Here is a 230,686-nt window from a genome sequence, read left to right on the forward strand (position 1 = left end):
ACAATGGTTCCGCCACAAAAGCTCTAGGGATCCGATTTCGAAATGGCGCCATTAAATACGGTTCTGCCAGGTACTGATCTGAGGTAGTGCGTTATTACCTTCTTAATATATTTCCCGCAGATCAAATGACCCCACAGCGGAAATTCGGAGGACATGCCTTATCATGACGGTGTATCCCCTGCTTGTCGGCTAAGACCATATCCTAGCCGATGTTATTGCAGCTTTTGCTCTAGTGATCTTAAAACCGAGTAAAGTTGCTTTTATGTGACTCTTTCCTGAATAGAATTCGGGCTGTGATTCTATAAATACCAGCGACCTCCTGCTGGCGGTAGAGCAGCTCCGAACACCATGCATTTACATGTTGCACGAATGTTAAATACCCCTGCCCGCTGCCTAAATTCGGATCCTACCACTGTGTTATTGCAACGGTTCCCGTCATGATCTTTGCCAAATGAACTTACTATATAATTCTTTCCTCAGTTAAAGTGGGGCTACTGGCTATCCGACCCTATCATAAGCGAAAGTAGGCTTGATGATTGGATGGGTAACCAAATTACGGGATGGTAAGATGTTCTGCAAGTGATTCCCGATCCGACTCGTTGTAGCCCCGGTAAAAGAATACTTGGCAACGGAGATCTCTAGTATAAAGGAATCAGAAACTTATCATCTTGAGTATATGTTCTTTAAGTTTTTGCTATGAAATTGAAATCATGAATTTATCTAACGGTCACACTTTCAGTAAAAAATTAACGATTATAATAAATTAAGCAATCGTTTGTGTAGATTAAGCAAACGATTGCTTTAAAGTTTGATTTTTTATTTCGAGAAAAGTGTTATATTATTGTTATAGAGATTAAGTTCTTTAGTTAGAACCAAGTATAAATCCAAATCCAAATGGATTTTTCTTATTGACTGTTTAGTTTGTTTTAAAATAGGTGATTTTTTAGAGGGACCATTTTGGTCCCTTTAAATTTACATGAACTTTAAATTATGGATTCTAGAAGAGATTTTTTAAAAAAAGCCGGAATTTTATCATCACTGGCTGTTTCACTTCCTACGTTGGTCAATGCAAATGCGACTGCCGAAGCATTTAATATGTGTGGTTATGCTGCACCCAAAATTGATAAAGTGAGAGTTGCTGTAATTGGATTGGGGATGCGTGGTCCTGGTGCAGTCGAACGACTATCTTTTATCGAAGGTTGTGAAATCGTTGCGCTTTGTGATAAACATCCAGAAAGGGTCGAGAAAGCGCAGAAGATTCTTACCTCAAAAGGTTTGAAGGCTGCAAAGTCGTATTCTGGAGAAGATGGCTGGAAGTCATTATTGAAGGAGGAAAAGCTGGATCTGGTCTATATCTGTACACCTTGGGACTACCATGCACTCATGAGTGTTGCAGCTATGAAAGCTGGTAACCATGTGGCTTGTGAAGTGCCAATTGCATTAACAATAAAAGATTGTTGGGAGGTAGTCAAAACATCTGAAGCAACAAAAAAACATTGTATGATGTTGGAGAATTGTTGCTATGACTTTTTCGAGATGTTGACATTGAATATGGCCCGCCAAGGTTTATTTGGTGAATTGATCCATGGTGAAGGTGCTTATATCCACGACTTATTGGATTTGAATTTTTCAAAGAATGGTTATGATAATATGTGGCGTCTAAGGGAAAATATTAAATATAATGGTAACCTCTATCCAACTCATGGACTTGGACCTGTCGCGCAGTGTTTAAATATAAATAGAGGAGACAAGATGGATCACCTTGTCGCGATGTCGTCCAATGATTTTATGATGGGCGAGAAGGCTAAGGAACTCGCTGGAAAGGATTCGTTCTTTCAGGAATTTGTCGGAAAGAAATACCGTGGCAACATGAATACGACGCTAATTCGCACCGCGAAGGGTAAAACAATTATGTTACAACATGATGTGACCTCGCCTAGACCATATTCAAGACTTCATACGTTAAGCGGTACAAAAGGTTTTGCCCAAAAATACCCAACTGAGAATATTGCTTTTGGTCATGAATTTATCAAAGAGGAAAAACTCAAAGAATTATATGATAAATATACGCCAGAATTAGTGAAATACATCGGTGATAAAGCCAAGGAAGTCGGTGGACACGGAGGTATGGACTTTATGATGGACTGGCGCCTAATCGACTGTCTACGTAACGGATTGCCATTGGATCAGGATGTCTATGACGCTGCTTCATGGAGTTGTATTGTACCATTAAGTTTTGAGTCCGTTGAAAAAAACTGTAAAACGGTAGCAGTACCAGATTTTACAAAAGGTGCTTGGAAAAATAATAATCCGGTGGATATCACCTTAAAAGGTGGTGGTAATACACCTATCCGCTCAAAAAATGCGAAAAAAGAAAATGTGCAATTGGATGTGTAAAATCTACATCTAAGTCAATAATTGAAATGGGAACATTTTATTGTTCCCCTTTTATGTTTATCTTTAGGTATGTTAATCAATCTGACGATAGTTACCTGTCTATCTATATTTTCCACAAATGATACCCTTTCATGTTGTGTTGGTGAAAATATACCTACACGGGCCGGAATGATCAAATCTCAGTTATCCAAACAAAGCAATAATGCCACTGGAAAGATGGTGTTAATTGAAGGTGGTAAATTTCTGATGGGAAGTTCGAATTTCGAAGATAGTAAACCTGTACATGCTGTAGAACTCCATTCATTTTATATGGATGAGCATGAAGTTACAAATACACAATTTGCCCAATTTGTAAAAGAAACGGGTTATGTGACGGTAGCTGAGCGAAAACTTGACCCAAAAGATTTTCCCGGCGTGGATCCGAATATGTTGGTTCCTGGATCTGCCGTATTTTCAAAACCCAAAGAACTCAACTCTTTAAATAACTATCTGATGTGGTGGGAGTACGTTCCGGGGGCAAATTGGCAACATCCTGAAGGGCCTAATAGTTCAATAAAAGATAAAATGAATTACCCAGTTGTCCAGGTTGCCTATGAGGATGCGGCTGCCTATGCAAAGTGGGCTGGAAAAAGATTGCCTACTGAGGCTGAATGGGAGTACGCTGCCCGTTCGCGTAAGGATACCAATGATGATCTGTATTATTGGGGAAAAGAGCTGAAACCCAATGGAAAATGGACGGCCAATATCTATCAGGGGAAATTCCCTGTTGAAGACTCAAAAGAGGATGGTTATGAAGGTGCGGCTCCAGTGAAATCTTTTCAGGCGAATGTTTTAGGACTCTACGATATGGAAGGGAATGTTTGGGAATGGTGTTCGGACTACTATAGACCAGACTATTATAAGAATAGCGTGGCGTCAAATCCCACAGGACCGGAGAACTCCTATGATCCGCAGGAACCTAATCTCGAAAAACGTGTTCAACGAGGCGGATCGTTTCTCTGTAATGATCAGTATTGTGAACGTTATAAAGCAGGAAGCAGGGGAAAAGGTGAGGTAAATAGCCCAACAAATAATGTCGGTTTCCGATGTGTAAAAGATATAAAATAGAAAAGGCTTGCATTTGCAAGCCTTTTCTATTTTATAGAGACACCTTATTGTGCATTCAAAAACATTGATTTTTGATTGTACAATTCTCTGAAATATGGATCTTGAAGATCTTTGATAAAGCGGATTGCTTCACCAGTTGATTTCATTTCAGGGCCTAATTGTTTGTCTACCTCAGGGAATTTATTGAAGGAGAATACAGGCTCTTTAATAGCGTATCCTTTCAATTTACGTTCGATTGTGAAGTCACTCAATTTATTAACACCTAACATAACTTTTGTCGCGATGTTGATGTAGGGAACATCATAAGCCTTCGCGATGAAAGGAACTGTACGTGATGCACGTGGGTTAGCTTCGATGACATAAACATTCTCACCTTTGACAGCAAACTGAATATTTAATAGACCACGTACATTTAGTGCTTTGGCTAATTTAATCGAGTATTCTTCCATTTTATCCTGAACAGCTTGGGATAGTCCGAATGGAGGTAATACCGCCGAAGAATCTCCTGAGTGAATACCAGCAGGCTCGATGTGTTCCATCATACCGATGATATGTACATCTTCACCATCACAGATAGAATCTGACTCCGCTTCTTCAGCACGATCCAAGAAATGATCGATCAGGATATGATTACCGGGAAGGTTTTTCAATAAGTTAACAACAGCTTTTTCTAGGTCTTCGTCATTGATGACGATACTCATGCCTTGTCCACCTAATACATACGAAGGACGTACCAATACTGGGTATCCAACTTCGCTGGCAACTTGTAACGCCTCTTCTGCAGAAGTAGCTACACCATATTTTGGATATGGAATATTTAATTCTTTCAAAAGATCAGAGAAACGACCACGATCTTCTGCCAAGTCCATATTTTCGAAAGAGGTACCAATAATTTTTACACCAAGCTGCTCCAAACGTTCAGCCATTTTAAGTGCTGTTTGCCCACCCAATTGAACGATTACACCCTCAGGTTTTTCTAATTCAATGATCTCACGAACATGCTCCCAGAATACAGGCTCAAAGTATAACTTGTCAGCCATGTTGAAGTCCGTTGATACTGTCTCAGGGTTACAGTTAACCATGATTGCCTCGTAACCACATTCTTTGGCTGCCAATAACCCATGCACACATGAGTAATCGAACTCGATACCTTGACCGATACGGTTAGGACCTGAACCTAATACAATGATTTTCTTTTTGTCTGAAGATATGGATTCGTTTTCTTCTTCAAATGTTGAATAGTAATATGGTGTTTGTGCTGGGAATTCCGCGGCACAAGTATCAACCATTTTGTAAACCCGGTTGATGCCAAGTTCCTTACGACGATCATATACCTGATCTTCTGTTACATTACCTAACAACCAAGCAATCTGTACATCTGAATAACCTTTTTGTTTTAAGGTCATGAAGAAATCGCGTGGGATATTATTCAGTTGGTAACGACGTAACTCTTGCTCAAGATGTACTAATTCTTGGATCTGTACCAAGAACCATTTGTCGATACGTGTTGCTTTACGAATTGATTCCAATGGAACACCTAATTCGAATGCATCTTTGATATGGAACAAACGGTCACCACTTGGATGTTCTAAGCTATCCATGATCTCGTCCAGATTTCTCCATTGACGACCATCGGCACCTAGACCAGCGCGGCCAGTTTCAAGTGACTGACATGCTTTCTGTAAAGCTTCGATAAATGTACGGCCGATTGCCATAACTTCACCTACAGCTTTCATCTGAAGACCTAATTCTTTGTTTGCACCTTTGAATTTGTCAAAATTGAAACGCGGGATCTTAACGATGACGTAATCTAATGTTGGTTCGAAATATGCTGAAGTAGTTTTAGTAATCTGATTTTGCAACTCATCCAAGTTGTATCCGATCGCCAATTTAGCTGCAATTTTTGCAATTGGGTAACCAGTTGCTTTCGATGCTAAAGCTGATGAACGAGATACACGTGGGTTGATCTCGATTGCAATGATTTCTTCATTTTCTGGATTTACCGAGAATTGAACGTTACATCCACCTGCAAATGTACCAATTGAGCGCATCATCAGGATAGCCTGATTACGCATGTCTTGGTAACATTTGTCCGATAATGTCATACCTGGAGCTACTGTGATCGAGTCCCCAGTGTGGATACCCATTGGATCAAAGTTTTCAATTGTACAGATGATAATGACATTGTCGTTGGTATCGCGAAGCAATTCTAATTCGAATTCTTTCCAACCCAATACAGCTTGTTCGACTAAAACCTCGTGTGTTGGTGATGCGTGTAAACCTCTATTTAAGGCTGCATCAAAATCTTCTTTTCTGTGTACAAATCCACCTCCTGTACCTGCTAAGGTGTAGGAAGGACGTATAACAAGAGGATAACCAATTTCTTGTGCAGCTTCTTTACCCTCTAGGAAAGAGTTTGCAATCTTTGATGTTGCAACGCCCACACCAATATCAACCATTAATTGACGGAATTCTTCACGGTTTTCAGTTTTTTCAATGGCAGCAACATCAACACCGATAACTTTTACGTTGTATTTTTCCCAAAGACCTAGGTTGGAAGCTTCGATACATAAGTTCAAAGCTGTCTGACCACCCATGGTAGGAAGTACAGCGTCAATATTGTGTTTTTGCAATATTTCTTCAATACTTTCGCAAGTTAATGGAAGTAAGTAGACATTGTCTGCAACAACTTTGTCCGTCATGATTGTTGCAGGATTTGAGTTGATGATGGATACTTCAATACCTTCTTCTTTCAATGAAAGGGATGCTTGAGATCCAGAATAATCAAATTCACAAGCTTGACCGATAACGATGGGACCTGATCCGATGATTAAAACCGACTTAATGGAAGTGTTTCTTGGCATTATATCTAGTTCAAAAAATTAAATTTCCTATTGTAAATCTGAGCAAAGACAATCAAAAATAGCTCATGGGGAAGGGTCATTCCGACTGCTTTGTCGGAGTGCAAAGTTACATTTTAAATTTTGAAAATGAAGTATTTATTTTAAGAATATTTCAAAATAAAATGACCTTTGTTGGAAAAGTAGTTTTGAAAGCAGTAATAATAGTTGGAAAACGTAAGGAGTGGGTTCTCCAACTATTATCGTGAATTGTCTATTATTTGGTTAATAAACAATAATTTCATCTGTAAATAAATATCCTTTTTTCGGATTGCTAGCCTTGATTTTTATGTAGCGTGCCTGCTGCGCTTTATCTAGTTTCAGCTCGAAACGTTTAAATGTTAATTTGGATTCTTTATCGGATACATCGTTTTTCACTGTTCCTACTGAACGGAATGTGCGGCCATTGTCGGAAAGAAGGACTTCCATTTCACCTGGCATGTAAACCCCCGGACCTATCATTTGCATAAAATTCATGGCAACCTGATGAATTTCTTCTCTTCGCTCTAAATCGACTACGACATCAATCGGGCTTGTAAAACCTTGCCATTGGCCATCGTGGTAAGAGAGTCCGCCCATTAGTCCATTTGTTAAAGTCGAATCTTTTTGAGCGGGATATCCTGACCATTGTGTGTTGTAAGTTACTTTTTTCCCAATGGCGCGATGAATATCAATATCAAATGATAATGTAGGACCTATTTTAATGGAGTCCTGAAAATATGCGGCATTGATATGTCCTGTGGAACTCAGTTCAAATGGACCGGTATATGGTGTTGACTGAATCGTAGGTTCACTTCCATCAATGGTATAACGGATCTGATCTGTTTTTAGCTGCTCTGTCGTAAGCGTAATCTTGTTGTTGTTTTTAATCGCATTATACGATGCTGTATAGGCAACATTGAATGACGGACGGTAATAGTTCAGATTCAGTTCTTGCAATAGCTTGTAGTGTGATTGTATTCTTCGTTGAAAGTCCGTCCAGCTTTTTGCATCTTTCGTTGTCCAATTGACTTCGGATAATGCTAATGCACGCGGAAATACCATATATTCAACATGCTCCATCGTCGGCACATATTCTGTCCATATATTCGCCTGCGCACCAAGGATATGTTTGGCTTTATCACCTTGTATCGCACCTGGAATGGGGTCGTAGGAATAGACTTTATCAAGTGTTAGATAGCCTCCAATAGCTTCGGGTTGTGTTCTTGGGTCTGTCTGATAGGAATCGAAATAAAGATGTGAGCCCGGAGTCATAATGACATCGTGGCCCGCATTTGCAGCTTTTATTCCGCCCTCTTCTCCACGCCAACTCATGACCGTTGCTCCTTCAGTCAGTCCGCCTTGTAAGATTTCATCCCAACCAATAAGCTTTCTGCCCTTTGATTGCAGGTACAGATCCATTTGTTTGATGGCATAACTCTGTAACTCGTCAACGGACTTTAAACCTTCCTTCTGCATAAGAGCTTGATCTTTTGGACAGGTTTCCCAATGTTTCTTTTCCGCTTCATCACCTCCGATATGGATATATTGAGAAGGGAATATAGTAAGTACTTCATCCAGTACATTTTTTAGAAACTCAAAAGTCTTTTCATTGCCAATGCAAAATTCGCCTTGGCCATAGGGTTTCCCTGAACAGGAAAGTTCAGGATATACGGCTAATACCTCTTCTGAGTGTCCGGGCATTTCTATTTCTGGAATGACATTGATGCCTTTTCGGGCAGCATAGTCGACCAGTTCGCGTGCTTCTTCCTGTGTGTAAAAGCCGCCACTGGCATTTGGGTTTCCTTTTTCCACATATTGGCGTCCATTGTTCCACCAATCTTTCCAATGGGCATGTGTACGCCAGGCTGCTTTTTGTGTTAATTCCGGATATTTTTTAATCTCCAGTCGCCATCCCGCTCCATCTGTCAAGTGCCAGTGAAAGTTATTGAACTTATAGATGGCCATGACGTCGATATATTTCTTTACGAAAGAAAGTGGCATAAAGTGACGGGAAACGTCTAAATGCAATCCTCGGTATGAAAAACGAGGTTCATCAACAATAGTCGCAAATGCTATTTTGCTGGGATCAGCTTGTAGATACCCTAATTGAACCAAAGTATAAATTCCATTAATGACCTGCGGAGTATCCCAGGCTTTGAGCAGGAGACCTTTCTCATCAATTTGAATCGAATAGGCATTTTTGCTGAGGTTGTCTGCATCAACCGCCTTTACAATACGAAAGCCTTCTTTTGGTGCTTTTTTGTTTTTCTTCAGCACTTCAAGGGTTAAACTCTTGATCGCAGGATGTTCAGTAAGCAATCGCACCGCTGTTTGGAAATCATCAGAAACAATGACTGTGAGTTGTGTTGGGATGGTATATATTCCAGTCGCTACGGTCACCTTGGATGGCTTGGGAATAAGGTCAAAATTAGTTTGGGCCTGCGCACTAAAAATGCAAGCTCCCCCAAGCAATAACAGGGATAAAGATTTGCTCAATCGCATAGTAAAGTATTTAGATCAATAGATAATCAACACAAATATCCTAATTTTTGTTTCATTATTCTATTATTGCCGTCATTCGATAAGTATTTATGATATAAAACCAACAAATTGCCCAATAGAAATTACATTTTTAATCCTTAACTTTGTTGTATGATTGAACTTCCAGTTATTCCGGCAACTCCTGCACAACGCAAGCCAGATTGGTTGCGTGTCAAATTGCCTGTTGGTAAAGAGTATAGACATGTCAGAAGTCTTGTAGATGAGCACAAATTACATACAATTTGTGAGAGTGGAAATTGCCCAAATATGGGTGAGTGTTGGGGGGCAGGAACAGCAACCTTCATGATATTAGGAAATATCTGTACACGTTCATGTTCGTTTTGCGCTGTAGCAACAGGTCGTCCTTTGCCAGTAGACTTGGATGAACCAAATAGGGTAGCCAATTCTGTGAAGTTGATGCAGGTAAAACACTGTGTTATCACTTCTGTAGACCGTGATGATCTAAAAGATGGTGGTTCTACAATTTGGGCAGAAACGATCAATGCAATCCGTAAAGAAAGTCCTGAAACGACTTTGGAAACACTATTGCCAGATTTTAAAGGTCAATGGGATAATTTGGATCGTGTCATTGCGGTTCGCCCAGAGGTCGTTTCACACAATCTGGAAACGGTGCGTCGTTTGACCAGAGAAGTACGTGTTCAGGCCAAATATGACCGTTCTTTGGAATGTTTGCGTCGGATTTCGGAAGCAGGTCTTCGTACGAAGTCGGGTATCATGTTGGGTCTTGGTGAAACGGAAGAAGATGTGATTGAAGCAATGCAGGACTTGTATAATGTTGGTGTTCATATTTTGACTCTTGGACAATACTTACAGCCAACGAAAGCACATCATCCCGTTATCGAATTTATCACACCAGCTCAATTTGAAAAATATAAAAAAATTGGTTTGGAAATGGGATTCAAATATGTTGAATCCGGACCTTTGGTTCGTTCATCTTACCATGCTGAAAAGCATTTGTTCGATATGCAATAATAGCGTGCTAAACGATTAGACTTCTTGGGAAAACAACAGTTGTTTCCATGTTAACATAAAAAAGGCCCAGGTGGAATAATTCACCTGGGCCTTTTTATAGGTCTTCTTACCCTTGGTCGAACTTTGCAAGTAACTGTTTTCCGCAGCTGGTTTCATTTAAGGGACTGGTTTTCATGTAAATTTAAACCCTAAAGATTAAAGACAGCGCGTAGTAAAATCGTTCTTCCACGTAGTTCAAATTCATTTTGAGAGATCATATTGGCTGTTGTCATGTAGGTCTGATAATTTTTTATATTCGTTAAATTGCTCATATCCAATTCAAAGTCAGTTTTCCATTTGTTCAATCGATAACGCGCAAAAACATCTATAAAGGTATAACTCGCATTCTTCATATTCGTCTGGAAAGTGGAGAGGTTACGTATGTTTACGCGTATATAGCCGCTTTTGAAAGGGCTTATAGGGAAACCTAAGTTATGTATCATCATGGTTGTTTTATTCCGAATCAGATGGTCTTTTCCTTGTTGCTGGCTTCTATTCCAATTGAGTGTACCCGTATAGGATACGTTGTAGGATTTGAATATTTTTGTTTCAAAACTGGGTTGGAGGGCGTAATTAATGCTTTTTATGGGAACAACACTGCTGTTTAGCAATTGATTGAATCGGGAATATGCAATACTACCTTTTAACTTAAGGGTACTTGCTAATGGAAATATATATTTGTCAAATCCAATTTGTGAGGACCAGTGTTCTTGTAGGTTGTCCATATTAACTAATATATTCTCTGTGATATCGTCTTTTATAATTGAGGATAACATGGTGTTGGATGAGAGTCTGGAATAGCTGATTCCTGCGGTAGCAAATAATACTTTCAATGTACGCGCCAGATTGTAATTGAGATTAAAGGCATGTTTTTGGGATTCATTCAGCGCAGCATTGTTTTGGCTGAGCATCCTATAATTGCGCAGCACTGCTCCACGGAATACGTCTTCAATATTCCCGATGTCCTGGCTATATTGATAAGCAAATTGGAGATAATCTTCTTGGGAGACTCGCCAGCGTGCTTTTAGCCCGGGGTTGATCAACCATGAATTTTTTGAAATGTCCAAAGCCTGTGTATTATCTTCATAATGGGTGATCAGGTAGGTGATCGGGATATCGAGGTGAGCCTCGAAGCGATCGTTTTTCCAGTCATACTGTGGTGTAATGAATACTTGAGATCTGCTCCAGTGTAGATCGTTGCTCGTATTTTGACCCGGTCTTGTATCCATCTGTTCATTATCTTGAAGATATAATAATGAAGTAAAATGTTGGCGATCGGTATTGAAACCGATCTGATAATGCTGCTTAATCTTACTTTTATTGAAGTGGTAACCTGTCGAAACCTCAGTGAAAAATGAGGGAACCTCAATTTGCTGAATGGTACTTTTGTATGGAATGCTGTCATTTAATATTTCAGGAAAAACACCTGGATAAATCTGTAGAGATTGTGGTTTATTCCCATAGTTTAATGTCCAATTAACGGCTATAATATCGTTGTTTTTTAATTGCGGTATATAACTGAACTGATTGCTGATTCCTTTGATATGGTGTTTTTGAAATTGGTCAATTTTACTGGTCGAGTTTGTTAATAGGGCTTTTATATCTTTTTTTTCATATTCAAAAGAGAGTATTTCGCGGATGTATTTTTTTTCTGTATTCACGGATGCCGAGAGTCTTGCCGCACCTAGCCATTTCTCTGCTCTGATACCGTTTTGTTCTTGAAAGGATACATCACCTCCATCAAGTAAGTATCGTGTACTAGCAGCGTTATTCTGCCTTTCTTTATCAAATAGTAGCTGAATATTTGATTTCAATTGCCATTTGTTTTTGAAATTATATAGATTATTGGTGTTGAGGGAACCTGTATTGTTAAAGTAATAGTTGTTTTTTGGAATATTGGGAGCTCCAGTTGTACTTGTTGCAAGGAGATTGTTAATAGAGGAAGCGCCAAACTTTGCGAGTAAAGATGACTGGTTATTGCCTACGACATCAGCAGAAAGATCCCTACCGATGTTATTTGCACTGAGTACATTCAGCATTTTAACTTTTTTGTTAAAAAGGATTGTGTTTAGCTCAGGGTCATAGTTATTGGGAGTACCAGCAGCTATTTTAGCCTGTCCGGTTAACTTTAACTTAGCATCTTCTTTGATGACAAGGTTAATGGCTACATCGTCTGTAAATCTTTTGTTTTTAAGTACTTTATAGTGTTCATGGTTATCGAGGACCTGAATGTCTTTGACCATTTTGTGCGGAATTGTTCGCGTGCCTATTCCGTAACGATCTTCTAATAGATCATCACCGTCAATGTAAAGTTTGGAAACCGTTTTGTCCTGATATTTTATTAAGCCGGATTCTGTTACCTCCATACCAGGTAGGCGTTTGATGACGTCTCCGATATTGCGATCCTCTTCCTTCGCAAAAGAACCTACATCATAAGAAATGGTGTCGTTGGAACGATTTACTTTAGGTTTACTCTTTACAATGACATCTTTTAATAGATTTGTTTTGGGGGTTAAGATAATCTGGAGATCGGTCGACTTGTCACCAATTTGCTGTTCGAATTTTTCATAAGTAAGATGGTTGATCTGCAGGTAGATGGTGGTATATTCTTTAGCAAGTTTTATCATAAACCGTCCTGCCTTATCAGTCGTTTTAAAGGCAATGATTTTATTTTCAGACAGGATATTTATACTTGCGAAGGGTATGGGCTTCTTTGTATTTGCTTCTTGTACCTTCCCACTAATCATTTGTTGGGCAAAACAAATTTGCCCAAACCAAATGATTAAAAATAAACATATAGATACTTTCATTAAGGTATTAACTCAATCGGATTATTGGTGACTTTAGAAGGTTTATATAGTTCATCTTTCCGTATATTAAAACTTTTGATCCTAGACACATCCATACCACCATCTCCAGTTTTCGCACCGGCGCTTGAACCGCTTTTTACAGTAATGGCATTGCCGGAACCTAAACTGATACTTCGACTCTTTGCCGATTGAGCGTTCATATAGGCCTGTGGATTTGCTTTAAATGCAGCTTGAATTTTTTGAACTTCCTCCAGTGAGGTTGTAATCACGCCTTGTGGTAGGGCCACCTGTACTTTGCTGTCTTCAAGTTTATCAAATCCTGCATAGGCAAAAACGACCTCATTTTTTGTATCCCTTGCATCCAAAATGAGTCCCGGTAGTCCATGAAGTTTCCAAGGGCCGTATGGAAATGGCAACTCTGTCGTAAACCAGACTTCATAGGTACGACCTTTGAAAGTTGTTTTAGCATTTTGACAACTGTATCCTCCGATCTCCTTGCGATCTCCTAATACTTCCCATTCCTGAGCTGGGTAAGTCTGAGGTATAGCAAATTTGTCCCCGGCAACGGATATCAATTCTGTCATTTTGTTGTTGTTGACATCGAGTAAATACGATGCTCCTAAAGGTGTGGTTCGTGTCTGGATAGTTATATTTCCATCAAAGGAGGGAGCATCCATCTGCTTTTTGACCTCATCCTGCATACGATCTGTGGAGTATGAGGTATAGAAACTGGCCTGTTGATTAAGATAGGCGACCGTTTCGTCACGAATAAATTGATCACGCTGCGTAGTGTCATTAATGTGTTTGAATTCGTAATGTACTTTAGCTATTGCCGGAGAATTTTCTTGAGCAAATAGAATCTGAATTGTCACAGATAATAAGAAGGATAATGAATATTTCATAAAAATATGTTTATATCGTAAATATACGAAATATTCGTAATAACAAAAATTATTGTAAATTTTTACTATTATACCCTGAATGGTGCTTTTCTGGAAGGATGAGATGGAGTTCTGTTGGTGTGAAACTATTGTTGTTGTCTATTGAAAACAGTTTCTCCAGCAATCACCGTTCGTGCTGTTTTTACGTTCCGCAATTGTTCGTTTGGTATTTTGAGGATGTCTTGTTCGAGGACAACAAAATCGGCGTCTTTGCCGACTTCTATGCTTCCCCGTTTTTTCTCCTGAAAGCAGGAGTATGCTGCCCAGATTGTCATCCCACGCAATGCATCTTCCCGACGGATAGCATCCTGCATTTGGAAGACCTGATCTGGGTAACCTTTTTTATCAACACGAGCCACAGCTGCATGAAAACCATACATCGGATTGAAATGTTCAACGGGGAAGTCACTCCCCAAAGCAAGTTTACCATATTCTTTCAAGAGATGCTTGTACGCATAGGCACCTTTCATCCGCTCTTCTCCTAACCGGTCTTTTGCCCAGTACATATCAGATGTGGCGTGGGTAGGTTGCACAGAGGGGATAATATGGAATTTTCGGAATTTATCGAAGTCGATAGGCGATATGATCTGTGCGTGTTCGATACGCCATCTGCGATCTGTATGTGGCTGGAGGTATTTGCCATAGATGTCCAAGATAATTCGATTGGCTGAATCACCGATCGCATGGGTGTTGGCCTGGAAATTACTGGCTGCAATCGCTTTGATCATGTTTTCATATTCCTCTGGACTATGCAAAAGAAAGCCATGTGTAGGTGCATCATGATAGTGAGCGAGCAGACAAGCTCCCCTTGAACCTAATGCGCCATCTGCGAGTAATTTGAATGATTTGATTTCTAAACGATCCGTTTCGTAAAATCCTTGTGCTATAAATGAGGAGATATTTTGCGGATTGCCAAGGATCATCGCATAATCTCTAAATTTCAATTCCCCATCCTGATAGTATTTTTTTAATAAGTTGAGTCTTTCTTTTGATAAACCTGCATCCACAATAGAGGTAAGGCCCACAGAGAGCAATGAGTCCTGGGTTCGCTTTAGCATTCTCAGGTACTCTTTTTCATTGGGTACCGGAATTGTTTTGTTGACCAGATCCATTGCATTATCGATCAAAAGACCATTCGGTGTATTATTGCTTCCACCGACTACACCACCATGAATAATGGGAATGCTTGTCAATTTGGCCCATTCCAGGGCTTTGGAGTTTGCCACTGCGGCGTGATAATCTACCCTTATCAGGTATACTGGTATATCTGGGAAAGCTTTATCCAGTAGTTCCTTTGTAGGGAAGGATTTGTCTTTCCAGCGATTTTGGTCCCAGCCACCGCCGATGAGCCAGGTTTTATTGGGGTTCTTTTGCTGATAACTTTTGACCCGTTGAATCACTTCTTCGAAAGAATCCGCGCCATTCAGGTCGACCTGATCCATCAGTTCGGCTTCATCAAATAGATGAGCGTGCGCATCGTAGAATCCAGGATAGATCGCTTTCCCCTCGGCGTCTATTTTTTCTTTGGCCTTATACTTTCGTTGGATCTCGTCGTCTGTGCCTATTGCAATAAATTTACCGTCCTTAACCGCAAATGCCTGTGCTGTGTTGAAGGTGGAATCAACGGTATAAACATGTGCATTGTACACAATCAAGTCTACCTTTTCTTGGGGGGAACAGGCAAGGAAGATCATGGAAAAAAGGAAAAGAATAACTGGAAAGTTTCTCATATCCTAAAAATAGAAAAAAGTGTTTATAAAGCGAGGGTTATTTCTTTGAAATATGATTTGATTGAAGTATCGTATGAATTGGCAGAAATATCGTTTAGTATATTATGGGTTAGTGTCGAGAGCGGATAACAAAAACGGCTATCCAAATAACTCGGATAGCCGTTTTAATTCAAAAATCAAAATATGTGATTAGCAGTACTCGTCAAATGCAGCGACTAAATTGTCAGCAATCATTTGTGCCGGGCGACCTTCAATCATATGTCTTTCAATCATGTGTACCAATTTACCGTCTTTGAACAACGCCATTGCTGGAGAAGATGGAGGGTAAGGCAACATGTAGTTACGTGCTGTGTTAACAGCATCAGCTTCCATACCTGCGAAAACAGTAACTAATTTTGTAGGATGTTTTTCGTTTTTTACAGCCGCTTTTGCTGCAGGACGCGCATTTGCTGCAGCACAACCACAAACGGAGTTGACAACGACAAAAACAGTTCCTTCTGAAGCGATTGCAGTATCAACTGCTTCTGGAGTTTTTAATTCTTCGAATCCCGCATCAACTAACTCTTGACGCATTGGAGCTACTAAATATTCTGGATACATTATTTCTTAAGTAAAAATGTTAATATTCTAATTTAATTCAGTACAGCGCGACTTTCTGTTTCACATTAAACGATCTTTGCCAAAGCGCTATACTTTACTTTTACAAATATAGATGTAAAAGGCTTTCTCGTCAAGGTGCTTGTTTCAAATCAATGTCAGAAAATCGTTGACAGCTGTTAAGCCATTTTCCAATCGCTGCTGTCCTTCCCCTGAGATAATGCGATATTGACCACTGATAGCTTTTAACTCTGTTTTCCATATCCCCATAAAATGTTCTCGTTGCTCCGGAAAATCTCTTAATGGATCGTCTTGCCAAGGTAGGTCTATATCCATCAGCAGGTAAAGGTCATAGGGGTGTTGCTGAATCTTATCGGTAACCTCCTTTGGGGTATGATTGAATAGGTGGTCAGACCAAATTTTTACAGTCATAAAGGTGGTATCACAGATCAGGATATTTTCCTTTGCTAAAGGAAGGAGTGCTTCTTCCAAAGCGACCTGCCCATAAAACATGTTGACCTCATCCTGTAAGGTATATTTATTATTGAGACTCTGACAGTAATAGCGCGAATACTCCGGTACACAGACCGTTTGAAATTTTTCAGCGAGATACTGTGCCATGGTTGATTTTCCTGTAGACTCGGGGCCTACCACAGCAATTTTTATTAACTCTTTTCCCACATCTATCTTTTTGATAGGCAATATTACGCAAAATTTCTATAGGTTTTTTGCCAGTCACGGTAACCATTCCAGGCAATAATAGCGAATACGAGATACAGTACAGCTGTTAGCATAAGCTCTTTGTGTATATACAATGGAATATAGCAGATATCGACGAAAACCCAGAGAAGCCAGTTCTGAAGTACTTTCCTCGTCATTAGAAATTGAGCCACAAAGCTAACTGAAGTACAGAATGCGTCTATATAAGGAACATCAGAATTTGTCTTACTGTCCAAAAGGTAGCCTATTGCTGCTGTCAGACAAATAATGACAAGTATGCTCAAGATGAGTTGATTTCTATTGGCCTTAACAATCTGTTTCTTTTTTTCTTCCTTTCGCTTATGCCAATAATACCAGCCATATACGGCTGTGGATAGAAAGTAAAATTGTAATACGGTATCGCCGTAGAGTTTTGCATCATAGAAAAGAATGGCATAGGAGACCACACTGATAATGCTAATTGGCCAGTTCCATATATTTTGCCTTGCGGCCAAATAAACACAAAGGAAGCCAGTTAGCGTACCTAACCATTCGAGCCAAGTGGTTTGGGCAAATTGACTGGCAATCTGCTGAAAAAAATCCTGCATCTGGTGTATTAAAAATTACACCTTAAAGATACAAAGTCTACCCTAAAATCAACTACTGCACCTGTTTATTGGCGCAATTGGTGCTCGCAAAAGACTCAGGTTTGGCCTTAAATACGAACCCCATACCCATAATATATCCCATGGCTTCTTTGAGGGCTACATTTGACTGAAAATTTGGATTGGTGTTGATGTCGGCGTGGACTTCTAGGTCTACTTTGTGTTTTTCGAGGAGGGGGCAGAGTTGGTAGGCGATGTCGATGGATTTTTGGACTTCGAGTAGCATCCGTTCTTTAATACTCATTCGATGATGCCTTTTGTCCCGTTGGATAAACATAAATCCACCTTTATGTTCCCTGAGAAAGACGATGACGGTGGCGAAGTCGATGATTCCTCTTTTTACTTGGGAATCGGTGCCGATATAAACTTTGAGCTTGTTCCCTAGGGCGTCTTCTCGTTTAATGACTTCCTCAACAGCATCGAAAATCGTGGAGCGAATGGATTCGCCATTGTATTTTTGCCATCTCATAGTGGTATAAATTAGATATATATAAATTAAACTTCATCATTGATATAAATTTACTGAATTTCAATGATCTAAGTGTTAATTTAATTTTAAATAATTCTCCACATTAATGAAGTTTTTCACCATAGGCCAGATCTCCGGCATCGCCAAGACCGGGAACGATATAGGCTTTTGTTGTCAATTCATGGTCAACATCACCCACCCAGATATGCGCAGTCGGAACGAAAGCCTTCACATGGTTTAACCCTTCTTCTGAGGCAATTGCCGCAACAATATGCAGTTCTTTAATCTCGTATTCGGCCAGAAGATCTTTACAACATAAGACGAGGCTCTTTCCGGTAGCCAACATTGGATCGACGATGATAACTGTTCTATTATCTAGATTCGGTGTATTGACGTATTCTTTGTGAACTTCAAATTCGCCACTCTTTTTGGTGTGCCGATAAGCTGCGATAAAAGTATTGTCGGCTTGGTCAAAGATATTTAATAAACCTTGATGGAAGGGAAGTCCTGCCCTTAGAATAGTGGCTAATACAGGCTGTTCCATTAATAGCTGTGTCTTGGCAACGCCCAAGGGTGTTTCAACCTCCACGGGTTTAAAGGCCATGGTTTTGCTGATCTCATAAGCAAATACTTCTCCGAGCCGTTCCAGATTCCGACGGAAGCGCATGCGATCCCGCTGAATAGTAACATCTCTCAATTCTGCAATAAAATGATTTGCAATGCTATTTTGGGTAGATAGAATAGTGACCATGACGTGCGTGCTAGTTCTGTTAAAGCTAAAGATAGTAAATAATCAACTGAAAGTAATAACATCAGCGGCATAATTATAGTTTGATATAAAATGGTAAAAAAATTAGTAAATTTGTGTGAAGACCATTTAAAATATGGCCCTAGACCGCATGTTACAAAATCGTAACATTTATAGATTAACATTGTGTGAATGTGACGGATTTTTCTAAGCTGAGATTTAGCGATGCATCGGTGCTGATGCTTCGCAAAAGGTCGAAATAGTTTTCTTTAAGAAATAGGAATTGTATGAAATTTGAATTGACATCAGAGTATAGACCGACGGGTGATCAACCAGAGGCAATCAAAGAATTGGTAGCAGGTGTGGACCAAGGTGAACAATATCAGACGCTCTTGGGGGTTACCGGATCTGGTAAAACATTTACTGTAGCCAATGTAATTCAAGAAACACAGAAACCAACCCTTATATTAAGTCACAATAAAACATTAGCTGCTCAGCTGTATGGTGAATTCAAACAGTTTTTTCCGAATAATTCGGTTAATTATTTTGTTTCTTACTATGATTATTATCAGCCGGAGGCATTTATAGCTTCCACGAATACTTACATTGAAAAAGACTTGGCGATCAATGAAGAAATAGAGAAGCTGCGATTGGCAACGACTTCATCATTGATGTCCGGACGACGGGACATTGTTGTGGTTTCTTCCGTGTCCTGTATTTATGGTATGGGAAATCCTGAAGATTTCTCACGGTCAATTTTTCGTTTTGGCATTGGAATGACAATAACACGGAACGCCTTTTTACATAAACTGGTCGAAATCCTCTATTCTAGAACAACAACTGAATTTAAACGTGGTACTTTTCGTGTCAAGGGAGATACCGTCGATGTATACCCTGCTTACTTAGATTTTGCGATCCGTATTTCCTTTTTTGGTGACGAGATTGACGAATTGAGTGAGATCGATCCGGTATCTGGTAAGACCTTGAATAAAATGGAAGATTTAGCCCTTTTCCCAGCGAACCTTTTCGTTACCCCGAAGGAGAAATTTAAGGAATCTATCTGGGCAATTCAGGATGAATTGATGCAGCGCAAGACGCAGTTGGAGGAGGAAGGGCTTATGCTGGAAGCCAAACGTCTGGAAGAACGTGTGAATTACGATCTGGAAATGATGCGCGAACTTGGCTATTGTTCTGGAATAGAAAACTATTCTCGATTCTTCGATGGAAGACAGCCGGGGATGCGTCCTTTCTGTTTGCTGGATTATTTCCCGGAGGACTATCTGCTCGTCATTGATGAGAGCCATGTTACTTTGCCGCAGTTACGGGCCATGTATGGTGGTGACCGTTCACGTAAGGTCTCTTTGGTGGAACATGGTTTTCGATTACCTGCGGCCATGGACAATAGACCGCTCAACTTTCCGGAGTTTGAATCGTTGACCAATCAGACTATTTATGTTTCGGCGACTCCCGGAGATTATGAATTGCAACAGACGGACGGTGTCGTCGTTGAACAGGTAATCCGTCCGACAGGTTTGTTGGATCCCATTATTGAGGTTCGTCCGGCGATAAATCAGGTGGATGATTTCTTGGAAGAAGTAGACAAAACGATCAAAGAAGGAGGCCGTATCTTGGCGACAACCTTGACCAAACGGATGGCTGAGGAGTTATCCAAATATATGACCAAGTTGAATCTTAAAGTTCGTTATATACACTCTGAAATTAAGACTTTGGAGCGCGTAGAGATTTTACGGGGATTGCGCTTAGGTGAGTTTGATATTTTAGTTGGTGTGAATTTACTTCGGGAGGGATTGGATTTGCCCGAAGTTACGCTGGTAGCTATTCTCGATGCCGATAAAGAGGGCTTTTTACGTTCGGAGCGCTCGTTGATCCAAACGATCGGACGTGCTGCCCGGAATGATAAAGGACGGGTGATCATGTATGCGGATAAAATGACAGACAGTATGCGTGTAACGATTGATGAAACCAATCGGCGTAGGGATAAGCAAATGAACTATAATATAGAACATGGTATTACGCCACGAACGGTTGGAAAGACCAGGGAAGAAATCTTGGAGCAGACCTCGGTCGCCGATTTCTCAGGCGTTGAGCAAAAGTTTTACGTTGAGCCAGATCCTACACAGGCTATTGCAGCTGACCCTGTCATGCAATACCTCAGCGAAAAAGATCTGAAAAAAGCGATTGATGCTGTTCGCAAGAAAATGGATAAAGCTGCGAAAGATATGGACTTCTTGGAAGCTGCGAAATACCGGGACGAAATGTTCTCTTTGGAAAAGCTTTACGATGAACGTTTTTCATCGTAAATGAGATATACTTGCTTTTTAATAAGGATGTATTAAGAGGTGAATTTTGTGATAAATGAGCTAGGTTCTAATTCTTTATGGATTTTAACCTTGTTTTTTATCATTCACTGAGATTTAGGTCGGTCACCAATTTAAATTTTGATTTGAGACCTAATGTATTAGTTATGATACAGGTCTATTTTCCTTTCATGTTGCGCGCATCCCACCTATGATTTCTTGTTGAATCTTCAATTCTCAGGAGATGGACTTTTACTTTTTTTGTAACCTATCTTTACAATCTACTTTTCGGGTGAAGGAGGTTTACCTGCTTAAAAATAGTTGGTATTTTATTGCGCAATATTGTTCAATTATTAACATATTTTGCAAAAATCAAATTCTTCTCAGTAAATTAGGGCTTTAATCTAAACTAAAGCATACTTACAATGAAAAAGCCTATTCTCGTTGTCAAATTTGGATCGGCTTCTATTACCACGAAAGAGGGAGAAGTTGATGAACGTATTGTTTTGGAGGTTGCCCGGCAGATTGCTTCTTTGCAGAAGAAGTACAATATTGTCCTGGTATCTTCAGGTGCTGTTGCTGCCGGCAAGCGTTTTCTCCCCAGTTATACAGGTACACTGTCGGAGCGGAAGGCCGCTGCCGCCATCGGAAATCCGATATTGATTAATACGTATTCCACCTACTTTAGACCTTTTAAGATTTCGTTGGCGCAGAGCCTATGTGAAAGACACCATTTTTCCAATCGGGACCAGTTCCTCCAGTTAAAGAATACTTATGAGGAACTGTGGCGCAACAATGTTATCCCGATAGCAAACGAAAATGATGTGGTGAGCAATAAAGAGTTGAAGTTCTCGGATAACGATGAACTGGCCACGTTGATTGCTGTTGGATTTGGTGCTGAAAAATTACTGTTTAGTACTTCGGTTCCAGGCGTATTGGACGCGAATAATAAAATCATAGAAAAGATAGAAACCATTGACCGGGATGTTCTGGGATTGGCAAGGAAAGATAAATCTGCGGTAGGGTTAGGGGGGATGACCTCAAAATTGAATTTTGCACGTTTAGCTAATCAGATGGGAATTGAAGTGGTTATTTTTAGTATGCAGACCGAAGATGCGATCACGAAAGCTATCAAACATGAGACAGGTACCTTGTGCTTGCCGGAGCGTAAAAAGATCTCCTCACGAAAAAAATGGTTGGCGAGTGGAAGTCTAATTAAGGGTGAGCTGATGGTGGACCGAGGTGCTGAAGAGGCTTTGTTGAAGCATAAAAGCTTACTCGCTGTTGGTGTGACGCGTATTGTTGAACATTTTGAGAAAGGAGAGGTGCTGAATATTGTGAACCTCGATGGTCTGACAGTGGCTGTGGCCCGGGCGAAAATGGATTCATCTTTGTTATCTCAGTCTAGTAAAAAGAATTTAGAAATTGCGCATGCAAATGATATCGTATTGTTATGAGTGAATCAATAATTGAACAATTGAAGGCGGCAGCTAGGGCGAAACAATTCTTGCAACAATTTGCTCCAGATGCTAAAAAGACCGCTTTGGAGGCTATCGCTGTGGCACTGGTTGAGGAGGAGGCCCTAATCCTGCATGCGAATAAAATTGACTTGGATCGTATGGATGATGGAGATCCAAAGAAAGACCGACTTCTGCTGAATAGTGATCGTTTACAGGCTCTATCAGCTAGCGTAAAACAGATTGCTGATCTAGCAGATCCGACCGATCAGCTGTTGCTCAAGAAAATTTTACCCAATGGATTAGAAATAGAGAAAATAACGGTCCCGCTTGGTGTTGTTGGTGTGATCTATGAGTCCCGGCCAAATGTTACAATAGATGTAGCGGCGCTTTGTATCCAGTCAGGCAATGTTTGTTTGTTGAGAGGCGGTTCTGATGCGCAATATACAAACGAGGCCTTGCTGCGCGTTATCCATCGTGTATTAGAAGCAAATCGTATTCCCACAGACATTGTGCAATTGCTGCCTGTAGCGCGTAAACATGTCTCGGAATTACTGGAGGCGACTAAATATGTCGATATTATTATTCCACGCGGTTCACAGTCCCTGATAGATTTTGTTCGAACAAATGCGAAAGTCCCTGTTATAGAAACCGGCGCTGGTGTATGTCATACTTATGTGGATAAAACTGCTGATCTCGAGATGGCTGCAAAAATTGTAGCTAATGCAAAGATCTCCAGACCATCGGTCTGTAATTCTCTGGATACAGTTTTGGTGGATAAGGAAGTGGCACCAGAATTTTTAGCTAAACTGGCACCTTACCTTGAAAATGCTGCGGTGGAAGTGTTTGCAGATCCTATTGCCTATAAATTATTGGCGCATCAAAAATTTTCAAATTTAGTGGTAGCGGAAGAAGCAGATTTTGGAAGAGAATTTCTAGATTTGAAGTGTTCGATAAAAACAGTCAATGGATTGGATGAAGCTTTGGAACATATCGAAAAATATTCATCAAAACATTCGGAGTGTATTGTGTCTTCACATGAATTGACTATCGAACGATTTTTGAATGCAGTGGACGCTGCAGCGGTATATGCGAATGCTTCAACTCGTTTTACGGATGGTGGTGAGTTTGGATTGGGAGCGGAAATAGGTATTTCGACACAAAAACTGCACGCACGTGGTCCTTTTGCATTGGAAAAGTTGGTAACAGAAAAATGGATTGTCCGCGGCAATGGGCAGATTCGATAAGAAAAGACTATGGGATTAAGTTTTAAGAAAGATGTATTGATGAACTGGATCGAGGAAATTGGTAAATTTCTACGTATCTGGACGGAAGGGCATGATGCTTTTACGGAGCCTACGGATCCGACAGTTTTTGAAGGTGCTTATGAAAAGTTCTTTGAGAAGAGTAGGGAATATTTTTTGGGACTTTCGGAAAGCGAACTGACGACCTATTCAAAAGAAGAACTTCAGGCACAGCAGTTACACCCACTAGCATTGATCTTACTATTTGATGGCTTGAATGCAAATGGTGAAGAACAGCAGAATTTATTGCGAAAGGCAAAGCTTATCTTAAATTTGGCTATGGCTGTGACGGCGAGTTTCTCTTTTCAGGATTATCAATACCTGTCGATGATAGATGGTAAATTGAATAATCAATAAAAAATCCTGTCCGTTTCTTTGAGAAGGGACAGGATTTTTATTTTAAGTTATACTATGAACATGCCTAACGTAAAATTTCCCGTGCAATAACCAGTCGTTGTATCTCAGAAGTGCCCTCATAGATCTGTGTGATCTTGGCATCGCGCATTAATCTTTCTACATGATATTCTTTCACATAACCATAACCGCCATGGACCTGAACAGCTTCGACAGTATGTTTCATAGCTACCTCAGAAGCGTGTAGTTTGGCCATCGCAGCTTCTTTTCCATAGGGTAGACCTTGATCTTTGGTCCATGCGGCTTTATAGGTCAACAACCTCGCCGTTTCGATATCTACTTCCATATCAGCTAGTTTAAATTGGATCGCCTGATGTTCTGAAATTGGTTTGCCAAATGTTTTACGTTCTTTGGAATAGGCAAGTGCAAGATTATATGCTCCGGCTGCAATACCCAATGCTTGTGCGGCGATACCTATACGTCCTCCATCGAGTGTTTTCATGGCAAATTTGAATCCAAAACCATCCTCACCGATACGATTTTCCTTGGGTACTTTGACATCCGAAAATAGCAACGAATGCGTATCTGAACTTCGGATTCCCAATTTATTTTCTTTTGGTCCAATTGTGAACCCAGGTAATCCTTTTTCAACAATCAATACATTGATTCCTTTATGGCCTTTTTCTGGATGAGTCTGCGCAATGACGAGGTAAATATCAGCGTGACCACCATTGGTAATCCAGTTCTTCGTTCCATTCAGTAGATAGTGGTCGCCTTTGTCTTCGGCTGTTGTATGTTGTGAGGAGGCATCCGATCCAGCTTCAGGCTCTGAGAGTGCAAATGCCCCTAGTTTTTCGCCTTTGGCCAATGGCACAAGGTATTTTTGTTTTTGCTCTTCTGTTCCAAAAGCATTCAGGCCATAGAGTACCAAAGAATTGTGAGCGGAAACAATAACTGCTGCGGATGCATCAATTTTGGCGATTTCCTCTAATACAAGTACGTAAGCCAGGGTGTCCATACCAGCACCACCATAGGCTTCCGGTGTCATGATACCCATAAATCCAAGGTCAGCCATCTGTTTGACAAAATCTGTCGGAAATTTGGCTTCTTCATCCCGTTGTATTACACCCGCTTTTAATTCTTGGGCAAACTCCCGTGCTGCATCACGGATCATTTTATGTTCTTCGCTTAATTCAAAGTTCATGATATCTCAATTTTATGGTCTATAACTTATCACAACTGTAACTCTTTACTTAATCGTCACGAAGCAAAAAAATGTTTTAGCATCGCGGCGTTGGCGCTAATTTCAGTCCTTTTTTTGGGAAACAGCTAGCTTATAACCAAATATACAAAATATATATTATGCTTGCATAGTATTAAATTAACGTTTTTCATCTCAATCTAAAAAAGTGGGGAATTATTTGTTTGCTAAATTTAATCTACTATATTTGTAGAGTATGTGATTTTGAACATATTTAAAAGATAAGATTATGAGTTTAAGATTAGGAGACGAAGCGCCAAATTTTAAAGCGCAAACGACTATTGGTGAAATCGATTTTCACGATTATATTAAAGATAGCTGGGTGGTGTTTTTTTCACATCCTTCTGATTACACCCCTGTATGTACAACTGAGTTAGGGCGTACAGCAAAATTGAAGTCTGAATTTGACAAAAGAGGCGTTAAAGCGATTGCGTTAAGTGTAGATAATGTAAATGATCATTTGAACTGGATCAAGGATATCAATGAAACGCAACAAACGGAGGTAAATTTTCCGGTTATTGCAGATGAGGATCGACACATTTCTGAGCTGTATGATATGATTCATCCGAATGCTTCTTTGACAGCTACTGTACGTTCGGTTTTCATTATTGGCCCAGATAAAAAAATAAAATTGACCTTGACATATCCTGCATCTACTGGACGTAATTTTGATGAAATCTTACGGGTGATAGATTCATTACAATTGACCGCAGACTATCAGGTGGCTACTCCGGCGGATTGGAAGCATGGTGAAGACGTGATTGTCGTACCTGCCATTAAGACTGAAGATATTCCAGCAAAATTTCCAAAAGGATTTAAGGAAATCAAGCCTTATTTGAGAACAACCCCACAGCCTAATCTATAAGCAATTAGGTTAAATTTATAGGTATATAAAACGTCAGATCTTTTTGGGTCTGACGTTTTTCATTTCAGAGCCTATTCTATACGTAAGTTCACTAAACTTATTCGGACCTGTCAATCTACTGAAAGCATTTCTTTCATGCAGGATATATTCCTTATGATCTGGAACTTTGGTGGCTCATGTTCCAGCATTAAAATTGCTTCATGAATGGGTATCGAAACCAATACTATTTATTTGGGTTTGTCCCTGTAAACGATACAGCAGGAAGATATAGGCAACATATCAAAAAGGGAAAGTGACCGAAGGTCAAAAGAAAAGGCGATACATTAGTATCGCCTTTTTATAAGCATTATAAAGATTACAGTCTTAATAGACCTTAACCATATAAATATAGTCTTGTAATTTTTTGATCTGTTCGGTTCTCGGCAGACCTGCCAATGCATTCTTCCTATTGATTTTTACGCCTGCGGTTAATGAGTCGCTAGGGATATCAGCAAGGGCATTCATGATTGACTTGGTTTTGATGGCAAAAGCAGCACCATCTATTCCTCTTTGTTTACCTGAAATAATACCGATCACATTCCCTTTACTATCTAGGACCGGGCCACCGCTGTTTCCTGGATTGACAGGAACGGATATTTGATAAGCAATGGTGTCACCCGCATAACCTGTTGAGGAGCTTAAGTATCCTTGTCCATATACTGCTTCATCACGAGGGAAACCGATTGTATAGATATCCTCACCTAAATCTGAAGTAGACGTTTTGAAGGTATAAGGTAAGCTTTTAGCCTTTTTGAAGTTTTTGTCGGCGATATATAAGATTGCTAAATCTTTGCTGGCATCGGTGTGAACAACTTGTGCTTTGTAAGATTCACCTTTACCATTTTGCAAATAAATGGAGTCTGCACCACTGATCACGTGATAGTTGGTTACCACATAACCATCTGTTGTCAACATAAAACCTGTCGCTCCAAATTGGCTTTCGCTACTTTTAACCGACTTTTTATCATTGATATCTTTGATCGCAGCGTTATGTGCATTGACGTTCTTTTTGACATTATTCATGTCACGACGTAATGCGCTGTAATCTGAAGAGGCTTTTTCCAAGTTGCTATAATAGCCACTTAGCCATAAGGTGCCAAATACCGCAAATACTGCCACAACTGCAGCTACTAAAGAGCTTGCTTTGATCCGCTCCCAAAGAGAAATAACAGTAGACTGTTTCATCGGAACCACTTTCGTAGTTGTACCTTGGGATTTATGATATTCCTTGGCTGAGTTGGCCAATACATTTTTGAAATCAAGCCTCTGGCTAGTTTCCTTCATATTGGTAACAAAGTCGCGGTGTTGTTGTAATTGGGCAGCATACGAAGGGTTTTCAGCACAAAAAGATTCGAATGCCACTTTTTCCGCTGCAGGTAATTCCCCGCGGAGATACTGGTCAGCCAATTCGAAAAATTCTTTTTGATTCATTGTTCCCATGGTGTTACTCAAATTTTAATCTGTTGAAAAAAATATTTTTTTCAGCCGTTGAAGGCATTTATATTTTTGAGTCTTGGCATTATCTGTATTGGTATAACCAAATTTTTCACAGATGTCCTGCATCGAGTGGTTTAAGATATAGAAATCATGTAAGATCGTCTTACATGGTTCACCCATTTTCTCTAGCGCAAGTTCCATTTGATCGAACTTTTTTTCAAGTTCTTGGTGCTGTTGTAAATCTTCTTCCTCAAATAAGGAGTCTTCATAACCGCTAATGTCACTATTGCCAAAACCCGCACGATTGAGTTGCTTAAGCCAAAGCCTTCGGCAAATCGAGTAAAGATATGTTTTGAGTTTGCTGCTGAGCTCAAAGTCACCTTTGGCAACTTTATCGTAGAGCACAATTACAGCCTCCTGAAAGATATCTTTTGCTTCATCCTCACTTCCATTGTTTTGCAGTATCATATGGCTTATGGATGGATAATATCGTTTATAGATACTATCTATCGCCAAGCTATTGCCTTCTTTGAGGCCTTCAATGATCTGCTCATCATTTTCTAGCAGGACTGATTTACTGAATTTACTCACCTATTAATACCTTAATGCCTAAATTGTAACCCTTTGAAAAATGAAAATCTTCAAAATATTTTCAAACGTAAACTTTTATTTGTTTAATGCGAAATCTATGCCCAAAAATACTGCTTATTCCCTGAAACCGAAAGCATTTGTTTTTGCTTCGATTTTCAGATGATCTTTGAATCATCCGTTGTTTATTTATGTATCGAAAAAGTTTCGCAATCGTGTGCTTTAATAATCTGCTTGTTATTCCTCTAAAATGAAGTTACATTTGGTTTCCTGAACTAAAATGCTTAAATACATTATGTTAAGAAAATCAGTTATTTTTTCCACGTTACTGACCTCATTGCTGGCTCTTCATTCGACCTTGACAGTAGGACAGTCTTTTACACCACATATCGAAGGTTTCCAGTATGAAGATATCTTATCTCCAAAAGGTAATGAATGGGAATCACCACAATTATTATCACTCAACAAAGAACTACCACATGCTTCGTTCTTTTCCTTTTCAAACGTAGAAAATGCGCGAAAAGTACTTCCGGAGCATAGTAACTTTTGGCGCTCACTCAATGGTTCCTGGAAGTTTCATTGGGTAAAGACACCGGAAGAACGTCCAAAAGAATTTTACGATCCCAAATTTGATGTAAATTCCTGGGAATCCGTACCTGTTCCAATGAGCTGGAATATCTACGGTATTCAAAAGGATGGCAGCTTAAAATACGGTGTGCCGATCTACTCCAACCAACGTGTGATCTTTCAACACCAAGTGAAGGTCGATGACTGGCGTGGAGGCGTGATGCGTACACCGCCACAAGATTGGACGACTTATATATACCGCAATGAAGTGGGGTCATACCGCCGTAATTTTGCCGTCCCAAAGGATTGGGATGGTCGTGAGATATTTCTCAATTTTGATGGAGTAGACTCCTTTTTCTATCTCTGGATAAATGGTAAGTATGTAGGGTTTTCAAAAAATTCAAGAAATCTCGCTTCCTTTAATATCTCTGCTTTCTTAAAAAAAGGTGGCGAGAATGTATTGGCTGTAGAAGTTTATCGGAGTTCGGATGCTTCATTTTTGGAAGACCAAGATATGTTTCGACTACCGGGAATATTTCGCGATGTCTCGTTGACCTCAACACCCAAAATCCAAGTCCGTGATCTGGCAGCAATTCCAACATTGGATGATCGCTATGAAAATGGTACCTTAAAAATTACGGGTACCGTCCGTAATTTGAGCGATAAGAAAGCCGACGGTTATAAGCTTGTCTATTCCTTATATAGGAATAAACTGTATAGCGATGAAAATACCTTGGTAGACCAGGCTGAAGCATCAGCTGTTGTTCCGCAATTGGATACGAAGGCTTCGAACAGTATTGAAGCGACATTAGCGGTAAAAAATCCAGATAAATGGTCCGCTGAACTTCCTTATCGGTATACATTGGTAGCCGAATTGAAGGACAAGAAAAATAAAACGATCGAGACTGTTTCTACCTATGTCGGATTTCGGAAGGTTGAAATTAAAGACACCAAGGCGTCTGACGACGAATTTGGTCTTGCTGGGCGTTATTACTACATCAACGGCAAAACGGTTAAGCTGAAAGGCGTCAATCGCCATGAGACGAATCCTGAGCATGGGAAAGTCGTTACCCGGGAGCAGATGGAAGCTGAAGTGAAGCTGATGAAAAGCGCCAATATCAATCATGTGCGTAATTCACACTATCCAGAGCCTCCATATTGGTATTACCTCTGTGACAAATATGGTATCTATCTTGAGGATGAGGCCAATATCGAAAGCCATCAATATTATTATGGAAAAGAGTCCATTTCTCATGTACCAGAATGGAAAAATGCGCATGTGGCACGTAATATCGAAATGGTGCATGCGACCATTAATCATCCTTCTATTGTGATTTGGTCGCTCGGAAACGAAGCTGGTCCTGGAGATAATTTTGTAGCCGCCTATGATGCGATCAAGAAAATCGATACCTCAAGACCTGTCCAATACGAACGTAACAACACAATAGTAGATATGGGTTCAAATCAGTACCCATCTATTGACTGGGTCAGAGGGGCTGTCAAAGGAACGTACAAATTGAAGTACCCATTCCATATCTCCGAGTACTCGCACTCGATGGGAAATGCTGTCGGTAACTTGATCGATTACTGGGAAGCTATTGAGTCGACAAACTTTTTTATGGGTGGGGCAATATGGGATTGGATTGATCAATCCATGTATTACTATGATAAGAAAACCGGTGAACGCTTTTTTGCTTACGGTGGTGATTTTGGGGACAAACCTAATGACGGTACCTTCGTCAACAATGGATTGATCTTCGCTGATATGAAGCCCAAACCACAATACTTTGAAGTCAAAAAGGTTTATCAAAATGTAGGGGTTAAGGCTATCGATATTCAACAGGGAAAAATTGAGGTATTCAATAAAAATTATTTTAAAGACCTTAGTGACTATCAAGTCCAATGGTCACTGTTCAAAGATGGCGTAGCTATTGCGGGAAACACTGGTACAATAGCTGCTGCTGATTTGCCAAAAGCTCGTCAGAAGAAACAGATTGTCCTACCGATCGAATATGGTAAATTGGATGCCGGATCTGAATATTTTGTGAAAGTTCAGTTTTTGCTTAATGCTGACAAACTATGGGCAAATAAAGGCTTTGTTCAAATGGAGGAACAGCTGTTGGTTAAAGCGGCTGAAAACAAACCGTTGATTTCGTCTGTTGCCAAGGGGAAAAATCCTGTGCTTTCCAAAGAAGGTGAGTTGCAGGTGGTAAAAGGGGATCAGTTTGTTGCAAAATTTGACAATAAGACTGGGTCAATCTATAGCTTAGCATATGCTAACAAACAAATTATACGGGATGGTGAAGGACCTAAATTGGATGCTTTGCGTGCACCCGTCGATAATGATAACTGGGCTTATCAGCAATGGTTTGAAAAAGGCTTACATAATTTAAAGCACAAAGTATTGTCTTCAAACAGCTATACGAAGAAAGATGGTACAGTCGTTTTGGCATTTACAATCGAGTCACAAGCTCCCTATGGTGCTTCTTTATTGGGTGGAACATCAGGGACGTATACTCTCAAAGAGCATACAGATAAGCCATTTGGCAATGATGATTTCAAATTTACAAGCAATCAGATCTGGACAATATATAAGGATGGTTCGATTGAATTATCATCTAGTATCACTTCCAACAATGCAAGCGTTGTATTGGCAAGATTGGGGTACTCCTTGCAGTTGCCAGGTGAGTTTGGTAACTACAGCTATTATGGACGTGGTCCGATCAATAACTATGCGGATCGTAAGACGGCACAATTTATTGAATTGCATAAAAGCACAGTAAAAGATCAATTCGTACCTTGGCCTAACCCGCAAAATATGAGTAACAATGAGGATGTGCGTTGGACATCTTTGACGAATAAGGATGGACAAGGAGCGATCTTCATTGCAAAGGAACATCTCGCTACGTCCGCATTGGAATATAGCGAACTGGAATTGACATTTGCACCGCACCCTTATCAATTACCAAAGAGCTCCGGTGTGCATTTGCATTTGGACGCTGCGGTTACAGGTCTCGGGGGTAATAGCTGCGGACAAGGGCCGCCATTGGAAAAAGACCGTGTGAAAGCAGTACCAACTTCAATCGGTTTTATTATCCGTCCAATCCAGCAAAATGATTACCTAGCGAAAGCTCATGTTGCTACAGCTGGAGATGCCCCCATTTCTTTTGCTAGAAGTTCAACAGGTGAGATATCTGTTCTTTCAGGAAATAAAGCTGAGACTGTACAGTATACATTGAATAATGGGAAAGTAAACACCTATAAGAATTCTTTTGATCTGCGTCAGGGCGGAACAATAACAGCGTGGTATCAGGGAAATGAAAAACTAAAAGTAACACAACAATACAGTAAGATCGAAACGGTTCCGATGGAAGTAGTCTTTGCTTCTAGCCAGGAGACGGGTGAAGGCGATGCCAAGAACCTATTGGATGGAGATCCTACGTCGATCTGGCATACAATGTACTCGGTCACCGTAGCTCAATATCCGCATTGGGTTGATTTCGATGCAGCGAGTGTGAAGTCTATCAAAGGTTTTACATTTTTGCCGAGGCCAGATGGCGCCAATGGCGATATCAAGGATTATAAGATTCAGGTAAGTAAAGATGGTAAAAACTGGGAGGACGTGATGTCAGGTACATTCGAGCGAAATAAAAAACTCAAAACCGTTCGTTTTGAGAAATCAGTCAAAGGACGTTATATTCGCTTTACTGCATTAAATTCACAGCGTGGCGATGATTTCGCTTCGGGCGCAGAGTTTGCTGTTATCGCGGAATAAAACATAAACTAGATACGATTAAAGCCAGCACTTGGGAACAAGGGTGCTGGCTTTTTTGTTTTATCGAAATACGACCCCTTGACAAAAAGATGCGCTCATGCGATTGAAAGGAGGAATATATAAATTTTATAAACTTATTGCTGAGAATGTTCCAGCGCTTGTGTATTTTTAACCCAGTTTAAACCAAAATCATCATTATCGTATGGAAATAGACCAACAGGCGAATGCCCCGTTTACGGCGTATCAAAAACTCGTGGTGTTTTTGCTGGCGATTACACAATTTACCGTCGTGCTCGATTTTATGGTGATGTCACCTATGGGTGATATCTTGATGAAGGCCATCGATCTAAAACCATCTCAATTTGGCATTGCGGTTTCAGCCTATGCTTTTAGTGCCGGCGCATCAGGGCTATTGACTGCTGGTTTTGCTGATCGCTTTGACCGGAAGAAGCTTTTGCTGTTTTTCTATTCAGGTTTTATCGTCGGAACCTTTTTCTGTGGTTTCGCCAATGACTATTGGACTTTGGTTGCTGCCCGTATAGTGACAGGTCTGTTTGGTGGTGTCATTGGATCGATTTCCATGGCTATTATTACGGATATATTCACGCTTCAACAAAGAGGGCGTGTCATGGGCTTTGTACAGATGGGTTTTGGTGCGAGTCAAGTGCTTGGGATTCCAATAGGTCTATATATAGCCAATAATTGGGGCTGGCAGAGTGCTTTCCTATGGATCGCAGTCATGGCTTTGATCATTGTCATTATTATTGCAGTTAAACTGATTCCTATAACTGCGCATATCGGCCTGCAGAAGCATCAATCTGCACTTAAACACCTTTGGTCCACATTCTCGCAAAAAGAATATCGCATAGGTTTTCTCGCGACAGCGCTGCTCTCTATTGGTGGTTATATGATGATGCCTTTCGGAAGTGCCTTTGCCGTCAATAATTTGCATGTTAGTCATGAACAATTGCCCCTATTATTTATGATATCCGGTGTTGCCTCACTGATTATTATGCCTATTGTTGGAAAATTGAGTGACCGTTATGATAAGTTTAAAATCTTTGCGCTAGCTTCGATATGGCTGATGGTGGTGGTCTTGATTTATACCAATCTGGGGGTTACACCATTTTATCTTGTTGTCATTTTGAATATCCTGATGATGGCCGGTATCCTGAGTCGCATGACGCCTTCCTCAGCTTTGATCAGTGCGGTTCCAGAGATGAAGGATAGGGGTGCATTTATGAGCATAAGTTCGTCCTTGCAACAGTTGGCAGGGGGAGTAGCTGCATCACTCGCTGGTGTGATCATTGTTCAACAGACAAAGGAAAGTCCATTGGAGCATTATCCAACCTTGGGTATTATTGTTGTTTTACTTTCCGTGTTGAGTATTTTTATGATCTATCGTGTCAGCAGGATGATCAAACGAAGACATCCGATTTCCTAAAACAAAATCGTGCTTATTGGTATTAATATTTCAGGAGAGATTTTTATTATGGAAGAAAAGATTGTTAGATATGATCATCCCAATGGGGAGATCACTGTACTTTGGATTCCTGAGCGATGTGAACATGCCGCCGTCTGTGTTAAAAGTTTACCACAGGTATATCATCCAAAAGATCGGCCTTGGATTACGGCCCAAAACGCCAACACAGCGGAACTGATTGATCAGATTAAGCGTTGTCCTTCGGGAGCGTTGCAGTACGAACTAAAAAAATAGACGAGGAAATTCGTGTAACAAAAAAAAGCATCATTTGATTAAAATGATGCTTTTTTTGTTGGCGGTCTGGACGGGACTCGAACCCGCGACCCCATGCGTGACAGGCATGTATTCTAACCAGCTGAACTACCAGACCAACAATGTGTGTTTTTTAAAATTTTAGCGGTCTGGACGGGACTCGAACCCGCGACCCCATGCGTGACAGGCATGTATTCTAACCAGCTGAACTACCAGACCTAAAATCTTAAAGATTGTTTTTAATAATTTTTGGCGGTCTGGACGGGACTCGAACCCGCGACCCCATGCGTGACAGGCATGTATTCTAACCAGCTGAACTACCAGACCTAAAAATCTTAAAAACTTATTCTGTTAAAGAACTTACCGAGATTGCTCTCTTTTTTGAAGCGGTCTGGACGGGACTCGAACCCGCGACCCCATGCGTGACAGGCATGTATTCTAACCAGCTGAACTACCAGACCTCAACCCTTCTCCTCAGAAGGTGTGCAAATATAGCGTTTGTTTACGTATCTGCAAAGATTTTTTGAAAAAAAACTAGTCTACCTGACCGTCTTTCATCCTCTCTGCATTCTCCGCAAACTGCAATGCATCGATAATTCCTTGAATATCACCATCCATAATAGCCGGTAGGTTGTACATCGTCATACCAATACGATGTTCAGTTACGCGACCTTGTGGGTAGTTATAAGTACGGATTTTTGCCGAACGGTCACCTGTAGAGACCAAAGTTTTTCTTTTTGCAGCAATATCACCGTTCTTTTTGTTCAGTTCAAGCTCATAAAGTTTGTTACGAAGCATCTCCATCGCTAACTCACGGTTGGCCAATTGGGAACGTTCTACCTGACAAACGACAACAATACCTGTTGGTTTATGTGTCAATTGTACTTTTGTTTCTACTTTATTGACGTTCTGACCTCCGGCACCACCTGAACGGGATGTTTGTAATTCGATATCACCCGGATTGATCTCTACGTCGACATCTTCCGCTTCTGGCAATACGGCAACTGAAGCTGCTGATGTATGTACACGTCCTTGTGTTTCTGTATCAGGAACACGTTGCACACGGTGTACACCAGACTCATATTTCAATTGACCATAAGCATCTTCACCAATTACTTTAAGGATAACCTCCTTATAACCGCCTGAAGTTCCTTCAGTAACATCCATCACCTCATTGCGCCAGCCTTTTGTTTCAAAATAACGGGTGTACATACGGTAAAGGTCACCAGCAAATAAAGCCGCCTCGTCACCACCTGTTCCACCACGAATTTCGATAATGGCATTTTTGGCATCCTCAGGATCTTTAGGGATGAGCATCAAACGGATTTCTTCTTCTTTTTCCTCTTTTTCAACCAATAAAATATCCAGCTCTTCTTTGGCCATCTCACGAAGTTCCTGATCCTTCTCGTTCATGATGATGTCCTTATTGGTATCAATATTACTGACCATATTTCTATAAATATGGTATTGATCCACGATTTTGCCCAAATCTTTGTACTCTTTATTCAATTTGGCAAAACGTTTCATATCTTGCATGGTGTCAGGGTTGCTTAATTCAGCTTCCACTTCTTCCCATCTTTCTTTGATTGCTTGTAATTTATCTAACATATATCAAAAATGCTTCTTCTAGGAATTTATGACCTAGATTACTATTGAGAGTACAAAAGTAAGGAAATTTTGTTGCTTTTGAACTACCTAGCCAGCTATTAATGAGAGGAAACTGCTTTTAGTCCAACGATAGAAGCAATCAGCGTGAAAATAAAGAATATGCGCCAGAAATCTGCGGGTTCTTTAAAGAAGATAATACCCATTAAAACTGTTCCGACTGCACCGATACCTGTCCACACAGCGTAGGCCGTTCCAAGGGGAAGTGTTTGTGTTGCTTTGATCAGTAAGCCCATACTCGCAAATAAGAAGACAACAAAGGCGCCATACCAAAGCCATTGTTCGCTGCCCTCTGCATCCTTGGTTTTTCCCAAACAGGTTGTAAAACCAATTTCACATATTCCTCCAAGAATTAAAAATACCCAGTTCATATATCTGTTTTTTTGTTTCAGGGACAAAGGTCTACGTTTTTCTGCAGAATAATTTTAACAAATGTTAAAAATTTTAAAGGATATTCGCACGAATACGGCTGAGGGTCACTTGGCTAACACCTAAGTATGAGGCGATGTAACCAAGTTTGATCCGTTGTATATATTGGGGATATTTTTCGAGCAACTCGGCATACCGTTCCTGGGCCGTATTAAAAAGTTTGGACATCGTACGCTGCTCCGCTTTGATAAATTCTAGCTCAGCCATTTTTCTTCCCCAATTGGCAATGGCAATGTCACTCTCATAGAGCGCAAATAATTGTTTTTGGTCAATTTGGTAGACAATACTGTCTTCCAGAAGATCAATGTTTTCGTATCCAGGTGTGTCATGCACATAGCTGTTCATCGAGATTAAGGTACCACCCGGAGATACAAAGTCCAGGGTAATCTGTCTGTCCGCAGTTTCGTAATAGACCCGCGCTAACCCAGAGGCCAAAAAATAAATGTCCTTCTGGATTTTATCTTGCCTGATCAATACACTATTCCGTTTGCATACAAGCTTTTGACTGATCTGCGCAAGCCGATCAATGCTGTCTGGGTTTAGAAAATGGTAGCCCTGAAAGCAGTCTGCTAAAGAAATTACGATTTTTTCTCCCATTTTTCCAAGCTTAAAGTTTCCCCATCCCATACCGCGTAGGTATAATAATTGATCCATTCGCCCAAGTTGACAACACGGCTTTCTGGATTTAGTTTGACATCATAGGGTAGATGTCTGTGGCCAAATAGGTAAAAATCGTGATGTTGTTTGCTTTCGAGTTCTTTCGCATAACCGATCAGCCATTCCTTGTCTTCGCCTAGGAATTTTTCATCTTCATTATTGGAAAGTCTGCTGTGTTTGGACCATCGGGTGGCGATTCCTATGCCCAAATTGGGGTGTAATCGTGCAAATAACCATTGACAGAAACGGCTCCGAAATACTTTTTTGAGCAATTTGTACTTATAATCACCGGAACCCAATCCATCCCCATGGTGTATATAAAAAAGTTTATTGTCTAGTACAAGTTCCAGTTCATTGTCAACAATCTGAACATTTAATTCCTCTTTGAGATAATCAAACATCCACATATCGTGGTTGCCTTTAAATAACGTGATCGGGATACCGAGGTCGGCAATTTCAGCTAGTTTGCCCAAAAAGCGTATATAACCTTTGGGAACCACAGTCGCATATTCAAACCAAAAATCGAATATATCTCCAACAAGATAGAGCTCTGCAGCATCGACCTTAACCGCGTCGAGCCACTGAATAATGGATCGCTCTCTTTCGCGCGAATGTTCCAACGGATAGGATCCTAGATGGAAGTCTGAGGCAAAATAGATTTTTTTTCTTGTTGACATGTGCCCAAATCTAAAGAAAATGGAAGCGAATACAAAATTCGCTTCCACAATATCTTTTTTACAATTTGGACAAATCTGTTAGGAGGGTTTTCAAATATTCCGAAGCCTCCGGATCGATTTGCTTCAAAGTCTGTTGGAGCTGATCCGGATAGGCATCTTTAATGGCCATGATTGAACTTGCGATAACCATATAAGACTGATCCTTAACTCCGTTAAGTAGCAGGTTTTTATATTTTTTATCTTTAATCTGTCCCAGCTTTCGGATCGCTGAAGCACGTATGACTGAGACAGAGGATTTTTCTGCCAATGAAGCAATGATGTTCGCTGTCGATTTCCGGCTAGCTGGATCCGTTAGATCGAGCCCCTGAATGGCCATCGCCACAAGATCTGCATCCGGATCAGCCAGTGCCGCTGTCAGTATCTCCCGTCCAACTGTTGTTTTTGGGTTTTTAATGGCAAATAGCATTGCGGCGACACGGTTGGCAAAAGAAGGCGCATGCTCATACTGATAACGATAATTGGCTTCGGTTTTATCAATATGGATCTCACCAACAAGTGTTTTTTCGGGATCGATATCGATAAATTCAACCGTATTTTTTAGGGGAATTGTCAGCTGAGTATTCCGTTTGTTGAGCTGTACCGTTTTTCTCATTTTGCCTTCTTTGGTATAGATGTCAATGGCAAGCGGTATTTGAAACGTTTGAACAGCGGAATCTTGCACCTGAGCGATGTTGAGGCTCAGTATATTGTTTTCATTTTTGGTTGTCACTTTGAGGATAGGATGGCCTCCTTTGTAATACCACTGGTTGAAATAAGGAGCCCAGTCTTTACCTGTCACTTCCTCCATGGTGAGACGCAGCTGCTGTGGCTCCCCAGTTTTGAAAGAATTCTCGGTCAGGTATTTTTTGAGTGATTGATAAAAGGCAGCATCACCCATCTGTTCTTTTAAGGCGTATAAGATTAATGAGCCCTTGGCGTAGCTGATGTTGTCAAACATATCTTCTTTGTCATGGTAATAGTAACGCGCGAGCGCTGGACTATTGCCGTTTTTGGTTGATTTGAGATAGGATTGTAGTTTTTCAAATCTTGATTTATCACCTTTTTCCTTGCCGCCATCATGCTCATGCCAAATGATTTCACCGAAAGTTGCGAAAGATTCGTTCATCGTTAAGTTGGACCAGGATTCGGCGGTAACCAGATCACCAAACCATTGATGGAACAACTCATGGGCAATTGTGCCCTCTTCATTTTCATCCAAAAGTTCCCTTTTGGTCTTTTGCACATGCTCACCATGTAAGGTCGCTGTGGTGTTTTCCATGGCACCAGAGACATAATCGCGGCAGACGATTTGTGCATATTTGTTCCAAGGATAAGGGACTCCCAAGATTTTGCCATAAAAATCCATCATGGCTGGTGTTTTACCAAAGATATCCTTCGCATAAGGGGCATACTTTGGTTCCAAATAATAATCAACAGGAATATTATTGAATTTATCTTGATAGATCTTAAAATCTCCAACGGCCATCATAAATAGATAGGGCGCATGAGGAAGATCCATTTTCCAGGTATCAGTACGTGTGCCGTCATTGTTCTTCTGTTGGTTGACCAGAGCTCCATTGGACAGACTGACATAATTATCCAGTACGGTCATTGAAATTTCGGCTGTCGTCTTTTGGTTGGGGCGGTCAATGGTTGGGAACCAGGCAGAGGAGGCCTCTGTTTCGCCCTGAGTCCAGATCTGTCTTGGTTTATTCGGGGTGCTTTCAACTGGATTAATAAAGTACAGCCCTTTCGCATCATTGATTGCTGCACTGCCCTGTGCTTTTAGCAGATTGGGTTTGGCAGTATAATCCAGATAGATGGTATATTTCTCATTGGAGAGGTAATTGCGATCCAATTTGATCAGAAGAGAATTATCATCATAGGTGAATTTTAATGGAACCAGTTGCTGCCCATTGACCAGTGCAATTTGTTTGATATCCATGCCTTTGGCATCCAGACGGAGTGAATCTGTGGGGTAAAAATGTGGCTGTAGGGTGACCCATTCTTTACCATTCAAAAATTGGTTTTTATAGTCAAAACGGACATCGAGTTTGGTATGAACGAGGTTGTTGACCCGAGTGGGAGTGGAACGATATTGCTGATCTATCGGAAGTTGCTGCGCTTGACTCATACCGATAGAAGAAAGGGATATGGCCAAGTATAGGAAAGCGATTCTTTTGCGCATTGTTGAATTATTTAGAAGATTTAAATAAAGCTAAATAAATTTCGGCTGATGTAAAAATAACGATTTCGGAAAATCCATTGATATGGAACACGGTCAGTTCTTTGAAAAGAGTGAATTATTGTTTCTGAACGGACGAGAATGACATTTACTTGAGATTAGCACTATGAATTCTGAAATTATATTTGTTATTTTTGGATGAAACAAGTATAAAGTTTTTTATGATAAACAAAAAAATTGGCCTTATCCTGATGATGATAGGTATGGCAGGTACAGCAAGCACTGTTTGTGGACAGCAGTTGAAATATCCGACGACGAGCAAAGGCACTGTCGTAGACGAATTCTGGGGCGAGAAAGTATCCGATCCCTACCGTTGGTTGGAAGACGACCGTTCAGCAGAAACAAAAAGTTGGGTTCAAGCCGAAAATAAAGTCACTTTTGATTATCTAAATACTATTCCTTTCCGGTCGAAATTGAAAGAGCAATTAACGGAAATCTGGAATTATGAAAAAATAGGAACACCTTTCAAAGAAGGAGCGTACACCTATTTCTTTAAAAACAACGGGCTTCAACAACATTCAGTGCTTTACCGCAAACAGGGTGAGAATGGAGCGGAGGAAGTGTTCCTTGATCCAAATACTTTTTCAAAAGATGGGTCGACTTCGTTGGCTGATGTTTCTTTTTCAAAGGACGGAAGTCTAGTGGCGTATTCGATCTCTGAGGGCGGTTCGGACTGGAGAAAAGTAATCGTATTGAATGCAAAGGATAAAGCACCGGTAGGCGAGACCCTTGTTGATGTCAAATTCTCAGGTATCGCTTGGAAAGGTAATGATGGGTTTTACTATTCAAGCTATGATAAACCCAAAGGGTCTGAACTATCAGAGAAAACAGATCAACATAAATTGTATTACCATAAACTTAAAACAGCACAATCTACGGACCAGCTGATTTTTGGCGGTTCGGCAACACCGAGACGTTATGTAGGTGCTTCATTAACAGATGACCAGCGCTATCTGATTATCTCTGCGGCAAATACAACGACGGGAAATGAACTTTATTACCAGGATCTGAGCAAGCCAAATAGCAAGATCATCTGTTTGCAGGATCATTTTGATGCAAATACGGGTGTAGTAGATAATATTGGAGATACCTTCTTATTGGAAACCAACTATAAAGCTGCCAACAATAGATTAGTCAAAGTAGATCTGAAAAATCCGGCCAAGGAAAACTGGAAGGATGTCATTCCTGAAACTGAAAATGTACTTTCGATCAGTACCGGCGGTGGTTATCTATTTGCAAATTATTTGAAAGATGCTGTTTCTGTTGTTATCCAATACGATTATACAGGTAAAAAAATCAGACAGATTGAATTACCGGGTGTAGGGACTGCCAGCGGTTTTTCGGGCAAGAAAAAGGAAAAAGAAATCTACTTTGGTTTCTCAAATTACATTACGCCTTCGTCGAGTTATAAATTTGATGTCAATTCAGGAAAATCGTCACTTTATATCAAACCGAAAGTCAAATTTGACAGCGACCAATATGAATCGAAGCAAGTGTTTTATACTTCGAAGGACGGAACAAAAGTTCCAATGATTATTACCTATAAAAAAGGCATCGCCTTGAATGGTAAAAATCCAACGATTGTATACGGTTATGGCGGGTTTAATATCAGCTTGACTCCGGCTTTCAGTACTTCCGTTGCGGTCTGGTTGGCAAATGGTGGTGTATATGCTGTTCCCAACTTACGTGGTGGTGGTGAATATGGTCAAAAATGGCATGATGGAGGTAGACAGTTCAATAAACTAAATGTGTTTAACGATTTTATCGCTGCGGCTCATTATTTACAAGAAAATGGTTATACTTCTCCTGAATACACCGCATTGTCGGGAGGTTCGAATGGTGGCTTACTTGTCGGAGCGACAATGACCATTGACCCTAAAGTAGCTAAGGTGGCACTCCCAGAGGTTGGTGTGTTGGATATGTTGCGTTACCATACTTTTACGGCTGGTGCCGGCTGGTCATACGATTACGGTACAGTCGCTGACAGCAAACAGATGTTTGATTACCTGAAAGCTTATTCACCTGTACATAATGTGAAAACAGGAGTCAGTTATCCGGCTACAATGGTATTGACGGGAGATCATGACGACCGCGTTGTTCCTGCGCACTCGTATAAGTTTGCTTCCGAATTGCAGGCTAAGCAGGTTGGTGATAACCCTGTATTGATTCGTATTGAAACCAAAGCAGGGCACGGTGCTGGCCGATCTACAGAGGTATTGATCAATAGTACAGTTGATAAATACGCTTTTGCACTTTGGAATATGGGTATCAAAGAATTGAAATAAAGATACCAAAAGCTGTCTTCGGAGTAATTTTCGGCTATAGCTAGGGGTATTGAAATAAAAAAAGTCCAGATCAACGAAGTTGATCTGGACTTTTTTTATTTCGGAATATTGCTTATTCCCAAGTTTTTTCACCTTTTTTCATTTTTTGAAGCGTTGCTACATAATCCTCTTTTTTGTCGTTTGCGGTCAAAAGAGAGATCGCTTTCTCTTGTGTTTTGATTGCTTGATCTTTGTCACCTAGACGATAAAGTAGGTTGGCGAAGGTATCGAGGTACATCGGTGTATCTTTTTCCTTCTCCAGTGATAATTTGCTCCATTCTGAAGCCGCTTTTAAACAAGCTGGATCATCACAGTTTTCAAAGATAGACCAAGCCATCTGGTTTAATTCCATTGCTGTGATCGTCGAACCATATTTAGCAATATATTTATTAAAGCTGTCTCTCAATCCAGGATAGTTTTTGGTATAAGAGAAATAACGCGGTTGCATTTCCAAGCTCGCTTTTTCGGTATTGACCGTAGGATATTTCTGAGTCAGTTCTTTTTCGATAGCAGCAAAATCCACGGCTTCTTTAGCCTGTATTTTGGTATTGACAGCTTCACCGATCAATAGTTTAGCTAAGAAATCATTTGCTTTAACCTTCTCACTGATGGCGTCAAATTTGGCTGGATTATCTTTTATCAAGTTAAATGCTTTCGAATCCTTAATGCTCGCCGAAGAAAGCAATAATTCCACATTTTCTTTTGTAAAGATCTGGTCTGTTGATAGCGAAGATAATACAACGCCCTCAGCTTTTGCCTGTGTTTCTTTATCATATGCATCTTTTGCAGCCGCAGCCATAGCTTTTGCAATTGTTGTATTTTGTGGATCAGCATTGAATTTTGCCAATAGGGTTTCATATTGGGTGTTCGGATCCAGTGCTTTTTGGGCCTTAGCAATAAAGCCATCCGCATCACCACCACCTACAATGCGGTGTACAAGATTGCCTTTTGAATCAAAGATCAAGAAAGTAGGATAGGCTACTACTTTATAATCTTTGGCAAAACGATCTGCTTCAGTGTACCAGGATTTTACTTCTTCATTGTCCTCTTTGGTCTTATCCATTTGGATTTTGGCATTGATAAATTTGGCATTGAAGAAATCGCCTACCTTCGCCTGTGGAAAGATTGTACTTGTCATGTACTTGCATGGGCCACACCACGTGGTGAAACAATCAACAAAAATAAATTTGTTTTCCTTGGTTGCCTTTTCTTTGATTTGATTCCAATTGAGACCATGCTCAAATTTTACACCCTCGCTCTGAGCGAATAGTAATGTTGGAACCAAGAATAGCATTAAAATTAATTTTCTCATAATCCGTTGATATTTAGGTGTTAATTTACTGAATAAAATCACTATCAAGAAAAATTTTATAAAAAAAAATTAATCAGGGAGTTTACTATTTTGAAAAATTCAGTGGTGATCTCATTGAATTGAAGCTCGACCAACAAAATAACGGGCTTCACGGACTTTTATCGCCCAGCTGCTGAGCGACGATTTCCTGCATGAGTATATGCTTCAAAAGTTCAGATACGGGATCCCTGAAGTTAGTCGACCTCTTTCTCGTCAATATTTAATTTTCCCAGGTCTTTATCCCTTTGGTCATTTTGTCCAATGTTTCCTGATAGATCGGTCGATCGTCGTCACTGGCCATTTCTATGGCTTTATTTTGCCAATTAATCGCCTTGTCTTTTTCACCTTTTTTATAAAGTAAGTTGGCGTATGTATCTAAGAATGCTGAGCTGGGATCTTCTATGATAGATTTTTTGCTCCAGCTGATCGCTGCGTCGATACATTCGGGGTCACTGCTGTTATTAAAAATCGTCCAGGCAAAGGTATTCAATTGATGTGCTGTGAAATCCTCTGATGATAGGTAATCATTGATGGTGTTTTTCATAGCCACGTAATTCTTGACCTGAAGATAGTAGTGGGCTTTGATCTTTTTAAACATCGGAACGAAATCTATATCCGGATATTTTGCTGACAGCTCACTCTGGTAACTATCCCAGTTGGGTTCATGTTTAGCATCTATTTTAATCAGGAAAAGCTCATTAACAACTACATTCGCGAGCGTACGATTTGCGATCCCTGGTGATTCCAGCAAAATATCTATTTTTTCCTTATTGTTGCGGATCAGGTTAAAGGCTTTTGAATTTGTAAACTTGGCTGCCGCCAGAAGAATATGTACGTTTTCTTTTTTAAAAAGCTCATCGGTGCCCAAAGAATTGGCTAAAGTATTTTCAGCTTTACGTGCAGTGCTTTCGTCATAAGCGATATTTGCCGCTTTTAACATCTGTTTGGCAGTGTAGATGTCCTGCGGTCTTTTCTCAAATTTTTTTAACAGGGTATAATACTGTGTTTCGGGATAAAGTCCGTCCGATACATGGTTGACAAATTCAGGCGCATCGTTTGCGCCAACGATCCGGTGTACAGCTTCTCCGTTTGGATTAAAAATCAAAAAAGTTGGAAAAGATTGGATATTGTACTCATTGGAAATAGCACGTGCATCAGCATACCACTTTTTGACAGCAGCATTGTCCGCTTCGGTGGAGTCCATTTGGACTCTGATACTAATGAAATTTTGATTAATGGGTTGACCAACCTGTTCTAGGGGGAACACCTCATTACTCATATATTGGCAGGGGCCACACCATGTCGCAAAAAGTTCAACGAAGATAAACTTGTTTTCTGCCTTCGCTCTTTCTTTGACCTGTTTCCAACTTAATCCTTCTACAAATTTCACCCCTTTGGTCTGGGAATGTGCTAAATTCCCAAATAAAATTGCAAGGCATAATGCGATTATACTTCTCATAACTCACTGAACAACTAGATTCATAATTATGTTTAAGTTATCAAATTAATCTGAAAACAAAAACACCTCTGAAATATTAATTTCGGAGGTGTTTTAAACGATGGATAAATCGCTTATTTGATATTTATCTTCGATTTTAAATCTTTTGCCAGACCATCTTTATGTAACAGCAAAGAAGTTGTTTTATAGCGTACAAATTCTTTAGATGCATACAAGTAACCTTTGTAGTCGTTGGATGTTCCCCAAGAGTTTTTAACAATATAATACTCTTTACCATTTTGATCTTTTACCAGACCGACGATGTGCATACCATGATCGTCTGTTGTTTGCCAATTGTCGAAAGCTTTTTGTCTCTCTTCAGGCGTGATCTTCATTTCTGGTTTAGGACCAACGAACATGCTTGATTTTTCTTGATCGCTCATTTGCTCGAATGGTTTTTCTGGAACATAAGCAACACCGTTTTTCCAGGAGAATCCTTTTTCTGAAACGTCAGTTGCCCAAGCGACTGTATAACCTTTTTGCAGTGCGTTGTCAATGATATCGGTTAAATCATTCATCTGAACATTGTAGAAACGATCAAATGACCAGTTATCTGGGATTAACAGAACGAATTGGCTATAATAAGGGTGGTCAGTAACTGAAGCAATACCAACATAATCATCTGGATTGATACCAATTACCTGATCAGCAAAGGTACGTGGCGTATAGGATTTGCCATTGTAATCAAATTTTTCAGGAACTTCACCTAAGTAAGAGTCCATTGCTGCGGTATACGCTTTTTCCCAGTTTGGAGTCAAACCTTTACCTTTTACAATCGAGCCTAGCATTGCATCAAGCATTGATGTCATTTCACCAAAGTTGTTGAGTGTGGTACCATAATGAAGGCCTGTATAAGCTGACTGTGGCATTGTGCCATATTTGCGGAATGAATTCAATACATCATGGAATTGACCACCTTCACCCAATGATAATCCACCGTGAAGACGTACATAGGTACGTGCTTTATCTAAGTACGTATTACGTGCTGTATATATCTGAGAAATCTCAATAGGTTTTTTACCCATACGGATCATTTCGGATTCTAGAAAAGAGTTTCCTGAATAAGACCAACATGTACCCGAAGAACCTTGGTTCTTGATCGAAGTATTACCTAGATTGATAACTTCTGTAAATGTAAATCCAGATTTGCTATTGTCATTTTGATTTGCTTTTAGGGCATTGATCAAATTGTCTTGTGCTTGTACTTGGAAGGAAGCTGCAAAAAGAGAGGCAGCTAGTACAATCGATTTATTCCAATTCATTTGTTAGTATTTTGTTAATTTAAAGTGGTGCTAAATTAAATAAATAAAATTTAGTAAGGCAAATTCCTCTGTAAAATAATTGTTCTTAAAAATGGGCTATAATTTAGGCCCTTTTGACGCAGGACAGGAGGAGTAAAAACTAGGCTAAAATATTGAAAAGCAAAGGGTCGTAATTTTTACGACCCTTTGCTTTTATTTTTATTCGGCAATCTCTTTATGCTTTGGAAAGAGTAGCGAAGCGATAATACTTAAGGCAAGGATACCGATGATTACAATCAACGAATGCGTCGTTGTAAAGCCAACTTCTGCCAACCAGTGATGTAATAACATCTTCAGACCAATGAAGACCAATAGAAAAGCTAACCCGACTTTTAAATATTGGAACTTATGGATAATATTGACCAATAAGAAGAACATGGAGCGTAGTCCAAGGATGGCGAAGATATTAGAGAAGAATACCACATAAGGATCTTTGGTAACCGAGAAAATTGCGGGAATAGAATCCACGGCGAAAATTAGATCGGTAAATTCAATCACTAACAAAACCAAAAATAGAGGTGTCATGTATTTCACGCCGTTCTCGATATGGAAAAAGTGACCGCCATCTAATTTAGGGGTTACCTTGAAATATTTAGACGCAAATTTGACAACAGGGTGGTTTTGAGGATCGACCTCTTCCTCTTGGTTCCGATTGATAAACATCTTGACACCGGTGAATACCAAGAATGCACCAAAGACATATAGAATCCAGCCAAATTTGGCGATTAAGGTTGCGCCAAGGAATATAAATAGAAATCGCATAACGATGGCACCTAGAATCCCCCAGACCAAAACTTTATGGTAGTATTTTTCGGGAATTCCAAATGATGTGAAGAGCAGTACCATCACGAAAATATTATCGACAGAGAGTGCGTACTCAACAACATATCCTGTTAAATATTCCAAGCCTAAGTTGTTATTATAGGCGGCTAAACTTGCGGCAAGATCACCGGGAATAATCTTAATATCGTGGTGATGTTTTGTAATGACTTCCTGCAGATGGTTTAGATCATGAATATTATGCAATTCAAATCCATACTGACGGAGCAACCAATAGAAGCCTAATGAGAATAATACCCATACGGCACTCATAATTGCGGCAGTCTTTAAGCTAACAGGTTTATCACCCTTAGAAAATAGTCCAAGGTCAATTGCTAGCATCAGTGCAATGAAGATCAGGAAACCTCCAAAAAACATTAATTCGTGACTCATTATTTTTTTCTTTCTGTTGTATATTTTACCAATTGCAGTAATCCTTCTTTGTATTCGCTATCTGGAAAATCTTCCAGAATGCGAAATGCATCTTGTTGATATTCCAGCATTTTGTTTGTTGCATAGGCTAGTCCACCGCTGTTGCGTACAAAATCGATAACTTCAGCAACCTTTTTGGGGTCTTCATTATGGTTTCGAACCAGATTGATGATTCGCCGCTTTTCGCTGGAGCTTGTCTGATTTAAGGCATGGATCAACGGCAATGTCATTTTCTTCTCTTTGATATCATTCCCCAGGGGCTTACCCACGTCATCCAGACCAAAATCAAATAAGTCATCCTTTATCTGAAAAGCAATACCAATTTTCTCTCCAAATTGGTGCAGTTTCTCTACCGTCTCTTGATCCGCATTGGATGACGCAGATCCACAGGCGCAGCAGGAAGCAATTAACGATGCTGTTTTTTTCCGGATGACCTCAAAGTATATGGATTCTTCAATATCCAGTTTACGCGCTTTTTCGATCTGGAGTAATTCCCCTTCACTCATCTGGTCGACCGCTTCCGAAACAATTTTTAACAGATGGTAGTCCTGATGTTTGACAGAAAGCAGTAAACCCCTTGACAGTAAAAAATCACCAACCAGTACTGCAATCTTATTTTTCCAGAGCGCATTGATTGAAAAGAAGCCTCTACGTTCGTAAGAGTTATCCACGACATCATCGTGAACAAGCGAAGCTGTATGCAGTAATTCAACCAAAGCAGCACCGCGGTAGGTAGATTCATTAATCCCATTGCAGATGCCCGCCGAAAAAAACACAAACATAGGTCGCATTTGTTTGCCTTTACGCTTGATCAGATATTGCGTGATACGATCCAACAAGGGAACGGAGCTTTTCATCGATGCTTTGAATTTCTTTTCAAAAGCTTCAAGTTCGTGGATAATAGGGCGTTGGATCTCTGTTAATTTTGACATGAATTGGAATGAAACACCAAAAAAGTTAAAGCTTAAAGATAGTAATTTTGTTACAACTCATCGACTGCTCGCTCAAGATTTTTGTACCATTCTTCTCCATACGTACGGATCAGGGGATCCTTTAGAAATTTATATACGGGCACTTGTAGTTCTTTGCCAAAACTACAAGCGTCTTTGCATATATGCCAACGGTCGTAATGAAGGACATCAAATTCCGGATAATGTGTCGTACGGATAGGATAGAGGTGACAGGAAACAGGTTTCCGCCAGTGGATTTCACCCAGTTCATAAGCCTTTTCGATTGCACATTTGGTAATGCCGTTTTCCCAGGTTACATAGGCACATTCCTTGTGTCCATCAACACATGTCGTGGTTAGATCACCATCTACGTCAATGACGTATTTCCCTTGTTCTTCGATGGCCTCAATGCCCTTCTCCGTCATATAGGGCTTTACCTTGGGGTATATTTCCTCCAGAATTGCCTTTTCACTTTCCAACAAAGGTGCTCCCGAGTCTCCCTCGATACAGCATATTCCTTTACATTTTGATAGGTTGCATACAAAATCATTGTTAATCAGATCTTCATGTACCAACACATTTCCTACTTCAATCATTCTAATTATTTTGAGTAGCTTGCTTTTTGCCCCAATTTATATTTTAGTCCGCTCGCTTCCAGAAGTTCTAAGGTAACAGAGCCAATTAAAATATCGACATTGGCCTTCACTGGAATACGGTTACCATCATTGGTTACCCAGAGATAAAGCTTGCTATTTTTTTTAAAGATACGCCCCGGTTTAATTTCGGGACTGAATTTTAGGCATTCCAATGTGCCCAATTCTGTTTTTATTTTTTCGATTCCAATATACTGTATGCCTAAAGTGGCTATTTCATCATTCAAAAAATAAGTCAGTTTAAAGGATTCACCCGGCTTGACCGAAGTTAAGTCCAGATTGCGGGCGAAATAATAGGACGATAGCAAATCAAAGGTCTGATCCACCTTGGATGTAAATGTTCCTTTATTTCCGTTCACCGTACGTGTGTCCTGATTGAAACGTACTTTGTCATTCCGTCTGTAGCCTCCCTCACGGATGTTTTCAGTATAATAGTAAGGCAAAAATGTCTTGCTATTTATATACGAGTTGTATTCGTTTCTTACGGTATAGATGGCAAAAGCTCCTGCTGTTTTACCAGCGGCATACAGATGAAAGGAGGGATTTCCAAATCCGTCTTTCGTATCGCCAACAGTCAACGTTCCCGTTGCAGCTGAAATAATTCCATAGCGGAGTTTATACTTTAATTTCTCTCCACCTTTAAATGCAGATTCTTTTAAATGGGGTAAATCCTGAGCGAAAACTGTACTTACAAAAACTGATAAGTAAAGGAGCAATGTCGATATAAGTTTCATGTACGTAAGTTTACGAAAATTGTTTGAAAAAGAGATGTTAATTTCATCAGAATAAATTGTCTCTTTAAGGTGATGAAACCCACATGAGCCCGCTGCTTATACTTGTTTGTCAGCTGCTTTTGGCGCTTGAGGACTTCTTTTAAAAACTGGAACCGTTGAACAGGGTTCTCCATACATAATACTTTTCGCTACTTTACTGAGTTTTACCGTGAATTGGACAAATGTCGATTCAGGGATATATGTATCTCCACAGCCCTTAACAACTACCCTTTGATCCCGAAACTGTTCCATGTCAATTTGGTCAATAGCGGTCGCATACTGTATACGTAACAGCTCTTCTAAATCGCCAAAGACAACAGTCGAAGCATATGGCTCTAACTTATTTGCCAGTAGCATATAAGCCCATGTTGGGACAATAGCATCTGCTGTGCATGTGATGGCAATATGCTTATTTGTATATTGTGACCAATCGTGTGTTTTGATGAACTCGCGGAAATCTTTTTCCCTTAATATCAGACCATGGAACAAATTCTCCTTGATATCATATAGGACATTGTCGGTCTTCGGATGATAATCTGCCAGATCAACTGTCACTAATCCACTTTGTGCAACTTTATTGACAATATTTGTTTGAATTTTCATAACTATTCTATCAAAAAAAAGCCGGACGATAATTCGTCCGGCTACAAATTTACTTAAAAATCTTCTAAAAGAATTTCACTCTATTGTCAATGATTTCAGCTTTGTCTTGTAATGCACGGAAAATAGATCCCCAAGCACGTTGTGCTTTCGCTGCAAGCATTTGTTTCTTTTGTCCGTTGATATCAGAGATCGCTGATGGATTTGTGAAACCATTTACCTGTACGACATATACACCTGTATTTCCTTCAATTGCTTTAGAAGGTTTGTTTGGTTGAAGTCCAAAGACTGTACCCACTACAGCATTCTCTAAGGCTACACCAGGAATAACAGGATTGGCAAATACCACATTCTCCACATGGATAGCCGATTTGCCGACTTTTTGAGCTACTTGGTCAATTGAAGAAGCTCCAGCTAAAGCTTTACCAAATTTTTCTTTTAAGACTTTAGCTTTAACCATGTTTTTAACCGCAGGCTCGATATCTTTTTTCACAGCATCCAGAGAAAGTACGCCTTTCGGTTGTACATTCACTAGACTCGCCAAGATATAAGAAGTTTCAGTTTCAAATACCTTATCTGAGATATCACCTTTTTTAGCTTCGAAAGCCCATTTTATCAAATCGCGAGGTGCTTCAGTACCATCAAGTACATTGTCCATTGCAGTAACACGTGATGCAGTTTTGGCTTCTAGACCAAGTTTTTTAGCCTCTTGTGCGAAGTTCTGAGCCGTTGCAGCAGATAAGAAAGCTGTTGCCTTGCTGTGTGCATTATTTAAAGTCTCTTTACCACTATTGATTACTTTATCGATGATAGCAACCTTAGCGTATTTTGCTGTACCGATTTGCTGCTCAATTTTGATGATATGAACACCATATTGTGTTTTGACAACTTTAATGTCTCCGGTTTTTCCTTCGAATACTGCTTTTTCAAATTCTGGAAGCATGCGGCCTCTTGTAAAAGTACCAAGCTCACCACCATTTGCTTTACTTCCTGGGTCATTGCTGAACTGAATAGCTAAAGCAGCGAAGTTGTCACCTTTTTGGATTAATCCTTTGATAGAGTCAGCTTTTGCAAATGCTTTGTCTACGCCACCTTCTGCAGTAGGATCTAACAAGATGTGTGAAGCTTTTACTGAATCCGGACCTACGACAGTTGAAACCACTTTTGCAATTTCATAAGCGCCATTGCTTAGGAAAGGACCTACAGTAGTACCTGCAGCTACATTGAAGACTACAGAATCCAAAGAAGGACTCAATTGGCCTTTTTTCACATAGGTGAAAGGATACTTGTTGTCCGAATTGATGGATGCATATAATGAATCATCCTTTGCAACGATAAGATCTTGTTTCAACTTGTCAATAGCTTCTTTTACAGCCAATGAATCCTTCGCAAGAGGTTTTGCGTCTACCGTAACGTATTGAATCGCACGAGTTTCCTCTTGTGTTTTGAACATGCTTTTATGTTCATTATAGTATTCTTGGAAATCGGCGTCAGTCACTTTAGCCTCAGCATCTTTTACAGAAGCGTAGTCTAAAAGAATGTATTTGAAGTTCGCCAATTTATTACGTTCTTGGTATTCTTCGTTTGCTTCCAATGAAGTTACGTATACACTGTTCGAAAGCAATTCGCCATACTTGCTGCTTAAGCGTTCATCTTTCACACCCCCAAGTAAAGCTTCCCACTGATCAGCCATGGCTTGGTTGCCAGCTGTATTGATTTGGCTTATAAAAGTCGACAACTGACCACGGTTAAACTGTCCCGTTTGCGGGTCAGTAAATGCCTGAACGATCTGAGCTGAAGGATTTGGCCCTTGTACTAGATCATTTAATTCCTTACTACCTACTGTCAAACCGATTTTTTCAATCTCTTTTCTCAAGATTTCTCTGGATAAGAATTGATTCCAAACCTGTTGTACGGCGTATGTTCTCATTTGAGGAGTAACAGCGCCACCCATTTGTTGTTTGAACATTTCTTCTGCTTGTTCCACCTGTTGGTTGAACGCAGGATATTCAATTTCAGTTCCGTTGACTTCCCCTACACGATTTTGATGTCTAGCCCAGAAAGGAGCCCCTCCTCGAACGACATCGCCTAGTAAAAATGCTAAAATTGCGATAGCCATGGCTGCGGTCAAGATGACACCAGCTTTGTTACGCAAAAAGCCCATTAATCCCATAGTCTGCTTATTGTGTTTATATTGTGTAAATACTTGTATTTCGTTAATTTATGCATAGCATAGCAAAATGCGGTGCAAGATACAATTTTTATAAAAAAAAACGGAATATTTTCCTGAATGTAATAAAACAAATTTGAAAAGTATTTGTATTGCGCTATTTTTTATTAGAGGTGGTCTTGATCAGGTGACGGTAATATCCTTTAAGTAATCTGTGACAGAGTTGCTTACATGATCTACCTGCCAGTAGGTATGTTTAGGCTAATAATAACATGAAAGCAGGGAGCCCAATGAAAGTATAAGCTCTCTATCTATCTATGGACGGAAATAGACTGTTATCCTTGATTATAATGACACCAGTTGCATTCTGTATATTGGCATGTAACAGATCCTTGTCGGATGTAAAAGATGATCCCTGTAGGTTCCCCCTTTGATCTTTAAAAAATGCCTGGACAGGAACATTGTTGTAAAAAGTTTTATTGGGATCCTTAGCTCCTTCATCATAGACGATTTCTTCCGTTTTCATAATAGACCCATCGGCCATGGTGACAATGACGTTTTTGGTAAAGACGGTTATTTTCTCTTTTTCTTTCCTAATTGCATAGTCAGAGGTAATACGCTGTGTTTCCTTTAGCTTTTCATCATAGAAGATGATTTTTATGCTTTTTGGAAACTCATAGACTTCTGTACTATCGTGTTTGATCCGCATTTCGGGTGCGGTTAGGTTAGCTTTAACCCGGGTTGAATCACTATAAATGACATCCACATGGCGTGAAATGTCCACAGCTTCTTCTTTTTTTAAGTTGGCGATCCGGTCAACTTCCTTTAGATCTGGCTCACAGGAAGTCAATAAGAGCGCCCCTAGCAAAAATTGAATTACCAGGGGCGATATATTTTGTAATATGAATAGTTCAGATACTTTGCGTACCATTATCTTAGTCAAATTGATTTCTTCTAAACCAACGATCATTTAGCGTAAAGCCGATATTGAAGTTGATATAACGTTCACGTAACAGGCCATTGGCTACTTTGCCCATTTGGCCAAATTCTGCAGAAAAATTGATCTTGGAGAAAGCACTTGAATATTGCGTTCTGGCCAATGGTAAGCCCACACCCACTGTTACGGCCATATCATTGATATCTTGACCGGCTAGAAAATACTGAGTTTTGTTGTATCTAAAACCAAGACGATAATCTACGTGGTTTAGGTAGTTGAGCGAAGATCTATCAGGTGTCAACTGACCACCAACTGATACACCATAGTTTTTGCGTAACTCGCCTTCACCATTTCTGACCTGAAATCTTGACCAGTCTGCATATTTGAAGTCTGCCCCAACCAACCATTTGCCATTTCGTGCAAGGGTGACACCTATATTGTGTTTTAATGGAAGCGTCAAATGCCTGCTGGTGCGCTCAGACATATACGTTGTATCTATTGGAATATTTTGATTGTCCGGATCTGATGATGGTTGAGTCCTTGTGTCGAAAATTGTTGTTCGCTCTTTTATATCGTTGTTCAGCGATCCTGAATAACCAAAGGTCAAAGCATACTCTTTGCCTATAGGCTGTTCGTATTGTAAACCATAATCAAAGATAATACCTTGGATTTCACGTTTATTTTGACGTTGCGGATTCAAAGCTCCAGAGGATAAAGGAAATTCAACACGGCTATAGTCATTTAATGTACCAAATAGGTATGACATATTCGCACCGACACTCAGTCCTTTATAAACACGCACACCCCAACCTGCATAAGCTTTTGTTAGGCCACCTTCCCCTGTAAAAACCTTGTTGAAGGTCTGCGAATTGATACTTTCCTGTGAATTAGTACGATAGCCCACATCCGAAAATGGCAATAACCCCAAACTGATACCACCAAACTTTTGCATTGGAAAAGTCATGGTAATATGACTAAATGCAAAATCAGCAGTATTCGCAGATCTAGTTGTTGATTTTAGTTGCGTGTAGTTGCCATATAGCCCTGCATCAAATACACTAAGCCGCGCAGCAGAGTAAGATGCCGGATTGCTCGGGTTGGTATTGTAATAGATGCCATCTAATGTACGGATAGCCGTACTGATACCCCCCATAGCTCTATACTGAGGTAATAAATCTTCACGTATCTGACCTATCCCCAATTGAGAATAAGGTGAAGCGGATGTCGTTTTTTGGGCAAATGCGGTAGTAGAACTAGCTAAAATTCCACCTGCTAACAACAGTTGGAGTGATTTATTTCTTAGAGAGCTTATAAAGCGTTTCTGCATGGTCAATCTATAAAATTGAGAAACTAATGTTTATTTAGTTTTTGTGAAATCTTTGAGTTTTTTGACTCGTGTAATTAAATGTTCTTTGCTTTTAATCGCATACAAAACTATTCAATTTTTGTGAGCTTGTTAAGCCGATTTTGTTAAAAAAGGTTAAACACTTGTTGTACAATTGTTTAGAAAAATTGAAAGTAGATTATGGTTAATGCGATGATTGCATACACGACTTCAAAAAACCATTTCTTTTTGGCATAGGTGAAGTAATAGGCCATATAAATTGCAATTGGTGGAGCGCAAAGTAAAAAGTGAGCCTCAGTTAATTTCTTGTTCCAATAAAAGGAGGCTACAGCTAAGCATAACATGAAAAATAACAACTGAAAGGATTTTCGGATATGCACAATACTCTTGAAAAAATTGTCTTTGAGGATCAACAAGAAGAGGATCAGTGTAAAGAGCACTGGGACCAGTACCAGGTAATCAAATAATTGGATACGGATGGCCGTTGGGAACTTGTAGGTGAATGGCAACCATATGGTGTAAAACAATTCCATTTTTCCTACCCATAAATAGATTACCCCTAGTATAAAATAGATTGTAGCCAATCCCAATAGTGGTGTGATCCATTCACGCCAATTGAATGGCCTAAAAATAAGTAGGGCGATCCAAAGCAGGAAGAACATGCTCAAAAAAGGAAAGTAGATCAGACTGCCTATGCCAACAATCATCCCCAGATCGAACATTTCCGCCTTTACGTCTGTCTGGCGATAGAGAGAAAGCAATTTGCTTAACATCCAGATCGAAATAAAGTTACAGATAAGGGTGGGCGACAGAACCAGAAAAGGTAAAAATAAACTGGCCAGCGTCATATACATCAACGCGACCAGAAAACTAGGTTTTCCCAGTAGATTGAAATGGCTTGTGACCCGATTCAGTATCGTCGCCTGAAAAATGGTAAGGATCAGCGTGATAAAGACGTTAGTTGCCGGAGAGAGATTGATTAAATTGTTTTCTCCCAGTAGATTCCCAAGTGCAGGTTCAAAAATTACAGAATCAAGTTTATCCGGTACGTGTAAGAATATGCCAAGGCATAATACAAAACCCACAAGGGATAAAAATAGGATATTTATTGGTGTGTAATTTCTGAACTGACTGATAATCATGATGCGCGATAAATATTTGACTATTTATTCTTTTTCTCCAACTTCGTTATACGACGGTCAAGCAAGAAAAGAAAGAAGGCTAGACCTAGAAAAATGACCAACATCACGAGAACAACCACATAGATTTTGCCCTCACTACGCAAGCCTGTTGCCATATCAACGTCATCCTGCGCAAATGTGCTTAAAGTTGATAAGATTAATAATGCAATTGACAATGTTATTTTTTTCATGCTATTTATTTGTCTTTTAATGGCTGATTAGGACCTGTGTAAATAAAAAAGCATTGTTTGCCAATATTATCTACTCTTTGGTTTTATCAGACTTCTATTTTTTATCGATGTTGTCGCCGTATGAAATCCAGTATTAATTTATGCTGGAGAATGTTTTGGCGATCGCTATTTTTACCTTTTTTATTGAGCCTAAGCTCGTTGTTGACTGGGGATCTCTTCAAAGACATGAAAAATACCCTGCCACTTATTCTTATTGATGATCACAACTAGCTTTCCTGCTCTTTTCTTTCCAATAAACGTACTCTATAGCGGAGTGAACAAATCCAGAAAGCGATCATCGGCCATCCGATCATTGCGGCATAAAATGTTGGACGAAGCTCGTTACTCATTTGTAGCTGGCCAAAAGTAGCATTACCACCACTTCCGGGGTGAAGCGAATCTGTCATTTTTGGCAGAATATAGAGCAGTACAATAATGATCGGAAATGCAAAGATATTGTAGACGGCAGATATTTTCGCCCTTTTTTGCTCTTCTTCGAGCGCATTGCGGAGCACGAGGTAGGCCAGATACATTAAAGTCGCTATTGCCGAACCATTTAATTTGGGGTCATTTGGCCAAGGCTCTCCCCAGGTGATATTTGCCCACAACATTCCTGTTGCCAAGCCAAAAAAACAAAAAGTAATACCTGTATTGACCGCTTCAATAGCCATTAGGTCATATTCTTGTTTTCCTGTATTGAGGTATTTGATGCTATAAATAACTGAAATCAGATACATCACGATCATTGCAGACCACATCGGGACGTGGAAATAGACGTTTCGGATGCTTTCGTGAAGGATAAATAAGCGTGGAACAGGGCCCAGAAGACCATTGATAATGACTGCACAGATAATCAGGACAGCTAATATTTTCCACCATTTTTTTCTCATGGTAAATTGAATTTAATGTGTTTTCAATTCTAAAATTTAATCTCGCCAAAGGTACGGAAATAACAATAAAGAAATAGTGATCGTGATTACATTAATTGCGAGTAATACAATTATTTCCCTTGTACTTGCCGCCCTTTCCAGGCCTTCTATGGCGTTATGGGAGAGCTTGATCAATACGATCAATAAGGGGATGATAGCCGGAAAACTCAAAATAGCCATGAGCGTACTGTTGTTTCCAGCTTTGGAACTTATGCCAGAAATCATGGTAAATACACTGGCAAAACTGATACTACCGAGAATGACTGAAATGAAATATAGTGTGGGATCCCCAAGTGGATTTTTGAATATGATTGAATAGACGAAATAAGCAATGGTCGCCAAGATGATCATCAATAACATATTGTAAATAACCTTGGCAAGGATAATCGCTCTTGGGTCAACTAGTGAATAGTAATAGAGCTGTCGGTTGGGATTTTCCTGAACAAAACTCTTGTTGATTGCATTGATTGAAGCGAATAACATAATAATCCAAAACAATGCATTCCAAACCGTAGTATCTACTGACTTGAATGCCTGATAACAAACAAATACAGTAGATACGACATATAGTAGGATTCCGTTGATGGCATATTTTGATCGCCATTCCAGAATAATGTCTTTAAGAATCAAAGTTTTTACCTGTTGCAGTAAAGTCATATGCCGCAAAGATACGAATGTATTTTAACCACAGGAGGTAGTTAAACCATCAATTCTTAAAAAAATGTTTTTTTTACTTATGCATTAGAAATTTTTGATTTAGCAGCATCGGTTGTGTTGTCGATTTTACTTGCTAAATTCTGAGCTGCATTGTTTGCGTGGTCCAAAGCCTCTCTGCCGGCTTCTTTTGCTTTGTTTTTCAATGCATCGGCATCATCTGAAGCTTTACTGAAAGCAGCTTGAGCTTTTGATTTTAAGTTGTCCAACTCAGCAGAAGCTCTATTTGCTAACTTTTGTGCTTTTCTAGCTTCTTTTTTCGAAAGATCCTTCAATGACTTAGTTAAGCTTTTGATGCCATCATTTGCACGATCTAATTGTTTTTTCCCGTCATCTGTTCCTAAAAGATACCATGCAGCAGCTCCCGCAGCCAATCCTAACAAAGCAAATGCCACTAATCCATTTTTATTTTTCATAATTCTTCTATTTTATTGTGTATTCAAATGATAATCAAGTATGATACCAAATGAACAATCTCTGGGACAATTTGTTTAAAAAGAATCAATAATTAACAAAATTTTACATATCTACCTTTTGCTGTTTGGATTGCAAGGTGTACAGGTGTCTATAGAGGCCAGTTTCTTTCTGTAGTAATTCGAAATGTGTTCCACTCTCCGAAACAACCCCATTTTCGACCACAATGATTTTGTCCGCATCGATGATCGTAGAAAGCCTATGTGCAATGATAACAGAAGTACGTCCGCGCATTAATTCTTCTAAGGCATCTTGAACTTGACGTTCAGACTCTGAATCTAAAGAGGATGTTGCTTCATCTAAGATCAAAATAGCAGGATCTTTGAGTAGCGCACGGGCGATGGCGATGCGTTGACGTTGTCCGCCAGAAAGTTTTACCCCGCGTTCCCCGACGATAGTATCATAGCCTTCCGGGAAATTTAATATAAATTGATGTGCATTGGCACGTTGGGCTGCTTCAATTATTTCGGCTTCGGTAGCATCTAATTTACCATAAGCGATATTTTCGCGAATAGTTCCGCCAAATAATAAAACGTCCTGTGGTACAATGGCAACTTGGTTTCGTATGTCACAGAGGTCAAAGTCTGAGGCCGGCTTACCATCATAAAGTACCTCACCTTTATTGTTTGTATAAAATTGTAGTATTAAAGATGCGATGGTTGATTTACCGGTCCCGCTAGGACCGACTATGGCAATTTTATCTCCGGCATTGGCCGTAAAATTAATGTCTTTGAGAATTTCAATATCCGGTCGGCTAGGGTAGGCAAATGCCACATGATTGAAGCGGAGATCTCCACTCATCTTTTTACGGATATCTTTGCAGCTCGGTTCAACCTTGATATCTTCCTGTGGCTCATCAAGAATTTCCAGGATCCTTTCACTCGCACCCAGCGAGCGTTGGATGTTCGAGTATAATTCTGGTAAACTACCCATTGACCCGGCGACAAACATAGAATACAGGATATAAGTCGTTAGATCCCCAACAGATATCTCGTGGATAGATACTAATGCCGCACCATACCAGATTACAGCTATAACAGCTCCGAAAATACAGAATATGATAAAGGAAGCAAAGGCGCCCCGAAAGGTTGCTCCCTTGACGGCTAATTTGACAACAGAGTCCATCTGATTACTGTAGCGGTTGAATTCAAAGTATTCGTTCACAAAAGCTTTTACATTGCTGATGCCTAATAATGTTTCTTGAACAATACTATTTGACTCCGCCATCTTATCCTGAGCTTGTCTGGATAATTCGCGGATGAATTTCCCAAAGACAATGGCTGCAACAACAATAACAGGTAATATGCATAGATTCATCAAGGCCAATTTGGGTGATACCCAGACCAGTAGAAATACACCAAAACACAGACTGATCAATTGTCTTAAAATTTCAGCCAATGTGGTCGTCAGGGTGTCTTGGATCTGGGATAGATCTGCAGACAATCTGCTGTTTAGTTCTCCAACACGACGGTTGGCGAAAAATTCGATGGGCAAGGAGATGAGTTTATGATAGGTGTCTTTACGGATTTTCGCCAAAGCACGTTCTCCGATCTCGACAAAGATACGGATACGGAAAAATGAAACAATAGAGGTGAACGATAGGATAACAAAAGCCACCCCGCCGATATAATAAACTTCAGGAGTTAACCAAGAGTAGGTTTGTTTGCCTTGAGCAGCGTCAATCATAGCACCCAGTAGTGCTGGGAAAGTCAGCATCGAAAGACTGGATAATGCCAGAAATAACATTCCGATTCCAAACTTAACCCGATAAGGCCTTAAATAGGTCATTATTTTCGAAGCCCGCAATAGGAGCTCCTTATTTAACTTTGGTTTTGGTAGATCTTCTTCTTGTTTATTACCACTATTGAAACCTCTTGCCATAATCCGCTACTTCAATGTTTTGTTGCGAGGACAAATGTAAAGAGATTAAAAATATTTTGCTATCATACTTTGGTCAATTTTTTGGCTTTTTGCCTATTTTAATCAACTAAAGTTATATTTTGACCTGTTTTATTGGTACATGTCACCGATTGATAGGGGTAGATCCAAAAGGGCTAGCCTGAATTTTTGCCACTGAGCGCCGATTTTTGTGTATGGCTACGATACAATAAAGCTGCTACGATAATAATGACAAGTAAAGCGATATAAAGCCATAAATTACCAGCCAGACCCTTTCCTTCGGTTTTGTCTAACTCTGTCCGCAGTCGTTCATTCTCGTTTTGAAGTTTATTGATCGTACCCATGTAAGCAGAGATCTGTTTGTCATATTCAGTCGCCATCTGTCGAAATTTGTCCTTTTCGAAATCTTTGATTTTTAACAGCTGCTGTGTCTCCAAGAAAATGTTGTTGTCTGTGATCACGACATCCTTCAGGATATCGATGCTTTTTTGCATATCGCCTTTGGATTTGAATAGGCCAAAAAGGCCTGTTTTCTGGGTGAGGCTCGTATCATAGGCGCCAAACTTCTGTTGCCGTGCATCGAGTAGGCTGTTGACAAGTTTGCGTTGTACCTCAAAAGCACTGGAATCTGCATTTTCCTGTGCTTTCGGATGTCCAAGGCTAAACAATAGCAGGAAAGATAGTAGTGTGTGTTTTAAAGATTTCATACCTAAATTTGAACAATCAATCTGAAATTAACGTTACTGAAATCGCATCTATTTGTCAAAAGGCAAAGTGAGAACTGACAAATCCGCAAAATCCAGTGTTAAACTGCCAAAACCCCATTGGGTATTTTAGGGACAGATTGAAGTGAATAAACTATTTCTAGAAATGAATTTATGAAATTAATCTTTAAATTCGATACGAATGACATTGGAATCGTCATCGTGAAGCCCCAAGAGTTGGCTTGCGTTGCCTTTGTTGATGGCAATTTCTAAGTAATTACTGATACCAAAAAGACACAATTTTTCACCCTCACCGACTTCGTTGTAATGCCAGGAAAGATTGGTTATTGTTTCATTGCGTTTGAAATACAAGATAAAATTTCGTCCCTTTTGGACTTTATTGAACAGATCTTTGGAAATATTGGTAATGGCATTGCCAAAAGCGTCGACGTAAATGACATTGCCACGGATCATGTCTTTGTCAAAGATCGGTTGTAAAGTGACTTTTTCTATCAGTTGATGCATGGGGGTGCCGACATCTTTCAGTTTGCCTCCTTTTGCAATATGACAGGCAGATTTTGACAGAATATCTGCAAGGGGAAAATGGAGGTATCTCAGGTCCTGCATCAAATTGAGTTCGTACAATTCCTGTGGTTCATTTCCATTCAACAGTAAACTGAAAATTCCATTGTCTGCACCAACAAAATAATGATCCCTGTATTTCATGCCGATGTATTTGGATTCTTCATGAAATAGGGTATTGATGCCGATGATATGTACTGTTCCTTTTGGAAAATAATGATACGCATTACCAAGTACAAAGGCTGCGCGCGGAATATTAAATGCAGGGATCTCGTGGGTGATATCGACAATATTAACATCAGACAACTGCGTTAAAAGGCTCCCTTTTAGCGCAGCTTGGTAAAAATCTTTATGTCCTAGATCTGTCGTTAACGTAATTACTGCCATTATAATCTATAAGTAGACCGAATTGCTGTCAAATTCCCTTTTTGAATGAATAGAAATAGATCTCCTGTCGTTTGCATATTCTGTTCCTGAAAATCTATTCAAATAGAGGACAAAATTACTATTTATCAGCTGATTTGTAAAGTTAATTGAAGAACTTATTTTGAATATAACTTTTTTCAATTGATATACACAAACATAGCTTTTATTTCTACTGTAAAGAATTGGTTTGTGTACCTTGAAGATCCACTTTTAAAAGCGAAACTTATGTATGAAACGTAAAAAAAATAATTTGGTTTTCTTTTTGCAAAAATCTCATCTGGATGGCCTTTTTTCTCATTAGAATACGTTAATTTTGAATGGTATTACGTATAAGAGCTATTGCGTAATAGCTACAATCTAATTATTTCTAAAATAGGATAAAATTTGAACGAATTACTAATTGCATTAGATGGTCTGAATTTACCCATATTATGGGGAGCAGACAATGAGCACTTTGATTATTTGAAGAAACAATTCCCAAAATTGCGGATTGTAGCTCGTGGAAGTGAAATGAAAGTGCTGGGAGATGCGAAGGAATTGGAACTATTTGAGCAATCGTTTAAGGAAGTTATGGCTCATCTAGAGAAATTCAACAACATTACCATGTTGGATTTTGAAAATCTCCTAGGGGCGAGCGCAGGCTCAGCCGCGCAGCAGGAAAAGGAGATTGCGGCCAAGAATGCGGCATTTGGTTCCGAACCCATTGTTTATGGACCTAATGGTGTGATTGTTCGGGCCCGTACGGCCAACCAACGACGGATGGTTGATAGTATTTCCAAAAATGACATCTTATTTGCCATTGGCCCAGCAGGAACAGGGAAAACATATACAGCTGTTGCATTGGCGGTCAGAGCGCTTCGCAATAAGGAAATCAAACGGATCATCTTGACCAGGCCGGCTGTAGAAGCGGGAGAAAACTTGGGTTTTTTACCTGGGGACCTGAAGGAAAAGGTCGATCCTTATTTGAGACCACTTTATGATGCGCTTGACGATATGATCCCAGCCGAGAAACTAAAAGGATATTTAGAAAACCGTACGATCGAGGTTGCACCATTGGCATTTATGCGGGGGCGTACGCTTGATAACTGTTTTGTTATTTTGGATGAAGCCCAAAATGCAACGGATATGCAGTTGAAGATGTTTTTGACTCGTATGGGACCTACCGCAAAATTTATTGTTACTGGTGACATGACGCAGGTCGATCTCCCCAAAAAGAATCAATCCGGACTTTCGACATCAATCCGTTTGCTGGAAAATATTGAAGGTATCGATATTATTCACCTGAGTGGCGGCGATGTGGTTCGTCATAAATTGGTGCGACGTATTTTGGAAGCATACGGCGATATTTAATCAATAACTACTGACATAAGAATTTTACTTTGAACATGAACGCTATAAAAGAAACAAATTTCAATTTCGAAAATCAGACGGCTTTTTACAGAGGAAAGGTACGTGATGTGTATACGATTGCCGATACCTACTTGGCGATGGTAGCTTCTGACCGTATTTCTGCATTTGACGTGGTACTTCCTCGACCTATCCCTTATAAAGGGCAGGTGTTAAATCAGATTGCAGCTAAATTTTTAAAAGCGACAGCTGATATTATCCCCAATTGGGTTGTATCTGTACCAGATCCTAGTGTGACTATAGGTCAAATGTGTGAGCCGTTTAAAGTAGAAATGGTAATCCGTGGCTATCTATCTGGGCATGCTTGGCGAGAATACGCCGCTGGGAAACGTGAAGTCTGTGGAGAGTCTCTTCCTGAAGGAATGAAAGAAAATGATAAATTGCCAGAACCAATTATTACACCAACGACCAAAGCAGCCGTGGGTCACGATGAGGACATTTCTCGAGTGGATATTTTGAAAAAAGGTATTGTAAGTGAAGAAGATTATGTGCAATTGGAGAAATATACCAAAGCATTGTTTCAACGCGGAACTGAAATTGCAGCACAAAGAGGATTGATTTTAGTGGATACCAAATATGAATTTGGTAAAAAAGATGGTAAAATAGTCTTGATTGATGAGATTCATACACCGGATTCTTCCCGTTATTTTTATGCAGATGGATATCAGGAACGTCAGGAAAATGGTGAGGCACAAAAGCAATTGTCAAAAGAGTTTGTTCGGAAGTGGTTGATCGATAATGGTTTTCAAGGTAAGGACGGGCAAGCGGTTCCGGAGATGACGGATGAAATTATTGTTTCAATTTCCGAACGCTATATTGAGCTATACGAACATATTGTTGGAGAAAAATTTGTCTATCCTGATCAAGAAAATGTATTGGAACGCGTGGAAAGAAATGTGGCAAAAGCCTTAAAAGAGCTAAATTATTAGTACATTGTATCCTCAAACTAATGAAATAGACTTATGAAGTACACTATTGATAAGCACGATCGTTATATTGTCATAGAGCCTCATGTCGAAGTGATAGATGCCGATAATGCAGCTAAACTGAAGGGGGAGTTTTTGTTGCGCAATACGATTGGTCAACGCAATATTGTTTTGGATATGATTCATGTCCAAAAGACGGATGAAGTGGGTATTCGTTTGGGGATACTGGCACACCGTTTATGTCAATCTGTTGGTGGCGTATTTATTTTGGTCAATCTTTGTCCTAAATTAATGGATATGGTTCGCGTGTCGCACCTGGATAAATCAATAAAGATTGCTCCATCACTCAAGGTTGCTGAAGATTTAATCTTTGCGCACGAATTGGAATCTGAATATCGGGGGACAATTGAGGATTAATATGAAGTTTGAAGTTCTGATATTAGGAAATAGTTCCGCGACCCCGATGTTTGATCGCCATCCGACTAGCCAAGTGTTGAACTTTAATGAGCAATTGTTTTTAATAGACTGTGGCGAGGGTACGCAGATGCAACTCAGCCGATATGGAATTAAAAGCAATCGTTTAGGACATATTTTTATTAGCCACTTACATGGAGATCACTACTTAGGTTTGGTGGGGTTGCTCTCTTCGATGCACCTGGTCGGACGTAAAAGTGATCTTCATCTATATGGCCCTGCTGCCTTAAAAGAGATTTTGGATATACAATTTCTACATTCTGAGACAGTCTTACGTTATAATCTTATTTTTCATCCGATTTCACCCGACGAGCCCGGTGTTATTTTTGAAAATCGAACAATGAAAGTAAGCACATTCCCTTTAACACATCGTATTGCCTGTACCGGTTTTCGCTTCGATGAAGGACCGCGAGCCCGCACCTTGCTCGGTGATGTGGTTCAGGCGCTCAATATTCCCACAGTCTATTATCCTGCCATAAAGAAAGGGATGGATTACGTGGATGAAAATGGGAATGTTTATCCGGCAGACCAATTGAGCTTACCTGCGCCTAAATCCAGGAGTTACGTATATTGTTCGGACACTGTACGTACTGCTGACTATCTGCCTTATGTTCAGCACGCTGATCTTATGTATCATGAATCTACGTTCCTGCATGATATGGTAGACAGAGCGAAGGAAACTTTCCATACAACAGCATTGGAGGCTGGGGAGATCGCAAAAGAAACCCATGCAAAGAAATTATTGCTGGGGCATTACTCCGCCCGTTACCGGGATTTGAACCCATTATTGGAAGAGGCACGAACGGCATTCCCAAATACCGAACTTTCTATCGAAGGGAAATGGTTTCTAGTTTAGTTTTTACACGTTTTATACCACATTTCTACAATCAAATACTTTTTAAATTGCTTATTATATTGCTTTTGATAAACAATTTATCTAAGTTTACGGCTCTAATTTTTTTATAATGGATAATCCATTCAACTTAAACAACCTATTACGGGAAAATATCAAGAAGCTCGTACCTTATTCGTCCGCTAGAGATGAATTTAAAGGGGAGGCATCCATATTGATTGATGCCAATGAAAATCCTTTTGGATCCCCACTAAACCATGATTACAACCGATACCCAGACCCTCTCCAACATCAAGTCAAAGCAAAACTTTCAAACATAAAAGGTGTACCCGCAGAAAATATTTTTTTGGGTAATGGAAGCGATGAGGCTATAGATATTTTATATCGTGCATTTTGTACACCCGGTGTGGACAATGTGATTTTAGTTCCACCTACCTATGGTATGTATGAGGTGTCTGCGAATATCAATGATATCACTTTCAAGAAGGTAAACCTAACAGCGGACTATCAATTGGATTTGGATGGTATCGCTAATGCGATAGATGCACATACCAAACTGATCTTTATCTGTTCACCTAATAATCCAACAGGAAACTCCATCCGTCGTCAGGACATAGAAACGGTATTGAATAATTTTCAGGGACTTGTTGTTGTCGATGAAGCTTATATCAATTTTTCCGCTGTGAAGTCATTTACACAGGAACTGGCTGAATATCCTAACTTGGTGGTATTGCAGACCTTATCTAAAGCATGGGGACTTGCGGCACTGCGGTTGGGCATGGCATTTGCAAGTAAAGAAATTATAGCAGTTTATAATAAAATTAAACCACCTTATAACATTAATCAAGCAACACAGGATATCGTGTTGGAGGCCTTGAATAATGTAGATCAAGTCAATGACTGGATCAAAGAAACTGTTTCGGAACGTGAAAAACTGGTGCGCGAGCTCCTCGAACTGGATTATGTACAGTATATTACTCCTTCTGATGCCAATTTTATCTTGGTCAAGATGGAACAGCCGAGAGAAGTCTACGATTATCTGGTTCAATTTGGGATCATCGTCAGAGATCGTTCTAAAGTAGAACTTTGTGAAGGCTGCTTGCGAATCACCGTTGGGACACCTGCTGAGAACCGGACATTATTAGAAAAACTTAATCAAATCAATAAATAATACTATGCCTGATAACTTAAAACGTGTACTGTTTATAGACCGTGACGGAACATTAATTTTGGAACCAGAAGATGAGCAAATTGATTCTTTTGCAAAATTAAAATTCTTCCCGGGTGCTTTACAGTACCTGCCACGTATCGCGAAGGAACTGGATTTTGAATTGATCTTGGTTTCCAACCAAGATGGTCTAGGGACATCTTCCCATCCGGAAGAAAACTTCTGGCCTGTCCATCATTTTGTGATTGATACGTTTGCGGCAGAAGGTGTAGTATTTGCCAAGGAACATATTGACAAGACTTTCCCACACGAAAATGCAGATACACGTAAACCCGGTATCGGCATGCTCGGTGAATATTTTGACGCTTCAAAATATGATTTAAGCCAGTCGTTTGTTATTGGTGACCGCGTAAATGATGTTAAGCTTGCTCAAAATCTTGGTGCGAAGGCTATCTGGTTGCGGGCGAATGATCAATTGGGCGCATTGGAGAATGTCGACATTGACCCTACAGTCGTAGCTTTAGAAACAATGGACTGGAAAACAGTTTATGAATTTCTGAAATTGGGGACACGTACTGCCGAACATCATCGTAAAACTAACGAAACGGATATTTTTATTCAATTGAACTTGGATGGCTCCGGTAAATCGGAAATCGAAACAGGATTGCCCTTCTTTGACCATATGTTGGATCAAATAGCCCGACATGGTGCATTGGACTTAACGATCAAAGCCAAAGGCGATCTTCATATCGATGAGCATCATACCATCGAGGATACCGGGATTGCTTTAGGGGAGGTATTTTTGAAGGTACTGGGAGACAAGCGTGGTATTGAACGTTACTCTTACACCTTACCAATGGATGATTGCCTGGCACAGGTTGCGCTAGATTTTGGTGGACGCAATTGGATTGTTTGGGATGCTGAATTTAAACGTGAGAAAATAGGTGACATGCCGACGGAGATGTTCTTCCATTTCTTTAAATCATTTTCTGATGCCTCCAAATCAAATTTAAATATCAAAGCCGAGGGGGATAACGAACATCATAAGATCGAGGCAATTTTTAAGGCTTTTGCTAAATCTATCAAGAAAGCGGTACGACGGGATGCAGATCATATGCAACTGCCAAGTACAAAAGGTGTTTTGTAGTTTTACATTATACGTGTCTTTGTGGCTCGGCTATAAAGTCTAAAACTAAGATATTGCCCTTATAGGGTAAGAAGATAAAAAAAGTTTGGGCTAAAGAGTAAAAGATGAAGTAGGTAAGCCAGCGGCTAGCGTAACTAAAGTCTCCATACTCAATACTCCATACTCAATACTGAAAAAATGATAGGAATTATTAACTATGGCGCTGGGAATATCTTTTCCCTGACTGCTGCACTTGATCGGGTAGGAGTGACCTATGGTATGATCAATACTGCGGATGAAATCGATCTTTACGATCGTATTATCATTCCAGGAGTAGGACATGCGGGAGCAGCTATGAATAAATTGCGTGAGTCGGGATTAGTACCCTATATTAAAGAACTGCGTAAACCTGTTTTGGGTATCTGTGTCGGCATGCAGCTTTTGACTGAATATTCAGAAGAAGGTGATGCCGGGATGTTGGAGCTATTTCCTTTGAAAACGTTACATTTTGATACCGGAGTAGCGGGCAAAGTCCCTCATATGGGCTGGAATAGCGTTTCGGTACAAGCAAATAATCCTTTATTTGCGAATATTGAAGATCAGACTTATTTTTATTTTGTGCATTCGTATTATATTGAATATGATACGGCGTTTACAGCCGCAAAATGCGACTATGGATTACCATTTTCAGCAGCCATTTCCAGAGATAATTTCTTTGGTGTACAATTTCACCCGGAGAAGTCCGGAAAAGCAGGTGAGCAGTTGCTGCTCAATTTTTCAACTATTCAAATAGACTAAAAATATTCGATTATGTATATCATTCCAGCAATAGACGTTTTGGACAAAAAAGTTGTCCGTTTAAGAGAGGGTAACTATAACGACGTTACGACTTATGATATTAGTTTGGAAGCACAGATAGAAAACTATCGTGCGAATGGTACTGAATTGGTTCATATCATAGACCTTAATGGCGCCAAAGGTGATTTTAGTAACCAAGCATATTTGTTTGATATTATTCAGAAGACAGATATGAAAATCCAATATGGTGGTGGGGTAAGGAGCATTGAAAAAGTAAAAGAATTGGTGGATGCGGGTGTATACCGTGTTATTGTGGGTACACAAGCGATTACGAATCCTTCTTTTTTGGAGGAACTAGCTACTTTAAATGAGGGGAAAGTGAAATATGCAGATCATATTGTGATCGCAATTGACGTATTGGATGAAGTGATCAAATACTCAGGTTGGTTAGAGAGTTCACCGATTAAATTGATTGAGTATATTGATAAATGCTTGGTTTTGGGTTTCTTTAGGTTTCTATGTACCGATATTAGCAAAGATGGTAAATTGGGTGGTGCAGGTGTAGAATTGTACCAAAAATTGTTGAGCCATTCACCAATCATTAAGCTGATTGCTTCTGGTGGTATCAGCTCGATGGATGATATTCAAAAACTTCAGGAACTGGGTGGAGTAGAATCAGTGGTTGTAGGAAAAGCAATCTATGAGAATAGAATCTCCATCGATGAAGTCAAAGATTGGAACCTTAAATCATTAATCAGATTTTAACATGCTGGCAAAACGGATAATTCCTTGCTTGGATGTTAAGGATGGACGTACAGTAAAAGGAGTCAATTTTGTAGACTTGCGCGACGCTGGTGATCCTGTTGAACTAGCCTACGAATACTCCCAACAAGGAGCGGATGAACTTGTTTTTTTAGATATCGCGGCTACACATGAAGGGCGCAAGACAACAATAGATCTTGTCAAGGCAGTAGCTCGTCAGGTGAATATTCCTTTTACAATCGGAGGTGGTATCAATGAAATCAAAGATGCCGACATCCTGTTAAATGCCGGTGCGGATAAGATATCCATCAACTCTGCGGCTGTACGTAACCCCGAACTGATCAATCAAATGGCTGCAGCTTTTGGTGCCCAGTTTGTTGTGGTTGCAGTGGATACAAGATCAATCGAAGAGCAAGATTTTGTCCACTTGAGCGGTGGACGTATCAAGACGGAGATCAATACCCTGGACTGGATACTGGAAGCGCAGGAACGCGGCGCAGGGGAAATTCTGCTGACATCAATGGATCACGATGGTACGAAGAATGGGTTTGATAATGGATTCTTAAAAGCTGTAAACGATCGCATTCATATCCCTTTAATCGCATCTGGTGGCGCTGGAAATCAACAACATTTTGTCGATGTCTTTCAACAGGCCAATGTGGATGCTGCCTTAGCAGCTTCTGTATTCCATTATGGGGAAATATTGATTCCAGATCTTAAACAAACCTTACGCCATAATGATATTGTTGTGCGGTAGTCGCGGATTAAGGAATAAAGAATAAAAAGAGGAGAAAATAGATAGTATGTAAGCCTTCGGCTTGCGCTACCAGAGTCTCAATACTAGATACTAAATACTAGATACTAATACAATGTTAGATTTCGCAAAAAGTGACGGACTTGTTCCAGTGATCGTGCAGGATGCCCAAACACTAGAGGTGTTGATGCTGGGGTACATGAACGAAGAGGCTTGGCAAAAGACACAGACGGAAAAGCGCGTGACTTTTTTCTCACGTAGCAAAAATCGTCTCTGGACCAAAGGAGAGGAGAGTGGTAACTTTTTAAATGTAAAGAGCATTCATATCGACTGCGATAATGATACTGTATTGATCAAGGCTGATCCGATGGGACCTACTTGTCATACAGGAAGTCGGAGTTGTTTCAATACGGAATTCAATCAAAATTTCATATTGGAGCTGGAACGTATTGTAAATCATCGTTACGAAAATCCTTCCGACGAATCCTATGTCAATCGTCTGCGCTCCAGAGGAATTAATAAGATCGCCCAAAAAGTAGGAGAAGAAGCGGTAGAAACAGTGATCGCGGCATTAACTGAAACCGAGACCGACTTTATCAATGAGACTTCCGATCTATTGTTCCATTTGATCGTATTGTTGCGTGAAAAGGGCTTTTCGTTGGAAACAATCGCTAAAAATCTTGAAAGCAGACATCAATAGCGCTGTTTTTCAAAGAAAGTTTCTGCTATCGATCCCGAATATGCTTGAATAAATTTGATTGGATCTAGGGATCGGAACGAGGCTTTAACCTAATATGACAAAATAGTCTTGGAAGTGCAGTATATTTGTAGATATACTGCACTTCTTTTTTCTGAATTGTCTGTTTTTTATTGATCCATATTTTTTCATAAGGTATCAATGAGTTCACTGCATTCGGTTTATTGACGAGAGAGAACCTTCAGACTATTTTCATAGCTGTTGGTGCTTGTGTGAAAGCATGAAGGTTTTATTGTTTTCTGCACTTTTATTATGGGTCAGTGAAACGAAGCAAAGAACAATTCAATAAAAAGTGGACGGTAAATTAGAAGAAGATTGATCAAGAATGACCTCTCCGAATGTCATCGGGAGAGCTTGAAGATATTATTATGGATATTAAATTAAGAGCGACATTACCCGGACATCAAAATCCAATTTTTTGCGTAGAAAAAGGATACGATCCGAATACATTCTTTACAGGTGGCAATGACAAAGGCGTGGTTGAATGGGATATCGAAAAAAATAGCTTTAAGCGTATCCTCTGTGCCGTGACTTCCTCTGTATATGCTTTAAAACTGATCCCAGGTACAGCGATCTTAGCGATTGCACTACGTGAGGGAAAACTACTTTTTGTGGATGTTCAAGAACAAAAACTTGTCGCGAGTTTACAATTGGGTAAAAAAGCCATCTTTGCTCTTGCGTTTGTCAAACAAAAAAATGAGCTTCTGGCTGTAGGGGAGGAAGGACGACTCTATGTGATTGACCTCGCAACATATAAAAGTATTTATGAACTACAGCTATCCCAAACGACAGTTCGGACTATTGCTGTTGATGAAAACTCAAATAGAATTGCATTGGGCGATAAAGATGGTTGGGTATATTTACTGGATAGTGAAGACTTTCATGTCATTGAGCGTATGCAGCTCCATAGCATGCCCACAACTTCGTTGGCTTTTCTTCAAAATAGACTGTTAAGCGGTGGACGTGATGCTCAGCTCATTATTTCCGAAGTCAGTCAGTTAAGTAATAACTTTTCGTTTGTCCCACACTTGTTTACTGTATATGGAATCTATCCACATCCAGTTGAACCATTATTCGCCACGGTAAGCCGGGATAAGTCAGTGAAGTTTTGGTCTAACTCGGATTTTGCACTACTGAAGAACATGAGTCGTGACAAAATGCAAGATGGTCATCATCTATCTGTCAATGCAGGTGTCTGGTCTGACGATGGTCGGTATTTCTTTAGCGTTAGTGATGATAAATTAGTCAAGATATGGGAATTTCAACAGTAAAATATTCGAAGAATAATCTACTGAAGCTCCCATAAAACATGAGGATATAGTGTCCAATTCTGAGACGTTAGGACTTTATCACATTGTTTTTTTTAACAGGGACTAACGCTGACCTTTGATTTGTATGTCTGGACGATAGATATATTTCTATCGTTATCTAGACACTAATTGTCCAATAACTTCAAGATTTTGGTAAGGTATTTTTCGTCAATTTCATCGAAGCTGTCCAGTTCACTGCTGTCCACATCGAGAACACCAATAATTCCCCCCTCACGACATACGGGCAATACAATTTCAGAGCGTGAAAGAGAGCTACAGGCGATATGTCCAGGGAACAGCTCCACATCGGGTACAATAAGTGTTTTTTCCTGTGCCCAAGCTCCACCGCATACACCCCGTCCTTTTTTTATACGCGTACAGGCGACAGGACCTTGGAAGGGACCGAGCACAAGCTCTTCAGCATTGTCTACAAGATAAAACCCCACCCAAAAGAAATTAAACTGCTCCTTTAACGCTGCCGCGATATTGGCAAGATTTGCAACCTGATTATTTTCTCCCTGTAACAACCCACCTATCTGCGGAAGTAAATTCTGATATTGTTCCTCTTTGCTGCCCTTAGCAATTAGTAGATCCTCAGCCATAAAAATTCTTTTTTTAAATTCTTGTAGAAATACACACTTTCAATAAGACCGTCACGCTTTTAAAAGCACCAACAGCAAAGAAAATAAACTGAAGGTTCTTTCTGCCCCCCGAAAGAGCAGGCAGTTCAAAAAAAAGCGCTAATATCTGCTCAAAGTTAACAGAATATTAGCGCTTTCGCATGGGGTATATTATTTTATTTCTTTGTATTGATAATGTTTACCCGGATGTAATTGCTTCTTTTTCCAGAAGGAGTAATAACGACTGCTTTGAATACACGTTCTTTACTATTTGGAACAGTCACTTTAACTGGACCTGTATACTCTAGATCTAATTCCGAAGGGTCATAGTTATCTAGGGTATAATAGATTTTGGCACCTTCCACAGATGGTTTCAAACCACGGATGGTATATTCTGAAGCGTATACCGTTGTGTCAGAGATACCATAAGCCTCGGGTACACGGTAGAATGTATTTGTCTGATCTAGCTTTGCCAGTTGACGTGCCGCACGTTGCTCGGAGAAGTTCTTCCAGTTTTTCTTTTCCGGCTGCATCCAGGCAATCTCAGACAGCGCCAATACACGTGGTAATACTGTAAACTCTACTTTATTGGAAGAACCGATATATTCCGTCCAGATATTTGCTTGAACACCCAAGACATGTTTCTTGTTATTTTCAGAGATTTTGCTCGGCATAGGATCAGAAGAATATACCTTAGCCAATGTCGAAAGACCTCCAATGCTCAAGGGCTCCCTATTTTGATCAGCTCCTTGTTTGTGATCAAAGTAAAGACCATAGCTATTTGCAGTGATGATGACGTCATGGCCTTGGTTTGCAGCATCGATAGCTCCTTGGTCACCTCTCCAGCTCATAACAGTCGCGTTTGGTGCTAAACCGCCCTCTAAGATCTCATCCCATCCAATGATACGTTTACCTTTGCTATTAATGTATTTTTCCATACGTTGAATAAAATAGCTTTGTAATTCATGCTCATCTTTAAGATTGTTATCCTTGATTCTTTTTTGACAATGCGGACATGTCTTCCATCTTGTTTTAGGACATTCATCGCCACCGATATGAATATATTCGCTAGGGAATAATGGGATTACCTCGTCGATTACATCCTCCAATAGCTTGAATGTTTCTTCTTTTCCGGCACAGAATACATCATCAAATACTCCCCAGGTCTGTGCTGCAGTATACGGTCCCGGTTTATCACCACAACCTAGCTCTGGGTAAGCTGAAAGAGCTGCCAAAGCATGGCCAGGCATCTCGATTTCAGGGATGATGGTAACATACTTAGCTTTGGCGTATGCCACAACTTCTTTGATCTGGTCCTGGGTGTAGAAACCACCATAAGGCGTGTTATCATAGTCACCATCAGTTTTATAGTTACCTAAAAGCGTTTGATTGCGATAGCCACCGATCTGTGTTAGTTTCGGGTGTGATTTTATTTCAATGCGCCATCCTTGATCATCCGTCAAGTGCCAGTGAAAAGTATTCAATTTGTAAGAAGCGAGAATGTCAATGTATTTCTTAACAAATTCTACGGAAAAAAAGTGACGGGAAACATCCAGATGCAGCCCACGGTAGGCAAAACGAGGCTCATCCTGAATGGATGCCTGTGGAATTTCGATGCTTGCTTTTTTGTCTACAGGTAGTAACTGGATCAGCGATTGCATACCATAAAACAGACCTGATGCTTTTCCACTGACCGTAATTTGATCCGAAGCAATGTTAAGTTCGTATGCTTCCGTGTTTGCGGATTTTGCATTTTTTGACGAAAAATAGATGCTATTCTTACCCGGTGACTTAACTAAAGACAGATTGAGGTTGTAGTTACTTTTTAGAAAATCCTGGAATAAAGTGGCAACTTTTTTATCCTCATCGCTGTCAAATGCAATTTTAGTGTTTGTATTGACTTTAAATGACCCGTTTTTGATCTGAACGTGTTGCGGTAGAGGAACAATGTTCAACGTGATGTCTTTCTTTTCTTGCGCAAATACTGCTGCTCCTAAACTTAAAGCGAGCGCAAGTGAAAATAGTTTTTTCATGTGTGAGATTATAACTGAAATACGAAGTGCTAAAAATAAGGTAATAAATACGTTTTAGCAACGCCAGATTGTAACAAATAGGCTGTAGCAACGTGGAGGAAGGTTCTTGTGTGCTTTTGTAACTAATTGATTATGTGTTTGTTTTTGTTAGGGCAATCGTTTGTGTTATCTCCTAGTGATGTACTATAATTATTAAATCCATAACTGTACTTGTTATGCGATAAACTTTATTTTAATTGCTATCATCTCAGGGTTTTACATATATATAAACAGATCAATTAATTATCGGAGCAAATAAGTTCGTGTCAGGGAGAGGCCAAGTTTGAGTTTGCCCTATATTTTCTAGGCTTTTAACACTGGTCTTAAAGGGATATAAAACGGACTTCATCCGTGTTTATCCGAATGAGGTCCCTATAAAGTCCCTGTTAGTTTACTTTCAATTTGTAAATTGTTATCTAGATGTTCGCTGTTCGAAACAGAGTATCGCTATGCAGAATTCGAATTAAGACTGCTGTTGAGAAAATAAAAAAGGAACCCGAAAGTTCCTTTTATAGTATGAGCTATATATTTTGTTCTGTGGGTGTCTAGCGATGAATCAGATCAACAGAGTGTTCGTCAGAGGATCGGCTAAACATGATATCCCATTTTATAGCCTCTTTAGTGCTAATTTGATCATATCCTCTACAGAAAGGTTGCTTTCTGTTTTTAAAATGGTGTTCAATACCTTTTCAGCTGCCACTTTGTTGAAACCTAGCATAACCAGTGCAGACAAAGCTTCGTCTGGTACGGATTGCGATTGAATTGTTGTCGAGAGTGTTTCCACACCCTGTTTTTTCAATTTATCCTGAAGTTCCAGGATCAGACGCTGTGCTGTTTTAGGGCCGATTCCTTTAATTTTCTGAATTAAGGCAACCTGACCATTGACAATGGCAGACTGTATTTCATCAGGTGTATTGGATGAGAGTATCATTCGACCCGTATTGGGGCCGATGCCTGAAACCGAAATCAGATTCTCGAACAGCTTCTTTTCGCCTTCCGTGGCAAAGCCATACAGTGTGTGGGAATCCTCCCTGACTTGCAGCGAAATAAATAATTTGCAGTTTTCCTGATCCTTGATTTGGGAAAAGGTATAAAGAGAGATGTGAACATAGTAGCCAATCCCACTCACGTCAATAATAACATGAGTGGGGGCTTTATATGCTAATTTTCCATTGAAATATTCGTACATAGTAATACGAATATAGGAAGATTTTAAGCGATTCTATAAATTTTTAAGATGAGCTTGAACATCAACTACGGCAATAGTCACCATGTTGACGATTTCACGTACAGAGCTATCCAATTGTAGTACATGGATCGGTTTGTTCATACCCAAAAGAATAGGACCTACAGCTTCCGCTTCACCAACTTCTTGTAATAGTTTATAGGCAATATTGCCTGATTCCAGGTTAGGGAAAACAAGCGTATTTGCCGATTGCCCGTTTAAACAACTGAATGGGAAATTGTCAGTCAACATATCGCTGTTTAAGGCGAAGTTAGCTTGTAGATCACCATCAGCAATGATGTCAGGATGTTGGTCGTGAATAATCTGCGCTGCTGCTCTTACTTTGGTCGGTGTTTTTCCTTCACTGGAGCCAAAATTAGAGTAAGACAATAATGCAATGCGCGGTTGGATATTCATGCGTTTAACAGCTTTGTCCAAAAGCAAGGTGATATCAGCTAGCTCTTGCGCAGTAGGATCCTCATTCACGGTGGTATCACCCATGAAAATAGGACCTTTTTTGGTTAACATCATATACATACCTGCTACACGGCTGCCTGGCTTAGCACCGATAACGTGCAATGCTGGACGAATGGTGTTTGCATAATTTTTGGTCATACCAGAAATCAATGTATCTGCTTCGCCAAACTCAACCAAAGAAGCACCGAAATAGTTGCGGTCAAACATCAGCTTGCGCGCATCGTAACGAGATATTCCTCTACGTTGTCTTTTGTTATAAAGGTGCTCGATGAATTTTTTTGAACGCTCTGTTTCTCCATCAACCTCAGCAACTGGGTCGATAATTTCTACACCATCTAATTCAAAAGCATATTCTTGGATCAGACGTTGGATTTTCTCTTTCTTACCTAAGAGAATTGGAAGCGCAATGCCTTCTTCTTTTACGATTTGAGCGGCACGTAATGTTTTGTAATTATCTGCTTCAGCAAAGACAACACGTTTTGGATCTCTTTTAGCTGCCATCGTTAAATTGCGCATGATCGCATCATCTTTACCTAGACGTTTACGCAATGCATCGCGGTATTTATCCCAATCTTCGATTGCTGTTTTCGCTACACCAGATTCGATCGCTGCTTTTGCTACAGCCATAGAAACCTCTGTGATCAAACGTGGATCGGTAGGTTTAGGAATGATATATTCTTCCGAGAATTTTAAGTTGCTGGTATTGTAAGCTTGATTGACTTCTTCCGGAACTGGTTGTTTCGCGAGATCAGCAATCGCACGTACTGCCGCAATTTTCATCTCCTCATTAATTGCTGTTGCGCGAACATCCAAAGCACCACGGAAAATGTAAGGGAAACCCAATACGTTGTTTACCTGATTTGGATAATCCGAACGGCCAGTACCCATGATAATATCACTACGGGTAGCCATCGCTAAATCGTAAGCAATCTCCGGATTTGGATTGGCCATCGCCAAAACAATTGGATTAGGAGCCATTGATAACAACATCTCTGCTGACATGACATCCGCAGCCGATAACCCGATAAATACATCAGAGTCTTTTACGGCATCTGCTAGGGTATGGATATCGCGATCAGTAGCGTATTGTGCTTTCATGCTATCCAGATTTTCTCTATCTGTACGGATAACACCTTTACTGTCTAGCATCACAATGTTTTCTTTGCTTGCGCCTACAGAAATATACATTGCTGTACAAGACATCGCAGCAGCACCGGCACCATTAACGACGATTTTTACTTTGGAGATATCTTTTCCGATAATTTCACAGGCATTGATCAAGGCTGCACCCGAAATGATTGCTGTACCGTGTTGATCATCGTGCATAACGGGAATCGTCATTTCCTCTTTCAGGCGACGCTCAATTTCAAAACATTCAGGAGCTTTGATATCTTCCAGGTTAATACCTCCGAAAGTTGGCTCCAATGCTTTTACAATTTTCACGAACTCGTCAACATTTTTGGTGTCCACTTCAATGTCAAATACATCGATGTCAGCAAAAATTTTGAACAATAAACCTTTTCCTTCCATGACAGGTTTACCTGCTTGAGCGCCGATATCACCTAGGCCCAATACAGCTGTACCGTTACTGATAACAGCAACAAGGTTCCCTTTTGCGGTATATTTATAAGCATCTTCTTTATTCTCGGCAATAGCCAAACATGGCTCCGCTACGCCAGGAGAATATGCTAATGATAAGTCTCTTTGCGAATTTGTTGGTTTTGTCGGAACAACAGCTATTTTTCCAGGTCTACCCATTGAGTGGTAATTTAACGCTGCCTGTTTACGATTAGTGTTACTCATTACGATTTTATTAATTTAAGGCTACAAATCTATCATTCTTTTTGATATTTGGAAATATTTGCCAATATCTTATTATAAATAGACAATAATATGTTATTTTAAAATGTCAAGCAATTTAAACATTTGCTTGCGCATATTGGACCCTGATCCCGAATAATTATTGACCAATAGCGTATAGGTAAAGGATTGCCCATTTTTATTGGTGTGAACACCGGTATACCCCAGTACGCCACCGATTGTTCCACTCTTCATCTTCATGTCGTTGTAGGTCGGCAGACTTTCGTAGAATACAGGATACCAATTTTGCTTTTGTGCGTACTGCATGATTTTGTTCATGGCGAGTGTGGTGACCCTATTTTGCGGCGAAAGCCCCGAACCGTCCATACTGTTGAGTTCGCTTGGCTTGATCCCTAATTTGGCGTTCCAGTACTTCTGTATGTAATTGGCTCCATCATCCGTTCCTGTTTTTCCTGCAGTGGTATAGGCGACAGCTTTTAATAGGGCTTCCCCATAGAGGTTGATGCTTTTTTGGTTAAACCAATAGACAATTTTATCCATGGTAGGGGACAGGTGGACATCCAGTGTTTGTTTCTGGGATACGTCTATTGAATCCATCTTCGCTCCTGTTGCGGGTGGTTGGATTGCAAGGATACCCTGTTTGTTGAGACCTTCATTCAGTTGAAAAGCCAGATCATATGCGGGGTCGGGGGAAGCGAGCTCGATGGTTTTCTTTAAATCCTGCCCATAAGTACCGCGGACAAATATCTTGGTAGAATAAGGCGCTGCATAGGCATAGACATTGTCTCCACTGCCTGCTCTACCTGTTGTGGTTTCGTTGATAATCTGCAGATAGGGAGCTTGGACCGTGTAATTGACGATTTCAGCTTTTGCACCCACTTTGGCCGCCGGACTAAAATCAATCCCAAAAGCATTTTCATGCCAGTTGAGTGATGAAATGCCAGCACCGTAATAATTACCCATATCTGTCCAGATCCATCCCCCGGGGAGCTGATTGCCGTTGTAAAGACGGTCATCAGCAATTACTGCTCCATTGATACTTCGTATCCCAGCGTTTTGAATAGCTGTGATCCATTTGTTCAGCACGATAGCTGCTTTGGTCTCTGGGTAACGGTCGCTGCCCAATGTAGGGTCACCAGTCCCTGTTACAATGATGTTGCCATTCAGGATACCGGTTTCATCTATGGTACCGGTATAGTATAAGGTGGTTTTAAATTGATAATTCTTGCCCAGAAAATCCAATGCTGTCGCCGCGGTAATCACTTTCATGGTGGAAGCTGTGGCTAGCCCGATATTTTCATTGACAGCATAGATAGTCTGTCCTGTCTTTCCGTCAAATACCGTTAAAGAACTGATACCGTTTTTTAAGTTTTCCTGATTTTGAAACTGATTAAATGCGTCTTGGATTTTGGCTCGGATATCCTGTGCAAATAAAGAACTTGTCATGCCGGTCAGTGCATAGGTCGATAGTGCAATGGAATATAATGCAAATTTTTTCATTAACATGTAATTTCGTCGGACCTTATACGGTCCGGTTATTTGATATTCTACATTTGGTGCGATGGGCGTACAACTTTAATGTATGCATATACGCGTTGACTTGTTTGTTTTATTTGGCTTAAAGTTAGGCATTCGACCCTAAAAAATCCTAACTTGCATAAAATTGTATAGACGACATGAAGCATATCGAAAAATTAGCTGCTATTCGTGAGGCTATGAAGATTCAAGGAATCGATGGATATATTATCCCATCATCAGATCCTCATATCAGTGAATATTTACCAGAACGTTACAAATGTATTGCTTGGGCATCAGGGTTTACAGGATCTGCAGGTACCTTGGCAATCACACAAGATTTTGCGGGTCTTTGGACAGATTCGCGTTATTTTGTCCAGGCAGTGGAGCAATTGGAAGGAACCGGTTTTGAATTGGTTAAACTGAAAGTCCAGGCAGCGGCGGAGTATGCGGATTGGTTAGGAGAGAAATTGAATGCAGGAGCGAAAGTTGCTTTTGACGGAAATCTGGCGTCACTCTTGGTGGCTCAATCTGTCAAAGGAGTCTTGGAACCCTTGGATATTCAGGTGGATGGTCATGTTGATTTACTAGCTGATTTATGGGCAGGTAGACCAGAGTTGCCAAAAGCGCCGGCCTACTTGTTGCCGGAAAGTACAACAGGACAATCTACCGTGGCGAAGATTGAAGCTGTACGGGCTGAAATGAAGAAAAATCGGACCGATGCACATTTAATATCTTCTTTAGATGATCTTGCTTGGCTACTTAATATCCGTGGTCAGGATGTACCTTGCAATCCAGTTGTTTTAGGGTTTGTATTGATCACTGCTGATACTGCGACACTTTACATCGAACCATCGAAATTGAGCGCCGAAACCGTTGCTGAATTAGGAAGCTATGGCGTTGAAATCGCTGCATATGACAATATCTATCAGACAATCGAGACATTGCAGGCAAAGGCTATCTTGATTGACCCAAAACGCACCTGCTTTGCGATGTTTGATAGCGTTCCCGAAAGCGTTAAAATAGTCGAAAAAATAAATCCTTCTACGACTTTAAAAGCAATTAAGAATAAAGTAGAAGTTGAAAATAACAGGCATACTTTTGTAAAAGACGGTGTTGCACTTACCAAGTTTTTTAAATGGTTGGAAGAAAACGTTGCCAGCGAAGAGCTGTCTGAACTGTCCATTGCAGATAAATTACGTGGATTTCGTGAGAGCCAAGAGGGATTTGTTGATGTTTCTTTCACAACAATCGCAGGCTACCTGGACCATGGTGCATTGCCACATTATTCGGCGAATGAGAAATCCAATTATACCTTACGTCCAAAGGGCTTGTTGTTAGTGGACTCTGGTGGCCAATATAAAACAGGTACAACGGATATTACACGAGTTGTTTCGCTCGGCGGACTTACCCAGGAGGAAAAAGAGGACTATACCTTGGTGCTGAAGGGCACAATAGAGGGCTCGCAGGCAATTTTTCCTGTAGGCACCCGAGGGTATCAAATCGATGCGATTACCCGCCGTCCATTGTGGGAGACTTTGCGTAATTATGGTCACGGTACAGGCCATGGCGTTGGATTTTTCTTAAATGTACATGAAGGACCGCAGACATTTAATGCTGCTGCGATAGATGTTGCTGTTGAACCGGGTATGATTACCTCCATTGAACCTGGTCTATACCGTGTTGGCAAGCATGGTATCCGCATCGAGAATTTGGTGTTGACTCGTAAAGCGGGTTCCTCGGAATTTGGCGACTTCTTGGATTTTGAGACATTGACAATATGTTATATTGCGACAGACTTGATTGAGAAATCCCTTTTGGAAAAAAGACATCTTTCATGGTTGAATAATTACAATCAATGGGTATTTGATCAGTTATCAACGCATCTTTCAAGTGAGGAAAAGAATTGGCTTGCCGAAAAATGTAAGGCGATCTAATAATGTAAATAAAAATAGGAACCTGTATCTTACATGTTCCTATTTTTTTATTCAACTAATATGAGTTGCTCATATTAACGGTTTGATAGCATATTCGGGCAAGTCAATAACGTTCTGTTTTAAACGTCTGGAGGCAATCCACGGCTTCTTCTATTGAGCATAGAAATCCTTTTCAGCTCTGTCTCAGAATTTCATATAATAATTCCTTGCCAAAAGGCTTCAGGATAAAATCACTTATAAAAGGATAATTTGCCAGTTGTTCCTGATCACTTTTACTCGTGGAAGAGCTGATAATAAAAATCTTGGTTTTATTAATGAAATCGCTTTTATCTTCTAAAACGTCCATCAATTCCCAACCCGTCATAAAAGGCATATTGATGTCAACAAATAATATGGGTTGCCCCAAAGATGCACTGATATCATGTGTGTCTAAAAAATCCAATGCATCCAATGCATTTTTAAAAGGTTGAAATTCAATGGGGTAATCTGAAAATCCCTGAAGCATATAGCCAAAAATAGTGCGTAATATCGCATTGTCGTCTATGAGGATGATTTTTCTTTTATTTTCCTGATTCATTACGTTCTTTCTAAAAATTTGACTGAAAAGACACTGCCTTCGTTCGGTTCACTTTGTACATCTATTTTGCCCCCCAGTGACTCCACCTGATAGCGTGTGAGAAATAATCCGATACCCTTACTCTCAAAGCCACGATGGAAAACTTTCTTGAACATGAAAAGCTGGGATTTGTATTTTGGTAGATTGATGCCCAGTCCATTGTCCCTGACGGTTAGCAATGTGCCATCCTCTACCATGGAAGTACTGACTTCAATATGTGGTGCTTTGCCAGGGGCTGTAAACCGGAGGGAATTGCTGATGAGATTGCTCAGAATGCTTTCTAGATAGATCTTGGGGTAGTGAATATGTTTTACATTGAATGCTACTGAAATCGTTGCATTCTTCAATTGTATTTCTTCAATATACTGTTGTTTTACTTTCAGATATACATCGTTGAAATTGCAATTTTCGAATACAAGCGATTTATTTGAACGTAATTCAAGGATCTCGGCCAAGTCGTGTAAGGTTTCGGTGAGTTGTTCACTGCTAATTTTTAAAAGATCTAAAAAATCAGCCTTGACCTTTTCATCTTTCGAAATTTTGAGTTCATCGATGAGCATTGGCATATTGCTCAAGGGACCCTTTAGGTTATGAGCAAGGATATTGGCAAATTCCTCCAATTGTCTGACTTTGGTCTCAAGGTCAATTTTAACCAAATCTGATTCTATTTTCTGTCGCTTTAATATCTCGATATTTTTCTTCGATTCGGAAATATCCTGGACCTGAACGATCAGAAACAATGGCGTATTGGTGTTGTCAAAAACTGCAGCAATCGTGACTGAACACCATACAAAATGCCCTAGTTTGTGCCGGTAACGCTTCTGTATGGTGAAGCTATCGATTTCACCCTGGATAAGCTTTCGACGGAGTTCAATATCACGTTCAACATCATCTGGGTGTGTGTTGTAAGAGAATTTCATTGTTGACATTTCTTCCTGCGTATAGCCAAGTATTTTTGTCAATGTATGGTTAGATTCAATACAATAGCCATCGAGGTTTGTCAATGCAATACCCAAACCCGAGAAATGGAATGCCTGATTGAATTTATGCTCGTTAAATCTTATTTTTTCTGTTGATTCAATCTGTTTAGTAATATCTGAGACAACCAAGGCGACCCGGTTTTGCGTTCGGTGAATGGGCTTTATCTGTAAGCTATACCATCTGTCTTTATGCTGTTCGGAAGGAGACTGAAACTCCATTTTAAACTCGCGGTCAAGCTTTAATGAGTTTTGGATCAGTTGAATTGTCGGTATGGCTAGATCTGCCGGGAAAAGTTCGATCAGGCTTTTATTCAGAAATTCCTCCGGTGGATAGAATAGCAGACTCGGATCGTTTGTCCAATAATTTTTAAATACCCCCATGTCGGAGACTTCAAAAACAAGATCATTGAGTGAGGCAACCAGTAATTGAAGCTGATGTTGTTTATCTTTTAATGCTTGATTCTGATTGACAAGCTTGGAGACATCGATAAAAGACAGCAGCAGATGGGGCTTATTTTCTTCGGTGAATGGAGTAATATGAAATACAAACCACCTAAAGGAGTCTTCCGATGCGATTCCCAGGATTGTTTCCTGATGGACTTGATTGTTGTTAAGTGCAATTTGGAAGGGGGAGCGTTCCGCGCTGAGAGCAGATGCATCCTCAGATGAATAGAATGTGATTAATTCATGTAGTTTTTTGCCCCTAGACTCACTATCGTCTAAGGCTAAAAGTTCACATGCGCGTGGGTTAAGATGTAAAATGGTTCCATCTTCCGAAGTTGTAATCAATCCTTCTAACCCCGAACGTTGCGTTTGAGCGGAAGGTGTAGATAAAGAGTCCCGTTGCAGATGCATTATCCAACAATGTTTAGGATTAATTTACTCATTTATAAGATATGAGACTTGTCTGGTCTCGATTTACAAAATTGGTAACTTTTACCACAAAATAATAAAAAAATATTAAAATAGGTAATTTTTGCATAACGAGTTGCTGGGTAGGTTATTATGTGTAACACGGAAAAGAGCAAATGGTTTTGGAAGGTTTTAAATAAATCCTTTGTAAAATTAATCCAGTCAAAAATGATTTAAAAATATGGATTTAAACTGTTGAGAAAGGTTTTGTGAAAAAGAATATAAAAACAGGTTTCAATTATTAAAAAAGGAAAAAGGACTTATGAAGACAAAACATCATAAGTCCTTTTTTAAATAGTTATTGATCTAAACAGCTCAATTTTTTGTTTTTTCCAGCCATAACCAATTAAACCAGAGTGGAAGCTGTTGTTGACTTTTGTAGGTCAGGATATATTTACCCGGTTTATCAAATTTTAATGTTCCGATACGTTTTTCTACAAATTCTTCCGTGTAGTTGTTTTCATTTGGTTCGACAACCATTTTATTTGTAGGTTCAAAAGTTCCGTTCAGTTGTTGACTAGCTACACTAATTTCGAAGGGAATGTTTTCTTTATTGGGATTGTGCGCAGAGAGATCTATCGCATATATTCCGGCCTCAGTAACCGTCACTTCCCAGTCTATCTTTGTATTTCCCTTGAGGACAGCATGGGTTGGATTTTTGCCATTATAAGGTACGATTTTCAGGTCATTATTGAGGCTATTGGTTGATTTTAGAGAAAAGCCACCAAAAGTGGATTCAGGGACGGTATTTTTGTCCAGTTCCAGAGGACCATCGAAGGTCAATTTTACTTCCGAAACATAATGATCCGGTTGATCCACAGGTAGGTCAATGTGGATTGAGCTCAGTTTCTGCTCATAGCTCAAAGTAGTCGAACTGTTACCTTTCATCACCGCGATATTGGACGGTTTGGATTTGATACCTGTAATGCGAAGTTTGTGATCCAAAGGCCAGTTAAATACATGCGCATACACAACCGTTTTATTTTGTTCGGTTTTTGTGGTCAGGTAACCCCAGTCAAAATGGTTGTTTTTTAAAGAAAGACCAGTACCACCATAGATGCTTTTGCCATAAGTCTTCAACCAAGAGCCTACATCATGTAAACGGCTTACACTTTCGTAAGGAACGGTTCCATCGGCTCGGGGGCCAATATTTAGGGTGAATCCACCATTGAGGCTGACATTTGAAATCAATGATTGGAAGATCTGGCTTGTTGATTTCCACTCGTTTTCCTGTCCATTATATCCCCAGGAGTGGGCAATGGTACCCGGTGTCTCCCAAGGGTGGGCAATATAGTTGCTGCCAAATTGATTGTCACCAAGCGTTTCGAAATCTACATTTTCGGCATCTGTAGGAAGACCTAGACGTGAATTGATCAGGCAGTTCGGTTGCAGCTCGCGGATTAATTTTACGACCTGAAGCAACTGTTCTTTTTTGATGATGGATTTTTGATAGGGGATCCACATATCGAACCATATCAGCGAAATATCGCCGTAGTTGCTCATAAGTTCACGAAGCTGTGGTATTACTTTCTCTTGCCAATACTGATTGTATTGGGCATCGGTTACGTGTCCGGACAATTCTTGCTGATGATTCCAACCATAAGGATGTTCCCAATCGATCCAGTGTGAGTAGTAGAAGCCGAGTTTCATACCATGCTTTTTACAGGCAGCTGCGATTTCTTTGATCACATCGCGGTTGGAGCCACTCAGTTTAGGTAAACTATAGGTTCCGATTTTGGTATCCCATAGCGCCACGCCATCATGATGTTTGGTCGTGATGATCATATATTTCATTCCGGCCTCCTTTGCGAGAAGTACCCATTTTTCTGGGTCTATCTTGTTCCAGTCAAAGCGTTTGGCCAAGCTGCCATATTCTTCTTTCGATACACGGTTGCGGTAGCGTAACCATTCCGCGTAATTATTCATATACCTTAAAGGTTCACCTTTCCACATACCTTCAGCAGCGCTATATAAGCCCCAGTGGATAAACATGCCAAAACGGGCATCTTTAAACCAATCCGCCTTTCCATTGTCCTGAGCAAAAAGTCGTATGGAAGCGCTGATCAGTAACAAACATAAGATCGCGGTTCTTTTGAGTTGTGGTATCATAAAGGTTGTTGTTGTTCGGATTACAAGATAAGTAAAAAAATAGGAATAGTATTTCCAATTCTATTGGAACACAAAAGGGTTGGAAAAATAGTCTGCTAAATCGAATTTTTATTATGTACATACATTTGAAGACATAAAAAAAATTTATATTTTTATGAAAACCAAAAAAAATATACCAATTAAACGAACTGAAGACAGGTTTACATTTTGTTAACATGATGTTAAAATTTTGATAACCCTTAATTTCTACTTTCGCCACACATTATCAATCATATGAATAAATTTCTAATTCTACCACTCGCGCTTGGGATTGTCTATCAGGGACAAGCATTTCCCGTAAAAAAGCCTTTTTCTTCCATTGTTGGAAGCAGTGTCTTTCAGGACCAAATTAAAGGAACAGTTGTCGCGAACAATGGCGTTCCTGTTGCAGGAGTAACAGTTAAAAACGTTCAATCAGGAAAAACAGCAGTAACGGATGCAAGGGGACAATTTCAAGTGTCAGCCAAACAAGGCGAGACCCTTCGCTTTAGTTTTGTTGGGTACAAGTCATTGGACCAGCAGGTGACAGGTAATAGTCTGTCAGTTACCCTGACCGAAGATTCCAGTCAATTGGAGGAAGTAGTGGTGGTTGGTTATGGTACGCAACGGAAAAGTACAGTCTCTGGTGCTGTTGCTACAACAGATTTGAAAGGTACAAACAGCCGTTCAATGGCAGGGATCGGAGAAGTGCTTCAAGGGAAGACGCCCGGTGTTACGGTAACAGCTGAGGGTGGAGATCCCACCTCTAAACCGAGTATCAATATCCGTGGTATGGGCGGTATCAATGGTGAACAGCCTTTGTATGTGGTTGATGGTGTACTCCAGGCAAGGGCTCCGGAGCTCAATCCAAATGATATTCAGGATATCAGTGTATTGAAAGATGCTGCGGCGGCGGTGTATGGAGCACGTGCTTCTGGCGGTGTTATTTTGATTACCACAAAAGGAGGCAAGAACGGAGATTTAAAGATTGATTTCGAAGCTAAATATGGGGTACAAAAAGCCCATAATCTTCTGCGATCGCTGAATGCAGCAGATCGGGCCATGATCTCCAATCAGGCTGCGGACAATGCGGGTGTCGCACGTGACCCAGCTTTTGATGCAAGTAAATATCCGGATGGACAGATCACCCGTACCGATTGGATAGATGAAATTTTCCGTACGGCGCGTGTGCAGGATTATAATCTTTCAGCAAGTGCAGGTAATGAGAAGTCTTCTTTCTACACAGGCTTCAACTACCGAAATGCTGAGGGGATATTGATCAATACGTATTCTAAACGGTACAATTTCCGTGTAAATTCACAGACACAGGTGACCCCTTGGCTGAAATTGGGTGAAAATATTTCCTACTCCTTTACCAACGGGCAGGGCGCCAACACAAGTTCCGGCTATACGGGGGCTGTATTATCTGCCATACACTACCCAAGAAATATATCCGTATATGATGCCGCAGGTAAGTTTTCAGGACTACCGTCGGATCATGGCCCGGGTACCTATGGTGATGTAATTAATCCCGTGGCTTACCTAAGTCGATTGGATGTCAATAACCCCGTACATAACCTATTGATCAATCCCTATATTGAGCTTAAATTGCTGCCGGGATTGAAATTTAAATCAAATTTTGCCTATACGAAGCAATTCACCGATTTCAAGGAATTTACGGCACGTATTCCGGAAATTGGAAAACCCAATATGTCCAATTCCCTCGCCGTTAATACCAATCGTCTGACAGATATCCTGGCCGAGCAGACATTGACCTACGAAAAAGATTTTGGTCTACATCATTTCGACGCCCTAGCAGGATATATGTATCAAAAAACTACGGAAAACTATAGTAATGTGGTGGGTGAAAATTTCGATGATGAAGCCAAAAACTACCGTTACTTGGTCAATGCCGGACGTATTCAGCCCATAGCTGACGGTAAACTGGAACAAGCTTTGGTGTCCTATCTTTTACGTGCAAACTACAATTACGACAATCGTTATATGCTGACTTTGATCGGTCGTCGGGATGGTACGTCATTGGTGGCTAAAGAGAATCAATTCCAAAACTACGGATCGGTTTCCGGGGCATGGGCAATCCATCGGGAGGCATTCCTTTCGGATTCCGAGCTGATCAATACCTTGAAATTAAGAGGAAGTTATGGTGTTTTAGGTAACCTGGGCTCGTTGACTTCCACTGCTGTTAGTCCACTATTACAGCGCGTAGACAATTGGGTTGGCAAAACACCTAGCCTAATGCCCGGATATGTCGAGAAAATTATGGGTAACCCACAGTTAACCTGGGCGCAGTCGAAACAGACGAATGTCGGATTGGATATCGGAGTGTTAAATAATCGTTTGACCCTGAATGCGGACTATTTCGTTAAGCGGACAGATCGTATGTTGATGGAAATCGCCTTACCAGGGACTACAGGTTTGCAAACTAAAACTGTCAATGGTGGTCGTGTAACAGACAAGGGCTTTGAATTTGCATTGACCTATAACAGTAAGTCAGATGCGGCTTTCCAGTATGATATCACGGCTTCAGTCAATAAGATCTCCAATAATGTAGATTATTTGATTGACGATTTCCCGAAAATAACTTCGCAGGTTGACTATCGCGGTATCTTGAAACCTTTGTTGACAGAAGCCGGTCAGCCATTGTATTCCTACTACGGTCTAGAAACAGCTGGCCTGTTCAGATCCAATCAGGAGGCTGAGCAATATAAAAACAGTGCTGGGACCAAAATACAACCCAATGCTCAAGCTGGAGATATGAAATTTGTCGATCAAAATGGGGATGGTAAGATCGATGACAATGACCGTGTATTTTTGGGTAGTGCTTACCCGAATTTTAACTACGGTGTGACTTTCAACGGTAGTTATAAAAACTTTGATGTCAATATTTTCTTCCAGGGTGTGCAAGGGAATAAGCTATTCAATACGTTAAAATATACAGGTTTGAATGCCGCTTCTGGGCAACCTTACAACATGTTCGAAGAAATTAAGAATGCTTACTCCGAGAGTAATCCAAACTCCGATATACCAAGGGTGTCAGTGAAAGACCCGAATGGTAACTTTTCGAATGTGTCCGATTTCTATGTGGAAAATGGATCGTATCTACGTTTAAAAAATCTAACCATAGGCTATACATTGCCGCAGGAACTAACTCAAAGGTATAAGGTACAGAAGCTGCGGTTCTTCGCTTCGGCAACCAATCTGTTTACCGTAACGAAATATACCGGAATGGATCCTGAGGTAGGAATGAACAATTATGGTGTGGATGCGGGCCGTTATCCGCAGTCGCGTACATTTATGTTGGGAGCAGCTGTCACTTTTTAATCTCAAATTTGGATAAAATGAAGGACGATTTAGGTTTTTCAAATCGGTGAACCGAATGACTAAACTTGATTGTCCTGTGAATATTTAAAAAATACTCCAATGAAAAAAATAACTCGAAATATATGTTTTGCCCTGCTTTTAGGAAGTGTGGGAATGTCTTTTCAATCTTGTACCAACAAATTGGATATCCTGCCAGAGGGAGCTCCTTCGAAGGCAAGTTTTTGGAAAACCAAAGAAGATGCGATAAAAGGGGCCAATGGACTCTATTACCTCTATGATGAAGAGGATTTCTATGGACGTGGATTTGCATGGTTCCTGAATGCTAGTGACGATATGGTTACCGGGAGAAACAATGCGCAGGCAGAGAATATCCGTACGTTTAACAGCAATTACATCGGCGGCGGTTACACAGAGTCACAATGGCAAATGCGTTATGCCATTATCAAACAGGCCAATGATGTTTTGCGCTATGTTCCTTCAATCTCCATGGATGAAGCGTTAAAGAAACGTATCTTGGGTGAAGCTAATTTTAATGCTGGTTATATGTACTTCCAGCTGGCTGCGAATTATGCGGACGAACGGGCTGGTGTGCCTATTGTCACCGTTGAAAATATGGACAACGAAAAGGCTACACCAAGAGCTGCCAATATCGAAGAAAATTATCGTCATATAGAAAAGCTGCTGAAAGAGGCAGCTGATCAGCTGCCTTTTTTCAATGAATTGGAAGAAGCGGATTATGGCCGTGCGCATAAGGTAGCGGCATGGGCTGTGCTTTCCAAAATGTACTTGTATAAGAAGGATTATAAAAATGCGATCCTTTATGCCGATATGGTGATCAATCAAGGTAAACGCGGGCTTGCACCTACTTTTAAAGATGTCTTTAAAGCGGCAAATAACTGGGGCCCTGAATACATCTGGTCTGTCACAAGTACAGCTGCAGGAACGGATGGTTGGGGATCGATTTTACCCGGTGTGATGCTGACCAATGGTGCCTGGGGATTTTATAATGGCTGGGGGTATTATATGCCGACAAAGGAACTTTATGATTCTTATGAAGCGGGTGATGAACGTCGTGAAGCAACTATTCTAAAACCGGGCGATAAATTTGTTTTCTTTGGCAAGGAGCGAATATTCGAACCTGCAAGTTCAGCGACCTGTGACATGCAATTCAATAAGTATATGGAGCCTTTCTCGCATACTGATCCAGTAAAAACTGGGCATGTGAGTCCAAATGGAAATCACATGGCTACGGATCTAAATGTGCCTTTGATCCGTTTTGCAGAGATATTATTAATTAAGGCCGAAGCTTCGATTATGCTGAATGGTACTGGGGCGGGGGATAAAGAATTGAATATGATTCGTAAACGTGCCAACCTTATGGAGAAAACCGGTATGACATTGGTGGATTTGAAACGTGAACGTCGTAATGAACTGGCGGGGGAATTTTCAGACCGCCATCGTGATTTAGTACGCTGGGGTGATGCGGAGGCAACCTATGCCAAACCGCTACATACCTATGCGATGAAGAATGGTTCAGGCATGCCGATCGAGTTTGCTGGTCGTAAGTTTGACGCGAAAATTCATCATATATGGGCTGTACCACGTAGGGAAGTGGATAACAGTGGGGGTCTGATTAAACAAAATCAAGGATGGTAAAAGTTCCAAAAGTCTCCCGAAATAAATTGGGTGGCTTATTGATAATCGCTGGCTTGTGTGGAGGACCCTTGGGGTCTTCCGCGCAAACACTCAATGAGAAATTTGAGCAGCTGATGTTCAACCGTGAAAAAGGACAGGCGGGGGCGATCAGCTATGCTGGACATAGTCATAACGATTATTGGCAGAGCCAGCCTTTCTATACGGCCTATTATGCGGGAATGCAATCCATTGAAGCGGATATTTTCCTGCGCAATGGTAAATTGATGGTTGCGCATGATGCAAAGGAAATCAAAACGGAGAATACGCTCAATGCGCTTTATCTGGATCCTGTAGCTAAGCTATACCGCAAAAATGGTGGAACTGCATTTGCTGATAAAGCAAAAAAAATGCAGTTGTTGATTGATATCAAGGAAAACTATAAACAGGTATTGCCAGTTCTTGTCAAGGCGCTTGAACAATATGGCGATCTGTTCAATCCGCTTAAAAATGCCAATGCCGTTAAAGTAATCGTAACAGGTGGGAGACCCAAACCAGATGGATTTAAGGATTATCCCAAATGGTTGTTTTTTGACGGGGAAGTCAATTGGAGCTATGATGCAGCGAGCCTAGCACAGACTGGATTGATCAGTGCTGATCTAAAGGATTATACGGATTGGAACGGTAAGGGATTACCCGAAAATATTCCAGCCATCAAAAAGGCGGTCGCCAAGGCAGATTCGCTGGGACTCCGTTTTCGTTTTTACGGAACACACGACAGTCCCAATGCCTGGCAGCAGCTTATCAATCTCGGCGTGTACTGGATCAATACCGATCATCCCAAGACCTTAGAGTTATTTCTTGATCAGCGTGAACGGTCATCTTTCCAGTCGGCAAAACCACAGGCGATCTATACACCGAGTTTTCAATATGACGGTCAGGACCGTAAGGTGAAACGGATTCTGCTTTTGATTGGAGATGGAATGGGGCTGGCCGCTGTAAAAGCCGCGACATTGGCCAATGGTGGCGCGCTCAATATGACACAGATCAAAACAGTCGGACTTTCGCAGACCGAGGCATTGAATTCGGACAATACCGACTCCGCTGCCGGAGGTTCTGCCATCGCTATAGGGCAGAAAGTAAATAACCGCGCAATTGCTGTCGATGCAAACGGTAAGCCATTGCCCAGCGTAGCTGCGGTGCTGGCCGATCAGGGATGGAAAACAGGGGTGATCAGCATCGGTGATGTGACTGACGCCACTCCCGCAGTATTCTATGCCCATCAGCAGGAACGGAATGAGAGCGAATCCATTTTAGGACAGTTCCAACATTCCACAATGGATTTTATTTTGGGTGGAAAACCTGGATGGTTGCAGAAGAAAAGTGACTGGAAAGGATATGCTGGTGTTTCGATTGTTAAAGATCAGATCAATCAATCCGGTGGTAAGCAGATTGTGTTCCTGTCGGACGAACTTCTTAAGCCTGTGAAAGATGGTCGATCAACGATTTTAAAACAGTCTATGCTGGATGGCATAAAGTTTCTGTCCCGCGACAATAAACCATTCTTTCTGATGGCAGAGTCTGCGCAGATTGACTATGCCGGTCATGCGAATGACCTCAAATACTCAGTCATGGAAACATTGGATTTTGACAAAACGATCGAAGAAGCCTTAAAGTTGGCCGATCAGGATCCAGAGATGCTTGTTGTTGTAACTGCAGATCATGAAACTGGCGGACTCACATTGCTCGATTCTGACCGTAAATCAGGACGTGTGATGGTTAATTTTAGCAGCAACGATCATACGAATGCTTTCGTTCCCGTATTTGCTTACGGAGCCCGCTCGTTTTTATTCCGGGGGGTATACGATAATACAGCTATTTTCCATAAGCTACTGGAGGCTGTGAAGTAAAAATTTTAATTTCCTTTACACTTTTCGCCCCGTTTGTGTATCAAATCACAACGGGGCATTTTTTATCCCTAAAATAATAGCCCGATTTTGCTCCTCCACCTGACATTACTCCTTGTATTCTTTTCCGGTGTAGATGTCTATGTAATAGTAATTATCTTTATTTTCCGTGCCTTTTACCCGTACCAGACCACTTGGGTTGATCGTGTCATAGCTTTTGGTTCCGATCTGCTGTCTTGTTATATTATTGTACAACGTAAAAGGGCCATCTTTTTGTATCTGTAAGGAAAAGATCTGTTGTTTGCCATCCAAGATATCTATATGCTGAAAATTTGGCGGTAGATCCCATTTTTTGGCTTCGGCATTCCAGAGGCCCATGGTTGGATCCTGTTCTCCTTTTTTGACGTTGATGAGGTATAATGCCTCAGTTTGATAGACGTATTTTATTTTTCCTGTTTTCCAATCTTTTTCAAGCGTGTTCTTTGTAAACAACATATGCTTATCGGGCCAGACCAAATAACCCACCTGGTCCAAAATAAAGAAGTCCTTGACATTGATCTCATCCAACAAGTTGCCATCCTTGTCGAGGTACAACCAGTCATAAGCCCAGACCTCATGGTCATAATTAAATCTTCCCAGAATAAAGTAAGGCGAATTGTTGACAGAATACACGAGAGAAACTTCTTTCAGGAAAGCCATCTGTGCTGCAGTAGCCTGTTTGATCTGTTTTGGTAAAGCTTTCTCATATTGCGGGAAAACATAGATAGCATCCGTGTTGTTGTCTTTTAACAATTTGGGTATTGTTGGTTTGTAGCGATCCTGATTGATGGAATCCAGCTGTAAGGGTTGGCCGTTCCAAAACAAGTCTATTTTATCGACACCGACCAGATTGGAAAAAATAGGCCGCTTATGTTGAATATCGTAGATCTCAAAACGATTTTCAGCAGGAGGAATATATCGGCCATTTTCCAAAATCATATCAATTTTTGTACTAAGCTTTTTTAGATGCTGGTTTTTTAGTTCATAAAGGTTCCCATTTAGGACGAAATGTTTATCATCCAGATCGTATGCAGCCGAACTGTATTCGTTTTCGTCATAGGGAACATCTTTGTCCAACAGGATCTGGTCGGTTTCAAGTACACGGATTTCTACCTTAACATAGGTCGCTGTTTTTTTTACGCCACCACCCATGATATTCCAGTTCCAATTCCAGAATGGCAGTTTTTTCTCATGCTCCCGACGTTTCATAAGCAGCGTCACTTGGCCTAGTGGTTGTAACCCAAGATCAGTATCAGAATAATTTTCGATAAAATCTCCCTTTGAATTAATTAAAGCATGCTGGTTCTTCTCGTTTGAGACGATAGCGTAACCAGTGTGGGTAAAAGGTTCTGCCCCATAAAATTTTTGTGTCAGCTGCTTCCGGAGCGAGCTGTCCACATAGACGAATTGTTTGTCCTTGGTCTGCATCGGAACCCAATGGATAGATTTTAACGATGAATTTATGGCGGACTCTTGGGCACAGGCTGTCATACAAAGAATGGTTGTTAAACCTACTAATATTGATTTGATCATCTTTTTTCTTTTTAATTGAAAGCGTTCGCTGTTAAAAGAGCAACGAAAAGTTTCGTATATGCTCATTATGCCAATGCAACGCTTTATGACAGGATTCATGTTAAATACAGGGATCCTGAGGCTAAAGTAGGCGAAAATTGCCTTTGGAAAAATAGCCGAATTCAGTGATTATGAAGCGACTTGATTGGTTGCTGGACAGTCAGATTAAGCCCGTTTGTCCCTGCATTATTTTTTTCGATGAGCCGATTTTAAACTCTAATCGGCTCAAATGTATAACTGGCAATATAAAGAATGGCCCCATTTCTGCTATAGTATCGAAGATATTCTACCTATAGCTGTTGCATTTGCTAAAGAAATGGGAGAGCTAAATGGTTTGTTAACAGGATTAAATGCGGAACTAAAGGAGGAAGCATTTATGGAGATTCTGATCGCTGAGGCAATGAAAACTTCAGAGATCGAGGGCGAATATATGAGCAGAGAGGATGTGATGTCCTCCATCAAAAGAAATCTCGGTATTAAAACTGATGTAGTCGTCCATGACCAAAGAGTTACTGGTGTTGCGAAATTGATGACAACCGTACGGGAGAGTGCGGTAAAAGAATTAAGCGACGATTTGATCAAGCAGTGGCATGCCATACTTATGGCAGGATTTCCGAAAATTAATGCGGGAGTATGGCGTACAGGTGATGAACCTATGCAGATAATTTCCGGCTCATATGGTAAAGAAGTTGTCCATTATGAAGCTCCTCCATCTGTTGCTGTTCCAAAAGAGATGGAGCAACTGGTTCACTGGTTTAAATCATATGAAATTAAAGAGCCTGAGTATATTATCGGTGCCCTGATCAAGACAGCTATTGTCCATTTGTATTTTGAATCTATTCATCCTTTTGAAGATGGGAATGGAAGGATCGGAAGAGCGTTGGCAGAATACACTTTATCCAACACACTACAGGCCCCTGTCTTGTTGTCGATATCAAAGACTATTGAAAAAAATAAGCAGGCTTATTATGAAAATCTAAAAATTGCTCAGGCTAGCTTGGATATTACAGGTTGGATAGGCTACTTTACCAAAGTTATTTTAGAATCTCAAAAAGAAGCAAAAGAACTGATTGGGTTTACAGTAATAAAAGCAAAGTTTTTTGATCGAAACAGGGATTTATTGAATGAACGGCAAATGAAGGTTATTAATCGTATGCTGGAACAGGGAATTGAAGGATTTGTCGGTGGCATGACCGCAAAAAAGTATATGTCTATTACCAAGACTTCAAAAGCTACTGCAACAAGGGATCTGCAATACCTGCAAGAGCAAGGTATATTTGAACAAATTGGGCTTGGAAGATCCGTACGTTATGAACTTATACTTAGTTAGACGACCGATTTTAAAATAGTAGATTCAAGCGATATCATTATTTCTTCTCTACCGGAATGAGTTCTGCACCTCCCTCCTTGGGTTGGTACCAGTACTTGTGGCCCAGGTCATCTTCAAAATCATGATTTGTTTTTGATTTATCTACACTTTTGAAGCTTTTGACATCGGGACCTTCAAAGATTTTATCGCCGACGAAAATATGTCTGGCATCTTTGGCGACAGCGCGCCTAAGAACTTCAAACGTTGTTGGGTCGGCATCCGCCAATAGCTGTTGCTTATAATAGATATGATTTTTGTCACCGGACCAAAAGGAGTTTCCACCAATTCCTTCCAATATTTTAAAACTGGCGGCATCAACATCCGTGAATTCAAATTTCTTTCCTTCAATAAGAACCAGTTGATCGATGATTACTGTTTTTCTATCAAGTAATTTAATTTTATTGGTCGTAGGCAAAGTCGTTTCAAGCACACCAACACCCTGATAGGGTTGGTAATATAGTAATGTTTTGCCATCCAAAATGATGTATTCGTCGTTGAGTACATCAATCTTATCCGTTGTGTAATTCAGCGGATTGATACTTTTTTGCGTGACCACATAGAGCTTATTTTGGTCTCTTACAAAATTTTCATTTAAAATTTTAAATGAAGCGTAGTCAACCGATAATGGTTGGCCATTGTAGAAATAATATGATTTATCTTTCGATAGGGATGCTATTGTATCATACAAGGTAATATACGTTTCGGGATCCGCGCCTGTGACGATGGTAAGTTGTTGTTTGCTACATGCTCCTGTTGCTGATGGAGAGCCATTGAAATCGAATACGTGGGATTGATCGACGGGAATCTTTCCTTTTAATCGAAAGGTCTTTGCATCCACGAATTGTTGTGGACAACCCATAAAATAGATATTATCTTTATCACGTGCATAGACACCTTTGATTACAGAAAAGCTATTTACATCTGCCTCCGTCTTTCTTGAACCACGTTCAAAACCATTGCCTCCAGGGATAAAATAGATGGCTCCACTTTTTTTAAAGTAGTCTTCAGATAAAGGACTGACCTGCTCTTTGCAGGAAAAGAACAAACCTATGCATGTGCTGATAATTCCCATTTTAAAAATATGCTTCATACTTTCCATTCTATGATTTGCTCCGTGATGATGTATTGCTATTCTTGGATATAGTGAACAGCATAATCAACCCAATCTGGGATGGATTCATCCAAATAGATGTCCGGCTGTACGCCAATGTTGTCAATGGGGTATTGTGGTAGGCGCGCCGATCTGTAGGTTGGTAAAAATAGTTGATAATTATCGCAGCCGAATTTGAACTCCCGTATCGATCCATAGTCCAGGGCCCCCATACTAGGCGTTCCCATGATTTTTACTTTTTTGCTTTGGCGACAGCTGAATAAGAAATTCTCACCTGAGCTGGCCACATTTCTGTTGGCTAGAATAATAACTTGGGTCGGGCTTTTCTTATGGAGGGCGATCGTATCAATAAGCACTTTTTTATCACCATAGAGCACAAATTTTCCGATATTATCTTTGTATTCTTTTAGATCATCCTCTATCTTTTTAGCTTCCGCAATCGAGTCCAGCCCTTGTTTTATATTTTTAAGAGCATAATCACGGAGACCATTGACTAGGGTATGGGTAGCAAAAAATTCAACACTCATAATCCGTATCGGATTGGTTAGGACATAAGGTAAAATGGGTTGATATACATCATCCGTCCCACCTCCATTATTACGGATGTCAATAATCAGTCCCTTGCTATGCTCAATCTGTTCTGTATGTTTGGCTATTAAATCCTTTACCAAAGCGATATTTTCATAGGCGAAACTGCCAATCTTAATATAGAAAACTTCGGGATTAATTGCTTTGGCCATCACTTCTTCTACAGGTTCAGCCGGACTCGCCGTAGTTTCAGAGACTTTCTTCTGTGCTACAGTCAATGATCTTAAAACAATGTGCTCATCCTGAAAAAAGTCGAGGTACTCCTGCAAAAGAGCTACGCATGCTTCGTTTTTTGCGTTGAGACTTTTTTTATTCAGAATACTCTTTTTGGCTTGGTATAAATCGTTGTGCTGTTTTACCTTTTCCGGAAAGCCCGGATATTCTGTTTCGATCTTACTGATTAATTGTTTGAGTGCCTGTGGACAGTTACAATTGGTCTGACCATATATTGGGTAGGTCAAAAAGGAAACACAAAGGAATAAAAATATGTTTTTTAAGGTCATTTTCTGGTTTGTTAGACGCTATACTTCTTAAATAATGGTACTCTATCTCACTATAAAAATACGATACATTGACATCACATTTTATAGCGGTTTACGATTCGCTTATGGCTATTTATGATTCGTTTATGATATAATTGCAAAACCTCATGATATTCAATTCCCGCTCTCGCAATTTACGCTTAAACATAACGATAATTTAGTAAATATTTTCCTGTTCGAAGGAGTGGGATAAACGCGACCGCCAAAGCCGGATAAAGCAGCCTTGTCGTACTGGCTAAGTATAGATCAAGTATTGATGAGGTATTGATCAAGTATCTCATGAGTTAGGATATCATAATTTGCGTGTTGCTGCATATACCCTAATGGCTCGATAAGGCGCTGGTGGTGACACCTATAGTGAAAGAGAGGTATGCTATTCATAGATAAACCATATTATTCTAAAAAATATTTGCGTAAAATATTTTTAATTAATATATTTGTATATATAATCTATATTATTGTATTGTAATGGTGTTTTTTGGATAACATGAAGAACCAATATCTTATCTGTCTCTTTGTCGGCAAACAGATAGCTATATTTCATAGGTGCATTTGAAATTTCGATACGATTTTTTATGTTGATTGCCGACCTTTCTTAAAATAAACCAAGGTGCTAACGCGAATGCATTTTGCCTGTTGATTTTCTATTTAATCACCTTGGTAATTAACTCTGTTTTTTTTCCAATGTAGTTGTTGTTTTTTTACAATAATTGGTTTTAACCATTTGTTGTTCAGTACGCTATATGTTGTAGGATTTTATACTCATTAAGTCAATATTATGAAAATTAATAACCAATTGATTATCGACCGTTTAGCTCAACGTATGGATCTCGATCGGGTTTATCTCATTAAATATCAATTCTTGGAGCAAGAATATCAACACTTAGTTTTAACGCTTAAACCCGTGAGTGGACTTTCACATAAGGTATTGAAACCTATTGTGGAACTATGCCTGATGGATCAGGAATGCGTTTCATTTGAATTGATGTTTACTCCTGAACTGAAAAATAAGATCAAGATGGGAAGTTTATTCTATTGTTATGCGGCTTTATCCAAGCACGAGATTTTTAGTTCCGGTGAAAACAATACCGCAATCAGTAAACCGAAAGAGATAAGGGGAATACTGGATCTCTCCGATAAGCATTATCACAAAGTGGAGGCTGTTTCCGCGGAATTTTTGCAGGCGGCACAGACATTTGCCGATACGGCAAACTATCTTCGTGCATTATTTATGGTCCATCAGAGTCTGGAAAGCCATTTAAAATTGCTTCAAGTGATGGTGGAGGGGAAAGGGAATAATGTACACAGTCTGGACAGTAGGATAAGAAGTCTTGACACACACTTCTCGATGTTTAAAAAAGTGTTTATGGGTGAAGGAGATGAAGAGAAAGAGCGCTTCCGCTTATTGGATACTTCCTTTAATGCTGTCAATCAAAATAAAGATCTGGAGATTTCCGCTATAACAGCCTCACAGTTATACGATCATTGTGCAGTTATGCAAACGGGGATAGAAAAACTCTTCCATTACTTTATGGAGGAATTGCAGGCCGAATACGAAAAAAATTTGGCGACTGAAGCTGCCATTCAAACTGAGCTTGCAAAGGCTAAAATGATGAAAGAAGAAAAAGTTAAAATGGCACCACAGAAAACGCTGGTTGCTGCTTCTACTTTTTACGCATTCCCCTGGCCTGAACAGTATCAATCCGATATACAACAGCTTCTCTATCAGATCCGCCGGGACAATCAGGCTGAGCAGATGATGTTGCTCAATTATTATGTGAGTAAAACTCATGGAAAGGGGTTATTCGACTATCCTCCAAAAGATGTTGGAAACGTCAGCATTTACTTAGTTGTTATAAAAAAATGGGTTGGACAATGTTACTTCCGTAAAGTTTCTTTTGGTCGGGCGACAGCAGTTATCTCATTTTTAAGCAGCAGCTTTATCGCAGCGAAATTAAATATAGGAAGTCGCTTTTCACAAACGATCTGGAATGACTCTATTGTCCTTTACCGCAATCCGGGTTATAGGCCGACCTATTCGCTAACGCCTGTAAATTGGCCCGACACCCTGTTGAAAACGGCAAATGTCTGGACTCGCAATGCAAAACTCATGCACGATCTGCTGGCCATATTTTCTGATGGTCGTCTTTCTAGCAAGCAATTGGCCGTACTGTTGTTAAATCAGTTGATCCTGCTCGGAATACATAGCTACCTCTACTTGCGGATCGGTTACACACCAATGAATGCTACGTTGGAGGAGTTGGTCGAATGGAGCTGTATCTGTGATAAAAAAGTAAGCGATTTTTTTACCTCAAATGAACCTTCCGAGGCCTTGTTGCACCAGGAGACATTAAAAGATATGAAAGGGCGGGTATACGAGTTGCCTGCGGAATTGGAGCAGCTTGAAATGGATTACTTTAAATCCAGTGCTAATCGGATCGCAGCCTTTTTTGCTGACCTATGCCAGCAGAGTTTGAAATATATGGAAATGAAATCGGGGATTAAAATAAATTGAAGTTTACGATAAAAAGCTAGATGCTCATCTAGGCTTGGTAGACCTATAAAATTAAAACTATTATAACTAAACATAAACCAATGAAAAATGAAATAGATGTAACGATACCATGGCAAAGCAAGCAAGAAAAATCCCTGTCGATCGTTTATCTGAAAAGATTTTTTAATGAAGAATCTGCAAGACTAACTTGGGATTTTAAAATAATTCTAGAAGAGAGTGTTTTTAATAATAAGTATGTGTTCGAGAGTGTGTGTAAGGAAAATGTTCGTGTCCTGATCACGTTAACCGCCGATCATTTGAAAGCAAGTTGTTCGTGTGGGAGAATGAACACGACATTATGTGAACATGTCTATGGTCTATTGCGTGAAAAGTTAAGTGGGAATAAACATTATTTTTTTCATTTATACGATCCAAAATGGTTTTTAGCCCATCCTGACCAACGTGAACTATTTGGTTTATCTCTTAAAGATGAACATAAGAGAATAACGAAAATTGAAATCAACGCAACAGCAGATTGTGGGAGTATCTATGGTTTTCATAATCCGTCAGAATTATGCCATGTAGCTAGCAATAAAATTTATGCAATTGAACCTTCAATTTCTAAGTCAGAGGGCAAATTTATCGTTGCAATTCCGATAAATAATACGATTGATCAATTACCTTTTTTACTCCCATTTTTAAGTGGAGAAAAGAAAAAAAATGTTTTCAAAGAAAGCTATTTGTTAAAAGAAGAAATGCCATATCCTGAATATCTTACCAGCCATGAGATGATGCTTGATGCAGTAGCAAAAAAGATGATGCAGCTGGGGGCCTCTACATTTAACGCTATCAGACCAGATGAACTTTCGGTCGTTGAACGGAATGAGCGGGATTATCGAATACTGGATTTATGGAGAGATCTCATTTCAAATCAATTGTCTCAAGATGAAGTGATCTTTTTCTACTCCCATACGAATAATTTCGGTCTAAGACACTACCAATTCCGATATAGCTCTGTTTCCTATCAATCCCATAAACTAAAAATTGCTAATGGCGACTTTAAGCTTAAGATTCAAGTGGTAGAGAATCAAAAAGGTTTATTGATGGCGGTGCTGGCCTATTATAAAGGTAATCTAGTAAAGAAAATTAAGTTTTTGAGTGATGTGCATAGTTTCTTTGTCGAATTAAGTTCCAAGAGCGTACTTTTTATTGATGATATACAAGTCGGAAAACTTCTAAATCAATTCAGGCATTCCGCATTCAAAATTTTTGTGTTGCGACAAGATATCGCTAAATTTTATGAAGAAATATTGCACCCAATAGCTCAGCACTTCCCAATAGAATACAAAAATGAGACGCTTCAAGATCATGCCGCAACTAAAAAGACTATTGAGGAGACGAAAATATTGCAGGTCTCGCTTCAAGATGATGCGTTGCTATTAAAAGCATCCATAGATTTTGGGACAGTTAGCCTGCCCATTGTTGAGATGCCCAGTACAACTGTTTTAACCTATGTTGATAATGAAATTCAGGTGCAAGAGCGAGACGTTGACGATGAGCTGGCCTTTAGCAATTTTGTCAAAAATCAACATGAGTCTTTTGCGGAGCAACCCTCCTCTCATACCTGGGAGTTGCGAACATCCCTAATTGCTCGAACAAATTGGATAAATAATCTTCGTAAGGGATGTCAAGATCATCAGATAACGCTTAAGCTTACAGGGTTGGTTAAAGGATCCAGTTACTATCCTTTTTCTTTAAAATGGGAAGTAGTGGAACTGAAGTTCCAATCAAATTTGTTATATATCAACATAAAATTTAAGCTGGGTAAACTAATATTGGAACCTAGTCTATTTGAAAATTATCTATTTGAAAAGAAAAATTGGTTCAAGACCGATACTGAGGATTATATCTATATCAGCGACTCTTTGAAATCACTTTTTATACCTTTATTCGGTCAGGCACGCATAGAAGATCCTTACATCATTTTAACCTCAGCACAATTGATTTCTTTTCAAACGCAATTAGAAAAGATAGATCCTAGGATTATTAATGATAGCACAAGAGAAAGGAGAGATAAATTAGCCAATATGACCGAAATTCCTTTATTGGATGTTCCGAGTACTGTCAAAGCAACCTTACGCCCCTATCAGAGGGTTGGTTTTAGTTGGATGGGATTCTTACAAGAATTTCAATGGGGTGGCATTCTGGCTGATGATATGGGACTTGGGAAAACCTTGCAGGTAATTACTTTATTGGAGTATTATTACCAAAATAATCCTGAGGCAGCTCCTTCCCTTATTATTGTTCCTAATTCATTGCTATTCAATTGGCAAAATGAAATTGAAAAATTCGTTCCGGAACGAAGTTATTATGCCTATCATGGTATGAAAAGAAAGGACCAAGAGACTTTCGCAGAAGCATCATTTGTGCTGACAACCTATGGGACAGCGATGACAGACCTTTCCTTTCTTCAATCTCAATCATTCAGTTATATGATTTTGGATGAGTCTCAAATGATTAAGAATAGGAATTCTAAACGATTCGAAAGCTTGTTTTCAATTATGGCATCGTTTCGAATAGCAATGACAGGTACTCCAATCGAAAATGGGATTCAAGATATCTATGCACAAATGACCATGGTGAATCCAGGTTTTTTTGGGAATTACAGAAACTTTAATAAAATGTTTAAGTCTCTAGGAGATGTAGAGGAAGCCGATATGCCGTTAATGAATTTGCAAAAGATGATTGCTCCATTTATTTTGAGAAGGACCAAAAAGCAGGTTGCATTAGAGTTACCGAATAAAACAGAGACCATCCTGTATTTGGATATGCAGCATGAACAACGAAAGCTCTACGATAACTATCGTAAGAAATATCGACTGGAAATTGAGGCGAATTTAAATGGTGAAGAGTCTTCAAAATCCAAATTTTTAGCAATAGAGGCATTACAGAAGCTGCGACAGCTGTGTAATTCGCCCATATTGATGAAAGATGGTGGTTCTTCCAACGAATCTGTCAAATTAGATTTTATTGATGAAATCATGGAAGAAGTAGCTCCAAATCATAAGATTCTTCTCTTTTCATCGTACACCTCAATGCTTAAACTTGTAGCCCAACAGATCGAAAAGCACAGCATAGCATATACCTATCTTGATGGCAGGATGAATCAGAAGCAACGGCAATTTACAGTTGAAACATTTCAAAATGACGATACATGCCGTGTTTTTCTGATCAGCCTAAAGGCTGGAGGAACTGGTTTGAATCTGACAGCCGCGGACTATGTGTATATTTTAGATCCTTGGTGGAACCCAGCGGCTGAAGCCCAAGCGATCGACCGCTGCTATCGCATTGGACAAGATAAACATGTGATGGCCTATAAGATTGTTTGCCGAGACTCTGTCGAAGAAAGAATCCTAGAACTTCAGGCCAATAAAAAAAGAATAGCTGAGGGTATAATCTTGGACGAAGCCAATCTGATGAAATCCATTAGTAAAGAAGAACTACTTAAATTATTCGAGTAACCCATTATAAACTTAACGTATGAATACCGAATCTACAATAAAAACTTCCCACGCTGGAATGATGTATTCACATGATTTCCAACTTTGGTATACCTATCTCAAGCGGCGGATAGAAAAAGAGTGGCGGCCCGAGGAGCTTTCGTTCTTACTAGGCAAGCCCGATCATGCCTATCTCGATTTTGAGAAGATGTTTCAAGTCCAAAAGTTTTTAACGCAAGAATCTATTTTATTGGATCGGATATATGCAAGTTCGTGGATCGAAGCGATGGCATTCCATAGCGAAAAATATGAGGCTTCTCAAGAGCGTCTGGTACGTCTTAAAATCGAAGAGGATGAAGTGAAATGGAACTATACTATTGAACTACCCTGGCAGTTTAAGAAGGGAGAGAAACTTCCTCCTGCGCCACAATTACAATTTGAGGAATGGAAAGCTGAGAAAGATCTTCAACTTGAATCGGATGCCATGCTCCATGTTCGACAAAAACTGGAAGCATTATTGGTAGGTAAATACTTTGAACATGGTGCTACAGCCTTGCAAATGTTTCGTAAGGTCGAACATACGGGTCTTGTTCATTTGCAGATTTTTCCTCGACACCTTAAAAATGTCTTGTATAGCCTTATCCAACAAAGCAAACTCGTTGTCAGAAATATAGAAAATAGCTATTCTTTTTTCTTAACAGATTTTCAGCAAGCAAGCCGCAAACAGTATTTATAAAATGGCTGGCGTTGAGTAAAAAAACAATCATTATATTTATTCCAATGAATAAAATGATTCCTACAAATAGAACATCAATCGTACCAGCCATTTTCAAAGGATTGGCTGGTACGATTTTTATTTTTGCTATTTTGACGGCCATTTCTTATCAAAATGATCTACCCGTAGATGGCAAATTGGTGATTGGATTTCCATGGGAGTTCTATTCAGAAGGTACGGGCTATAATCTTGAACGCGATGAATATGCTAGCTTTGAAAATTTTGAACCACTCAAACTGATCGGTAATATCCTTATCGCAGTAGCGATATACCTTGTTTTACGCCTGTCTCTTCGCCCTCTTTTGAAAAAAAGTAAACGCTAATTTCTGTCGTTATTATTATCCTTTTGTTAAGGTAATGTTGTTTGCTAACACGGTTTAGTTAAAAACTATTAACCTTTTATTGATGCTACCTTCATATTGCATTTGTAACCTTGTACCCATAAATCAAATGCACTACTTATGAAAATTAAAGCCAACAATGTCTTTTGGTTGTTATGTGCCATTGCAGCAAGCTCATCAGCTGTTCAAGCCAAACCTCTCACACTCACCAAGTCGCAATTCCTACTGGTACAAAATCCTGTTAGAGGCCGTGTGGTCGATGCACAGGGCAATGCAGTTTCGGGGGCAACGATCCAAAATCTAAAAAGTAAAAAGTCTGTTCAATCTGATGAAAAAGGAAATTTCCAAATTGATGCGGAAATCGGCGATAGACTTAGTATCTCCTATGTCGGATTTAGTAATCTGGTCCAAGCTATTGCGCAATCCAATGGGCAGATCTTTACACTACAAACCAACGAGAACACGCTTGAAGAAGTAACGATTTCTATCGGTTATCAGAAAATTCGAAAATCCGATGTTACTGGTGCAATCGCTAGTGTGAAGGCCGAAGAACTAAACCTCAGTGCACCAAAACTATCACAAGCTTTAGTTGGTAAAGTAGCCGGTGTACAGGTGATGCAAACAAGTGGTGCCCCTTATGATGGGACCAAGATCCGTGTGCGTGGCATGGGATCTATCAACGCTGGTTCGGATCCACTCTATGTTATCGATGGCTATCCCGCCGGAAATAATTTAAATATCAATCCCAATGATATCGAATCCATTGATATCCTCAAGGATGCGGCATCCGCTGCCATCTATGGATCGCGTGCGGCTGGCGGTGTTGTGCTGATCACCACCAAACGTGGTAAAGAAGGTAAAAACAATGTCGATTATGAAGTGCTGGGTGGCTTTGGTCAGCTTTCCAAGAAAATAGATGTTTTAAATGCCGAACAGTTTATTGATCTACTGATCGATGGACGCAACAACTCCTATAAAGACCTCCTGGCTGGCAAAGGGATCACCTGGAATGACAGCCGTCGTTTTGACGATAATAAAACCCGTATCGCCAATGTCGGAAATGCCGGTTCGGTAAGTATTCCGGAAGACTACTATGATTTTGCAACCGGTACCGCAAAAAAATCCAAATATGATACTGACTGGCAAGATGCCCTTTACCGTAATGCGCCTTTCCAACGCCATAACCTCTCTACCTATGGTGGCAATGAAAAAAATCGCTATTTTCTAAGTGGTTCGTATCAGAATCAACAAGGTATTATGTTAGGTACGGACCAAAAAGTATTTAACTTTCGGGCTAATATTGACAGTAAAGTAAGTAAAAGACTCACCGTCGGGGCCAATGTTTCCTTTACTTACAATGACAACAACGAAGTGACCACTGGTCGATATGACCGCAGTCCTTCCATGGCGGCACTAATCTATCTACCTACGTTGCCCGTATATAACGAAGATGGTTCTTATGCGCAGTATCTGATGGCCGGTCTCTCGGCAAATAACTACGGTATCCAGAACCCCGAAAATCCATTGGCCTATGTGACTCAAGTCAAAAACAATCGTCGTGGAAAAAAAGGGCTTTATAATGCTTTCGCGGACTTCTCGATTATCGAAGGATTAAACCTCAAAGTAAATGGAGGCTTGTCTACCTATGATGAAAAATACGATTATTTCCGCCCAACAAGTATTTCTGATGGAAATAATAGACCTTATTCTCCGCAAGCAATTACAGCTGCCTATGCGGATGCCAAAACCAAAAATGAGGTAGATAAACTCCTGGAAACAACATTAAATTACAATAAGACTTTTGGCGAGAAGCACCAGATTTCTGCATTGTTAGGCTACTCCGCCCAACGGACGGATTTCGATTATCAAGGTGTGAGAGCAAATGGATTTAATAGCGATGCTATTGGTGAAATCACCGATAAAGGTGCTGATCCCTCCAATTTTCAGCTCTTGAAAGACGATACCTTCAAACGTATTACAACACTTCAATCGTACTTTAGTCGCGTAAATTATAGTTTCGATTCGAAATATTTCCTTTCAGCTTCCATACGTACAGACGGTTCTTCGCGCTTTGGCCCAAATAATAAATGGGGAACTTTCCCCTCAGTTTCTGGGGGCTGGACAATCTCCAAAGAGGACTTTTATATGGATTGGCTAGGACAGCAGTCTACGCTGAAATTGAGGGCAAGTTGGGGACGGAGCGGTAACAATAATATCAGGGAGTATCGCTCAGTATCTGTATTTAATTCCCCAGCTGGTGTGATCTTAGGGGATAAAGTTAGTACGGCATACACTGCTGGTGATCTGTACGATCCTAATTTGAGCTGGGAAACGACTTCTCAATATAATACAGGATTGGATCTTGGACTCTTGAAAGGGCGTTTAAATGTAATGGCTAATTTTTATTTGAGCCGTTCGTTTAATTTGTTGTTTGACCAGCCTATTTCAGCTGTATCTGGGTCAACGACAATATTGACCAATTTGCCAAATTCTAAAGTACAAAACAAAGGCTTTGACTTACAGATTGACGTGACTCTGATCCGTAAAAGTGACTTTGAATTAGGCATCAATGGAAATATTAATGTCAACCGCAATAAAGTCTTGGATTTGGGAGGATCATCAACGATCTTAACCAATGGTGCTGAACGTTCGTACTTAACCCATATTACGCAAGAGGGAAGTCCAATCGGTATGTTCTATGGCTTTAAAGTTCTTGGCGTGGCAACGGAGGATAACTACAAGACCGTAGCGCCCTCAGCCGCTTCAACAACGCCTTTGCAACCTGGTGATCTTTATTTTGAGGACGTCGATGGAAACGGTATTGTCAATGATGCCGACAAGCGGGTTATCGGTAATCCGCATCCGAATTTTACCTATGGTTTTGCGCTGAGTACACGCTACAAAGAATTTGATTTACGTGCATCATTCAATGGGTCACAAGGCAATAAAGTATTGGATGGCTATGATTACTATCTCTATAACATGGAGGGATCAGGCAATCAGTATGCCGATGTCGCACAACGCTACCGATCAGCACAAAACCCAGGTAACGGTAAGGTGTACCGTGCTTCCCGGGGTGGCACGCAAAGTAACAGTACGCGTCTGTCAGATTTCTACCTGCAGGATGGCTCGTTTTTCCGTATGACCAATATTGCCCTGGGCTATAATATGCCAAAAAACATTGCTGAAAAATTGAGCTTATCCGGAATACGGGTGTATGCAACAGTGGATAATCCATTTACAGTCAGTAAATACAAAGGTTATAATCCTGAACCGGATTACAACCAACGAGGTAATCTTACTCCTGGTGTCGATTATGGACTTTACCCATTGGTCAGGTCCTATAATCTTGGTGTAAAAGTGACTTTCTAATATTCATATTCATAGCGCCTTTATGATTTTTCAATAGCGAAATATCGAATGGCCACATTACAAAAAAATACTTCAATGAAAAAAAGATATTTATTACCGCTTGTGTTGTTTGCTCTGTCTTCATGTAGCAAAGATTTCTTAAATCAAAAAGATCCAAACGCCATCCAGATCGAAGACTATTTCAAGTCGGAGAATGACGTGCTTTTAGCTGTCAATGGCTTATATCAAACGCTACGATCAGGAAGTACGATCGGTGAGGGCAGCACACTATACAATGAAGAGCGCTCCGATAATACCGGGCGTAATGATAACCAGTCCAATGCCGGTGAACCTTTTCAGTTTAATGATTTTTCGCTGCTGCCAAGTAATACCTATCTAAAGACACACTGGGCTGCAATGTATGCTGGTATCAGTCGTTGTAATGTTGTGCTTTCACATATTAACGATGTAACTTTCTCCAGTGAGGAGTTAAAGGGACGCTACGTGGCTGAAGCAAAATTTGTTCGCGCCTTATTATATTTTCATATGGTGCGTAAATTTGGGGACATCCCACTTTCAACGGTGCAGGTGACAAGTAAGGAACAGGCGAATGAACTCGCATTTCGTCAAAAGGAAGCAGTCGTCTATGAACAAATTATAAAAGATCTCACCGAAGCTTTATCAAGTAATCTGCCCAACACACAAAAGGATTATGCGATCGGCAGGACATCTAAGGCTGCAATAAATGCAATTCTAGGACAGGTTTACTTAACATTAGGTGCCACACAAACGACCGGAAATGCCGAAAACTTCGCAAAAGCGGAACAGTTTCTAAATGCGGCCTACCAAATGCGCACATTCGGTAAGTTGAATGAAATACCTTATACCCAAGTATTTGATCTCACCCAAAAAAAAACCTGTAAAGAGCTCGTATTTCAAATTCAATACAAACAAGGCGATCAGAATTTCAGTTCGAGTATCGCACGTAATTACCAAGCCAAGGGGGATACGATAAACTCAAAATATCCATCTACTGGTGTGGGGGAAGTAGTCAAATTAGATTTAATCAAAGATTATGAACCGCAGGATTTAAGAAAAGATTTTTCTGTCAAATTTGCGAAAGATCCTCAGGTCAACGATTGGTTTGTAACCAAATTTAGAGACAATAGCGACGCGGCTGGAACCAACGGTTGGGGCGGGAACGACTGGATCTTGATCCGTTACGCAGATGTCATGTTATTACTGGCCGAGGCGAAATATCGTTTAGGTAAAGATGTGGAAGCAATTGCGCTATTGGATCAGGTACGCGAACGTGCTGGGCTGCCTTCATACGCTAAGTCAATCTTAAGTAATGAATATCGTACAAAGTATCCGACATTAAAGGCGGCGATCCTGCACGAGCGCCGTGTGGAACTGGCTTTCGAAAATCAACGTTGGTTTGACTTAATCCGGAACTATAATCCACAGGAATTGGTGACGTACTTTAAAACTAAAAGCCAGGCGGATTATGGGAATGCTAAAATCTCCAATATATCTACAAAGGATCGGTACTATCCAATTCCTTTCGATGAGTATAAGTTAGACCCACAGCGTATGTATCAAAATCCTGGTTATTAATTAAATCGGATATGACAGGTATCATAAAAAAGATCATTTTGTTGACTTTGGGAATATGCGGAATGCATATTTCCAAAGGCCAGCTCAAACCCAATCCTGCCAGTCCGCAGGACTGGGTTATCCGCAAGAATTATTACGCGACTTATCTGTTGCTAAAGGATTCCGCCTTAACACAGCAGCTTTGTGCCTCCCAAGCTATTTCAGCATCGCTGAGACAGCGATTTGATCGTTTCAAGGGTAGTGATCATTGCGCGGATCTCGGCTGTTTTCTGGAAGCTTTTAAATGGAAAGATTCTGAGATCGAGCTCATGGCTGAACAAATTTCCAGTCAAATCAAGGGCAACAGGAAATTGGAAGAACTTGTTGAATCAGCTTTGATGCCATCAAAGACTTATGGTATACCAAGGGATGAGACTGCAAAAGTATATCTTAAAAAAGCGCTGTTACAGGACTTTGGCGCGATGAACTATGTTGTTGATGTCTATGGTGGCGGCAAGAAGCCCAACTATCCCAAGATTGATTCAATTTCTTTTGATGTGAATCGTAAGGCTTATTTTCAGCTTTTAGATGATGTCCGCCAGGACGTACTAAAAGATATTCCGACCGGTAAGGAGGCCCTTTTTATGACAATGATGACAGCGGTAAGGCTGCTTGAGATCAATGAGCGTTGGGACGCTGCGCAATTAGAGCCATTAATAGCACTGGAAAATAAAAAGGCGTTTGAACAAGTGAAAAAAACGGATTTTTCAGTCTACCCTTACAGCCTGCTGCTGACTTTAGGTGCGGGCCCTGAAATCTATGGACAGCCAATCAGTCCCGGCGGAATGTTACGTGCACGCATGGCTGCGCGTAGTTATTTTGAAAAATTGGCCCCTTTTATTGTACTTTCCGGCGGAAAGGTACATCCTTATAAAACGGCTTATATCGAGGCAATCGAGATGAAAAAGTACCTGATCAATATCATGGGAGTTCCCGAACACGCGATCTTGATCGATCCGCATGCCCGCCATACAACAACAAATCTGCGCAATACTGCCCGTATACTACTGAACTATGGATTTCCTAAAGATAAATTTGCCATTGTCAACAGCAGTAAGGCACATATCGATGCGGTAGAAAAAATGGCCGACCGTTGTATCCGCGAATTGGGTTATGTACCCTATAGCCTTGGAAAACGAATTTCGGATGTTATCATCGAATTTCAGGCGAAAGAAGAAGCATTCACAATCGATCCGGACGAGCCTATGGATCCCTAACGGTTCGCCTCAGAACTCCGATTGAACAGTATGAAACAAATCCGACATGTCCTTGTCAACAATGTTTGGTATATATTGAAAAAGGTATGTGGAAATGGTTATCCACATACCTTTTTCTGTGGAATATCAATTTAATACAATCGCCTTTCCTTCCTTTGCGGAACGCCTGGCTGCCTCCAAAATCTCAACGACAGTCACATTGTTGCTAATGGAGCCTAGATCACCCTCAGTCAGCTGATTTCCGCTTAAAACATGCGCTAAATATTGGATGTGATTTTCAAAATAGGTTTGATCTGTTGGAATGACTGTTGGCTTATCGTTGTGCTGGACGTATTTTAACAATGTTTTATCGTTTTGTGCATAGAGTTGAGCCTTCGTTCCAAATACCTGTAGGTCTTTCACACTGTAAGGCCAAGCCCAAGATGCCTGGATAATACCTGTGCTACCATCACGGTAATTTAAGATAATCGTAGCATCATCCTCAACTTTTGGATAAACTTCGGGCTTCAGTCGATGTGTAATTGCGCTGACAGAAATAGGCCGTTCACCGTTCTTGATCCAGGTCATGAGATTGGCCCCATAACAACCAAAATCCATTAATGCACCACCACCATTTTTTTGCGGGTCCGTCAGCCAATCGAGAAAATAGCTGCTACAGCCGATCTCTTTGGGCCCTTCATGTCCATCTTTTACAATCATCCGCGTCACAGCTCCCACTGCATTTTGATCAATCAATTGCTTGAGCTGTTGGTTGCTCTTATACCAGGTCGTTTCATAGTTGACAAAAAAAGCCGTTTTGTTTTCCTTGGACAACGCTGCAATACGGTTGGCATCAGCCAATGTAGTTGCCATCGGTTTCTCTACCATGACAGGAATTTTGAGCGGCAGACAGATTTCCGCTACATTGATATGCTCATTGGTGGGGTTGTAAGCCAGAACCACATCGGGCTTTACTCTTTTCAATAATGAAGGGAGATCTTGATAAAAAACGGATTTCGGAAGGTTGTATTGTGTCTGAATCTTGTCCGCGAGGATATTATTGGCCTCTGCTATCCCAATGATCTCAACCTTCTTCTCTTTATATAAATTCAATAGGAGGTATACATGGTCGTGATTGAGTCCCGCAACAGCGACTTTAAGTGGACTATCCGCATAAGCAATATGCTGAAATAGCATCGTCAATAAAAAAAATATCTTTACTGTATGTTTCATGGTATTCTGTTTAGGTTCAATAAAGATACCATTTTGAATTCTTTAAATCCTTTAGTAGATCCAGTCAATCTTTGGGTGCGATTGTATTATTTCCGCTACGATATCGAAATAAGTCTGTACTTTTCCAGCTTGTAAATCGGCTAGCTTTTGTTGGAAATAGGTATGATTGAATGGTGAATTTGCTGCAAGTTTTTCCTGATAGTAAGCGACGCTGGTGGTCAGGCCTAATGCCGTTTTACTATAGGCGATGTCTTTCCAGATGATCGTCTGTTTTTTTGCATCCTGTACTTTTCCAAAGCCACCATAAAGCAGATCATCAAAACCATCCAGACTCCCAATCTGCCAACTCTCATCAGCCATATAGACCCGATTGATTTCAGCATAAAAGCTCGGGATATCCGCAATATGTGTGCCTTCAATAACAACAAAGCCAAGATCAGGGTGAAGGGACAGGAGGATTTTGAACTCCTCCCAGAGTTCTGCTAATGCCTTGGGGGACGTCGCTTTTAACCATTTTTCTGCAAAGCTAAAAAGGTCTGGTCGAACAGTATTTTGCCCACTTTGCAAGAGCTCAATCAAGGGCTCATTTAATACCTTGTCATGGCCATTCCTGACCAAAATTTTAGCAATAGCTGCTAGTTGATTTCTCTCGTTTATTTCCATCTGCTTCGGATTGGATTGTCCCATCTAAAGGACTAAAAAAAATTGACTTAACGAAATCGTTTTCGGTTTTTTTACAAAAAATCCAATACATTTAGGTTTAAATTTAGGGATAAATCTAATGCGATGATCTACCGGATAACGTTCTATTGTATACTTACCTTACTAAGTGTACTTTCTCTAGTTGAAATTTCTGTTTTTGCACAGCAGCGGCCCAATGTCATTGTGATTTTGAGCGACGACGGCGGTTATGATGATTTTGGTTGCTACGGTGGTAAGGAGGTTCATACACCGTATATCGACGAGCTGGCGAAACAGGGTATTCGTTTTCAGTGTGCTTATGCATCTGCATCGGTTTGTGCACCCTCACGTGCCGGTCTGCTGACGGGGCGGTACCAACAACGCTTTGGCTTCGAACACAATATTTCCAAACGGCCAACCAATGGAACGGCACTGGAAGATATTGGGATGGATACCACGGTGGCAACGATAGCAGATTTTATGAAATACAACGGCTATAAAACCGTTGGTATCGGCAAATGGCATCAGGGAGACGGTCCCCAATTCCATCCGCTCAAGCGTGGCTTTGATCATTTCTTTGGTTTTATCGGCGGTGATCGCTCTTATTTTCCGATCCCCGGAAAGGTAAAACTAACACAAATGTTGGTCGATGATGGACGCATTTTCCCCGAAGATTCTATTCGCTATCTGACAGAGACATTGACCGATAAGGCAATCTCCTATGTTCATCGTTATCGCCAACAGCCTTTTTTTATGTATCTGGCTTTTAATGCTATACATACTCCTGTGGAGGCTCCGCTGACGCAGAACAGCAAATATAGTCATGTTGCAGATCCTTTGCGCCGCGCTTATTTGGCAATGCTGGAGAATATGGACAGCAATATTGGCCGTTTGATAGAACAATTGAAAAGCGATGGACTTTATGAAAATACGCTGATTATCTTTATGAATGACAATGGTGCGGCCACAAATAATGGTGCCGATAATGGTCAGCTGCGCGGTTTAAAGGGGTCGAAATGGGAAGGCGGAATACGGGTACCAATGATTATGCAATGGCCAGCAAAGCTCCCGAAAGGAAAAGTAGTCAATGCCATGGTATCGGGTATGGATATCTTGCCAACAAGTATGGATGCCATACAGGGGAAAGACATCCCCGGACAAGCGATCGATGGGCTAAGCCTGTTGTCATCGTATAAGGCGGCGAAGAATGGGCATGAATATTTATTTTGGCGACGGGGAGTCGCTAAAGCGGTCCGTCATGCCGAATGGAAGCTGATTGTTGTCAAGGATGATCCGATATTGCTATTTAACTTGAAAAACGATCTGAAAGAACAGCATAATCTTGCCGAAAAATATCCCGATAATGTGAAGGAAATGTTGAATAAATTGGCTGAGTGGGAAAAAAAGATGGCTGCTCCCAAATGGTTGAGTTCCGTCTTGGATAATGATCAGAACCAAATGATGAAACATCGAATGGATGTCATTGGAAGGGCAGCAGAAAAGAAATACCCTTAATCGGATTATAATTGGAAAACGAATGAAAACTATACTTATATTTTTATTATCATTTGGACTGGTCATGACAAGGGCACAGGACAAGCATACATTTGATCGCATCAAAAAACATGTGTACGAAGACGAACTGCAAAGTTCGTCCACGCACGGTGATAAAACCACAATCTGGAGTAATCAGCTGACTGAAGCTGGTACTTGGTCTGATATAGATTACGCGAGTAAATCAATTTCACTCTGGCCTCCAGGAGAACACTTGGATCGCTTGAAAGCTTTGATCGTAGCTTATGTATCTCCCAAAAGTAAATCTTATCAGCAAAAGTCGCTTTATGACAAGATTGTACGGGCAGCACAGTACTGGGCAAATAACCGATTTGAATCAACCAACTGGTGGCACAATGAAATTGCTTCTCCCAAAGCAATAGGTGTCTGTCTGATCCTGATGAAATTTGGTCAGGAGAAAATTCCAGCTGCAGTGGAAACAGCACTGGTCAAGTTGATGGAAAGAGGGGACCCCTATAAGAAAACGGGCGCGAACAAGAGTGATATTGCCATGCACTATTTCTATCGTGCACTGATCCTGGAAGACGCCAGTCTACTGGCTGCTGCTATGGAACAACTGCTTTTCCCCATCCAGTTGGTGGATGGCAAAGAGGGTTTGCAATATGATTTCTCTTACTTACAGCACGGGCCACAATTGTATATTGCGGGCTATGGCGAAGAGTTCTTAAAGGGAATTTCTAAGGTAATGGCCTATGTCCGCGAGACGCCTTATGCAGTTAATAAGGAGAAATTGGACCTCTTTGAAAAATTTCTTTTGGAAACCTACTTGCCGATCATACGTTCACGTTATATTGATTTTAATGTGCATGGACGTGGGATATCGCGACCAGATATACTGCGCAAGGATCAGGAAGTTGCCATATTGCAGCAGATGCAATTGATCGATCCAGCTAAAAATGAGTTCTGGAAGAAAGGATTGGCAAAATTAGATAGTATACAGGCTTTTAATGCGGAAGATCAATCCCTGCATCGACATTATTGGAAAGGAGACTATACAACACACCTCAGAAAACAGTTTCATTTCAACCTGCGCCTGGCAAGCAAGCGAACCAACAAATCGGAGTCAGGAAACGGTGAAAATATGCTTGGTAAAAATATGACAGATGGTGTAACCAATATTCAGGTATTTGGTCCGGAATATTATAATATCATGCCGGTATGGGAATGGGACAAAATTCCAGGGACAACAACCCGAGATTATCAGGGTGATCAGGAACTGAAAGAACAGTGGGGTGTACTGGCTGCCAACAGTTTCTCTGGTGGAGTCAGCAATGGTACAGTCGGCGCATCAGCTATGTCTGTTCAATACGATGGCCTAGCTGCGCAAAAAGCATGGTTCTTTTTTGATAGGGAGATTGTTTGCTTGGGCAGTGGAATTAGCAGTAGTGCTACTGAACCGGTGGTAACAACATTGAATCAGACTTGGTTGAATGGCCCTGTCGTATGGAATGGAAAAGAGCAGATTTCAACCGATTCACTGATTCGAAATGTCAAACAAGGTGAATATGTGATGCACAATCAGGTCAGCTATTATTTTCCGGAAGCCATGAAAGTTGCTCTGACGACAAAAGAACAATCGGGCTCTTGGTACCGCATCAATCGTTCCCGATCAAAAGATGCTGTCCATGGTAAGGTATTTAAGTTATGGGTAGAGCACGCAGCGAAACCTGTAAATGGAAGTTATGCGTATATCGTGGTACCCGGTGTGGATCAGATTGATAAGCGGGCTATGCAGCAGCTAAAAATATGGCACAATACGCCTGCTGTTCAAGCCGTAGAACATCAGGGGCTGGCTGCTATTCAGGCAGTGTTTCATCAGTCAGGTACCTATCAAATTGGAGCTTGGTCTATTCAGGTGGACAAGCCGGCCATTCTGCAGATCACAAAGGGAGATAGGGCTTTCAAATTGGATGTGGCAGATCCACTGCAACAGGAAAAAACCGTACGTATTCATCTCATCAATAAACGTGCAAAAGTAAATCAAACTGTTGAGATGAGGCTTCCGAAAGCTGAGTACGCGGGTAGTACTGTATCAGAAACAATCCCGACCGATAATAAATAAGGTTTTAATCCTTTCGTAATTGCCGTGAATATTAAAAAGTAAGGTCCAAGATCTGTAAAGAAACTGGACCTTATTCGTTCGTTCGACTGAGGTTTCTAAAGATTATTTAGCGTTGTTTGTCAAAGTCTAGCTTTTGATACAGCCTATTTTTATTATTTTTTGAGTTGCTCCAAGCGTGTTAAACCTTCGAGATAATAATAATCTGCATAGGTCAAAGGGACATCAATTTCCGAGTGATGCGGCAGACTGCCGACACTATGTTTGAGCAGGAAACCACCGTTGCTTCCATATTTGGCAAAATAACCTGCTCCTGAAAGTGTCTGTAGACTTTCCTTGGCAAAAGCTAAATAGGACTTACTTTCTGCTCCCGAAGTTAAGGTCGATAGTTCAACGAGTGCCGAAGCGACAATAGCCGCTGCGGAGGCATCACGAGGGACGTAATTGAGCTTTAACATTGAAAAATCAGCATCTGATTTATATCCCTGTTGTCCCGCATTGAAATCCCAGTAAGGGATTTTATCTTTTGGAAGATTTTTGTGGGTCATGTAAAATTTGGCTGCTGCCTGTGCTGTTTTGAGAAACTCCGGTTTTTTTGTCTCCCGATACATCATGGTAAATCCGTAGATAGCCCATGCCTGTCCACGTGCCCAGGTTGAATTATCGGCATAGCCCTGATTTGTCTGTTGATGGATTGCTTTACCGCTGGCATCATAATCGACAACATGGTAGGTGCTGTAGTCTATGCGGAAATGGTTTTTCATGGTTTGCGTTGCATGACTGATGGCGACATCCTTATATTTAGGATCACCTGTCAGATCGGAAACGTAACACAGCATTTCGAGGTTCATCATATTGTCAATGATGACAGGGTATTTCCAAAGTGTTTTGCCATCCCATGACTTTTTCTCATTCCATGACTTGATGACACCGACCTGTGGGTTAAAGCGCTTTAATGCAGTATTGGCCGAATGGACAAGGATGGCTTTATAATCGGCAATTTTTTTCTGATCCTTGAGGTATTTTATTGCAGTGCCATAGGAACAATACATGACAAAACCAATATCGTGATGTTGATCCAGGTCCTTCGCTTTTTCGAGCGCTTCGGTCCATTTTATCGCTTCTTTCTCCGTTTCTTTATTGTGTGTGTGGTTGTAGATATACCATAGTGAGCCAGGGAAAAAACCTCCTGTCCAATCCCATTCATCGGTTCCTCGCAATTGTCCGGAAGGAGTTAATGTACGTGGGAACTTATGGTCTTTGTCAGCTTCCTTGGTCAAAAATTGATATTGTTTCTCTGCAGCGTTGAAACTAGCGTCGATAAAGTTTGGCTTTTGGTCAATAAAACTGAGCGCAAAAAGCCCGGAAGCGATAAGAAGGATTGTTTTTAAACTGGTTTTTCTTTTTTTCATCTGCATAAATTATTTGTTCATCAATTATTTTATGATTAGGGTCTTATTTTCAATAGTATTCGTGAGCTCTCTTCGTTCGGCTCACTCGGTTCATGCTGCCTTCGGCGGTATATGTGTTAGCCTCGTTGGTATAAATAAACTCGTTTACTAATTAAATTGGTGTTTTAAAATATTCGTGAGCTCAATCGTTGGGTTCACTAGGTTGTTTATTCATTAGTCTAGGGCATTATTCATAATTATTTATTTTCAATGGCATTCATGAGCTCGTTTCACTCGGCTCATACGACCACCTAAGGTTTCCTAACAGCGTATATTCTTAGTAAGTTACATAATAATCTTTTGGAAAGGGTAAACCTGCAAAAGCTTTTTGTGAGCTCCATTGCGCAGCAGCGTCAGACCAAAAAGCATGTACGGGTGGAAGCCCTAAGGGTAGAAATGAGAGGGAAGCAGTATAGAGCGAACCCGAGTTGGTATAACTGTCTGCTATATTTCCCTGCTCGGCATTGAGAAATCCCAAGGCCATCCAGCCATCCTCATGAAAAATGCGATCGGCGTAGATGTGCTTGAGGACTGCTGTTAATGCTGCTCGCACCTGTCCATTGGAGAGATCCGCGGGGAGCTTTCCATCAAGTGCGACTGCAGCGAGCGGTTGAAAGGCTGCATTTCTATACGTTGCACTCCGCCCAACAACAGGGTAGGTACCTTCGGGTGAAATCATGCGCTCCAGATGATGTGCATAGCGTTGCATACGTTTATAAGCGCGGTCATACATGGGTTGGTACTTCGCGTCAGCGCTAAGATTATTTTTTAAGGTTTCTACCTGCATGCAATGGATGACATATCCATTGTAATGATCAAAGCTAAATCGCGCACCGTCACTATACCATCCGTCGCCGACATACCATTCCTGATCAAATTTGTTTACTGCATAGTCTATTTTCTCACGGGCACAGTCTTCACCGATACTGTAGAGAAAAGTTTCGGTCATTGCGGCAAACAATAGCCAGTTGCTTTCGTTGGGTTTGATCCAGCGTAAGTGTTTGAATTCGGTAATAACCTGTTGCTTTGTCACCTGCGGCAGTGGATCCCATAATGCTTTTGGGGCACGCATAAATGCCTGCGCTAAATGTGCTGCATCAACCAGAGGTTGCTTGGACTTGCTTCGCCAGGAGAAATAATCTGCCGAAGCAGGATTTACACCATGTTGTATGCCCAGCAAGGCTTGTTGTTTAAATTGAGTACGGACCTTCCCTTCGGCGGTTTTATCGTCTGGCAGAGCCAACCATGGTGCCATACCGGCCAGTAATCGACCAAAGGCTTCCAAATAACCCACACTGGGATCTATATAGTCGTAAGTTTCACTTTTAACAATTGGCATCTCCGCGCGAAAACGCTCTTTGCTGATACGATCGAGAATAGGGCTGGCCATTTTTGTTAAAATAGACACCCAATACGCACGGTCGTCAGTAGAAGGTCGCGCTGCTGAACCGCTGGATTTGCTGCGACCGAGTAAGGGACTGTTCATTAGCGCTCCTGCGGTAGTTAATATTACGGCTTGAATCCAATTTCTTCTTTTCATTTGGCTTTTTTAATGATAAAACTATATTTTCCTGTCGATTTAATGCTTTTGGCCTTGAGGTTGATGCGGTAAAGCCGCTCTCCCCATACCTGACTCAGACGAGGGTCATCCTGTGGGATGGCCTCGTAGGAAGCAACGAACTGTGCAGGATTAAAATGCAATGCGGCCCGACCGTCGCCCAGTGCGATCACTCCCTTGTTAATCTGAGGTTCTTTTGAAACTAAAAAATGCACAATATTCGACTGGGTTGGGTTTTTGATCTTAAACTCGTCCGCTATGGTCAGGCCATCGGCTGTAAGGCTGTAGCTTCTGATCCAATGTTCAATATTGGCTGTCTTTGGATAAGCTTTCCCGATATCGAGCTGGAATTTATTCTGTTCAGGTAGGAATACAACATTTTCGGCTTTGTATTCTTTGCCGAAAGCCTGATCAGTACCATTAATCTGCGGAAGGTTGTGGTAGGCACCCTGCATGGTCCAGATACTATAGCGGTCGTCGCTAAATGTTTTCTTCGTGTAGGTTCCCACACCCGCATCAATAAAAAGGGGTTGCTGGTCCTGGTATAGAATAAAACTCCCGACATCGTTATGGTTGTGGCTCTCATTATTAAAACCACCTTTGGCGGCGAAGAAAAAGTTTTCCTTTTTCAGATAGAGAAACTGCGTTTCCGGATACCATTTAAATGCATTTTGGGGAAGTGCTGCCTGTGTGTGCTGAAGCTGTGGAAAACAGCGTAGGTCTTCAAATGCTCGGAAGATATCCCGTGAGGGTCTAAAGTCCGAACCTTTACCATCAAGGTCTGTCATATATCGCGCAAATTGCATCATTTCGGTACTGTTTACATCTTGCCCATAACGATAGATGAGAAGTGGATCTCCACCACCTTTGGCTGAAGCATCCGCAAAATTGACCACCCATCTGTCACCACCGATATACGATTGTGCGATGTATTCACCCATATCGCGGATAAGAGGTTTGTCGAAAATACTGACTTTGTTTTGTGTTGCAAGGGCAAGTATCTTGAGGTAATCGTACAGCTTGCCCGCAGCGTGCCCCCAATAGGATGGACCTTCTTCACAGGCACCATCTTTTTTGATGTAATCGATAAAGCGATCGACCGAAGTCATTGTTTTATAGATGCCAGCCAGTTGAACATCCGGATTGTCTTCTATCAGTAGCAAGCAGGTGAGCACATTAAAATTGCACCATGGATTCCAGTTGTTGACCAATTGGTTTCCTTTGAGTTCAAAGCCCTGCCACCACATATCATTGCGGTCAAGATAAGGCAGTATAATGCGTTGTTGGATGTGTTGTTTTAAGCGTAGACTAATTTCCGGATTGATGGTATTGAAGGTGTCCCGAAAGAAATAGTGTATCCATGAAAGTAAGGATCCTACGTCGCCGGCCATGAGGTCAATGACATGAGTCCGTTCTTGTGGTAGGGATCTTTTGCTGGATTGGAAAGCGGGTAGGTGGGCGGATAATGACCAGGTGGACATCTCGGTCATGTGCCAGGTACCGTTTAGAATCTGATCGATATAACGTCCTTTCCCTTCAGCTAACTCAGCTAAGAGCAGGTTTGTGAGCGCGGTACAGTTTTCGTTCATCGGCTTTTCCATTATGCCACGGTTGCCTGAGCGTTCATATTCCAGATAATCTGTTGCCTTGACCACCTGCCATTGATAGTCGAGTGCTTTGTCGCCTTTCGCAATAACCTGCTCCCGGAATGGTGCTATCAGCTGATCCCATGCCTTGCGATCGGAATAACTTGGGTAGGGAACCCAGGACTTGTCTCGGCTCAGGTTGAGCTTGAGATCTTCCTGTTTAAAAGTCCCCGTGAGTAGCTTTAATTCTTTTCCCAGTAGCCCCTGAAAAGAGAGACTACTGAGAAAGAATAATAGGATTAGATATATTCTCATGTTTACCAATCTTGATTTTGTGGCAGAAGTGCCGCGTTCATCTCTATTTCTTGTCCCGGTACCGGCCAAAGCTTATGTCGGGGTTGATACCCTCTGGTAACGAGATTATCTCCTGTAACACCTTTTTCAATAATGCCCTTCGACACATCTTCCAATAAATTCCAACGTTTGAGATCAAAATAGCGCCAACCCTCACCCGCGAGTTCCACTGCACGTTCGTGTTGGATGCGTTTGCTCATTTCAGCTTTACTGTTTACAACCAGAAATGAACTGCCACTATTTAGAGCTGGCATTTTTGAACGTGTACGTACCTTATTCAATTCTGTGATTGCCTTGTCCAGCTGGTTGGTTTCATTATAGGCTTCGGAGAGCATCAGTAACACATCTGCCAAACGAAGGATCGGGAAGTTGATCGGTGTATGAGCACGATCGGTAATCGCTCCTTTGAGATTGCCTTCAGGTACAAATTTGCGCCATAGGTAGGTATACCAGCCCCGATTATTACGGATCTGCCCAAAATTTTCATTTACTCCCGTTGCAAGAATAAATTGCATGTCACGTTCTTTGTTGGCGTTCCAGCCCAAATAGTGTGAATATGGGACAATAAGCGTCTGATTCATCCGTGGATCCCGATTTGCATAGATCTGACGTAGCTTGGCGGTGTCGGGTACTTTTGTCAGCACACCACCGGATTGTGTGGATTCCATCGCCTGCTTTTTAACGGCATTGTCTGTGTTATAATTTGGGAAATGGTCATTCCAGTTGAAAGGACTTCCGTCTCGGTTTTCATAACGGTCTGCAAGCCGTGTGCTTGGCATACAGTTGTTCCAGTCACTGCCAAAAGTCGATCTTGTTCCCATATAGAAGGCCATAGGCATCCCATAAGGAAACCCTGTTCCACCCATGTTCTGTATGGCAAAGATCATCTCAGGAGCCTGGTCTCCTTCCATGGTAAACAATGCGGCATAATTAGCACTGAGGTTATAACCGTAGTTGTTGGTTTTGTTATAGACAATTTCTTCAAAATCCCGGATTGCCGAAGTCCAATCTTTATTGTACAGGGCTACTTTGCCTCTCAAAGCATAGGCTGCACCCTTTGTGATTCGGCCATAGTGTTTTGCGTCATAGGTTACAGGTAATTTATCGATAGCGTAGTTGAGGTCTGCAAGAATGAACTTTTTGACATCTTCAACAGAAGAACGACTATTTTTGAGTGAACTAAAATCTCTGTTCAGATCAACTGTCTCGTCATATATTGGCAAAGCTCCATAGAGGTTTGTCAATTGAAAATACATCAGCGCACGGAGAAATTTTGCTTCGGCAATAAAACCTTCCTGTTTGGCTTTATCTATAGTCATTGGCTGAATATGGGCGATGGCATGGTTACAGCGTTGGATCAGGTCATATCCGGCCTGCCATCTATCAACAATAACGGATGAACGGTCTGTAAATGTACCGCTGATGACTTCGCCTAGTCCCGGAGGATCGTAGCCTAGCCCAATATCACTGAGCCCATCATAAGAAAATTGTAAACCGAAGGTCGCTTCCTTCTTCAGATCATTATAACAACCTAATATGCCCGCGAGCGCCTGATCTTCATTTTGCCAGAATGTGTCAGCACTGACCTGACTGTAAGGTGTTGTATCGAGCTTATAACAAGATGATAATGCAATGCATCCAGCTATGAGTAGTGAAATCTTTTTCATGATATTTGACAACTTAAAATGTTAAACTAAGACCGAAGACAGCCTGTTTCATTGTTGGGTAATTGGTTCCACTCACCTCAGGGTCGAATCCTTTGTAACTAGTAATCGTCCAGAAATTTTCCAGTGAACCAAAAACACGTAGATTCTGAACCTGGATCCGTTTGGTAATCTCATTCGGAATGGTGTAGCCAAGTTGGATATTTTTTACACGGATAAAAGCTTTGTTCTGTAACCAGAAGTCACTATTTCGGGTATTTCTTGTATCTGTATATGGCAAGAGTCGTGGATATTTGGCATCGGTAGCTCCATCTGTCCATCTGCCATCCGCGATTTCCTGGTTGATCTGATAGCCCCAACGTACAGTTGGTGTGTAGTAATTATCTATCCAAATAGCCTTATTGCCTGCATTGCCTTGTAGGAAAACCGAAAAGTCAAAACCTTTATAATCAAATCCCAGATTAAAACCATAAGTGATCCTTGGTGCGGTACCATGCCCGACAGGTACCCGATCATTGTCGTTAATGATGCCATCGCCATTGGCGTCTTTATATAGTAAATCACCTTTTTTTGGTGTTCCATAGGATGCAAATGGGTCTATTTTCTTATTTGTGTTCGGATCAGTAGGAGCATTGTCAATCATTTGTTGTACAAGTTGCATGTCTGCGTCTGTCTGCAAGATGCGATCGGTCAACAAAATATACTGCGTGTTGATGGCATAGCCCTCTTGTAAAAGATTTGCTCCTGAAATAGATTTGTCATTGCCTTTAAATTTGACCACTTTATTGTCAATGAAGGTGAAGTTACCACCGATATTGAATTTGAAATCATCCCCAATTTTATCGCGGTAGTTGAGGTTAAGCTCGATACCATTATTGCGGACTTTTGCCGCGTTGGTGCGTGGTATGCTTGCATTTCCGACAACTAACGGTGCAGGAAGGTCGATCAGGATATTGTCTGTTACTTTATTGAAAACATCAATTGAACCGCTCAATTTGTAATTGAAGAGGTCAAAATCCAGACCCGCATTCAGGATATAGGTATTTTCCCAGGTCAATAAAGGGTTGCTCAAGACAGTCTGGGCAAATCCGACATAAAGCTGATTGTTCAGGATGTAATTGGCCGGATTGTATAGTGTCTGATATTCGTAGTTGTTAATATTAGCGTCTCTGCGGAAAGATGCGTCTGAAGTACCATTGTTGCCCAATGCACCATAGGAAGCGCGGAATTTAAGACTTGGCATCCATTTGACATCGTAGAAATCTTCGGAAGATATTTTCCAACCGAACGATGCCGAAGGGAAGGTACCCCATCTGCTTTTTCCGGTCATAAAGCGCGATGAACCGTCGGTACGGAGATTGGCTTCCAATAGGTATTTGTCATCCCAAGAGAGGTTGAGTCTTCCAAAGAAGGAGCGCATGGCCCAATCCGTGGTGTTTCCGGAAGCCGAAGCATCCATTGTCGCCGCGTTTAATACCGTAAGTGAAGGATCGACGAGATCCAGCTTGGATGCCGCAAACCAACCATCTTTAAAATATTCCTGGCTGGCACCCACCATCACTTCATAATTTAATTTATCAAATAACTTGTTCTTGTATTTGGCAACTCCGTCCATATAATAACGATACGATTTAACAGACTCGTTGGTAACAGAGGAACGGCCAGTGCCAGCGGTGGCGACTGTATTAGTCAAGAAATCCCAACGATCGTTGAACACAGGCTGCGAATAGATAAAATCGTCGTCATAAGTATAGGTGTACGATCCTTCGATAGAAAGGCCTTCAATAGGCTTTAACTTTCCATAAAATCGGGATACAAAACGATTCTTATTAATATTGCCTTTTTGAGCATAGAGGCGGTGAAGCACATTGTTGGATTGTGGGTTCTCTTCCGGATTGCTGGGCGAACCAAACCGGCCATCCGGAGCCCTTAGTACCATACCTGGTGTACTCGCTCCGGCAAAGGTGAATACATCATCAATGATATTGGTGCCGATATCGGTCTTGGACACGACACCATTGATATTTGCTCCTAGCGTAAGCCAGGGTTTTACATCGGCTTCGAGGTTGATACGACCAGTATGACGTTTGTAGGTAGCTTGTTCAATAACACCGGGATTGTTTAATAGGCCATAGGAACCGAAAAATTTAATTTTTTCACTTCCACCTGTAAAGGACAGATTGTGGTTTTGGCTGATCTTATTTTGAAATAGTTCAGACACCCAGTCTGAATTGGGATATTTCAACGGATCTTGCCCTGAATTTTGTCGCCAAAGATCTATTTTTTCCTGTGAAAATGTAGGTTTCGCGTTTGGATCGCCATTTTTGTAGCCTTCATTAATCAGCTCCATATAATTGGCGTAGTTGGAAACCATTTGGATGGTATTGGAAGGTTTCTGGCTAGAGAAATAATTATTATAGGTAACCTTAAACTGTTCGGTCTTTCCCTTTTTAGTCGTGATGAGAATAACACCATTGGCTGCGCGTGAACCATAGATGGAAGCTGAAGCTGCATCTTTCAATACCGACATACTTTCGACGTCCTGTGGATTGATTAGGTTCATATCACCGATAACACCGTCGATCACAACAAGTGGATTCGCATTGTTTAATGTTCCCTGACCACGCACCCGAAGGGTGCCACCATCACTACCTGGGCGGCCTGAGCCTTGATTGACATACAAACCGGGAGCCTGACCTGCTAAACCAGCAGAAAGGGAGGTTACGGGCCTGCTTTCCAGGACTTCCGACATTTGAACAGAGGAGACGGAACCTGTCACATTCTCTTTTTTCTGCGTACCGAAACCAACGACGACAACCTCTTCAAGCCCTTTGGATTCTTTATCCAGGGTGATTGTTAAGGGTGAACCGCCATGGGCAACAGTTTCGATGGTTTTGTAACCAATACTTCTTACCACCAAGATGACATCTTTCTGTTGGCTATTGAGTTCAAAAAAACCGGTTGCATTAGTCGATGTGGCTTGATTGGTCCCTTTGATTTGGATCGTCACATTTGCTATGGCCTTACCTTCACTATCTACGACTTTACCTTGGATGGAACTCTGTTGTATGGCTAGCGAAAGCTTGCTATGTGTAAATTTAGGGGTCAACGGGGCGGCGTGGGAAGTTGCCAGATTGGATACGACCAACAGGCAGGATAATGGGATTGCCGCTTGCACCCAGCGATTTTTCGCAACGGATGCGTTTTGGATCTTGATCATAGGCTTTGTTAGATTTAATTGGATGAAAAAATGAATTTTCTGTACTGTGAATTTACAGCATTCAGTATAAACGATTCTGTCATTTCGTCGCAATCGTTTTCGTAAAGAAATCAGTATGCTTCTAGCTGAATTTATGCTGAAAAGAAGCCAAATAGGCAGTAAAACTGTATTTATTCCGTAAATTGATGGTCAATGGTAGCGGTTTGCATTTGTTTATCGTTAACAGTGAAAAATTATATAAACCTATTTCTTTTATGATGACTATCAAAAAACTGTCGTTATTGCTATGTTTGTCGATCGGGGGCGGTCTTGTACATGCACAGACAAAATGGAATGTAAAAGCAGGCCTGAGCTTCTCGAATATCGATGCCAAAGACAAAGATGGTAATAAGTCAAAAACAGAATCAGTCGGAGGTCTGTATTTGGGAATTGGTCCGACGATAAGAATGAGTGAGCGTTTCGCTATTGAGCCAGCATTAGTATTTGCTAGACGTGGCTTTGAACGGAAAGAAGGTAAATTTATAGGCTGGGGCGAGAATTTTAAGGCTAATACTTCCTATCTGGAGCTGCCTGTTGATGTTGTTTTTAATTCAACAGTCGGTAACGATCAACTGCAATTTGGACTTGGGCCTTATATCGGCTTTGGATTAGGGGGGAAATGGAAAACCTCTGAAACAGTCTATATTGGGGATATCGAAATTGGTCAGAAAGGTGATATTAAGTTTCAAAATGATGCCAGTATAGCAGATTATGGCGATTATATTCTTGGAAAATCGTTTGATTATGGTGTTCGAGCCAAGGTGAACTATCTATTCAGGGGACATTATCTTGTTGGTATGGAGTTTCAAAAAGGAATTGCTAATTTGGAATCAAAATGGGGCGATTATAAACCTGGTGGATCGCTAAGAAATCGTTCTTTTGGCGTTTCTTTGGGTTACAAGTTTTAGATTTTTTAATTGCTATAAGTCAGTATTTGAATAGATTGTTTCCAAAAATGATTTTTGAAAACAATCTATGTCTGTCGCTAGTCTATTTATGCTGCGTTTAGAATTCGATCCTATAGTTAATGGTTGGTATGATACCAGTCCATTTTTGCGGTTCGATGATACGTTTGCTGAAATTGTAATGCATCCCGACAGTATTCTCTCTATTGAGGATATTTTGAATATCCAGAATAAGGAGATGACTCACTTTTTTACGATTTATTCGATAGGTCGATGAAAAATCAAGTCGAATATAAGGGTCGGCAGTTAACGTATTAATCCGGCTTTGATCAATGATTTCCTCATCTAAACGCAAGGATTCATCTTCCAATACCGGAGAGTATTTTCTCCCGCCGGCATAGATCAGTTTTGCATTCATACCAAATAGGTTATTTTTATTCTTTCCTACTGTCCATTCTTTTCCCAATAATAGATTACCGACATAGCGTGTATTGAATGTTGTATTGTATTCTTTGCCATTGAGTGCTTTGAATTTGGAATCAAATACAGAAGTCGTAGCCATAAAATAATAGCCTTTGCTGAGTGATTTTTCAACCGTTAACTCAATGCCATAATTTCTGCCTGTACCTTTATTGACCAGTTGACGATAGGTCGATGTACCAATTGCCGAAATATCTGACACATTAAGCAGGGAGAAATTCATTGCTGGATCTGAAGAAACCGGGACATTATATAAATGTTGATAATAGACTTCGGTCTTAACACGGAGTGTACGACTCAGATTTTTTTCATACCCAACGACAGCCTGAGCAGACTTGGTAGGAGATAGTGCGGTATTGTCTGTTGTATTTTGTCCGGTTCCGCTCTTGGCAAAATAATAGCTGAGTGGTTCTAAACGATTGTAAAGCCCGGTACCAAAGGATATCGTTTGGTCTGGAGCGACCTTCCAATTTAAGCCCAGTCTGGGTTCTGCTGTCCAGCTTTTACTTAAAGCAAAGTAGTTGGCATGTATACCAGTGTTTAATGTCAAACGGTCGGATAGTTCAGTTTTGAGTTGTGCAAAGGCGTCATAGGTACTGGTACTTCCATTTTCATTGATCCTTTCTTTTAATGCTGCGAGTTCAGTATCGTAGGTTAGCGCATAGAGATCATAGCGAAGCAGGCTGGCATTGATACCCGCACGGATCGTGTTTTTGCTGCTCGCTCTATAATTGAGGCTTCCAGCATAACGGATTGCGGTATTTGTAAATTTATCTTTGTGATATAGGCTAGTCACATAATCCTGTGTCAAAGTATCTGTTTTATTGGAATTGCGGCTGACCGATGCCGAAATAATATTGGTGAAATACAATCTGTCGTTGGCGATATACTGATGTTTTAGCCCCGCACTACCAGCGTTAAATCCCAAGTTCATGTCCTGCGCGTCTGTTCGTTCCTCCCATTCTTGAAAATTGCGTTTGGCAGTTTCCTTTATTTTTCCGAGACCGCCAATCCCAAACAGCGAAAATGTTCCGGCCTTTTTGGTTGGAAATACAAAATTGAAGGAGAGATCCTGATATTTTGGGATACCGGTATCCGAGACTTTTACACCTACTTTTTCCAATAAACTCAATGAGGAGTACCGGTAGCTGATTAAATACGATGCATCACTACCTTTTTTGAAAGGACCTTCTAAAGTTGCACCTACCCCCAACACGCCGACATTGAATGTGTATTCGCGTTTATCGGTATTTCCCCTTCTAAATCTAAGGTCAAACACCCCCGATATCGCATTGTTGTATTCAGCGGCCAGTCCTCCTGTATAGAAATCGGATTTTCCCAAAACCATGGTATTGAGCATACTGATCCCCCCTCCAGCAGCACCTTCGGCTCCAAAGTGGTTGGGATTTACAATTTCGATCCCTTCCAATCGCCATTGTAAGCTTTTTGGGGAATTTCCGCGCACAATTATCTCATTGTCATCACCACCAGCAACTACTCCGGGGAAACTCTGTGCCATTCTTGCCGGGTCAAAGAAAGCGCCGGCATAACGGTTGGTCTCCTCGGGTGAAAAGGAGCGTCCACTGGTCATCGCCATTTGATTTAGAGGTTGTTTTCCTGTATTGGCGTAGACGATAGCTTCATTCAGCGTGTTTGCCTGCGGTTCCATTTCAATGTTAAGTATATTCTCTCGCCCGGAGGTAATGAGCAATTCTGATAATTCTTCCTGCCTGTAGCCTGCCATACGTATTTGCAGGACTTGGCGCCCTACAGGAACTTGTAGCAACCTAAATAGGCCTTGCTGATCTGTACTCACAGATTTTGTATTGCCATTGGAGGACAGTACAATGGTGGCACCAACAATTGGAAGTCTTGTATTTTTGTCCAGGACAGTACCTTTGATAGTCTCGGTCACGACCCGTCGGTTTGTCTTCGTCGAATCTTGTGCCTGGGCAAGTGATTGCGTGGCCTGAGTCGCAAGTGCAATTATTAAGATTGATGTTAGTTTCATATTGATTAAGCTTTATCTCTATGACAGCTAACTTTCACTTTACCCTTAGTGATCAGTATAATTTTTTTTGACTGGTTTCTTTTCTTCCTCAAAATTTCAAATGGCGGGAATGTTATTAACAAAAATGATTCTTATATTCAGTTAATTAACATTGTTATTAACATTTTTAATCTGTTTTCTATGAGATGGTTTTTTGAGAAAAAACAGCTTATTTTTATCTATTTGGTTAAAAAATATTTTACACTGTAGCAGTCAAATATATTGAAACGTTATGAAATTATAACTAAATGAGAACCAGAATGGATAAATTATTTAACGGAATTCTAGTATTGATTTTGTTTTGCAGTTGCAGTTGCAGTTGCAGTAAAGAGACCATTAGTCCAGAAAAAATAGCACCAGAAGATGTGAAAAAACAATTGGAAGCTTATGATTGGAATCCCACATTTTCTACGAGTGATACGAAAGATGAACAGTATCATTATAAACCGGAAGATTGTGAAAAGGATAATAAATATTCTTTTTCTTTTGGCAGTGATTTTCAAAAATTAAAACTCCAGCCTGGAAAAGAGCTTTGTGGATCCAATAAGGAAACCTTTGAACAATTTATTTTAGATGGACAGTCTGAATGGTCTTTTACCTATGACAAAGAGAAAAAGAGCATTAAGTTTGCTGATAGCGATCAGTACGAAAGCTATGGTGTCCTTGTGGACGGAGATTATTTGGTCTTAACCTATCGAAATAACAATCCCCTTGCTTTTGTTATTCCCAGGGCATATTATTTTAAGGGAAAAAGTAGAGAAAAAATAAGTAGCATTCCTATAACACATGAATGAAAAGACGGCTTGCCGTCTTTTTTTATTTAGGGATATAGACGCTCTCTTTTTACATGTAATGGATCGCACTTGTATAAGAACAATTAATAACCTTTTTAAAGCATTACTGAATTTCCTATATCAGAAGCGGCCTCGTAATTTATACATGTGTGCTACTGATTTCTTAACCATATTCACCATAATATTGAATATTCAGATTGAAAATCATTTTTAATTACTGCATAGATGTTGGCAGTTGATTGGTTCTATTGACGCTATTACTTAAATTTCTATAACAGAAAAATTATCTTGATTATTATCTTTAAATCCTTATTTTAGTCTTTTGGAAACCGGTTGCATAACTCTGTTAACTTTAAACTACATGAAACTCCGAATATTACTTTTGACAGCGATGTCAACATTACTTTATCCGCAGCTCCAGGCGCAACAATTGCCTTATAAGGATAACCGTCTCACTACCGAACAACGTGTCAATGATCTTTTAGGGCGAATGACGGTAGAGGAGAAGGTGGGGCAGCTGAGCAAATTGCTTGGATGGGAAATGTATGAGAAGAAAGGGAAGCATGTAGGGGTGAGCAATAAATTAAAGAAAGCGGTCAAAGAGCAGCATATCGGGTTGTTGTGGGCAACACTGCGTGCCGATCCCTGGACGCAAAAAACACTCCTGAATGGTCTTAATCCGATTGAGGCTGCACGTGCGACCAATGCCATTCAACGGTATATGCTGGATAGTACCCGCTTGGGAATTCCATTGCTGCTGTCGGAAGAGGCTCCACATGGGCATATGGCTATTGGTGCTACGGTATTTCCTACGGCAATAGGACAGGCGAGTACCTGGAATCCAAATCTGATTCAACGTATGGCATCAACGATAGCGCTGGAGACCTACGCTGTTGGGGGAAAAAATGGCTATGGGCCGGTCCTGGATCTTGCGCGCGACCCACGCTGGTCGCGGACAGAGGAAACTTATGGCGAAGATCCTTATTTAACGGGCAAGATGGGAACTGCAATGATCCGTGGTTTTCAGGGCGAGAAACTTGGACAACAGGATAAAATCATTGGTACCTTAAAACACTTTGTCGCTTATGCCGCACCAGATGGTGGGCACAACGGTGAATCGGTATCATTTGGTGAACGGAGTCTAAGACACTATTTTTTACCACCTTTCGAAAAGGCCGTTAAATCTGGCGCAGGCTCGGTCATGACAGCTTATAATAGTATTGATGGAATTCCATGCTCCGCAAATCCTTGGTTGTTAAAAGATGTTCTCCGTAAAGATTGGGGCTTTAAAGGATTTGTAGTATCCGATTTATTGAGTATCTCCGGCCTTAATGGGGGACATGCGACAGCTGCTACAGCGGAGGAAGCTGCTTCACAAAGTATACATGCGGGATTGGATGTTGATCTGAGCGGATCGGGATATGGTCCGAATCTTTTGAAAGCTGTGCAACAAGGTGTAGTAGAGCCTGCTGTATTGGATACGGCGGTAGCTCGCGTATTACGGATGAAGTTCAATCTGGGGCTATTTGATCGTCCCTATGTGGACGAGAAGCAGGTGATCCAGAAAGTTGCCACAGCGCAGAATAAATCTGTTGCCAGAGCGGTTGCTAGAGAGTCTATTATCTTGCTAAAAAATGAAAAAAATATCTTACCATTAAGCAAATCGTTGAAACGCATTGCGGTTATCGGACCGAATGCCGACAATGCTTACAATCAATTGGGTGACTATACTGCTCCACAGGCTGATGGTAAGGTTCAAACTGTATTGACAGGCATTCGCGCAGCAGTAGGTAAAGGCACGCAAGTTGATTATGTAAAAGGTTGCGCTATCCGTGATACGACGAAATCTGATATTCCGGCTGCGGTGGCAGCAGCACAGCAAGCCGATGCTGTGGTTTTGATTCTCGGCGGTTCCAGTGCACGGGATTTTAAAACTTCCTACCAGGCAACGGGAGCAGCGAATGTAGATCCGAATACAGTCAGTGATATGGAAAGCGGTGAAGGGTTTGACCGCGTTTCGTTGGATATGATGGGCGATCAATTAAAACTTATGAAAGCGATCCAGGCAACAGGCAAGCCTGTGGTGCTGGTGACCATTATGGGAAGACCGCTTAATCTAAATTGGGCCGCAGAGTATATTCCTGCAATCGTGAATGGCTGGTATCCCGGACAGGAGGGAGGATTGGCCATTGCCGATGTCTTGTTTGGTGATTATAATCCAGCCGGCCGGTTACCGATTTCCGTGCCGCGCTCCGTGGGGCAACTTCCGGTACATTATAATCATACCAAACCTAAACATCATGATTATGTAGAGATGTCCGCCAAACCTTTGTATGCTTTTGGCTATGGATTAAGTTACAGTAAGTTTGAATACAGCAACCTACAGGTAGGACTGACCGAAGGTGCAGATGATTTTGTCTGTACAGTATCCTTTGATGTCGAAAATAAGGGTAGTGTGACTGGCGATGAGGTGGCACAGTTATATGTTGTCGATGAAGTCAGTTCGGTAGTAACACCCATTATGCAGTTAAAACAATTTGAACGTAAAGCCATTGCAGCAGGAAAGAAAGAGCGGTATACTTTCCAGTTGAGCAAAGAAGACCTCAAGCTGTGGAATGCAGCTAATGCCTGGAAAACAGAAAAAGGAAAATTCAAATTGCTGGTTGGCGCATCATCCGATGATATCCGACTGAAAGGGGAGGCAGAGCTAAAGAAGGATTATTAAAAAAGCTTATCAAATAAACAAAGGGATCTATTGAAAATAGATCCCTTTGTTTATTTTAGGACAATGTAGTCATTAAATTATGAAACAGTTTAATTGACTGTAAAAGTTTTATAGCCCCAATTTGTCCAATTACCACATTTGTTTTTTACACGTGCCTTCACTTGGTAGCTTCCTCGACTATGAAATGTTATTGTCACATTGACGTTATTATTAGGTTCTCCGGGACATAAGAGGCCACTATTATAACTTATAGTCGATGACCCGGCGGGTGATACTTCCCACTCCGCTGTTTGTGCAAGGCAATAATCAGAAATTAGAGCTTTAAATGGAACAGGCATACCTGAGTTGGCTGAACTGCCAGCTTGACTCCATATTTCGTCAATTATTCCATCACCGCCAGTTGTAACGGATTTACGAAGAATGTGTTTATCAGTTCCTATTGTTAACGTGGCAGTTATCAGTATATTACTATAAATACCAGTTGTATTAGAATTTACAACAAATGTGTTTCCTTGGACCGAGCCAGTCGCTGCCCCTCCTTGTACTTGCCAGGTAATACTTGCGCCTGCTGGCAAATTGAGTAGCTTGTATGAAGCTGAGCTGCACATTTGATCTGGGCCTAAAAGTTCAGGACCTTTTCCATAGATAGCCTCTATTCCAAGAACATCGCCTTGTGTTAAAGTGCGTCGCTGTGGAGCAATGGTATCGCCATGGATTTTCAACATACTAGGTTGCCCATTTACAGAAAAATAATAGGATCCATAAAGCATGATTGAACTATAATCAAAGCTTCCAACGGCCGTCGATCCTGGGGCAATATTAAATTGTTCCTCATAAGCATCAATAATATTATTGTTGTTTATTGTAACATAATAATCTCTATCAGAACGTTCTTGCTCATGAAATATGCCAATTGCATGCATAATCTCATGAATTATAACACCAGAGTTGGCTCCCGATGATATCTTTAGCTCATTTCTTCCTCCTTCCATTCCAATTTGTTGAGAGGAACTTGTGTTTGGATCCGGGGATACGACAAAATCCAGGTAATTACTTTGAGTAGTGCGTTCAACAAATTTTAATCTTGAACGAAGTGACATGTGGCTCATTGCCTTCAATATCGAATCACGCTTAGCGGGATAGTTTATCTTATAATAAACGATCGCATTCGTCCATTTTTTACTTAAATTGGAAATTACAGTACTTCGTTCTAGTGAATCTATTCCATTATTGCTAAGATGTTTAAGATAATTAAATTGTCTTTTGCTTAGAATTTCGTCAGCTGAAAAATAATATTTGCCGCCCATTTCTTTGATAATTGTTTTGTTACCTTCGATATACAAAACATGGAATATTGCCGAGTCGGTTGGAGTTGGATTCCCATCATCTTTAATAGCAACATTTTTATTGCAAGAAGAGTTAATTATTAATAATATTAATAATACTAAAAGGTGTTTAAACTTTTTCATAATATATAACTAATTGGTTTGCTTAAATATAAATAATAAAATCATTCAGTTTAATAAAATAAATTTAAAAAAAACACCCTGCTATATAATACCCTAATTTTTTAAATTGTAAATCGACTATACCAGTGTCTGGAGTAGTTTTAGATAAGTACAAGAAAATTACCTTAATAGGGAAAAATTAGCACCTATCATTATGGAATGTTGGTGGAAAATATTTTCATTAAGTCTTGTTACGAGAACTTTATTGTCATTTCTGTAAAGTTTATCATCTCCGTTCTTTAAGTTCTGATAGTGATAATCGTAATGGATAAACATTGTTGATAAAGAAGATAGTTTGAAATCGATGCCGCTACCTATATCTAGACACCAGCCATTACCAGATTGCTCGTAACTTTTCGGATGTTTTAAATCATCTCTCAAATTCCAATTGCCATATGCCCGCATGTTCATCAGACCTGCACCGAAATAATTTCGTAACAAAAATCTATCTAATAAAAAGTTGAAATTTAATCTTGCACCATAATTTGGATCATTCATCTTATAATAAGATTTTAGACCTAGTTCGTATTTGTCGTCGGACTCATTGAGATGACTGGAATTTAATATCATAAATTTCTTCCAATTGAGATTTAATAGGAAAGAGGGATGTATGATAAAGTTCTTAGTGACATTCAATTGATAACCAACATTAATTTTTATACTTTTCATAGAACTCGTACGACTGCTATACTTTCCTTCAAAAAAAGGTGAAGTGCGATTATCCTCAGCATAATCTGTATCAGTAACATCTCCAGAAAGTCCGGTTCCAAAAATTAGGCTTGAACTAAGATTAAATTGTCCATAAAATAAAGAGGATTCTACACCATAGTGATACATCAAATTTTTCTTCCAGATTATTTCAGATAGTATGTTGGGTGTCCCACCATCTTTTGTAGCAGCAATATTAAACTGCAGATGTGTAAAGCTGAGACCATTGATGGGGCTAATTATGGTTTTAACTTCTTTATTAACATAAGGGTGATCTTGAGCAGTCGAATTAAGCGTATAAATGAAAAATAATAGTATGGATATGCTTCTTTTCGTGCAAAACATAATATTGTTAAATTGGTATAAATTTGCACCTTAAATTTAACAAATTGTTGGAATGAATGCTGAAAAATATTTTTAAAAATATTACTCTTGCCCTTGATAAAAATAATGTATTCCATTGATCAATCTTAAAATTAAACTTTAATCCTTCTTTAGCTTATAGGTATAGGTGTTGCCCTGGTAAGGATCTTTCGTGAGGCTAAGTTCTTTGCCATCCAAGGTATAGCTATATTCGTGACTCAATATCAATGCCCAGTCAAAGTCTGCAGTCCAAAAGTTTTGATCCTTGAAAATAATTTTATTTCCAATAATTTCAAAAGTTCCTGAGCCACCAGCTGGATATCTGTTTTTATTTGCGGAGCAAAAAAAACTATCTGCTTTAAATTTTATCGCGACATTCCCAGTGAATGTTTTGTCTTCATTTTTGTAGTGGACAGTAAATTCTCCAGAATAACTTCCCTCTAGTGCTGTTCTGTTTTCGGATTTTTCCTTTGAGCAGCTGATAAAAACGAGCGAAGCCACAAAGAAAAAGAAGTTTTTTAATGGGTTCATAATTAGTTTTTTATAGCATAACGTAATGAAGCCTAATTTGCTACAGACTGATGACTTATTTTAATCGGATATACTTTATACTCTTTCTATTCCAGGTATAGGTGATATGTATTAGACCACTTTTATCCTGTATAATGGTCGGATAAGAATATTCATCTCCTTTGACCCCATCTTCCAAAGTTAGTGTATCATGCCAGTGAAGACCATCATGGGACGTTGCGACATGGAGTTTTGTTCGTCCTTCCCACCAGTCATTCCCAGCGATTGCTGGATTGTAAACGATCATAAATAGTCCATTTTTCAATCGAATGGCATCAGTAGCCGAGTTGGGGTTGAGCAGGTTGGTCGCCTTCCAAGGTCCCCAGCTGTTGCCTTGGTCGGAGGAAAAAGCACTCATTACTTTATTTTCTTTACTGCGACAGAGTACCTGGATGCGACCATCTTTATGTTGAACAATACTCGGCTGAATGACTTGAATACTTGTGTCAGGCCGAATTGTATGGACAGACCAGGTTTTGCCGTGGTCGTGACTGATTTCCATATGTGCTTTCCAGATTTCGTCTTTTGATTCAGTACTGGAAGGGGATAGTATATCCCCATTAGATAATGTAAATGGTTTGTTTTTGATTGGACCCAAAATACCTTCGGGTAATGCCTGTGCTGCAGACCAGTGATGACCTTTGTCTATGGAATATTTGACGTAGCCTTTCCATTCGCGTGGATTAGGACCAATTTTATAAAACAAATAGAGGGTATCGTTCTTTGGCTGTTGATAGAGTACAGGGTTCCAGGTTGGATAACGCTTATCGGCAAGAATCCCATCTGCGATTTGGACTGCTGGTTGCCATTTGCCGTTTGTATAATGAGAACTCCATATCACCACATCGGGATTGGATTCATGTGTACCACCAAACCAGCAGGCCAGGAGGCTGTCTTTGCCGATGGATTGTATGGTTGAGGCATGGCATTGTTTGAAACGGATCTGTCCCTCTTGGAAGATCTGTTGGGACGAGATTATCTGGGGCTTATAGCTTTTACATGAATAAAATGTTAGGAGTAATAATGCTAAAAATAGGGTTATTTGTTTCATTCTGTTAGTATGTGCTGCAAAGTTCACAAGTGCTGTTTTTTTATAGCTAGTGTTTTTAGTTATTCGGTTATTAATTGAGGACGGAGATCGGGACGATTTGTATTTGCTGGTTTTCAATAGACAAATGAAAGCCTTTGAAAATACCTGAAGTCGATCATCGTTATCGGATAATAAAAAAGCAGCTGATGTAATTCAGCTGCTTTTTTATTACTTGCTTTGCAATTGAATCGCGGTAGCATAATTGAATCTGGTGCCTGGACTTCTTAGGGTGATCTGATTATCATGTTGTGACCAATCCAAGCGACCTTTATGGCCCAAAATTGTGATTTTTTTCACTTTAAAATCCGCTGGAACCTGAAAGACATATTCATTAGGCTGTTGATAAGCGTCGCCCGCTGAAAGGTGAAATACATTGACGATCTTGCTGTCCTTACTTCTGGTGTAATAGTAATCACCTTGATGATAAGGGGCAACGGTACGTGTTGCATATACTGCGCTTTGATTGATTTTCATCCAAGCTGATAGTTCATTTAGACGATCATATGCTGCTTGGTCATAGTCACCTTTGGGGCCTGGGGCGATGTTAAGTAAATAGTTACCACCACGGGAAATAATCTTGACAAGCGTTTCGACGATTTTCTTTGTTGGTTTGTAATTGTCATTTGGAACATAGCTAAAAGAGTCTCCCATAGTGATACAGCTTTCCCAAGGGATATCCAATGGATGCTCAGGGATAGCCTGTTCGGGTGTCACATAATTTTCCCAGTTTCCGGGAACAGTACGGTCTACCACGATAAGGCCTGGTTGATTTTTTCGGGCCATACCACCGATACGGTCCATGTCAATATTTTGATCCACCTTGATCGTCTGCTGCCAGTCTACTGACTTGTCTACAGTTTCTAAGGGACGTACTTGTCCACCATCCAACCATAGAATATCCACTTTACCATATTCCGACGTTAGTTCATTGATCTGGTTGTAGGTGAAATCTTTAAATTTCTGCCAACGGTCAGGATATTTTTTTGGGTCATAATTAACATTTCTGTCCTTTGGTGGGAAATAGGGCCACCAATAGTATTCGGAGTGCCAATCTGGTTTGGAGAAGTAGGCTCCGATTTTGAACCCGTCGTTGCGAAATGTATTAAAGATTTCTTTGGTCACATTTGCCTTGGGATTGGAGGAGAAAGGTGTTTTGGTAGAAGTAATTTTATAATCCGATTCTTTGGTGTCGAACATTGCAAATCCATCATGATGTTTGGTTGTAAAGACCACATATTTCATTCCGGCTGCTTTGGCTGCGTCGGCCCATTTTTGAGGATTGAAATCTGTCGGGTTGAATGTTGTCTGCAGATTTTCGTAATTCTTGAGGTATTCAAAATAGGTTTTGCCATGCTCTGGTTTGCGTTGTGTCCAGCCCTCATCTTCGGGACAGATACTCCAGCTTTCAACAATTCCCCATTGACTGTAGGTTCCCCAGTGCATGAAAAGACCGAATTTCATGTCCTGCCATTGTTCGAGGTTTTCGATCACTAAGGGATCTGTAGGTTTTTGGTAGCCGCCCGATACATTGTGTGCTTGCCCAAAGGTCAAGGTAGAAGTTGTTGCCAGCAATGCGGTTGATATAATGGTTGTCAGTTTTTGCATGTATAAATATAATGAAAATGAACATAAGAAAGCCACCCGAGAGTGGCTTTCTATTTGGTAGATGTAGTGTCGATTAATTGACGTCCCAGAAAATTTTGGTTGTTCTTGTATCTTTTGCCCTCACAGCCTCATAATTTTTACTGTTGTTTGAGACTTCAGAAGAAGGATAATTCAACCTCATAGGCGGGTTTGCAAAGTTCACAAGTCCGGCTACCGGAAAGGTTAAAACTGGATAGCCTGTCCGTCTTAATTCGGACCAAGCTTGCTGTGCCTGTAGAAAACCATAGTGTAACCATTTTTGTGTATAGACTAACTCAAGGTCTTTATTTTTATCACCTGTGAATGTTATCGTGGATTTGTCAATGAAATCATTGATTATAGTTTCGGCAGGTTTAGTTTCGGTTTTTAAACCAGACTTATTTATATTGTTCAAATAGTAATAGAAAGATATGGACTGTTTTACAGCAGTGTTATAAGCCTCTTTTGCTGTTGCACTCGATCCCCATCTTAATTGAGCTTCAGCTTTAATAAAGTTGGTTTCACTGGCGGAAAATACAATGCCAGGAAGTTCTTTATTGTCAGCAAATGTTGTGGAGTCCAAAACAGAATAACTTTGATAGTTCTTTTCCATCTCAGTAGACGTGAAGGTAATCGGCATCGCTTTATACTCCTTGTTCGGTATAAATTTGTTATTTACGGTTACCCCAAATTTGTCATAGAATACTGGAATACGAGGGTCTTTTGATGGTAACATAACCTTGTTTAACATATGATCAGTAGCATAGTGATTAGGCCCCTCTATCAGTCCTTGTCTTAATGTACCCGTATAGTTTGTCAACGGCGCTAAAAGGATATCTTCTGTTTTTGGATCGTAACTGCCGACATTATTTCCATCTGCTAACGGGAATTGGCTTGGATTATTTAGGATCTCTAAAATCTCCGTGCGAGCTTTGGCTTCATCAACATTGGAGATTCGCATTAATAAACGAAGTCTCAAGGAGTTTGCGTATTTTCTCCATTTGCTAACATTACCGCTGTTTAGTATGTCATATTTTGCAAATTCTGGATTAGATTCTACGGTGCCGAAATAATTGTTTATCTCTTTTAAATCTGATATAAATTGATAATACAACTCTTTTTGCTCATCAAATTTTGGAAGTTTGATCACATTTGTTGCAGGCAGGCTACCAGCTTCGCTGAACGGAATATCGCCATAGTTGTCTACTAGCTTCGAAGCTTCGTCTACGACAACTACTTTTGCTGCTTGTAAGATAATTTTGGCATTGGCTTGTTCTTCTATAGGAAGTGCGGCATAGGCTTTTTCCATCGCTCTGTAAATACCCAATACACCCGGCGAATAGAAATCTACCCAATAATCATATGAATAACCATCATTTGGCTGATACATTGAGTTGGAAGGGATAAATGATGCGGTTTGTGTATAGATTGCCTGATTTGATAAAATGAAGGTTCTATAATGCCAATAGGAGGGTCTCACTCGGTCATTATTTAACAATTCAGCAAAGAACGCTGAAATACTGGCTTTTTCAGTAGCATCTGGATTTTGAAATTTTTCATCCAATTGCTTTTTACAACCCACCAAAGAGGTCAATGCAGTTGTCAGTGTAAATATGGTAAAAAATATTTTTTTCATGATTTCAGTAAAAAGTGATTAAAAATTAGCGTGTAATGAAAAGCCAAAGCTTCTTGTAGCGGCAGAAGAACCTACGTCAACACCTTGAGCCCACCATGCATTTCCTACTGGAGCTTCCGGATCGAGATTTTTCAATGTTCTATAGAAATAGAATAGATTTCTTCCAATTAATGAAAATCTAAGATTGTTCATTTTGATACGCTTTGTAAAACTGTCCGGTATCTGGTATCCAATGGAGAGTTCTCTTAATTTGATAAAGTTATTGTCATAGACCGCACCTTTTTCAGACCAAGAATCATCGCCCCAGTTAAACGTATTGAAGTAGTATTCTGCACCGCTTAAATGTACATCGTTGGTTTTTCCTGTGTTCGCATTAACACCTGGGAGTGTAATGCCACTTTCTCTGTATGGAAGTGTATTCTCATAAAGCCCCGAAGCCATTCCATATTTAAGGTTTTCAGATACCATTTTACCACCAAAACGGTAATCAGCTGTGAAATCTAAGCTAAAGTTTTTATAATTGAAGGTATTCGTCCATCCACCGATCGCTTTAGGCATAATATTGCCGACCATTTTGTATTTGGATTTATCCATTACATAGAACCCTTCATCCGAAATAAGATTATTGCCATTGGCGTCTTTAGCGATATCGTATACATAGATATTTCCCAAAGTTTCTCCTGCTTTTGCCGTAATTTTTAATGAATTGGCATCAGCCGAATAAAAAACCAATTCATCAACACCAGACAATAGTTCTTTGACTTTAGAGCGGTTGAAAGAATAATTTAGTCTAGAAGTCCAAGTGAAATTTTCGTTTTGGATAGGTGTTCCGTTAATAGATAGTTCTAAACCGTGGTTGGCTATTTTTCCAATATTGAGGAGTTGAGATGTCGCTCCTGTTGATGCCGGTGTTGTCAACCCAAGAATTTGATCTTCGATGTAGTTGTTGTAATAACTCGCATCTAGTCCTAATCTATTTTTTAGAAATTTCAATTCCAAGCCGAATTCCATTTCGTATTTCCTCTCTGGTCTGAGATCTAGATTACCGTATCGATTTTTGTAGGTTAATGCTGGTATAGCTCCATTCACAGTTAATAAAGGAGCTTGAGTGTAGGCGATATTTGCTTCATAAATAGCCGCATCATTACCTACGATACCATACGAAGCACGTAATTTACCATAGGTAAACTTGTCGGATTTGATATTAAATGCATCACTAAAAATAAAGCTACCGCTAAGGGAACCATATTGATAGTTGTTGTTTTGTGTAGGAAGAGTTGATGAATATTCTGAACGGTATGTTCCGTCTAGATAAGCAAAGCCTTTGTAGCCAATGTTTAATGAACCAAAGTAAGCGTATTTAAGCATTTCTTTTCGAGCATTCGTCGTCGTTGCCTGTGCTAAGCTATTACTTAAACTAAACCAATTCTCAGTAACAAGTCCGGAAGCGGTGCTTGACGATTGATCATCATAATTTTCTGATCGAGATTGAAAACCAACACTAGCAGAATAGTCGAAATTCTCATTGATCTTATTACTATATGTCATCATTAAATCGCCATATAAAATTGAGTAGGCTCCTTTGGTAGTTGAATAACCTCCCGTGCTGCTTGATGGCGAATTGTACTTTGTTGCATTCTCAGTATACTGCTTATTTGTACTGGTAGCTGATGTAAAGTCATTTCCTATTCTACCTCTGAATTTGAGGTGATCAACCACATCCCAGTTTAACGTAGCACTGGTTAAGATACGGTTTTCAACTTCATCATAACTGTTCTTATATTGATTCCAGAAATAATCCAATAGATTTGATGCACGCATCGTGTAGATAAAATCTTCTGGACGCCCTGTTCCTAATTTAGAATACTTATAACCATCTGATGTTTGATATGCTTTTTTCATAGCGGCCATATCTTCAGTTCGACTGAAGAAGCCGTCAAAACTACCAAGTACCTGACCCAATAAATACGTTCTATTGTGTGTATTGGTGTTGATATAATTCGCTACGATATCAGTGGATAAACGGTTACTTAGCTTTAGAGAGCTATTTAAATTAAACGTGTTTTTTGTTTGTTTGCTTCCAGGACTGGTACTTTTGTAATCCATACGGGTCGCACTCAAACGATAATTGAGTTTTTCGGTCTGATTTGATATTCCGACGTTTGCGGTGGAGTTGTATCCTTTGTCGAAGACATCATAGTAATTGTTTTTGCGTGCGACATAAGGTCTAACTTGACCATCCCACCACAGGACGTCTTCTCCCGTAAATTTTGGACCAAAACTTGCATAGGATCTAAAGTAAGGTCTCCGACCGCTCGGGGATTTAGGATCAAGAATCCAACCTTCTGCAGTAGCGCCATTGGTAACGTTGATACCAGCATCATAGCCTGGACCATATTCATTTTGAAATTTCGGTAAAAACGCTGCGCGCTCCAATGATCCAGTATAATTAAAATCGACTCCTAGACCACGTCCTTTTGTTCCCTTTTTTGTTGTAATCACAATCACCCCACTTGCAGCATCTGAACCATATAATGCACTGGCTGCTGCACCTTTTAAAATGGAGATGTTATCAATATCTGCAGGATTGATATCCAGCATCCCGTTGCCTCGGATTCGTTGATCGCGATCGAAGCTGTTGTTGTTGGCTCCGGCGGCACCATTTTGTTGATCGTTTCGGATAATAATTCCGTCCACAACATAAAGCGGTTGACGTTGGTAGTTTAATGAATTGATACCACGAATTTGCACATTTACAGCACTGGCTGAACCACCGGGTGCGGTGGTAATTTTTACGCCAGGTGCTTTACCATATAATGCGGAACCGAAGTTGGTATTTCCAGCTTTTGTAATTTCATCAGCCTTAATGTTGCTTACCGCGTATCCCAGGGCTTTAGATTCGCGTTTTATACCCATCGCCGTTACAACGACTTCATCGAGTGCCGCTGCATCGGAGGTCAATGTAACATTAATCGCTTTATTTGATCCAACGACAATTTCTTGTGTTTTGTATCCAACGATCGAAATCCTTAATGTTTCACCTTGGGCAGCTTGAATAGTAAAAGATCCATTGGCGATTGTCTGTGTACCCTTTGTGGTTCCCTTTACCGTTACGGTCACCCCAGAGATAGGCCCATTAGCGTCTGAAACAATTCCAGTAATGCTTTGCTGCGCGTAAAGGGATGTGGCACTAAATAGTGTACATAAGGCCAATCCGGCAGTTCTTTTGTAAAATAGACTCATGTTTTAGGTATTTGTGTAAATTATTAGTTTATTATGCGTGCTATATATTTTTCGATTACCAATGCTGTTGTACCCAGTTGTTGAGCGCATTTGTGCAAGTTGGAGATACTGAGCATTGTTTCTTTTGCAATTTTTGGAATGCTGTATTCATTGATAGCAACTTGGATATGCGGTGTTAATATTTGACCTATTTCAGCGCCCCTTCCGCTTATGATTATTTTGTGAGGATTGAGGATATGAATTAGTGTGGATATTCCTTTCCCTAGTAAATAACCGATTTTTCCAGTGTTATTAATGGCAACTTGATCTCCGATTTTGACGGCCTCTATGAGTGCTTCAATTTTATTGTTATGTTCCCCTTCAAGTTTTTCATAAATTGAATATTCACCCTTTTTGATGTCATTTTGAATATTGCGAATAGCGGCACTAATGGACGCTTCGACTTCGAGACATCCTCTTTTTCCACAAGAACACAATGTCAATGTATCAGAAAGCGGGATATGGCTGAATTCTCCAGCAAATCCTGAAGTTCCCTTAAATATATCATCGTTGATAAGAATACCTAGACCAACCCCCCAGTTAAGATTAATAACAAGCGAATGTTGAGAAGCTTGTGCTGCGCCGAATTTTTTCTCTGCCCGTGCAATACAACGGGAATCATTGTCTATAGTAGCAGGAATATTGAATTCAAACTCAATTTGCTCACGGATGTTATATAAGGGGGAATATTCGTTATATGATTCATTTAGTCCAGTTTCAGAATTGACAAATCCGGGCATACTAATTCCGACGCCTATAATCAATTGCGTATTTATGTGATGTGTTGAAAGAAAATGAGCGAGAGCGTCTATAATTAAGTTCGAAGCTTTTGGATCCTTTAGATCAATTGGGATGTTATTTTCAGCGCAAAGTACCTCCGCTCTTAAATTAGTTGATGCTATTGAAGTGTAAAATTGGTCAATCGATATACTGATGACGATATGAGGTAAGTCTTCATTTAACATATATTGAATAGCCTTTCTCCCCCCGGTAGATGCGGCATATCCTTTTTCGACGATGATATCTTTTGTCAACAAACCATTAAGCTGTTTTGTAACGGAAGGTATGCTCCTGGATAGGGTGTTTGCAATTTCCGCAATCGGTTGCATCGGCCGGTAATACAAATTTTTTAATATATCGACAACCATATTAGTTCAACTTCAGTGAGTAGTGATTTTGGTTTGTAAGTTTAAACAGATATTATTTTACCTAATATCTAAGTTAGTATGCACAACGTTAGTCTTTCCCAAGTCCGAATAACTGAATGACCTGCGATCCAGACTATGTTGATGTGATAAAGATATGTAGTATTTCTATTAAGTTCAAAATTCTTTTTAAATTTTTTAAAAAGAAATGCTAAAATTATACACTTAATACATAAGATGGCTATATCTTATTGTAAAATTGAAAATATTATATGTAACACAAAATTCAAATTTTCGAGAGTTTGTGTCGAAATTTATATGATTAAGGTAATAATTTAGCCGGTTCAATATGGTCTTACTGAAAATCCAGTAGAAACTGTATAAAAAAAGGAGGTGTAACATAGATACACCTCCTTTAAATTTGACTTGTCGTCTAAAAAAACTATTTCTGTTTTGCCCACCAAAGTGGTGTCAACACTTTATCCGCGCCCCCCAGTAGTGATACCGCATTTTGGTATTCAGCAGGATCAGTATCCCTAAATGAAGATGGGAATGCTAATCGTTGCGGAAAGAATTTGATGTTGCTTGTCATAAAGTTTGCTGATGTAAGATCAGGTAAGTTCGGCAAAGCATTTTCAATCGCAGGATTTTCATAGAAAGGTAAACCCAATCTTCTTTGATCATTCCAGGACTCTAATGGTAACCAAGGTAAATTAGCGATGAATTTTTGGGTAATAATCTTCGTCAATAAGTCATTGCGTACTGTGCCATTTTTGTAAAGAGAATTGACAGGGTATTTAATGCTTACTGTACCAGTAGCATTGGTATAACCATCGATATAATCCATGGTATGTGCATCTCCTGGTTCCGCAATATGTGTAAAACTAACTGATGTACCTACTCTATTATAGTCCGTAGAGCTTAGGTATTCCGAAGCAAACTGACCTACTCCCCAGTAATCAAAATTAGCTCTGACACCATTTTCATAAGCTGCCTGTGCTGTTGTTCCAGTTACCCATCCTTTTAGAGATGCTTCAGCTAAAAGGAAATATGTCTCCCAGTTGGCAAAGAATATGCGGCTATTTGCACTTCTTCTGAACTGAACCGCGATTGCTGGAACTTTACCAACTAATGTGCTTCTTAAACGGTTGTTTGTTCCCTTTGCAGCCCAGTCACCTAATGAAAAGGCATTCCAGGTATATTTTGTATTTACCGCAATTTTGGTATTACCATTTACTAAGGTATCTACCGTTTTTTTAGAGTCATCTCCATTGTCGAAGAAATTTTGATTGTTAAAATCTCCAGGAATGAAGAATGCCTTCAATGCACGTGGGTCTATTTTGTTCGGCAGGCCATCTAACCAGTAACCTGCAGAAGGGTCATTGGTCTTGCTTGTGAAATGGTTACTGAATCGCTTACCAATGTAGTTTTCGGCTTTGATTGAAGATTTCAAATCTTGAGCAACTTGCTTTTCTGTTTGAATACCACCTAATCCAAGATATAGATTATTTAATGTCGCTGAAAGTGCCTGGTAGTTCCAACTACGACTCATGACGCCCGTCAATGCATCCCAGCCATCTTTCTCCGCAACAGTAAAATTGTCGGCTGTATTGCCGATGTATTTATTGGTAGCCACAGCAGCCTCAAATTCTGATTTTGCTTTGTTTGCATCGATCTCAGATAGGCGCATCGCTAAACGCATACGCATTGAATTAGCATATTTGATCCACTTCTCATCATTAAACCCATAGGCACGGTCAAACTTGACAACATCATCAGGAACCTTAATGCCAGGTTTTATTTTCGATGTTGCATCTTTTAGCTCTTCAAAAAGGTAATAGTAGATATCTTTTACTGAACTGTATTTTGGATTGACTCCCTCTGCAAATGTAATAGGGGTAGGTCCAAAATTATCCGTTACCTCACTGATCAGGTATGCTCTCCAGATACGGGAAATCTGTAATAAATTATTGGTATAATCTTTTGCGGATCCAGCGTTGATTTCATTGGTAGCAACTTCAATTCCTTTAGTTGCATTTTTGATCCATTCAGCTGAATATCTATAATATTCTTTGGACCAATCATCATTTACTGTTCCAGTAGCTAAACCGTTGGTCATATGCTGTCTTCCGGTAGTCTTCCAGTCGAGGACAAAGATACGTTCAGCGATATTGGGATCTTGTTGTGCGCCAGTAAGTGAATTGTTAAAAAAGAATTCGATTTTGACCTGATCGTCGTTGGCCTTATAGGGGTTGACGTTCATTTCTTCAAATTTAGAGCATGAGCTGATTACTCCTCCCAGAAGTACTGCAAAACCTATTTTTGATATGATATTTTTCATGATTTATCGTTTTTAATTGATTAGAATCCTAAAGTGACATTAAGGAAGAATGATCTAGATGTTGGCGTAGAGAAGTTTTCAAAACCTGTCGCATTCGAATTGATTGCGAATACAGATTCTGGATCTACACCATTTGCATAACTTTTAATCATCCAAAGATTATTTCCTGTCAAGCTAACTTTAGCGCGTTGTACAATGCTGTTGCCCAGTATGCTTTTTGGGAAATTATAGCTTAATGTCACATTTCTCAAACGGATATTGGTTGCGTCATACACATTTTGTTCTGTAATACCATAGTTTCCTGAAGTGGAAGTCACTTGCGTCCAATATAATTGTTGCGTGGTTTGCACGGTATTTTTTGTGTAAGATCCATTGGATGCGATCACGCCATCTACTACAAATGGATTGCGCTCACCATTTGGAGCTGTTACTTCAGCATTACCATTTGCCTGTAGATTTAGATTTGTTCCGGAAAAGAACTCACCACCAAATCTTCCGTCTACTTGGAAGCTCAACCCAAAGTTTTTGTAAGCAAAATTATTGTTCCAGCCTACCAATGCTTTAGGGGCTTGGTTTCCAAGTTTGTGAAGACCGCTCGCACCTTGTGGTAGTCCACTGCCATTTAAGATTAATTGACCATTGAATTCACTATTCGGATCTTCAACGCGTAAGAATTTGGTACCATAAATATCACCATATAATCCACCTTCTAGTGCACGGATAGAAACGTTGTCATAAGATCCTAATGGATACATGTCTACACCGTCAGCAAGACTGATGATCTTATTTCTGTTTCTTGAAAAGTTCAGGCTTGAATTCCAGGTTAATTGATCTTTATTGGTCAATATTCTTCCATCCAATACGATTTCAAAACCTGAGTTCTGAATATTTCCAGCATTGATTTTTTCGTATTCATAACCACTGTAAGGGTTCATCGGAAGATCAATCAGTTGGTTGGTTGCATTGGTTTTATACCAGGCAAAATCCAGTCCTAATCTGCTGTTGAATAATCGGGTGTCGAAACCAAATTCGATGGTTTTGATGAGCTCGCTGAGGATGCCAGGGCTATATTTGGTATTCCCCATACCAGCGGTGGTATTACCATTTGGATCTTTTCCAATATTGTAAACGTTATACAATTGGAAAGATGGAAGATCGTTACCAACCTCAGCATAAGATCCTCTCAATTTCGCAAAAGATAACCAGCTCGGTAATGAACCCCCAGTTTTGTTAATCATATCCGAAATTACCCATGATCCACTTACAGAAGGGTAGAAGAAAGATCTGTTGTCCAACCCTAACGCGGATGACCAGTCATTTCTTCCAGTCACGTTAAAGAATAGGTAGTTGTCGTAATTGATTTCCGCGGTCGCATATAGTGAGTTGATCTGCTTTTGCAATAAACTCTGTTCGATTGTAGGAAAAGATTTACTGTTGTTGATGTAGAATAGATTGGGTACTTGCAGTTCTCCTGTGCTTGCATCTATCCCAGTAGATCTCGTTTTCATAATTTGTCCAAATACGGAAGCAGACCCACCCCATTTTCCAATCAAGTTATCTTTACGTGCATTTAATGCAACAGTGAAGTTGTTTTCAAAGAAGGTATTTTTACCGACTCCATAACTACCACCTGTAATCAATGGGCTACCACCGTAAGTTTTGTTTTCATAATTGGTCGTATACTGATCACGACCAAATCTTGCTTCCGCATCTAACCAATCATTGAATTTGTACTTGATATTTCCATTCATGATAAAACGGTCACGAATGTCATTATTCAAACGGTATTTTTCCAACCAGTACGGGTTCATTGTCTTATTCTCACTTGTTCCATACCAAGCCATATCCCCCACTGCATTCAATGGATTTTTAAAATCCAGAATATTCATGGAGCGAGGCATGGTAAACAAAGTGCTATAAACGTTTGAATTGTTTTGGCCTGAAATAGGTCTATTTTTGGCATTCATATTCATGTACTGCACTTTGATATCAGTGGTCCAGCGTTTGTCAGGACCAAATGATGAAGTAACTTTCGTCATCAAATTGATTCTCTCTAATGAAGAACCAGGAATCTTACTTTGGTCATTTAAATAGGTTGCAGACGAATAGATGTTGGTTTCGCCCAGCTGTTGTTGAAAAGCAAGATTTTGTGTGTGATTAACACCTGTGTTAAAGTATGCGCCAATATTGTCATATACTTTAGTTGCTTTATCACCCCAGCTTGTTGTGCTTATTGGATTGTAAACACCATCTTTTCCTTGGCCATAACTGTTTTGAAGCTTTGGTGTCATGAATATAGTTTCAAGACCAATGGTTGAAGAATATGTGATACCAGCACCTTTTTGAGCTTTACCCGATTTGGTTGTGATGACGATGGCACCATTACCAGCTCTTGATCCGTATAGCGCTGATGCCGCACCGCCTTTAAGAACTGACATACTTTCGATATCGTCAGGGTTGATATCGCCCAATCCACCACCCATATCGGTCGCTGGATTCCACATATCGTTATTTTTATCACCATTTCCTTTCATACCGCCAAGGAAATTGTTCATCGGCACGCCGTCAACAATGATTAAAGGTTGATTATCTCCTGTAAGTGAGTTGTTACCACGAAGCGTGATTTTAGTCGAAGATGCTGGGCCTGCAGAACCTTTGATCACCTGAAGTCCGGAAACTTTACCGACTAAAGCATTCGCAACGTTGGTTTCTTTGGCATCTGTAAGTTGTTCGGATTTAACCTCTTGAAAAGAATAACCCAATGTTTTCTTTTCTCTTTTTATACCCATTGCCGTCACGACGACTTCTCCTAATGTCGAAGCATCTGCGGTCAATGTAACATTAATCGTTTTAGTCGAGCCAACAACGATTTCCTGAGTTTTATACCCGACGATTGATAGACGGATTGTTTCTCCTGGAGCGGCATCGATATTAAATGATCCGCTGGCGTTTGTTTGTGTTGCCTTTGTAGTTCCTTTGACTGCTACAGTAACCCCTGAAACAGGTCCCTTGTCATCAGATACTTTACCCGTAATAGTTTGTTGTGCATAGAGGGCGGAAGCACTAAATATAGTGCATAATGCTAGGCCCGTTGCTTTTTTGTAAAATAGACTCATTTTTTAGGTAATTAAGTAAAGAGTTTAATTCGTTAAAATGCGATTGATATAATGTTCGACAACTAATGCAGCTGTCCCTTTTTGTTGTGCAGTTTTGTGTAGTCCGGAAATTTCTATTTCAGTCATTTTTGCTATTCTCGGAATACTAAATTCATTGATAGCATTCTGGATTTGCGGACCTAATATATTTCCGATCTCGGCTCCTCGACCACTGATGATAACTTTATTCGGATTGAGGATGTGAAGCAGGGTAGAGATGCCTTTTCCGATCATAAAACCGATCTTTCCGATATTGTAAATAACCAATTGATCGCCTATTTTTGCAGCCTCAATGAGTGCGTTATTTTTGTTGCTCATGGTTTTGATGAGCGTACTATAGATAGAGTATTCTCCTTGTTGGATGGCTATCTCCGTTTGCTCTATGGCAGATTTTAAAGATGCTTCTACTTCGAGGCAGCCCCTTTTTCCACAAGAACATAGACTGTTGGTGTTCGAAAGCGGTATATGACTAAACTCGCCAGCGAAACCCGTAGCACCAGTAAAAATTTCACCATTAATGATAATTCCTAAACCTACTCCCCAATTCAGATTAATGACTAAGGTATGTGTGCTGTCGACTCCACCACCAAATTCCTTTTCCGCCCAAGCGACGCAACGAGAATCATTGTCAATTATCGTTGGAATATTTAACACTTTTTCAATTGAATCCTTGAGATGATGGATCGGTTCATGTTCAGCAAATGAATCATTGACACCGAGGGTCGTATTGACAAAACCAGGCATGCTAATTCCTATTCCTATAATTTTAGTCTTGTCTACATTGTGACTATTGATAAGCATCTTGAGCGCTTCAATAATCTTAGGGCCAGCAGCGGACTCGTTGAGGTCTATTAGAATGTCTACTTGCTCATATAGGATCTCCTGTCTCAGATTGCTGATATGGATGGATGTGTAGAATTGATCAATGGATATGCTTACAATGAGTTGATCGACCTCATCATTTAATGCATATAATGCAGCTCTTCTGCCGCCAGTGGATGCGGCTAAACCCTTGTCTGCAATAATGTGCTGATCTAACAATTCATTAATTGCCTTTGTAACTATAGGGGTGCTTTTTGCCAGACTTTTGCAAAGTTCTGCAATAGATAACTCCTTCAGATAATACAGATGTACAAGGATTTTCTCCTTCAATTCCATTACGTTATGTGGGGATGCGTTAGTGTTTTCCCATTTAGTGAGCGCTAAAGATATGTTATTTTTGTGTTAAGTGAAAATAACTTTTTGAATATTTTTAAAAAGTATTCTGTTTTATGTGCCTAATTTTATTTTGTATAAAAGAAAAAACGCCCCAAATTTTGGGGCGTTTAGAATGAATAGGTATCTATGGTTTTATTTTACATCCCACCAAACCCTTGTTTTTTGCCAGTCATTAATATCCATTTTTTTAGTGACAGCGTTTACATTGTCCAAGTTGTACTGGTATTCCTTTTCTGCATAATTTAATCTTTTTATTATGCCGAAGTCATTCTCATACAGATTGTCACTTAGAGTTGCTTTTGGCGTGGCATCCGTTTGTCTTAGAAGCGACCAGGCCTCATATGGTTGTCTAAAGTTGTCCAACCAACGTTGTGCATAAATTAATTTTAACGCATTCGTAGTGCTAGCCGAAGTTGAAAATGCAACTTTCGGATTGGCTAAGATGGTATTTAGTTGTGCCCCAGAAGGTAAAGAAGTGGGTTTATTCTCTTTCCAGACCACACTTTTCATTGCCATCGTCGTCCAAAAATTTATTGATGACTTGACGCCATTTTCATATTCTGTTTTAGCTGCAGCTAAGTTTGCAGAGGATCCAATCCCTTTTGCCGCTGCTTCTGCTTTTAGAAAGTAGACTTCTGCTGCAGTAATAATCAATTCCGGGATATTTTTATCACGGCCAAAATAATAATTAACGTTTGACAATAAATTGCCGGCACCCTTATCTGACCAGTCATCATCTCTTCTCCGGTTATAAGGTTCGCCACCATCGGACATGGCGACGTTTTGCGGCTTGGGCGCCCATTCATTTTTAGCATTTGTTTCTAAAAAGATTTTGGCTCTTGGATCGAAGATTCCAGAACCATCTTTGTTGTTATTGTTGCTCAGCATTTCCCATGCGGTACTCCCCATGCGTAAATATATTCCGGCGTGGAATGACCATTCACGCCATTCGCCAGTAAAATTTTGGACAGCGGGTGTCAATCCTATATTTTCAATATTTTCTAGAAGTGGTAAGGCCAAAGCCTCTTGCACATGGGTGGCTGCAACTGTTCCATTTGCGTCACTCATGCGTAGTGCATAGCGTAAACGTAAAGAATTGCCAAATTTTTTCCATAAGGCAATATCACTATTCAGCAGCGATTCGGATGCACCGATGGAGATTTGATCGGAGGAGCTTGTTAGGCTTGCCACCGCAGTTTTTAAGTCATTCAATAAGCTTTCATAAATACTTTTTTGACTATCAAATGCTGCCCTGTAGTTATTTGGTCCTTGATCAGCTTTCCCCGCCTCTGTATAAGGGATGTCACCAAAGATGTCGGTCATCTTGAATGTCTTGTAGGCTTTTAGGATCGTCAGCATGGCCTGCAAATTTTGATACTTAGCCTTATCCGGAGATTCATTGATCAATTTTTCAGTCAATCGAATGGAAATAAGCGCCCGGTAGTAATTTTCCCATAGCTCGTTTGCTGCATTCTGTCTCGAATAAGCCGAATTCCCTACAGTAGTCGCCAATTGAGTGATTGGATAAATCCAAGTGTTGGAAGTCGCTTGTTCTTGAGCTCCAAGTTCCATGCTGGCCACAACCCCATTAAAGAGACTTTTTATGTCTGCTGTTTGCGCGTCTTTCCAGGGCGCATTCATTTCATCAAAATCTTTGGTACATGATGTTACTATAGCTGTCCCCAAAAATAGTGAACTATATAAGAGTGTTTTTAGATATTTTCTTTTCATGATTTCCAATTTTTAAAATGATGCACTAATACTAAATCCGAAGGAACGGACACCCGGAAGGGCGCCAAATTCGATGCCTTGTGCATTACCAATACCATTGATCGCTTCAGGATTTAAATTCTCTGGTAAACTCGTGTAAATGTAAAATAGATCACGACCAATGAGCGATGCGGACATCCCTTGGAAGAATTTAGTTTTTTGAACCACAGATTTTGGAATTTGATAGGTTAATCTGACTTCGCGTAGTTTAGCCCAAGAATTTTCTAAAACAGCCAAACTTCTAGGCATTTTGATATCTGACCAAGCAGCATAAGATCCAGCATATTTCCACATATAGTGAACGACATCTTTATTTTCCGTTCCATCAGCGAATACTCCGTCCAAAATTACACCATGATTTGCTTTTGATCCATCTGGATAGGTGTATGGCAAGCCTCCGCCATCGCGTTCCAATAGGGTCTGTGGTGAAAGACCATTACCCATGGCTGTGGAATAGCTCCCGCTCCAAATATCACCACCCCATTTGAAATCAGCCAATGCATAGAGTGAAAAATCTTTATAGCGTAGATTGGTTCCCAGACCACCCGTTAATTTTGGATTAGCATTACCAATTGGTACCTGATCGCCAGTTACTTTATACCTCGTCCCAGTAGGATTTCCTTTTCCATCCAATACACGTTCTACAAGCCGTTTATCGCTATTTTCATAGTATTCGAAGTCCGATCCATAGATTGTTCCAAAATTGTCACCTACTTTCACTTTCATCGTGACTCCATAACTCCCGAACATCTCATCTAAGTAATACTCGTTAATGCCTGGAGCCAATTTAACAAGCTTGTTCCTGTTATGCGCGCCATTTAATGTCAGATCCCACGAAAAATCCTGCGTTTTAATCGGTGTTCCCCGTAAAGTAAATTCAATACCCTGGTTTTGGAGTTCTCCTGAATTTGTTCGTACACCAGTAACGCCTGAAGAAGGAGCAACGTTTAGGTCAATAATTTGATCAGTGGAATTGACTTTGTAGTAAGTAAAGGTCAATCCCAGGCGGTTTTTCAAAAAGCTCAGATCTGTTCCGAGTTCATAGGAAGTTGAACGTTGTGGTTTCAGTAAATCTACCGGTAATAAATTATTTGAAATTTTGCGGATCGGTTGGCCATTAAATGTTCCGGTACCATAGATATATGAGGTCTGGTAGGGTTTTGTTCCAATCGCGCTTTTCGCAAATGCGGCTCTTAATTTTCCATAGTCGAACCAACTGGGTTTGCTTGCCCATTTTTCGGTAAAGACGTAGCTTAAGGAAGCTGCGGGATAATTATAGCTCCTTGTTTTGCTGGGCAAAGTTGAAGCCCAGTCATTTCTGAATGTTCCCTCAAAGAACAGGAAGTTATCATACGAGATATTGGCTATTCCAAACAAAGAATTTATTTGCTGTTCCATCCGTTCTTCGGTAGGTATAAAACCTGAAACCGAACCGTTTTTATTGATATTTGCTAAATAAAATAAGAATGGATCATTGAACGGACCGTCATTAAATCCTTGTATACCGCGATAATTGGATTTCCAGGAACTTGCTCCGAACGAAAAACTCCCACTAAATTTGGATCCATTTAAGTTCTCCTTATGCACAGTCGCTAAAAAATCAAGATTTCGGTCTGTTGTTTTATAAAGTTCGTGTCCATATTTCCCTTGTAAGCCTTCTTTGTCCGTTGGGTAGGATTTCTTGTCGAATTCGTCAGAAGAGAAATTTCCTGAGGCTCTCCCCATTAAAGTTAACCAGTCTGTTAATTCAGCATTTAACTTTACGGTTCCTAATAGCTGATCACGGTTCAGTTCAGTATTGTTCATGAAAATGTTCCAATATTGATTTCTTCCATATCCACCATAAGGATACCCCATATTGTAGACAGAGCCATCTAATAAATTTTTACTGCCATCGGGATTTCTGTAGATGTCTTTTTCAAGATTTTTATAATCCCGGGACATACCGTAGGTTGAAAATTTACCCCAGGAGTTATCACTATTACCGACATCTGGAGAATTAAGACGATAAAAGTTAATATAACTAGCCGAGACGTCTGCTGTTACTTTCTTCGATATTTTGACGTTAGTTCCTAGGTTGAAGGTATTATTGTTAAAATTGCTATTGGGAATGATAGAGGTGTTGTTTTGGCGTGTATAAGATAAACGCACACTTCCTAGTTCATTTGCACCACTAAATGCGACATTATGGGTTTGCGTATTCCCTGTACGGTAAAACGATTGAATATTGTCCGGTTGTGGTGAGTAGTTTCTCTTGGTGCCATCCCACCATAGGATTTCTTGACCCTTCATTTCGGCTCCCCATGAAGCACCTGTTCCGTACCAGCTAAAGTAGTCCCAGGTATTTTTCCCTCCAGGGACAGTACCGTGACTAAGCCATTTCTGGTCAGTAATATTTGTTCCGGACCAAGGGTCTGCACCTGGGTATCTTAATTGACCATTAACGTCTACAGGTAAGGTTGGAATGGCCGAATATAGCGCGATCGCTCCGCCGTATCCGTATTTGTTTTGCATTTCTTGATAACGATAGGGGTCATTGGAACGAAATGAATAATTATAGTCAATTCCAAGTCCTTCTTTCAGTTTTCCTTTTTTTGTTGTTATTAAAACAACACCATTACCACCTCTTGCGCCGTACAATGCGGCCGCAGTTGGTCCTTTTAATACACTTACATCTTCAATATCATCCGCGTTGATAAAATTTAATATCGAACCCCAGTCCTGATAGGATCCACTTGCTTTGGTAATATCATTTCCTTTACTTGTAATTTGATTGTTATCTATGGGCATGCCATCAATGACATAGAGCGGTTGATTTGCTCCGGTTAATGAGGCTGCACCACGTATAACCACGCGTTGCGATCCCCCTTCAACACCATTAGACATGCTGATATTCATTCCCGAAACTTTTCCCATTAGTCCAGTGGCAACAGTTGGTGCATTTGTTTGGGTAAGTTCACGACCACCAACTTTTTGTACTGAATAGCCCAGTGATTTGGCTTCACGTTTGATTCCTAATGCTGTAACGACAACTTCATCCAGGCTTGAATCATCGTTAGAGAGGGTTACATCGATAGTCTTTGTTGCATTGACTTGAATTTCCTGAGGTTTATATCCGACTATGGATATACGTAACGTTTCTCCTTGACTTGCTTGGATCGTAAAACTTCCGTTTTCATTGGTTTGGGTAGCTCGATTTGTTCCTTTTACTGAGATTGATACCCCAGCAATTGGTCCGTTTGCGTCCCTTACTGTACCTGTAATGGACTGCTGTGCATATAGCGATGTGACACTAAATATTGTGCACAACGCTAAACCTGCAGCTCGTTTTTGAAATAGACTCATAATGTAGGTGTTTGTATGAAAATAGTTTAGTTAATAATATTATCAATCAAGTGATCAGCAACCAATGCTGCAGTTCCCATTTGCTGCGCATCTTTGTGAAGTGACGAAATTTCTATTTTCGTCATTTTTGCTATCTTAGGAATACTGAATTCATTAATAGCGACTTGAATTTGGGGTGCTATGATATCACCTACTTCTGCTCCACGGCCACTAATGATTATTTTGTTTGGATTGAGAATATGGAGTAATGTGGAAATGCCTTTCCCTAACATATAGCCAATCTTTCCAAGGTTATTAATTGCAATTTGGTCACCCAATTTTGCTGCTTCGATCAATGCATCTGCTTTGTTGGAATTTACTTTAACAAAGGTTGAATAAATCGAATATTCGCCGTTCTCAATATCGGATTCCGTGTTTTGTATTGCAGCGTTCAAAGATGCTTCAACCTCTAGGCAGCCTCTTTTCCCACAAGAACAGAGCGTATTTTTGTCAGACAGCGGGATGTGGCTAAATTCGCCTGCAAAACCTGTTGCACCTTTAAAAATCTCGCCATTTATAATGATTCCTAAACCAACACCCCAGTTTAAATTGATAACGAGTGTATGTGCGATGTCCACACCGTGGCCGAATTCTTTTTCTGCCCAAGCGATACAGCGGGAGTCATTGTCGATGACAGTCGTTATGTTTAGTTTTTCTTCAATTTGTTTGTAGAGATGGTGAAGAGAGGAATTTTTAGGATAAGAGTCGTTGATTTTTTCTTCGGGATTAACGAATCCTGGCATACTGATGCCTACGCCGATGATTTGCTTTTCTTCTATCTTACTTTCCTTGACAATATCTTCTAGCTTTTGGAGGATAATTTCGCCAGCATTCTGTTCTTTGAGATTAATAGGTACATCTTTTTGTTGGGCAATGATGTTATGAGCCAAATTGGAAATCGTGAAGGAGCTATAATGTTGATCTATGGCGATACTGATGATAAGGTAGGGAAGCGTATTATTTAGACCATATTTGGAAGCGCGGCGTCCCCCGGTTGATTCGCCTAAACCGTTATCAAGAATAAGTCCTTGTTTAACCAACTCGTTAATGTTTTTTGTAACGATTGGCGTGCTTTTTGAAAGATTTTTTGAGATATCCGCAATTGATTGCGTCTCATTATAATATAATAATCTTAATATGTCGGCTTTCATCGGTATAATTGGCTTGTGAAAGAATCGGTTATAATTGTAATATAAAGATAAAGTATTTTGTGTATAAGTTCAAAATACTTTTTAAATATTTTTAAAAAGTAGAAAGCCTAGAGTCAAGTCTAGGCTTTCAGTGCTGGTAAGTATGGAGCTATGTGTTATTCGAAATTGGAATTGCTCCAATAAGGATTTACATTTCTTAGATTTTGCGGTACCCAAAAGATTGGATTTGTGAAATTATCATCCGATTTGACTTTCGCATAATTGTCTGGGTTGTTTTGTTGTTCTGCTGTAGGGTATCTTAATCTCTCAGGGAACGGTTTCATTACTTTTCCATTAAAAGTCATTGGTTCCAGTTTTGGATGTCTTGTTCTTCTGACTTCTGTCCATAATTCATAAGGACACATGATGTTTAAATGGATATATTTTTGCTGCATAATAATCTCCAATTTATCATCGATATTGGTTTTAGCATTATATTTAGCTGCGATGAAGTCAGAATATTTTGTGACATCACTCGCGGCTGGTTTGGCTGGGTGTAATATCAGTTGACTTTTTTGGAAGTCACTCTCATCACTTCTATTATACCAAAAATTAGTAGAGTTAGAAATTGCATTTTTAATATGTGCATCAGCTGTACGACCGGTATTTCCTAAGTTTTTTAAAGTAATTTCGGCCAAGATCAAGTCTACTTCTGCTTGTGACATCATATAGACTGGGAACTTCTTGTTCATGGTAATGTTGGCAAAATTATAAAGAGATTTTGAATTCTGTTTGAAATGGTCACTTATATTCCCGTTAGGTCCACCTGTGTAATATTTTTCTCCGCCATCATAAATTGGTTTTTGAGCATCTGCATTCATACTGACTCCACGATAGTCTCCGATGGATTCGGCAAAATTACTATGCTTAGTTGGAAATGCAATTACAGGTAGTCTAGGGTCATCTACACCTTTTTCATACGCAGAAGTGCCATAGTTCATCCTTTTTATTATAATATTAGGGATGAATGTGCCTGCCCAACCTTCAAACAATCCTCTAACCCATTCTCCACCGTTTCTTGGATCTAGGTCATAAGGCATTTGCCAAACCATATCTGTTGTAGGTAGATTGTTCTTTGCTAACGTTTCATTAATGTGCGTCTTCGCCGTATTTTCGTCTACTCCGGATATCCTTAATGCATATTTTAGGCGCAAAGCATTGATGTACTGAAGCCATTTATTGATGTCGCCTCGAAATGCAATATCTTGATTTTTAAATGTTGAAACAGCAGCAGGGCTCATTTTGCCGTATGCAGCAGGAAGTTCATCTGAGATCTTTTTTAAATCTCCCAATGCACTTAGATAGATTTCTTTTGGATCATCATATTTTGGAAAAAATAAACGATCCTTGCCGCGAAAGGCTTCCGAATAGGGAATGGAGTTATAAAAATCTACAGTGAGTAGAGCTGCATAATCTTTAACAACCGTCACTAAATGATAGTATATGATATTATCGTCAAGCTCCTGCCCGGATACATTAGCTAGGTTGTCTTTGATCACAGCCCAAGCATTCGCGCGCTCATAAAACGCCTTCATTCTGTTCTGCCATAATTGGTTTTCACTTCCGAACCCGTTAACACCTGATAAGTCATCATAAAGACTAAACCAAGCATAGCGATCCGTTATATAGCGTTGTGAGACTTGTGTATAGCCGGAAACACCCATGGCACCTGTTCCCGCTATATCCCACCACCATTCGCCGTAGTCTTGAACATAAAATTTCCATTGGTACAGTGTAGACGTAAATAATCCACTAAAAAGATTTCCTGTTTTGTCATATATTTCCGGATTGGTAAATTCCTTATCTAATGTCTTTTTACATCCTGTAAATAGGATAAAAACCGATGCAATTACTATTGATATTTTTTTCATGATTGAATGTCTAATTGGTTAAAAACTAACGTTAACACCGAAAGTGAATGTTCTGACGGATGGATAAAACGAATTTTCAATGTAGGATTGTGCACCAAGAGCCGCTTCAGCATCAATATTTGGTATACTTTTGTAAAGATATCCGAGGTTTCTAGCAGCAGCCGTCAAAGTCAGCTTTTGGAGCTTTAAATTATTAGCCCATTGTTGCGGAATGGTATATGAAACCGAGATCTCTCGAAATTTGATATAGTCGTTTTTGAATAAACGATCTGGCGGCCAAGATGTGCCAAGGTCATTAATGTAAGTTCCATAATAGGTTGGCGCGCTTACAATTTGGTTGTTTTTGACGTATGATCCATTTGATTCCATTACACCGTCCAAAATTATACCATCGTGATAAATTATACCATCTTTGGAATCCGATGGAGCAGCTGCGTTATGTTGCGTTTGGATAAATTTGTTGTTTTTATCGATATAATAAGCAACACCTCCATTTTCTTCGTCACGCCCTGGTAAGCTTTGCTTGATCACCCCCGTACCCATTAAATAATTATTGGTATAAGAAAATACAGATCCCCCGAATTTGTAATCCAATCCGAGGTGGAAATTGAAGCCTTTGAAGAAGAAATCATTCATAAAACCGCCAAAAATATCGGGATTGACATTTTTTCCAATGTAGGAGACATCGTCAGATAATTGGTATAATCCATTTGGGCCAATAATCTTGTTTCCGCTATCATCTCTTTTATAGTCATAGGCTTTAATTTCGCCAATTCTTTTTCCTTCTTCAGCAAATACTTGGAAGCCACTATTTCCAGTGATGTATTTTTGAGTGATTCCTGGGTATAATGCGATGACTTTTGAAAATTGGTTAGCAGCGGTAAATGTTAGATCCCATCTAAATTTTTCGTTCGCAATTGGAGCAGCCTTGATGAATATCTCGTGTCCCCAATTCCTTAAATTTCCGGTATTAATTTTGGCAGACGAGTAGCCTGTTGAGGAAGATAAGGGCTGAGAAATAATCTGATCGTAGGTATTGTTGTTATAAAACGAATAATCAATTTCTAATCTACTGTTTTGGAACCACCTTGTATTAAATCCGATCTCTATTTCTCTTTTTCTAAACGGTTTTATCATTTCTAGGAAGAGACTGGATGGTGGAGTGACAGTAACTGGGCCATAAGAGTATGGTAACTGTCCTACACTAAAAATGTTATTTGCAAAATATCGATCTCCGGTAGCGGTCGAGGGACCTCCACCGACATTTGCCCAGGCTACGCGAAGTTTACCATACTGTAGCTTGGGTATTTTAAAGTCGTTTGAAAAGTTCCATGTATAGGAAAGTCCAGGATAAAAATAGGAGTTATTAGGTGATTGTAAGGTAGAATTCCAGTCGTTTCGGGCCTGCAATTCCAAATAGTGACTTTCTTTATAAGATATTGTAGCCGATCCGAGCATGCTATATAAAACATCAGATCCTCTTCCATTTCCCATAACCTGACCTCGAGCTCCTGCGGTAGGCCAATTTGCAATATTGGCATTGTTTAATGAATACCAGTCTGGATACAATAAGCCCATATTCCCTGTGGAAGTAAACATATTGTTGTCGGTAATCTTTTGATATGCACCACCTATAAATCCAAAAACGTTCCAATCTTTGTTGAAACTATTTTCGTATTTCATGAGTCCTTGATAGTTTTGTACGGTTGTATTGCGTTTGGTCCATTTATATCCGCCTCCAATTCTATCTGGAACCATTCTGGTTATTTTATTTTCAGTAACAACATCTGTATTGGTGTAATCAATAGACGCTTGTCCAATAAATGAAACATGTGGACTAAATTGTAATGTCGTTTTGATTGAGCTGACTAAGTGGAATTTGGTGTCTTTATCTAGATTATCATTCTGTTCCCAAAGGATATTAGAGGTGGCATTAGGCCAAAAGCCAGGTGAACCGCCTGCTAAACCATAGGGCTCAAGATCTTTTCTGTATCCTTGTGCGTCATGATAAAATCCTTTAATCCAATTGTAATCATAGTCGCGATTTAAGCCTGTAGCCACCCATTGTTGAATATTGGGCCTTCTATTTTTTGTGTTGACGCTATACAAATTGTTCACAAATTCGAAACTGGCAAATTTCGATGGCATAAAATTTCCATTGAAACTAAATGTATTTTGCTTTTGTTTAAACCCAGGTAATATATCGTTGTAGGTATTGGTGGTATAGGACGCACGGGCGCTACCAATCTCGCCTCCCCCTGAAACGGCTATATTAGTCCTGTTATTAATTCCTGTTTTAAAAAAATTAATAAAGTTGTCCGGATAGGCATGATAGGTACTCATGGTGCTATCATAAAGCATAATGTCTGAGTTGTCAAATTTAGGCCCGAAACTAAATCTACTCAGTGGTAACTTTCTAATTTTTTTACCATTAATATCTGCATACTGGATGTCATTGGTAGATGCTCCAGATCCATAGTCATTTTGGAAGTCAATATAAGTAAATGGTTTGTCAATACTTATCTGCTGGTTCACTTGAATTCCTAGCCCACGTGTTTTCCGACCACTTTTTGTTGTTACTAAAACAACACCATTTAAAGCTTGGCTACCATAAAGCACGGTGGCTTTCGCCCCTTTTAGAATCTCGATTGACTCAATATCTTCAGAATTTAAGTCATTTATTCCCGATCCCATATCAAAAGAATTCAAAGGATCATATCCCCTTGATTCCATTGAAGTACTTTCGTCATAAAGCGGTACACCGTCTACAACAAATAGTGGCCGAGTATTAGTTCCAGATTCCAATCCTGCGGCTCCGCGAATACGAATATTGACACCGCCCGTTGGACCACCTGAACCTATATTGATACCCACACCTGCGGCTTTTCCGTACATTGCTAGAAAAGGGTTCTGGGTTGCCCCTGCTTTTAGCAGGTCGTCAGAGGTAACGGTTGCTGTTGCATAACCTAACGATTTTTTATCTCTTTTGATGCCTAAAGCTGTTACAACAACTTCATCTAATGAAGATTCGTCGCTTTCCAATAAGATTTTAATTGCGCTCGACGAACCGACAACGATTTCCTGAGGTTTGTAACCAATCATAGAAATTCGGATCGTTTGTCCTTTTTCAGCGTTGATTTTGAATGATCCGTGCTCATTGGTAAGTGTTTTGGCAATTGAGCCTTTAACGGCTACAGTAGCACCAGGAAGGGGGCCTGTTTTGTCTGACACATTGCCAGAAACCGTTTGTTGCGCGTAAAGTGCTGTTGCGCTAAACAGTGTGCATAGGGCTAAGCCTGCACTTTTTTTGTAAAAGACACTCATTTTCTACTATTTAAGGTTAATTAAATTGTTTAGTACTATGTCAATCCTTGGGATCAGCTATAGTTTTTGGTTAAATGTTAATCTTAGGTACTCTAGTTAATAATCCGTATGATCTGGCTTATTGTTCCAGATCGTTATGTTTAAAAAACAAAATATGGTTAGTATAAATTTCGTTACATAAAATTAGGTATTTATTATTAAGTTCCAAATACTTTTTAAAAAAAAATAAAAAGAACTCCTGTTTGTGCCATTATTATTTTTTTTATGCATAAATATGAATTGGGTAATACCTATATTTACTAGCTAATCACTTAATTTATGATGAAACAACGTTATTATTCCTTGGATGTGTTTCGTGGGGCTACTGTGGCACTGATGATTATGGTAAACAATCCGGGGACATGGGCACATATGTTTGCACCGCTTAAACATGCAGCCTGGCATGGATGCTCCCCAACAGACCTGGTTTTCCCGTTTTTTCTATTCGCTGTAGGGAATGCGATGTCCTTTGTGATTCCTCGCTTGCAAGAAGCAGGTCCGGCAGTTTTCTGGAAAAAAGCGCTTAAGCGTACAGTGTTAATTTTTGCAATTGGTCTTTTTATTAACTGGTGGCCTTTTATTAAATGGGAGGGAGCTGAACTGGTTTTTAAACAATGGGTAGATCCCCATGATCCAAGTCGAGGTATTCGTATCCTTGGGGTGTTGCAACGTATCGCCATCGCTTATTGTTTTGCTTCTATATTAGCTTATTATTTTAAAGAAAAAGCAATTATTTGGATTTCTGCTGGTATACTATTGCTTTACTGGGCTGTTTGTGCATTGGCTGGGGGAGCGGATCCATATAGCTTAGAAGGATGGTTTGGAACAAAGTACGATATCGCTATTTTAGGGGTGCCGCATATTTATAAAGGAGAAGGTGTTCCATTCGATCCAGAGGGATTGATGAGTACCTTGCCGGCAGTAGTTCAGGTTGTATTTGGCTATCTGGTGGGGGTGTTTATTAAAAAACAAGGGCAGGTGGACTGGCTCTGGTCTAAGGTGCCCGCTTCAAACGAACCTCATTTTAAGCTGTTGTCGGGGATGTTTGTGACTGGTTTTATCCTTGTTGTTTTGGCCTGGATCTGGGCGCTCGGCTTTCCGATCAATAAAAAAATCTGGACCAGTTCCTATGTGCTTTATACAACAGGACTTGCTACAATGACCATTGGTGGTATGATCTGGTTTATAGAGGTGCAGGGGGTCAAAAATAAATTAACTCAATTTTTTGATGTGTTTGGCAAAAACCCTTTATTTATATTTGTACTGAGCGGAATTTTACCTCGTTTTTTGGGGTTATTTCGGATCCCGGACGGACTGGCTGAAGATGGAACACAAAAATATATTGACTCTTTTGGCTGGTTTTATAAATATGTCTGTGCCCAAGTTCCAGGAATCCCTGAAGTTGGTTCTTTTGTCTATTCATTATGTTTTTTGACGCTAATGTGGGTAATCTGTTACTGGTTGGACAAGAAAAAAATATATATAAAAGTATAGTGAAAGCTAACAGGTTAGGATAATGTATTTGTTGATCCAAAAAAAAAGACTACCTTTGCAGGCAATTAATAAATTTTTTAACGCTTTAATATTATTCAAGAGATGTATTTAAGTAAAGAGTACAAAGCTGGAATCTTCGCAGAATTTGCTGGATCAGCTACTAACACTGGATCTACAGAAGGTCAAGTTGCTTTATTCACTAAGAGAATCGCTCACTTAACTGAGCATTTGAAAAAGAACAGAAAAGATTTCGGTACACAACGTGCCCTACAAATGTTGGTAGGTAAACGTCGTTCATTATTGGCTTATCTTTACAAAACTGATATTAACCGTTACCGTGCGATCATCAAAGGTCTAGGTCTACGTGATATCATCAAATAAGCTTTTGTACAAAGGTTTTTAGGAAAGCCATCCAAATTTTGGATGGCTTTCTTCGTTTCATTACCCCATTGTTTGTTTTTAACGATGGAAACAGTCCAGAAAGTTTGTGCAAGCTCTTTTTGAATCGCGGAGGTTTTTACTTTGGGAAAAGGTCATTTGGTAGCTCATATTGATTGATCCAGCAACAGCCGTTTGACGGGGATTCGGGCACTGTTCGGAGATTCTTCGTGAGCGCATTGAGATTGCTTCGGGACTGAGTCGGGACAACTTTGGGACTCGTTCGGCTGTTCTTCGACTGTTGTTTGCCTTATTGTTGGTGAATAACCGACGCGCTACCGAGTAGCTGTCGAACAAGAGGTGAAGCAATCCCGAAGCAGTGTCGACTCAGTCCCGAAGCGGGTACCTAGTGGATTCGAACACTGTTGGCATTTGAGGGGACTTAAGCGGACTTAAGGGGACTTGAAGGGACTTCGATATGCTTATTGTTCTGGGTGTAAGGATAATCGCTTGTCGCACCTTGGTCGTTTTGATGATTTAGCATTATGTTAATTGCATTAATCTTAATATTTTAATTTACCTTTGTGCTGAAATCTAACGTATTTAAAATATCGGTACGCTGCCAACAAGATGAAAAGCGTGTCAAAAACAAGATTAAATGAATTACAACGAAATTAAAACAACCATCGATATGGGTAATGGCACCCAAATCGAATTGTCTACAGGAAAATTAGCGAAACAAGCTGACGGTGCTGTAGTACTAAAACAAGGTGATACGATGTTGCTTGCAACTGTCGTTTCTGCCAAAGAAGCTAAATCTGGTGTTGATTTTTTACCACTTTCAGTAGATTATCAAGAGAAATATGCGGCTACTGGTCGTATCCCAGGTGGTTTCTTACGTCGTGAGGCTAGATTATCAGACTATGAAGTATTGATTTCTCGTTTGGTAGATCGTGCATTGCGTCCATTATTCCCTGAAAACTATCACGCAGATACACAAGTTGCCATCAGCTTAATCTCTGCTGATAAAGATATCATGCCTGACGCTTTAGCAGGTTTGGCAGCATCTGCTGCAATTGCAGTTTCTGATATTCCTTTTAACGGTCCTATCTCAGAAGTTCGTGTAGCGAAAATTGACGGTCAATTGGTCATCAATCCAAAATTATCTGAACTTGAAAATGCAACTTTAGAATTTATCGTTGCTGGTTCTGCTCAGGATATCGGTATGGTGGAAGGTGAAGCCAAAGAAATTTCAGAAGCTGAAATGGTTGAAGCAATTGCTTTTGCTCATGAGGCTATCAAAAAACAAGTTGCTGCACAGGTAGAATTGGCTAATTTGGTCGGTAAAACTGTGAAACGTACGTATAATCATGAGCCTGAAAATCTTGAATTGAGAGATTCTATTTTTGCTGCTACTTATGATAAAGTATACGCGATTGCAAAATCAGCTTCTGCGAAACATGACCGTTCTGAAAACTTTGCAAAAATTGCGGAGGAATACAGAGCAACAATGCCTGAAGAATTGGATGATGACACTGCATTCTTATTCAAAAAATATTTCCATGATGTTCAGTATGATGCTGTCCGTAATCTAGTTTTAGATGAAGGCATGCGTTTAGATGGTCGTAACGTACGTACTGTACGCCCGATCTGGTCTGAAGTGGATTACTTGCCAGCAGCACATGGTTCTGCTGTATTCACACGTGGTGAAACACAATCATTGACTTCGGTTACTTTAGGCGCTAAAGACGATGAGCAAATGATTGATGGTGCTTTTATCAACGGTTATAACAAATTTATCCTTCACTACAACTTCCCTGCATTTTCTACAGGTGAAGTAAGACCAAATAGAGGTCCTGGTCGTCGTGAAGTTGGTCATGGTAACTTGGCGATGCGTTCATTGAAACAAGTATTACCTGCAGATAATGAAAACCCATATACAATCCGTGTAGTTTCTGATATTTTGGAATCCAATGGTTCGTCTTCCATGGCGACAGTATGTGCCGGTACATTGGCTCTTTTGGATGCTGGTGTGAAGTTGAAAGCTCCTGTATCTGGAATCGCAATGGGATTGATCTCTGATGAGAAAACTGGTAAATATGCAATTTTATCGGATATCTTAGGCGATGAAGATCACTTAGGTGATATGGACTTTAAGGTAACTGGTACTGAAAAAGGTATCGTTGCTTGTCAGATGGACTTAAAAATCAATGGTTTGAAATGGGAAGTGTTGACACAGGCTTTGGATCAAGCGAAAGAAGCTCGTTTACACATCTTAGGTGAAATGAAGAAAACCATTTCTGCGCCACGTGAAGACTACAAACCACATGCACCTCGTATCGTTCAATTGTTGATCGATAAAGAATTTATCGGTGCTGTGATCGGCCCAGGTGGTAAGATCATCCAAGAAATGCAACGTGAGACTGGTGCAACAATCTCTATCGAAGAGGTTGATAACAAAGGTGTCGTTCAGGTGTTTGCAGACAATAAAGCTGCAATTGATGATGCTGTAGGTCGTATCAAAGCGATTGCTTCTAAACCTGAGATCGGTGAAACTTACGAAGGTAAAGTAAAATCAATTATGCCATTTGGTGCATTTGTTGAGATTATGCCAGGTAAAGATGGTTTATTGCACATCTCTGAAATTGACTGGAAACGTCTTGAAACAATGGACGGAATCTTCAAAGAAGGTGATAAAGTAACGGTTAAATTGTTGGATATTGACAAGCAAGGTAAGATGAAACTTTCACGTAAAGCTTTATTGCCTCGCCCTCCAAGAGAAGATAAGCCAAAACAAGATAACGCGAATGGCGAAGCTCCTGTAGCTGGTGCCGGTCAGGAATAAGCTTGTTCTTGAACTCATATAAAAAAGCCCGCTATTAGCGGGCTTTTTTGTGGACTTTATTTGATTAACTTATTGATATACTTTAAATTATGGTCCGAATATATTGTTTTCTCTTCTTATTGTTATTATATGGTCCTGTTGGGGCACAAGTATTAAAAAATACTGATACAGCCCGTATGTATAATGCAGTGGAAATTTTTCTTGTACCGAAGGGCGGTATGAATAATTTTAAGACCCATTGGCTAAACTATCTAAAAGAAGTTATGAGGGAAGGTCGGTTGGATAAAACGATATATGCTGATCATATATTTGAGATAATCGTCGCAAAAGAAGGGATACTATTGGGCGGGAAAAGTGATTCTAAAGATCCGGTTCTAATTGATTTTCTAAGAAAGCAAAAAAGATGGAGCCCAGGGATTCAATCCGGGCGCCCGATATGTTATCTTTTGAAACTCAAAGTTCCGAAAGAATTGTTTGATCAGGTAAAAATGGAAGAATTGATTGTTCGAGGGGATTTGTTCAAGCAGGAACTTCTTGGACCATAACCAAAAGAGGCTGTCATTTCGACAGCCTCTTTTAGTTTTTATAACATAATAACACCTTTTATCTTGGCGACTTCTTTGTAGAAGTAAATGACCTGATCTGCATCTTTTACATTCAGGTTGACCGTGATCGAGGTATATTTTCCTGTTTTGGAATCCTTGAAGTCAAACCGTGCATCAGTATCATCAAATACTTGTTGGATCTGGTTGAAATGATCTTGATCCTTTGGTAAGATGAACTTATAGGTATAGTCTTTTGGAAAGGTCTCCAAATCTTCTAATCTTTCTTTGAAGCTTTCATAGAAGTCTTTTGGATTCTCGCCACCATCAGGGATGTCTTGTATATTGATGTTTTTGTAATCTGCCATTTTTTGTTCTCCTTAAATTTATATAATAAGGTATTAACAAATATTAATCCATGAATGTTTTGCTGACAATTTTTCAGTTAATTATTGTCAACGCTTGTAGGTCTGTCCGCTTTATTTTTTCCGAAGTTTTTATTCGGCGTAGCGCTCATCTCAATTTCCATCTGACCACCCTGTAGCAATTGCGCATGTGTGATGAAAGTCTTGGTGTAAGGTTTTCCGTCCAATTTGATCGATTTGATGTATTGGTTTGCTTTACCTTGGTTTTTGACTGTTATCGCTAAAGTCTTACCATTTGGCAAATTGATATTGGCATGTTCCATCATCGGCGAACCAAATACGTAAACACCGCTCATGGCATTCAATGGATAGAATCCCATCGCCGAGAATACATACCATGCACTCATCTGACCGACGTCATCGTTACCACAAAGTCCTGCTGGTGTATTTGTATAGAAATCGGACATCGCCTTACGCGCTAATGCGGCACCTTTCCATGGCTGGCCTGCATAGGCATATAAGTATGGGATATGGTGGTTAGGCTCGTTACCTTGTGCATATTGGCCGATTAGCCCTGAGATATCCGGAGAAGCTTCTCCACCGAGATCCGAAGACATGGTTGTAAAGTAATCCAGTTTCTTTAAAAATTGCTGCTCGCCGCCAAAAAGATTGATCAAACCTGTCACGTCTTGTGGTACAAGCCAAGTATATTGCCATGCATTTCCTTCACAGTAATCATTTTCACGGTGCTTGGCCATTAATGGATCAAAAGGTCTACGGAAGTCGCCATTTGCTTTTCTACCAACGAAGTGACCTACTTCTTTATCAAAATATTGCTCATATAATTTATAGCGTTTTTTGAAATAAGCAGCATCTTCTGTCTTTCCTAATTTCTCGGCAATTTTATAAGCGCCAAAGTCGGCGATAGCATATTCCAATGCCCAAGCAACAGATTCATTCGGCATACTGTCGATAGGAATATAAGTCAGGTCGCGCGCAAATTTCAACCCATGGTCATTGCCCATAGCGGTTGTTTTGACGGCTTCCCATACCAAAGGATAATCCTTCTCGTCGATGATTCCTTTTAAGAAGGCATCTGCGATGACCGGAATGGCTGGCAAACCAACCATGGTATTGGTTTCGTTGCCCTGCAAATGCCACATCGGTAATTTCCCTTGTTGTTGATAGATTGCAAGCATGGTTTTGATAAAATCCTGATTGATTTTGCGGTCTTCAAGGATGGTCATCAATGGATGAAGCCCACGATAGGTATCCCATAGGGAGAATACGGTATGATTTACAAAATCTTGCTTTTCGTAAACCTGTTTATCCGTACCCAAATAATCACCGTTTGCATCGTTGAAAATTGTAGGGGCGAAGTAGGTGTGGTATAAAGCAGTATAGAAGATTGTTTTTGTATCCTTATCTGCTTCGAACTGGATTTTGTTTAAGGTTTTATTCCAACGTTGATCGGCTTCTTGCTTTACTTTCTCAAAATTCCAGCCTGGAATCTCCGCATTGATATTATTTAAGGCATTGGTAGAGCTGACTGGTGAAATACCGACTTTCAGTTCAATGTTCTTGTTTTTAGCTGCATCAAAGAAAAGCGCTGCTTTGATCGCTTGTCCTTTGAAGGTCGTTTGACCGAATTTTTCGTCTTTCCCATCAAAGAATCTAACCTTTTGGATAGGCTGCGAAGTTTTTATGGCAAAGTACAGTTTTTGGTCACTGGCCCAGCCTGTGGAGAAACGATAACCAACGAATGTAGAATCATTGATCTGTTTGATATAGGTATCGGTTGGTTTGTCCCAATTGATGTGATAACCTAGGTCAACCAAGATATGAGCATTGTCTGTTTTTTCGTATCGGTATTGATGGTAACCAACTCTTTCCGTTGCAGTGAGATTGGCCTGAACTTTATAGTCATCCAGATAGGCGCTATAAAATCCGGGCTTAGCGACTTCATTTTCTTTTTTGAATGACGAGCCATAGCCTGTATTCATTTTGTTGAATTCTGCAGGTGTCAATTGTAGCTTGCCATTCGCCGGAACGATCATAAGATCATTGAGGTCGCCAATGCCTGTTCCGCTCAGGTGGGTGTGGGTAAAACCCAGTATTTCTTGGCTTTTGTAATTGTAGCCGCTGCACCAATCCCAGCCGTTGAATTTGTCCCAGATCTGTGGAATTTGGGTTGGGCCAAGTTGTACTGCACCTAGAGGTACATTGGCTCCGACAAAGACGTGTCCGTGATCTGCTGATCCAATAAATGGATTGACATATTGTGTTAAATTTTGCTGAGCTTGAACGCAAAATGGTAAAATTAGCGTGCCCAACACTGTTGTGATGAGTTTATTTCCTGTCATAGGTTTTGTGTTCGGGTATTTGAAACTGCTTAAAATTAGTAAATAAAACCTTTTAGCGCAATTTTATTATTATTTTAGTAAATTGTCGTTAAATTTTTTACTTTAGTAATCTTCGAAATAAAAACTTAACAAACCTACTCTACATGAAGAAACGTATTCTGATCAGTGATATCGCAAAGGCGTTGGGAATATCTGTAACTACAGTATCCTTTATTTTGAATGACAAGGCAAAAGAGAAGCGTATCAGCGAGGCGTTGACCAAGCGCGTATTGGATTATGTCAAGAAAGTAGGTTATAAGCCAAATGAATTGGCGAAAAGTTTACGAACCGGAAAAACCAAGATTTTAGGGTTGATTATCGAAGACATCTCGAATCCATTTTTTGGTAATATCGCGCGTTTGATCGAGAGTAAAGTCTACGAGCAGGGATACCGCATTATTTACTGTAGTACCAACAATGATGTCGAGAAGGCGAAGGAACTGATCCAGATGTTTTACGATCGTCAGGTTGACGGTTTTATCATTACGCCTTCAGATGGTTTGGAGGATACTGTCAAACAATTGCAGCAAAGTAATATTCCTGTTGTACTTTTTGACCGCTACTTTCCGGATCTGGAGACAGACTATGTTGGCGCAGACAATTTTCAGGGTGCTTTTGATGCGACAAGCCATTTATGTCAACAGGCGTATAAGCGTATCGGCTTTGTTTCTTTATACTCGGATCAAACTCAGATGAAGGAGCGTTCGGAAGGATATCTGAAAGCAATGGATAATAATAAGCAGCAGAGTTTTATTCAGAAGGTGCAGATGGATGCATCGGATGACGAAGCAATGGAGTCACTCAAAGATTTTATTTGTGAAAATCGTTTGGATGCTGTTTTATTTTCGACCAATTATTTGGCGATTTCTGGATTAAAAGCTTCAAAGAAATATAATTTTGTCATGCCGGCAATGATCGCCTTCGATGATCATACTGTATTTAAATTACTGGAGCCGTCTATCACGGTTGTTTCTCAGCCGATCAAAGAGATAGCAGAAAATCTTATCAATATACTTTTGCTCCGTCTACAGGGCAAAATAAAAGCAACACGTAAGATGGTGTTGCCTTGTGAATTGAAAATTCGTGAGTCGACGAAAGCAAAGGTTACTTTGTAGTATCCGCTACGAATTTCATTGAAATAGAATTGACGCAATGGCGCGTGTTTTTTGCCGTGAAACCTTCGCCAAGAAAAACATGCCCCAAATGCGCACCACATTTAGTACACAGGATTTCTGTACGGCGTCCATCTGCATCCGTGATCCGCGTGATTGCTTCAGGGATCTCATCATCAAAGCTCGGCCAGCCACAACCAGATTCAAATTTTGATTCCGAACGGTAGAGTGGACTATCGCAACGTCGACAAATGTAAGTTCCTTTCACTTTGTTATCCAAAAGTGCACCCGTAAAAGGACGCTCCGTCCCTTTATGCACAATCACATATTCCTCTTCTTTGCTTAACGGGTTGTGTTTTTTATTCGTTTCCATTTTCGTAGTCTGTTTAATGTTCTGCTGACCCTCACAGGAATAGCCTATTAGGAACAAGCAGATACAGTAGCTATATAATAGCGTTTTCATACCTATAAAGTTACGAAATTAATATGGGAAAATGTTTTTTTAGCCCGGAATGATCTTGATATTCAGGTATTTTAAATTGTCATAGTAATGTCTTATATTTGATAGGCGTAGCGTGATGAAAAGTTAAGGTAATTGATGTACTTCGTTCACATAATAGGGATTTAATGTGGTTTAAACGCAATTGTTTAGAATGATTATAAATTGATATTAAAGGTCACAAAATTGTCAGCGATTTGTTAATAAATCATACTTTTGTGGCATTGTTAGGGGGGTAGTGGCTCCTTTAACCATGGGAGTTAATTTTTTACATTCACAAATAAATAGTATAAAGTGCTAAATATGAGAACTATCTCATCCGTTTTGGGAAGCCTTGCGAGGGTGGTGTCAACGAGTTTGATGCTATTATTTGCCGTTACGACGTTGCATGCGCAAGATGTCAAGGAAGGTGAAAAAATCTTCAAGTCTAAGTGTACATCCTGTCACGCCATTGACAGAAAAGTAGTTGGTCCTGCTTTGAAAGGAGTTCCAGATACTAAATCTGAAGAATGGTTGATTAAATGGATCCGTAACTCTCAAGCTTTAATTGCTACAGGTGATGCTGAGGCAGTTAAAATCTTCGAAGAGTACAACAAATCTGTGATGACCTCTTTTACCGATCTATCTGATGATCAGATTAAATCTGTAATTGCGTTTATCAAAGATGCCTCAGTAGAGAAGCCGAAAGATGCTGCTGCTGCTGGCGCTGCTGCAAAAGATGATAATGCATCAATGTTCATGATCTTGGGCTTGATCGCTGTTGTTGTTTTGGCGGTTGTTGTGATCGTGGTGTTGAACCGTGTGATCCGTACCTTAGAAAATGTAATTGCTAAGAATCAGGAAGTTATTGCAGCGCAACAAGAACCTGAAGACAATCAACGTTTTGTGAAGTTTGCGAAAGCATTCGTTAAAAACAAAAAATTGGTTGGATTTACCGTGTTGATGCTTGTTGCTTTATTGGCAGTAGGTGGTTGGAAGACCATGTGGAACGTAGGTGTTCACGAAGGCTACAAACCTGTTCAACCAATCAAGTTCTCACACCAAATCCACGCTGGTGTAAATAAAATTGAGTGTCAATACTGTCACGGTGGTGCATTTAAATCTAAAAATGCTTCTATTCCATCGGCTAACGTATGTATGAACTGTCACAATACGGTCACTGCGTCAGAGCATTATGATGGTGAGATTTCTCCGGAAATTGCTAAAATCTATCGTGCATTGGATTGGAATCCTGAGACGCGTACTTACGGTAACAATCCTAAGCCAATTCAATGGGTTCGTATCCACAACTTGCCTGATTTCGCTTACTTCAATCACTCACAACACGTTGTGGTAGCAGGAGTAGAATGTCAGACTTGTCACGGTCCGATCCAAAACATGGAAGAAGTATACCAATACTCTCCATTGACGATGAAATGGTGTGTTGATTGTCACAAAAAGACAGATATCAAATCAGATAATAAATATTATGAAGATTTGATCAAGGCACACGAAAGAATTAAGAAAGGTGAGAAAATGACTGCAGCCATGATCGGTGGTCTTGAGTGTGGTAAATGTCACTATTAATAATTATTTGAAATACGCAATCTTATATACAGCTTAAATGGATAGCAATAAAAAATATTGGAAAGGTTTGGAAGAGTTAAATCAAACTCCTGCTTTCGTTGAGGGAAGCAAGGGTGAGTTTGCCGAATCTATTCCTGTAGAAGATGTATTAAACGAAGCTGGCTTGAGTACTAAAACTCCTCGCCGTGACTTCTTGAAAGCATTAGGTTTTGGTTTGGGTGCTGTTTCTTTAGCGGCTTGTAACCGTACTCCTGTGCATAAGGCAGTTCCTTATTTGATTAAACCTGAAGAGGTAACTCCAGGTATCCCTAACTATTATACGTCGACATTCAATGGTCAAAGTATCTTAGTTAAAACTCGTGAAGGTCGTCCTATCAATGTTGAACCTAACCCTAATGCAATTGGTTTGAACCAAGGTTTGGATTCAACGACTGCTGCTTCGGTATTGGATTTATATGACGAATCTAAATTGAAGCAAGCGCAATTGAAAGGTCAAGATGTAGAGTGGTCTAAATTGGATGGGGAAGTTGTTAAAGCATTGACTGCTGCTGCATCTTCTGGCAAACAAATTACGATCGTTTCTAATACAGTAAACAGTCCTTCAACTTTGGCAGCTATCGCTGCTTTCGCAACGAAATTCCCTACAGCGAATCATGTACAATACGATGCTGTTTCTTACAGCGGTATTATCGAAGCAAATAAAGCTTCTTTTGGTAAAGCTGTAGTTCCTTCATACAATTTTGATAAAGCAAATGTAATCGTTTCAGTTGCTGCTGATTTCTTAGGAACTTGGTTAGCAGGTGAAGAGCATACACAACAATACGCTAAAAACCGTGACTACAAATCATTGAAAAATGGAAAAATGTCACGTCACGTGCAATTTGAGTCTGGTCTTTCGATGACTGGTACAAATGCTGATGCGCGTATTGCTATCAAACCTTCAGAAGAAGGTGCTACCTTGGTCGCTTTATATAATGCAATCACAGGTCAAACATTAGCTGGTGCGACTGCAAACAAAAAAGCACAAAAAGGTGTAGCGCTAGCGGCAAAAGAATTGGTGAACAGCAAAGGCGCTGCCCTGGTTGTTGCCGGTTCAAATGATGTGAATGTTCAGGTATTGGTCAATGCAATCAACGTTGCATTGGGCGCTTACGGTACAATCATTGATTTAGATAACTATTCTAAACAATACCAAGGTTCGGATTCTTCTTTCCAAGCTTTCTTAGCAGCTGCTAAAGGCGGTCAAGTGGGTGTAGCGTTCTTCTTGAACAGCAACCCTGTATATGACTACTTCAAAGCGGATGATGTAAAAGCGGCTTTGAAACAGATTCCTTTCACATTATCATTCGCACAACGTGCTGATGAGACTGCGTCGGAATTGACAGCGATTGCTCCTGCAAGTACTTTCTTGGAGTCTTGGGGTGATGCTAACCCGAAAGAAGGTTTGTACTCTATCGTTCAACCTACAATCAATCCTGTTTTCCAAACGCGTCAAGCTGAACAAAGCTTGTTGACTTGGGCAGGAAACACAACAGATATGTACAACTTCGTTAAGAACTTGTGGTCTACACAAATCTTAGCTGGTTCTACGAAAAACTGGGATGCTGTATTGCAAACTGGTTTTGAATATAAAGGCGCTAAAGCTGCAACTGCTCCTGCATTTACAGGAAATGCTGCTGCTGCCGCTACTGCAATCGAAGCTTCTAGCAAAGCAATCACTGGTGAGTTTGAATTGAAACTTTACGAGCCTTCTGCTCTTCGCGATGGTCGTTACGCAAACAATGCTTACTTACAGGAATTGCCTGATCCAGTATCTAAAGTAACTTGGGACAACTATGCTGCCCTAAATCCAAAAGATGCTGAAAAACTAGGCTTGGGTGAAGATGGTAAAGTGACTGTAAAAGCAAATGGTGTTGAATTGGAATTGCCTGTTGTACAACAACCAGGTCAAGCACAAGGAACTGTTTCAGTTGCTGTAGGTTACGGTCGTACTAAAGTTGGTAAAGCAGGTAATGAAGTTGGTAAAAACGCATTCCCATTTGCTTCTATCATCAACGGTACTGTTCAAGGTGTTGCAAAAGCAACTGTAGCGAAAGCTTCTGGAACTTACCAATTGGCACAAACACAAACACACCACACAATCGAAGGTCGTAACGTGATTCGTGAGACTACATTTGCGAAATATCTGAAAGATCCTAACTCTGAGGCAGGACGCTTTACAGATAATCACAAAACGTACGATTTGTGGAACAAATATGAGCAACCGGGTCACAAATGGGTGATGGCGATCGACTTGAACGCATGTACAGGTTGTGGTGCTTGTATCGTTGCTTGTAACGTAGAGAATAACATCCCTGTTGTAGGTCGTGATGAGGTTCGTCGTCGTCGTGAGATGCACTGGTTACGTATCGATCGTTACTATACAATCGAAGGTAAAGATCAAGATCTTACAAAAGAGAAAGAGATTGCGAAAGCTTCAGCTGAATTGGATTTCGAAGATATCACTGTTGTTCACCAACCAATGTTGTGTCAGCACTGTGGTCACGCACCTTGTGAAACTGTATGTCCGGTATTGGCTACAGTACACTCTTCAGAAGGTCTGAACCATATGGCTTACAACCGTTGTTTCGGTACACGTTACTGTGCAAACAACTGTCCGTTCAAAGTACGTCGTTTCAACTGGTTTGCATACTGGAATGATTCCCGTTTTGACAACTACTTGAACAATGAGTTTACACAATTGGTATTGAATCCAGATGTAGTAACTCGTTCACGTGGGGTAATGGAAAAATGTTCGATGTGTATCCAACGTATCCAAGGAGGTAAATTGAAAGCTAAGATTGAAAATCGCAAAGTTAAAGATGGCGATATCCAAATGGCTTGTCAACAAGCATGTTCGGCAAATGCAATTATTTTTGGTGATGCGAATGATCCAGAATCAGAAGTTTCCAAAGCATTACGCAATGAGCGTGTTTATTACGTACTTGAGGAAATCAATGTTCAACCGGGTATCGGTTATATGACAAAAGTTAGAAACACTTTTGAGGCGTAATCTTGTACAATATTTGAAATAAAAATACTATGTCATCGCATAACGAATCAATATTAAGAGAACCATTAATGACCGGTAAAGACATCACGTATGCAAAAATTACGGATGATATCTTACTACCGGTTGAAAATAAACCAAATAAAGCATGGTGGATTGGTTTTACCGTTGCTGTATTGGGTGCTTTATTATGGGTAGTTAGCGTTAGTTATACCTTTTGGACAGGTATCGGCGCTTGGGGTCTGAATAAAACTGTAGGCTGGGCTTGGGATATCACCGACTTCGTATGGTGGGTTGGTATCGGTCACGCTGGTACGTTGATTTCAGCTGTATTATTAATTTTCCGCCAGAACTGGCGTAACTCAATCAACCGTTCCGCAGAGGCGATGACGATCTTTGCGGTAATCTGTGCGGCTACATACGTCGTAGCTCACATGGGTCGTCCTTGGTTGGCATATTGGATTTTCCCTCTTCCAAATCAATTTGGATCACTTTGGGTAAACTTCAACTCTCCATTGGTATGGGATGCATTCGCGATCTCAACATACTTTACAGTATCCTTGGTATTCTGGTACTGTGGTTTGTTGCCGGATATCGCGACTATCCGTGACCGTGCTACTGGATTAAAACAAAAGATCTATTCTGTATTATCATTCGGTTGGAATGGTTCTGTGAAGACTTGGCAACGTTTTGAAATCGTGTCATTGATCTTGGCAGGTATTTCAACTCCACTGGTACTTTCTGTACACACAATCGTATCCATGGACTTTGCAACTTCGGTTATCCCTGGATGGCACACGACGATCTTCCCTCCATATTTCGTGGCAGGTGCGATCTTCTCAGGCTTTGCGATGGTACAGACCTTATTGTTGATCTTGCGTAAAGTAATGAACTTTGAGAACTACATCACAATGTTCCACATTGAGTCAATGAATATCATTATCATGACGACTGGTTCTATCGTAGGTGTGGCTTACTTAACAGAGTTGTTTATTGCAATGTACTCTCGTTCAGAATACGAAATGTATGCTTTCGAGAACCGTATGTTGGGTCCATACGCTTGGGCGTACTGGTCAATGATGACTTGTAACGTAATTTCTCCACAGTTATTCTGGTTCAAAAAAATCCGTACAAGTATTCCGATCTCATGGATTCTATCTATTGTGGTAAATATCGGTATGTGGTTTGAGCGTTTCGTAATTATCGTGACTTCATTGCACCGTGATTACTTGCCTTCATCTTGGGCAATGTTCTACCCAACTTGGACAGACGTAGGTATCTTTGTAGGTTCAATTGGATTATTCTTTACTTTATTCTTGTTGTTCTTACGTTTCTTGCCAGGTATCGCAATTGCCGAAGTTAAATTGTTGTTGAAATCATCGTCATTACAACACAAAACTAAATTGGCTCAAGAAGGTGCATTCCCTGCAGAGCAAGTTGAGTACTTCCAAGAATCATTGGAAAAATATGATTCAGTGACAGAAGAAGAGATTAAAGAATTATCAGTTAGAAAATAATCAGCAATGAGCAATACAAAATATATATTAGGTAGTTTTGCGGATCCGGATGACATGATGCATGGGATCGACAAATTGCAAGCAAACAATATAAGTATTTATGACTGCTTTACTCCGATGCCTATTCACGGCATCGAAGCGAAGTTAGGTGTAAGACCTTCTCGCTTGCCTATCGCAGCATTTTGCTTTGGAGCATTAGGAACGACATTAGGTTTTAGTTTGTTGTATTATACTATGGTATACGATTGGCCGATGAATGTCGGTGGTAAACCATCATTTGCAATGCCAAACTTTGTTCCAGTGACATTTGAGGTCACGATCTTATTGTGTGCTTTGGGAATGGTTGCTACATTTTTCTTCCGTAACCACTTGTTCCCGGGACGTACACCTCGTGTGATGGACCTAAGAGCAACAGATGACCGTTTCATCCTTGCAGTAGATGCCAAAGAAAATGCAGACCACGCTTTGATCGATAGCTTATTGAAAGAAGCGGGTGCTGTTGAAGTTAAGTACAATGATAGAAAATATGTTAGCTATGAATAAGAAGAATTTACTTGGAACTGTATGCGCAGCTGTAGCATTGACAGCACTTGTTTCTTCTTGTGGTGACAAAACGACTCGTAGTACAGGTTTGGAATTTTCCCGTAACATGTACGATCCGCTTGCTTTCAATCCGGATCAACCCAATGCGAATTTTGCTGATGGAAAGACAGCACAGGCACCTCCTAAAGGTACAGATCCAATTGGTTTCACTCGTTTTGAGTATGCCAATACATTAGAGGATTATGTACGTGCTGGTGCTGAGGTGAAAAATCCTTTGCTTGTTAATGCTGAAAACCTTGAAAAAGGTAAGGCTTTATTCACTACATACTGTTCAGTATGTCACGGAGTAGAAGGTAAAGGGGATGGACCTCTTACGAAAGATCGTAGTGTAACTGATTCTAGAGGTACTCGTCAATTAGAGAACTTTCCGCCGCCACCGTCTTATCACAGAACGGATAAAGCGAACTCTTCAAGAGGTGGTTTCATGGCTGACTTGACAGATGGTAAGATTTACCATACGATTTATTATGGACATAACTCCATGGGATCGCATGCATCTCAATTGTCTCCAGAAGAGAGATGGAAAGTTGTTATGTATGTTCACGAATTACAAAAGAAATAATCTAACATCAGATATATAAATGGGAACTCACAGTCATCATCACGATTATAATTTCAACGAGCGATACGAGTTTGCTGGCAAAGCTAAAATGTTCAGTATTATCGCTGTTGTACTAGGCGTAGCTGCTGTAGCTATGGGGTTGCTTTCGGGCGATCACGTTACTGTAGAGCGTACATACGCCAACTTGTTATTGATGGGTTATTACTTTACATGTGTGTGTGCAGCAGGAACATTCTTTGTTGCTTTGCAATATGTAACACAGTCTGCATGGTCTGCAGGTCTGGTACGTATACCTCAAGCTATGGCGGGTGTTCTACCAATTGCATCATTGATTTTATTGGTTATTGTAGGCTTAGGTTTGACTACACATAACTTGTATCACCACTGGCATGCAGATGGTCTTACTGACCCTAATAATGCAAATTACGACCCTATTATCGCAGGTAAATCTGCTTATTTAAATGTTCCTTTCTTCTTGATCCGTCAAGTTGTATTTATGGGACTATATAGCATTTTTGCCATTATTTTTGCGAAACTTTCTTATAAAGAGGATTTAGAAGGCGGTTTGGCTTCTTACAAGAAATCATTCAAATTGTCTGCAATCTTCTTGGTTATCTTCGGTTTTACTACACCAATCTGGTCTTTCGATACTATCATGTCCTTAGAGGCACACTGGTTTTCTACCATGTTTGGTTGGTACAACTTTGCAGCAATGTGGGTAAGTGGTATCTGTTGTATCACGATCATCGTTGTTGTATTGAAGAAAGCTGGTTATATGAACTGGGTAAACGAAAATCATTTACACGATTTGGGTAAATTGATGTTCGGTTTCTCAATCTTCTGGACTTACGTTTGGTTTGCACAATTCATGTTGATTTGGTATTCAAACATTCCTGAGGAAACAGTTTATTTCTACAAACGTTGGGAACCTGAATACAAACCTTGGTTTTGGTTGAGTATTATCATTAACTTTGTGGCACCATTGTTACTATTAGTGGATCGCGATGCTAAACGTAAACAAAATGTTATGTTGTTCGTAGCGATTCTATTGTTGGCAGGTCACTGGCTAGATTATTATATCATGATCATGCCTGGTACTGTTGCTGAACATAGAGGATTTGGTATCATTGAAATCGGAACTGCGCTTGGTTTCTTAGGTTTGTTTGTATTCTTAGTGATGAACAAATTGAGTAAACAAGCCTTGGTGCCTAAAAATCATCCTTTCTTGGATGAGAGTTTGCATCACCAAATATAGTTTCACTTTTAAAGGAAGGTTACGTAAAAACGTTATAAAAGAAATGAGCTTTAAATTAAATAATAGATTCAAATCCATCTCGGGTTTTGTGCTTGCACTAGGGCTGCTTTTTGCAAATCCTATTCTTGCAAGTCAACAAGATACAGTAGCATCTGATTCTGCTAAAGCGGCAACTACTGCGGTAGCTGCCCCTGCAGCAACGGATTCGGTTGCAAAAGATACAACAGCGGCGGCAGGTACTGCTGCTGTTGCATCTGCTAGCTCTACTACAGAAGCTGGCGCTGCTGCTCCTGCTGTTGAAGAAGTGAAGCAAATAGACCCTCAGGTTTATAAAAACTTCACATACTATGTGTTATTGTTCTTGGTTATTTGTACAATCGTTGCTGTTATTGGCAAGGTACTTTCGATCTACGAATTGACACGTAAAATGAACGGTAGATACAATCCATTTGCGAATAACACATTCCAATCGGCATTGTTGTTTATCTTCTTGGTTGTATTTCTTTACGGTGTTTACTGGTCATACGTACATTGGGGTGCTGCATATTGGAGATCTGCGGTAACTGAGCATGGTGAGCGTATTGATACCATGTTTATCATCACAACAGCAATTACAACATTTGTATTGGTTATTACACATATTTTGTTGATGACTTTTACATTTTTGTACCGTATGCGTGCAAAACGTCAGGCGTATTATTATCCGCATAACAATGCTATCGAGAAGCTTTGGACAATCGTTCCTGCTGTAGTTTTGACAGTATTGGTATTGTTTGGTTTCTTTACGTGGAGATCAATTACAAATGTTCCTGAGGATCTTCAAAAATCAGCATTGCAAATTGAGGTATTGGGTGAGCAGTTTCAATGGAATGTGCGTTACCCTGGTACAGACGGTGTTATTGGTAAACGTAATTACAAAATGACGACGCCAACAAATCCTTATGGTATCGATTTTAATGATAAAAATTCATGGGATGATATTCAAGGTTCTGAAATTTGGTTACCTGTAAACAAACCAGTTCGTTTCCATATCGTTTCAAAAGATATTATTCACTCTTTCTTTATTCCTGATTTCCGTGTTCAGATCAATGCGGTACCGGGAATGACCAACTACTTCCAATTCACACCTACTGTAACAACAGAAGAAATGCGTGATCGTTTGGGAGACTACAACTATGATTTTGTGATGTTATGTAACAAGATCTGTGGATCTGCTCACTGGAACATGCAAAAGAAAGTGGTTGTTGTAACTGAGGCACAATATAAAGAGTGGTTAGCTAAACAAAACAAATATTTTACTGAAGACCTACAAAAGGAATTCAGTGGTAAGACGGCTAACGTAAAAAAGGATAGCTTACAAGTTACAGCATCTTTGAACTAATTAAGAATTTTTGAATATAAAATCGAATATGTCAAGTACAGTAATATCGCATAGCGCTGAACATCACGATTCGCACGGACATCATCACGAGGAATCATTCATCAGAAAGTATATCTTTTCTGGTGACCACAAGATGATTGCCAAGCAATTCTTGATCACTGGTATCATCATGGCAGTTTTTGCGATGCTTTTATCAGTATTATTCCGTATCCAATTAGCATGGCCGGATAAAGAATTCCCTATATTAGAAGTATTCTTGGGCAAATGGGCTGAGGGTGGCCGTATTAAGCCGGAGTTTTTCCTTTCCTTGGTTACGATCCACGGTACTGTCATGGTATTCTTTGTGTTGACAGCAGGTCTATCGGGTACATTCAGTAACTTATTAATTCCATATCAAATCGGTGCGCGCGATATGGCGTCGCCTTTTATGAATATGTTATCCTACTGGTTGTTCTTCATTGCATCAGTAATCATGATCGCTTCTTTCTTTGTAGAGAGCGGACCTGCTTCTGCTGGTTGGACAATCTATCCACCATTATCAGCTGTACCAACAGCAATCGCTGGATCTGCGACAGGTATGACTTTATGGTTGGTCAGTATGGTTCTATTCGTCGCTTCTCAGTTGATCGGTGGTATCAACTACGTAAGTACGATTTTGAACATGCGTACAAAAGGTATGGATCTATGGAAAATGCCTTTGACAATCTGGGCGTTTTTCTTAACTGCGATCGTGGGTATGTTGTCATTCCCAGTATTGGTATCTGCAGTAGTTCTTTTGATTTTTGACCGTGCCGCTGGTACATCATTCTATTTGTCTGACTTGGTTGTACAAGGACAGATTTTACCTAACGAAGGTGGTTCTCCAATTTTGTTCCAGCACTTATTCTGGTTCTTGGGTCACCCTGAGGTATATATCGTAGTTATGCCTGCATTAGGTTTGACTTCTGAAGTTATTGCTACAAACTCACGTAAACCAATTTTCGGTTACCACGCCATGGTTTATTCTTTGATCGGTATTACAGTGTTGTCATTTATCGTATGGGGTCACCATATGTTTGTGACAGGTATGAATCCGTTCCTAGGTGGTGTATTTATGATTACAACGTTGATTATCGCTGTTCCTTCTGCTGTTAAGGCATTTAATTATCTAGCAACTTTGTGGAAAGGTAATATCCGTTTTACACCTGCAATGATGTTTGCTATCGGTTTGGTATCTTTCTTTATCTCCGGTGGTTTGACAGGATTGTTCTTGGGTAACGCGGCATTGGATATCAACTTGCACGATACGTATTTCGTTGTAGCCCACTTCCACTTGGTAATGGGATCTGCGTCCATCTTTGGTATGCTTTGTGGTGTTTACCACTGGTATCCAAAAATGTTTGGTCGTATGATGAACACGAAATTGGGTTATTTACACTTTTGGTTGACTTTCATCGGTGCTTACTTGGTATTCTTCCCAATGCACTTTATGGGTATTGATGGTGTGCCACGTCGTTATTATGCATTTACTGAGTTTGCTTTCATGGCAAAATGGGTTTCTGTGAATCAATTGGTTACTTGGGCTGCTATCGTTGCTGCTTTGGGACAGGTTGCATTTTTATGGAACTTCTTTTACTCGATCTTCTTCGGTAAGAAAGCACCACAAAACCCTTGGCAATCGAATACCTTGGAATGGACTACTCCGGTAGAACATATTCATGGTAACTGGCCAGGAGAAATTCCGGCAGTACACCGTTGGCCTTACGATTACAGTAAGCCAGGTCATGGTGAGGATTTCATTCCTCAAGATGTTCCTTTCTCTGAAACGATGAGCTCGAATTTGCCGCATGATTTTGAAGGAGATGAGGAAGCTGAGCGTATCCAAGCAGAATGGAATGCTCAAAATGGTAGAAAAGACTAATAAGATTTAGTGGAATAGAGTAGGGCTTGTACCTACTCTATTTTATACAAGTTTGTATTTTAAGAGGTAGGGGTAGTATTATGTTTCCAGCTGCTGAAAAGCGATTTATAAAGACCAATTTTGTTACGATTATCGTACTATTTATGGTCATTATTGCTGGGGGTGTTGTGCGGAGTACAGGTTCAGGCATGGGATGTCCAGATTGGCCTAAGTGTTTTAACCGTATTATTCCACCCACAGATATTTCCCAATTACCACAAGGATACGAACAACATTATATTGAAGGGAGAGCAAAGAAGAATGAACGTTTCGCCAAGATTGTAGAATTTTTTGGTGATAAGGAAATGGCTTACAAGCTTCGTACCGACAAAAGTATTTTGCAGCATGAGGAATTTAATGTTGCGAAGACTTGGACGGAGTATATCAATCGCTTGGTAGGAGTTATTTCTGGATTCTGTTTATTGTTTACTGCAATTTATTCCTTCACGTATATAAAATCAAAAAGTTCGATCGTTGTTTGGTCAGTGGTTAATCTTTTTGTTGTGGTCATTCAAGCCTGGTTAGGTTCGATCGTTGTATCAACCAATTTAATGCCTTGGATAATCACTGTACATATGCTCTTGGCGCTTGTAATTGTTTGTATTAGTATATATACATACTTTAAAGCGGTTACACTACGTGACAAGACCATATTGGTTAATCGTTCTTTAAGCGTATTAAAAGGTCTTGCGTTGATCTCCATTTTGTTGATGTTAACGCAGGTGATCGTCGGAACGGGTGTTCGGGAGGAAGTTGATCTATTGACTGGCTCCAACATTGCCCGTGCCGATTTTATAACAGCTATTGGCCAACAATTCGAAGTACATCGATGGTTGGCATATTGTTCTTTGATTTTAGTTATTGTATTATTCTTTTTGGTCCGCACAAGTTTCAATACGGGATCTAAGCAGTTTAAATTTGCTTTAATCGCATTGATCCTCGTGGGTATCCAAATGCTATCAGGAATTATCTTAGCTCGATTTGCAATACCTGCATTTGCGCAGACAACGCATCTGGTTGTTGGGACACTTTTATTTGGTGCTCAATTTTATCTGTTGCTGCTGTTAAATAAGCAAAGGCATTAATTTTGAAATTCGAGATGTTTATGTTAAAAACTATGTGTTTGAATACACTGGTAGTAGGAGGTCTCTTTTAATTATGAAAGAATTTATTTCAGATTTTAAAAAGCTAGTTAAGTTAAGACTTACGTTGACGGTGGTGTTCTCCGCGTCAATTGCTTTTCTGATAGGATCAAAACAACAAGGTGAAATTTTCTGGGTCAATTGGTTGTTGTTGACTGTGGGTGGTTTTCTGGTAACAGGTTCTGCCAATGGTTTTAATGAAATCATCGAGAAAGACCTGGATAAGTTGATGAAACGTACAGAGGATAGACCGCTTCCTTCTGGTCGGATGACAACCGGTCAAGCTTTGGTAATGAGTGTCTTTATGGGCATCTTGGGTACCTTGGTATTGGTCCGGTTAAATTTTGTCGCTGGCTTGCTGTCGGTTTTTTGTATCCTACTTTATGCATTCATCTATACACCTTTAAAAAGAAAATCACCAATAGCCGTTTTTGTAGGTGCATTTCCGGGCGCATTTCCACCATTAATTGGTTATTATGCGGCCTTTTCACAGGATGATCTGGCCTATTATAGTGGACATAACGAAGCCGCAATTATTATTATTCCCTTTGTTTTGTTCGCGATTCAGTTTTTATGGCAATTTCCGCATTTCTGGGCAATCGCTTGGGTTGTGGATGATGACTATAAATTGGCTGGTTTTAGGTTGTTACCAACTACAAAACGTGATAAGATTTCGGCCTTTATGGTATTCGTTACAGGATTGTTAATGATTCCTGCTGGATTTATACCTTATTATTTTGGCTTTGGTGGAATTTGGTTTACGATAGTGTCGGTCATTGGTGGATTGATGTTTGGTTATTATGGCTATTTGCTTTTTAAGAATTGTGATATTCCTTCGGCAAAGAAAGTTATGTTTACATCGTTCATCTATTTGCCTGTTACACAACTCGTATTATTGCTTAACTTTATTCCTTTGAAATAATGTTAGATATACAAGCACAGACTGACGAGAAGTTAGTACAGAGAAAAGCTCAGAAATTCAACCTTTGGTTGGGTATGTTGGGTATGTTCATGATGTTTGCTGCGTTATCCAGTGGTTTCATTGTATATACAGCGAGTGGCGTGGACAAAGGGATCAAGACTTTATTGCCAAATGCACTATTGTATAGTACAATTGTGATAGCTGTAAGTAGTCTTACGATGTTTTTAGCACATAAAGCTGCTAAAAATGGTGATTCTTCCAAACAAAAGGCATTGTTGATAGTCACTTTTGTTTTGGGAATCGTGTTTTTTGCGTTACAGGTACATGCTTGGAACGTATTAATCGAAAGAGGTGTTTATTTTGTGAATAACAATGCATCTCAGTCGTTTATTTACGTTTTTATTTGGATGCACTTGGCACATATTATTGCGGGTTTGATCGTTTTGATTGGCGCGATTATAGGGGTTAACAAACTTCCTAAGGACGGCAATCTTTTCCGCATGGATCTTGCCAGTATTTTTTGGCATTTTCTCGATCTTTTATGGATTTATATATATGTTTTCTTACTTTTGAATCAATAATAGTAAACAATGAGTACAACAGTATCGCAATTGGATAAGGTAAAAACTGGTCCATGGAATGGTGGAAAATCACCTTGGAACTTAGAGTATGGAAAAATCATGATGTGGTTTTTCTTGGTAGGGGATGCCTTCACATTTTCTGCATTTTTGGTTTATTACGGCGCGCAACGCTTTTCTCACCCAACATGGCCTGATCCTGATAAGATTTTCCAATCTATCCCGGGTATTGCTGACCATGGTCAACCTTTGGTATTCGTTGGTTTGATGACGTTTATTTTGATTATGTCTTCGGTAACGATGGTTTTGGCTGTTGAAGCTGGTCACCGTAATCAAAAGAATGAAGTCGTTAAATGGATGCTTTGGACGATTTTGGGTGGTATCTGTTTCGTAGGCTGTCAGGCTATCGAGTGGACCCACTTACACCACATGGGATTCTGGTTTGGTAAAAATCCAGCGACTGGTTTAGAAGGTGATGCAATTAAGACGGCATTGTTGCCTTACTTTACACACGATATTTCCTATACTTCGGCGTTGCAATTTGCAAACTTGTTCTTTACGATTACAGGTTTCCATGGTTTCCACGTTACGGTTGGTATTATTTTAAACATTATCATTCTTTTCATGACGTTAAATAATACATTCGAAAATCGTGGTTCTTACTTAATGATTGAAAAAGTAGGTTTATATTGGCACTTTGTGGATTTGGTGTGGGTATTCGTATTTACATTCTTCTACTTAATCTAATCACTGAATTAATAATTTTAGATCGCTATGTCACAATATCAAGATAATATCGCTCACGGAGAGCATGCTCACGAAGGTGGGATGGATAAGAAAGCCATCTGGAGAGTATTTGGCGTACTTTTGGCGCTTACTTGTCTAGAGTTCTTAATTGCATTAGGTTTTGTTCACCACTGGCAAATTTTGGCCAAAGGTGCATTGGTAAATACTATTTATATCGTTTTAACTTTGGTTAAAGCATATTATATCGTTGCATTCTTTATGCACTTGAAATTTGAAAAATCGAGTTTCATCGTTACCGTAGCAATAGTCTTTATTTTTATTATTTATTTTATCGTCCTGATGTTAGTTGAGGGAGGTTTCTTGGCTGGTGCTTTTCAAGAGCATCAATTGTTTCCAAATAAATAGATAAAGTGAATAATGGATAATAATACTGGACAAAAGAAAGGTATTAAAACTATATTGATCCTGGCAGTAATTCTTTTATTGCCAGGATTTTTATATTTTATACTAAATAAAAGCGGTTCCAATAACTACGTTTCCTTACCTATTTTTGGGAAGAAGGAAGTTCCCGGAACAACGCACCGTAAATGGGGACGGGATATCCCTGATACGATTTATCATACTGTGCCTTCGGTCAATTTTGTTAATTACGATCGGAAGCCTGTACATTTATTGGACAATGATACGACACTTTCGGTCGTTCACCTGATGTATTCGCGGGATGTATCGCTATCAAGAACGATGATTAAAAGATTGGATCAGATCGCCAATCGTTTTATTCATAACAAAAAGGTAAAGCTCTATTCCATTACAGTTGATACCACATACGATACACCAGAGGTACTTGCGAAATATGCTAAAGTTTACAAACCCTGGACTAAATCTTGGTTTTTTGTGACAGATCCTTCTGTTGATATCTTTAAATTTGCCAAAGAGAGTTTATTGCAGGATGCTATCGCGAGTAACGACAAAACAAAACCTTTTATCATCGGATCCAACTATCTTTTGCTTGACACAAAGGGACGGATCAGAGGTATTTATGATATCAATGTCAAGACGGATATTGATCGACTGGAGGATGAAATTAAGTTATTGTTGGTGGAGGAGATCCGAAATCATCCCGCTACGATAGAACAAAAGAGATAGTTAGAAACATGGAAGAGAGTCTTATCAAAGAGAAAAAATACAGTAAGTGGATTTGGGTGCTTTCTGTTGTGATACCAGTTGTCGTGGCCGTATTGTTTACAGTCAATCTACAAAAATTAGGTTATGATGTGAAGCCATTGACTTTTTTACCGCCTATTTATGCGACGATCAATGGTGTTACTGCGATTTTGTTGTTTTGGGCTGTAGCTGCAATAAAGAAGGGAAATAAAGCACTGCATGAACGTTTGATCAAATGTTGTATTGCCTGTTCCTTGGCTTTTTTGGCGATGTATGTGGCTTATCACATGACGTCTATTGAAACAAAATATGGCGGCGAGGGAATTTTGAGACCAATCTATTTCTTTATATTGATCACGCATATTCTATTGTCTATTATAATCATACCGTTTGTTCTTTTTACTTTTGTAAGAGGTATTTCGGGATCTTATGCGCGACATAAAAAGTTGGCACGGATTACTTACCCCATGTGGCTTTATGTCGCCGTGACAGGTGTCATTGTTTATTTGATGATTTCACCCTATTATATAGGTTAATTTAACAAAGGAAAGGAGTGTACTTATGAAACGTATTTGGATTTATCAGGCTGACCGTATACTTTCGGTTGAAGAAGGAGCGCAAATTTCGGTGGAACTAGCCGCTTTTGCTGAGCAGTGGAAGGTTCATGGAAAGCCATTGTCTGCTTCTGCTGAGCTTCGTGATCATCTTTTTATTATCCTAAAGGTTGATGAGGATATTGCTGCTGCTTCAGGTTGCTCTGTAGATAGCTCTGTTCGTTTTCTGAAAGGGATAGAAGAAAAGTACCGGGTACAACTCTTCGATCGTATGCAATTTGCGTATAAATCGACGAGCGGTGTCGCGGTAGTCAACCGTTCAGGTTTTGAAAGGTTATTGGCGGCAGGTGAAATAGATGATAACACGCTTGTGTTTGATAATACAATTACTTACGAGCACCAATTGGATAATGCTTGGGTGGTTCCTTTTAAGGAAAGCTGGCACAAAAGATTATTTGCATAACGAAAATAACATGTATAAAAAACGCCATTTCATCAATGGCGTTTTTTTTATGTTTTTACGAGATAGCAATGAACGGGAAGTGATCTGTATTCCATTTGCTGTGCCGAATCACTGAAATCTCCATATTTAACGTTAAGATCCAATAGGGGTGTTACTATTCCGGAATAGTGTAATGATGTAAATATTTGGCGATCGCATTCGCCCTTCTGTTGACATAAGCAGAAGGATTACGGGCATCCCATTCGCGGGGATTTGGCAAGATCGCAATAATCAGTGCCGCCTGTTTTTTGGAAAGATTGCTTCCTGTTTTGCTAAAGTAATATTCTGCAGCTGCATCTGCTCCATAAACTCCCTGTCCCATTTCAATGACATTAAGATAGACTTCAAGAATACGTTTTTTACTCCAAAATGTTTCAATTAAAACGGTAAAGTAAGTCTCGAAACCTTTTCTTAACCAGGAGCGGCCTGGCCATAGAAAGACGTTCTTAGCGACCTGTTGACTGATTGTGCTTCCGCCACGCAGTTTTTTACCCTGTGCATTTTTCTTAATGGCATTTTGAATACCTTTGAGGTCAAAACCCCAATGCGTCATAAAATGGGCATCTTCCCCAGCAATGGCCGCTAGTTTTAAATTGTCCGAAAGTTCATCGTAACTCAACCAGTTTTTTTCTAATTTAAACCCCTTTCCCTGTTCCTTGAGTTCAAAACCTCGTTGAATCATTAACCAGGTAATGGGGGGATTAATGAATCTTAAGCTAATTACCCAAAAAAGACTAATGCCGATAAAATAAAGAACTATCCTGCTTATGATGCGGAGAATGGGGGATTTGATAGACTTCAACGGATTGAAGGAAACTTCTTTAAAGGTATTTTTTTGTTTGCTGGCTGTATTTTGCTTACCAGATCTTTTGATGGCCATGACTGAATTTTTTCGGATACAAACTTAGTGTATATTCTTGTTTAATGGAAATGATTTTATAGAGAAGTTGTGGGTATTGTTTGTCAAAGCGACGATATTATCCTATTTTTACGCTTCACAAATTTGATTTTAGAAGTTGGCAAAAGAAAAGAAAGTAACTCCGTTAATGCAGCAGTATAATGCGATCAAGATCAAGTATCCTGGGGCGTTATTGTTGTTCCGTGTTGGCGATTTTTACGAGACATTTGGTGAGGATGCGATCAAGGCGGCTCAGATTTTGGGTATCGTTTTGACCAAGAGAGGGAATGGTTCGGAATCAGAAACAGCTTTAGCGGGGTTTCCGCATCACTCATTGGAGACTTATCTCCCTAAATTGGTGCGTGCAGGTCAACGGGTAGCAATCTGTGATCAGCTGGAGGATCCCAAAACAACCAAGACGATCGTTAAACGCGGTGTCACCGAATTGGTTACTCCGGGTGTCTCTTACAATGATAATATTGTTCAACAGAAATCGAATAACTATCTCGCTTCTATTTTTACGGATAAGGATAAGATCGGTATTGCTTTTTTGGATATTTCGACGGGTGAATTTCTGGTTGCTCAGGGAAGTACATCTTATATTGATAAATTACTTCAGGGCTTCAAACCTACTGAGATCATTTTGCCAAAGAAACAGAGCAAGGATTTTATCGAGCAATTCGGCGCGCATTATTATACTTATTTTTTGGATGAGTGGCCTTATACCGGAGATTATGCTACCGAAGCGTTGCTAAAGCACTTTGAAGTCGCTTCGCTGAAAGGCTTTGGTGTGGACCGGATGCCGGCTGGCATCGTTGCTGCTGGGGTTGCGCTGCATTACCTCAATGAGACGGAGCACCGTAATCTACAACATATCTCTACGCTTTCGCGGATCGAAGAAGACCGGTTTATGTGGCTCGATCGATTTACAATCCGTAATCTGGAACTGATCGGTTCCATGAATGAAAATGCAGTTACGCTATCGGATGTCCTCGATCATACAGCCAGTCCAATGGGTGCACGGCTACTCAAGCGTTGGATTGTAATGCCATTGAAAGATAAAAAGGGTATCCAGGAACGTTTGGATGTTGTGGATTTCTTTTTTAACGACCGTGAACTTCGGGACGATCTGATCAGCCAGATCAAGCAAGTTGGTGACTTGGAACGGTTGATATCAAAAATCGGACTCCAAAAGGCCAATCCCAGAGAGATCGTACAATTGAAACGCGCTTTGCATGCTATAGAAAAGCTCAAGGAATTGACCGACCGTAAGGACGCGCAGTCTTTGGCCCTGATATCTGATCAATTGGACGCCTGCGTGGCGATTCGTGAACGGATTGAACAGCAATTGCAGGCAGAACCTCCAGTGGCAATCAATAAAGGTAGCGTAATCGCTGCGGGAGTTGATGCTGAACTGGATCGTCTTCGAAAGATTTCTTTTGGTGGTAAAGATTATTTGCTGGAAATCCAAAAGAGGGAATCTGAATTGACGGGTATCCCATCTTTAAAAATAGCATTTAACAATGTCTTTGGTTATTATCTTGAGGTAACCAATACGCATAAAGACAAGGTTCCAACAACGTGGATACGTAAGCAGACTTTGGTGAATGCCGAACGATATATCACAGAGGAACTCAAAGAATACGAAGAGCAGATTCTTGGGGCGGAGGAAAAGATCCAGGCTTTGGAAAATAGATTGTATGCCGAGCTATTGGTTGCGATTGCAGAATATATCAAGCCGGTTCAGCTAAATGCACAACTTATTGCCAAGTTGGATGTCTTGCTCAACTTTGCCATCGTCGCCGAGAAAAACTACTATGTTAAACCGGTAATTAGCGATAGCAAGATTTTGGATATCAAGGGCGGACGTCATCCTGTTATCGAAAAGAATCTACCCATAGGGGAGGACTATATTACCAACGATACTTATCTTGATCCGAAAGCACAGCAGATTATTATTATTACTGGTCCCAATATGGCTGGTAAATCGGCCCTGCTCCGTCAGACTGGCTTGATCGTATTGATGGCGCAGATCGGTTGTTTTGTACCAGCCAAGGAAGCTAAAATAGGTTTAGTGGATAAGATATTCACCCGTGTAGGGGCCTCAGATAACCTTTCTTCCGGTGAATCTACATTTATGGTGGAGATGAACGAAACAGCCAGTATCATGAACAATCTGTCTGATCGTAGTTTGATCCTTTTGGACGAAATTGGACGTGGAACAAGTACCTATGATGGAATTTCAATCGCTTGGGCGATAGCGGAATATTTACATAATCATCCTGCCGCTAAAGCGAAGACCCTCTTTGCGACACACTACCATGAATTGAATGAGCTGTCAACTTCGCTTGACCGTATCAAAAATTATAATGTAACCGTAAAGGAGGTCAATAATAAAGTGATCTTTTTGCGTAAACTGGTACCAGGGGGATCCGAGCATAGTTTTGGTATCCATGTTGCCAAGCTGGCGGGGATGCCGCCAAAGTTGTTGAACCGTGCCAATCAGATTTTAAAACGATTGGAACAGGAGCGTACTGGTGGGGAGCAGATCAAAGATAGTATGCGTAAGATTCAGAAACAGGCTTACCAATTGCAGATGTTCTCTATTGATGATCCTGTTTTAAATAAAATTCGCGATATGTTGAATAACCTCGATGTTAACTCACTGACTCCTGTGGAAGCATTGATGAAGCTGGATGAAATCCAGCGTTTGTTAAAAAATTAACGAGTGATATAGCCGCTCGAGAAAATACCATTCATTTAGCTAGAACAATGGTTCTAGCTAAATGAATGGTATTTTTTTGTCTGTTTTTTATTGATCCGTATTTTTTCTTTAAGGTATCAATAAGCTCGCGGCGCTCCATTTATTTGTCAGAAAGAACTTTCATTCAATTTTCATTGCTGTTGGTACCTGTGAGAGCATAAAAGTTTTATTTTAAACTAAAATCGGAAAAAGACTTCTACACTCCCATAGTTTGATTGTATCAGTGTCAGGACCTTGCTACTCGCGTCATAAGGTGCATAGTGATAACCAAGTTCAATACCGACATATTTCTTATTCTTCATCTGAAAAAGAGAAGCAAAACCTAATCCCAAGTGTACATTATTAATGGTTACCATGCGATCGTTGTAACCTCCCTCATAATAGTATCCGTCTGGGTCATAATATCCGTCTGAATAGATACTTTCCGTAATACCAGTATCTGTAATATCTATTCCTATTATTCCTTTGGGAATCAGAATACATTTTTCATTATCAAAAATTTTGTATCCTACAGCACCACCTATAAATCCAGTTGCGGATGAATTGACTGTAACATTGGATCCTTCATAATTATAGTCGATATTTCTATCATTTGAATTGATCCGTACTTTAAAACCGCCCTCGAAGATAAATTTACGTTCCAGTGAGCTCATCAACATAAACCCAAAGGTGACATTGCTGCCAAAGATCTTATTCGAACCACCTAGGGGACTCATTACACCCACCAAAGGGACATAACCTAATTTGGATTTGCTTCTGTTTCCATAGGTTTTAGGAGGGGTAAGAGGTCTTTCAGCATCTTGGGTATAATCTTGATCTGCTTGCCCATTCTCCGGAGTGTCCGTGTCAGCAAATAGGTGAAGAATATCTCTTTCATCATTATTGAGTGTATAATTGCCTGATGATAAAAGTGCCTTGGCTCTGATCTTGATTAAATTATCCAAGGGATGTCGCAAGGGGTAGAAATTGTACTTTTCTTTATTCTGTTCATACTGAGACGCAAAGTCATCTCGGTCGGCCGCATCTAAGCGTTGAACAAATGTCTTATCCAACTGATTGTTGATATAACGTTCAATTTCAGTGGAACTATTCTTTTTTTCGATAATGAGCAGAAGAATCCGCAAACGTTGGCCAAATTCTGTTACACCGCAACTGGCTTGTAGTGTATTTAATAATGGTTCGATTTTGTCAAATTCGTTGCTGTTCAGTGAATTTGTTAGGAAGGGGAGGATTTCTGCGCTGTGTTTTTCACATGTTTCCTGTGCCCATACCTTTTGTGTCGCAGGGAAACAGATTAATAGGAATACTGCAAAAATGAACTGACGGATCATCATGGCTTACGGATTTATCAGAGACTAAATTAACAAATTAATTGTATGATACCTTCGTTATTTTGTGGCAAACATTCCAAAAGTTTTATCTTTGGCTCATGGCGTCAATATTTCGATTTAAACAATTTGAAGTTGATCAATCCAATTGTGCGATGAAGATCAATACAGACGGGGTATTGCTGGCATCATTGGTTGATACAAGCGATGCGCAGCGTGTTTTGGATGTGGGTACCGGTACTGGTGTGATTGCGCTCATGTTGGCTCAACGCTTGATCGATAGCCAGATAGAGGCTGTGGAAATAGATGCGTTGGCCGCAGAGATGGCGAGCAGAAACTTCAGTAATTCGATTTTTCAGAACCGTCTTGTATTGCATGCCATGTCATTTCAACAATTGCAAACAGGCGAGCACTACGATCTGATTGTATCGAATCCTCCTTTTTATACAGATTCGTTACATAATCCAGATGCGCGGAAAAAATTGGCCCGGCACAGTGATCTGGACTTTTTCCGTGAATTGCTACACTTCGCGTCGTTGCATTTAACTTCCGTGGGTAGACTCGTTTTGATTCTCCCTACCCAACTTGCAGAAACCCTAACCGCACTGGCGATTGATCATGGATTGCATTGTACTGCTGAAATTCAGATAAGATCATTTGATGGGGATCCTGTTATTCGAAAGATTGTGACCTTCGGGTGTATGCAAACAACAACGATTGATCAAGCTGAATTTGTCATTTATCAATCTAAGGGTGTTTACTCGGAATCTTATAAGAATGCCTTGGCGCCTTATTTTTTAGCTTTCTAAACTATGACAAAAATTGGACTTCTTTCGGATACACATTCTTATTTAGATGAATCTGTATTCAAGTACTTTGCTGATTGTGATGAAATTTGGCATGCAGGGGATTTTGGCGATGCTGATGTAGCGGACCAATTGGAAGCTTTTAAGCCATTACGTGGGGTTTATGGAAACATAGATGGAAGAGATCTGCGGTTACGTTTTCCCGAAGATTTGCGATTTACCTGTGAGGAGGTGGAAGTTTTTATGACCCATATTGGTGGTTACCCTGGTAAGTATGCAGCACGGATAAAGGCCGAGTTAATGGCAAATCCACCTAAGTTGTTTATCACAGGACATTCCCATATTCTCAAAGTTGTGTTTGACCCGAAAATCAGTTGTCTTCATCTCAATCCCGGAGCTGCAGGAAAACATGGTTGGCATAAAGTAAGAACACTCATGCGCTTTGATATCAATAAAGATAAGATCGAAAACCTAGAAGTTATTGAACTCAATGAGAGATAGCCAATAAAAGAGCTATTTACCAACTTCTATAGATTAGATTTTATTTACCAGAAAAATTGCTGCCGCTAGCCCAATGCAGAAATCTGTAAGCATATCGATTACATAGTCAATTGAAGGTCCTGTAGATATTGCTGCAAAACTGTGGCATGTGTGTGTATTTTGTTGTTAGCTGCATACAGCAATGTAGTGACGGTTTGTTGCCTATGTGCTTCCATCCATTTTTTTCCAAAGTTCTGCTGATCGAGTTCTTCTCTATATTTTTTTGCAAAATCATCCCATAGATCTGGGTTTTGGTGAAACCAGATACGGAGCTCTGAGGAGGGGGATAGGTCTTTATTCCATTCTGACAAACTTGCTTTTTCTTTGGTCATTCCACGTGGCCAAAGCCTGTCAATAAGCATACGATAACCATCATCGGGTGACGATAGATCGTAAATTCTTTTTATAACGATCTTCATGGGGTTGCTTTTTATAGATTATATTACACAATGGATTACAATACTATAAATATATGATTTTAAGTGAAAAGCGGAAGCCGTTTTATGTTGTGTCCTTTCTTGATGGTAATCAATCTTCGGGCACAGTAGTCATAGGACAGTGTATCTTTGATTGCTTATAAGGAATCACGTACTTCCAGAAGAAAGCTTTTTAATCGTTCTAAAGAGTCCACTACACGTTGATTTTCTTTTGCTTCGGATTTATTGTCACGGAGATAGTCTCTAGCACCTTGCAGGGTATATCCTTTTTCTTTTACTAGGTTGAAGATGATTTTGAGGTTTGCGATATCTTCTTGCGTAAAGAGACGGTTGCCTTTTTTATTTTTCTTGGGTTGAAGAATATCAAATTCACGCTCATAAAAACGTATCTGGGATGCATTTACATCAAACATCTCTGTCACTTCTCCCATTGTATAATACAATTTATTTATTTCACGCTCTTTGTATGGCATATCTTCGCAATTAATCTATAGCAAACTTAATAAAAATTCCAGTTCAAAAAGAAATTTTGCGATCTCTTATTTTAGTTCAGGAGGAAATAGAGCTATGAAAATGAGCCGGTAATAGCGAATTGATGTCTGATTCCGAACAGATTTTTAAAAGCGATGAATTTCCGCTTTGTAGCTTATCGCAGGGGCTGTAGACCTTGAGTCTATGATGTTGCTATTTGTACACGATGGTTTGCATTGTAAATGAAGGCTAAATTAGTTAAGTTTGGATAGGTATGAAGCCTATTTTGATCGATCGTATGATTATAGTTAGTAAGTTTTGGACAAATTTATTCTCTTTTGGTAAAGCTAATGCGATTACTATCTTTCCTATTATATTTCTAAAATATGGCTTTTTTAAAGATAATAGGGCATTAATCCGTCATGAACGCATCCATTTGCGCCAAGCATTGGAATTGGGGGTTGTGTTTTTCTATCTTTGGTATTTGTGTGAATTTGCCATCCGTTTTGTTCGCTTGCGCGATTTTGATAAGGCCTATCTCCATATTTCTTTCGAGCGAGAAGCTTATCGTCACGAAGATGATCCCGATTACTTGTCAAAAAGGAAGATCTGGGCATTTTGGCATCACTTATAAATATTGTGGATCTGGAAATAATTATAGCATAAAAAAGCTCTTAAAATATATTTTAAGAGCTTTTTTATATTTAGCTTTCCTTTTGTCCGTTTTATCCGACCAATTTGAGATAAGTAGCTACTTTGTCTTTTAATTGTCTACGGTCAACTATGAAGTCCAAAAATCCATGTTCAAGGACAAACTCGGATGTTTGGAATCCTTTTGGAAGATCTTTTTTGATTGTTTCTTTAATAACACGAGGGCCAGCAAATCCGATCAACGCGCCCGGTTCAGCAATATTGACATCGCCTAGCATAGCATAGGATGCTGTAACTCCGCCGGTTGTTGGATCCGTCAATAGACAAACATAAGGAAGTCCTGCTTGCGCCAATAAAGCTAATTTAGCTGAAGTTTTTGCCATTTGCATCAAAGAGAATGCAGCTTCCATCATACGCGCACCACCTGATTTTGAGATCAACATAAATGGAATTTTATGTTCAATACAGTAATCAATTGAACGTGCAATTTTTTCTCCTACAACAGATCCCATTGATCCACCAATGAAGCTAAAGTCCATACAAGCGATCACGATGTCTTTGCCATTCATTTTTCCGTGACCTGAGCGTATTGCATCTTTCAGACCTGTTTTTGCCTGACTTTCTTTTAAGCGTTCAGGATATGGTTTTGAATCGAAGAATTCCAGTGGATCACCAGAATTTAGATTAGGGAATAGTTCAGTAAATTCGTTATTGTCAAATAAAATTGAAAAATATTCTTTGGAGCCAATTCTTAAATGATGGTCACAATATTGACAAACATAGTCGTTTTCTACTTGTTCAAGATGCAACAACGGCTTTTTACAAGTGGGACACTTGTTCCACATGCCATCTGGTGCTTCTTTTTTATTAGCGGTAGCTGTGCTAATACCAGCTTTTTCTCTTTTAAACCAACTCATACGATAGTTCTTATTCGATTACAAACTTAGATAAAAATGCTTTTATATACAATTATAATTGCGTTGAATGTAAGTGGCAGTAAATCAGTGTATTTGTCTAGAAAGCTTCCTTGTTAGTATTCCGATGTATAATAATAGACCAGATTAGAATGCAAATTGTTTTGTTAAAAAAGGAGCTGAAGTAAGGTTAAGCAGGAGGGTTGAACCAAAAATTTGGGCACAAAAAAAGGGTAAGCTACTCCTATCGCACCGCTCAACCAAATACCCTTGCTTTGTTCCCAACCTGGGGGAGTCAATGGGAGCTGGTCGTAGAAGACTTACCCGCCACAAAAGTAGAAAAAAAAATAGTTTTAGGAAAGAAAAAATGCCTTTTTATTCTAGGGTGCTGATTCTCATTAGAATAAATTGTTCGGAGGGCCATCTTGCCGGTACAAATAATCCATTAAGATGACCATAAAGTATTTTTTTAACGCACTACATCTTCTTTCTGTCGTACTCGCCCAACAAAGAATAGTACCCAAACAGACCTAAACCCAGGGAGATGATCGGCGTTAAGATACAGAGTATAATGATACCAAAGACCAGATCCTCTTGGTGCCCTGTTGAAATTTTGGGTAATGCCAGTTCAAAAATGGAAAAGTATGCGGTGTATATGGCCAAAAGGATCCATACAATACCGAGAAGCTTTTTTAGATTATTCATGGTTTGGAGGTGTTGATTTGTTGTTGATATACAGACTGCCAATGATAAAGCAGACAGCGGCTATAATGATGGGATATCCTAATCCCGCTAAATAGAATTGTGGGGTATTGGAAGCTTCAGCATTTGTGGTGAGGTAAGTGGAAACTGCAGGTAGGAGCCCTCCGAATATACCATTACCGACGTGGTAGGGCAAAGACATGGACGTATATCTGATTTTTACGGGAAATAGTTCGACCAAAAATGCCGCAATGGGGCCATATACCATCGTAATATAGATCACTTGAATAAATATAAGGGCAACGAGTAGGATATAATTTTTACCGGCCAAATGGGTGGTTGTTTTAATCGTTTCTTTTCCTTTAAGCTCACCTGTCTGATGTTGTATTTTTGAACTGGTCATTTCTGTTCCATCGTTATATTGACTTTTGGTGACGGTAACAATGGCTGAATTTTGTTCGGTGCCCGGTGTTGTTGTTTCGTTTAATTTTGTTTTCTGTTGAACATTCGATAGCTGGTACATGGATTCGTAGATTGGACGGTAGGTTAGCACGGCGAGGAGCATGCCGCCCAACATGATCCATTTACGACCGACTTTGTCACTAAGCCATCCAAAGACGATAAAAAAAGGTGTGCCTAACAGCAGTGCAATACCTAAAATGGTATCAGCCTGATCGGACTGGAGATGCATGACTGTTTTCATGAAACTCATGGAATAGAATTGACCGGTGTACCAAACGACGCCTTGTCCCATTGCTGCACCAAATAGGGCTAGTAACACAAATTTTAGGTTATAGCGATTCCCGAAACTTTCTTTTAATGGATTTGTACTTGTCTTCCCCTCAGCTTTCGCTTTGCTAAACTCGGGTGATTCTTTCATTTTCTTACGGATGAGATATGATACATAAACCATAACTAAAGAGAGCAGAAAAGGGACGCGCCAGCCCCAACTGTCAAACTGAGTTTCACTCAGAAAGTTTTTGGTTAAAAGAATCACCACAAGGGATATAAATAGACCAAATGTAGCTGTAGTCTGTATCCAGGATGTCCAATAACCGCGTTGTCCCACTGGCGCATGTTCTGCAACATAGGTGGCTGCACCACCATATTCACCACCCAAAGCAAGTCCTTGTAAAAGTCGCAAGATCAGAACGATTAATGGCGCCCAAAAACCGATGCTTGCATAGCTTGGGATACAGCCGATCAAAAATGTTGCACCACCCATAAGCATCAGTGTCACCATAAAGGTGTATTTGCGTCCTATAATATCGCCTAGTCGACCGAAAAACAAGGCACCGAAAGGACGTACGACAAATCCAGCGGCAAAGGTGGCTAATGTAGATAGAAAAGCTGCTGTCGGATTTTCGGAGGGGAAAAACTTCGTTGATATTACGATGGAGAGACTTCCGAAAATAAAAAAATCATACCATTCAATGAGTGTCCCCATGGAAGAGGCACCGATGACTTTCCAGATGCTCTTTGTACTGTTGTCGTTCATTAATAATTGGTTTAGTGTTATATTTGCTTACTCTAGAAATATTATATGTATTACTTAAAATCTTGTTGTGTAACCTCCAGATAATTATTTGGTTGCTACAAGTGGTTGTCCAAGCGATTTATAGACTTTTCCCGGTAGCGAATGGATCAGTGATTGCATTTCCAATTCCAATAAGACCAAAGCCAATTTACTCTGTGGCCATTGAAGCTGGTCGATCATCTGATTAAGCTCCAGTTGTCCTGTTGTATGAATGAGGTTAAAAAGACGCTCTTGATCCTTATCCAGCTTAAAGGAAAGTGTTAATTGTTGGTTGGCTTCATTTTTTTTGCTGATTTCCCAATTCATCAGATATTCGAGATCCTGAACATGCCTGATCATATGTGCCCGATTTGTTTTGATCAGATAGTTGGTTCCTTCACTACTCTTTTCGTAAATGGAACCCGGAAAGGCACATACATCTCTATTATAGCTATTTGCTATTTCGGCGGTGATCAAAGCTCCGCCTTTGATTGCTGCTTCTACAACAATCGTAACATCAGCCATTCCAGCGATAATCCGATTACGCATCGGGAAATTAACCCGCTCAGGTATGGTTTCAGATGTAAATTCGGTTAATAAGCCGCCATGTTCGAGCATCTTTGATGCTAGTTCACGGTGCGAGGCAGGGTATATCCGATCCAATCCATGTCCGAGCACTGCAACCGTTGGTATATTGTTCTTTAAGGCGTTGCGATGTGCCAATGCATCAATACCATACGCGAGACCACTGACAATCAGTAGATCTTGATTTTCATTTAAGCCCTGCATAAAGTCTTCGCATAGCCGCTGCCCATAATGTGTTGCATCTCTCGTCCCAACGATACTGATCACTTTGGTTGAGTTGAGTGCGGCATGTCCCTTGTAATATAACATGAGGGGAGCATCATCACATTGCTTGAGTCGATCGGGATAGTCCTTATCTTCAATCCATAAGGCTTTGATGCGATGTTTATCAATAAAAGCGAGTTCTTTTTCACAGGCTTCCAGGTATGTTTTGTTGTGTATTGCGTCTGCAATTGATTCCCGTACTCCGGGGATTTGCATTAGATCTTTTTTTGAATAGGAAAAGAAATCCGCTAGGCTATCACTATGAGCTATGATACTACGGGCTGTTCGAGGGCCAATGCCCTTGATCTTAGTCAAAGCTATGGGATAGATAAGTTTCATAATTGGGTACTTTAAATATAGTGAAAAATTATAAATCTTGTATGACTTTTCATTAGAATAAGCAATTCGTGTTGAAGGTTGTTTTTAACAACATGTATAATCTTTAATTAAATGAAAGCACGACAGAAATAGGTTGGATCATGACATCCCTTGGTTTTTATGCTACCAACGAGATGGTAGGTCGTGCACAGTTTCTGTACCGAACATTTCATATCATTGCCGCTGACCGATGATTTTTTGAGCAGGATTGCTCATTTGTCTTATTGTAGTTGATGCAATATAATCTGCGAACTTTCTTTTATGGGGAAGAAATTGAGATCGTGTTTGGAAAGAATGTGCTGGATTTGGTAGCTTTGCTTGATTAACAATATTTTTAGCATGGAAATGAAAGAACCTTTTGATATCGAGTTAGGTGACGTGATTTATTCTGTTTTTCCGGAAGAGGAAGATACCTATGTTGTCTTTAAAGATGGAATGGAATATGTGAAAATTATTAAGGATACAGATACCACTTGGTTGAAACTGAATCCTGAAACTGAGTTGCCAATGTTCGGCATGGACGAAGAGGTTAACCTGATCGGTGAGGAGATCAAAAAAGAACTGGGGCAATAAGTCGTATAAGTTAAAGATCGTTAAAGTCATTTCGGCCTTATTTCATGTTGATTATCTTAGGGTAATCAATTATAGATATGGCACGTATTGGTTTCCTGTTTTTAATCGCTTTTTGTATTTATTTTGCTTGTGATCGGCCGGTTTTTGCTCAGCCTGTAGAATTCGTTTTGCAGGATACCGTAAAAAAGAAGAATGGAAAAGATACGCTCCGTTTAGATACAATCCAGGTTAAGGGTAAAAATAGCCTAGCTGAAGACAAGCTTAACGAGAAAAAAGAAACTTACAAATCCATTTATGCCTTAGGGGATAGCAAGGAGATGGTTAACTTGCCCAAGAAAGGTGGGGTAGGGCTGAGTATTAATAAGCTTTATAATAAGTTGAGTCGAAAAGGGCGGAATGCGAGAAAGCTTCAGCGACAGTTTGAAAAGGAATACCAACAGGATCTGATTCGGGAAGAATGGTATCCACTGACGAAGGAATACAGTAAGTTGTCGGGAGATTCATTGCGTAAATTTAGGATATATTATGAACCCGCTATAAAGTGGTTTCGTGAGCATGATCGGTATGAGAAGATCGCTTATATACATAAGTGCTTAACATATTATCTAGATTCTGTAGACATTATCCATAGGCGACTTCAGTTTCCTATGGATAATGCAAAACTTTAACTACATGGGTACGTATACCAAATATTTTGTATCGAAGAAGTCTTCCTTAAAGTAACTCGAGAGTGGGTGCAATTCGGCTTTTAATTTGGATTCTTTGATTTCTTCACTTAGGTCGCCACCTTTGAGGTAGAGGATCCCGTTTGGAATTCCGTTTTTGTCTTTTTTTGCAAATTTGTTTCGGATCCAAGGTGTAAAATCTCCGAGTCTGGTTACAGCCCGTGAAATAACGAAGTCGTATTTGTCGTCTAATTGTTCAGCACGAATATGGTCGGCTTCTACATTTTTAAGTTCTAATGCTGCTGCGACCTCACGAACTACTTTGATTTTTTTTCCGATCGAATCCACTAAATGAAACTTAACTTCTGGAAACAGGATCGCCATAGGAATACCTGGAAAACCACCACCGGTTCCGACATCTAAAACCTGTGTTCCTGGAGCTAACTCCTGCACAAATTTGGCAATACCCAATGAATGTAATACATGATGAAGGTATAGACTATCGATGTCTTTACGTGAAATTACATTGATCTGGCTATTCCATAAAGTGTAGAGGTCTGCAAGTTTGGCAAACTGTTCTTTCTGTATATCCGTTAATTTCGGAAAGTAGGTGTAGATGATATCGACTGTCGGATTCAAAATGTGATGTTTTAAAGGTGAATTATTTCCAGCTTATTTTTTTCTTTTTTCGGCTGAACAAACCGTTGATGCAAATATAGAAATAGTAGATGAAGTCTACCAATGGAAGCCACCAAATCAGCTCTTTCACTTCGAGTTTCTTGTAAATAGATGTAAAAACGGCCCATTGGGCGAATAGTCGCAGTAGATAAGCTGTAAGGGGAACGTACCAAAAAGTGGGAAATGCGGCAGCAACAGCGATTAGAGTCAGGTAAAATAATACCGCAGAAACCAGTTGCGTTCCCAACATGCGTTGATGGCGTTTTTTATAGATGGTGGATGCCCCAGAATGTCTCGCTTTTTGTTTATAATAACTTTTCCAGGTTGTTTTGGGAGCTGAGTAAACAATAGCAGCTGGTGCAAGGGCGATATTGACGTTTATCGCTGTTGCATTTTGATTGACAAAAAGATCGTCATCACCAGATTTAATATGCATGTGTGCTGCAAATCCTTTATTTCGAAAGAAGAGTTCTTTTTTGTAGGCCATGTTTCGACCGACACCCATATAGGCATTTCCTTTGAGTGCATAGGATAGGTAGCTCATAGCGGTATGGCTTGTCTCAAACCGGATCAAGAGGTTGAGTAGACCTCTTTTCTTAAAATAGGGGGAATAGCCCAATACGATTTCGGTCTCTGGTCTAAAGGCAGAAGCAATTTCTTTCAGCCATTGATCAGATTGAGGTACGCAATCGGCATCGGTAAATACCAAAGTCTCATATTTCGAAGCTTTGATCCCCATGCTCACAGCGAATTTTTTACCATGTTTCAATCGGATATGCTCTTTGATATCGACAATCTTTAAATGAGCATATTGCTCATCAAATTCCTGAAGTACCCAAGGGGTTTCGTCCGTGGAAAAATCATTTACGACAATGACCTCGAAATTAGCATAATCTTGATTTAGGATACTGGGCAGAAATTCCCTAAGATTGTCCTGTTCATTGTGCGCACAGATAATGACAGATAATGGAGGAAGATCGGTTTCCGTTTGATTCGGTTCAATTTGATACCTGCTCAATTTGCTGTAAACAAATAAGATGTAATATAATTGTGCCAATAGGAAAAGACCTAATATCCCAAATATGATATATGGAAGATTGGCCAAAAATACATGTAGGTCAAGCATAGCCCACAAAGATAAGCGCATTCACAATCTTTTTATAAAGGAAAATGATAATTTATTCCTGAAACATCCTGTTTGCAAATCTTTTTATAGTATTTTTGCAACATATTTTAGGAAAAGACGGGCGTAAACATATCCGTAAGCGGAACCTTATTTCCGTTACGAAAAACAGTCTTACTGGCGTTATGAAAGAACATGCGCAGAAATCTGTCTACTGGAATATAATTAGTCACAGAGGAAAATATTAATGAAATTTACGCTACAAGCACAAGATACACTATCAAAAGCACGTGCGGGTGTTGTCGAAACTGCACACGGTCCCATTCAAACTCCAATTTTTATGCCTGTTGGCACCGCTGGTACGGTGAAAGCCATTCATCAGCATGAGTTGAAAAATGATATTGAAGCACAGATTATTTTAGGTAATACCTATCATCTTTATCTGCGCCCGGGATTGGATGTACTGAATAAGGCCGGAGGGTTACATAAGTTTAATGGTTGGGATCGTCCGATCTTGACGGATTCTGGCGGTTATCAAGTATACTCGTTGACAGAGGTACGTAAGATCAAAGAAGAAGGAGTTACTTTTCGTTCGCACATTGATGGCTCAAAACATCTTTTTACACCAGAAAATGTGATGGATACGCAGCGTATTATCGGTGCGGATATCATTATGGCATTTGATGAGTGTACACCTTATCCATGTGATTATGGTTATGCACGTCGTTCTTTGGATATGACCCATCGTTGGTTGAAACGCTGTGTAGATCGTTTTGATAGCACTGATCCCCTTTATGGATATGATCAGACATTATTTCCTATTGTGCAGGGATCGGTTTATAAAGATTTAAGGATAAAATCCGCAGAGACAATAGCATCCTTTAATCGGGATGGAAATGCAATCGGTGGATTATCAGTGGGTGAACCGGCAGAGGAAATGTACGCGATGACCGAAGTGGTTTGTGATATTTTACCGCAAGAAAAACCACGTTATTTAATGGGGGTAGGTACTCCTGTAAATATCCTGGAAAATATTGCTTTAGGGGTTGATATGTTTGACTGTGTAATGCCAACGCGTAATGCGCGAAATGGTATGTTGTTTACACAAAATGGTATCATTAACATCAAAAATGAAAAATGGAAGGATGATTTTTCGCCTATTGAAGCAGAAAGTGATTTACATACCGATCAATTCTATTCAAAGGCTTATTTAAGACATCTGATAAAATCACAGGAAATTTTGGGAGCGCAAATTGCTTCATTACACAATTTACATTTTTATCTTTGGTTGGTCAATCAAGCCCGCGAGAAAATCATAGATGGTACATTCTATGACTGGAAAAATAAAATGGTGAAAATTTTGGATCAACGTTTGTAATAGAGTCACATAAAAAAATATAGATAAAGTATGTAAGTCATAGACTTGCAGAAGTAGAGTTTCAAATCTCTTATCTTAATACTCAAATCTAAAAATATGCTTTCGTTAATCGATCGTTACATCATCAAAAAGTACCTGACAACATTTGTGTTCACGATGGCCATATTCACCGTGGTTATGGTTGTTTTCGATGTGTCCGAAAGATTGGATGACTTTCTGAAATATAAAGCACCTTTAGATAAGATTATCTTTGAGTATTATGCTGGATTTATTCCATTCTATCTTAATTTTCTCTGTCCACTGATTAATTTTATCGCGGTTATATTTTTTACCTCAAAAATGGCGGATCAGACGGAGATTGTTCCTATATTAAGTGCGGGATACAGTTTCAACCGTTTGCTGCGGCCTTATATGATATCCGCAACATTGATCTTTATCGTTTCTTTGGTGTTCAATATTTTCATTATTCCGCATACCAATAAAATGAAGGTGGATTTTGAGAACATCTATGTGAAGCCATTGAAAGATAATTCTCGTGTCTCAACGCATATGCAGCTGGATAAAAATAGCTATGTGTATATTGATAATTTTGACAATACAACCAAGACCGGTTATGGTTTTGTGTTGGAGATTTTCAAAGGGGATACATTGAAGGAAAAGATGATGGCTGACCGTATCACATGGGATTCTGTAGCGACAAAATGGAAAATTGAGGGATACACCAATCGTGTTATTAACGGACTACATGAGCGAATGGACAAAGGAACGGTCAAAGATACCACCTTGGACATGAAACCATCGGATTTTGAATTACGGGATAATATGTTTACTGCAATGGATACCCGTGAACTCAATATTCGTATTTATAAAGAGGAAACAAGAGGGACTGGGGTGATGAATGATCTGTTGTTGGAGAAATATAAACGTTATGTTTATCCATTCTCTGCTTTTGTTCTGACCCTAATGGGTGTGGCCCTTTCTTCCAAAAAGGTCAGAGGGGGGATTGGTTTAAGTTTGGGTATCGGAATCGGCTTAAGTTTTACATATATTGTTTTTATTCAATTTGCGACCATGTTTTCGCTGAAAGGAGGATTACCGCCATTGGTTGCGGTATTGATCCCTAATGTGACTTTCTTTTTGGTGGCCATTTATTTGACGATAAAAGCTCCAAAATAGCTCCTATTCATATCATTATTAGCTTAAGCAGTTATAACAAAGGGAAAAAATAAGTGCTGCTCCTAATCGTTTTCGTTGCTATTACAAAATAATTTATATTCTATTGAATATGTCTAAAATTCAACTAAATCGGAATATTCTAATTCTGCATTTAACAATCCTTATTTGGGGGTTTACTGGGATCTTGGGTAGTCTCATTTCTGTTTCCGCTATTCATCTGGTCTGGTATCGCGTGGCGATTGCATCTATTTCCTTGTTGGTCTATTTTCTGTTGACTAAACAATCGATATTGGTTTCTAGAAAACAGTTTGTTCAGTTTTTTATGGTGGGGGCGGTTGTTGGTTTACACTGGGTTTTGTTTTTCTATTCCATTAAGGTATCTACCGTCTCGGTAACGTTGGTCACGTTGTCTTCGGTGACATTGTTTACAGCCATATTGGAGCCTATTGTAAACAAAAAACGTATCGCATTACTGGATATTGTCGTCGGTCTGGTGATTATTGTAGGGATTTATACCATATTTTCGTTTGAGACACATTATCTGGTTGGTCTATTGGCGGGCCTCGGTTGCGCTTTCTGTGCAAGTATATTTTCTATTGCCAATGCAAGAATGGTCAAGAAATCCAGTCCAACGCTGATTACATTCTATGAAATGCTGGGGGCATGTTTTTGGATCAGTATACTTATGTTGTTCACAGGAGATTTTAATGCGGAGATGAAATTGGGACAGCAGGATCTGATTTATCTTTTATTATTAGGCGTAGTTTGTACAGCGGTTGCCTATGTGATGGGGGTCGCAGTAATGAAGGAATTATCTGCTTTTACTGTTGCATTGACTACCAATCTGGAGCCTGTATATGGTATACTTTTAGCAATGTTGATCTTTGGCCAGAAGGAAACGATGAGTGGTGGATTTTATCTAGGAGCTTGTATCGTTCTTGGCGCTGTGTTTACCTATCCTTATGTGAAGACGAAACTGGAGAAAAGACAAAAAGAGCTTATCATCCGCAAATTGCACTAAAGACTACTGAGGTGTCCAGCAAAGCCGGACACCTTTTTTCTTTCACTCTGCTCGTACTCTCTTGCAGTTCTATTTCAACTATTCAATTCGGAGAGGGTTTGCTCCTTTTGAATCTCTCAGTAATCCTTTCTTTCGGGTGAACTAAAATACAAATTCGCCCACTAATATATTTCTTTCTTTGTCACGGTCAAGGTAAATTGTGGTGAGTTTACGTTCCTGTCTTCCTGAACTATAATAGGTGAAGATTTCAGCTAAGACAGCCGCAGGACCGGCCAGAGTCAAGGAGCTATCGTTATAGAAATCAGCTTCTATTTTATATTTCCCTTTCAATGCTTTTTTTAATAAGAATTGTTCTGGACCGTAACCTCCAGTAAAGTCATTGCTTAATCGACCTCCAATTGCTGTTGCGGGGTTGCTGTAGAAGCATTTTTCTCCATTTGGATCTGTGACCCAGAGATCAATATCGGTATTTTGGGAATTCCAGTTGATGACTACCCGTATGTCAACAGGTAGGTCAGCGACAAGTTTCTTTTCCACAGCAACTTTAGCTGTTGCACTTTTCTGGAGTTTGATGAGGTTGTTGATCTCCATCACGAGGATTTCCTCAATGCCATCGTCCCGATTGGCGGCCTCGGGTGAATAACTTTGTGTCAAAATGCCATAAAGTTGTTCTAGGGCTTCTTTGTACTGACCTTTATCCTGTAAAGCCAGGGCATAATCACGATGACTTTGCGGATCCATTGGACGCCATTTTAGTACTTTAGTGGTTATATATAATGCATTGTCAACATCACCCCATTCCCGGAGCTTGTAGGAAATGGTCTTGTAAAGATCTGCATTTTCAATTTGCAGGTCTGCCAACGCACTTAGGATAAGTAAAGCCTTTTGCCTATCTCCCTTTTTGAAAAAGAAGTTGGCAACATCGAAATAGAAGGTAGGTGTTCCCATATACTGATCCCGTAGCTGAAGATAGCTTTTGTAAGGATCTTTGGATTGATTGAGCTCCTTTAGGTAAGCATTGTCTTCCTTAATTTCGGGAATACTTATTTTGCCGGTTGTGCTGCCGAGGGTACTGGTGGGCTGTACTCCAGCAACGCGTCCCTCTAGTGCTTGAACAGCATTTACAGTGACGGATTCTTTAAGTACGTCGTTGGATGAGATATCCTCTAGTACCACTTCGCTGGCTGCTGCGTTCGCGACTCTTGAATTGGCTGCCGCATACACGCGCTCGTCACTAGCCCTTTCTGATGATCTGTATTCCACGGCCGGCGGTGTTGCTACTGGGCTTGCAGAGGGACGGGATGGCATGGGGGGAACAGCGATATTTACAGTGGGAGCGTCTTGGGCAATAGCTGTATCAGTAGACTGACCTGACCGATCTCGTTGTGGATATTTCGTTTTTTGCTGAAAGTCGGTATTCCACCAAGATTGAAGTAGCTCGGTAATATTCTGGGCCTGTGTCAATAAATCTGCTACGCGTTCTTCCTTTTCTATGCGTTCTTCTTTTTTGAGACGATTGAATTCGGGAAGCAGCTCCGCAGGCGGTGTAATTTCATAACGTATATAATCTTCCACATTTTCCAAAACAATTAAACTGGTGTTTCGTGTTACTATACCAAATTGTTTACCGATTGCTTCGATTTCCTCACGATGGTCTTCGTATTGGATGTCCAGTGCATTTATTTTCTTTTGTGCCCAGATCTGTTGCAGATCGATCTCTCCGTTGTCGGGTTTTAATGGAACTTTGATCTCTTTAATTATCCGTGTTCCATCACCGACTAAAAGTGTGATTTCTTTTGCCCCATTGTCTTTGCCAAGTCCCGACACAGAAAAATAGGATTGAACAGGTGAGCCTTTCTCCGGATAGATTTCTGTAAAAGCATATTGTTCTTTTACTCCCAAAAAGAGCAGGTCGATCGAATTTAACGTGTTATAGGCTTGAGTGATCGTTGTATTTGTCAAATTGACCATTTTCCCATAATGAGTCTGGGCAATTTGTTTGAGATTAGTATAGTCTGAGCTGGTTGAAGAGGTGATACAATAAGTAGGCTGATCAAGCACAATTTTGCCCTGGCCAAATGTAGAAAGTCCGTCACTGAAAAAGAGATAATTTGCGCCATGCAGTACTCCGCTCTTTACTTGGCTATAATCGGTTCCACCATCATAAACTGTTTGTTTCAGCTGATTTCTCAACTCTTCCCAGTTTCCCTGACTGATCTGAAATGTCCTTGCTTTGCTGAAACGAATATCTAAATAACCTAGATCCACTGATATATTCTGATTTTCATTGAAAAACTGATCCAGGAGGCTGAACTCTTTTTCCAGGTCTCTATTTTTAGAACTTAATGAACGATCCCAAATAATAGCGAGGCTGTTGCCCCATTTTTTTTGCGTCTGCTTTGGAATTTCCATTTTTGCATTGGCGAGAAAATAAAAACTGCCATCCTGGTTGAATTGTTTTAATCCTGAGACGGCGTTTTCGTTTAAAGGGAGTTTAATCGCGAGATTTTTTGAGGATTTGAACTGTTGCTTGTGTAATGTAGCAGCGTAGTTATGGTTTTGTTCAGAGAATGCCAAGGAACCATCAGGCTGCTCAGTAAAACTTGGCTTTTTATTGCCTTGATAAACGTTGATGTTCAGCTCGACGTTTTCAATAATGGAATTATAGTTCAAAGGCAGATAATAATATAATGCCTGATCGGATTCTGGTGTTAGGTTTTCGGAATAACTAATCTGGATCGTACGCCGTCCTTTTGAGGGTAGGGGATAGATTCGGCTTCGAAAATTGTTTCCTTCTATTTTTTCAAGTAATCCGGGGTCTACTCGCCGTGTTTCTATACTTTCAAAAACTTCGGTGCCTTTGTTTTTGTCCACTGGTACCGCCTGGCGTAGTTTTCCATTGATATCCAGGGCATAACCGCTAACGGAAACACCTTCAGGCATCGGGAAAGTAAGTTCCCCTTCGAGATCCCGATTTGTCGTGTTTTCGAAAGTCATGGTCATTGATGTTTTGGCAATATTTCCAAAAATACTGACAGCCACTTTTAGGTCGACGAGTTTTACTGCATCTACACGTTGCTCATTTTTTATTTTTAAGCTGGGTACCTCACGGCTGGGTTTTATTTGAGACTTTGTATCCACATTGGAAAATACCAAAAGGGTGAGGAGGGCTAATATTGTCTTTTTCATTTGAATAATTGTTTATCTGCTTGTTTCCATCAGAATTAGGGGCTGGTTTTTGACAATGGTCAATACTGTTCGTCCCCCAATTCCTTTGCCTATTTTTTCTTTGATGCAATGAAAAAGCGAATTCCATAAAGGCAACCTATTTTTATTTACCATTATGATTTGGTCGGTGGATGTAAGTTATTTAAACATTTGTTAATGATTGCCTAATATATGAGGTTTATGTTTGCGGGATAATAGAACAAATTATGAGAAAATTATACAGCGTATTGGGGATTGCTCTTTTGTGTGCTTCCTGCAGTAAGGACGATGTGTCAAAGATTATTGATCCAATTGTCAATTTAATTTATCCGGATAAGGCCGTTGCCACAGATCCAAAAGTATTGGGTACAGTTGGTGAGGTAAAGGTATATAATGGTGGATATGGATCTTCTATGGTTCAGGATCCGAATGATAAAACTGTATTTTATCTTTTGACGGATCGTGGGCCAAATATTGATGGTACAGAAAAAGATAGCAAAGTTTTTGCTAACCCCATGTTTACACCACAGATCGGTAAATTTCGATTAAAGGATAATGTGCTGGTTTTTGAATCAGCAATTGAATTAAAGAATAAAAATGGCGTAAAATTGAACGGCTTACCGAACCCTGAGGGTAAAGGTGGTTCTGGAGAGAAAGCTTTGGATACGAATGGAAAAGATTTGGGAAAAAGTGAAGACGGTATCGATTCAGAGGGATTGGCAAGAGGTACTGACGGCTCTTGGTGGGTAAGTGATGAGTATGGCCCACATATTGTTCACTTTGATGCTTCTGGAAAGGAGATTGAGCGGATTAATCCTTGGACAACAGGAAAGAAATTACCATTGGTATTTGCCAAGCGACGCCCAAATCGTGGAATGGAAGGTCTGACGATTACGCCAGATGGCAAGACCTTGGTCGGTATTATGCAATTTCCACTCTATAATCCTTCAAAAGATGCAGTGAAGAATTCTTTGATTATCCGTATTGTAACCATGGATATCGCAACAGGAAACACCAAGCAATACGCTTATATGATGGAACGTTCCGACTTACAGGCAGTAAGTGAGATTGCTGCGGTGTCTAATTCTACCTTTATTGTATTGGAGCGTGACGGGGAATACGCAACAGAGGCAACACGAGGCAAAGTGTTCAAAAAAATCTATCAAATAGATCTTGCGGAAGCAACAGATATTTCTGATCCTAATAATGGTGATAAGGGGAGATTGTTTGATGATAAGAGCGTCGAAGAACTAAAAGATGCCACTACTTTGGCTAAATATAATATTAAGCCTGTAACCAAAACCTTGGTTGCTGATTTAATGACCGATATCAAAGAATTATATCCGCACGACAAAGCAGAAGGTTTGGCCGTTATTAATTCGTCTTTAATTGCAGTATGTAATGATGATGATTTCGGCGTTACGGGAGAGGGGACTTATAAATCGAAGATGTTACCAGCGATAGGTGCCGTTGATAAGAATAGCATTTATTTTATTAAATTAAAGACTCCGTTAAAGTAGTTATCTATTTAAAATATATCAAAAACGCCTGTTGATAACTCATATCAGCAGGCGTTTTTGTATTGGGTTGAAAATCTAAAGTATCGATTGTTGCTTATTTGTTTCCTTTCTCATTAGGCAAAAGGATACATTAGATCTGCAATAGTTAGGCATTTTGGGCTGCTAAGAAATCTTTGCTTTCAAGTTCGGAATAACCCATAAGGTATTCATCTACTTTCCGTGCGCACTCCCGACCTTCAGAAATCGCCCAGACCACCAATGATTGCCCTTTACGACAGTCACCTGCGGTGAAGATATTTTCTACAGAGGTTTGATAATCTTTATCATTGGCTAGAATATTTCCTTTTTCGTCCACGCGCACACCGAGTTGTTCCAATAGTCTTTGCTCTGTATGTTTGTAGCCAATAGCCAATAAAACGAGATCAGCTGGGATTTCCCGAATTTCGGATTCACCCAATCTTGTACGACGTCCAAATTCGTCGACTTCGTATTGAACCTCTTTGATTTTGACCGCTGTGATATGACCATTTTCGTCATGAACGAACTCTTGTGTTTCCGTTGCCCAAAGTCGTTCACAGCCTTCTTCTTGCGAAGAGGAAGTGCCGAATGTCACTTTATCCATCGGCCAGGGATTGTTTTTTAGACGCTCTTTCGCAGGTGTTGGTTTACGGGCAATTTGGGTAATACTCTTAGCCCGGTGGCGATTGGAGGTACCAATGCAGTCCGAACCTGTATCACCGTCGCCAATAACGACCACATGTTTATTTGTTGCCAGAATACGCTCCTGATCAATATCTATACCACTAACTTCTTGGTTCTGCTGTTTCAAGAAATCCATAGCAAAGTGTATTCCTTTGGCTTCATGACCGGGTAGTTGCATATGCCAAGGTACGGTAGATCCAGTCGCCAATACTACTGCATCATAAGCTTTCAATTCGTAGAAGCTTATGTCTTTCCCGACCTCTGTATTTACTTTAAATTCAATTCCTGACTCTTTCATTAAATTAACCCGGCGGTCGATAACGGACTTCTCCAGTTTGAAATCCGGAATACCATAACGGAGCAAACCACCGATCTGATCATCGCGTTCAAATACAATGACATCGTGACCGGCTTTATTCAGTTGTGCTGCAGCAGCAAGTCCAGCGGGACCGGAACCGACAACAGCAACACGCTTGCCTGTTTTTAAATAGCTCTTATGGGCTTTAACATAGCCCTTTTTGAATGCTATCTCAATGATATGTTTTTCAATTTCTTCGATTGTGATCGGAGTGCTATGGATTCCAAGCACACAAGCAGATTCGCAGGGTGCTGGACATATTCTACCCGTAAATTCTGGAAAGTTATTGGTTGAGGTCAGGATCTGATAAGCCTCTTCCCATTTTCCATCATATACAGCATCATTGAATTCAGGAATAACATTGCCCAGTGGACAGCCTGAATGACAAAACGGAATACCGCAATCCATACAACGTGCAGCCTGCTTATTTAGCTCATTCTCAGAATATCCTTTATTAAATTCTTTGAAGTGCTGTACACGGCCTTCAACAGCTTCTTTTGTTGGAAGCACGCGCCCAAATTCTTTAAAACCTGTAATTTTTCCCATGATCTGTGCTTCCTATTTTATGCTTCAACTAATTTTTGACGAATGACATTTTTGTATTCCCTAGGGAACACTTTTATGAATTTATTTTTCTCCCGGGCCCAATTCTGTAAGATGAAATCTGCTCTACGGCTATTGGTCAACAATACATGGCGTTTCAATAAAGCTATGATCGCTGTTTCATCTTCACTTTCCAGTGGATCCAAATCGACCATCTCTAGGTTGCAGTTTTCGCGGAAGTCATCGTTGATATCGTAAATCCAAGCGATACCACCGCTCATCCCGGCCGCAAAATTGCGTCCTGTTGCACCAAGGATCAGTGCTCGACCACCTGTCATATATTCACAACCGTGATCACCTACACCCTCGACGACAGCAGTAGCCCCTGAGTTACGAACGGCAAAACGTTCACCTGCTTGTCCATTGACGAATAGGTGTCCCGATGTAGCCCCGAATAATGCCACATTACCAATGATGATGTTATCTTCAGGTACAAGGGCACTTTCTGTTACTGGATAAATAGCTAATTGTGCACCTGATAAGCCCTTACCAACGTAGTCATTGGCTTCTCCCTGCAATTCGAAGGAAAGTCCTTTTGTTGAAAATGCACCAAAACTCTGACCTGCGGATCCCTCAAATTTGAAATTGATGGTGTTATCAGGTAATCCTTCAGATCCGTATAATTTGGAGATCTCATTGGATAGCATTGTTCCGATAGTACGGTCGGTATTTTTTACTTTGAAAGTTCCAAAGACCGGTGTCTTGCTATCTAACGCTAGTTTGGATTGTTTCAATAATCCCCAATCTAAAATCATGGCCATGCCGTGATCTTGCTCCTCCGTATTGTATAATGATTGTCCCGGTTCATTGCGTTCAACATGAAGGATATCGGTAAAGTCGATTTTCTTTGCTTTCCAATGGTCGATATTTTCACGTTTTTTCAGGAACTGCGCGCGACCTACCATCTCGTTGATGGTGCGGAAACCAAGGTACGCCATGGTCTCACGTACTTCTTCCGCAAGGAAGGTGAATAGGTTGACGATATCTTCGGGTTTCCCAGAGAAAAGTTTGCGTAATTCGGGATCTTGTGTAGCGACACCGACGGGACATGTATTTAAGTGACATTTGCGCATCATAATACAGCCACCAGCGACCAGTGCAGCTGTGGATACCCCCCATTCTTCGGCACCTAATAGTGTTGCGATAACGATATCTCGACCTGTTTTTACCTGACCATCGGCCTGTAAAACGACACGACTACGCAACTTATTTTTTACAAGAGTCTGATGTGCTTCGGCAAGCCCAAGCTCCCAAGGTAGTCCGGCGTGTTTGATCGAACTGATCGGAGATGCACCTGTTCCGCCATCAAAACCTGCGATGAGGATAACGTCAGCATGTGCTTTAGCAACACCTGCGGCAATCGTTCCTACACCAGCTTTAGATACCAATTTTACGTTGATCCTAGCTTGGCGGTTGGCATTCTTCAAATCGAAGATCAATTGTGCCAAATCTTCGATGGAGTAGATGTCATGATGTGGTGGTGGAGAAATCAGACCAACACCAGGTGTAGAGTGTCTGGTTTTCGCAATCCAGGCATCTACCTTAGGTCCTGGTAATTGACCACCTTCACCCGGTTTAGCACCCTGTGCCATTTTGATCTGTAGCTCGTCCGCTTGTGTCAAGTAATTGGATGTTACTCCAAAACGTGCAGAAGCGACTTGTTTGATTGCCGAACGCATGGAATCACCATTTGGAAGTGGTTGATAACGCAATTCATCTTCTCCTCCTTCACCGGTGTTTGATTTTGCACCGATGCGGTTCATCGCAATGGCAAGGGTACTATGCGCTTCATGGGAGATAGAACCAAAGGACATCGCGCCAGTTGCAAAACGTTTTAAGATCTCACTTGCTGGTTCGACTTGCTCCAATGGAATGGAATTGCGGTGTTTGGCAAAATCCAATAGCCCACGAAGGGTAAACATATGTTCTTTCTGTTCGTTAATCTTAGTTGCGTATTTTTTATAGGTGGCATAGTCTCCGGTCCGGCAAGCTTGTTGCAATAAGTGAATGGTATCCGGATTCCACAGGTGACCTTCGCCACGACGTTTCCATTGATAGATACCACCTTCCGGTAAGAGATTTTGTGGTGTACGGCTTTTTTCAAATCCACGCCAATGTTTAGATAAGGCTTCCTTGGCAAGATCATCCAGTGTCATACCACCGATACGGGATACTGCACCGCAGAAGAATTTATCAACAACAGATTTGTCGATACCAAGTACCTCAAAGATCTGTGCCCCGTGATAAGATTGTAATGTTGAAATCCCCATTTTGGAGAAAATTTTCAGCAAGCCATTGTTAACTGCTTTTACGTAGTTTTTGGATAGCTCGGGCCAAGTAAGTTCGGTATCCAAAGTGTTTTGTTCCTTCATGGTACGGATACTTGCCAGTGCCATATATGGGTTGATTGCAGTAGCACCGAATGCCAATAGGCAGGCAAAGTGGTGTACTTCCCAAGCATCGCCAGCTTCGACGACTAGACCGACAGCACCACGGTTACCGGTTTTGATCAGGTGGTGGTGGACTGCTGATACAGCAAGCAAAGAAGGGATTGCAGCGTGTTTGGAATCTATGGCACGATCCGAAAGTATCAATACCTGAAAACCATCACGTACAGCATCATCGGCATATCTGCATAGACGTTCTAAACCTGCTTCCAGTGAACCTGCCTTTCCGTCTGAACGGAAATAGGACTGAATAGTTTTTGCCTGAAATAATCCGGTATCAATAGAACGCAATTTTTCAAGTTCTTTGGATGTAAGGATAGGATGAGGCAAGGTCACGCAGTGACAGAATTTTTTGTCCTCGATTAGGATATTTCCAGCATTACCAATAAAAGTTGCCAAGCTCATAACCAAACGTTCTCGGATCGGATCGATCGGAGGGTTAGTTACCTGCGCAAAAAATTGCTTAAAGTAGCTTGAGATATGTTGTGGTTGATCAGAGAGGATAGCCAGAGGAACATCCGAACCCATTGACCCTGTTGGTTCGTATCCTGTTAATGCCATTGGCGTCAGAATTGTTTCGAGGTCTTCTCTTGAGAAACCAAATGTCTTTTGATATTTGAAAACGGATTCTTTGGAAAGATAGGTATAGGTGACACGAGGTTCTTCCAGTTCTTCTAACTTGATTTTATAGTTGTCCAACCAATCACTATAAGGTTGTTGGTTGATCAATTGATCTTTTACTTCATCGTCCGTCAAGATGCGACCTTGTTCCATGTCGACGAGAAATATCTTGCCTGCCTGTTGACGGCCTTTTTTAATAATGGTCGATTCTTCGATCGGAAGTGCGCCTGCTTCGGAAGCAACGACAACACGGTCATCCGAGGTTACTGCATAACGTAATGGGCGTAAACCGTTGCGGTCTAGTGTTGCCCCGATATGTTTACCATCTGTAAAACATAGTGCTGCAGGTCCATCCCAGGGTTCCATTAAGGTTGCGTGGTACTCGTAGAATGCACGTTTCAACGGATCCATTTGGGTATTGCCATCCCATGCTTCGGGTACTAACATCAACATGACGTGTGTCAGGCTACGTCCACTGTGTAAAAGGAGTTCGGCAACATTGTCAAGGCAGGCTGAATCCGACTGACCTCGATCAACGATAGGAAGCAGAATTTCCATCTCGTCTTCAGTGAAATAAGGTGACGAAAGGGCACGCATTCCAGCGTAAAACCAATTGAGGTTACCTGTTAGGGTATTGATTTCACCATTATGAGCCAACATGCGGAATGGTTGCGCTAGTGACCAGGATGGAAAAGTATTGGTCGAGAAGCGTGAGTGTACCAATCCAAATGCGGATACCACGCGAGGATCGCGTAAATCCAGGTAATAGGTGCCGACTTGATATGTTGTTAATTGACCTTTGTAAATGATAGTTTTGCAAGAAAGCGATGCAAAGTAAAGCGGGAGAGGGTATTCTTGTTGTTGTTTAACTTTTTGAATGATCAGGCGACGTAGCACAAAAAGTTTGCGTTCAAATTCTTCAGTGTTTGAAACTCCGTCCGGTCTACTAACAAAAAACTGGACGATTTCAGGTTCTGCACTGAGTGCTGTTGGTCCAATACCTTCACGATTGACTGGTACTGGACGATAGCCAAGGAATTTCATACCCCTTTCGACTGCCGCTTCCTCAATCAAGTCCCGACATATTTTGTTCATGCCTTCTTCTTTCGGAAGAAATACCATTCCTGTTCCATAATACCCTGGTTCCTCTAACTGTATTCCTAAGCTGATACATTCTTCCCATAAAAATTCGTGTGGCAGTTGAATCATGATACCAGCTCCGTCTCCACTTTCGGGATCACAACCACAAGCACCACGATGCTCCATGTTCTCCAACATGGTCAAGGCGTCTTTTACTTGTGCGTGTGATTTATTCCCTTTGATATGGGCGACAAAGCCTACTCCACAGGCGTCATGCTCAAAATTAGGGTCGTAAAGGCCCTCCGTTTTCGGTCTTTGTTGAATCATCTTTCCTTTTCAAATATTATACATTGCTAATATAGGAATAAAAATGAATAAAATTATAAATATTCTAATAAAAATGCACTTGTTTTGATTTTATCATTTCTTTTTATCTGTTTTATTACTGATATCATATTTGTTGTTTTAGGATGTAAACCTCATCTTTCATTTCTTAATAATGCATCATTTGGCGATAAATTTTTGCTGGATATGGAAAAAGCATCGTGAGATTGCAATAATATGTATAAATTAGGCAAAGTATTGCACGTTGTTTGTGCTGCACTAAAATGACTTAATTTACCAATGATAAGATGAAAATAACCGAAATAGAGATTTATAGGCTAAGCATCCCTATGGAGCCATTTGTTATTGCGACTGGAACCATGGATTATGCGCAAAATACCTTTATACGCATACATACCGATACGACTATTTACGGGGTCGGTGAATGTTCTGCCTTTCCTATGATTGTGGGAGAAACACAGGATACCTGTCTGGTTTTAGCGCGTGATTTTGCCAAGATCTGGAAAGGAAAAGATCCACTGGCCATCGATGCACGATTGGCTGAGCTAGATTTGTATATCGCAGGAAATCGAACCATCAAATCTGCTTTTGATATTGCATTGCATGACTTAGCAGCAAAACATGCGGGTATTCCACTGTATCAGTTTTTGCGTGGAGCTAAACGCGAGATAACAACGGATATGACTCTGGGTATAGCCTCTCCAGAGGAGATGGCAATAAAAGCTAAGCGTCTGCAGGAAAGGGGAGCTGTAATGTTGAAAGTAAAATTGGGCAAGGATCCAAAAACAGATGTGACTCGTATCCGTGAAATACGTAAAGCGGTAGGATTTGAAATGCCTATTCGGATAGATGCAAACCAAGGTTGGTCTTATGAAGACGCGGTAGAAGCCTTACAGGGGTTAGAACCGTTTAAAATTCAATTTTGTGAGCAGCCAATGCGGACCTGGAATGATGAATTGTTGCCGCAATTGCGCACAGAGACGATCGTTCCAATTATGGCTGATGAGTCGGTTTATTCGCATCATGATGCGGAACGACTTTGTAAAGCAGATGCTTGTGATTACATCAATATCAAGTTTTCGAAATCAGGTGGGATTCAAGAAGCCTTGAAAATCAATAAAGTTGCATCGGAGTATGGTATTAACTGTATGATTGGTGGGATGCTGGAGTCTCGCTTAGCACTAGCTGCCAAAGTTCATTTCGCCTATGCGGCTCCTAATGTCAAGTTTTTTGATTTAGATACCTGCATGGTTGGCCATCTGGAGGATCCTGTGGTTGGGGGCATACAATATAACGGATACAAAATCCATATTTCGGATGAACCGGGTATCGGTGCGGATATAGACCAAGCATTTTTGGATCGCTGTGAGAAATGGGTGATTTAACTTTTATACAGAAGGTATGAATAGTATGAACTGGGGAGTAGGTGGCCAAGAGGTTGTCGTCCTTATTGTTATTATCCTTTTTTTAGTGGCTGCATATTTCTTCTTTTCAAGACTACTGAAGAAGTAGAAATTGTCTGTTTTTTTACATTTGTTAAAAAATAAGCAGTTAATAGCTGTTTTGGTGGGAGAGGGAACCTGAAATAGATAATATTCAGTACCTTTGCCGTACTTATTATTTTATAAAAGTTAGAAAATATTATGAGTACTCAAAAAGGACCTATTTCTCAATTTATTGAGCATAATTACCGTCACTTTAACGCAGCGGCATTAGTAGATGCTGCAAAAGGTTACGAGGAACATCTTTTGGATGGTGGAAAAATGTTGATCTCTCTTGGAGGTGCAATGTCTACTGCTGAATTGGGTGTTTCTTTGGCAGAAATGATCCGTCAAGATAAAGTACACTTTATTTCTTGTACTGGGGCTAATTTGGAAGAGGATGTGATGAACCTAGTTGCTCACTCACATTACAAAAGAATCCCAAATTATAGAGATTTGACAGCGGAACAAGAAAGAGAATTATTGGATAATCACTATAACCGTGTAACAGATACTTGTATTCCAGAAGAAGAGGCTTTCCGTCGCTTGCAGAAGCATCTTGAAGATGTATGGCATGCCGCAGAAGCGAAAGGTGAGCGTTACTTACCACATGAATTCTTATATCAAGTAGTTAATTCTGGTATATTGGAACAATATTATGAAATTGATCCAAAAGACTCTTGGATTGTTGCTGCTGCTGAGAAAAATTTGCCGATTGTATGTCCGGGATGGGAAGACTCAACTACAGGTAATATCTTCGCATCAAATGTGATCAAAGGTAAATTGAAAGCGAGCACCGTTAAATCAGGTATTGAGTACATGATTTATTTGACAGAATGGTACCGTAACAATTCCGCTGGAAAAGGCGTAGGTTTCTTCCAGATTGCAGGTGGTATTTCCGGTGATTTCCCAATCTGTGTAGTGCCGATGATGTATCAAGATTTGGAGTGGGAAGAAGTACCTTTCTGGGCTTATTTCTGTCAAATTTCTGATTCAACTACTTCTTATGGTTCTTACTCTGGAGCAGTTCCAAATGAAAAAATCACTTGGGGTAAATTGGATATCGATACGCCTAAATTTGTTGTAGAATCTGATGCTACAATCGTAGCACCTTTGATTTTCTCTTATATCTTAGGGCATTAATCTTTTCGATATACGAAAGGGAGTGAGGAACGAAGAATTTGTCTCTGGCAATTTCTTTATTCTTTACTCCCTTTTTCTTTTACTCTTTTCTTGTTTATCTTTACTTTCTACTATTTCCTTTTCGAACAATGAGCAATTTAACAACAGATAATCCTGTCGCCTTACAAGCCTTGATGGATGAGACGATTTTTGCCAATGGCTTTGATTTTCAATCAGAGCTGGAAGCTGTATCTAAAGCAAAGGATACGGAATATGTCGCTGTTGGAATTCCTGCTACTGATCACCTTGCTAAGCCGTCTTCAACAAGCGAAACCACGGGATCAGGTTATATTGGCAATGAAGAAGGTAATAATGCCCTTGAAGTATTAGGTGGAGAATTTGTTTATCAGGGTAGCAAAGATCAGGGAATACTTTTTATCCTGCGCTATGCACAATATCCTTATTTCTCTCCAGCAGCACTCGAGGCATTTGAAAAAACGATTGGCGCCCTAAAATTAACGAAGGAAACTGTTGCGGTGGTTAACTTGGCCAATACCCATAATCCGAACGATTTTAAACAGATTATGCAATTTTTTCAACCGACGAAGATTATTCTATTAGGTGTGGAGCCTGCATCGTTGAAACTTCCATCGATCGAACATAATTCCTATATGAAGGGGCGCATAGCAACTGTGTTCAATACCTTCAGCTTTGAAGAAATGTTTGCCGATGTCAATAAAAAGAAACTGTTCTGGAACGAGTTTAAAACATTTATTGTTTCTTAACTTTTAAAAACGATTTGTCCCCTCATAATGATTACCATCTTTTAAATAAGAATTTCTACTTTTGGCAATATAAATTTGAAGAAGATGCTAGAACTTGTGTTTGCAACAAATAATGCCCATAAATTGGAAGAGGTCCAAGCAATAGTGGGAGACACTTTTGTTATTAAAAGTTTGAACGATATCGATTGTCAGGATGATATCCCGGAAACTGGAGTAACATTTGAAGAAAATGCACAGCAAAAAACGGATTATTTGGTAAACAAATATGGACTTTATTGTTTTGGTGATGACTCGGGTCTCGAAATTGATGCATTAAATGGCGAGCCTGGAGTTTATTCGGCACGTTACTCGGGCTCAAGGGATATGGAAAAGAATATTGATCTCGTCTTGGAAAGACTGGGGGACACCCCCAACCGAACAGCCCGATTTAAAACCGTCATTTCGCTCTATTTGAATGAACGGCAGCATTTTTTTGAAGGAAGTATAGAAGGACAGATCATTAAAGAACGCAGAGGAATAGAAGGGTTTGGTTACGATCCGATTTTTATTCCAAATGGGTATGATACAACTTTTGCTGAGATGAGCGCAGATGAAAAAAATGCGATCAGCCATCGTGCGATTGCTGTTGGGAAACTTGCCGATTATCTAAAAACGAGATAATACTAAGGTGTGGTTTTAGTCGATTAACTTTGTTGTTGACGTTAAAAGCAAGCGGGGCAAAATTTTATTTTGCCCCGCTTGCTTTTATCTTGTATACGGACTATTTTACTTTTTTCTTGTTGGACGTTTGAGTACTATCTTGTGCTGGTCGTGCTGATGGTTTTAGATTCGTTGAATCCTGTTTAACAGTTTTTTTATCGACCGCGGGAGCAATATCCTTTTTTACTGGAGCTTTAGCTGTTGTTGCTTCGGGCTTGGCTGTTTTAGCATTACCATTTGTCTTGTCTGTAATAACGTCTACGCCAGATTTAGTATCGCTGGTCATTTTTTGAGAGGTTCCTTTGTCCTCTTTTGGCTTGGATTTCATTTTTCCATTGTCCTCAGTTTCCTTTTCTGTTGGAGCTGTAAAAGAAGACTTGGAAAGATCACGTTTCCTATTTAATAGATCATCTTTGGATTTAGGACGGTCCTCAGGACGCCATGTAAAGTTTGGTAAAAATTCTTTATCTGCTGTAACTTCTGCAATCGGATAGACTTTTCCATCGACTTTTCGGATAGAAACATATTCTTGAAGTTTATTGTTTTCCATCAGAATTTTAAAACGGCTGCTTCGGTCATGAACGAGTTCTGTTGTTACATTGGTTTTCTCATCGATGTTATAGAAGATATTTTCAGCATTCCCATCAACAAAGAGGCGCTCCATACGGTTATTTGTAAAGAAACTGGTGATTTTTCGTCCTTTAATCTGATTGAACTTTAATGAATCACTGGTTGCATTGACCATAAATGCATTTCCAACCAATAGGGAGTTGTCCAGCTTCTGATTTTTCACCTGTAGGAATATCGTATCGCCCGATATCTGCGAATTCTCAGCCCACATCATCGGTTTTCCCATTAACCTAAACATCGAATCTTGCATGCCATAATACATCGAATCGGCAACGGCTTGTAAGTCGGATTTAAATAGTCGCGCATTATAGTAGGCTTTTAGAATCCTTGTTTTAGCCGTATCCTGGGATAGGGAATCTCTTTTTCCTTCTTGTGCATTTTTTAGTGCTGCGCCCATAATCTTATCTGATTCCCCGCCTTTAGGAATGATTGCTTTTTTACGTAAGACACTATCGGCTTTCAGGTTTTTCTCAATTTCGATGCGATTTTGATCCCCCACTATTACCGGTTGTTTTTTTGGAATATTCTGCCTATTGGTTGTAACCGTATCCGGTAATTTTTTACCCACCTTGTCAAGGACTGGTTTCTTGATTTCCTTTTTGTGCAAGCTATCTACGCCTTTCTTAAGACTATCTGCTGCTTGTTGTAGGGTATTGGTTGAATCTACATCCGCAGAAATGGAATCTTTATCGCCATAATCGACCTCATTGTCTTCTTCGATGGCTCCCCCTTCACGGTTTAATTTAAAATCTCGGGCAATATAATCTCGACGGAAGATCATTTGGGAGAATAGGGTATCAGCAGTCATAAAGACAGAGTCCATTTCGGCGTTTCCCTTTAAATTCTCATCCTTGCCGATGACATTTTTATTTTCCGTTACGCTCTTTTTAGAATCATTATTAGCAACAATTTCAGTTTTATTGTTTTTTCCCTTGTCCTTCTGCTCTTCTTTTCCAGCTTTTTTTAATTCCTTAGCTTCTTTTTTTAGCTCTTTTTCGGACTTTTGCTGTACAGGCGAGAAGGATGAGACAGAATCTTTTTTGGTGGAATCTTTCTTCACCACCGAAACAACCAGAGGTTTATCGGTCATGGTGATGGATTCGTTTTTTCCATTATAGAGTCCATATCCACCATAAGCATAGAATTTATCCAGCGTATCTACAAAGACAACGTTTTTCACGGCTTTACCGATGCCAACTTGTCTGTCATAGAAAAGGCTGTCCCCCTTAAGGAATTTCGTGCCTTCTGTATATAGGTTGTTTTTTGAAAAATAAGCCTGACCAGTTGCCATATGATAACGGCCTTTTTCAGTATATAGATTTTCGCCCTTGTTCCCTTTCATATTCGTAGGACCGTAGAAATCCGTTATACGGGTGTTGCCATTGTATTTCATGGAGTCTGTATAGACTTTAACATTGGTTGATCGGACAACAACTTTTTGATTAAAATAGGATTCGCCAGTATTTTCGAAATAAGTTGCGCGTTGACTGGTGATGGTGTCACTTCCGGAGAGAATACGTCCACCGCTATAATAGTTCCCAATTTTACTACGCATGTTATACACCAGATGGTCGGTGGTCAATATTGATCCACTGGTACTGACCATACGGACAGCTCCAGTCAATGTGGCTAACTGCATGGCCGCTTCATAATGCAGTTTATTGGAAAATATCTGTGTGCCATCAGGTTGGGTGATGATTACATTTCCATAGGCTTCAAAGAATTGACGCCCCAGTTTATCATTATGTAAATACCCACTGTCAGACGATAGCGTCGAACCAACATGCTCATAAACCGGACGGTAGAAAACAACGTTACCGTTTTTTCCAGTAATAATATGCGACGAAGAAAGTAACTTTAGTTCGTCCTGTTTCTGCGCTTGGACCGTCAAGGCAGTTAAAATTAATACAATAAGGGTAAAAATGTATTGTCTCACAAGGGCAAAAATATGGATTTTAATTGCTACTTTATTGGATTTCACAAATTTTAAGATGTGAATTTATCATTCGGACAAAATATACCGTAACTTTGTTATATGAATGTGCTGGAAAGATTAAAGGGATATATTGAAAAGGAGCATTTAATGATGCCTCATGACAAAATATTGCTTACAGTAAGTGGTGGGAAAGATTCGATGTTGATGGCACATTTATTCGCAAAAGCGGGCTTTAGAATCGCTATTGCACACTGTAACTTTCAGTTGCGTGGAGAGGATTCTGAACTGGATGAAGCCTTGGTTAGAAAGCTTGCTTCTGATAATGGAATTCCAATATTTGTCAATCAATTTGATACCAAGACCTATGCCAAGGAAAATCAAATTTCTATCCAGATGGCTGCACGTGAACTCCGTTATACCTGGTTTGAGCAGCTTCGGGAGGAACTTCAGTTTGACCGAATTGCTGTGGCTCAACACCTCAATGATCACATTGAAACCGTACTGTTAAATCTTTCACGCGGAACTGGACTACAAGGTCTTCAGGGAATTTTACCCTTAAGAGATCGTATCATTCGACCGCTTTTATTTCTCAAAGCAAGTGAAATTGAATATTATGTTCAGGAATATGCCATTGCTTATCGGGATGATCAATCTAACTTTTCGACAAAGTATGCTCGTAATAAGATACGAATAGATATTATTCCTCATTTCAAAAAACTACAACCTGATTTTGAGCAAATTTTTGAACAGAATATTACACACTTTAAGGAATCATATCTCTTGTTACAACAATTTGTCGAACCCCTGCGTAACAAACTTTTTCAGACAACGGGCGATGGTTGGGTAGTACGTAAGGAAGACCTGGAAGAATATTTGAATAATTTACCTTTATTATACGAACTGTTCTCTGGTTTTAATTTTTCAAAAGCAGTGTTAAGTGATTTGCAACAGGCTTGGGCCAAGGAATCAGGTCGTATTTTTCAATCGGATTGTTACAATATGCTTTTGGATAGAAATGAACTTTTTATTAGAGAAAAGGAATTTATATCTTCCGATGAGGCAATAATTACCTCAGAAACATCAACTGTGGAGTGGAAGCAGTATTGTTTCCATACCGGGGTATCTTCTGAGCTTACCATCACCAACAATAAAGAGATAGCAAAACTCGATTACGATCTGCTTGTCTTTCCCTTAACGATTCGTTCGTGGAAGATCGGAGATAGTTTTTATCCTTTGGGCATGGAAGGTCGGAAAAAACTGAGCGATTTTTTCATCAATAAAAAAATCAGCTTATTCGAAAAGGAAAATATTCCCATTGTAGTAAACGGTAATGGCGATATCCTTTGGCTAGCCAATTATCGTATGGATAATCGTTATAAGATTACCAGCAATACAAAAAAAGTCCTTACTTTAGTCTGTAAATGTGATTAAGGCTTAAGTCTACTATCTCAATACTAATAAAAGAAATGAAAGAAGGTGTACTCTATTCGGAAAATCAATATTTAGGACGTGACCGTGTTTGGATAAGCGTGCGTTTGGTACTTGTACTATTCTGCTTTACGGCATTTTATCTAAACTTGGATCATTTGATCTCCAGTCAATTGTTTTTCATTGTCGGAGTTGGGATTATTATTACATCTATTGTGATGATGTATATGGTCTTGTTTCGCATTGAGGTATTTCAGGACCATATCTTGATCAGCGGTCTTTGGTCGACGCGCGTTGTTAAAATTGATCTGGCCTCCATCTCGAAGGTTGAAAAGGCTCCTTATAGTACATTCTTTTTTAATAATCCTGTTTATAATCTACATACCAAAGGGAAGATTAAGTTTTTTGCGGGTGGAAAAAATGCTGTATATCTAACAGATAAAGATGGACTAACTTATGTGTTGGGAACCCAACGGCATGAAGAGCTATACCGCACGATCATGGAGACAAAAGGGAAATTGGGAAAGTCTTAAAATTTGTTAATATTTCTTATCTGACAATTTAAAGACAACAGTTTATCGAGTTATTGGTTAAATTTGAGAAAATAGCAACGAATTAACTATGGCATTTTTAAAATTTATACTTATTACAGTCGCTGTTTACTTTGTAGTAAGATTTTTATTTAAATTATTTTTACCGTTTGCAATGCGTAAAGCAGCTGAAAAGCTGATGAAAAAAGCGCAGGAACAGGGGGGAGCATATAGCAGTCAG

Annotated in this window: 168 protein-coding genes, 4 tRNA genes and 1 other RNA gene (1 of these 173 cut by a window edge); 78 read left to right on the forward strand and 95 right to left on the reverse strand. The window is 40.1% G+C overall.

Going from position 1 to position 230,686, the window contains the following annotated elements; genetic code table 11:
- The first annotated feature begins 990 nt into the window (after window positions 1-990).
- Together M2408_RS20060 and M2408_RS20065 are read left to right on the forward strand one after the other, a co-directional pair.
- Window positions 991-2,397 carry a Gfo/Idh/MocA family protein gene (locus tag M2408_RS20060; RefSeq protein ID WP_208642613.1) on the forward strand — a complete coding sequence of 469 codons (1,407 nt, stop codon included), beginning with the start codon at window positions 991-993 and terminating at the stop codon, window positions 2,395-2,397.
- 168 nt (window positions 2,398-2,565) lie between these two features.
- Complete coding sequence (locus tag M2408_RS20065; RefSeq protein ID WP_259186173.1) at window positions 2,566-3,504, forward strand: formylglycine-generating enzyme family protein; 939 nt, start codon at window positions 2,566-2,568, stop codon at window positions 3,502-3,504.
- A 44-nt stretch (window positions 3,505-3,548) separates the two neighbouring features.
- Here M2408_RS20065 and carB read toward each other — a convergent pair whose 3' ends face one another.
- Both carB and M2408_RS20075 read right to left on the reverse strand, forming a co-directional pair.
- Window positions 3,549-6,368 carry a carbamoyl-phosphate synthase large subunit gene (gene carB, locus M2408_RS20070; protein WP_259186175.1) on the reverse strand — a complete coding sequence of 940 codons (2,820 nt, stop codon included), beginning with the start codon at window positions 6,366-6,368 and terminating at the stop codon, window positions 3,549-3,551.
- Window positions 6,369-6,629: 261 nt separating this feature from the next.
- Window positions 6,630-8,888, reverse strand: a complete 2,259-nt coding sequence (locus M2408_RS20075; protein ID WP_259186180.1) for a family 20 glycosylhydrolase — start codon at window positions 8,886-8,888, stop codon at window positions 6,630-6,632.
- Window positions 8,889-9,038: 150 nt separating this feature from the next.
- On the opposite strand from M2408_RS20075, the gene lipA reads away from it, so the two are divergent.
- Window positions 9,039-9,920 carry a lipoyl synthase gene (gene lipA, locus M2408_RS20080; RefSeq protein ID WP_120261378.1) on the forward strand — a complete coding sequence of 294 codons (882 nt, stop codon included), beginning with the start codon at window positions 9,039-9,041 and terminating at the stop codon, window positions 9,918-9,920.
- 15 nt (window positions 9,921-9,935) lie between these two features.
- Here the strand turns inward: lipA and M2408_RS20085 are convergent, their stop codons facing one another.
- The 9 genes from M2408_RS20085 to upp form a co-directional block, all read right to left on the reverse strand.
- On the reverse strand, window positions 9,936-10,076 hold the full coding sequence (locus M2408_RS20085) for a hypothetical protein (protein ID WP_259186187.1): 141 nt from the start codon (window positions 10,074-10,076) through the stop codon (window positions 9,936-9,938).
- 32 nt (window positions 10,077-10,108) lie between these two features.
- Window positions 10,109-12,769, reverse strand: a complete 2,661-nt coding sequence (locus tag M2408_RS20090; RefSeq protein ID WP_259186189.1) for a carboxypeptidase-like regulatory domain-containing protein — start codon at window positions 12,767-12,769, stop codon at window positions 10,109-10,111.
- Window positions 12,769-13,671: a GLPGLI family protein gene (locus M2408_RS20095; RefSeq protein ID WP_259186190.1), complete on the reverse strand. Its 903-nt coding sequence runs from the start codon at window positions 13,669-13,671 to the stop codon at window positions 12,769-12,771. The genes M2408_RS20090 and M2408_RS20095 overlap by 1 nt, the downstream gene beginning before the upstream one ends.
- Before the next feature lie 125 nt (window positions 13,672-13,796).
- Complete coding sequence (locus M2408_RS20100; protein ID WP_259186192.1) at window positions 13,797-15,440, reverse strand: amidohydrolase; 1,644 nt, start codon at window positions 15,438-15,440, stop codon at window positions 13,797-13,799.
- A 189-nt stretch (window positions 15,441-15,629) separates the two neighbouring features.
- Window positions 15,630-16,040, reverse strand: coding sequence for a BrxA/BrxB family bacilliredoxin (locus M2408_RS20105; RefSeq protein ID WP_259186193.1), 411 nt, complete (start codon window positions 16,038-16,040; stop codon window positions 15,630-15,632).
- A 144-nt stretch (window positions 16,041-16,184) separates the two neighbouring features.
- On the reverse strand, window positions 16,185-16,718 hold the full coding sequence (locus M2408_RS20110; RefSeq protein WP_259186194.1) for an ATP-binding protein: 534 nt from the start codon (window positions 16,716-16,718) through the stop codon (window positions 16,185-16,187).
- A 23-nt stretch (window positions 16,719-16,741) separates the two neighbouring features.
- Entirely contained in the window at window positions 16,742-17,344 is a 603-nt protein-coding gene (gene pnuC, locus M2408_RS20115) for a nicotinamide riboside transporter PnuC (RefSeq protein WP_259186195.1), read from the reverse strand.
- Between the two features lie 52 nt (window positions 17,345-17,396).
- Complete coding sequence (locus M2408_RS20120) at window positions 17,397-17,870, reverse strand: ribonuclease H-like YkuK family protein (RefSeq protein WP_046672303.1); 474 nt, start codon at window positions 17,868-17,870, stop codon at window positions 17,397-17,399.
- A 103-nt stretch (window positions 17,871-17,973) separates the two neighbouring features.
- Entirely contained in the window at window positions 17,974-18,621 is a 648-nt protein-coding gene (upp, locus tag M2408_RS20125) for a uracil phosphoribosyltransferase (protein ID WP_120261383.1), read from the reverse strand.
- A gap of 284 nt (window positions 18,622-18,905) precedes the next feature.
- On the opposite strand from upp, the gene uvrB reads away from it, so the two are divergent.
- The 4 genes from uvrB to M2408_RS20145 all read left to right on the forward strand — a co-directional run bounded on the left by uvrB (window position 18,906) and on the right by M2408_RS20145 (window position 24,054).
- Entirely contained in the window at window positions 18,906-20,939 is a 2,034-nt protein-coding gene (uvrB, locus tag M2408_RS20130; protein ID WP_259186197.1) for an excinuclease ABC subunit UvrB, read from the forward strand.
- A 422-nt stretch (window positions 20,940-21,361) separates the two neighbouring features.
- Complete coding sequence (gene proB / locus M2408_RS20135) at window positions 21,362-22,393, forward strand: glutamate 5-kinase (protein WP_223583740.1); 1,032 nt, start codon at window positions 21,362-21,364, stop codon at window positions 22,391-22,393.
- Window positions 22,390-23,640: a glutamate-5-semialdehyde dehydrogenase gene (locus tag M2408_RS20140; RefSeq protein ID WP_259186198.1), complete on the forward strand. Its 1,251-nt coding sequence runs from the start codon at window positions 22,390-22,392 to the stop codon at window positions 23,638-23,640. Before proB ends, M2408_RS20140 begins: the two co-directional genes overlap by 4 nt.
- 9 nt (window positions 23,641-23,649) lie before the next feature.
- Window positions 23,650-24,054: a hypothetical protein gene (locus M2408_RS20145; protein WP_259186199.1), complete on the forward strand. Its 405-nt coding sequence runs from the start codon at window positions 23,650-23,652 to the stop codon at window positions 24,052-24,054.
- Window positions 24,055-24,118: 64 nt separating this feature from the next.
- Here the strand turns inward: M2408_RS20145 and M2408_RS20150 are convergent, their stop codons facing one another.
- Window positions 24,119-25,255 carry an acyl-CoA dehydrogenase gene (locus M2408_RS20150; protein ID WP_259186200.1) on the reverse strand — a complete coding sequence of 379 codons (1,137 nt, stop codon included), beginning with the start codon at window positions 25,253-25,255 and terminating at the stop codon, window positions 24,119-24,121.
- Window positions 25,256-25,541: 286 nt separating this feature from the next.
- Between M2408_RS20150 and M2408_RS20155 the strand changes: the two genes are divergently transcribed.
- Complete coding sequence (locus M2408_RS20155; protein WP_077438013.1) at window positions 25,542-26,177, forward strand: peroxiredoxin; 636 nt, start codon at window positions 25,542-25,544, stop codon at window positions 26,175-26,177.
- A 363-nt stretch (window positions 26,178-26,540) separates the two neighbouring features.
- Here M2408_RS20155 and M2408_RS20160 read toward each other — a convergent pair whose 3' ends face one another.
- Together M2408_RS20160 and M2408_RS20165 are read right to left on the reverse strand one after the other, a co-directional pair.
- A complete protein-coding gene (locus tag M2408_RS20160) occupies window positions 26,541-27,647 on the reverse strand; it encodes a serine protease (protein ID WP_244211828.1) in 1,107 nt (368 codons plus the stop codon).
- 24 nt (window positions 27,648-27,671) lie between these two features.
- Window positions 27,672-28,244, reverse strand: coding sequence for an RNA polymerase sigma factor (locus M2408_RS20165; protein WP_120261390.1), 573 nt, complete (start codon window positions 28,242-28,244; stop codon window positions 27,672-27,674).
- A 292-nt stretch (window positions 28,245-28,536) separates the two neighbouring features.
- On the opposite strand from M2408_RS20165, the gene M2408_RS20170 reads away from it, so the two are divergent.
- The 3 genes from M2408_RS20170 to M2408_RS20180 all read left to right on the forward strand — a co-directional run bounded on the left by M2408_RS20170 (window position 28,537) and on the right by M2408_RS20180 (window position 34,300).
- Window positions 28,537-32,583, forward strand: coding sequence for a glycoside hydrolase family 2 TIM barrel-domain containing protein (locus tag M2408_RS20170; RefSeq protein ID WP_259186201.1), 4,047 nt, complete (start codon window positions 28,537-28,539; stop codon window positions 32,581-32,583).
- 202 nt (window positions 32,584-32,785) lie between these two features.
- Entirely contained in the window at window positions 32,786-34,027 is a 1,242-nt protein-coding gene (locus M2408_RS20175; protein ID WP_259186202.1) for an MFS transporter, read from the forward strand.
- Window positions 34,028-34,075: 48 nt separating this feature from the next.
- A complete protein-coding gene (locus M2408_RS20180) occupies window positions 34,076-34,300 on the forward strand; it encodes a (4Fe-4S)-binding protein (protein WP_120261393.1) in 225 nt (74 codons plus the stop codon).
- Window positions 34,301-34,359: 59 nt separating this feature from the next.
- Here M2408_RS20180 and M2408_RS20185 read toward each other — a convergent pair.
- From M2408_RS20185 to M2408_RS20225, 9 genes are all read right to left on the reverse strand, one after another.
- Window positions 34,360-34,436, reverse strand: a tRNA-Asp gene (locus M2408_RS20185).
- A gap of 27 nt (window positions 34,437-34,463) precedes the next feature.
- Window positions 34,464-34,537 (reverse strand) — tRNA-Asp (locus M2408_RS20190).
- Between the two features lie 31 nt (window positions 34,538-34,568).
- Window positions 34,569-34,645 (reverse strand) — tRNA-Asp (locus M2408_RS20195).
- 60 nt (window positions 34,646-34,705) lie between these two features.
- Window positions 34,706-34,779: transfer RNA gene (locus M2408_RS20200), tRNA-Asp, on the reverse strand.
- Between the two features lie 73 nt (window positions 34,780-34,852).
- Window positions 34,853-35,926: a peptide chain release factor 1 gene (gene prfA, locus M2408_RS20205; RefSeq protein WP_223583747.1), complete on the reverse strand. Its 1,074-nt coding sequence runs from the start codon at window positions 35,924-35,926 to the stop codon at window positions 34,853-34,855.
- A 98-nt stretch (window positions 35,927-36,024) separates the two neighbouring features.
- Complete coding sequence (locus tag M2408_RS20210) at window positions 36,025-36,354, reverse strand: multidrug efflux SMR transporter (protein ID WP_259186204.1); 330 nt, start codon at window positions 36,352-36,354, stop codon at window positions 36,025-36,027.
- Between the two features lie 73 nt (window positions 36,355-36,427).
- Window positions 36,428-37,009, reverse strand: a complete 582-nt coding sequence (locus tag M2408_RS20215) for a Crp/Fnr family transcriptional regulator (RefSeq protein WP_259186206.1) — start codon at window positions 37,007-37,009, stop codon at window positions 36,428-36,430.
- Window positions 36,991-37,746, reverse strand: a complete 756-nt coding sequence (locus tag M2408_RS20220) for a UDP-2,3-diacylglucosamine diphosphatase (protein ID WP_259186207.1) — start codon at window positions 37,744-37,746, stop codon at window positions 36,991-36,993. Before M2408_RS20220 ends, M2408_RS20215 begins: the two co-directional genes overlap by 19 nt.
- Before the next feature lie 58 nt (window positions 37,747-37,804).
- Window positions 37,805-39,973 carry a M1 family metallopeptidase gene (locus tag M2408_RS20225; protein ID WP_259186209.1) on the reverse strand — a complete coding sequence of 723 codons (2,169 nt, stop codon included), beginning with the start codon at window positions 39,971-39,973 and terminating at the stop codon, window positions 37,805-37,807.
- Window positions 39,974-40,191: 218 nt separating this feature from the next.
- Here M2408_RS20225 and M2408_RS20230 point away from each other — a divergent pair, with 218 nt between their 5' ends.
- Window positions 40,192-42,315, forward strand: coding sequence for a prolyl oligopeptidase family protein (locus M2408_RS20230; RefSeq protein WP_259186210.1), 2,124 nt, complete (start codon window positions 40,192-40,194; stop codon window positions 42,313-42,315).
- 112 nt (window positions 42,316-42,427) lie between these two features.
- Here M2408_RS20230 and M2408_RS20235 read toward each other — a convergent pair whose 3' ends face one another.
- The 19 genes from M2408_RS20235 to M2408_RS20325 all read right to left on the reverse strand — a co-directional run bounded on the left by M2408_RS20235 (window position 42,428) and on the right by M2408_RS20325 (window position 62,283).
- Window positions 42,428-43,666, reverse strand: a complete 1,239-nt coding sequence (locus tag M2408_RS20235) for a thioredoxin family protein (RefSeq protein ID WP_259186213.1) — start codon at window positions 43,664-43,666, stop codon at window positions 42,428-42,430.
- Window positions 43,667-43,925: 259 nt separating this feature from the next.
- On the reverse strand, window positions 43,926-45,164 hold the full coding sequence (locus tag M2408_RS20240) for a thioredoxin fold domain-containing protein (RefSeq protein WP_259186214.1): 1,239 nt from the start codon (window positions 45,162-45,164) through the stop codon (window positions 43,926-43,928).
- A 113-nt stretch (window positions 45,165-45,277) separates the two neighbouring features.
- Window positions 45,278-46,465 (reverse strand): aminopeptidase C, encoded by a 1,188-nt coding sequence (locus tag M2408_RS20245; protein ID WP_259186215.1) that lies wholly within the window; start codon window positions 46,463-46,465, stop codon window positions 45,278-45,280.
- A 198-nt stretch (window positions 46,466-46,663) separates the two neighbouring features.
- Window positions 46,664-47,716 (reverse strand): TerC family protein, encoded by a 1,053-nt coding sequence (locus tag M2408_RS20250; RefSeq protein WP_259186216.1) that lies wholly within the window; start codon window positions 47,714-47,716, stop codon window positions 46,664-46,666.
- Window positions 47,716-48,687: a polyprenyl synthetase family protein gene (locus tag M2408_RS20255; protein WP_120261403.1), complete on the reverse strand. Its 972-nt coding sequence runs from the start codon at window positions 48,685-48,687 to the stop codon at window positions 47,716-47,718. Before M2408_RS20255 ends, M2408_RS20250 begins: the two co-directional genes overlap by 1 nt.
- Before the next feature lie 50 nt (window positions 48,688-48,737).
- Window positions 48,738-49,301: a DUF3109 family protein gene (locus tag M2408_RS20260; RefSeq protein ID WP_259186217.1), complete on the reverse strand. Its 564-nt coding sequence runs from the start codon at window positions 49,299-49,301 to the stop codon at window positions 48,738-48,740.
- A 5-nt stretch (window positions 49,302-49,306) separates the two neighbouring features.
- Complete coding sequence (locus M2408_RS20265) at window positions 49,307-50,092, reverse strand: DUF3108 domain-containing protein (RefSeq protein ID WP_120261405.1); 786 nt, start codon at window positions 50,090-50,092, stop codon at window positions 49,307-49,309.
- A gap of 96 nt (window positions 50,093-50,188) precedes the next feature.
- The gene (locus M2408_RS20270) at window positions 50,189-50,734 is read right to left on the reverse strand and encodes a DUF2480 family protein (RefSeq protein WP_259186218.1); all 546 of its coding nucleotides are present in this window, start codon (window positions 50,732-50,734) and stop codon (window positions 50,189-50,191) included.
- Between the two features lie 64 nt (window positions 50,735-50,798).
- On the reverse strand, window positions 50,799-52,904 hold the full coding sequence (locus tag M2408_RS20275) for a SurA N-terminal domain-containing protein (RefSeq protein ID WP_259186219.1): 2,106 nt from the start codon (window positions 52,902-52,904) through the stop codon (window positions 50,799-50,801).
- A gap of 304 nt (window positions 52,905-53,208) precedes the next feature.
- Entirely contained in the window at window positions 53,209-53,832 is a 624-nt protein-coding gene (lptC, locus tag M2408_RS20280) for an LPS export ABC transporter periplasmic protein LptC (RefSeq protein ID WP_259186220.1), read from the reverse strand.
- Between the two features lie 4 nt (window positions 53,833-53,836).
- Window positions 53,837-55,165, reverse strand: coding sequence for a hypothetical protein (locus M2408_RS20285; RefSeq protein WP_259186221.1), 1,329 nt, complete (start codon window positions 55,163-55,165; stop codon window positions 53,837-53,839).
- A gap of 176 nt (window positions 55,166-55,341) precedes the next feature.
- Entirely contained in the window at window positions 55,342-56,325 is a 984-nt protein-coding gene (locus M2408_RS20290; RefSeq protein ID WP_259186223.1) for a DUF6427 family protein, read from the reverse strand.
- A gap of 20 nt (window positions 56,326-56,345) precedes the next feature.
- Window positions 56,346-56,555 (reverse strand): CcmD family protein, encoded by a 210-nt coding sequence (locus M2408_RS20295; protein ID WP_077437990.1) that lies wholly within the window; start codon window positions 56,553-56,555, stop codon window positions 56,346-56,348.
- A 266-nt stretch (window positions 56,556-56,821) separates the two neighbouring features.
- Window positions 56,822-57,484: a cytochrome c biogenesis protein gene (gene ccsA / locus M2408_RS20300; RefSeq protein WP_120261411.1), complete on the reverse strand. Its 663-nt coding sequence runs from the start codon at window positions 57,482-57,484 to the stop codon at window positions 56,822-56,824.
- A 36-nt stretch (window positions 57,485-57,520) separates the two neighbouring features.
- Window positions 57,521-58,180 carry a heme exporter protein CcmB gene (locus M2408_RS20305; protein WP_259186224.1) on the reverse strand — a complete coding sequence of 220 codons (660 nt, stop codon included), beginning with the start codon at window positions 58,178-58,180 and terminating at the stop codon, window positions 57,521-57,523.
- A 77-nt stretch (window positions 58,181-58,257) separates the two neighbouring features.
- Window positions 58,258-58,653, reverse strand: a complete 396-nt coding sequence (locus M2408_RS20310; RefSeq protein WP_259186225.1) for a hypothetical protein — start codon at window positions 58,651-58,653, stop codon at window positions 58,258-58,260.
- 103 nt (window positions 58,654-58,756) lie between these two features.
- Window positions 58,757-60,592 carry an ABC transporter ATP-binding protein gene (locus tag M2408_RS20315; RefSeq protein ID WP_259186230.1) on the reverse strand — a complete coding sequence of 612 codons (1,836 nt, stop codon included), beginning with the start codon at window positions 60,590-60,592 and terminating at the stop codon, window positions 58,757-58,759.
- A 173-nt stretch (window positions 60,593-60,765) separates the two neighbouring features.
- Complete coding sequence (locus M2408_RS20320; RefSeq protein ID WP_259186231.1) at window positions 60,766-61,317, reverse strand: hypothetical protein; 552 nt, start codon at window positions 61,315-61,317, stop codon at window positions 60,766-60,768.
- 177 nt (window positions 61,318-61,494) lie between these two features.
- Window positions 61,495-62,283 (reverse strand): S-adenosyl-l-methionine hydroxide adenosyltransferase family protein, encoded by a 789-nt coding sequence (locus M2408_RS20325; RefSeq protein WP_120261416.1) that lies wholly within the window; start codon window positions 62,281-62,283, stop codon window positions 61,495-61,497.
- A 423-nt stretch (window positions 62,284-62,706) separates the two neighbouring features.
- Between M2408_RS20325 and M2408_RS20330 the strand changes: the two genes are divergently transcribed.
- The 11 genes from M2408_RS20330 (at window position 62,707) to M2408_RS20380 (ending at window position 72,618) form a co-directional block, all read left to right on the forward strand.
- Entirely contained in the window at window positions 62,707-63,672 is a 966-nt protein-coding gene (locus M2408_RS20330) for a PhoH family protein (protein WP_120261417.1), read from the forward strand.
- Window positions 63,673-63,707: 35 nt separating this feature from the next.
- On the forward strand, window positions 63,708-64,658 hold the full coding sequence (locus M2408_RS20335; protein ID WP_259186232.1) for a phosphoribosylaminoimidazolesuccinocarboxamide synthase: 951 nt from the start codon (window positions 63,708-63,710) through the stop codon (window positions 64,656-64,658).
- A 33-nt stretch (window positions 64,659-64,691) separates the two neighbouring features.
- Window positions 64,692-65,072 carry an STAS domain-containing protein gene (locus tag M2408_RS20340; protein WP_104385068.1) on the forward strand — a complete coding sequence of 127 codons (381 nt, stop codon included), beginning with the start codon at window positions 64,692-64,694 and terminating at the stop codon, window positions 65,070-65,072.
- Between the two features lies 1 nt (window position 65,073).
- The gene (locus tag M2408_RS20345) at window positions 65,074-65,985 is read left to right on the forward strand and encodes a ribonuclease Z (protein WP_259186234.1); all 912 of its coding nucleotides are present in this window, start codon (window positions 65,074-65,076) and stop codon (window positions 65,983-65,985) included.
- Window positions 65,986-66,094: 109 nt separating this feature from the next.
- The gene (gene hisC, locus M2408_RS20350; protein WP_259186236.1) at window positions 66,095-67,153 is read left to right on the forward strand and encodes a histidinol-phosphate transaminase; all 1,059 of its coding nucleotides are present in this window, start codon (window positions 66,095-66,097) and stop codon (window positions 67,151-67,153) included.
- A gap of 4 nt (window positions 67,154-67,157) precedes the next feature.
- Window positions 67,158-68,297 carry a bifunctional histidinol-phosphatase/imidazoleglycerol-phosphate dehydratase HisB gene (gene hisB / locus M2408_RS20355; protein ID WP_259186237.1) on the forward strand — a complete coding sequence of 380 codons (1,140 nt, stop codon included), beginning with the start codon at window positions 67,158-67,160 and terminating at the stop codon, window positions 68,295-68,297.
- A gap of 177 nt (window positions 68,298-68,474) precedes the next feature.
- The gene (gene hisH, locus M2408_RS20360) at window positions 68,475-69,074 is read left to right on the forward strand and encodes an imidazole glycerol phosphate synthase subunit HisH (protein ID WP_259186238.1); all 600 of its coding nucleotides are present in this window, start codon (window positions 68,475-68,477) and stop codon (window positions 69,072-69,074) included.
- Window positions 69,075-69,086: 12 nt separating this feature from the next.
- Complete coding sequence (locus tag M2408_RS20365; RefSeq protein ID WP_223583775.1) at window positions 69,087-69,839, forward strand: HisA/HisF-related TIM barrel protein; 753 nt, start codon at window positions 69,087-69,089, stop codon at window positions 69,837-69,839.
- 1 nt (window position 69,840) lies between these two features.
- Window positions 69,841-70,593: an imidazole glycerol phosphate synthase subunit HisF gene (gene hisF / locus M2408_RS20370; RefSeq protein ID WP_259186239.1), complete on the forward strand. Its 753-nt coding sequence runs from the start codon at window positions 69,841-69,843 to the stop codon at window positions 70,591-70,593.
- 112 nt (window positions 70,594-70,705) lie between these two features.
- Window positions 70,706-71,290 (forward strand): bifunctional phosphoribosyl-AMP cyclohydrolase/phosphoribosyl-ATP diphosphatase HisIE, encoded by a 585-nt coding sequence (gene hisIE, locus M2408_RS20375; protein ID WP_259186241.1) that lies wholly within the window; start codon window positions 70,706-70,708, stop codon window positions 71,288-71,290.
- A 425-nt stretch (window positions 71,291-71,715) separates the two neighbouring features.
- The gene (locus tag M2408_RS20380) at window positions 71,716-72,618 is read left to right on the forward strand and encodes a WD40 repeat domain-containing protein (RefSeq protein ID WP_259186243.1); all 903 of its coding nucleotides are present in this window, start codon (window positions 71,716-71,718) and stop codon (window positions 72,616-72,618) included.
- Window positions 72,619-72,782: 164 nt separating this feature from the next.
- Here M2408_RS20380 and M2408_RS20385 read toward each other — a convergent pair whose 3' ends face one another.
- The 5 genes from M2408_RS20385 to dacB form a co-directional block, all read right to left on the reverse strand.
- On the reverse strand, window positions 72,783-73,259 hold the full coding sequence (locus tag M2408_RS20385) for a GAF domain-containing protein (RefSeq protein WP_259186244.1): 477 nt from the start codon (window positions 73,257-73,259) through the stop codon (window positions 72,783-72,785).
- A 194-nt stretch (window positions 73,260-73,453) separates the two neighbouring features.
- Complete coding sequence (locus M2408_RS20390; RefSeq protein WP_259186245.1) at window positions 73,454-75,310, reverse strand: beta-N-acetylhexosaminidase; 1,857 nt, start codon at window positions 75,308-75,310, stop codon at window positions 73,454-73,456.
- 646 nt (window positions 75,311-75,956) lie between these two features.
- Window positions 75,957-76,538 (reverse strand): Holliday junction branch migration protein RuvA, encoded by a 582-nt coding sequence (ruvA, locus tag M2408_RS20395; RefSeq protein ID WP_259186247.1) that lies wholly within the window; start codon window positions 76,536-76,538, stop codon window positions 75,957-75,959.
- A gap of 33 nt (window positions 76,539-76,571) precedes the next feature.
- Window positions 76,572-78,854, reverse strand: a complete 2,283-nt coding sequence (locus tag M2408_RS20400; protein WP_120261432.1) for an NADP-dependent malic enzyme — start codon at window positions 78,852-78,854, stop codon at window positions 76,572-76,574.
- Window positions 78,855-78,947: 93 nt separating this feature from the next.
- Entirely contained in the window at window positions 78,948-80,372 is a 1,425-nt protein-coding gene (gene dacB / locus M2408_RS20405; protein WP_259186249.1) for a D-alanyl-D-alanine carboxypeptidase/D-alanyl-D-alanine-endopeptidase, read from the reverse strand.
- A 176-nt stretch (window positions 80,373-80,548) separates the two neighbouring features.
- On the opposite strand from dacB, the gene M2408_RS20410 reads away from it, so the two are divergent.
- Window positions 80,549-82,324 (forward strand): aminopeptidase P family protein, encoded by a 1,776-nt coding sequence (locus M2408_RS20410; RefSeq protein ID WP_259186250.1) that lies wholly within the window; start codon window positions 80,549-80,551, stop codon window positions 82,322-82,324.
- A 172-nt stretch (window positions 82,325-82,496) separates the two neighbouring features.
- Here the strand turns inward: M2408_RS20410 and M2408_RS20415 are convergent, their stop codons facing one another.
- The 3 genes from M2408_RS20415 to M2408_RS20425 form a co-directional block, all read right to left on the reverse strand.
- Window positions 82,497-82,901 carry a response regulator gene (locus M2408_RS20415; protein ID WP_259186251.1) on the reverse strand — a complete coding sequence of 135 codons (405 nt, stop codon included), beginning with the start codon at window positions 82,899-82,901 and terminating at the stop codon, window positions 82,497-82,499.
- Window positions 82,901-84,775 carry a PAS domain S-box protein gene (locus M2408_RS20420; RefSeq protein WP_259186252.1) on the reverse strand — a complete coding sequence of 625 codons (1,875 nt, stop codon included), beginning with the start codon at window positions 84,773-84,775 and terminating at the stop codon, window positions 82,901-82,903. The genes M2408_RS20415 and M2408_RS20420 overlap by 1 nt, the downstream gene beginning before the upstream one ends.
- A gap of 372 nt (window positions 84,776-85,147) precedes the next feature.
- Window positions 85,148-86,941 carry an alpha-L-fucosidase gene (locus M2408_RS20425; RefSeq protein ID WP_259186254.1) on the reverse strand — a complete coding sequence of 598 codons (1,794 nt, stop codon included), beginning with the start codon at window positions 86,939-86,941 and terminating at the stop codon, window positions 85,148-85,150.
- A 273-nt stretch (window positions 86,942-87,214) separates the two neighbouring features.
- On the opposite strand from M2408_RS20425, the gene M2408_RS20430 reads away from it, so the two are divergent.
- The 3 genes from M2408_RS20430 (at window position 87,215) to M2408_RS20440 (ending at window position 93,843) form a co-directional block, all read left to right on the forward strand.
- A complete protein-coding gene (locus M2408_RS20430; RefSeq protein WP_259186256.1) occupies window positions 87,215-90,301 on the forward strand; it encodes a TonB-dependent receptor in 3,087 nt (1,028 codons plus the stop codon).
- A gap of 99 nt (window positions 90,302-90,400) precedes the next feature.
- Entirely contained in the window at window positions 90,401-91,957 is a 1,557-nt protein-coding gene (locus M2408_RS20435; RefSeq protein WP_259186258.1) for a RagB/SusD family nutrient uptake outer membrane protein, read from the forward strand.
- Complete coding sequence (locus tag M2408_RS20440) at window positions 91,951-93,843, forward strand: alkaline phosphatase (RefSeq protein WP_259186260.1); 1,893 nt, start codon at window positions 91,951-91,953, stop codon at window positions 93,841-93,843. Before M2408_RS20435 ends, M2408_RS20440 begins: the two co-directional genes overlap by 7 nt.
- Window positions 93,844-93,948: 105 nt before the next feature.
- Here M2408_RS20440 and M2408_RS20445 read toward each other — a convergent pair whose 3' ends face one another.
- Complete coding sequence (locus M2408_RS20445; RefSeq protein WP_259186262.1) at window positions 93,949-95,412, reverse strand: hypothetical protein; 1,464 nt, start codon at window positions 95,410-95,412, stop codon at window positions 93,949-93,951.
- A 268-nt stretch (window positions 95,413-95,680) separates the two neighbouring features.
- Between M2408_RS20445 and M2408_RS20450 the strand changes: the two genes are divergently transcribed.
- Entirely contained in the window at window positions 95,681-96,781 is a 1,101-nt protein-coding gene (locus M2408_RS20450; protein ID WP_259186266.1) for a Fic family protein, read from the forward strand.
- 37 nt (window positions 96,782-96,818) lie between these two features.
- Here M2408_RS20450 and M2408_RS20455 read toward each other — a convergent pair whose 3' ends face one another.
- Window positions 96,819-97,910, reverse strand: a complete 1,092-nt coding sequence (locus M2408_RS20455; protein ID WP_259186267.1) for a DKNYY domain-containing protein — start codon at window positions 97,908-97,910, stop codon at window positions 96,819-96,821.
- A 38-nt stretch (window positions 97,911-97,948) separates the two neighbouring features.
- Window positions 97,949-99,022 (reverse strand): S41 family peptidase, encoded by a 1,074-nt coding sequence (locus tag M2408_RS20460; protein WP_259186270.1) that lies wholly within the window; start codon window positions 99,020-99,022, stop codon window positions 97,949-97,951.
- An 817-nt stretch (window positions 99,023-99,839) separates the two neighbouring features.
- Here M2408_RS20460 and M2408_RS20465 point away from each other — a divergent pair.
- From M2408_RS20465 to M2408_RS20495, 7 genes are all read left to right on the forward strand, one after another.
- On the forward strand, window positions 99,840-101,576 hold the full coding sequence (locus tag M2408_RS20465) for a hypothetical protein (RefSeq protein ID WP_259186271.1): 1,737 nt from the start codon (window positions 99,840-99,842) through the stop codon (window positions 101,574-101,576).
- 80 nt (window positions 101,577-101,656) lie between these two features.
- Window positions 101,657-105,076, forward strand: a complete 3,420-nt coding sequence (locus M2408_RS20470) for a DEAD/DEAH box helicase (protein WP_259186272.1) — start codon at window positions 101,657-101,659, stop codon at window positions 105,074-105,076.
- A gap of 19 nt (window positions 105,077-105,095) precedes the next feature.
- On the forward strand, window positions 105,096-105,791 hold the full coding sequence (locus M2408_RS20475) for a hypothetical protein (RefSeq protein ID WP_259186273.1): 696 nt from the start codon (window positions 105,096-105,098) through the stop codon (window positions 105,789-105,791).
- A gap of 44 nt (window positions 105,792-105,835) precedes the next feature.
- On the forward strand, window positions 105,836-106,153 hold the full coding sequence (locus M2408_RS20480) for a hypothetical protein (RefSeq protein WP_259186274.1): 318 nt from the start codon (window positions 105,836-105,838) through the stop codon (window positions 106,151-106,153).
- Between the two features lie 138 nt (window positions 106,154-106,291).
- The gene (locus tag M2408_RS20485; protein WP_259186275.1) at window positions 106,292-109,543 is read left to right on the forward strand and encodes a TonB-dependent receptor; all 3,252 of its coding nucleotides are present in this window, start codon (window positions 106,292-106,294) and stop codon (window positions 109,541-109,543) included.
- Window positions 109,544-109,618: 75 nt separating this feature from the next.
- Window positions 109,619-111,139 (forward strand): RagB/SusD family nutrient uptake outer membrane protein, encoded by a 1,521-nt coding sequence (locus M2408_RS20490; RefSeq protein WP_259186276.1) that lies wholly within the window; start codon window positions 109,619-109,621, stop codon window positions 111,137-111,139.
- A gap of 11 nt (window positions 111,140-111,150) precedes the next feature.
- Window positions 111,151-112,395, forward strand: coding sequence for a YdcF family protein (locus M2408_RS20495; protein WP_259186277.1), 1,245 nt, complete (start codon window positions 111,151-111,153; stop codon window positions 112,393-112,395).
- 126 nt (window positions 112,396-112,521) lie between these two features.
- Here the strand turns inward: M2408_RS20495 and M2408_RS20500 are convergent, their stop codons facing one another.
- Entirely contained in the window at window positions 112,522-113,607 is a 1,086-nt protein-coding gene (locus tag M2408_RS20500) for a Gfo/Idh/MocA family protein (protein WP_259186279.1), read from the reverse strand.
- A 51-nt stretch (window positions 113,608-113,658) separates the two neighbouring features.
- Window positions 113,659-114,270 carry a hypothetical protein gene (locus tag M2408_RS20505; protein WP_259186282.1) on the reverse strand — a complete coding sequence of 204 codons (612 nt, stop codon included), beginning with the start codon at window positions 114,268-114,270 and terminating at the stop codon, window positions 113,659-113,661.
- Between the two features lie 123 nt (window positions 114,271-114,393).
- Here M2408_RS20505 and M2408_RS20510 point away from each other — a divergent pair, with 123 nt between their 5' ends.
- Window positions 114,394-115,803, forward strand: coding sequence for a sulfatase-like hydrolase/transferase (locus M2408_RS20510; RefSeq protein ID WP_259186284.1), 1,410 nt, complete (start codon window positions 114,394-114,396; stop codon window positions 115,801-115,803).
- 22 nt (window positions 115,804-115,825) lie between these two features.
- Window positions 115,826-117,925, forward strand: a complete 2,100-nt coding sequence (locus M2408_RS20515) for a polysaccharide lyase 8 family protein (RefSeq protein ID WP_259186286.1) — start codon at window positions 115,826-115,828, stop codon at window positions 117,923-117,925.
- Window positions 117,926-118,077: 152 nt separating this feature from the next.
- On the opposite strand, the gene M2408_RS20520 is transcribed toward M2408_RS20515, so the two are convergent.
- From M2408_RS20520 to M2408_RS20540, 5 genes are all read right to left on the reverse strand, one after another.
- Window positions 118,078-119,334 (reverse strand): glycoside hydrolase family 88 protein, encoded by a 1,257-nt coding sequence (locus M2408_RS20520; RefSeq protein ID WP_259186288.1) that lies wholly within the window; start codon window positions 119,332-119,334, stop codon window positions 118,078-118,080.
- Between the two features lie 316 nt (window positions 119,335-119,650).
- On the reverse strand, window positions 119,651-120,913 hold the full coding sequence (locus M2408_RS20525) for a DUF2264 domain-containing protein (protein ID WP_259186290.1): 1,263 nt from the start codon (window positions 120,911-120,913) through the stop codon (window positions 119,651-119,653).
- Entirely contained in the window at window positions 120,910-122,832 is a 1,923-nt protein-coding gene (locus M2408_RS20530) for a heparinase II/III-family protein (RefSeq protein WP_259186292.1), read from the reverse strand. Before M2408_RS20530 ends, M2408_RS20525 begins: the two co-directional genes overlap by 4 nt.
- Before the next feature lie 2 nt (window positions 122,833-122,834).
- Window positions 122,835-124,538 (reverse strand): RagB/SusD family nutrient uptake outer membrane protein, encoded by a 1,704-nt coding sequence (locus tag M2408_RS20535; RefSeq protein ID WP_259186294.1) that lies wholly within the window; start codon window positions 124,536-124,538, stop codon window positions 122,835-122,837.
- Window positions 124,539-124,551: 13 nt separating this feature from the next.
- Entirely contained in the window at window positions 124,552-127,755 is a 3,204-nt protein-coding gene (locus tag M2408_RS20540; RefSeq protein ID WP_259186297.1) for a TonB-dependent receptor, read from the reverse strand.
- Between the two features lie 254 nt (window positions 127,756-128,009).
- On the opposite strand from M2408_RS20540, the gene M2408_RS20545 reads away from it, so the two are divergent.
- The gene (locus M2408_RS20545; RefSeq protein WP_259186298.1) at window positions 128,010-128,702 is read left to right on the forward strand and encodes a PorT family protein; all 693 of its coding nucleotides are present in this window, start codon (window positions 128,010-128,012) and stop codon (window positions 128,700-128,702) included.
- A gap of 97 nt (window positions 128,703-128,799) precedes the next feature.
- On the opposite strand, the gene M2408_RS20550 is transcribed toward M2408_RS20545, so the two are convergent.
- The gene (locus M2408_RS20550) at window positions 128,800-131,190 is read right to left on the reverse strand and encodes a TonB-dependent receptor (protein ID WP_259186299.1); all 2,391 of its coding nucleotides are present in this window, start codon (window positions 131,188-131,190) and stop codon (window positions 128,800-128,802) included.
- A gap of 299 nt (window positions 131,191-131,489) precedes the next feature.
- Here M2408_RS20550 and M2408_RS20555 point away from each other — a divergent pair, with 299 nt between their 5' ends.
- Together M2408_RS20555 and M2408_RS20560 are read left to right on the forward strand one after the other, a co-directional pair.
- Window positions 131,490-132,023, forward strand: coding sequence for a hypothetical protein (locus tag M2408_RS20555; RefSeq protein WP_259186300.1), 534 nt, complete (start codon window positions 131,490-131,492; stop codon window positions 132,021-132,023).
- Window positions 132,024-132,384: 361 nt separating this feature from the next.
- Complete coding sequence (locus tag M2408_RS20560) at window positions 132,385-134,748, forward strand: glycoside hydrolase family 3 N-terminal domain-containing protein (protein WP_259186301.1); 2,364 nt, start codon at window positions 132,385-132,387, stop codon at window positions 134,746-134,748.
- 89 nt (window positions 134,749-134,837) lie between these two features.
- Here the strand turns inward: M2408_RS20560 and M2408_RS20565 are convergent, their stop codons facing one another.
- The 16 genes from M2408_RS20565 to M2408_RS20640 form a co-directional block, all read right to left on the reverse strand.
- Window positions 134,838-136,217 carry a M12 family metallopeptidase gene (locus M2408_RS20565; RefSeq protein ID WP_259186303.1) on the reverse strand — a complete coding sequence of 460 codons (1,380 nt, stop codon included), beginning with the start codon at window positions 136,215-136,217 and terminating at the stop codon, window positions 134,838-134,840.
- A gap of 159 nt (window positions 136,218-136,376) precedes the next feature.
- The gene (locus M2408_RS20570; RefSeq protein WP_259186304.1) at window positions 136,377-137,309 is read right to left on the reverse strand and encodes a hypothetical protein; all 933 of its coding nucleotides are present in this window, start codon (window positions 137,307-137,309) and stop codon (window positions 136,377-136,379) included.
- Window positions 137,310-137,447: 138 nt separating this feature from the next.
- A complete protein-coding gene (locus M2408_RS20575; RefSeq protein WP_259186305.1) occupies window positions 137,448-137,858 on the reverse strand; it encodes a hypothetical protein in 411 nt (136 codons plus the stop codon).
- A 55-nt stretch (window positions 137,859-137,913) separates the two neighbouring features.
- Window positions 137,914-138,948, reverse strand: a complete 1,035-nt coding sequence (locus M2408_RS20580; protein WP_259186307.1) for an exo-alpha-sialidase — start codon at window positions 138,946-138,948, stop codon at window positions 137,914-137,916.
- A 207-nt stretch (window positions 138,949-139,155) separates the two neighbouring features.
- Window positions 139,156-140,592, reverse strand: coding sequence for an alpha-L-fucosidase (locus M2408_RS20585; RefSeq protein WP_259186308.1), 1,437 nt, complete (start codon window positions 140,590-140,592; stop codon window positions 139,156-139,158).
- Window positions 140,593-140,665: 73 nt separating this feature from the next.
- The gene (locus M2408_RS20590; RefSeq protein WP_259186309.1) at window positions 140,666-142,246 is read right to left on the reverse strand and encodes a SusD/RagB family nutrient-binding outer membrane lipoprotein; all 1,581 of its coding nucleotides are present in this window, start codon (window positions 142,244-142,246) and stop codon (window positions 140,666-140,668) included.
- 18 nt (window positions 142,247-142,264) lie between these two features.
- Window positions 142,265-145,489 (reverse strand): SusC/RagA family TonB-linked outer membrane protein, encoded by a 3,225-nt coding sequence (locus tag M2408_RS20595; protein WP_259186311.1) that lies wholly within the window; start codon window positions 145,487-145,489, stop codon window positions 142,265-142,267.
- Between the two features lie 23 nt (window positions 145,490-145,512).
- Entirely contained in the window at window positions 145,513-146,562 is a 1,050-nt protein-coding gene (locus M2408_RS20600) for an ROK family protein (RefSeq protein WP_259186312.1), read from the reverse strand.
- Window positions 146,563-147,115: 553 nt separating this feature from the next.
- Window positions 147,116-149,014: a SusD/RagB family nutrient-binding outer membrane lipoprotein gene (locus tag M2408_RS20605; protein WP_259186313.1), complete on the reverse strand. Its 1,899-nt coding sequence runs from the start codon at window positions 149,012-149,014 to the stop codon at window positions 147,116-147,118.
- Between the two features lie 20 nt (window positions 149,015-149,034).
- On the reverse strand, window positions 149,035-152,130 hold the full coding sequence (locus M2408_RS20610; protein WP_259186315.1) for a SusC/RagA family TonB-linked outer membrane protein: 3,096 nt from the start codon (window positions 152,128-152,130) through the stop codon (window positions 149,035-149,037).
- 24 nt (window positions 152,131-152,154) lie between these two features.
- Window positions 152,155-153,327, reverse strand: coding sequence for an ROK family protein (locus M2408_RS20615; protein ID WP_259186316.1), 1,173 nt, complete (start codon window positions 153,325-153,327; stop codon window positions 152,155-152,157).
- Between the two features lie 192 nt (window positions 153,328-153,519).
- Window positions 153,520-155,118 (reverse strand): SusD/RagB family nutrient-binding outer membrane lipoprotein, encoded by a 1,599-nt coding sequence (locus tag M2408_RS20620; protein WP_259186317.1) that lies wholly within the window; start codon window positions 155,116-155,118, stop codon window positions 153,520-153,522.
- A 12-nt stretch (window positions 155,119-155,130) separates the two neighbouring features.
- Window positions 155,131-158,502, reverse strand: coding sequence for a SusC/RagA family TonB-linked outer membrane protein (locus tag M2408_RS20625; protein WP_259186319.1), 3,372 nt, complete (start codon window positions 158,500-158,502; stop codon window positions 155,131-155,133).
- 26 nt (window positions 158,503-158,528) lie between these two features.
- Window positions 158,529-159,692 (reverse strand): ROK family transcriptional regulator, encoded by a 1,164-nt coding sequence (locus tag M2408_RS20630; RefSeq protein ID WP_259186320.1) that lies wholly within the window; start codon window positions 159,690-159,692, stop codon window positions 158,529-158,531.
- Window positions 159,693-159,847: 155 nt separating this feature from the next.
- Window positions 159,848-161,602: a SusD/RagB family nutrient-binding outer membrane lipoprotein gene (locus M2408_RS20635; protein WP_259186321.1), complete on the reverse strand. Its 1,755-nt coding sequence runs from the start codon at window positions 161,600-161,602 to the stop codon at window positions 159,848-159,850.
- A gap of 18 nt (window positions 161,603-161,620) precedes the next feature.
- Window positions 161,621-164,926 (reverse strand): SusC/RagA family TonB-linked outer membrane protein, encoded by a 3,306-nt coding sequence (locus M2408_RS20640; RefSeq protein ID WP_259186323.1) that lies wholly within the window; start codon window positions 164,924-164,926, stop codon window positions 161,621-161,623.
- A gap of 318 nt (window positions 164,927-165,244) precedes the next feature.
- Here M2408_RS20640 and M2408_RS20645 point away from each other — a divergent pair, with 318 nt between their 5' ends.
- The 4 genes from M2408_RS20645 to M2408_RS20660 all read left to right on the forward strand — a co-directional run bounded on the left by M2408_RS20645 (window position 165,245) and on the right by M2408_RS20660 (window position 170,227).
- A complete protein-coding gene (locus M2408_RS20645; protein ID WP_259186325.1) occupies window positions 165,245-166,459 on the forward strand; it encodes an acyltransferase family protein in 1,215 nt (404 codons plus the stop codon).
- 102 nt (window positions 166,460-166,561) lie between these two features.
- On the forward strand, window positions 166,562-166,840 hold the full coding sequence (rpsO, locus tag M2408_RS20650) for a 30S ribosomal protein S15 (RefSeq protein ID WP_120261475.1): 279 nt from the start codon (window positions 166,562-166,564) through the stop codon (window positions 166,838-166,840).
- A 655-nt stretch (window positions 166,841-167,495) separates the two neighbouring features.
- Window positions 167,496-169,682: a polyribonucleotide nucleotidyltransferase gene (pnp, locus tag M2408_RS20655; protein WP_259186332.1), complete on the forward strand. Its 2,187-nt coding sequence runs from the start codon at window positions 167,496-167,498 to the stop codon at window positions 169,680-169,682.
- 89 nt (window positions 169,683-169,771) lie between these two features.
- The gene (locus M2408_RS20660) at window positions 169,772-170,227 is read left to right on the forward strand and encodes a hypothetical protein (protein ID WP_259186333.1); all 456 of its coding nucleotides are present in this window, start codon (window positions 169,772-169,774) and stop codon (window positions 170,225-170,227) included.
- A gap of 38 nt (window positions 170,228-170,265) precedes the next feature.
- Here the strand turns inward: M2408_RS20660 and M2408_RS20665 are convergent, their stop codons facing one another.
- Both M2408_RS20665 and M2408_RS20670 read right to left on the reverse strand, forming a co-directional pair.
- The gene (locus tag M2408_RS20665) at window positions 170,266-170,592 is read right to left on the reverse strand and encodes a DUF493 domain-containing protein (protein ID WP_223583831.1); all 327 of its coding nucleotides are present in this window, start codon (window positions 170,590-170,592) and stop codon (window positions 170,266-170,268) included.
- 77 nt (window positions 170,593-170,669) lie between these two features.
- Window positions 170,670-172,952 carry a GH92 family glycosyl hydrolase gene (locus M2408_RS20670; RefSeq protein ID WP_259186336.1) on the reverse strand — a complete coding sequence of 761 codons (2,283 nt, stop codon included), beginning with the start codon at window positions 172,950-172,952 and terminating at the stop codon, window positions 170,670-170,672.
- A 143-nt stretch (window positions 172,953-173,095) separates the two neighbouring features.
- On the opposite strand from M2408_RS20670, the gene M2408_RS20675 reads away from it, so the two are divergent.
- Window positions 173,096-174,106: a LacI family DNA-binding transcriptional regulator gene (locus M2408_RS20675; protein WP_120261480.1), complete on the forward strand. Its 1,011-nt coding sequence runs from the start codon at window positions 173,096-173,098 to the stop codon at window positions 174,104-174,106.
- On the opposite strand, the gene M2408_RS20680 is transcribed toward M2408_RS20675, so the two are convergent.
- Window positions 174,096-174,566 carry a methionine-R-sulfoxide reductase gene (locus M2408_RS20680; RefSeq protein WP_259186337.1) on the reverse strand — a complete coding sequence of 157 codons (471 nt, stop codon included), beginning with the start codon at window positions 174,564-174,566 and terminating at the stop codon, window positions 174,096-174,098. The two genes, M2408_RS20675 and M2408_RS20680, sit on opposite strands and share 11 nt — an antisense overlap.
- 339 nt (window positions 174,567-174,905) lie before the next feature.
- On the opposite strand from M2408_RS20680, the gene M2408_RS20685 reads away from it, so the two are divergent.
- The 16 genes from M2408_RS20685 to M2408_RS20760 all read left to right on the forward strand — a co-directional run bounded on the left by M2408_RS20685 (window position 174,906) and on the right by M2408_RS20760 (window position 192,044).
- Window positions 174,906-176,168: a cytochrome c3 family protein gene (locus M2408_RS20685; RefSeq protein ID WP_259186338.1), complete on the forward strand. Its 1,263-nt coding sequence runs from the start codon at window positions 174,906-174,908 to the stop codon at window positions 176,166-176,168.
- A 37-nt stretch (window positions 176,169-176,205) separates the two neighbouring features.
- Complete coding sequence (locus tag M2408_RS20690; protein WP_120261483.1) at window positions 176,206-179,220, forward strand: TAT-variant-translocated molybdopterin oxidoreductase; 3,015 nt, start codon at window positions 176,206-176,208, stop codon at window positions 179,218-179,220.
- 29 nt (window positions 179,221-179,249) lie between these two features.
- Window positions 179,250-180,734: an NrfD/PsrC family molybdoenzyme membrane anchor subunit gene (gene nrfD, locus M2408_RS20695; protein ID WP_077437920.1), complete on the forward strand. Its 1,485-nt coding sequence runs from the start codon at window positions 179,250-179,252 to the stop codon at window positions 180,732-180,734.
- Between the two features lie 6 nt (window positions 180,735-180,740).
- On the forward strand, window positions 180,741-181,277 hold the full coding sequence (locus tag M2408_RS20700) for a DUF3341 domain-containing protein (protein WP_120261484.1): 537 nt from the start codon (window positions 180,741-180,743) through the stop codon (window positions 181,275-181,277).
- Window positions 181,261-181,899, forward strand: coding sequence for a cytochrome c (locus tag M2408_RS20705; protein ID WP_404479136.1), 639 nt, complete (start codon window positions 181,261-181,263; stop codon window positions 181,897-181,899). The genes M2408_RS20700 and M2408_RS20705 overlap by 17 nt, the downstream gene beginning before the upstream one ends.
- Window positions 181,900-181,918: 19 nt before the next feature.
- Window positions 181,919-183,154, forward strand: coding sequence for a quinol:cytochrome C oxidoreductase (locus M2408_RS20710; protein ID WP_259186341.1), 1,236 nt, complete (start codon window positions 181,919-181,921; stop codon window positions 183,152-183,154).
- A 43-nt stretch (window positions 183,155-183,197) separates the two neighbouring features.
- The gene (locus tag M2408_RS20715; RefSeq protein WP_259186342.1) at window positions 183,198-184,535 is read left to right on the forward strand and encodes a cytochrome c oxidase subunit II; all 1,338 of its coding nucleotides are present in this window, start codon (window positions 183,198-183,200) and stop codon (window positions 184,533-184,535) included.
- A gap of 28 nt (window positions 184,536-184,563) precedes the next feature.
- Window positions 184,564-186,435: a cbb3-type cytochrome c oxidase subunit I gene (locus M2408_RS20720; protein ID WP_259186345.1), complete on the forward strand. Its 1,872-nt coding sequence runs from the start codon at window positions 184,564-184,566 to the stop codon at window positions 186,433-186,435.
- A gap of 80 nt (window positions 186,436-186,515) precedes the next feature.
- Window positions 186,516-187,559, forward strand: a complete 1,044-nt coding sequence (locus tag M2408_RS20725; RefSeq protein WP_259186346.1) for a heme A synthase — start codon at window positions 186,516-186,518, stop codon at window positions 187,557-187,559.
- 73 nt (window positions 187,560-187,632) lie between these two features.
- The gene (cyoE, locus tag M2408_RS20730) at window positions 187,633-188,538 is read left to right on the forward strand and encodes a heme o synthase (protein WP_259186348.1); all 906 of its coding nucleotides are present in this window, start codon (window positions 187,633-187,635) and stop codon (window positions 188,536-188,538) included.
- Window positions 188,538-189,119, forward strand: a complete 582-nt coding sequence (locus M2408_RS20735; RefSeq protein ID WP_259186351.1) for a cytochrome c oxidase subunit 3 — start codon at window positions 188,538-188,540, stop codon at window positions 189,117-189,119. Before cyoE ends, M2408_RS20735 begins: the two co-directional genes overlap by 1 nt.
- A gap of 9 nt (window positions 189,120-189,128) precedes the next feature.
- Window positions 189,129-189,863: a cytochrome c oxidase subunit 3 gene (locus M2408_RS20740; RefSeq protein WP_120261491.1), complete on the forward strand. Its 735-nt coding sequence runs from the start codon at window positions 189,129-189,131 to the stop codon at window positions 189,861-189,863.
- A 27-nt stretch (window positions 189,864-189,890) separates the two neighbouring features.
- Window positions 189,891-190,268 (forward strand): cytochrome C oxidase subunit IV family protein, encoded by a 378-nt coding sequence (locus tag M2408_RS20745; RefSeq protein WP_120261492.1) that lies wholly within the window; start codon window positions 189,891-189,893, stop codon window positions 190,266-190,268.
- A 12-nt stretch (window positions 190,269-190,280) separates the two neighbouring features.
- Window positions 190,281-191,009: an SCO family protein gene (locus tag M2408_RS20750; protein ID WP_259186353.1), complete on the forward strand. Its 729-nt coding sequence runs from the start codon at window positions 190,281-190,283 to the stop codon at window positions 191,007-191,009.
- A gap of 8 nt (window positions 191,010-191,017) precedes the next feature.
- Window positions 191,018-191,563, forward strand: coding sequence for a DUF420 domain-containing protein (locus M2408_RS20755; RefSeq protein ID WP_120261494.1), 546 nt, complete (start codon window positions 191,018-191,020; stop codon window positions 191,561-191,563).
- A 25-nt stretch (window positions 191,564-191,588) separates the two neighbouring features.
- Window positions 191,589-192,044 (forward strand): ABC transporter ATPase, encoded by a 456-nt coding sequence (locus tag M2408_RS20760; RefSeq protein WP_259186354.1) that lies wholly within the window; start codon window positions 191,589-191,591, stop codon window positions 192,042-192,044.
- Window positions 192,045-192,198: 154 nt separating this feature from the next.
- Here the strand turns inward: M2408_RS20760 and mtgA are convergent, their stop codons facing one another.
- Window positions 192,199-192,963: a monofunctional biosynthetic peptidoglycan transglycosylase gene (gene mtgA / locus M2408_RS20765; protein ID WP_259186355.1), complete on the reverse strand. Its 765-nt coding sequence runs from the start codon at window positions 192,961-192,963 to the stop codon at window positions 192,199-192,201.
- A gap of 136 nt (window positions 192,964-193,099) precedes the next feature.
- On the opposite strand from mtgA, the gene mutS reads away from it, so the two are divergent.
- On the forward strand, window positions 193,100-195,706 hold the full coding sequence (gene mutS, locus M2408_RS20770) for a DNA mismatch repair protein MutS (RefSeq protein ID WP_259186356.1): 2,607 nt from the start codon (window positions 193,100-193,102) through the stop codon (window positions 195,704-195,706).
- Between the two features lie 215 nt (window positions 195,707-195,921).
- On the opposite strand, the gene M2408_RS20775 is transcribed toward mutS, so the two are convergent.
- Entirely contained in the window at window positions 195,922-197,079 is a 1,158-nt protein-coding gene (locus tag M2408_RS20775) for a hypothetical protein (protein ID WP_259186357.1), read from the reverse strand.
- 95 nt (window positions 197,080-197,174) lie between these two features.
- On the opposite strand from M2408_RS20775, the gene M2408_RS20780 reads away from it, so the two are divergent.
- Together M2408_RS20780 and M2408_RS20785 are read left to right on the forward strand one after the other, a co-directional pair.
- Window positions 197,175-197,882 (forward strand): tRNA1(Val) (adenine(37)-N6)-methyltransferase, encoded by a 708-nt coding sequence (locus tag M2408_RS20780; RefSeq protein WP_259186358.1) that lies wholly within the window; start codon window positions 197,175-197,177, stop codon window positions 197,880-197,882.
- A gap of 3 nt (window positions 197,883-197,885) precedes the next feature.
- Complete coding sequence (locus M2408_RS20785) at window positions 197,886-198,380, forward strand: metallophosphoesterase (protein ID WP_259186359.1); 495 nt, start codon at window positions 197,886-197,888, stop codon at window positions 198,378-198,380.
- Between the two features lie 98 nt (window positions 198,381-198,478).
- Here the strand turns inward: M2408_RS20785 and M2408_RS20790 are convergent, their stop codons facing one another.
- Together M2408_RS20790 and M2408_RS20795 are read right to left on the reverse strand one after the other, a co-directional pair.
- The gene (locus tag M2408_RS20790) at window positions 198,479-198,838 is read right to left on the reverse strand and encodes a DUF488 domain-containing protein (protein WP_259186360.1); all 360 of its coding nucleotides are present in this window, start codon (window positions 198,836-198,838) and stop codon (window positions 198,479-198,481) included.
- Window positions 198,839-198,993: 155 nt separating this feature from the next.
- Window positions 198,994-199,329, reverse strand: coding sequence for a MerR family transcriptional regulator (locus tag M2408_RS20795; RefSeq protein WP_077437903.1), 336 nt, complete (start codon window positions 199,327-199,329; stop codon window positions 198,994-198,996).
- A 272-nt stretch (window positions 199,330-199,601) separates the two neighbouring features.
- Between M2408_RS20795 and M2408_RS20800 the strand changes: the two genes are divergently transcribed.
- A complete protein-coding gene (locus M2408_RS20800; RefSeq protein ID WP_259186361.1) occupies window positions 199,602-199,961 on the forward strand; it encodes a hypothetical protein in 360 nt (119 codons plus the stop codon).
- A 91-nt stretch (window positions 199,962-200,052) separates the two neighbouring features.
- On the opposite strand, the gene accD is transcribed toward M2408_RS20800, so the two are convergent.
- The 5 genes from accD to dprA form a co-directional block, all read right to left on the reverse strand.
- Window positions 200,053-200,895 (reverse strand): acetyl-CoA carboxylase, carboxyltransferase subunit beta, encoded by an 843-nt coding sequence (gene accD, locus M2408_RS20805; RefSeq protein ID WP_120261504.1) that lies wholly within the window; start codon window positions 200,893-200,895, stop codon window positions 200,053-200,055.
- Window positions 200,896-201,120: 225 nt separating this feature from the next.
- Window positions 201,121-201,218, reverse strand: an RNA gene (gene ffs, locus M2408_RS20810) — signal recognition particle sRNA small type.
- A gap of 151 nt (window positions 201,219-201,369) precedes the next feature.
- Window positions 201,370-201,597, reverse strand: a complete 228-nt coding sequence (locus M2408_RS20815; RefSeq protein ID WP_104384975.1) for a DUF6814 family protein — start codon at window positions 201,595-201,597, stop codon at window positions 201,370-201,372.
- Window positions 201,590-203,092, reverse strand: a complete 1,503-nt coding sequence (locus M2408_RS20820) for an MFS transporter (RefSeq protein WP_259186363.1) — start codon at window positions 203,090-203,092, stop codon at window positions 201,590-201,592. The genes M2408_RS20815 and M2408_RS20820 overlap by 8 nt, the downstream gene beginning before the upstream one ends.
- Window positions 203,093-203,176: 84 nt before the next feature.
- Window positions 203,177-204,298: a DNA-processing protein DprA gene (dprA, locus tag M2408_RS20825; RefSeq protein ID WP_259186364.1), complete on the reverse strand. Its 1,122-nt coding sequence runs from the start codon at window positions 204,296-204,298 to the stop codon at window positions 203,177-203,179.
- A 378-nt stretch (window positions 204,299-204,676) separates the two neighbouring features.
- Here dprA and M2408_RS20830 point away from each other — a divergent pair, with 378 nt between their 5' ends.
- Complete coding sequence (locus tag M2408_RS20830) at window positions 204,677-204,910, forward strand: hypothetical protein (protein WP_259186365.1); 234 nt, start codon at window positions 204,677-204,679, stop codon at window positions 204,908-204,910.
- Window positions 204,911-204,987: 77 nt separating this feature from the next.
- Complete coding sequence (locus M2408_RS20835; protein WP_259186367.1) at window positions 204,988-205,578, forward strand: hypothetical protein; 591 nt, start codon at window positions 204,988-204,990, stop codon at window positions 205,576-205,578.
- Here the strand turns inward: M2408_RS20835 and rsmG are convergent, their stop codons facing one another.
- Together rsmG and M2408_RS20845 are read right to left on the reverse strand one after the other, a co-directional pair.
- Window positions 205,579-206,214 (reverse strand): 16S rRNA (guanine(527)-N(7))-methyltransferase RsmG, encoded by a 636-nt coding sequence (rsmG, locus tag M2408_RS20840; protein ID WP_259186369.1) that lies wholly within the window; start codon window positions 206,212-206,214, stop codon window positions 205,579-205,581.
- A gap of 22 nt (window positions 206,215-206,236) precedes the next feature.
- Window positions 206,237-207,400, reverse strand: coding sequence for a glycosyltransferase (locus M2408_RS20845; protein ID WP_259186370.1), 1,164 nt, complete (start codon window positions 207,398-207,400; stop codon window positions 206,237-206,239).
- 223 nt (window positions 207,401-207,623) lie between these two features.
- Here M2408_RS20845 and tgt point away from each other — a divergent pair, with 223 nt between their 5' ends.
- From tgt to M2408_RS20860, 3 genes are all read left to right on the forward strand, one after another.
- The gene (tgt, locus tag M2408_RS20850; protein ID WP_120261511.1) at window positions 207,624-208,754 is read left to right on the forward strand and encodes a tRNA guanosine(34) transglycosylase Tgt; all 1,131 of its coding nucleotides are present in this window, start codon (window positions 207,624-207,626) and stop codon (window positions 208,752-208,754) included.
- Between the two features lie 96 nt (window positions 208,755-208,850).
- Window positions 208,851-209,930: an LptF/LptG family permease gene (locus tag M2408_RS20855; protein ID WP_259186372.1), complete on the forward strand. Its 1,080-nt coding sequence runs from the start codon at window positions 208,851-208,853 to the stop codon at window positions 209,928-209,930.
- A gap of 109 nt (window positions 209,931-210,039) precedes the next feature.
- The gene (locus M2408_RS20860) at window positions 210,040-210,951 is read left to right on the forward strand and encodes a DMT family transporter (RefSeq protein WP_259186373.1); all 912 of its coding nucleotides are present in this window, start codon (window positions 210,040-210,042) and stop codon (window positions 210,949-210,951) included.
- Between the two features lie 141 nt (window positions 210,952-211,092).
- Here the strand turns inward: M2408_RS20860 and M2408_RS20865 are convergent, their stop codons facing one another.
- The gene (locus M2408_RS20865; RefSeq protein WP_259186374.1) at window positions 211,093-214,140 is read right to left on the reverse strand and encodes a VIT domain-containing protein; all 3,048 of its coding nucleotides are present in this window, start codon (window positions 214,138-214,140) and stop codon (window positions 211,093-211,095) included.
- A gap of 245 nt (window positions 214,141-214,385) precedes the next feature.
- Here M2408_RS20865 and M2408_RS20870 point away from each other — a divergent pair, with 245 nt between their 5' ends.
- The gene (locus M2408_RS20870) at window positions 214,386-215,678 is read left to right on the forward strand and encodes an esterase-like activity of phytase family protein (protein ID WP_259186375.1); all 1,293 of its coding nucleotides are present in this window, start codon (window positions 214,386-214,388) and stop codon (window positions 215,676-215,678) included.
- Window positions 215,679-215,823: 145 nt separating this feature from the next.
- Here M2408_RS20870 and M2408_RS20875 read toward each other — a convergent pair whose 3' ends face one another.
- Together M2408_RS20875 and gltB are read right to left on the reverse strand one after the other, a co-directional pair.
- Complete coding sequence (locus M2408_RS20875; RefSeq protein WP_259186376.1) at window positions 215,824-217,284, reverse strand: glutamate synthase subunit beta; 1,461 nt, start codon at window positions 217,282-217,284, stop codon at window positions 215,824-215,826.
- Between the two features lie 17 nt (window positions 217,285-217,301).
- Window positions 217,302-221,816 carry a glutamate synthase large subunit gene (gltB, locus tag M2408_RS20880; RefSeq protein WP_120261517.1) on the reverse strand — a complete coding sequence of 1,505 codons (4,515 nt, stop codon included), beginning with the start codon at window positions 221,814-221,816 and terminating at the stop codon, window positions 217,302-217,304.
- A 305-nt stretch (window positions 221,817-222,121) separates the two neighbouring features.
- Between gltB and M2408_RS20885 the strand changes: the two genes are divergently transcribed.
- The 4 genes from M2408_RS20885 to M2408_RS20900 all read left to right on the forward strand — a co-directional run bounded on the left by M2408_RS20885 (window position 222,122) and on the right by M2408_RS20900 (window position 225,882).
- Complete coding sequence (locus tag M2408_RS20885; protein ID WP_259186378.1) at window positions 222,122-223,219, forward strand: mandelate racemase/muconate lactonizing enzyme family protein; 1,098 nt, start codon at window positions 222,122-222,124, stop codon at window positions 223,217-223,219.
- 258 nt (window positions 223,220-223,477) lie between these two features.
- Window positions 223,478-224,458: a deoxyhypusine synthase family protein gene (locus tag M2408_RS20890; RefSeq protein ID WP_259186380.1), complete on the forward strand. Its 981-nt coding sequence runs from the start codon at window positions 223,478-223,480 to the stop codon at window positions 224,456-224,458.
- Window positions 224,459-224,586: 128 nt separating this feature from the next.
- Window positions 224,587-225,222: a hypothetical protein gene (locus M2408_RS20895; protein WP_259186382.1), complete on the forward strand. Its 636-nt coding sequence runs from the start codon at window positions 224,587-224,589 to the stop codon at window positions 225,220-225,222.
- 84 nt (window positions 225,223-225,306) lie between these two features.
- Complete coding sequence (locus M2408_RS20900) at window positions 225,307-225,882, forward strand: non-canonical purine NTP diphosphatase (protein ID WP_259186384.1); 576 nt, start codon at window positions 225,307-225,309, stop codon at window positions 225,880-225,882.
- Window positions 225,883-225,982: 100 nt separating this feature from the next.
- Here M2408_RS20900 and M2408_RS20905 read toward each other — a convergent pair whose 3' ends face one another.
- The gene (locus tag M2408_RS20905) at window positions 225,983-228,487 is read right to left on the reverse strand and encodes an OstA-like protein (RefSeq protein ID WP_259186385.1); all 2,505 of its coding nucleotides are present in this window, start codon (window positions 228,485-228,487) and stop codon (window positions 225,983-225,985) included.
- A gap of 99 nt (window positions 228,488-228,586) precedes the next feature.
- Here M2408_RS20905 and tilS point away from each other — a divergent pair, with 99 nt between their 5' ends.
- From tilS to M2408_RS20920, 3 genes are all read left to right on the forward strand, one after another.
- Window positions 228,587-229,918 carry a tRNA lysidine(34) synthetase TilS gene (gene tilS, locus M2408_RS20910; RefSeq protein WP_259186386.1) on the forward strand — a complete coding sequence of 444 codons (1,332 nt, stop codon included), beginning with the start codon at window positions 228,587-228,589 and terminating at the stop codon, window positions 229,916-229,918.
- Window positions 229,919-229,953: 35 nt separating this feature from the next.
- Window positions 229,954-230,448 (forward strand): hypothetical protein, encoded by a 495-nt coding sequence (locus M2408_RS20915; protein WP_120261524.1) that lies wholly within the window; start codon window positions 229,954-229,956, stop codon window positions 230,446-230,448.
- 88 nt (window positions 230,449-230,536) lie between these two features.
- Window positions 230,537-230,686: the start of a DUF4834 family protein gene (locus M2408_RS20920; protein WP_259186387.1), read on the forward strand. The gene runs 171 nt beyond the window's last position; only the first 150 of its 321 coding nucleotides appear in the window; it begins with the start codon at window positions 230,537-230,539; its stop codon lies beyond the right edge, outside the window.

Source organism: Sphingobacterium sp. BIGb0165, assembly GCF_024810095.1.
GTDB classification, from domain to species: domain Bacteria; phylum Bacteroidota; class Bacteroidia; order Sphingobacteriales; family Sphingobacteriaceae; genus Sphingobacterium; species Sphingobacterium detergens.

Coding starts and splice junctions, on each gene's coding strand:
- M2408_RS20060 (WP_208642613.1), top strand. CDS start 991: ATGGATTCTAGAAGAGATTTTTTAAAAAAAGCCGGAATTTTATCATCA.
- M2408_RS20065 (WP_259186173.1), top strand. CDS start 2,566: ATGATCAAATCTCAGTTATCCAAACAAAGCAATAATGCCACTGGAAAG.
- carB (WP_259186175.1), bottom strand. CDS start 6,368: ATGCCAAGAAACACTTCCATTAAGTCGGTTTTAATCATCGGATCAGGT.
- M2408_RS20075 (WP_259186180.1), bottom strand. CDS start 8,888: ATGCGATTGAGCAAATCTTTATCCCTGTTATTGCTTGGGGGAGCTTGC.
- lipA (WP_120261378.1), top strand. CDS start 9,039: ATGATTGAACTTCCAGTTATTCCGGCAACTCCTGCACAACGCAAGCCA.
- M2408_RS20085 (WP_259186187.1), bottom strand. CDS start 10,076: ATGAAACCAGCTGCGGAAAACAGTTACTTGCAAAGTTCGACCAAGGGT.
- M2408_RS20090 (WP_259186189.1), bottom strand. CDS start 12,769: ATGAAAGTATCTATATGTTTATTTTTAATCATTTGGTTTGGGCAAATT.
- M2408_RS20095 (WP_259186190.1), bottom strand. CDS start 13,671: ATGAAATATTCATTATCCTTCTTATTATCTGTGACAATTCAGATTCTA.
- M2408_RS20100 (WP_259186192.1), bottom strand. CDS start 15,440: ATGAGAAACTTTCCAGTTATTCTTTTCCTTTTTTCCATGATCTTCCTT.
- M2408_RS20105 (WP_259186193.1), bottom strand. CDS start 16,040: ATGTATCCAGAATATTTAGTAGCTCCAATGCGTCAAGAGTTAGTTGAT.
- pnuC (WP_259186195.1), bottom strand. CDS start 17,344: ATGCAGGATTTTTTTCAGCAGATTGCCAGTCAATTTGCCCAAACCACT.
- M2408_RS20120 (WP_046672303.1), bottom strand. CDS start 17,870: ATGAGATGGCAAAAATACAATGGCGAATCCATTCGCTCCACGATTTTC.
- upp (WP_120261383.1), bottom strand. CDS start 18,621: ATGGTCACTATTCTATCTACCCAAAATAGCATTGCAAATCATTTTATT.
- uvrB (WP_259186197.1), top strand. CDS start 18,906: ATGAAATTTGAATTGACATCAGAGTATAGACCGACGGGTGATCAACCA.
- proB (WP_223583740.1), top strand. CDS start 21,362: ATGAAAAAGCCTATTCTCGTTGTCAAATTTGGATCGGCTTCTATTACC.
- M2408_RS20140 (WP_259186198.1), top strand. CDS start 22,390: ATGAGTGAATCAATAATTGAACAATTGAAGGCGGCAGCTAGGGCGAAA.
- M2408_RS20145 (WP_259186199.1), top strand. CDS start 23,650: ATGGGATTAAGTTTTAAGAAAGATGTATTGATGAACTGGATCGAGGAA.
- M2408_RS20150 (WP_259186200.1), bottom strand. CDS start 25,255: ATGAACTTTGAATTAAGCGAAGAACATAAAATGATCCGTGATGCAGCA.
- M2408_RS20155 (WP_077438013.1), top strand. CDS start 25,542: ATGAGTTTAAGATTAGGAGACGAAGCGCCAAATTTTAAAGCGCAAACG.
- M2408_RS20160 (WP_244211828.1), bottom strand. CDS start 27,647: ATGAATCAAAAAGAATTTTTCGAATTGGCTGACCAGTATCTCCGCGGG.
- M2408_RS20170 (WP_259186201.1), top strand. CDS start 28,537: ATGTTAAGAAAATCAGTTATTTTTTCCACGTTACTGACCTCATTGCTG.
- M2408_RS20175 (WP_259186202.1), top strand. CDS start 32,786: ATGGAAATAGACCAACAGGCGAATGCCCCGTTTACGGCGTATCAAAAA.
- M2408_RS20180 (WP_120261393.1), top strand. CDS start 34,076: ATGGAAGAAAAGATTGTTAGATATGATCATCCCAATGGGGAGATCACT.
- prfA (WP_223583747.1), bottom strand. CDS start 35,926: ATGTTAGATAAATTACAAGCAATCAAAGAAAGATGGGAAGAAGTGGAA.
- M2408_RS20210 (WP_259186204.1), bottom strand. CDS start 36,354: ATGAACTGGGTATTTTTAATTCTTGGAGGAATATGTGAAATTGGTTTT.
- M2408_RS20215 (WP_259186206.1), bottom strand. CDS start 37,009: ATGGGAGAAAAAATCGTAATTTCTTTAGCAGACTGCTTTCAGGGCTAC.
- M2408_RS20220 (WP_259186207.1), bottom strand. CDS start 37,746: ATGTCAACAAGAAAAAAAATCTATTTTGCCTCAGACTTCCATCTAGGA.
- M2408_RS20225 (WP_259186209.1), bottom strand. CDS start 39,973: ATGCGCAAAAGAATCGCTTTCCTATACTTGGCCATATCCCTTTCTTCT.
- M2408_RS20230 (WP_259186210.1), top strand. CDS start 40,192: ATGATAAACAAAAAAATTGGCCTTATCCTGATGATGATAGGTATGGCA.
- M2408_RS20235 (WP_259186213.1), bottom strand. CDS start 43,666: ATGAGAAAATTAATTTTAATGCTATTCTTGGTTCCAACATTACTATTC.
- M2408_RS20240 (WP_259186214.1), bottom strand. CDS start 45,164: ATGAGAAGTATAATCGCATTATGCCTTGCAATTTTATTTGGGAATTTA.
- M2408_RS20245 (WP_259186215.1), bottom strand. CDS start 46,465: ATGAATTGGAATAAATCGATTGTACTAGCTGCCTCTCTTTTTGCAGCT.
- M2408_RS20250 (WP_259186216.1), bottom strand. CDS start 47,716: ATGAGTCACGAATTAATGTTTTTTGGAGGTTTCCTGATCTTCATTGCA.
- M2408_RS20255 (WP_120261403.1), bottom strand. CDS start 48,687: ATGTCAAAATTAACAGAGATCCAACGCCCTATTATCCACGAACTTGAA.
- M2408_RS20260 (WP_259186217.1), bottom strand. CDS start 49,301: ATGATTGAAGTAGGAAATGTGTTGGTACATGAAGATCTGATTAACAAT.
- M2408_RS20265 (WP_120261405.1), bottom strand. CDS start 50,092: ATGAAACTTATATCGACATTGCTCCTTTACTTATCAGTTTTTGTAAGT.
- M2408_RS20270 (WP_259186218.1), bottom strand. CDS start 50,734: ATGAAAATTCAAACAAATATTGTCAATAAAGTTGCACAAAGTGGATTA.
- M2408_RS20275 (WP_259186219.1), bottom strand. CDS start 52,904: ATGGGATTAATGGGCTTTTTGCGTAACAAAGCTGGTGTCATCTTGACC.
- lptC (WP_259186220.1), bottom strand. CDS start 53,832: ATGGTACGCAAAGTATCTGAACTATTCATATTACAAAATATATCGCCC.
- M2408_RS20285 (WP_259186221.1), bottom strand. CDS start 55,165: ATGCAGAAACGCTTTATAAGCTCTCTAAGAAATAAATCACTCCAACTG.
- M2408_RS20290 (WP_259186223.1), bottom strand. CDS start 56,325: ATGATTATCAGTCAGTTCAGAAATTACACACCAATAAATATCCTATTT.
- M2408_RS20295 (WP_077437990.1), bottom strand. CDS start 56,555: ATGAAAAAAATAACATTGTCAATTGCATTATTAATCTTATCAACTTTA.
- ccsA (WP_120261411.1), bottom strand. CDS start 57,484: ATGAGAAAAAAATGGTGGAAAATATTAGCTGTCCTGATTATCTGTGCA.
- M2408_RS20305 (WP_259186224.1), bottom strand. CDS start 58,180: ATGACTTTACTGCAACAGGTAAAAACTTTGATTCTTAAAGACATTATT.
- M2408_RS20310 (WP_259186225.1), bottom strand. CDS start 58,653: ATGAAAAATAAAAATGGATTAGTGGCATTTGCTTTGTTAGGATTGGCT.
- M2408_RS20315 (WP_259186230.1), bottom strand. CDS start 60,592: ATGGCAAGAGGTTTCAATAGTGGTAATAAACAAGAAGAAGATCTACCA.
- M2408_RS20320 (WP_259186231.1), bottom strand. CDS start 61,317: ATGAAATCTTTAAAACACACACTACTATCTTTCCTGCTATTGTTTAGC.
- M2408_RS20325 (WP_120261416.1), bottom strand. CDS start 62,283: ATGGCAGTAATTACGTTAACGACAGATCTAGGACATAAAGATTTTTAC.
- M2408_RS20335 (WP_259186232.1), top strand. CDS start 63,708: ATGAACGCTATAAAAGAAACAAATTTCAATTTCGAAAATCAGACGGCT.
- M2408_RS20340 (WP_104385068.1), top strand. CDS start 64,692: ATGAAGTACACTATTGATAAGCACGATCGTTATATTGTCATAGAGCCT.
- M2408_RS20345 (WP_259186234.1), top strand. CDS start 65,074: ATGAAGTTTGAAGTTCTGATATTAGGAAATAGTTCCGCGACCCCGATG.
- hisC (WP_259186236.1), top strand. CDS start 66,095: ATGGATAATCCATTCAACTTAAACAACCTATTACGGGAAAATATCAAG.
- hisB (WP_259186237.1), top strand. CDS start 67,158: ATGCCTGATAACTTAAAACGTGTACTGTTTATAGACCGTGACGGAACA.
- hisH (WP_259186238.1), top strand. CDS start 68,475: ATGATAGGAATTATTAACTATGGCGCTGGGAATATCTTTTCCCTGACT.
- M2408_RS20365 (WP_223583775.1), top strand. CDS start 69,087: ATGTATATCATTCCAGCAATAGACGTTTTGGACAAAAAAGTTGTCCGT.
- hisF (WP_259186239.1), top strand. CDS start 69,841: ATGCTGGCAAAACGGATAATTCCTTGCTTGGATGTTAAGGATGGACGT.
- hisIE (WP_259186241.1), top strand. CDS start 70,706: ATGTTAGATTTCGCAAAAAGTGACGGACTTGTTCCAGTGATCGTGCAG.
- M2408_RS20380 (WP_259186243.1), top strand. CDS start 71,716: ATGGATATTAAATTAAGAGCGACATTACCCGGACATCAAAATCCAATT.
- M2408_RS20385 (WP_259186244.1), bottom strand. CDS start 73,259: ATGGCTGAGGATCTACTAATTGCTAAGGGCAGCAAAGAGGAACAATAT.
- M2408_RS20390 (WP_259186245.1), bottom strand. CDS start 75,310: ATGAAAAAACTATTTTCACTTGCGCTCGCTTTAAGTTTAGGAGCAGCA.
- ruvA (WP_259186247.1), bottom strand. CDS start 76,538: ATGTACGAATATTTCAATGGAAAATTAGCATATAAAGCCCCCACTCAT.
- M2408_RS20400 (WP_120261432.1), bottom strand. CDS start 78,854: ATGAGTAACACTAATCGTAAACAGGCAGCGTTAAATTACCACTCAATG.
- dacB (WP_259186249.1), bottom strand. CDS start 80,372: ATGAAAAAATTTGCATTATATTCCATTGCACTATCGACCTATGCACTG.
- M2408_RS20410 (WP_259186250.1), top strand. CDS start 80,549: ATGAAGCATATCGAAAAATTAGCTGCTATTCGTGAGGCTATGAAGATT.
- M2408_RS20415 (WP_259186251.1), bottom strand. CDS start 82,901: ATGAATCAGGAAAATAAAAGAAAAATCATCCTCATAGACGACAATGCG.
- M2408_RS20420 (WP_259186252.1), bottom strand. CDS start 84,775: ATGCATCTGCAACGGGACTCTTTATCTACACCTTCCGCTCAAACGCAA.
- M2408_RS20425 (WP_259186254.1), bottom strand. CDS start 86,941: ATGATACCACAACTCAAAAGAACCGCGATCTTATGTTTGTTACTGATC.
- M2408_RS20430 (WP_259186256.1), top strand. CDS start 87,215: ATGAATAAATTTCTAATTCTACCACTCGCGCTTGGGATTGTCTATCAG.
- M2408_RS20435 (WP_259186258.1), top strand. CDS start 90,401: ATGAAAAAAATAACTCGAAATATATGTTTTGCCCTGCTTTTAGGAAGT.
- M2408_RS20440 (WP_259186260.1), top strand. CDS start 91,951: ATGGTAAAAGTTCCAAAAGTCTCCCGAAATAAATTGGGTGGCTTATTG.
- M2408_RS20445 (WP_259186262.1), bottom strand. CDS start 95,412: ATGATCAAATCAATATTAGTAGGTTTAACAACCATTCTTTGTATGACA.
- M2408_RS20450 (WP_259186266.1), top strand. CDS start 95,681: ATGTATAACTGGCAATATAAAGAATGGCCCCATTTCTGCTATAGTATC.
- M2408_RS20455 (WP_259186267.1), bottom strand. CDS start 97,910: ATGAAGCATATTTTTAAAATGGGAATTATCAGCACATGCATAGGTTTG.
- M2408_RS20460 (WP_259186270.1), bottom strand. CDS start 99,022: ATGACCTTAAAAAACATATTTTTATTCCTTTGTGTTTCCTTTTTGACC.
- M2408_RS20465 (WP_259186271.1), top strand. CDS start 99,840: ATGAAAATTAATAACCAATTGATTATCGACCGTTTAGCTCAACGTATG.
- M2408_RS20470 (WP_259186272.1), top strand. CDS start 101,657: ATGAAAAATGAAATAGATGTAACGATACCATGGCAAAGCAAGCAAGAA.
- M2408_RS20475 (WP_259186273.1), top strand. CDS start 105,096: ATGAATACCGAATCTACAATAAAAACTTCCCACGCTGGAATGATGTAT.
- M2408_RS20480 (WP_259186274.1), top strand. CDS start 105,836: ATGAATAAAATGATTCCTACAAATAGAACATCAATCGTACCAGCCATT.
- M2408_RS20485 (WP_259186275.1), top strand. CDS start 106,292: ATGAAAATTAAAGCCAACAATGTCTTTTGGTTGTTATGTGCCATTGCA.
- M2408_RS20490 (WP_259186276.1), top strand. CDS start 109,619: ATGAAAAAAAGATATTTATTACCGCTTGTGTTGTTTGCTCTGTCTTCA.
- M2408_RS20495 (WP_259186277.1), top strand. CDS start 111,151: ATGACAGGTATCATAAAAAAGATCATTTTGTTGACTTTGGGAATATGC.
- M2408_RS20500 (WP_259186279.1), bottom strand. CDS start 113,607: ATGAAACATACAGTAAAGATATTTTTTTTATTGACGATGCTATTTCAG.
- M2408_RS20505 (WP_259186282.1), bottom strand. CDS start 114,270: ATGGAAATAAACGAGAGAAATCAACTAGCAGCTATTGCTAAAATTTTG.
- M2408_RS20510 (WP_259186284.1), top strand. CDS start 114,394: ATGATCTACCGGATAACGTTCTATTGTATACTTACCTTACTAAGTGTA.
- M2408_RS20515 (WP_259186286.1), top strand. CDS start 115,826: ATGAAAACTATACTTATATTTTTATTATCATTTGGACTGGTCATGACA.
- M2408_RS20520 (WP_259186288.1), bottom strand. CDS start 119,334: ATGAAAAAAAGAAAAACCAGTTTAAAAACAATCCTTCTTATCGCTTCC.
- M2408_RS20525 (WP_259186290.1), bottom strand. CDS start 120,913: ATGAAAAGAAGAAATTGGATTCAAGCCGTAATATTAACTACCGCAGGA.
- M2408_RS20530 (WP_259186292.1), bottom strand. CDS start 122,832: ATGAGAATATATCTAATCCTATTATTCTTTCTCAGTAGTCTCTCTTTT.
- M2408_RS20535 (WP_259186294.1), bottom strand. CDS start 124,538: ATGAAAAAGATTTCACTACTCATAGCTGGATGCATTGCATTATCATCT.
- M2408_RS20540 (WP_259186297.1), bottom strand. CDS start 127,755: ATGATCAAGATCCAAAACGCATCCGTTGCGAAAAATCGCTGGGTGCAA.
- M2408_RS20545 (WP_259186298.1), top strand. CDS start 128,010: ATGATGACTATCAAAAAACTGTCGTTATTGCTATGTTTGTCGATCGGG.
- M2408_RS20550 (WP_259186299.1), bottom strand. CDS start 131,190: ATGAAACTAACATCAATCTTAATAATTGCACTTGCGACTCAGGCCACG.
- M2408_RS20555 (WP_259186300.1), top strand. CDS start 131,490: ATGGATAAATTATTTAACGGAATTCTAGTATTGATTTTGTTTTGCAGT.
- M2408_RS20560 (WP_259186301.1), top strand. CDS start 132,385: ATGAAACTCCGAATATTACTTTTGACAGCGATGTCAACATTACTTTAT.
- M2408_RS20565 (WP_259186303.1), bottom strand. CDS start 136,217: ATGAAAAAGTTTAAACACCTTTTAGTATTATTAATATTATTAATAATT.
- M2408_RS20570 (WP_259186304.1), bottom strand. CDS start 137,309: ATGTTTTGCACGAAAAGAAGCATATCCATACTATTATTTTTCATTTAT.
- M2408_RS20575 (WP_259186305.1), bottom strand. CDS start 137,858: ATGAACCCATTAAAAAACTTCTTTTTCTTTGTGGCTTCGCTCGTTTTT.
- M2408_RS20580 (WP_259186307.1), bottom strand. CDS start 138,948: ATGAAACAAATAACCCTATTTTTAGCATTATTACTCCTAACATTTTAT.
- M2408_RS20585 (WP_259186308.1), bottom strand. CDS start 140,592: ATGCAAAAACTGACAACCATTATATCAACCGCATTGCTGGCAACAACT.
- M2408_RS20590 (WP_259186309.1), bottom strand. CDS start 142,246: ATGAAAAAAATATTTTTTACCATATTTACACTGACAACTGCATTGACC.
- M2408_RS20595 (WP_259186311.1), bottom strand. CDS start 145,489: ATGAGTCTATTTTACAAAAGAACTGCCGGATTGGCCTTATGTACACTA.
- M2408_RS20605 (WP_259186313.1), bottom strand. CDS start 149,014: ATGAAAAATATCATATCAAAAATAGGTTTTGCAGTACTTCTGGGAGGA.
- M2408_RS20610 (WP_259186315.1), bottom strand. CDS start 152,130: ATGAGTCTATTTTACAAAAAAGCAACGGGCCTAGCATTATGCACTATA.
- M2408_RS20615 (WP_259186316.1), bottom strand. CDS start 153,327: ATGGAATTGAAGGAGAAAATCCTTGTACATCTGTATTATCTGAAGGAG.
- M2408_RS20620 (WP_259186317.1), bottom strand. CDS start 155,118: ATGAAAAGAAAATATCTAAAAACACTCTTATATAGTTCACTATTTTTG.
- M2408_RS20625 (WP_259186319.1), bottom strand. CDS start 158,502: ATGAGTCTATTTCAAAAACGAGCTGCAGGTTTAGCGTTGTGCACAATA.
- M2408_RS20630 (WP_259186320.1), bottom strand. CDS start 159,692: ATGAAAGCCGACATATTAAGATTATTATATTATAATGAGACGCAATCA.
- M2408_RS20635 (WP_259186321.1), bottom strand. CDS start 161,602: ATGAAAAAAATATCAATAGTAATTGCATCGGTTTTTATCCTATTTACA.
- M2408_RS20640 (WP_259186323.1), bottom strand. CDS start 164,926: ATGAGTGTCTTTTACAAAAAAAGTGCAGGCTTAGCCCTATGCACACTG.
- M2408_RS20645 (WP_259186325.1), top strand. CDS start 165,245: ATGATGAAACAACGTTATTATTCCTTGGATGTGTTTCGTGGGGCTACT.
- rpsO (WP_120261475.1), top strand. CDS start 166,562: ATGTATTTAAGTAAAGAGTACAAAGCTGGAATCTTCGCAGAATTTGCT.
- pnp (WP_259186332.1), top strand. CDS start 167,496: ATGAATTACAACGAAATTAAAACAACCATCGATATGGGTAATGGCACC.
- M2408_RS20660 (WP_259186333.1), top strand. CDS start 169,772: ATGGTCCGAATATATTGTTTTCTCTTCTTATTGTTATTATATGGTCCT.
- M2408_RS20665 (WP_223583831.1), bottom strand. CDS start 170,592: ATGGCAGATTACAAAAACATCAATATACAAGACATCCCTGATGGTGGC.
- M2408_RS20670 (WP_259186336.1), bottom strand. CDS start 172,952: ATGACAGGAAATAAACTCATCACAACAGTGTTGGGCACGCTAATTTTA.
- M2408_RS20675 (WP_120261480.1), top strand. CDS start 173,096: ATGAAGAAACGTATTCTGATCAGTGATATCGCAAAGGCGTTGGGAATA.
- M2408_RS20680 (WP_259186337.1), bottom strand. CDS start 174,566: ATGAAAACGCTATTATATAGCTACTGTATCTGCTTGTTCCTAATAGGC.
- M2408_RS20685 (WP_259186338.1), top strand. CDS start 174,906: ATGAGAACTATCTCATCCGTTTTGGGAAGCCTTGCGAGGGTGGTGTCA.
- M2408_RS20690 (WP_120261483.1), top strand. CDS start 176,206: ATGGATAGCAATAAAAAATATTGGAAAGGTTTGGAAGAGTTAAATCAA.
- nrfD (WP_077437920.1), top strand. CDS start 179,250: ATGTCATCGCATAACGAATCAATATTAAGAGAACCATTAATGACCGGT.
- M2408_RS20700 (WP_120261484.1), top strand. CDS start 180,741: ATGAGCAATACAAAATATATATTAGGTAGTTTTGCGGATCCGGATGAC.
- M2408_RS20705 (WP_404479136.1), top strand. CDS start 181,261: ATGTTAGCTATGAATAAGAAGAATTTACTTGGAACTGTATGCGCAGCT.
- M2408_RS20710 (WP_259186341.1), top strand. CDS start 181,919: ATGGGAACTCACAGTCATCATCACGATTATAATTTCAACGAGCGATAC.
- M2408_RS20715 (WP_259186342.1), top strand. CDS start 183,198: ATGAGCTTTAAATTAAATAATAGATTCAAATCCATCTCGGGTTTTGTG.
- M2408_RS20720 (WP_259186345.1), top strand. CDS start 184,564: ATGTCAAGTACAGTAATATCGCATAGCGCTGAACATCACGATTCGCAC.
- M2408_RS20725 (WP_259186346.1), top strand. CDS start 186,516: ATGTTTCCAGCTGCTGAAAAGCGATTTATAAAGACCAATTTTGTTACG.
- cyoE (WP_259186348.1), top strand. CDS start 187,633: ATGAAAGAATTTATTTCAGATTTTAAAAAGCTAGTTAAGTTAAGACTT.
- M2408_RS20735 (WP_259186351.1), top strand. CDS start 188,538: ATGTTAGATATACAAGCACAGACTGACGAGAAGTTAGTACAGAGAAAA.
- M2408_RS20740 (WP_120261491.1), top strand. CDS start 189,129: ATGAGTACAACAGTATCGCAATTGGATAAGGTAAAAACTGGTCCATGG.
- M2408_RS20745 (WP_120261492.1), top strand. CDS start 189,891: ATGTCACAATATCAAGATAATATCGCTCACGGAGAGCATGCTCACGAA.
- M2408_RS20750 (WP_259186353.1), top strand. CDS start 190,281: ATGGATAATAATACTGGACAAAAGAAAGGTATTAAAACTATATTGATC.
- M2408_RS20755 (WP_120261494.1), top strand. CDS start 191,018: ATGGAAGAGAGTCTTATCAAAGAGAAAAAATACAGTAAGTGGATTTGG.
- M2408_RS20760 (WP_259186354.1), top strand. CDS start 191,589: ATGAAACGTATTTGGATTTATCAGGCTGACCGTATACTTTCGGTTGAA.
- mtgA (WP_259186355.1), bottom strand. CDS start 192,963: ATGGCCATCAAAAGATCTGGTAAGCAAAATACAGCCAGCAAACAAAAA.
- M2408_RS20775 (WP_259186357.1), bottom strand. CDS start 197,079: ATGATGATCCGTCAGTTCATTTTTGCAGTATTCCTATTAATCTGTTTC.
- M2408_RS20780 (WP_259186358.1), top strand. CDS start 197,175: ATGGCGTCAATATTTCGATTTAAACAATTTGAAGTTGATCAATCCAAT.
- M2408_RS20785 (WP_259186359.1), top strand. CDS start 197,886: ATGACAAAAATTGGACTTCTTTCGGATACACATTCTTATTTAGATGAA.
- M2408_RS20790 (WP_259186360.1), bottom strand. CDS start 198,838: ATGAAGATCGTTATAAAAAGAATTTACGATCTATCGTCACCCGATGAT.
- M2408_RS20795 (WP_077437903.1), bottom strand. CDS start 199,329: ATGCCATACAAAGAGCGTGAAATAAATAAATTGTATTATACAATGGGA.
- M2408_RS20800 (WP_259186361.1), top strand. CDS start 199,602: ATGAAGCCTATTTTGATCGATCGTATGATTATAGTTAGTAAGTTTTGG.
- accD (WP_120261504.1), bottom strand. CDS start 200,895: ATGAGTTGGTTTAAAAGAGAAAAAGCTGGTATTAGCACAGCTACCGCT.
- M2408_RS20815 (WP_104384975.1), bottom strand. CDS start 201,597: ATGAATAATCTAAAAAAGCTTCTCGGTATTGTATGGATCCTTTTGGCC.
- M2408_RS20820 (WP_259186363.1), bottom strand. CDS start 203,092: ATGAACGACAACAGTACAAAGAGCATCTGGAAAGTCATCGGTGCCTCT.
- dprA (WP_259186364.1), bottom strand. CDS start 204,298: ATGAAACTTATCTATCCCATAGCTTTGACTAAGATCAAGGGCATTGGC.
- M2408_RS20830 (WP_259186365.1), top strand. CDS start 204,677: ATGGAAATGAAAGAACCTTTTGATATCGAGTTAGGTGACGTGATTTAT.
- M2408_RS20835 (WP_259186367.1), top strand. CDS start 204,988: ATGGCACGTATTGGTTTCCTGTTTTTAATCGCTTTTTGTATTTATTTT.
- M2408_RS20845 (WP_259186370.1), bottom strand. CDS start 207,400: ATGCGCTTATCTTTGTGGGCTATGCTTGACCTACATGTATTTTTGGCC.
- tgt (WP_120261511.1), top strand. CDS start 207,624: ATGAAATTTACGCTACAAGCACAAGATACACTATCAAAAGCACGTGCG.
- M2408_RS20855 (WP_259186372.1), top strand. CDS start 208,851: ATGCTTTCGTTAATCGATCGTTACATCATCAAAAAGTACCTGACAACA.
- M2408_RS20860 (WP_259186373.1), top strand. CDS start 210,040: ATGTCTAAAATTCAACTAAATCGGAATATTCTAATTCTGCATTTAACA.
- M2408_RS20865 (WP_259186374.1), bottom strand. CDS start 214,140: ATGAAAAAGACAATATTAGCCCTCCTCACCCTTTTGGTATTTTCCAAT.
- M2408_RS20870 (WP_259186375.1), top strand. CDS start 214,386: ATGAGAAAATTATACAGCGTATTGGGGATTGCTCTTTTGTGTGCTTCC.
- M2408_RS20875 (WP_259186376.1), bottom strand. CDS start 217,284: ATGGGAAAAATTACAGGTTTTAAAGAATTTGGGCGCGTGCTTCCAACA.
- gltB (WP_120261517.1), bottom strand. CDS start 221,816: ATGATTCAACAAAGACCGAAAACGGAGGGCCTTTACGACCCTAATTTT.
- M2408_RS20885 (WP_259186378.1), top strand. CDS start 222,122: ATGAAAATAACCGAAATAGAGATTTATAGGCTAAGCATCCCTATGGAG.
- M2408_RS20890 (WP_259186380.1), top strand. CDS start 223,478: ATGAGTACTCAAAAAGGACCTATTTCTCAATTTATTGAGCATAATTAC.
- M2408_RS20895 (WP_259186382.1), top strand. CDS start 224,587: ATGAGCAATTTAACAACAGATAATCCTGTCGCCTTACAAGCCTTGATG.
- M2408_RS20900 (WP_259186384.1), top strand. CDS start 225,307: ATGCTAGAACTTGTGTTTGCAACAAATAATGCCCATAAATTGGAAGAG.
- tilS (WP_259186386.1), top strand. CDS start 228,587: ATGAATGTGCTGGAAAGATTAAAGGGATATATTGAAAAGGAGCATTTA.
- M2408_RS20915 (WP_120261524.1), top strand. CDS start 229,954: ATGAAAGAAGGTGTACTCTATTCGGAAAATCAATATTTAGGACGTGAC.